The organism is Bradyrhizobium sp. 197, assembly GCF_023073375.1.
Taxonomy (GTDB): Bacteria; Pseudomonadota; Alphaproteobacteria; order Rhizobiales; family Xanthobacteraceae; genus Bradyrhizobium.
On sequence record NZ_JADPJJ010000092.1, the window covers coordinates 341,761 to 507,073 of the forward strand.

The following is a 165,313-nucleotide window of genomic DNA, read 5'->3' on the forward strand; positions in this document are numbered from 1 at the left end:
CTGTCGCCAGATTTCTGAGGATCAGGTCTCTCATGCGTGCGTCATTCGGCCTGTGCGTAGACCCAGACGCTCTTTCCGTTCACCTCTGCCTCTGAGCGCGTCAGACGGTCATTCCGCACGGCCTTGAGCAAGAGCTGCGGGATGCTCGTGCGTGCGATGATGACCCCCGCTTGACGGAACTTCTTTTGCACGTCTCCGAGGGTTCGCGGCTCGGCGAAGAAGCCCGCCTCGATCCACCCATCGAACCGCGCCTGTTGGCTTCCGCTCTTCCCGTTGGCTCTGGTGCCGCCATTTGCGCGCCGACGATCCTGATCTGCCCCGTCCGCTTCGGGCCCTGACGTTTTGGCAGCGCGCTTCTTCGCTCTCGGTGCCCGCGCAACGCCTTCGCCGTCCAATTCCGTCTTGACTGCATGAAGGCTTGCGGCACGCACAGAGTATCGGCCGCCCTTGACCACGATGAGGTTGCGGTCCCGCAAGTCTATAAGCATGGGCCGCACTGTCCCCCCCGGCATTCCGAGGTGGTCAGAGATTTGCGCGGGCGAAGCATCGGTGGGAACGCCCGAGGAGATAAAGGGCCATCCGTGTAGCGCCACCAAGTAGACCAGCACCTTCTTTCGCGCGGGCAACGCGGTCCCGTTAGGCGTGAAGGCGATTTCCTTCTCGTCCTCGTCGTACCTTACGTAATCCGCCACGATTGCTTCGATGTCGGCCTCTTTCAACGAAGCCTTGGAGGCAACCAAGTCCTTCAATGCCATCGAGAATGTCCTATAAACGAATAAACCAATACAAAAATACGGAGTTCCGTGCAGGTGTCAATGGACGGAACCCACCATCCCCACGTTGCAGAACGCTATGCACAGCCTCGTCAGGGTCTACCCTCATGAGACGCCTTCGTGAGACAAGAATTATGTCTCAATAGGATTGACTTAAGAATTTCGAGACACCATTGTCTCACGGTCTAAATCCTAACGAGACAGGACCGACAATGACCGTCATCGGCTACGCCCGCGTAAGCACCACCGATCAGAAACTTGATGTTCAAGAGAGCGCATTGCGGGCGGCGGGTTGCGACGTGATCCGCTCTGAGAAGCGCACAGGCACGACTACCACCGGCCGTGAGGAGTTGCGCACCGTGCTCGACTTCCTCCGCTCAGGTGACGTGCTGATGGTGACACGCATCGACCGTCTCGCGCGCAGCATTGGTGATCTGCAGGACATCGTGCGCGCCGTGAAGGCCCGTGGTGCATCTCTGCGTGCCACCGAGCAACCCATCGACACAAGTACGGCAGCGGGCAAGTGCTTCTTGGATATGCTCGGTGTGTTTGCCGAGTTCGAGACAAATCTCCGCAAGGAGCGGCAGTTAGAGGGCATTGCGGACGCAAAGGCACGCGGTGTGTACCAAGGACGCAAGCCGTCCATTGACGCTGCGAAGGTGCGGGAGATGAAAGCTCAAGGCATGGGAGCATCGGCTATCGCGAAGGTCCTCAATATCGGCCGCGCATCGGTCTACCGCGTTCTTGAGGAGTGATGGGGACGACCTGGCCCGCCCCCCTTAGCCTCCCTCGGCGTGACGTGTGGCATCCGACGGCGGTTTCCCGGCTGCTCGCCGATCGACGGCGCCAAGGGAACCTAAGGAAAGCCCATGGCACTCAAAACCTTGCACATCTCCAACGCATTCGGGTTTGGTCCCATCTGGCCGGGTGGACCCTATTTCCAGCGATTTCCTGTCAGCGGTTTCAAAACTTAGGCCTAAAGGCCTTCGGCCGCCGCCGAGCTTACGGCTGTACTGAGAAAAGTTTGGGACTCCGGTTTGCAAATCGGATTTGCGAGACATCCCCCGTTCAGCGACCCCACCGGCCTGTTTTGAGTTGAGAACTGGTATGTAACTAAAATGGCTGTATCCGGCACTGGCCACAGGCAGGCCCCTCAGGTCGCCGATGCGCCCTCGGCCGTCTTGGGACCAAATGAGCCTGGGTTCCCCGGTCTCTTTCGGGGCTAGGTTTCAGCTTAGTTCGGCCTATAACGCGCCTCAGTCCTGCCACCTTTGATACGGTGCGAAGGCTTAATATAGAGCGCCCAAATCTGGCCTAAGGTCATGATAGAATTAAGCTATCTCGCAGCCCCATATATGACTTGCGACCCCACAATGAGCCTAGCATTCCGGATGGCTTCGCGCTGACCACCCAAAGCTCCTAGGGAGTCCACGGAGAGGACTTCGAGCTGAGAGCTAGGGCAGTAGCCCTGACCGATGAAAGCGCACCAATGGACTCCGCTGAGTCACCGAAGGCCCATTGCGGCCCGCAGGCCGTTCACCACCAGCCCGTCCGACACAGCCTACATCCCACATGCCCGGCAAACATTTGTTCCATGTTATGGTATGGGTTACCTTGGGAGGGGAAGTGTACTGTGGTGGTGAATATCCCCGACCCCTCACTATGAGCTAAGCCATATATATAATATAAATCAGATAGTTAATTATACCCATGTCACTTCTAGGGTTGCGGTGGAAGAGTGACATCCAAACTGGGAGCGACCCCAATATGGGTCTGAAACTGGCGAGTTAGCGTCTCGACAGCCTTTACTTGGTGCGAAGTCGGAACAAGGAGGCTGTCATGAACTGGCAGACTTGGCACGCCATGCGTCATCAACTCCTTCATGCTGCCGATCACCACCTCGCTTTCGGCATACATCAGGTCACCCCAGTTTCGAGCACGGCCGCCGATGGGACTGGACCAGCGCTCTAGGAGAGGGTGGTGTTCAAGAACACGCCTCCGCACCTCGCGAAGATTGTAGCGCTTCGGGTTGAACTCTTCGGGTGCCATGCCCTTCTTCTTCAAAATCTTCTGGACAGTCGCCACGTGACTCGAACGCCAAGAGGTTAGGAAGTCACCCTTCCCGAAGTAGTGGTTGATGAAGAACTTGGTCACTATCCTGTCTAGCTTGGTGGGACCAAGAACGCTTGCATAAGCGTCTCCGCCTATGTCGAGTGGATGCTCAATCCATGCGTAGAAGATGGTGAGGTACGATGAAGAGATGTCCACCTCAGCAACCGGGGCACCGTCGATCAGCATTTGCACACGCTCGGTCTCTTCGATCTGCTGATAGCAGCCATGGTCCTGCGGGTAGGAATACAGACGGCCACCCTTGTCCCAGCGGTAAGCCTTAGGGTCCTCCGCTTGGTGGAACTTGCGAACCCATCCAAGGTGAACGATTTCCTGTGTCGGATGTATCAGCGTGTGTTCGCGCATGAATGCATTGAGTGCCGCGACGTCTGCACGGAGCCTATGGGTCTCAGGGGTCTCGGGCGTTGCGTGGTGAGGCTTGGTAAGTTGCACCAATTCGGAAGGCATCACGGGCACGAACTTGAAGTGCTCTCGGACGTTCTGCGGTGTCACGTCGTGTTCAGCACATATCGCCAGTAGACTAGGTGTCGCCCTATAGCGCGTGAGCATGCCTCGGGGCGGACCTGGGTTGCCCATCGATCGGCGTCCGTCATACCCCGGCTTGTGATCAAGCAACCCGGCCTCAAGCCATGATGTTTGAACACCATCGAACACGCGCCAAGTGACGAACTGGTCGGTGTAGTCGGTCTTCCGCTGCGAGCACCTTAGCCAACCTTCGCTGCGGTCGCGCCGCAGGGCGTCTAATAGGTCAGCAACGAATGCAGCACACGCGGTCGCGTGGTCAGCCAAGGACTTTTCGCGGGGAGCATACGCCTTACCATTGGTCGTCTTGAGTCTTGGGTAGCGCCGCGCAAGTTCATCCTTTAGCGCTCGGGCCTGCTCACTGTGCGGTGTTGCAGTCAATGTCGCCAAGGGTGCTTCGCGGAGTGCCAGACGCTCCGACCGTGGTGTCTTTGGGTTCCAAGAAGTGTGCTCAATGAAGTCGTCGTATTCCGTCATCGGACATTCTCTCTAAGCAGACGCCGCCACCCAAGGGCTTCCATTCGGAGCCTTAGGTTGCGGAAAATCCAGTTTCCACTGACAGGTCGTGGTCCTGTGATCAGGAGCGCATGATCGCGCTGACACGATGCCGTGGCCGGTAGTCCTTAGGTTGCTTTGGTGTCGCCGCGTGTACGCATAGGTACGTCCAGTGGCTTGACACGCGACAGGTCAAGACCGGGATAGGATATGCTGTTGACGGCGTCCGACAGGGCAGCAGCACCGAAGCGAGACAACATGGCGTTAGCGCCGTATCCCCAACTCACCGAGGATGCTTGCGCGTGACCAATAAGGGCCTCGCGCATCTCGTGATCTGCTCTGCCTCTGCGCAGCGCGTCCTTCACCGTATGTCTGAAGCTATGAAATACCTTGGCCTTGTCCGTGACACCTGCAGCGCGGAGATAGCGGCCAAACCATTGTGAAAACGCAGGCACACCGGCGCGACCCTTGTCGGGAGACACTGAGGGGAATATCCACGCATCCGCACCATCGGCCTTCCGTCGCTCCTCGACGTAGTTGAGGAAGCCTAAGCGGATCACTTCGAGATGCACAGGCACAACACGCTCGGAGGCATCGGTCTTGACCCGTTTGCCCCGTGCTCGCTCAGTCACAAAGTAAAGCAGAGGCACAGAAGTCTCGGCATCCGTCTGCACGTTAGCGGCGGTGAGGCCTCCTAGCTCGGCCTGCCGCGCCCCTGTGAAGAGAGCCAGCACCGGCATCCAATACCCGGCATTCCCATGGGCACCCAATGGGAACTGGTGTTCGGTAAACACCGCCGCATTGAACAGTAATTGCAGCTCTGCAACCTCAAACGAGGTGCGTTCTGATCGCTCCTCCGGCAGTCTTAGCTTGCTGAAGGGATCAATCCACTGCACGTCATCTGGCACGAGGCCGTTATCGCTGGCCCAGATGCAGATGGACTGCACACCGCCGAGTTGCTTGTTGATGGTAGCTGCCGTGATCCTTAGCTCCCCCGGGTGCTCCCGGCCCCATTCGGCTTGAGTTGGAAGCGGGGCACGCAGCAAGTCCCCTGTACGGTGGCGGGGCACGTCTTGAAGCGCCTTGCGGTAGTCCAATGCGTGCTTCTTCTTGATCGCGGCTACAGCCATGTTGCCGTGAAGCTGGATAAACATCTTAACGCTGCGGCTGAACTCATCCACCGTGCGCTTAGGTCGCGCCCGGTGTCGCTTCCAGCCATCCAGCGCATCTTGCAGCGTACCACCCTCGGTAATCGCCGCAGCACCGGGCAGTGCTATCGCTGGTGTTTCGACAGTGATACCTGCGTCGCGCTTCTCGATTGCCTCAAGGGCTCTCAGGTACGAATGCAGGCACGCGGTGCTGAGTTTGATGTAGGCGGCGCTGTGTTCGTCCAACTCAATGTTGAACGCCCACATGGCCTCCAGCACATGATCCTGCACGACCGAGAGGTCTCCCATTGCCGCCGCTTGTCGTATCTCACGCAGCGTGTCCACCAACTCAGCGCGGTTCTCTTCGAACACCGACCGAGGCACGCCGCGCTGCGGCCACTGCTCGTACGGGACCGCCCACGGGCCTAATGGCGTGCCTTTGAGACGCAGGTGTTCGGCTTCCAAGCGCTCCATTTCGTCACGCCCGCCGAAGCGAACACGCTCATCCCAAGCCAGCGCCTTAGCGTATACCCACTCGGCCATGCGCTTGATTTCGGTGTCGTTGAGGCTGGTACGCTTGACCATCGGGACCGTGGTGGCCGCAAGGCGCGCCTTGGCCTTCGCAATGATCTGGTCAAAGTCTGCCAGCACCGGCTTGGCGCGGATGTTGGCCTCGCGGATGTCCTTGGTGCCCAGCGACCGCCGCAGGTTCTTCTGCACAGTCTTGCCGTTGTTCAGCTCGCGGGCGACCGCCGCCTGAAGCCCCTTGGGCTTCTCTGGCACAGCTTTGCTGGCGTAGTGCGTCCCGTGTCTATCTTTGATAACGCCCATCAATATTCGCACGATTATTACCACCGCTTGTGATCACCACGCGGCAGCTAAGCGCTTGTATATGCGTTAGTTATTGATTTCCAATGGGAACTTGTGCGACTGGCGCGCCCGGAACGATTCGAACGTCCGACCCTCAGATTCGTAGTCTGATGCTCTATCCAGCTGAGCTACGGGCGCGTTTTTCGCGAACAGCAATGCGGGCAAGGCCTACATGCACCCTCCGGACAACGCCGAAGGGGTGCGAAAGAGCGCTCTGACTAACCGCTCTTGCCCGAATTGGCAAGGTCCGGATTGGGGAGATTTTGCAGGGCAACGACGGTTTCCGGTGGGCTTCCGGCCGACTACGCCCTTGCCCGCTCGTTGCGGATGGAGAGGAGTTCCACGGGGCGGTCGGGAATGACGATCCGGAAGGTGGCGCCGAGGGTGCCTTCGACCAGATGGATGTCGCCGCCATGGGCGCGGACGAGCTCGGCGGCGATGGCAAGGCCAAGGCCGCTGCCGCCCGGGCGGCCGGAGGTCTGGAATGCCTCGAACAGATGGTCCCGGGTCTTCTGGGGCACGCCGGGGCCGGTGTCGGAGACCTCCAGGATGGCGACGGCGCCTTCGCGTTTTCCCGTGATCCGGATCTGCTGCGCGCCGCCCTCGGCCGACGAATGGCTTTCCAGCGCCTGGGCGGCGTTGCGGACGAGGTTGAGCAGCACGCGGAACAGCTGGTCGGGATCGGCGTCGACCGCGAGCCCCCGCTCGATCGCGGCGACCCAGACGATCGCGGCATCGCTGGCAAGGCCTGCGGTCTCGCGCACCTCCAGCACCACCGGCTCGATCAGGATCATGCGCCGGTCGGGCGCGGCCTCCTGGGCGCGGCCGTAAGACAAGGTCGACTGGCAGAAGGCGATGGCGCGCTCGAGCGAGCGCACGAGCTTTGGCGCAAAGCGCTGCACCCGCGGATCCGGCACGCTGGCGAGCTGATCCGACAAAAGCTGGGCCGAGGCCAACAAATTGCGCAGGTCGTGGTTGATCTTGGAGACGGCGAGGCCGAGGGCGGCAAGCCGGCTCTTCTGATGCAGCATCGACATCAAATCGCGCTGCATGTCCGACAATTCGCGCTCGGCGACCCCGATTTCGTCGCTGCGCTGGCTCGGCACGATGATCCCCGCCGAGCTCTCGGGGTTTTCGTGGAAGCCGACCAGGCTCGCCGTCAACCGCCGCATCGGGCGCACGAACAGATAATGGAGCGCGAGATAGACGAGGCCCGCGGTCAGCGCCGCGATGATCAGCGCGACCACCACGACGTTGCGGGAGAAGCGGTACATCGACTGCCGCAGCGGCAGCTCGTCGGTCACGATCTCGACGAACTGGGCGTTGCCGACCCCGGGCCCGACGATCCGGATGGCCTGGTTGCCGGTCTCCAGCATCATCCGGAACGAGCCGGTGATCGCCTCCCACGCCGTCATGTCGCGCAGATCGATGTCGTGCTCGATGGCGGTCGGCAGATTGTCGCTGGCGAGCAGACGGCGCTGCTGGCCCATCTTGATGGCGACGGCGCGGGCATTGATGCTTTTCAGGATCTGGCGCGACAGCGAATCGGGAACCATGCCGAGCGGAGCTGCATCGAGTACCAGCGCCGCCGTGTTGGCCGCCGCCACGCGGTCGTTCAGCCGGTTGACCCAGAAGTTGGCGATGGCAGGCACGTAGAGCAGGACGGCCGCGATCATCACCAGGGGAACAGTGAGCAGCAACAGCTTGCCGGATAGCCCAAGCCCGCGCGTCCCGCGCGGCTGCGTCGCCGGCGGGTCCCGCTGATCCTGATCCTGGATCGGCTGGAGGTCTGTCGCTGCCACGTATTCGCCCCTGTTGGCCTGGCTGATGGAGGATGCGACCCGCCCGGGGGCCGGTCAAATTACAGATCGCTAATCTGCCGAGGTGGGATGTAAGCGCGGATATCGCTAATCGCTACCTCAAGGGTTAAAAACCCCGCACAAACAGCGATATTCACCGGATCAGAGCGCTTGTGCGGCGTTGACGAAAAGGAGGCGCTCGCATATAAGCCGGCCAAATTGTCCGCGATGACCCGGTGTAACGCCGGGAGCGGCTCTCTTGGGGCCGAAAGCGGGCCCGTTTTGGGCAGCATCTTCCGGACTTTATCATCAATTCTACAGGCAAATTGCCCGGTCAGCGGAGAAAAACCCGTGAAGCGGACTTATCAACCCAGCAAACTGGTGCGCAAGCGCCGTCACGGCTTCCGTGCCCGTCTCGCTACTGCCGGCGGCCGCAAGGTTCTCGCCGCACGCCGCGCTCGCGGCCGCAAGCGTCTGAGCGCCTGAGCCGGACCCCCTTTTTGGGATTTCATCATGGATCGGCTGAGGCAGCGAGCGGATTTCCTCGCCGTTGCCAATGGCGCGCGGGTGAATAGTCCCGCGTTCGTCCTGCAAAGCCGTGGCCGGGACGACAGCGGCCCGATCCGGATCGGCTTCACCGTTACCAAAAAGAACGGCAACGCCCCCGAGCGCAATCGCATCCGGCGCCGGCTTCGCGAGCTGGTGAAGCGGCTCGATCCGGTGTCGATACAGCCCCATCATGATTATGTGCTGGTCGGCCGAAGGGACGCGCTCTCGCGCGGCTTCGCCACCATGCTCGACGATCTGCGCATAGCGTTCGCGAAGCCCGCGCGGCATACGCACAAGGGACGCGGCCCAAAAACCGACGGCCAAAGAACCGACGGCTTAAAGCCCGGCCCCGCTCCTGCGACCAGCCGCAAACCGGATTGATGACGAGAATGATGACCGACAACCGCAATACCATCCTCGCCGTCATTCTGTCGGGCCTCGTGCTGATCGCCTGGCAATATTTCTACAACATGCCGGCGATGGAGAAGCAGCGCGCCCAGCAACAGACGCAGGCCGAGCTGCAGAAGACCACGCCGCAGCCGACGGCTTCCGGGACGCCGGGCGCCACGCCGCAGCCCGGCACCGCAGGCACGCCCTCCGCTCCCCAGACTGCCAATCAGCCGGGCCAGCCGATCGTCAGCCGCGAGGCGGCGATTGCCGCCTCCCCCCGCGTCAAGATCGATACACCCCGCTTGACCGGCAGCATTGCCTTGAAGGGCGCGCGCATCGACGATCTCGCGCTGGTGCAGTATCGCGAAACGGTCGACCCGAAGTCGCCGCCGATCATCCTCTATTCGCCGTCGGGCACTGCAGAGCCCTATTACGCAGAATTTGGCTGGGTGGCCGGGACAGGCGGCATAAAGGTGCCCGACCGGACCACCGATTGGCAGCAGGAGGGCACCAACAGCCTGACGCCGTCCACGCCGGTCATGCTGAAATACGATAATGGCGAAGGCCTCACCTTCCGCCGCACCGTCACGATCGACGACCACTACCTCTTCAGCATCAAGGACGAGGTGACCAATGTCGGCAACGCGCCGGTCAAGCTCTATCCCTTCGCGCTGATCTCGCGCCACGGCACGCCGCACGTCTCGGGCTACTACATCCTGCATGAAGGCCTGATCGGTTATTTGGGCGAGCAGGGCTTGCAGGAGAAGGCCTATAAGGCTGTCGGCGAAGCACCCGCGATCGGCAACGGCGGACACGGGTTCGAATTCAACAACGTCACCAATGCCTGGCTCGGTATTACCGACAAATATTGGGCGTCTGCGCTCCTTCCCGACACGTCGGCAACGCTCAAGGCCCGTTTTGTCGCCGAACCCGGCACCCAGATCCGATACCAGACCGACTATCTGCAAAGCGAGCAGACCGTCCCGATCGGCGGCACGACGACGACGAACGCGCGGCTGTTCGCCGGCGCCAAGGAAGCCGGCGTCGTCGGCGTGTTTCCGTTCGCCGGCCTCGGCGGCTACAACAAGGAGCTCGGCCTCAACCATTTCGATCTCTTGATCGACTGGGGCTGGTTCTACTTCATCACCAAGCCGATGTTCCTCGGCCTCGACTTCTTCTACCGCTTCTTCGGCAATTTCGGCATCTCGATCCTGCTCGTGACCGTGATCGTGAAGTTCTTGTTCTTCCCGCTGGCGAACAAGTCCTACGCCTCGATGGCGAAGATGAAGTCGGTCCAGCCGCAGCTTCAGGCGCTCAAGGAGCGCTACCCCGACGACAAGGTGAAGCAGCAGCAGGAGATGATGGAGATCTACCGCAAGGAGAAGATCAACCCGGTCGCCGGCTGTCTTCCCGTGGTGATCCAGATCCCGGTGTTCTTCTCGCTCTACAAGGTGCTGTTCGTCACCATCGAGATGCGGCACGCGCCGTTCTTCGGCTGGATCAAGGACCTGTCCGCGCCGGATCCGACCAATCTGTTCACGCTGTTCGGCCTGATCCCGTTCGATCCGACCACGCTGCCGCTGTTCGGCCACTACCTCGCGCTCGGCATCTGGCCGATCATCATGGGCATCACGATGTGGTTCCAGATGAAGCTGAACCCGACGCCGCCGGATCCGACCCAGCAGCTGATCTTCAACTGGATGCCGCTGATCTTCACCTTCATGCTGGCGGGCTTCCCGGCGGGTCTCGTGATCTACTGGGCCTGGAACAACACGCTCTCAGTGCTCCAGCAGAGCTTCATCATGCGCCGCAACGGCGTGAAGGTAGAGCTGTTCGACAATCTCAAGGCGACGTTCGCGAAGAAGGCGACGTAGCTCTCCGTCATTGCGAGGAGCGAAGCTCCGAAGCAATCCAGACCGTTTCCCCGGAGGCACCCTGGATTGCTTCGCTTCGCTCGCAATGACACGGTAACAACCGAAAGCTTTCGCATGAATGACGACAAAGATGCGAAGCTGATCGAGGTCGGGCGAAAGCTGTTTGCCCGCGACTGGCAGTTCATCTGGGCCTCGCCCTCGATTGAAACGCTGCCGCCGATGGCGGGGCTGGAGATCGCCTTTGCCGGACGCTCCAATGTCGGCAAGTCGAGCCTGATCAACGCGCTGACCGGCCGCAACGCGCTCGCGCGCACCTCGCATACGCCGGGCCGCACCCAGGAGCTGATCTTCTTCGAGGTCCCCGGCAAGACCGAGCTCCGCCTCGTCGACATGCCCGGCTATGGCTATGCCAAGGCGCCGAAGAGCCAGGTCGCGTCCTGGACCGAGCTGATCCACAAATTCCTGCTCGGCCGTGCCTCGCTCGCGCGCGTCTACGTGTTGATCGACGCGCGGCATGGCCTCAAGGAGGTCGACCACGAAGTCCTGAAGACGCTCGACCGCTCCGCGGTCAGTTACCAGATCGTGCTGACCAAGGCAGACCAGGTGAAGGCCGCCGAGCTCACTGAGCGGATTGCCGAGACCGGCGTTGCGCTCGCCAAACATCCCGCCGCGTTTCCGGATGTGCTGACGACCTCGTCCCGCTCCGGATCCGGCATGGCCGAGCTGCGCGCCGCGATGGCGAAGCTGCTGGAGGAGCGGACCAAGTGATGGCGCGCCTGTTGATCGGGCTTGCCGGTTTGATGGGCGCCGCCGGCGTCGCGCTGGCCGCCGCCGCCGCCCACGGTGGCGATGCGAGCCGGCTTGCTTCGGCGAGCGCCATGCTGCTGTTTCATGCAACTGCCGTACTTGCGGCCACAGCCCTGCTCGCGCACCGCCTTCTGCACGGCGGAATTGGCCTCATTGCTGCGTTCGGTTTCGTACTCGGCGCCGCGTTGTTCGCGGGCGACCTCACCTTGCGGCAATATGCCGGCCATTCGCTGTTTCCATATGCGGCGCCGACGGGTGGAACGGTGATGATTTTGAGCTGGCTGGTGGTGACGCTCGCGGCGGTGGTGGTGAAGCGCGGTCCGTAGCGGCTGCGTCGGGGCACGAAGACCACTTTGCGCCTCGCCCGCCAATCAGATAGAACGCGGCCCGAGTATCCCGCCAGCGAGATCCGCCTCATGACCGAAATCTCACCGCTCGACCAGGCCCGCATCCTGTCCGAAGCGCTGCCGCACATGCAGCAGTATGACGAGGAAACCATCGTCATCAAGTATGGCGGCCATGCCATGGGCGACGAGGAGGCCGCGAAGAATTTTGCCCGCGACATCGTGCTGCTCGAGCAGACCGCGATCAATCCGGTGGTGGTGCATGGCGGCGGCCCGCAGATCGCGACCATGCTCAAGCGGCTCGGCATCGCCTCGGAATTCGCCGCCGGCCTGCGCATCACTGATGCCGCGACGATCGAGATCGTCGAGATGGTGCTGGCCGGCTCCGTCAACAAGCAGATCGTCGGCTACATCAACGAAGCCGGCGGCAAGGCCGTGGGCCTGTCAGGCAAGGACGCCAACATGGTGAAGGCGTCGAAGACGACGCGCACCATCATCGATCCGGACTCGCACATCGAGAAGGCGGTCGATCTCGGCTTCGTCGGCGACCCCGAGAAAGTCGACCTCACGCTGCTCAACCAGCTGATCGGCTACGAGCTGATCCCGGTGCTGGCACCGCTCGCAACCTCGAAAGAGGGCCAGACGCTGAACGTCAACGCCGACACTTTTGCAGGCGCCGTGGCCGGCGCGCTGAAGGCAAAGCGGCTGCTGCTGCTCACCGACGTGCCCGGCGTGCTCGACAAGTCGAAGAAGCTGATCCCGCAGCTCTCGGTCAAGGACGCGCGAAAGCTGATCGCCGACGGCACCATTTCCGGCGGCATGATCCCAAAGGTCGAGACCTGCATCTACGCGCTCGAACAGGGTGTCGAGGGCGTCGTCATCATCGACGGCAAGATGCAGCACGCGGTGCTGCTCGAACTCTTCACCAACACGGGCACAGGAACTCTGATCCACAAGTGAGAGATGAGAAACCGAGAGACGCCGTCATGGCCGAGCTTGTCCCGGCCATCCACGATCTTTCGTCCCGCACCAAGGACATGGATGCCCGGGACAAGCCCAGCAACAACGGGCGGAGAGTTCAGCGACCGCGCCGCTCCACTCTCACGCGCTTCCTGATGACGCTCCCTGCCGCAGCCATCTCGTTTGTCTTCTCCTCCGCGCCGGCCTTCGCCGACCTCAAGATCTGCAACCGCATGTCCTACGTCGTCGAGGCCGCGATCGGCATCGACGACAAGGCGGCGACCGCCACGCGCGGCTGGTTCAGGATCGATCCCGCAACCTGTCGCGTGGTGGTGCAGGGCACGCTGTCCGCCGACCGCATCCTGCTCAACGCCCGCGCGCTCGGCGTCTACGGCGCATCCCCGATCCCCCAGAACGGCAGCGACACGCTGTGCGTCGCGCAGGACAATTTCGTCATCGCGGCCGCGCGGCAGTGCCGCAGCGGCCAGGCCCAGGCCGCCTTCACGCAGATCACGCCGACGCAAGGCGCGGACGGTAATCTCGTCGCCTATCTCGCGGAGGATTCCGAATATGACGACGAGCAGGCCCGCCTTGCCGCCATCCAGCGGCTTTTGGTGATTGCAGGCTACGATGCCGCGCCGATCGATGGCGTCGACGGGCCGAAGACGCAAGGCGCGCTGGCCGCTTTTCTGAAGAGTCGCGGATTGTCGTCGGACATCGTGTCGTCGCCGAACCTCTTCAAGACCATGGTCGATGCGGTGCAGACGCCGTCTCCGACCGGCCTCACCTGGTGCAACGACACCCCGCACAAGGTGATGGCGGCGGTCGCCACCGACGACGGCAAGTCGGTGACGAGCCGCGGCTGGTATCGCATCGATCCCAAGACCTGCCTGCACCCTGACGTGGCCGGCCAGCCCAGGCAGATCTTCAGCTTCGCCGAGGCCATCGACGCCGACAACCGCGTCGTCAAGCTGAAGGACAAGCCGCTGAACTGGGGCGGCGACAAGCAACTTTGCACGCGCGAAACCAAGTTCGAGACCCACGAGCAGACCGATTGCGGCGCACGCGGTTTCGCGGCGACGGGTTTCGGCGCGGTGGACATGTCAAGCGGCGGCAAGACGCTGCGGTTTGCGATGCCGTGATTGAGAAAGCTGTGATGACCCCACCCCGCGCCTTCGCCCATATCGACACCTGGGTGTTCGACCTCGACAACACGCTGTATCCGCACCACGTCAATCTGTGGCAGCAGGTCGATGCGCGGATCACCGAGTTCGTTTGCAACTGGCTGAACCTGACGCCGGTGGAAGCGCGCAAGATCCAGAAGGATTATTACCAGCGCTTCGGCACCACGATGCGCGGCATGATGACCCTGCACGGCGTACGCGCCGAAGACTATCTCGCCTACGTCCACAAGATCGACCACTCGCCGCTGGAGCCGAACCCGGCGCTGGGCGAAGCCATCGCAAAACTGTCGGGACGAAAGCTGATCCTGACCAACGGCTCGGTCGACCATGTCGATGCGGTGCTGGCGCGGCTGGGCTTTGCTGCACATTTCGATGGCGTGTTCGACATTATCGCGGCCGAATTCGAGCCGAAGCCGGCGCCGCAGACCTACCGGAAATTTCTCTTGGACCATTCGGTCGACCCGATGCGGTCGGCCATGTTCGAAGACCTCGCCCGCAACCTCACCGTCCCGCACGAGCTCGGCATGACGACGGTGCTGGTGGTGCCTGACGGCACCAGGGAGGTGGTGCGCGAGGACTGGGAGCTGGAAGGCCGGGACGCCGCCCATGTTGACCACGTCACGGATGATCTGGCGGGGTTTTTAGGCAGGTTGTCTCATCCCAGGTGAGCCGTCATACCCGGCGAAGGCGGGTATCCGGTCATCGCCGCCGTTTCGATTCATCACGACCGCCGCGGCGTACTGGATCACCCGCTCCAGCGCGCAAGGCCGGTGATGACAGCGAACCAAGCTTGACTCCGTCCCCCAAATCCCGAAAAAGCGCCCCAATCCATCAAAATTCCCATTCCCTAGAGGAAATGCCGATGTCCCTCCAAGCCCTCGAATCCACCATCAACGGCGCCTTCGAGGCGCGCGACGACGTCTCGACCTCGACCAGGGGCGAGGTCCGCGAGGCCGTGGATCAGGCGCTGGAGATTCTGGACAAGGGCGAGGCGCGCGTTGCCGAGCGCGGGGCCGACGGCAAGTGGAAGGTCAATCAATGGCTGAAGAAGGCCGTGCTGCTCTCGTTCCGCCTCAACGACATGGGTGCCATTCCCGGCGGCCCCGGCAAGGCGACCTGGTGGGACAAGGTGCCCTCGAAGTTCGACGGCTGGGGCGAGAACCGCTTTCGCGACGCCGGTTTCCGCGCCGTTCCCGGCTCGATCGTGCGCCGCTCGGCCTTCATCGCCCGCAACGTCGTGTTGATGCCGTCCTTCGTCAATCTCGGCGCCTATGTCGATGAGTCGACCATGATCGACACCTGGTCGACCGTCGGCTCCTGCGCGCAGATCGGCAAGCGCGTGCACATCTCCGGCGGCGTCGGCATCGGCGGTGTGCTCGAGCCGCTGCAGGCCGAACCCGTCATCATCGAGGACGATTGCTTCATCGGCGCACGCAGCGAAGTCGCCGAGGGCGTGATCGTGCGCAAGGGCGCGGTGCTGTCGATGGGTGTGTTCCTGGGCGCCTCGACCAAGATCGTCGACCGCGAGACCGGCGAGATCTTTATCGGCGAGGTGCCGGAATATTCGGTCGTCGTTCCCGGCGCGCTGCCCGGCAAGCCCATGAAGAACGGCCAGATCGGCCCGAGCACCGCCTGCGCCGTCATCGTCAAGCGCGTCGACGAGCGCACGCGCTCGAAGACCAGCATCAACGAGCTGCTGCGGGATTAAATCTCCCTCACCGTCACCGTGAGGCGGCCGCTCCTTCAGCGGCCCTCGAAGGGCGACGGCCCGGCTGCTGGCTGCATCGAACCCACCTTCCCTCCATCGGCACCAATATCCGGGCGACCTCTCCCGCCCGGAGCCTTTGGCACGGACTGGACCTGGTATCTCTTGCGCTTCGACGACCGCCTCTGCTCTTGCAAAGGACTGGGACCAGCAGGGCGAGATCGAATTTGTCCCGCGCAGCGCTAGCCCGCCCGGCGGCATGCATGTTAAGCGGGGCGCATGACCGATGCTCTCTCGATTGCCCGCGATCTCATCCGCTGCCCCTCGGTAACTCCGGCCGATGCCGGTGCGCTGGGCGTGCTCGAAAAAGCTCTCACCGCAGCCGGCTTCATGTGCCACCGCGTCACCTTCAGCGAGCCCGGCACGGCCGACGTCGACAATCTCTATGCGCGGATCGGCACTGACGCGCCGCACATCACCTTCGCGGGCCACACCGACGTGGTGCCGCCGGGCGACGAGAGCGCATGGAGCGTCGGCGCATTCTCCGGCGAGGTGAAGGACGGCTTTCTGCACGGCCGCGGCGCGGTCGACATGAAGGGCGGCATCGCCTGCTCGGTGGCAGCCGTGCTGGAGCATCTCGCCGCGAACGACGATAAGCCGCGCGCAGACGGAAAGGGCTCGATCTCGTTCCTGATCACCGGCGACGAGGAAGACGTCTCCATCAACGGCACCATCAAACTGTTGAAGTGGGCGGCCGAGCGCGGCGAGAAATTCGATCATTGCGTGCTTGGCGAGCCCTCCAATGTCGAGACGCTCGGCGACACCATCAAGGTCGGCCGCCGCGGCTCGCAATCCGGCACGCTTTACGTCGACGGCATGCAGGGCCATGTCGCCTATCCGCACCGAGCGGCGAATCCGGTGCCGGACATTTCGCGATTGATCGTCGCGATCTCCGACGAGCCGCTCGACCATGGCAGCGCGCAGTTCCAGGCCTCCAACCTCGAATTCACCTCGGTCGACGTCGGCAACACCGCCAACAACGTCATCCCCGGCCAGGCCCGCGCAAAATTCAACATCCGCTACAACGACAACCACAGCCAGGCGAGCCTGCGCGAGCTGGTCGAGACGCGGCTGACAAAGGCCTGCGGCAACCGCATTCGCGCCCGCATCGTCTGGGATCCCTCGAACTCGAACGTGTTCGTAACCAAGCCCGGCCCGTTCACCGAACTCGCGGTGTCCGCGATCGAGGACGTGACGGGCCGCAAGCCGGAGCTGTCGACCTCGGGCGGCACCTCGGATGCGCGCTTCATCTCCAGCTACTGCCCGGTGATCGAGTTCGGCCTGGTCGGCCAGACCATGCACCAGGTCGACGAACGCGTGCCGGTGGTTGATCTGGAGAAGCTCACGCAGGTGTATCGCGGGATTTTGGCAAGGTATTTTGGGTAGGCTCTGCTGCCAGCTACTCACTCCGCCGTCATGCCTGGGGAGACAGCAAACGCCCTCCTCTCAGTAATCCACCTTCATCAGATACAGCCCGTCCGGCGGGGCGACGATGCCGCAGGCGGCGCGGTTGCGCGCGGCGAGTGCTGCGGAGAGATCGTCCGCGGTCCAGCGTCCCTCGCCGACCCACATCAGCGACCCCACCATCGAGCGCACCTGGCTGTGCAGGAATGAGCGCGCCGAGGTGATCACCGTCAGTTCGCGGCCGTCGCGCTCTACGTCAAGCTGGTCGAGCGTCTTCTCCGGCGATTTGGCCTGGCACTCGGTGTCGCGAAACGTCGTGAAATCGTGCTTGCCGAGCAGGCGCTGCGCCGCCGCGTGCATCGCATCGGCATCGAGCCGGCGCGGCACGCGCCAGGCGTGGCCGACATCGAGCGCGAGATTGGCGCGGGTGTTGACGATGCGGTAGCGGTAGTGACGCTTCACGGCCGAGAAGCGCGCCTCGAAGGTATCAGGCACGATCTCCGCCTCGAGCACCGCGACCGGATGCGGGCGCAGATGCGCATTCAAGCCGTCGCGAAAACGGCCCTGCGGAAACTCCTTGTCGATATCGACATGCGCGACCTGGCCTCGCGCATGCACGCCGGCATCGGTGCGTCCGGCGCCGTGCACGCGCGCATCCGCGCCGGTCATCGCCTTGACAGCAGCCTCCAGCGCACCCTGCACCGACGGCAGCGTCTCCTGCACCTGCCAGCCGAAGAACGGCGCGCCGTCATATTCGATGGTGAGCTTGTAGCGTGGCATCTTGTCCAGTTTCGCTGTCATCGTCCGGCTCGACCGGACGATCCAGTACTCCGCAGCCTATCCGTTCGACCGAGAAGCCTCGGCGTACTGGATACCCCGCCTTCGCGGGGTATGACAGCGTCAGGTGAATTTGGCGCCGGTCTTCAGCGGCACGCCGCGCAGGAAGTCCGCGGCCTGCATGCGCGCCTTGCCTTCGCGCTGGAGCTCGATAAGGCCGATTGCGCCATCGCCGCAGGCAATGGTGAGGTGATCGTCGAGCACCTCGCCCGGCCTACCCGAACCCTTCGCCAATTCACAGCGCAGGATTTTCACGCGCGCGTTCTCGCTCACCCCGGTGAGCTCGGCCCAGGCGCCGGGGAACGGCGACAAGCCGTGGATGTGGCGCAGCACCTCGCGCGCCGGCCTGGTCCAGTCGATCCGCGCTTCGGCCTTGTCGATCTTGGCCGCATAGGTGACGCCGTCCTCGCTCTGCTGCTTGAGCTGAAGCCCGCCGCGGGCGAGCGCGGCCATGGCGCGCACCATCAGATCGGCGCCGAGCCGGGACAGGCGGTCGTGCAGATCGACCGCAGTCATGGTGTCAGTGATTGCAAGGCGCTCGGCCATGGCGACGTCGCCGGTGTCGAGGCCGACATCCATCTTCATGACCATCACGCCGCTCTCGGCATCGCCGGCCATGATCGCGCGGTTGATGGGAGCAGCACCGCGCCAGCGTGGCAACAGCGAAGCATGCAGATTGTAGCAGCCGAGCTTTGGCGCATCGAGGATCGCCTGCGGCAGGATCATGCCATAGGCGACGACGACGGCCGCATCGGCGTCGAAGGCACGAAATTCTGCCAGCGCCCCCTCGGTTTTCAACGTCTTCGGCGTCAGCACGGGAACGCCGAGTTTTCGTGCGGCCTCTTCCACCGGGGTCGGCTGCAATTGCAGGCCGCGCCGGCCGCCGGGCTTCGGCGCGCGCGTATACACGGCCGCGATCTCGTGGCCATGCGCAACGAGCTCGAGCAGCGTCGGCACGGAGAAATCGGGCGTGCCCATGAAGATCAGGCGGAGGGGCATGTGGCGGCGCTCGGTAAGGTTTGTTTCTCCGTCATGCCCGGGCTTGTCCCCGGGCATCCACGGTCTTGGCGACAAAGCAAGCAAGCGTGGATGGCCGGGTCAAGCCCGGCCATGACGACCGAGTGTTACTCACTCCGCGCGCTTGGCGGCTTTCTCGAACTTCTTCAGCACGCGGTCGCGCTTGAGTTTTGACAGATAATCGACGAACAGCACGCCGTTGAGATGGTCGATCTCGTGCTGGATGCAGGTGGCGTAGATGCCTGCGGCATCCTCCTCGTGCACCTTGCCGTCGAGATCGGTGAAGCGCACCCGCACTTTCGCGGGACGTTCGACCTCCTCGTAATATTCGGGGATCGACAGGCAGCCTTCCTCGTAGACCGACAGCTCCTCAGAGGAGGCGATGATTTCCGGATTGATGAAGACGCGCGGCTCGGGCTTGGTCTCGCCGTCCTGGTCGGGCTTGGCAAGGTCCATGGTAATCAGCCGCAACGGCTGCGCGATCTGGATCGCCGCAAGCCCGATGCCGGGCGCGTCGTACATGGTCTCGAACATGTCGTCGGCAAGCTTACGGATCTCCGGCGTGACCTTCTCGATCGGCTTGGAGACCAGACGCAGCTGCTTGTCGGGCAGGATGATGATTTCTCTGAGGGCCATGGCCGCGATTTAAGCCGCGCGCCCGATGCGGTCAATCCGGCCCGGAACCCCGTTAACCCTCCGCTAACCATAAAACTTCAGGTTTCCTTAACCATAAAAATTAACGGGGCATTTACCATAAATGTTCGCTATTCGTTCGTGCGGCGAAGCGAATCGGCTAGAAGCAGGGCTATGAACGAGATCATTTTCATGCTCGGCGACTGGCCGGTGCGCACCGTGGACGCGCTGATCGGCTTCGGCGCGCTCGTCCTCATCCTGATGGTGGCGATCGCCGTCGTGATCGCGCGCTCCGGACGGCGCGGCGCGGAACTTGCGATGGCCAACGCCATCCGCGCCGACGAGCTCGAGGAGCGCCTGAGCCAAGTGCTGCACGCCCAGAGCGAGGCTTCGGGCCGGGTCGACGCCATGACCCAGACGCTCGCCGGCCGCCAGGCCGACATGGCGCGCGCGGTCAATGAACGGCTGGATTCGGTGACCCACCGCGTCGGCCAATCGATGGAAAACACCACGCGCAACACCATGGATAGCCTGCGCGCCCTGCACGAGCGGCTCGGCATCATCGATAGCGCCCACAAGAACCTCACCGACCTCACCACGCAGGTGACGACCTTGCGCGACGTGCTCGCCAACAAGCAGTCGCGCGGCGCCTTTGGTCAGGCGCGGATGGAGGCGATCGTCCAGGACGGCCTGCCGAAGGGGGCCTACGAGTTCCAGTTCACGCTCTCGACCGGCAAGCGGCCCGACTGCGTCGTGTTCCTGCCCGACCAGCGTCCGCTCTGCATCGACGCGAAATTCCCGCTGGAAGCTATGACTGCGCTGCACGATGCCCGCACCGACGAGGAACGGCGCGGCGCCACGCAGCGGCTGCGCAGCGACGTGATGAAGCATGTCAGCGACATCGCCGAGAAATACCTCGTCGCCGGCGAGACCCAGGAAATGGCGTTGATGTTCGTGCCGTCGGAATCGGTCTACGCCGAGATCCATGACGGCTTCGATGACGTGATCCAGAAGGCCTATCGCGCCCGTGTCGTGCTGGTATCGCCCTCGCTGCTGATGCTGGCGATCCAGGTGATGCAGCAGATCATGAAGGACGCGCGCATGCGCGATGCCGCCGACCAGATCCGCACCGAAGTGATCAAGCTCGGCGACGACCTCGGCCGCCTCAGGGATCGCGTGGTGAAATTGCAGAAGCACTTTGCCGACGCGAACGAGGACGTGCGGCAGGTGCTGATCTCCGCCGACAAGATCGAGAAGCGCGCGGGGCGAATCGAGGAGCTCGATTTCAGCAAGACAGATACGCCCGAAGGCCCGCATCTGGTGGCGACCGGCGCGCCGGAGCTGTTCCCAAGGAAGCTCCAGGCGGGGGAGTGACCTGTTCGAGACTGCCGCCACAATCTCGGCTGTCGTCGTCCGGCTTGACCGGGCGACCCAGTATTCCAGAGACGCCAAATGGGAACGCGCAGCTACTACGTCTACATACTCGCTAGCAAGATCGGCGGCACCCTCTATATCGGCGTGACCAATGATCTCATCCGCCGGGTAGCGGAACACAAATCAAAGCTGATTGAGAGCTTCACAGAGCAGTACGACGTCGTCAGGCTCGTCTACTTCGAGCAGTTCGATGATCCCGAGAACGCGATCAGGCGCGAGAAGCGACTCAAGAAATGGAAGCGAGCATGGAAGATCGCGCTGATCGAGAAAGACAATCCGGACTGGAATGATCTTTATCCGGAGATAGCAGGTCCCCCATAACCCCTGCCTCTGGAATACTGGATCGCCCGGTCAAGCCGGGCGACGACACCTCGCTTGTGGCCGCCAGAATCTGCTAACACCCTCCCATGACCGCACCCGACGCGACCTCTTCCGCCACCGCCGATGCGCCCTCCTCCTGGCGTGACAGCCTTGCCGTTTACCTGCAACCGCGGGTGCTGATCGTGCTGTTCCTCGGCTTCTCGTCCGGGCTGCCGCTGGCGCTGTCGGGCTCGACCCTGCTGGTGTGGATGCGGGAATCTGGCGTCGATCTCAAAACCATCGGGCTGTTTGCGCTGGTCGGCACGCCCTACACGCTGAAATTCCTGTGGGCGCCGCTGGTGGACGCGCTGCACGTGCCGCTGTTCACGCGCGCGTTCGGGCGGCGGCGCGGCTGGCTGCTGTTCTCGCAATCGCTGCTGATCGTCGCGATCCTGCTGCTGGCGCTGACCGACCCCGCGCGCTCGCCGTTCTTCGTCGCGCTCGGCGCATTGCTGGTGGCGACGACCTCGTCGACGCAGGACATCGTGGTCGACGCCTTCCGCGTCGAGAGCCTGCCGGAGAGCGAGCAGGCCGCCGGCATGGCGTCCTATGTCGCGGCCTATCGCATCGGCATGCTGGTCTCGACCGCCGGTGCGCTGTTCATCGTTTCGGGTTTCGAGAGCACCGGCATCACCCGCACATCGGCCTGGATGTGGGGCTATGTGGTGATGGCGGGAATGGTGCTGATCGGGACGATCACCGCACTGGTCGCGACCGAGCCCGAGCAGTCGGTGCGGGCGGAAGCCGCGACGCAAACGGAGACCGCGTTCGCACGCGTGCTGCGCGCGGCGATCGGCGCCTTCTCGGAATTCCTGACGCGGAAGGACGCGCTCGCCGCGCTCGCCTTCGTCGTGCTGTTCAAGTTCACCGACGCCTTCTCCGGAACGATGACCGCGCCGTTCGTGATCGACCTCGGCTTCTCCCGCAACGACTATGCGGCGATCGTGAAGGGCGTCGGCCTCGCGGCGACGCTGATCGGCGGCTTTGCCGGCGGCTTCGTCGCGCGGCGCTATTCGCTTGCGGCCAGCCTTTGGATCGGCGGCGTGGTGCAGGCGCTCGCGAACCTCTCCTTCTCCTGGCTGGCCTTGGTCGGCACCAGCCAATGGGCGCTCGCCTTCGCCATCACAGCTGAGAATTTCACCAGCGCCATCGGCACGGTGATCTTCGTCGCCTATCTTTCGGCACTCTGCCAGAACCCGCTGCACACGGCGACGCAATATGCGCTGCTCACCGCGCTTGCCGCGGTGGGGCGGACCTATCTCTCATCAGGCGCCGGCTTCGTGGCGGATACGACCGGCTGGCCGCTGTTCTTCGTGATCTGCATGCTGGTGGCGATCCCGAGCCTGGTGCTGCTGGTCTGGCTGCAGAAGCGCGGGCACTTTGACGCGCTGGGACCGGTAAGGGTTTAATCTCGACCGCAATCGTCATTGCGAGCGAAGCGAAGCAATCCAGACTGCCGCCGCGGAAACAGTCTGGATTGCTTCGTCGCAAGAGCTCCTCGCAATGACAGCGGAGGCTCCTACTGCTTCTTGATCAGACTCCACTTCGTGATCACGGCTTCGCTCATCTGCCCGGGATCGCTGGCGCAGGCGATTTCGTCGACCTTGACCGAGATCTCCTTGCCGGCGAACGTCTTCAGCTGCGCGGCCTGCGCGTCGCCGCTGGGAACGAGCTGGAAGGTTTCGGGCCCGGTCTCGAGATTGCACAGCCCGCTCGGCGGCGGCAGCCGGCGCGGTTCGGTGGTGATCTGGTAGGTCGCAACCCGCTTGCCGACGTTCTTGACGTCGCGCACTTTCATCGTGTTCAGCTCGCCCGAGAGCACCTCGCCGGCATTGATCAGCTTGCCGGGCTTCGCCGGCGGCGGAGCCCCGTCATCCTGCTGCGCGGAGATGGCCGGTGTCCCCAGCGTCATCATCGTTGCGATCAAAGCCCATCGTGTGGCGAAAAGTTTCGTCATGTCGTTCGTTCCGTAAGTCTGGATGGCTAGAACAAGGTGCGCTGCCGCATCGCGGCCGATAGCGTACCTTCATCGAGATAATCAAGCTCGCCGCCGACCGGCACACCATGCGCGAGCCGGGTTACTTTTACGTTGGCGTCCTGAAGCAGGTCGGTGATGTAATGCGCCGTGGTCTGGCCGTCGACGGTGGCATTCAGCGCCAGAATGACTTCATGCACCTGCGTGTCATGCGCGCGCGCCACCAGCGCCTCGATGGTGAGGTCCTGCGGGCCGACACCGTCGAGCGGCGACAACGTCGCGCCCAGCACATGGTAGCGCCCTTGAGTGGCATTGGCCCGCTCCAGCGCCCAGAGATCGGCAACGTCGGCGACGACGACGATGATCGAGGGATCGCGCTTCGGATCGAGGCAGACCGTGCAGGGACTTTGCGTGTCGATGTTGCCGCAGGTCTTGCAGACCTGGACCTTGTCGAGCGCGACCTGCATGGCCGAGGACAGCGGCATCATCAGCGCTTCGCGCTTCTTGATCAGATGCAGCGCCGCACGCCGCGCCGAGCGTGGACCGAGGCCCGGCAGCCGCGCGAGAAGCTGGACCAGCCGCTCGATTTCAGGACCCGCAACAGCGCCCATACTATTGGCCGAGCATCCCCGGCGGCAGGCTGAGCCCGCCCGTGAGCGCCTGCATCTTCTCCTGCATGGCGGCCTCCGCCTTGCGGCGGGCGTCACCGAACGCGGTGACGAGCAGATCCTCGAGCACCTCGCGCTCTTCGACCTTCATCAGCGAGGGATCGATCCTGACGCCCTTGACGTCCATCTTCGCGGTCATGCGCACGGCGACGAGACCGCCGCCGGAAATGCCCTCGACCTCGACGTTGGCGAGTTGGTCCTGCATCTCCTGCATCTTGGATTGCAGCTGCTGCGCCTGCTTCATCATGCCGAAAATATCGACCATCGGTGCTGTCCTTGGAAAGCTAGGCTCTAGAGATCGTCGCCGTCGGAACCGTCGGGCGGATCGTCACTGCCATAGTCGGCATTAATATCGGATGCCGGCGCCTCGGGGGCAAGCCTGCGGACTTCGACGACCTTCGCACCCGGAAAACGCGACAGCACCTCCCGCACGCGCGGATCGGCCTCCGCGGTGCGCGCATGTTCCTGCTTGGCCGCCTGGTTCACCGAGCGCAACGTCGGCTGGCCTTGCTCGTTGGAGACGATCACGGTCCAGCGGCGCCCGGTCCACAGCTCGAATTTTCGCGCGAGGTCGGAAATCATGGTCTTGGAGGCGTTGGGCTCGAGCGCGACTTCCAGCCGGCCCTCCTCGAAACGGACGAGACGCATGTCGCCTTCGAGCGCGCCCTTGATCATGAGGTCGCGCCTCTGGCCGGCGAGCGCGACGAGCTGGGTGAAGCTCGTGACGCGTAGCGCGGGCGTCGCGCCTTGCGGGTCAGCGGCGGGCGCAGCCATCTGCGGACGGGCGCCACCGCCGCCGCCGCCAAACGAGGACGGAGACGAATTCGGCATGCGAACGGGCGCAGCGGACGCAACCGGCGCGGCCGGCGCGCTACGCGCGGCACCGCCACCGCTCACGACCGGCGAACCGCCTCCGCCCTGCTCCAGCATCTTGAGCGCCTCGTCCGGCGTCGGCAGGTCGGCGACATAGGCGATGCGCACCAGCACCATCTCGGCGGCTGCCGCGGGCCGCGTCGCGGCCTGCACCTCGGTGATGCCCTTGAGCAGCATCTGCCACATCCGCGACAGCACGCGCATCGAGATCTTCGAGGCGAAATCCCGCGCGCGCACGCGCTCGGTCTCGCCATAGGCGACGTTGTCGGCGGTCGCCGGCACGATCTTCACGCGGGTGACAAAATTGACGAACTCGGCGAGATCCGAGAGCACGACGATCGGATCGGCGCCGACGTCGTACTGGTCGCGGAACTCCCTGAAGGCGCTGGCGATGTCGCCACGCGCCAGAGAGTCAAAAAGGTCGATGACGCGGGTGCGGTCGGCGAGCCCCAGCATCTGCCTGATAGCATCGGCCTTCACGGTGCCTGCTGCATGCGCGATCGCCTGATCGAGCAGCGAGAGCGAATCGCGCACCGAGCCTTCCGCTGCGCGCGCGATGATTCCGAGCGCCTCCGGCTCGATCTCGACGTTTTCCTTGGCCGCGATGTTGGCGAGATGCTTCATCAGCACGTCGGCCTCGACCCGGCGCAGGTCGAAACGCTGGCAGCGCGACAGCACCGTGACCGGAACCTTGCGGATCTCCGTCGTGGCGAACACGAATTTGGCGTGCTCCGGCGGTTCCTCCAGCGTCTTCAGGAAGGCGTTGAACGCCGCCGTCGACAGCATGTGGACTTCGTCGATGATGTAGACCTTGTAGCGGGCGCTGGCCGGCGCGTAGCGCACGCTGTCATTGATCTGGCGGACGTCGTCGACGCCGGTATGCGAGGCCGCGTCCATCTCCAGCACGTCCATGTGCCGGCTTTCCATGATCGCCTGGCAATGCACGCCGAGCGTCGGCATGTGGACCGTCGGGCCCTTCACCGAGCTATCCGGCATCTCGTAGTTGAGCGCACGGGCAAGGATGCGCGCGGTGGTGGTCTTGCCGACGCCGCGGACGCCGGTGAGAATCCAGGCCTGCGGAATGCGGCCGGTCTCGAACGCATTGGAGACGGTGCGGACCACGGCCTCCTGGCCGATCAGATCGTCGAACGAGGAAGGGCGGTATTTCCGCGCGAGCACCCGGTAGGGCGTTCCCGGCTGGGCGCCGAGGGCAAAGCCGGCCTGGCTGGCGCTATCGGAATTGGGAGGGGCGCCGGCGTCGGTCATCGGTCGATCCGCAATGGAATGTCTTTCAGCCGGCGTTTGCGGAAAGGAGCGCGCTGGCGGTTTTGCGCCGGCGCAATTCGCTCGAAAAACAAGTAGGAGACTGACGAGCGACCCGATCCGGACCTCGTTAGGGCTGCTTCCTTCCGGACCTGACCCGGTTGGCGAGTGGCTCGTCCACCGCCAATCTCCCGGTCCCTATTTGGGGCCAAAAGGGCCGGAAAGCAAGCGGGTATGCGTCGGTCCCGCGCACCCGGCGGGGCGGCCCGTCGAACCATTTGGGCCGCTGACAACGGCTCAGGGTCCGCTGCCTGGAACCTCCGTGATTCGCGCAAATCGCTTACGGTACTCCGCGGGCGTCACACCGACGTGACGATGGAATGCGCGGCGCAGCGTATCGGCGTCGGCAAATCCACAATGCAGCGCCACCTGCTTCGGGGCTTCATTGCCAAACTCGAGCAGCCGCCGCGCCGCGTTGACGCGGGCCTCTTCGACCCAGGTCGCAGGCGTGACCCCCACCTCGGCGCGGAACAGCCGCGCAAAATGCCTCGGGCTGAGCTCCATGCGCGTCGCCAGGCTGGCGACGCTGTGATCCAGCCCGGGATTGGCGGCGACCCAGCGCTGCAGCTCCTGCAGCGCGGCGCGGCCGGCGGGGACAGCCTCGCCCTTGCGGGTGAACTGCATCTGCCCACCCGGGCGCTTGAAGAACATCACGAGCTGGCTTGCGACCTTCATGGCCGTATCGCGTCCGAGATCTTCCTCGACCAGTGCCAGCGCCAGATCGAGCCCCGCAGTCACGCCGGCGGCTGTGCGGAGCTTTCCGTCGATGACGTAGATGGCATCCTTGTCCACCGTGACCGATGGGAATCTGCTGGCCAGCATGTCTGCGACCGCCCAATGCGTCGTGACCCGCCTGCCATCCAGAAGACCGGCGGCGGCAAGAAAGAACGCCCCGCTGCACACCGAGCCGAATCTACGGGTCCTCGAAGCCCGTCGCCGAAGCCAGTCGACTACGCGTCCATCCGCAGGGACTTCGGCGGCGTTCGGGCATCCCGCCACCAGCAGGGTGTCGATGGGGTCCTGGAAGTCACGGTCGACGATCCGGTCAGGCATCAGCCGGATGCCTGAGGAGCTGCGGATCGGCCCCGGCTCCGCGCCGCCCACGAACAAGGCATAGGCCGGATAGCCGGCCTGCACGTTCGCTTCGGCAAACACGTCGAGTGGTCCGGCAACGTCGAGCAGCTGCACTCCCGGCAGCGCCACGATTACGATCGTTCTTGGCTTCGGTTTCGCGCCCATGGCCGCCTCGGTCCGGATTTGTCCGTTTTAGACGTATTACGTCGATTCCAGACAGACTAGCCGGGATTTACGATGCACGCGACCGAAATTTCAGGAGCTGACCATGTCAGACATCATCGAGGCCACCGTCATTCCCGACAGCAGGCTGGCGCGTGCCATCACCGAATACATCCGCGACACCGAAACCGACCTGCTCTTCAACCATTCCAGCCGCGTCTACCAATTCGGCGCGATAGCTGGCGTCCGCCGCGGACTGACATTCGACCGCGAACTGCTTTACGCCGGCGCCATGTTTCACGACATCGGCCTGATGCCGCACCATGGCAGCAAGCACGAGCGGTTCGAGGTCGACGGCGCGCACGCCGCGCGCGCGTTCCTGCGTAGCCACGGCATTTCGGAAGCCGATGCCTACACCGTCTGGACCGCGATCGCCCTGCACACGACGCCGGGCGTCCCTCAGCACATGCACCCTGTCGTCGCGCTGGTGACCGCAGGCGTCGAGATGGACGTTCTCGGACTGACCTACGGCGAATATTCCGACGAAGAGCGCACGGCGGTCGTGAAGGCGTTTCCGCGCACACCGCACTTCAAGGAAGACATCATCCAGGCCTTCTACGACGGCATCAAGCACCGGCCGGATACGACGTTCGGCAACGTCAAGGCCGATGTCATCGCCGACAAGGAGCCGCATTTCCATCGCGGCAATTTCTGCAGCGTCATCCGCAACTCCCATTGGCACGGCTGAACGCACTTCGTGCCCGTTGCAAATCCGCGCCTCAATCACCGATCAGGAAGTACGACATGAGCAATAAACGCCCCCACCTCACGCACGCGACGGGAGCTCCCGTCAGCGACAATCTCAACATCATGACCGCCGGCCGCCGTGGCCCCGCATTGTTGCAGGATGTCTGGCTGATCGAGAAGCTCGCCCATTTCGATCGCGAGGTGATTCCCGAGCGACGCATGCATGCCAAGGGATCCGGCGCCTTCGGGACCTTCACGGTCACCCATGACATCTCAGGCTATACCAAGGCGAGGATCTTCTCGGAGATCGGCAAGGTGACGCCGATGTTCGCGCGCTTCTCGACGGTCGCCGGCGAGCGCGGCGCGGCCGACGCCGAACGCGACATCCGCGGCTTTGCGCTCAAGTTCTACACCGAGGAAGGCAATTGGGACATGGTGGGCAACAACACGCCCGTGTTCTTCTTCCGCGATCCGCTGCGCTTTCCCGACCTCAATCATGCGATCAAGCGCGATCCCCGGACCGGAATGCGCAGCGCCGACAACAATTGGGACTTCTGGACGCTGTTACCGGAAGCCCTGCATCAGGTCACCATCGTGATGAGCGAGCGCGGCCTTCCCAGAAGCTTCCGGCATATGCATGGCTTCGGCAGCCACACCTACAGCTTCATCAATGCCGCCAATGAGCGGACCTGGGTGAAATTTCACTTCCGGACGCAGCAGGGCGTCGAAAACCTGACTGATGCCGAGGCTGAAGCACTCATCGGCAAGGACCGCGAGACTCACCAGCGCGACCTGTTCGAGAGCATCGAACGCGGCGATTTCCCGCGCTGGACGATGTTCGTGCAGATCATGACCGACGATCAGGCCAAGGCATTTGCCTTCAACCCGTTCGACCTGACCAAGGTCTGGCCCAAGGCGGACTTCCCACTGGTCGAGGTCGGCTATTTCGAACTGAACCGCAATCCGGAAAATGTCTTCGCCGAGGTCGAGCAGGCATCCTTCTCGCCGGCTCATGTCGTTCCGGGCATCGGCTTCTCGCCCGACAAGATGCTGCAGGCAAGGCTGTTCTCCTACGGCGACGCGGCGCGCTATCGTCTCGGCGTCAACCATCATCTGATCCCGGTCAACGCGCCGAAATGTCCGTATCACAGCTACCATCGCGACGGCGCAATGCGGACCGACGGCAATCTCGGGGGCACGCCGACCTACTTCCCGAACAGCCGCGGCGAATGGACGGACCAGTCCGATCTCAACGAGCCGCCGCTCGAGATCGACGGTGCAGCGGCACATTGGGATCACCGCATCGACGACGATCATTATCGGCAGCCCGGCGACCTCTTTCGCAAGATGAACGCTGAGCAGCGGCAGGCCTTGTTCGACAACACGGCGCGCGCTGTCGGAGCGGCGGCCATCCCGATCCAGGAACGGCACATCGCCAATTGCACCAAGGCCGATCCCGCCTACGGCGCGGGCGTCCGCGACGCGTTGACGCGTCTTGCGACTGTTCGCGCCAAGGCTGCAGAAAAGGCCGCAGAATAGGATCGGCCGATCCTGACCGACCTCTCGTCGTCTTCGGCGAACGGCACCGACAGGTGCCGTTCGCATTTTTAAAGCGAGCCACCGAAGCCTCTCAATTTTTTCGCGAAAATAGCTTGAACCGAGCCGCTCGCCGGGCCGTGCCAGGCATCGCCGCGCCACTCTCGCACCAGGCGCAGATGCGGACATTCGCCTCGGAATGCGTCACGCCGATAGGCTCCGTGCCTATCTTCGAGGCCCGCTCATCCCTGAGGCAATCGAGTCTTGACAGGGCCCGCCCGGCAGCGCCTTTCTATGAAATCCTGCCGGAACCAAAACAAAGGGTGCGCGAAAGTCCGATCCATATCATTTTTCAGCCGGCTGACGCCGATTGATGGGAATTTTCGCGCAAGATCAATCACACACCTTCATCCAACCAGAAAAGCGATTCCTCAAAATGGTTACACGTCGTGATGTCGCATCGATTGTCGGACTTGGCGCGATGGCTGCGGCCACGCTGGCCTCCCCGGCCGTGGCGCAGACCGCAGCGGATCCCAACGAATCGACCTTCGCCCGCATTCGCCGCACCAAGAAGATGCGGATCGGCGCGGTCGGCGGCGGCGCGCCCTATTACATGAAGGACCTCGCCAGCGGCCAGTGGAAGGGTTTTTACGTCGACATCGCTAAGGCGCTCGCCGACGACATGGAGGCCGAGCTCGACATCACCGAGACCACCTGGGGCAATTCGGTGCTCGATCTCCAATCCAACAAGATCGACATCTTCTTCGGCCTCAACCCGACCCCGAAACGCGCGCTGGTGGTCGACTTCTCGGTGCCGGTCTTCAACAACGCCTTCGGCATCCTCTGCAAGAAGGATTTCAAGCCGAAGAGCTGGGCCGAGCTGAACTCGCCCGACGTCAAGATCGCCGTCGACCAGGGCTCGTCGCACGACCAGGTCGTCAGCCGCCTGACGCCGAAGGCGCAGATCTCGCGCCTGAAGTCCGCCGACGACGCCACCGCCGCGCTCCAGACCGGCCGCGTCGACGCGCAGTGCCTGATCACCATGCTGTCGCTGACCGTCCTGAAGAAGAATCCCTCGCTCGGCCAGTTCGTGCTGCCGACGCCGATCTTCGCCACGACGTCCAATGCCGGCTTCCGCCGCGAGAGCGACAAGACCTGGCGCGACTACGTCAACACCTGGATCGACTTCAACAAAGGCCTCGGCTTCATCCGCAACGCGATCATCACCAACATGGAGCTGGTGGGCGTGACCGAAGCGGACATTCCGCCGGGCGTTTCGCTGTAAGGTGTGATGAGTTCGGGTCGAGCTCAGCCCGCAAGGCGCGGTGCGCTCCCTCTCCCGCTTGCGGGAGAGGGTCGGGGTGAGGGCGTCTCCACAACCAAGAACCCCCGTGAGGACAGAGCCCTCACCCGCATCGCATCTTCGATGCGATGCGACCTCTCCCGCAAGCGGGAGAGGTGAAGCAAGAAAGCACGCATGTATCAGTGGGACTTCAGCATCCTCTGGAGCTATCGCTGGCTCTTTCTCAACGGGCTCGGCGTCACCGTCGGCTTCACCGTGGTCATCGTCGTGCTCGGTCTCGTATTCGGTCTGTTCGGCGCCTTCGGCACCCTCTCGCGCTTCAAGGCGGTGCGTTTGCTCACGCTGACCTTCATCGAGGCGTTCCGCTGCACGCCGATCCTGGTGCAGCTGATCTGGTTCTATTACGCGCTGCCGATCCTGGCCGGAGTCGAGATGACGCCGATCACGGCTTCGGCGCTGGCGCTCTCGCTCTATGGCGGTTCGTTCTATTCGGAGATCATCCGCGGCGGCATCATCTCGATCGACCGTGGCCAGTCCGAAGCCGGCGCGGCACTCGGCATGACGCCGGGACAGAGCATGCGCCGCATCGTGCTGCCGCAGGCAATCAAGCGCATGATCCCGGCGCTGATGAACCAGTCGATCATCCAGTTCAAGAACACCTCGCTGGTCTCGGTGCTGGCGGTGCCCGACCTCGTCTATCAGAGCCAGGTCGCCGCCCATGACAGCTACCGTCCGCTGGAAACCTACACCGCCGTCGCGGTCGCCTATGCGGCAATCCTGATTCCCTTGACCATTATGGTCCGGCGCGGCGAGAAGCGACTGGCGGTCAGCGAATGAGCGACACGTCGAAAATCGAGATCCGCGGCCTGCGCAAGAGCTTTGGCTGCAACGAGGTTTTGAAGAGCATCAGCCTGGACGTCGCCAAGGGCGGCGTCGTGGCGCTGATCGGACCGTCCGGCTCCGGCAAGTCGACGCTGCTCCGCTGCATCAATCTCCTGGTGACGCCCGACGGCGGCAGCGTTCGCGTCGGCGACACGCGCTTTTCGTTCGGCGAGGGTACGAAGCTCCCCGACGTGACGACGCTGGCAAGATTCCGCGCCACCACCGGCATGGTGTTCCAGCACTTTAATCTGTTTCCGCACATGACGACGCTCCAGAACGTGATGGAGGGACCGATCACGGTGCGCCGCATGGCCAAGGCTGACGCCGAGAAGCTGGCGCGGGCCCAGCTTGCCAAGGTGGGGCTTGCGGAGAAGGCGGACCAATATCCGGCAACGCTGTCCGGCGGACAGAAGCAGCGCGTAGCGATCGCCCGCGCGCTCGCCATGGAGCCGGACGTGATGCTGTTCGATGAGGCGACCTCTGCGCTCGACCCCGAGTTGGTCGGCGAGGTGCTCGCCGTCATCCAGCGCCTTGCCTCCGAAGGCATGACCATGGTGATCGTGACCCACGAGATCGCCTTTGCCCGCGAAGTCGCCGACCGCCTGATCTTCATGCGCGACGGCGTCGTGGTCGAGGAAGGCCCGGCACGACAAGTGATCGACAATCCGCAGCAAGCGGCGACGCGCGCCTTCCTCAGCCATTTCCACCGCACCGGCGCGCTTCCGCCGGCCAATGCAGCAACGTGATGCCAGATATCGATCGCGCCTATCTCGTCACCGGTGCCGCCAGCGGCATCGGCCGCGCCACCGCAAAACTGCTCGCCGCCCCCGGCAACGCGCTGCTGCTGCACACGCGCTCCAATGCAGCCGGCCTCGACGCCACGGCGGCGGAAGCCGAAGCGCAAGGCGCGATCGTCGCAAAATGCCTCGGCGATCTCGCTGAAGAAACAGCCGCCACCGACGCCATCGCCGCCGCCCAAGTCGCCTTTGGGCGGCTCGATGGATTGATCCTGGTCGGCGGCCATGCCCGCCGCGGCAGCGCGATCGGCACGCCGGCGGATCAGTTCCACCAGGCGATGGACGAATCGGCGCTGGCGTTCACGCGCCTGGTCGACGCCGCGCTCCCGCTGTTGCGGGCGGGACACGATGCGCGGATCGTCGCGGTGTCGTCGTTCGTGGCGCATGCGATCCGGCCTGAATTCGCGCCGTTCGCCGCGACCGCCGCAAGCCGCGCCGCGCTCGAAGCCCTGGTGCGCCTCACTGCGGTCGAGCTCGCCCAGGACGGCATCACCGTCAACGCGGTCGCGCCGGGCCTCATCCTCAAGGACAGACCGAGCGAGAGCAGGCTTTCGCCCGAGCAGATCGCCGCAACCGAGGCGCTGATCCCGATGGGGCGTCGCGGACGACCGGAGGAAGTCGCCGAGATCATCGCCTTCCTGGCGTCACCAAAAGCATCCTACGTCACCGGCCAGGTCTGGCACGTCAATGGAGGCCTGACATGATCGAAGCGACCGTCGAACGCATCAGGCTGTTCCTGATCGAAAGCCCGATCAAGATGGCGCGCCTCCAGGGCGTCGGCAACGTCAAGGGCACGGTGAAGCGCGTGCTGCTCGAGCTCACCTCGAGCGACGGCGTGATCGGCTGGGGCGAGGCTGCCCCGTGGGAGGTGTTCACGGGAACGCCGGAAGCGGCGTTTTCTGCGCTCGACATCTATTTGCGGCCGATCGTGCTGGGCAAGCCGGTGCGTCGCATCCGCGCGCTGATGGCTGAGCTCGACCGTGCGCTGGTCGGACATGCCGAGGCCAAGGTCGCGATCGAGATGGCGTTGCTCGACATCGTCGGCAAGTCGTCGGGACTTTCGGTTGCCGATTTGCTCGGCGGCCGCGTGCGCGACACGGTCCCGCTGTCGTTCTCCATCGCCGACCCGGATTTCGCCGCCGATCTCGAACGCATGCGAACGATGGTTCCGGACGGCAACGTCATCTACAAGGTCAAGACCGGCGTGAAGCCGCATCGCGAGGACCTCGATCATCTCGAGGCGATCCGCAACGAGTTCGGCGACAAGGTCGATCTGCGCGTCGACTACAACCAGGCGCTGGCGCCGTTCGGCGCCGTCAAGATCCTGCGCGATGTCGAACAGTTCGCGCCGACCTTTATCGAGCAGCCGGTGCCACGCAAATATCTCGACGTGATGGCGCAGCTCACCGCGGCGCTGGAAACACCCGTGCTCGCCGACGAAAGCTGCTTCGATCGCCGCGACATGATGGAGGTGGTGCGCCGCGAGGCGGCAGACGCCGTCTCGATCAAGTTGATGAAGGCCGGCGGCCTGTTCGAGGCCCAGGCGATCATGGCGATCGCCGACATTGCCGGCCTGCCTGGTTATGGCGGCACGTTGTGGGAAGGCGGCATTGGGCTGGCCGCCGGCACGCAGCTGATCGCGGCGACACCCGGCATCTCGCTCGGCTGCGAATTCTACATGCCGCATCATGTGCTGACCGAGGACGTGCTCGAAGAGCGCGTCGCCAACCGCGGCGGCCACGTCGTGGTGCCCGATGGCCCCGGCCTCGGCATCCGCGTCAGCGAAGCCTCGATCCGCGCCAACGCGCGCGTGCTGGCGGAGGCGTAATTCCGTCATTCCCGGGCGCGCGTCTTGGCCGCTCTTGTCCAGGACGACGAGCGCGTATGCAGCGGCAGGGGAGCGCCATCCTTCCCCTCGCTGACTCCGTATCGTATGGTCCGGCCAAACGGGCCCGAACCCATCGGGCCATCCGGAAACGCATATGTCTGATCTCACCTGGTCGCTGCACTCCCGCCTGAAAGAGGACACCATCGACATCGGCGATTTGCCGCTGTCCAAGGTGCTGGTCATCAAGGACGCGCATTATCCCTGGCTGCTGCTGGTACCGCGGCGCACGGATGCGGTCGAGATCATCGATCTCGACGAGGTGCAGCAGGCGCAATTGATGACGGAGATCTCCCGCGTCTCGCGCGCGCTGAAGGAGATCACCAACTGCGACAAGCTCAACATCGCGGCGCTCGGCAACCTCGTTCCGCAGCTTCACGTCCACATCATCGCGCGCCGCACCGGCGACGCCGCTTGGCCGCGGCCGGTCTGGGGCGTGATGCAGCCCTTGGCGCACGATGCCACAGAGGTGCAGAATTTCATCAGCGCGCTTCGCCGCAAGATCTGGTTGGGTTGAAAGAACAAGAAATGTCAGCATTCGACTCGTTTCCGCTGGGACAACCGGCCTTCGTCACCAACATTCTCGACCGCGCCGCGCATCTGCGCCGCGACGACGAAAAGCTGTTCGCGATGGAGCAGAAGCCGTCGTCGCGCGCCTATATCGTCTACCGAGACTCGCTGCTGGTGAAGCGCGAGGGCGACAAAATGCGCGCCCTGTTGGGCATCGACGAGGCGCTGAAATGCGGCGCCAATCCCGGTACGATCTTCTTGGGTCTGCGCGACGGCGCCGCCATGTTCGGTATGGGCCTGTCGCAGGCCGCGTCCGAGAAGCTGGTCGGGCGCGAGGACTATGCCCTCACCGAGTTGCGCGGCATGGCGATGCAGGGCGCAGTTCGCCCGGAGGAGCTGTCGGCGATCGCAATGGCGAAATCGATGGTGAGCTGGCATCAGCGCCACGGCTATTGCGCCAATTGCGGCACGCGGACCGGGATGAAGGAAGGCGGCTGGAAGCGCGAATGTCCGAGTTGCAAGGCCGAGCATTTCCCGCGCACTGACCCTGTCGTGATCATGCACGTCGCCTCCGGCGAAAAATGCCTGCTCGGCCGCCAGAAGCAGTTTCCGCCGGGCATGTATTCGTGCCTCGCCGGCTTCGTCGAGGCCGCCGAAACCATTGAGGACGCGGTGCGCCGCGAGATCCTCGAAGAGTCCGGGATCCGCTGCACCGACGTGCAGTATTACATGACCCAGCCCTGGCCCTATCCGTCGTCGCTGATGATCGGCTGCAGCGCGCGGGCCGTGAGCGAGGACATCGTAGTCGATCATTCGGAGCTGGAGGATGCGCGCTGGTTCACGCGCGAGGAGGCCGCCCTGATGCTGACGCGGACGCATCCCGACGGGCTCGCCGGTCCGCATCCGTTCGCCATCGCCCATCATTTGCTCGGCCGCTGGGTGCACGGCAAGAGCTGAGACCGCCGATGGCTGCATCAGGGATCGCGCCGCGCATCCTCTGCATCGGCATTCCCGTGCGCGACCTGACCTTTCGTGTCGAGGCCGTGCCCGCGCGCGGCAGCAAGGCGAATGCCACCGATCTCGCGGAGATCTGCGGCGGCAACGCGCTCAATGCTGCGATCGCCATGGCGCGGCTTGGTGGCCGCGTCGCTTTCGCGGGCCCCATGGGCGATGCCCGGGAGATTTCGAGCGGCTTCATCCTCGAACGGATGGAAGCTGAAGGCATCGAGACCACACAAATCGTGCGCATGCCGGGGCTGATGACGCCCGTCTCGGCGATCATGATCGAGCCCTCGGGCGAACGAACGCTCACCATCTATCGCGATCCCGCGCTGTCGACCGTGAAGCTGCCGGACGCCGACGCACTACTCGCCGATTGCCGGGCGGTTCTCGTCGAAAGCCGCTGCGCCACATTCGCGACCTCGCTCTGCGCAGAGGCACGCCGGCGCGCCATTGCCGTCATCGTTGGCGTCGATCGCGCGATGTCGTTGCAGGACAGCCTGCTCACGGTCGCCTCGCACCTGCTGTTTGCCAGCGAACAGGTGCAGGAGACGGCCGGCATCGCCGATGACGGCGCGGCGTTGAAGCGCTTGGCCGCGCTCACGCCCGCCTTCCTCGCCGCCACCCGCGGCCCGCGCGGCACGATCTGGCTGAACGAAGCGGGGGAGCTGGAGGAGACGCCGGCGTTCGCGGTTCAGGCCGTCGATACGCTTGGCGCCGGCGACGTCTTCCATGGCGCCTTCACGCTACGTCTCGCCGAAGGCGGCGGCGTGCGGGAGGCGCTGCAATTCGCCGCGGCCGCCGCAGCGTTGAAATGCACCCGCCACGGCGGCGGCATGGCGTCTCCGCAACGTATTGAAGTTGAAAAGCTTTTAAGCATGTCGCAGACGGCGACGCTCGATCGAGCGCCGAGATTATAGACTTGCTATAGAAAGATTTTCTCTATATCAGGGAAAACGCCCCTTGAAATGGAACAAAGTTCTTCAAATGACCGATCTCGTTGTCCAGATCCCCGAGACCAGCCGCCGCCTCGACGCCATCGACCGCAAGATTCTGATGGTCCTTCAGGACGATGCCTCCCTCTCCGTCGCCGAGATCGGCGACCGCGTCGGCCTGTCCTCGACCCCCTGCTGGAAGCGTATCCAGCGCCTGGAGGCCGACGGCGTGATCATCAAGCGGGTGGCCTTGGTCGACCAGAACAAGATCGGGCTCGGCATCTCCGTGTTCGTGTCGGTGGAGAGCGCCGACCATTCCGACGCCTGGCTGAAGAAGTTCGCCGAAGCCGTCAGCGCCATGCCCGAGGTGATGGAGTTCTATCGCATGGCCGGCGACGTCGACTACATGCTGCGCGTCGTGGTCGCGGACATGCAGGCCTATGACGTGTTCTACAAGAAGCTGATCAGCGCCGTGCCGCTGAAGAACGTTACCTCGCGCTTCGCGATGGAGAAGATCAAGTCGGTGACCACGCTGCCGATTCCGGCTGTGGTGACGGCGTAGGGTCTCACCACGCAGACGCAGTCATCGCCCGGCTTGAGGCCGCGGCGTACTGGATGCCCCGGTCAAGCCGGGGCATGACAGCAAGTGACGCTAGCCTCGCGCCTCAGATCTTCTGATTGTACTCGCCGACTTCGGGATGCGTGCGCAGCACGCTGTTCACCATCTCGAACATGTCGTGCATGCGCTGCTCGGAGACCGGGCTCTCGACCACGACGACGAGCTCGGGCTTGTTGGAGGAGGCGCGCACCAGGCCCCAGCTTCCGTCCTCGACCGTGACGCGCACGCCGTTGACGGTGACGAGGTCGCGGATCGACTGGCCGCCGATCTTGGCACCCTTCGCCTGCAAGCCCTCGAAGTGCTTCACCACCTTGTCGATGACACCGTATTTGGTCTCGTCGGCGCAATGCGGCGACATGGTCGGCGACGACCAGGTTTTTGGCAGCGCGTTCTTCAAGTCCGCCATCGACTTGCCGGGGGCGCGGTCGAGCATATCGCAGATCGCGAGCGCCGACACCAGGCCATCGTCATAGCCGCGGCCATACGGCTTGTTGAAGAAGAAATGGCCGGACTTCTCGAAGCCGGCGAGCGCGCCCATCTCGTGGGTGTGGCGCTTCATGTAGGAATGGCCGGTCTTCCAATAGGTGGTTTTCGCGCCCTGCTTCTGCAACACCGGGTCGGTGATGAACAGGCCAGTCGACTTCACGTCGACGATGAACTGCGCGTCCTTGTGGATCGCCGACATGTCGCGCGCCAGCATCACGCCGACCTTGTCGGCAAAGATCTCCTCGCCGGTGTTGTCGACGACGCCGCAGCGATCGCCGTCACCGTCGAAGCCGAGGCCGACATCGGCCTTGTGCTGCAGCACCGCGTCGCGGATGGCGTGCAGCATCTCCATGTCTTCAGGGTTCGGATTGTATTTCGGGAAGGTGTGGTCGAGCTCGGTGTCGAGCGGAATCACCTCGCAGCCGATCGCTTCAAGCACCTGCGGCGCAAACGCGCCGGCGGTGCCGTTGCCGCAGGCCGCGACGACCTTGAGCTTGCGCTTGAGCTTCGGACGGCTGGTAAGATCGGCGATGTAGCGCGCCGGATAATTCTCGTGGAACTGGTAGGAGCCGCCGTCCCTGTTCTTGAACTCGGCGCCCAGCACGATCTCCTTCAGCCGCGTCATCTCGTCGGGACCGAAGGTCAGCGGGCGATTGGCGCCCATCTTCACGCCGGTCCAGCCATTGTCGTTGTGCGAGGCCGTGACCATGGCGCAGCAGGGCACGTCGAGATCGAACTGCGCAAAATAGGCCATCGGCGTCACCGCGAGCCCGATGTCGTGCACCTTGCAGCCTGCTGCCATCAGGCCGGAGATCAGCGCGTATTTGATCGAGGCCGAATAGCCGCGGAAATCATGACCGGTGACGATCTCTTGCTTGACCCCGAGCTCGGCGATCAGCGCACCCAGCCCCATGCCGAGCGCCTGGATTCCCATCAGGTTGATTTCCTTCTGGAACAACCAGCGCGCGTCGTATTCGCGAAAACCCGTGGCCTTCACCATCGGCTCGGATTCGAAGGCGTAAGTGTTGGGCAGCAAGACGGATTTCGGCTTGGGAAACATTGAGACGGTCTCGCGAAATGAGGCAGGATTTGGTGCAGCCTTAGCGAATGCCGGGCCGCAGCGGAAGGCGGGAATGAAGGCTTATGGCGGATAATTGCGGCGGTTTGGTAACGGGGTTTGTACCCGCGACGTGATATGCCTCTCTGACCAGAATGGGCTAACTCTGCCGGCGTGCAACCTCCTCTTCAACGACGGCCTTTAGAGGCGGAAGAGCCTGTTGAACCGTCACCCACCCAAAACGGGCGCAACGTCCTCATAGTTGTGGCGATTGACATTGCCCGCAGCCGCCATCTGCTTCCACGCGATCGCTGGGTGCCTCGTTTTCAAGTCATCAGGCAGGCGGCGAGATGCTTCTGAAATGATCTCGAGGCACCGCGTTACCGCATAGACGGTCCGTAGATCCGCCGCGAACGCATCGCGATCAAGGCCTCCGGCGAACTCGATCGCCAGATCGATGTGATGCAAGACGTCGCGGAGAGTCCCCTCGATGCGATCAGAAGGCATAGACAGCGTCAGCCGTCGCTGCGGGAGCGAGGTATGATTTCAGGCCGTCGCGGTTGACGACGTCAACGGGCTCGTCAAAAAGATTGGCAATATATTCCTTGAGCTCGACGTAATCGAAGATCGTGATCCGCGCATCGGGATCGATCTCGATTATGATATCGACATCACTGCCGGAATGGCTTTCGCCCCTCGCCACCGAGCCAAACAACGCGGCATGCAAAACGCCCCGCTCGCGCAGGGCAGGTTCGGACTGTCGCAAGATGGCAATCGCATCGGGACTGTTCATTGGCGGAATATAGCACTCCGCCCGCCCCAGCGGGAGGGCCTAACAAGGCCGCCGGGGAGACCCTTACTGCTCCAGCACCATCTGGCCGCTGGCGTATTCGAAACGCTTGAGGCGGGAGAGGAAGGAGAGGCCGAGCAGGTTCTCGGACAGCGCCTCGTCGGGCAGCACCATGGCGTCGACGTCGCGCACGATTAGGCCGCCGACATCGAGCATGGCGATACGGGTGCGCGCGGCCTTGATGGTGCCGTTGGCGGTGGAGACGGTCGCATTGTAATCGCCGCGCGAGGGACGCAGGCCAAAGCGGGCGGCCGAGGTCTCGTTCAGCGCAACCACGGAGGCCCCGGTGTCGACCATGAAGCCGATGCGCTGGCCTTCAATCCGGCCGTCGGTCTGGAAATGACCCCGTCCGTCGCGGGGGATGCTGAGGCTGCGGCCGCCGGCCGGCGCGGTGGACGCGAGTGCCACCGTCGTGCGTGGCACCGACGTCGCCGAGGCGGAGCTCATCCTGTCCGCCATCTGCGCCATGAAAGTGCCGAGGCCGATCATGATCGCCGCCAAGATCATTATGTTACGCATTACACCACTTCCGAGCCGGAAAGCTCGATTTGACCACGCGGCAAGCCAGCCCGCGAGCGACGCTGCGGCCAGAGCGGTGCTATTTTGACGAAAAGGATGAGCGGACGGTTAATGCGCCTTCGTAACTCTCAGGTGCCGCGCGGCTTGACTCGCCGGGTCGGCAGCGCATTCGCCGGATCTTCTGGCCAGGGATGGCGCGGATAGCGGCCGCGCAGGTCGGAGCGAACCGCGCTGTAACTGCCGCGCCAGAAACCGGGGAGATCGCGCGTCACCTGTACCGGGCGCTGCGCCGGCGACAGCAATTCCAGCACCAGCGGCACCTTGCCCGCGGCGACCGACGGATGGGTGTTGAGGCCGAACAATTCCTGGAGCCGCACCGCGATGGTCGGCCCCTGCTCGGCCTCGTAGTTGATCGCGAGCACGCTGCCGGTCGGCGCCTCGAAATGCGTCGGCGCCTCGCGGTCGAGCCGCGCGCGCATCTCCCACGGCAACAATGCCATCAACGCGTCGGAGAGATCGCCGGTGGAGATGTCCTTCAGCGCGATCTTGTCGTAGAGCGCCGGCACCAGCCAGTCGTCGCGCCGCGCGATCAAGCCGTCGTCCGACAGGTCGGGCCAGCTGCCGCCTTCGGCCTTGCGCAAAAACATCACGCGGTCGCGCCATTGCTTTGCTGCCTTCGACCAGGGCAGCCGGTCGAGGCCGACGGCAATGAGCCCGTCGGCGAAGATGCGCGCGGTTTCCTCCGAGGGCGACACGGCAAGCGTCGCCTCGGAGAGAGTGATCGCGTGCAGCGCGCGCTTGCGCCGCGCCCGCAGCGCCATCGCACCGCGGTCGAACGAGATCTCGTCGACGGATTCGATATGCTCGGCGAAATGCTGCTCGATCTCGTCCTGCGTGATTTGCGCGGCGAGCAGAATGCGGCCGCTCGCCGCCGTCCCCGTCATCTCGCCGATCGCGATATAAGGTGCGCGGGCAAGTGACGATGTCTGATCGACGGCGGCACCACGGCCGTTGGCAAGCACGAAACTGCCATTGCCGCGATTCCGCGCGACGCGATCCGGGAAGGCATAGGCGAGCATCAGGCCGGTCGAGAGGTCACCTTCTCCGGCCGCCGTCTTCTCTGACGCCGCCACCTGTGAAGCCCAGCGCCGGGCGAGGTCGCGCGCGCTCGTTGCGCGTGGCGAGCGCTCGCGGCGGAACTGGTCGCGACGGTGTTCGAGATCGACGCTGTCGCCGCCGAGCCCGCGCTCGGTGATGATGGCGGCGATCTCGGCGGCGGCTTCGCCCTCGCCGGCACGATGCGAATCCACGATCATGCGCGCCAGCCGCGGCGGCAGCGCCAGCGCACGCAGGCTCTTGCCTTCCGCGGTGATGCGGCCGTCGCCATCGAGCGCATTGAGCTCGGAGAGCAGGCTCTTGGCTTCTTTCCAGGCCGGCGGCGGCGGCGGGTCGAGAAACGACAGCGCGGCAGCGTCAGCGATGCCCCATTGCGCGAGATCGAGCACCAGCGAGGACAGATCGGCGCTGAGGATTTCCGGTTGGGTATAGGGCGCCAGAGACGCCGTCTGCGGCTCGTCCCAGAGCCGGTAGCAGACACCGGGCTCGGTGCGGCCGGCGCGACCGCGGCGCTGGTCCGCCGCCGCGCGCGAGACGCGCACGGTCTCGAGCCGCGTCAGCCCGATGTCGGGTTCGTAACGCGGCACGCGGGCAAGACCGGAATCGACGACGATGCGCACGCCTTCGATGGTGAGCGAGGTTTCCGCGATCGAGGTCGCCAGCACCACCTTGCGCGTGCCCTTCGGCGCCGGCGAGATGGCACGGTCCTGCACCGCGGCATCGAGCGCGCCGAACAGCGGCACGATTTCGATACTGGCATCCTGCACGCGTTCGCTGAGGAAATTCTGGGTGCGGCGGATTTCGGCGGCACCCGGCAGGAACGCCAGCACCGAGCCGCTATCGGCGCGTAGCGCGGATGCGATCGCATCCGCCATCTGCCGCTCCACCGGCGCATCCGCCTTGCGGCCGAGATAGCGTGTTTCGACGGGAAAGGCGCGGCCCTCGCTTTCGACGACGGGCGCTTGCCCAAGCAGCTTTGCCACGCGGGCGCCATCGAGCGTTGCCGACATCACGAGGATGCGCAAATCCTCGCGCAGGCCCTGTTGCGCGTCGCGCGCCAGCGCAAGCCCCATATCGGCATCGAGCGAGCGCTCGTGGAATTCGTCGAACAGGACGGCGGCGACGCCTGACAGCTCGGGATCGTCGAGTATCTGACGGCTGAAGATGCCTTCGGTCACCACCTCGATGCGGGTCGCACGCGAGATTTTTGAGCCGAAGCGAACGCGGTAGCCGACGGTCTCGCCGGCCCTCTCGCCAAGCGACTTGGCCATGCGGTCGGCGCTGGCGCGCGCAGCAATGCGCCGCGGCTCGAGCACGATGATCTTCTTGCCCTTGGCCCAGGGGGCATCGAGCAGCGCGAGCGGCACGCGCGTGGTCTTGCCGGCGCCCGGAGGGGCGACCAGCACGGCCGCATTGTGCGCCTCCAGCGTGCGCGAGAGGTGGTCGAGCACGGCATCGATCGGAAGGGGCGTGTCGAAAGTGCGGGGCAAGTATCTCCGTCCCGTCATCACCCGCGAAGGCGGGTGATCCAGTAAACTCAGATCCCCGTGATTAAGAAGATCAGGATTACTGGATACCCCGCCTTCGCGGGGTATGACAATCATATGTGGCGATCAGCCCTGCACCGGCGGGCGGCCGATGCTTTCGTAGGTGAAGCCGGCCGCAGCCATGTCCTCGGGGCGGTAGATGTTGCGGAGATCGACGACGACGGGCTGGGCCATGGTCGCCTTCAGCCGGGCGAGATCGAGGCCGCGGAACTGCACCCATTCGGTGACGACAACCAGCGCATCGGCACCTTCGGCGCAGGAATAGGCGTCCTCGCAATAGGTGATGTTGGGCAGTTCGCCCTTGGCCTGCTCCATGCCGACGGGATCGAACGCCTTCACCTTCGCGCCCATGTCGATCAGGCCCGTGACCAGCGGGATCGACGGGGCATCGCGCATGTCGTCGGTGTCAGGCTTGAAGGTGAGGCCGAGCACGGCAATGGTCTTGCCGCGCAGTGAGCCGCCGAGCGCCTGGCTGACCTTGCGGGCCATCGCGCGCTTGCGGTTCTCGTTGACCGCCAGCACGGATTCGACGATGCGCAAGGACACGTCGTAGTCCTGCGCGATCTTGATCAGCGCCTTGGTGTCCTTCGGAAAGCACGAGCCGCCGAAGCCGGGGCCGGCATGCAGGAATTTGGTGCCGATGCGGTTGTCCAGCCCGATGCCGCGCGCGACCTCCTGCACGTTGGCGCCGACCTTTTCGGAGAGGTCCGCGATCTCGTTGATGAAGGTGATCTTGGTCGCGAGGAAGGCGTTCGCGGCGTATTTGATCATCTCGGCGGTACGGCGCTCCGTAAACATCAGCGGAGCCTGGTTCAGCGACAGCGGACGGTAGATGTCGCCCATCACCTTGCGACCGCGCTCGTCGGAGGTGCCGACGACGACGCGATCGGGAAACTTGAAGTCGCGGATCGCGGCGCCCTCGCGCAGGAATTCGGGGTTGGAGGCGACGACGACGTCGGCCTTGGGGTTGGTCTCGTGGATGATGCGCTCGACCTCGTCGCCGGTGCCGACCGGAACGGTCGACTTCGTCACCACGACGGTGAAACCGGACAGCGACTGCGCGATCTCTTTCGCAGCGGCGTAGACATAGGACAGATCGGCGTGGCCATCACCGCGGCGCGACGGCGTGCCGACCGCGATGAACACGGCATCGGCATCGGCGACCGGCTTGGACAGGTCGGTGGTGAACTCCAGCCGCTTGGCCTTGACGTTGGTCGCAACGAGTTCGTCGAGCCCGGGTTCGTAGATCGGGATCTCGCCGCGATGAAGTGCAGCGATCTTCTTCTCGTCCTTGTCGACGCAGATGACGTCGTGACCGAAATCTGCAAAGCAGGCCCCGGACACCAGTCCCACATAGCCCGTTCCGATCATCGCGATTCGCATGAAAAAACCTGTTTTGGCTTGGTTAATGAAATCCCAATTCGGGGAAAGGTTTAGCATTTTCCCCATGGAAGGGAACCGTCAGCCCGCAAAAACCGGGCACTTGAATTGCAACGGTAAACAAATCGAAAGCCGCAAGGCGCCACACTGCTCCGCGTTCACACAGATCCGGGCGGAACACGCCTCGAAAAGGGACACCATGGCATCATCGGGCACAATCGCCACGAGCGGGGGGCTCAAGGCCCCCTCTGCTGCGCGTGTCGATTGGGTCGATTACGCCAAGGGCATCTGCATCGTCATGGTCGTGATGATGCATTCGGTGCTGGGGGTCGAGCTCGCCGCCGGCCAGACCGGTTTCATGCATGTCGCCGTGGCCTTCGCAAAGCCGTTCCGGATGCCGGATTTCTTCCTGATTTCGGGCCTGTTCCTGCCACTGGTGATCGACCGGGACTGGCGAACCTATCTCGACCGCAAGGTGGTGCATTTCGCCTATTTCTATGTCGTGTGGGTGACAATCCAGTTCGGCTTCAAGGCCCCCGCATTCGCCGCCGAAACCAGCTGGCGCGACGCCGGTCTGCTGTATCTGGAATCCTTCGTCGAGCCGTTCGGCACGCTCTGGTTCATCTATCTGCTGCCGATCTTTTTCGTCGTCACAAAACTGACACGGCGAATCCCACCGCCCGCGATCTGGCTTATCGCGGCCGCGCTGGAGACGGCGCGTGTTGCAACCGGCTGGACCGCGATCGACGAGTTCTGCGCGCGCTTCGTCTATTTCTACTCGGGCTACCTGTTCGCGCCCTACGTGTTCGCGCTGGCGGACCGCGCGCGCAATCATCCCGCATGGGCGCTGGCAGCGCTCGCGACATGGGCGCTGGTCAATGCCGGCCTGGTTACACTCGGCGCGAGTGAATGGAAGATCGTGTCGTTGGTGCTCGGCTTCGCCGGCGCCTGCGCCATCATCACCATGGGCACGCTGCTCGCACGCGGCCGCTGGTTGAATTTTTTCCGCTTCTGCGGCGAGCATTCGATCGTGATCTATCTCGCCTTCTTCCTGCCGATGGCGGCCACGCGAACCCTGCTGCTACGCACGGGTGTCATTCCCGACATCGGCACGGTGTCGCTGATCGTCACCATCGTCGGCGTGATCGGAGCACTCGCGATCTGGCAGGCGGCGTTGCGGCTCAACGCCAATTTCCTGTTCGAGCGGCCGGATGCATTCTGGATTGTACCGAAGAAGGCCGGGGCGCGGCTGCAGCCGGGCTCGCTGTCGTCGCCCGGCTCGACCGGGCGACCCAGTATTCCAGAGATCGCAGTGATCGACCGATAAGCCGCGGCGTACTGGATGCCCCCACGACAGCGGGGGATAGCTGCGTCACTGCCCTAAAAATCCCACCCGCAAGGCTGTCAAAGCCCGCAAAAATTCATACATTGCGGCATGCCCAAAATCTCCCCGAAAGCTGCCGAACCCACGTCCGCCAAGCCCGTCGCCGCCAAACCCGTCGCCGCCAAGCCGGCCGGCAAGGGCGACCACGTCTTCCTGGTCGACGGTTCCGGCTACATCTTCCGCGCCTACCATGCGCTGCCGCCGCTGAACCGCAAGTCCGACGGCCTGCAGGTCAATGCCGTGCTCGGCTTCTGCAACATGCTGTGGAAGCTGTTGCGCGACATGCCCCCCGACAACCGGCCGACGCATCTGGCAATCATCTTCGACAAGTCGGAAATGACCTTTCGCAACAAGATCTATCCTGAGTACAAGGCCCACCGGCCGCCTGCGCCTGACGATCTGATCCCGCAATTTTCGCTGATCCGCGAAGCGGTGCGCGCGTTCGACCTGCCTTGCCTGGAACAGGTCGGCTTCGAGGCCGACGATCTGATTGCGACCTATGTGCGGCAAGCCTGCGAGCGCGGCGCCAGCGCGACCATCGTGTCCTCCGACAAGGACCTGATGCAACTCGTCACCGATTGCGTCACCATGTACGACACCATGAAGGACCGCCGCATCGGCATCCCCGAGGTGATCGAGAAGTTTGGCGTGCCGCCGGAGAAGGTGGTGGAAGTGCAGGCACTGGCCGGCGATTCCACCGACAACGTTCCTGGCGTGCCCGGCATCGGCATCAAGACCGCGGCACAGCTGATCACCGAATATGGCGATCTCGACCAATTGCTGTTCCGCGCCACCGAGATCAAGCAGCCGAAGCGGCGCGAGGCGCTGATCGAGCATGCGGAAAAGGCGCGCATCTCGCGCCAGCTCGTGCTGCTCGACGACAAGGTCGCGCTGGAGGTGCCGCTGGACGATCTCGCCGTCCATGAGCCCGATGCGCGCAAGCTGGTCGCTTTCCTGAAGGCGATGGAGTTCACGACGCTGACGCGCCGCGTTGCCGACTATTCGCAGATTGATCCTGCCAACGTCGATGCCGATCCCGGCTATGCCAGCGGCGCCAGCGTCTTCTCGCCGCTGCCGCCTTCGGACGTCGTGCCGGCACCAGGAGCCGGCACGCCGGCGCAAGTTCAGGCGGGCCAGCGCAACGCATCGGCGAGCAAAGAGGACAAGGCCGCGAGCCCGAAAGGCGCGCCGATTTCTCTCGCAGCCGCGCGCGAAGATGTTTTGCGCAAGCTTCCGGTCGATCGCGGCAAGTACCAGGCCATCAAGACACTCGCGGAATTAAACGCGTTCATCGCGCGCATCCATGATGCCGGCCATGTCTCGGTCGAGATCCGGGGAAACTCGATCGACCCGATGCAGGCCGATCTCTGCGGCATCGCGCTGGCGCTGGCCCCGAACGAGGCCTGCTACGTGCCGCTGGCGCACAAGCAGTCCGGCGGCGGCGCCGGCCTGTTCGACGCGGGCCTCGCGCCCGATCAAGTCAAGCACGACGATGCTATCGAAGCGCTGCGGCCGGTGCTGGAATCATCAGGCATTCTCAAGATCGGCTTCGACGTCAAATTCACCGCCGTGATGCTGGCGCAACACGGCATCACCTTGCGCAACGCCGACGACGCGCAGCTGATCTCCTATGTGCTGGACGCCGGCCGCGGCTCGCATGGGCTGGAGTCGCTTTCCGAGCGTTGGTTTGGTCACGCCATGCTGAAGGAGAACGAGCTGCTCGGCAGCGGCAAGGGCAAGATCACGTTCGACCAGGTGCCGATCGACAAGGCCGCGCCGCTGTCGGCGGAAGGCGCCGACATCGCCTTGCGCGTCTGGCGCGTCCTGAAGCCGCGCCTTGTCGCCGAGCACATGACCACCGTCTACGAGACGCTGGAACGCCCGCTGGTCACAGTGCTCGCACGTATGGAGCGGCGCGGCATCTCGATCGACCGCCAGGTGCTGTCGCGTCTCTCCGGCGACTTCGCCCAAACCGCGGCCCGCGTCGAAGCCGAGATCCAAGGGATCGCGGGCGAGCCCGTCAATGTCGGTAGCCCGAAGCAGATCGGCGATATCCTGTTCGGCAAGATGGGACTGTCCGGCGGCACCAAGACAAAGACCGGCGCGTGGTCCACCACCGCTCAGGTGCTCGACGAGCTGGCCGAGCAGGGCCATGACCTCCCGAAGAAGATTCTGGAGTGGCGCCAGGTCTCGAAGCTGAAATCGACCTACACCGACGCGCTGCCGACCTACGTCCATCGACAGACCCACCGCGTGCACACGACCTACGCGCTGGCCGCGACCACGACGGGCCGGCTGTCGTCGAACGAGCCGAATTTGCAGAACATTCCGGTGCGCACCGAGGACGGACGCAAGATCCGGCGCGCCTTCATCGCGACATCGGGGCACAAGCTCGTCTCCGCCGACTATTCGCAGATCGAGCTACGGCTGCTCGCCGAGATCGCCGACATTCCCGTGCTGAAGCAGGCGTTTCGCGACGGTCTCGACATTCACGCCATGACGGCATCGGAGATGTTCGGCGTGCCGATCGAGGGCATGCCGAGCGAAATCCGGCGACGCGCCAAGGCGATCAATTTCGGCATCATCTACGGCATTTCGGCGTTCGGCCTCGCCAACCAGCTCGGCATCGCGCGCGAGGAGGCCTCCGCCTACATCAAGAAATACTTCGAGCGCTTCCCCGGCATCCGCGCCTATATGGACGAGACGCGGGATTTCTGCCGGAGCCACGGCTACGTCACCACGCTGTTTGGCCGGAAGATGTACTATCCCGACATCAAGGCTTCGAACGCCTCGGTGCGCGCCTTCAACGAGCGCGCGGCAATCAACGCGCGGCTCCAGGGCACCGCCGCCGACATCATCCGCCGCGCCATGACGCGGATGGAGGATGCGCTGGCCGAGAAGAAGCTGTCGGCGCAGATGCTGCTCCAGGTGCATGACGAATTGATCTTCGAAGTGCCCGACGCCGAGGTCGCAGCGACGCTGCCGGTCGTGCAGCACGTGATGCAGGACGCGCCGTTCCCGGCGGTGCTGCTCTCGGTGCCGCTGCATGTGGACGCGCGCGCGGCGAACAATTGGGACGAGGCGCACTGATTTTTCTTGCCTCGCCCCGCTTGCGGGGCGAGGCAGCGTAGCGCGTGCGGCCGCACCTGAATTGTCCTCCGTGCAATTGCGCGATGGCCTCGCGATCCCCCGCACATTAAAACCGTGCCGTCTCTCGCACCGGTTCAGCCATGCCCCACACGTCCGCCCTGCTTGGCTTCGCTCTGGTCTGCCTCGGCCTCGTGCTCACGCCCGGGCCGAACATGATCTACTTGATCTCGCGTTCGATCACGCAGGGACCGGCGGCGGGCATCGTCTCGCTCGGCGGCGTGGCGCTGGGCTTCGTGTTCTACATGCTGTGCGCGGCGTTCGGCATCACGGCGCTGCTGCTCGCCATTCCCTTTGCCTATGACGCGTTGCGCTTTGCCGGCGCCGGTTATCTGTTGTGGCTCGCCTGGCAGGCGGTGAAGCCCGGTGGGCGCTCGCCGTTCCAGATGAAGCAGCTTTCGATCGACAGCCCGCGCAAATTGTTCGCAATGGGGTTCGTCACTAACCTGCTCAACCCGAAGATCGCGATGCTGTATCTCGCGCTGCTGCCGCAGTTCATCGACCCTACCGCCAGCAGCGTGCTGACGCAGTCGGTGGTGCTCGGTGCGATCCAGATCGCGATCAGTGTCAGCGTGAATGCGATGATCGCGCTCGCGGCAGGATCGATCGCGCTGTTTCTGACGAGTCGGCCGAGCTGGATGCTGGTGCAGCGCTGGCTGATGGGCACGGTGCTGGCCGGGCTCGCGGTGCGGATGGCGGTGGAAGCGAAGAAGGTGTGACTGCTTTTTTCCTTCTCCCCTTACGGAAGAAGGTGGCGCGAAGCGCCGGATGAGGGGTTCTCTCCTCGAGCACAGATGCGGGTGAGTTCGGCGAGACAGGCCCCTCACCCGGCTCGCCGCTGCGCGGCGAGCCACCCTCCCCCGCAAGGGGCAAGCGGGGGAGGGAGAAGAAACCTCAATCCAGCTTCGCCTCCATGCCCCGCTTCACCGCCGGGCGGGCCATCAGGGCCTCGTACCAGCGCTTGACGTTGGGGAAATCGGCCAGCTCAACCTTGTGGCGAGGGTGGCGCCATGCCCAGCCCAGGATGGCAAAATCGGCAACCGAGATCTCGCCGGCGACGAAATCGCGGTCCGCTAGCCGGCGGTCGAGCACGCCGTAGAGTCGGCGCGTCTCGGCCATATAGCGCTTGAGGCCGTAGGCGCGGTCCTGCTCGTTCTCGAGCGCGATGAAATGGTGCACCTGGCCCGGCATCGGGCCGAAGCCGCCCATCTGCCACATCAGCCATTCATAGACCGGGATGCGGCCGGCCAGCGATTTCGGCAGGAATTTGCCGGTCTTTTCGCCGAGATAAAGCAGGATCGCGCCGGACTCGAAGAGGCTGACGGGCTTGCCGTCCGGCCCATCGGGGTCGAGGATCGCCGGAATCTTGTTGTTGGGTGAGAGCTTCAGGAAATCCGGCGCCATCTGCTCGCCCTTGCTGATGTTCACCGGCACCACCTTGTAGGGCAGCCCCATTTCCTCCAGCGCGACCGAGATCTTGCGGCCGTTCGGCGTGTTCCAGGTGTGCAGCTCGATGGTCATTTTTCGCGTTTCCTTGCCCCGTTACCTTGCGCAGTTTCCTTGGCCAGTTTCGTGGCCCAGTTTCCTGCCCAAGAGATATCTGGCATCCACCTACTCCAGAAGGTTGCACCCCCACAACCGGCGGGCGGGGATGGCCGATCCCTGTTGACGGGGGAAGCCCCCTCTGGAATGTCGCGTCCGTCGCGGATAAATTCCGCCACTTCCAAAAACGCTCCCGAGGGCCCGCCGTGTCTAAATCAGCCTCCCGCGCCCGACTGTTCGAGATCATCCGCCGGCGCTCCTTCGGCCGCGGCGAGGTGACGCTCGCGTCGGGCCGCAAGAGCGATTTCTACTTCAACCTCAAGCCGACCATGCTCGATCCGGAGGGCGCCACTCTGCTTGCCGAACTGACCTATGAAGCGCTGAAGGACGACCAGCTCGATTTCATCGGCGGGCTCGAGATGGGCGCGGTGCCGCTGGCCGGCGCGCTGGCGCAGATCTCCTGGATCAAGGGCCATCCGATCGCGGCCTTCTTCGTGCGCAAGAAGCCGAAGGAGCATGGCGCGAAGCTTGTCATCGAGGGACTGCCCAGGGGCGAGACGCTCGAGGGCAAGCGCGTCGTCATCGTCGAGGATGTCACCACCACCGGCGGCTCGGCGCTGAAAGCGGTGGAATCCGTGCGCGAGGCGGGCGCCGAAGTGGTGCTGGTGCTGACCATGGTGGACCGCGAGGAAGGCGCCGACGACACATTTGGCGCGGCCGGCCTGCCGTTCCGCTCGCTGTACAAGGCCTCGGAGTTTTTGAAGGCTTAAGGGCGCCCCGTCCCGGGCGCACCGCAGCATCCGGGGCACGAAGCCTCGCCCTCAACCGCTCATTTACCACCCCGCGTTATGGTGAATCATGTGCTGAGATCTGATGGTCCCGGCCGGTCGCGTAGCGTCGGGTGGAGTAAGCGTTTGCGTACAGTCATGTCCCATGCGCGCCGGCCGCGGCGCGTGATGCTTGTCGCCGCCACACTGGCAGCACCGCTGCTTGCGGCTCCGGCCCCGGTTTCGGCCGAAGGCCTGTTCGACTTCTTCTTCGGCGGAATGCAGCAGCAGCGGCCGCAGCGTGAGGTGCCGAAACAGGCGAGCTCCTACACCGACCCCTTCACCGGCCAGCAGAACGCCGCATCCCCGCAATACGTGCCGCCGACGCGATCGGCGGCGGCCGGCGGCTCGGGACCCGCATTCTGCGTGCGCAGCTGCGACGGCAAATATTTTCCGCTGATGCGCGGCCTCACCTCGCCGGCGCAGATGTGTCAGGCATTCTGTCCTGCCAGCACGACAAAAATCTATTTCGGCTCCTCGATCGACGGCGCCGCGTCGCAGACCGGCGAGCGCTACGCCGACAGCGAGAATGCGTTCGCCTATCGCAAGGCGCTGCGCGCCGACTGCACCTGCAACGGCCGCGAGCCGGTCGGCCTCGCTCCGGTCGATCTGGCACTGGACTCGTCGCTGAAACCCGGCGACGTGATCGCCACCACCGACGGCCTCGTCGCCTACACCGGCATCCGCGTCGGTAACGACCAGGCTGCCGACTTCACCCCGGTTGCCTCCTATCCCGGCCTCACGGCGCAGGTTCGCGCGCGCCTCGGCGAGATGAGGGTGGCGCCGGTGCGCGCAGAGACGGTCGCGGCGGATGCCCCCGCCGCGGAGATCGTGCGCGAGACGCTGCCTGACGTGACGGTGCCGAAGACGCAGAAGCCGGCGAAGCGGGCGGGGCTGGATTGAGATCCTCATGGTGAGGAGGCGCGTAGCGCCGTCTCGAACCATAGAGGCCCGACTCGGGCAGCTCGATCTTCATCCTTCGAGACGCGCGCAAGCGCGCTCCTCAGGATGAGGAGCGAGAGCACTACCTACCGATGATCACCCCGATCACGTTCGGCGCCGCCAGATATTTCTCCTCGATCGCTGCGCGCGCGGCGGCGCGGTTGTCCGCCGTGAGCAGGCCGCGCTTTTCGGCCAAGATCATCCAGCAAAAGCCCCACCAGTCGGTGAGCATGCCCTGATCGTCGACGAGGTCGTAGCCCTGCTCGGCCGCGAAGATGCGCGCATGCGCTTCGTCCAGCGTGTCGAGGAACAGATGGTCCTCGGCCGAGAACAAATCGTCGCTGACGTCGTCGATGGTGTAACGCCAGATCGACTGGCACACCGCATTGAACTCGCGGTCGAACTGGTCGTCATCGACGGCGTAACGCCGCGCCGCCTGATGCAGCCGCGATAGCGAGCGCGCGAAATCGGCGATCCTGGTGAGGGCAAATTGATCGAAGGCAATGGTGGACATGTAGTCCTCGCAAAGTCTGACGGACGCTAGATATGGTGTCGGCCGCACGCCGAATCACAACGATATATCAAAGACTTGCTAAAGTGTTCTTAATTTGTTCCAGCGCCTCCACAGGGTCCTCCCGGCGAAGGCCAGGACCCATAACCACCGCTGTCAGACGTCTTGGAAATGGGCGCCCAGCAATGAATGCACCCGCCGCGTACTACGTCTACATTCTAGCGAGCCGGCGATACGGCACTTTGTACATCGGCGTCTGCAATGACCTGAGCAATCGATTGTCCCTGCATCGTTCGGGACGCGGTTCGAAGTTCGTCACCAAGTATGGTGTGACGCGGCTAGTGTATGTTGAAACATACGTTTCACCATCCGAAGCGATCGCGCGTGAGAAGGCGTTAAAGGAGTGGCATCGTGACTGGAAGATTCGCCTGATCGAACAGGAAAATCCGGATTGGCGCGATCTATCGCATCTTCTCTGATCGCGGTCGTTATGGGTCCCGGCCTTCGCCTGGCCTTCGCCGGGACGACACCAATTTCGGCGCAGTACACTTCCCTCAATTCGCCGCCGACATCAGCCTGTCCCCACACGCGCTCGCATAAAACTTGCCTCCGCATTGGCGCTTGATGGCGGCGCAGCGCATGGCGGGGGATGCGTTTTGCGGGAGAGTGACGGCGCAACTCAGGCCGTCGGCGCTGCGGCCCGTCTCGCCGGCGGCGAAGGCTGCGCCGGAGGCGGTGATACAGACGACGAGGAAGGCGACCGCGGCGATTTCGATCAGCAGTCTCATCAGAGGCTTCATGGGACGTCTTCTCCACACTGATGGCTGAATCTGCCGCCATTCTAGCACCAAATCCACGTTTCCCCGTAGGCGTCCGGGTTCCCAAATCGGCCCGTTCCTTGCATAATTTTACGCCAGCGCAGTGCACGGCCGCGCCAGCGATGGTTCCGGTACGGTGCCAAGATGCGTAGGGTGAGTAGTAGTCTTTCGACCAGGAAGTGACGGCTTTGCAAGATTCATCGTTCCAGCCCAATTTTCCCGCACCCGCACCCGGCCAGCCCATCGACGAACTCGCACTGGCTGAGATCAAGGGCGCGATCCTGGCGAAGCTGCGCCTCGCCGTCGGCAAGGACGCGGGCATGGCGACCAGGCACGACTGGTACCAGGCCGCGGCGCTGGCGCTGCGCGACCGTATCGTGCATCGCTGGCTCAGCGCGGAGAAACGCAGCTACGATGCCGGGCGCAAGCGCGTCTATTATCTCTCGCTCGAATTTTTGATCGGCCGTCTCTTCACCGACGCGCTCAACAATATGGGGCTTCTCAAGATCTTCGAGGTCGCGCTCGGCGATCTCGGCGTATCGCTGCCGGAACTGCGCAAATGCGAGCCGGACGCCGCGCTCGGCAATGGCGGCCTTGGCCGCCTCGCCGCCTGCTTCATGGAAAGCATGGCGACGCTGTCGATCCCCGCGATCGGATACGGCATCCGTTATGATTACGGCCTGTTCCGCCAGATCATCAATCAGGGCTGGCAGCAGGAATATCCGGACGAATGGCTCGGCTTCGGCAACCCCTGGGAATTGCAGCGGCCGGAAGTGATCTATGACATCAATTTCGGCGGCGGCATCGAGCATGTCGACGACAAGGGCCGCGACCGCGCGATCTGGCATCCGTCCGAAACCGTGCAGGCGATCGCCTATGATACGCCGATCGTCGGCTGGCGCGGTCAGCACGTCAACGCGCTGCGACTGTGGTCGGCGCGCTCGCCCGATCCGTTGAAGCTCGACGCCTTCAACAAGGGCGACTATGTCAGCGCCACCGCCGAGCAATCGCGCGCGGAAGCGATCTGCAAATTCCTCTATCCGAACGACGAGAGTCCGGCGGGACGCGAGTTGCGGCTGCGCCAGGAATATTTCTTCGTCTCGGCTTCGCTGCAGGATCTGATCAAGCGGCATCTTGCGTCGGACGGCCAACTCCGCGGCCTGTCGAGCAAGGTCGCGGTGCAGCTCAACGACACCCATCCGAGCCTCGCCGTCACCGAGCTGATGCGCATCCTCGTCGACCTGCACAATTTCCGCTGGGACGAAGCCTGGAAGATCACGGTCGCTACGCTATCCTACACCAACCACACGCTGCTGCCCGAGGCGCTCGAGACCTGGCCGGTCGAGCTGTTCGAGCGGCTGCTGCCGCGGCATCTCGAGATCATCTACCGCATCAACGTGCAGCATCTCGCGCTCGCCGAAGCGCGCGCGCCCGGCGACATCGACTTCCGTGCCTCGGTCTCGCTGATTGACGAGAGGAGCGGGCGGCGCGTGCGCATGGGCCAGCTCGCCTTCGTCGGCTCGCACCGCATCAACGGCGTCTCGGCGATGCATTCGGACCTGATGCGCGAGACCGTGTTCCACGACCTCAACCATCTTTATCCCGGCCGCATCACCAACAAAACCAACGGCATCACCTTCCGCCGCTGGCTGATGCTGGCGAACCCGAAGCTGACAGATTTGTTGCGCGAGACCTGCGGCGACGCCGTGCTCGACGATCCGATGCAGCTCAGCCTGATCGAAGCCCGCGCCAGCGACGTCGAATTCCAGCGCAAATTCCGCGCGGTCAAGCTTCACAACAAGACCGCGCTCGCCCGCCTGATCGGCGAGCGGCTCGGCATCAAGGTCGATCCGACCGCGCTGTTCGACGTGCAGATCAAGCGCATCCACGAATACAAGCGCCAGCTTCTCAACGTCATCGAGACAGTCGCGCTGTACCAGGCGATCAAGGACGATCCCAGCGGCAATTGGGTGCCGCGGGTGAAGATCTTTGCGGGCAAGGCGGCCGCGAGCTACCGCTACGCCAAGCTGATCATCAAGCTGATCAACGACGTTGCGGAAGTCATCAATAACGATCCCGCGATCGACGGCAAGCTCAAGGTCGTCTTCCTGCCGGACTACAATGTCAGCCTCGCCGAGGTGATCATTCCGGCGGCCGACCTGTCCGAGCAGATCTCGACTGCCGGCATGGAAGCCTCCGGCACCGGCAACATGAAGCTGTCGCTGAACGGTGCTCTCACCATCGGCACGCTCGACGGCGCCAACATCGAGATCCGCGACCATGTCGGCGCGGAGAACATCGCGATCTTCGGCATGGAAGCCGGCGACGTGATGATGCGGCGCAAGCAGGGGCTGGACGCCTCCGACGTGATCCGCAATTCGCCAAAGCTCCAGCGCGCCATCAATGCGATCGGCGCCGGCGAGTTCTCGCCCGGCGATCCCGGCCGCTTCGAATCCATCGCGCACGCGCTACGCTACCTCGACCATTACATGGTCAGCGCCGATTTCGATTCTTATTACGAGGCGCAGCGCAGCGTCGATGCGCGCTGGCAAGTGGCGCCGGCCTGGACGCGCGCCTCCATCCTCAACGTCGCGCGCATGGCGTGGTTCTCCTCCGACCGTACCATCCGCGAATATGCCGAGGAAATCTGGAATGTACCGGTCAATCCGATCACGCCGCCATTCCAGGACGCGGAGGACCAGCGCGGCGCGGCCGGCTGATTTTCCGCAGCGTGAAATCGGCTACTCCAGAGGTAATTGCACAGGCCAGCGACGGACGTGATATGACGTCCGTCATTGAGCGCCGGACATGACAATGCACGCCAAGCTTCCGCACCCTTTCGACGACGCCACCCGCATCACCGCGGGCGATAGCAGCTGGCAAGGGCACACCAGTGACGATTACTGGGCCTTCGTCGGCCCGTTCGGCGGCGTCACCGCGGCGACCATTTTGCGCGCGCTGATCGACCATCCGGAACGCGCCGGTGATCCGCTGGCGCTTACCGTCAATTACTGCGCGCCGATCGCGAAGGGGCCGTTTGATCTCGACCTGCGGCTAGTGAAGGCCAACCGCTCCAGCCAGCACTGGAACGTCGAACTGTCGCAAGGCGGCGGCGAGGTCGCAACGCTCGCCACTGCCGTATTCGCCGAACGCCGGCCGTCCTGGGAGCACAGGGTGGCGCAATATCCTGACACTAAGCCGTTCGAAGAGACGCTGCCGTTCCCGAAGATCGCGGCGTCCTGGGCCAACCAGTATGAATTCCGGTTTGTCGAGGGCGAGATGAGGATCGGGCCGCCGCAGGCCGAGCTCGCCAGCACCTATTCAAAAATATGGATCGGCGACCGCACGCCACGCAAGCTCGACATGCCGTCGCTGATGTCGATGTCGGACGCCTTCTTCGGCCGCATCTTCCACGCGCGGCGCGAGCTGGTGCCGTTCGGCACGGTGTCGCTGACGACGTATTTTCACACTGACAGTGAAGAGCTCGCGGCCGAGGACATCACCCGTGTGCTCGCGACGGCCGACGCGAAGATCATGCACAAGAGCTACGCCGACCAGAACGCCGAGCTGTGGTCCCCGAACGGGCGACTGCTCGCGACGACAACGCAGATTGCGTATTTCAAGGCGTAGGCGCTTCCGCGGATTCGTCATTGCGAGCACAGCGAAGCAATCCAGACTATTTCCGCTGAGGGATTCTGGATTGCTTCGCTGCGCTCGCAATGACAAGTGGAGAGATATCGCACAAACAAAGGGCGGCGTTGCGGCCGCCCTTTTGTATTCAAGCAGAAGCAATCTACTCGGCCGCGAGCTTCACGTCCGGCGCAGCGGCGCGGACCTCGGCGTCGACCTGCGCTTCGAACTTGGCAAAGTTCTTCTGGAACATGCCGACCAGCGCACGGGCGGTCTTGTCGAACTCGTCCTTGTCCTTCCAGGTGTTGACCGGGTTGAGGATCTCGCTCGGCACACCCGGCAGCGCGGTCGGGACCGCGAAGCCGAAATATTTGTCGGTGCGGAATTCGACGTTGCGAAGCGAGCCGTCGAGCGCGGCGGTGAGCAGCGCGCGCGTCACCTTGATCGGCATACGCGAGCCGGTGCCGTACTTGCCGCCGGTCCAGCCGGTGTTGACCAGCCAGCAGTCGACATTGTGCTGGGCGATCAGGTCGCGCAGCATGTTGCCGTAGACGCTGGGGTCGAGCGGCAGGAAGGGCGAACCGAAGCAGGTCGAGAATTCCGGCTGGGGCTCGTTGCCGAGACCGCGCTCGGTGCCGGCGACCTTGGCGGTGTAGCCCGACAGGAAGTGATACATCGCCTGCGCCGGCGACAGCTTGGCAATCGGCGGCAGCACGCCGAAGGCATCGGCGGCGAGCATCACCACGTTCTTCGGCTGCGGCGCGCGGCCGGTGCGCGAGGCGTTCGGGATGAATTCGAGCGGATAGGCCGAACGCGTGTTCTCGGTCTTGGAGCCGTCGTCGAAATCGACCACGCGAGTGTCTTCGTCGAGCACGCAGTTCTCGAGCACCGCGCCGAAGCGCGTCGAGGCCGCGTAGATCTCGGGCTCGGCTTCCTGCGACAGCTTGATGCACTTGGCATAGCAGCCGCCTTCGAAATTGAAGACACCGTTCGGGCCCCAGCCGTGCTCGTCGTCGCCGATCAGCGTGCGGTTGGGATCGGCGGACAGCGTGGTCTTGCCGGTGCCGGACAGGCCGAAGAAGATCGCGGCATCGCCCTTGGCGCCGACGTTGGCCGAGCAATGCATCGGCATCACGCCACGCTCGGGCAGATAGTAGTTCAGCGTGGTGAAGACCGACTTCTTCATCTCGCCGGCATAATAAGACCCGCCGATCAGCACGATCTTGCGGGCGAAATCAATCGCGACGACGTTCTCCGACTTGCAGCCATGGCGCTTCGGATCGGCGCGGAAGCTCGGCATGTCGATGATAGTGAGCTCCGGCGTGAAGCTCGGCAGCTCGACCGCCTCGGGGCGGATCAGCAGCGTGCGGATGAACAGCGAATGCCAGGCGAGCTCGGTGAAGACGCGAGTCTTGATGCGGTAGGCCGGATCGGCGCCGCCGTAGAGGTCCTGCGCGAACAGCGACTTGCCTTCGGCGTGCTTGAGGAAGTCCTGGTAGAGCGTCTCGAACTGCTCTGCGGTGATCGACTGGTTGCCGGCCCACCACATCTTCTTGTCGGTGGTGGCGTCACGCACCGTGAACTTGTCCTTGGGGCTGCGGCCGGTGAACTCGCCGGTGTCGGCGCAGAGCGCGCCATCGGCCGACAGCACCGCCTCGCCCGCGGAGAGCGAGTATTGATAGAGTTGCGGCGCACCGAGGTTCCAGTGAACCTGCTTGAGATTCTTTAAACCGAATTTGTCGGCACCGAAGGCACCGTTGCGCACGCCCGTCTCTTGCACGAAAAATCCTCCTAGAACCCGCGACTCTCAGCGCGATCATGCTTTAGCGCCGTCGCGGTCACCGTGAATGATAGGCCATCCGGCCTCGGCTGCGCGACCTAATACTGATGAACGCTGGCGTTGCCAAGCTGATCCCGCAGGATTTGGTTTATTCAAGGACCGCACCAAACGCCGCGCATGTCAGCTCTGAGCAGGCGCATCAAAAAATCACGAATGATCGCGCAACCAAATGCACGTTTCGGCGTTTCCCAAGGTTATTGCGACGCACAAATGCCCAAGGACAGTTTCTCTGAGCAATTTCTAACGCCGTCCTATCGTGCCTCGCCTTCGCCGATGAGCGCGAACGGCCCCCACATCGCGGGATAGCCATTGCGCGGTGACGAGGTGTCATCAACATAGGTTAACATCGCGCGGCGCAAAGCTTCGGCACGACCGATTTTTGGATCGTTTTTGAGCAGCTCGAAAGTCGTCGTGGTCAGGCGGGTGGCAGCTTCCGAATCCACCGCCCAATGCGAGACCAGCAGGGCGCGGGCGCCGGCATAGAAGAACGAGCGTGCCAGTCCCGACAGCGCCTCGGCGCCGGGCTTGTCGCCTGCGATGGTGTTGCAGGGCCGACAGTACAACCCAATCCGCATTGAGCTTGAGCTGGGCGACTTCACTCGCGGTAAGCAGACCGTCATCGAGCTCAGTGGGCTGATCGGGAATGGAGAGCGCGAGCGAGGGCTCACCCAGGCCTTTGATATCACCGGCAACGAGACCGTGGGTGGCAAAGTAGATGATGCCGTATTGAGCAAGCGCTGCACGCTTGAGCGTCGTCTCGCTGGCGTCGCGGCCGAGATGGATATCGGCCTCGGCAGCCCCGACATCCTTGGCCACCGCGTTCAACTCGTTGGCGGTATCCGGCAGTTGCGGCAACGCCTGCGCAAGCCGCGCGCGATCGACGCCGGCACCGCGCCAGAAGTCGGTATAGGCGATGGTCGCGATGCTGCGCGTGGCGACCTTGCCGTTCGCGGCGCGCCGCTCGGCGGGCGCTTCAAGCGCAGGATTGAACACGGGATCGCCAAAGCCGGTCATCGGCTTCACGCCATGATCCCTCCGCGCGAAGGCGCGCAGCGATTTCAGGCTGACCACCGACGGCAGCACCGAGACGGCCTGACGCCGCAGCAGCCAGGCGGCGCCGCGATAGCCTTCGAGCACACCTAGGTTGTTCAACGCGGCGGAGAGTTCGCGACCGGTGTCGCTCTTCTCCAGGCTCGCGACCATGCCTTGCGCCAAAGGCAGTGCTTCCGAAGATTTGCCGGCGCTCATGAGTGCGTTGATCCGCGCGCTCTCCGCGGCGAGACCTTATCTGGGCAAGGCCTTTCTGAGCAAAGCTTGGCGTGACAAGCGATGCGGTAATCGAGAGCGCCAAACCCGCAACCAGCGCCAGTCGATTATATCGTGCCATGAACAGCTCGCCGCCGCCTTCTGACCGGTTACGGTACCGATTACGGACTTGGGTCGCGGCGATGGGCAGCAGCGTTCAAATTTTGGCGCTCTGGTCCGTCTTTGTGCGCGCTTCGCCAGCGAGGCGGACCAGCATCTTGCGCAGCGCCGTGCCATCAGCCACCCGCTCCGGGAAGTCCAGCCGCAGCACGGTCTGGCCGTCCTGCATATCGATGCCCTCAGGATCGCAACCGATGCAGCGCCAGTCGCCCTCGGCCGCGTCGAGCAGTTTTGTTGCATAGAGGCCCATGGCGTCGCGGTGGTCGGCATTCATGTGCGCGACCGCTCCCTCCTCCGCCGCCAGCAGATCCTCGGCCCCGGTGAGATCCGTGAGGAATTGCCCGGGCTTGAGATCGACGATGCGGCCGAAGCCGGCAACCAGATGGGTTCCCGTGGGCCGGATCCGGTAGAAGGAGAAATCCTTGAAGGAAACAAACGCTTCCGCAGAGGGATGGGCAGCGAGATACCGTCGCCGGAGCAGATCCTTGTCGGCATCGGCCTGCTCGGCGTGACCGGACAGCATGATCCGGGCGCCCTCCAGAGGATCGCCCGCCGCCCGCTCGTCCAGCATCAGGGAGACCCGGCTATCGGCCAGGATGTTCCTGGTGTGCACGGCCAATCCCGAGATCAGCAGGATGGGCGAGCCGTCCGGATGGCTGGCCAGATTGACCAGGGAACAATAGGGATCGCCGCTGCCGGCCATCAACGTTGCCAGGGCCCCCTGCCGCGACCGCCGCAGCAGCGATTTGGCGAGCTTTCCGGGGTCGAAATCGGAGGTCGGTTGCATCGGCTTTCTCGGCTCAGGTGGTTGCATGGAGGGCCATTTTTCGGGTAAACCGGGGCCTGGTTATGGGTCGAGATACGGCGAACCTGCCGTGTTTCGTGGAACTTGGTCACACTTCAGCCTAGCTTGCATTGCTCGGTAACAAGGTTCGACTGCCAAATCGGCACCCATCTATGCGGCGCACCACTGGATTGCTCGCCGTTTTAAGCCACGATTCAAACGGAAAGCAGAAAGCAGAGGCTCATGCCCACAATCGCTTTGGTCGACGACGACCGCAACATTCTCACATCCGTCTCGATCGCGTTGGAAGCCGAAGGCTACCGCATCATGACCTACACCGACGGCGCCTCCGCGCTTGACGGTTTCCGCACCACCCAACCCGATCTTGCCATCCTCGACATCAAGATGCCGCGCATGGACGGGATGGAGACGCTGCGCCGTCTCAGGCAGAAATCCGACCTGCCGGTGATCTTCCTGACTTCCAAGGACGAAGAGATCGACGAACTGTTCGGCCTCAAGATGGGCGCCGACGACTTCATCCGGAAGCCGTTCTCGCAGCGCCTGCTGGTCGAGCGCGTCAAGGCCGTGCTGCGCCGGTCGGCGCCGAAGGACCCGACCGTCACGCCGAAGGAGAACGACGCCAAGGCGCTCGACCGCGGCCTGCTGCGCATGGATCCGGAACGGCATACCTGCACCTGGAAGAACGAGCCGGTGACGCTGACCGTTACCGAATTTCTGATCCTGCAGGCGCTCGCGACCCGGCCCGGCGTGGTGAAGAGCCGCAACGCGCTGATGGACGCCGCCTATGACGATCAGGTCTATGTCGACGACCGCACCATCGACAGCCACATCAAGCGACTGCGCAAGAAGTTCAAGGTGGTCGACAACGAGTTCGAGATGATCGAGACGCTCTACGGCGTCGGCTACCGCTTCAAGGAAGCCTGAGGCGCACGCGCCTTCACCAAAGACTGAGAGCATCGCCGGTTCTGATTCCATCACGACCGGGATGGCTCTAGGATGCGAGGACCTTCGCACGAGTTGTCCTAACGCGGGCGTGAGCATTGCTTGACCGAACGCAGCCTGACGAGAACCAGAACGCCGAGGACGTCACCGCCCACGGCGATCCGGATCAATTGGCCGATGACAAGCCGGCCGTGCACGGCTGGCGGCCGCTGAACTGGCTGACGCGCGCCGGGCAGTTCTTCTTCGCGCTGTCCTTCTCGAGCCTGACTCGCCGCATCGTCTCGCTCAACCTCGCCGGCCTTGTGGCGCTGGTGGCGAGCATCCTTTATCTGTCGCAGTTCCGCGCCGGCCTGATCGACGCGCGCGCGCAGAGCCTGCTGGTGCAGGCGGAGATCATCGCCGGCGCGATCGCGGCCTCCGCGACGGTGCAGACCAACGCCATCACCATCGATCCCGACCGGCTGCTCGACCTCAAGCCGGGCGAGACCTATGGCGGGTCGGACGAGTATTCGCCGCTGGATTTTCCGATCAATCCGGAGCGCGTGGCGCCGGTGCTGCGCACGCTGATCTCGCCGACCAAGACGCGCGCCCGCATCTACGACCCGAACGGCAGCCTGCTGGTCGACAGCCGCAGCCTCGAGACCGTGGTGCGCTTCCCCCTGCCGTCGGTCTCCGCCGAGAACCCGGGCATCGTCGAACGCGGCATGGTCGCGGTCCGCACCTGGCTGAACCGCGGCGACCTGCCGCTCTATCGCGAACTCGGGCCCGAGAACGGCAACGGCTATGCGGAGGTGGGCGACGCGCTCCATGGCCAGAAGCGCTCGATGGTGCGGGTCAATTCGCGCGGCGAGGTGATCGTCTCGGTCGCGGTCCCCGTGCTGCGCTCGCGCGCCATCCACGGCGCGCTGATGCTGTCGACGCAGGGCGACGACATCGACCAGATGGTCACCGCCGAGCGCCTCGCTATCCTCAAAGTGGGCGGCGTCGCCGCCGCGGTCATGATCATGCTCTCGCTGCTGCTTGCGAGCACGATCGCGGGGCCCGTGCGCCGGCTTGCCGACAGCGCCGAACGCATCCGCCGCCGCATCAACACCCGCGTCGAGATTCCCGACTTCACCCGCCGCCGCGACGAGATCGGCCATCTCTCCGGTGCGCTGCGCGACATGACCAGCGCGCTCTACAGCCGCATCGAGGCGATCGAAATGTTCGCTGCCGACGTCGCGCACGAATTGAAGAACCCGCTGACCTCTTTGCGCTCCGCGGTCGAGACGCTGCCGCTGGCGCGCAACGATAACAGCCGCGCACGCCTGCTCGAAGTGATCGAGCATGACGTCAAGCGGCTCGACCGGTTGATCTCGGACATCTCCGACGCCAGCCGCCTCGATGCCGAACTGCAGCGCCAGGATGCGATCGCGGTCGACCTGCGCCGCCTGTTGACGACGCTCGTCTCCGTCGCCAATGAAACCAAGCTCGGCCATGACGTCGCGGTGGAAACGCGCTTCGAAGGCCGCAGCCCGACCGACAGTTTCGTCGTGACCGGCCACGATTCGCGGCTCGGACAGGTGGTCTCCAACCTGCTCGCCAACGCACAATCCTTCTCCGAGCCCGGCAACAAGGTGCGCCTCACCTGCCGCCGCGTGCGCGGAGAGATCGAGATCGTGGTCGACGACGACGGTCCCGGCATTCGCGACGACGCGCTGCAACGCATCTTCGAGCGCTTCTACACCGACCGACCACATCAGGGCTTTGGCCAGAACTCCGGCCTCGGCCTGTCGATCTCCAAGCAGATCATCGACGCCCATGGCGGACGCATCTGGGCGGAGAACCGCCCTGGCCCGGCGGACGAGGACGGAGCGCCTACCGCTGTCGGCGCGCGCTTCGTGGTGAGGCTGCCGGCGCTATGAGCGAGGACGGTCCCAGCATTCACGCCTCCGCCGTCAAGGTGGGAGATCTGGCGGTGCTGATCCGCGGGCCTTCCGGCTCCGGCAAGTCGCGCCTTGCCTTCGATTTGATCATGGCGGGGCGCAGCGGCGTGGTCGAAAGGGCCGTTCTGGTCGGTGATGACCGTGTCCATCTGGCGACAGTCGGCCGCGAAATTGAGGTCCGCCCGAGCAGGACACTGGCCGGCTTGATCGAAATCCGGGGGCTGGGAATCCGCCGCTGCGACTTCGTGGAGCATGCGACCGTCGGCCTTGTGGTCGATCTCGACGCAGCGGACGCGGAGCGGCTGCCAGCGGCCGAATCCCTGAAAACAAGCATTTTAGGTGCCGAAATACCGCGAATCCCAGTTGGCCGCGACTATTCGCCACTTCCTTTGGTTGTTGCCGCCTTGACCACTACCAAGAGTTCATCTTCCGTTAACCCTCCAGGCGATTGTTTGAAGGGAAATGGTAACCATATGAACCCCACACTCGCGACCGAATAGACCGGCGCAGCTCCCCTCATCCATCCGTCTAGATTCAGGGAGATACGCAACATCCCCTCTTGCGCGGGGGCTCTGGATGGTCAAAGTGGCGCGTTCGTGCGGTGCACCAAAAGCGCCCGCGAGGAGTTTTCCGATGATTGGTCTAGTACTTGTGACCCACGGGCGCCTTGCCGACGAATTCAAGGCAGCGCTTGAACATGTCATGGGCCCACAAAAGCAAATCGAAGCGATCACGATCGGCGCCGAAGATGATTCCGATCTCTGTCGAAGCGACATCATAGAAGCGGTTAACCGCGTCGATTCCGGCGACGGCGTCGCGATCCTCACCGACATGTTTGGCGGCACGCCGTCGAACCTCGCAATATCCTGCATGAGCCGGCCGAAGGTCGAAGTGCTCGCGGGCATCAACCTTCCCATGCTGGTGAAGCTCGCCAAGGTACGCGAGGAGCGTCCGCTGCCCGACGCGATCGCGATGGCGCAGGAAGCGGGCCGCAAATACGTCACCATTGCCAGCCGCGTGCTCGCCGGCAAATGAGCGACGAGGCGCCGCAAGCCGGGACGGGTGTGCCCGCGGGCGCGATCTCCAAAGACCTCCTGATCATCAACAAGCGCGGCCTGCACGCGCGGGCCTCCGCAAAATTCGTCCAGGCCGTCGAGCGCTTCAACGCGCAGGTCTGGGTGACGCGCGGCGGCGAGACCGTCGGCGGGACCTCGATCATGGGCCTGATGATGCTCGCCGCTGGTCCCGGCACGACCATTACTGTGGCGGCCGCCGGCGACGATGCCGAAGCCGCGCTCGCCGCAATCACCGAGCTCGTTGAAAGCAAATTCAACGAGGAAGGGATTTAGGCGGCTTCGCCTCGATCATTTCCCCGGCGGCGCGATGTAGATATTCCAGCTCATCGACGGACCGGCCTTGCCGTGAGTAAATCGGCGCGTCGTCATCACGATGCGCTCGGCGTTCGGCGCAACCTCGGACACCCATTTCTCGAACGCCGGCAAGCGACCGTCGGCTGGATCGAACACGCCGATGAAGCCGTATCGCTTGACGTCATCGGGCGAGATCAACCCGGACCCCCAGGCTTCGAGCGGCGTGAACGCGGCCGGATGATCGGGGCTGTAGAACACCATCGGCTGGATCGATTCCATGGTGCCGGCGACGACCGCCCAGCGCGAGGCGAAGCGCGCGTGCCAGGCCTGCGTCAGCTCGCGCGCGAGATCCGAGCGCGCGCCATAGGTCGCCGTGTTGCCGGCATTGGCCGCCATCTCGCGCGCGGCGATCCAGGGCGAGGCAGCGAGCGTCGCGACGCTGAGCACGAGCCAGATCGCGACAATGTTGAACAGCGCAGCACTCTGCACCCGCAACGCCGGGATCGCGACCAGCGCGAGCGGCACCAGGAAGAACAGCGAGATGCCCCAGTCGGTCTTCATGTAGATGCTGAAGGCCAGCGCGCCGAGCGCGGGGCCGAATGCGACGATGATCTGGATGATCCAGACGTTGCGCGCCTGCGAAAGGTTCACACCGGGATTCGCGCCGCGCGCCCAGGCCCGCGTGACGATGCGCAACGGCGCGCGCATGAGCAGCGAGACCCAATGCGGCACAAGGGCCATCGCCAGCGCGGCCAGCGCCACCGGCAAGGCCAGCAACGCGAGATTATGCAGGGCATAGCCGGCCACGAGCTGATGCACCTGGCCGCTGTCCTCGAGGCTGTAGGTGTCGCCGGCATAGGTCAGCGGCACGAAATGCGCATCCGCCAGCCAGACGATGTGCGGGATCATCGCCACCACCATCGTCACGATCGCAACCCATGGCGCCGGCGACGACAGGAACCTCATCCGCTCTGGATGGATCAACGCGGCAAGCCCGATGGCGCCGATCATGGTCAGCACCCAGTATTTGGTCATCAGCGCCAGCGCGCCGGCAAGTCCGAGCAAGACTCCGGATTGCCAGCTCCGCTTCTCGAACGCATTAAGATAAGCGAGCACGAGGAGCGGCAAAGTGACGAGCTGGAGCAGGTCGGGATTGTACTTGAAACCCTTGAAATTGAAGATCGGGTAGAGCGCGACCATCACCACGACCAGGAACGCGCGCCGCGCATCCACGACGCGCAACGCGATGAGCCAGCAGATCACCATGCCGACGCTGACGGTCGCCATCGCCAGCGCATAGGTCGCCCAGTCCGTCGGCGGGAATGCCATGAACCAGACGCCGGCGACCCAGCCCGACAGCGGCGGGTGCTTGCCATAGCCCCACAGGAATTTCTGCCCCCAGCCCCAGGCTTCTGCGACGTCCATGTGAACGTCCTGCGCGGCCTTCAGGTTGATCAGGATGAAGGTCCAGAGCACCGCATGCAGGATGGCGAGCTGGATCACCAGCCAGAGGCGCGCCTCCGGCCGGATCGCGCTGGCAACCAGCCAGGCCCGAAAACGGGCATAGCTCACCCGGGACTTCGCGCGCGCTCGGGCAGACGGGATCGAGGTCGTGGACATGGGCCGTTGCGTAGCGCGTTTTGGCACCTGGTGGAATCAGCTTGGCGTGAACAAAGGCCCTGAAATTACAGCAATATGGTTGCCGCACGGGGATGTGAGTGGTATCCCGCGCCCATGACGACCGTCCCCATTTCCAACATTCGCAATTTCTCCATCGTCGCCCATATCGACCATGGCAAATCGACGCTGGCCGACCGTCTGATCCAGATCACCGGCGGCCTCACCGACCGCGAAATGGCCGGGAAGGAACAGGTGCTCGATTCCATGGACATCGAGCGCGAGCGCGGCATCACTATCAAGGCGCAGACGGTTCGGCTGAAATACCACGCCAAGGACGGCAAGGATTACATCTTCAACCTGATGGACACGCCGGGCCATGTCGACTTCGCCTACGAAGTCTCGCGGTCGCTGGCGGCCTGCGAGGGTTCCCTGCTGGTGGTCGACGCCAGCCAGGGCGTGGAAGCGCAGACGCTTGCCAACGTCTACCACGCGCTCGACGCCGGTCATGAGATCGTGCCGGTCCTGAACAAGGTCGACCTTCCCGCCGCCGAACCCGAGAAGATCAGGCAGCAGATCGAAGACGTGATCGGCATCGACGCCTCGGACGCCGTGATGATCTCAGCCAAGACGGGCCTCGGCGTTCCCGACGTGCTCGAAGCGATCGTCACCCGCCTGCCACCGCCGAAGGGCGATCGCGACGCCACGCTGAAGGCGTTGCTGGTCGACAGCTGGTACGACGTCTATCTCGGCGTGGTCGTGCTGATCCGCGTCGTCGACGGCGTGATGAAGAAGGGCGGCCGCATCCGCATGATGGGCACGGGTGCTGCCTATGACGTCGAACGCGTCGGCTTCTTCACCCCGAAGATGACGCAGGTCGACGAGCTCGGCCCCGGCGAGATCGGCTTCATCACCGCGGCGATCAAGGAGGTTGCCGACACCCGCGTCGGCGACACCATCACCGACGACAGAAAGCCAATCACCGAAATGCTGCCGGGCTTCAAGCCTGCGATTCCGGTGGTGTTCTGCGGCCTTTTTCCGGTCGATGCCGACGACTTCGAAACGCTGCGCGCCGCGATGGGCAAGCTGCGGCTGAACGACGCCAGCTTCTCGTTCGAAATGGAAACCTCGGCCGCACTCGGCTTCGGCTTCCGCTGCGGCTTCCTCGGCCTGTTGCACCTCGAGATCATCCAGGAGCGGCTGTCGCGCGAGTTCGACCTCAATCTGATCGCAACCGCGCCGAGCGTCATCTACAAGATGAAGCTCAACGACGGCACCGAGATCGAGATTCACAATCCCATCGACATGCCTGATGTGGTCAAGATCGCGGAGATCCAGGAGCCCTGGATCGAGGCCACGATCCTCACCCCCGACGAATATCTCGGCAGCGTGCTGAAGCTGTGCCAGGACCGCCGCGGCTCGCAGAAGGAGCTGACCTACGTCGGCTCTCGCGCCATGGTGAAATACGATCTGCCGCTCAACGAAGTCGTGTTCGACTTCTACGACCGCCTGAAATCGGTCTCCAAGGGCTACGCCTCGTTCGACTATCATCTCACCGACTATAAGCCGGCCGATCTCGTCAAGATGCAGATCCTGGTCAACAACGAGCCGGTCGATGCGCTCTCGATGCTGGTCCACCGCACCCGCGCGGAGGGGCGCGGCCGCGCCATGGTCGAGAAGATGAAGGAGCTGATCCCGCCGCACATGTTCCAGATTCCGATCCAGGCGGCGATCGGCGGCAAGGTGATCGCGCGCGAAACCGTTCGCGCCCTGCGCAAGGACGTCACAGCAAAGTGCTATGGCGGCGACATCACCCGTAAGCGAAAACTTCTGGAGAAGCAGAAGGAAGGCAAGAAGAAGATGCGGCAGTTCGGCAAGGTCGACATCCCGCAGGAAGCCTTCATTGCCGCGCTGAAGGTGGATAGCTGAGGCGGGGGGTCGGGCAGGTCCGGTCCGGAACGTTTGGGCCGGAAAATAAAAGACGCGAAAACAACCCCATGCACAGTAGCCGACCCATTGTTGGCGCCGCGCTTTTTCGTTTTTTACGAAGCCGGTTTGACTTGTCGGGCAAAACAGGGGCATGATGGCATCATGGAAGCGGGTGCAGTCGGCAGACGGTGATGTCCTATCAAACGACCCCCGTCACGTTTGTGCTCATAGCCCGGATACCTCCAGCAGGCGTCGACGCGTTTCGAGCCTACGAGGATGCCGTCCTGCCGCTGTTGCCTGAGTTCAATGGATCTCTGGAGGGTCGTCTTCGCAATCCGGACGGCACCATCGAGATCCACATCGTCAGCTTCACGTCCGAAGCGGACTTTCAAAACTACCGGAATGATCCCCGGCGGGCAGCGCACGCCCGGCTGTTGGAAAAATCATCCGCGAAGCTGGAATTGCTCCCGATGGCGAACGTCTAGCGTCCGACAAGATCTGGCTTGCTGTTGCGTCGCGGCAATCGTACTGAGAGCGCTCGTCGGACCCGAGTTCATCGGGTGGCTCGGCCGGGCGCCCATCCCCCGGAAACCCTCAGCGTAGCGATATCGAAGCTTAACTTTAGGCCGACCGGGCGCCGCCCGTCGCCTCGCTGGTCTTATTGGTTTCAGCAAAATGACGTTCTACCAAACGTTCCGCCGCGAGTGGCTGACAAACGTTTCCACGGACCTGCTCTCCGGTGTTCTCGTCGCGCTGGCGCTAATTCCGGAGGCGATCGGTTTTTCGATTGTCGCGGGCGTCGACCCGAAGGTGGGCCTTTACGCCTCATTCTCGATCGCCTGCGTGACTGCCGTCGTCGGCGGCAGGCCGGCGATGATTTCCGCAGCGACGGCATCGACCGCGGTGCTGATGATCACCCTGGTCCGCGATCACGGCCTTCAGTACCTGTTCGCCGCGACGGTGCTGATGGGACTGATTCAGATCGCCGCAGGGGCCGCGCGGCTTGGTCTGCTCATGAAGTTCGTGTCCCGCTCGGTCATGACCGGATTTGTAAACGCCTTGGCCATTCTCATTTTCCTGGCTCAGTTGCCGCAATTGACGCACGTCGGCTGGGAAACCTACGCCATGGTCGGCGCGGGCTTGGCCATCATCTATCTGTTCCCTTACGTCACCAAACGAGTGCCGTCCGCCCTGGTCAGCATCATCGTGCTGACCGCGTTTACGCTGTGGTCCGGTATCAAGCTGCGTACCGTCGGCGACATGGGCGAATTGCCGTCCAGCCTCCCGTTCTTCGCGATCCCCCAAGTCCCCTTCAATCTGGAGACCCTGAGGATCATCCTGCCGTACTCGCTGGCGATGGCTGCGGTCGGGCTGCTGGAATCGCTTCTGACGGCTTCGATCGTCGACGACATGACCGATACCGGCAGCAATAAGAACCGGGAATGCGTAGGCCAGGGCGTCGCCAACTTCGTCACCGGCTTCCTCGGTGCAATGGGCGGATGCGCCATGATCGGGCAATCGGTCATCAACGTCACCGCCGGCGCGCGCACCCGTCTATCAACGTTCTTCGCCGGCGCCTTCTTGCTGTTCCTGATCGTTGTCCTTGGCGAGTGGGTGAAGCAGATACCGATGGCCGCGCTCGTAGCCGTGATGATCATGGTCTCGATCAGCACGTTCAACTGGTCGTCCCTCGTTAACCTGCGGTCCCATCCCCTAAGTTCGAGCGTCGTGATGTTGGCCACCGTCGTCGTCGTTGTGGCGACCGGCGATCTGTCGATGGGTGTGCTCACGGGCGTCGTGCTCAGCGGCGTGTTCTTCGCCGGCAAGGTGGCACGCCTGCTCGGGATCGAAACGGAGCTATCCGAAGACGGACGCGAGATCACTTACTTCGTGACGGGGCAGGTGTTTTTCGCCTCCTCCAACAGTCTCGTCGATGCCTTCGACTACCTCGATGTGCCGAGCCGGGTTCGAATCGACGTCAGCGACGCACATTTCTGGGACATCACTGCCATCGGAGCACTGGATGACATCGTACTCAAGCTTCGTCGCCACGGCGCCGAAGTCGAGGTCATCGGGCTCAACCAGGCCAGCGCCACGATGGTCGAACGCTTCGGTACGCACCATAAGCCAGGTGCGCGGCCGAAAGCAGTCCATTGATGGAAGCATGATGTTGCCCGGCTGGGTCAAGTCGGACTCATTGCATCAATCGGCAGCATCGCATCTCGTCAGGGTATCAACTCACTTGCGGTATTGCTCGTCGCCGACCTTCTCGAGCCAATCGACAGTCTTGCCGCCCACGGATTCCTGAATCGCGATGTGCGTCATCGCTGTCGTCGGCGACGCGCCATGCCAGTGCTTCAATCCCGGTGGAAACCACACGACGTCGCCGGGCCTGATCTCCTCGACCTGACCACCTTCACGCTGCAGCCAACCGAGCCCGGCGGTGACAATCAGCGTTTGCCCGCGCGGATGCGTGTGCCAGGCGGTACGAGCACCGGGTTCGAAAGTAACCTGGCCACCGCTGGCACGCGCAGGATCGGGTGCAGCGAACAACGGATCGATCCGGACGGTGCCGGTGAACCAGTCTTGCGGGCCCTTCTGGGAGGGTCGGGAGCCGTTTCTCTTGATATCGATATCATGGGCAACCTCAACGGGCGCGATACGCGGCGCCGTCTGGCGACGATGGCCGTTGTTCGTCGCGGGCCGCTCCGCAAAGGTTCACGGACCATGGCCTTCTTGCGCGGGCATGGGCGAGCGACCATTGTGCTTGTCCCCGCCATGGACCCGGCGCAACGACCGAGCCAGTGGAGCGATCCGTCGAATGCACGATCCGGCTGGCACGTGAAGATGACGCCGCTGCCATCAGCGCGGTCATTTTGCGCGCGCTGCGGGAAACCAATTCGAAGGACTATACGGACGAGATCATCGAAAGGGTCGGGCGCAGCTTCAGTCGAGAGGCCGTGCTCCAACTGATCGGGACGCGCACCGTCTTTGTCGCCGTCATTGGCAGCCGCGTCGTCGGAACAGCAAGCCTCGACGGTAGCGTCGTTCGTACGGTGTTCGTGGCTCCCGATGTTCAGGCCCGAGGTATCGGCAGGCTGTTGATGGCCGAAATCGAGCGCACGGCGTGCGCGCGAAACATTCCCTCCCTGACTGTTCCTGCTTCCGTCACCGCCGAAACTTTCTACGCACGACTCGGGTTCAATGCCGTACGCGATAGCTACTATGGTGACGAACGCACGATCATCATGGAGCGAGTGCTCGATGACCCGAGCTAAGTCCGGTCCACGCCATCAAGATCGGGACGCAAGACACTTCGCGCGATCGCGCGCCCCGAAAAGACAACCGCACCACCTTGATCGTCCCTGCCAAATAGACCACCATCGCGTCTTACCGCTCACGGCAGAATGGGCGAGGAAAACGCGCATGAACGCAACTCTCGGAGTTGGCCTCGTCGAACGTGCCCGCGCACTTGCGCCGCTCATTTCGGGCGAAGCTGAGGCGATCGAGCGGACGCGGCGGCTGACCGCTCCCGTCGTCTCGGCACTGATCGAGAACGGGCTCTACCGCGCACTGCTGCCGCAAAGCCTCGGCGGCGCTGAAGCTGCACCGGAAGCCTTCATGCAGATGCTGGAGGAGATCGCGAAGGCGGATGCCTCCACGGCCTGGTGTCTCGGCCAGTGCACGGTCTGCGCCATGATCGCAGCTTCGCTCGACCGCGATACCGCGCGGGAGATCTTCAACGCGGGCCCCGGCATCCTCGCCTGGGGCGCGATTGCACATGAGGCGCGGGCGGTCGAGGGCGGCTACCGCGTCACGGCGCGCTGGGACTTTGCCTCGGGCTCGCGGCAGGCGAGCTGGCTGGGGGCGCATGTCCGCATCGTCGGTGCTGACGGGACGCCGCGCAAGAATGCCGATGGCTCGCCGGAGGTGCGGACCATTTTGTTTCCGGTGGCGAGCGCGACGCTTCATGACGTTTGGCAGGCGATCGGGCTCGCCGGGACCGGCACCGACGCGTACGAGGTGAGCGACCTCTTCATCCCCGAGCGTTTCACGGCGTTTCGTGACGTGCCGTCCGCGCTGCGCGAGACCGGTCCGCTCTACAGGATCGGCACCGGCTCGACCTTCAGCCTCGGCTTTGCCGCGGTCTCGCTCGGCGTGGCGCGCGCCACGCTGGATGCGGCAATCGCGCTGGCACGTGGAAAGCATCAGTCGCTGGCCGCACACACCATGCGCGACAACCAGGCGGTCCAGGGCCTGATCGGCCGCACCGAGGGCGATTTGCGCGCCGCGCGCGCCTATCTCTATGCAACGGCAAATGCGATGTGGCGCGATCTCAGCGCGAGCGGCGAGTTCAGCACGGCACATCGCAGCGCCGTCAGGCTGGCTGCGACCTGGACCATCCATCAATCGGCGCGCGTGGTCGACACCGCCTATCACATGGCGGGTACGACCGCGGTATTCCGCAGCAATCCGTTCGAGCGGCGGTTTCGCGACATGCACGCCATCGCCCAGCAGATCCAGGCGCGCGACACGCATTACGAGGACGTCGGCAAGGCGATCCTTGCCGAAAACCGATAGTCTCAGGCGAATGAAGCTGCGGCGCTTTGTCTCGCGCTATGACGAATGACCAATGCTCCATGCGCTCACTGCATTGAGTCATGCAAAAGGGTGGCAACGAATCCGTTGAAACACGGAGGACGTGCCGGCCTTGTTGTTAAGCAATTTCTGGGACCTTCCGCAAAAGCAAGATTTGGAAATGCCTGGGAATTTTCGATGTTCAAACTCAAGTCGATTGCCGCCCGCCTGATTCTCGCCATCGCGCTCACCGTTGCGGTGGCCTGCGCCATTCTCTCCGGCTTCTCGATCACCCAGCAGCGGGCGCTGACGCGGCTCGCGCTCGATCAGCAGCTCAAGCTGCAATATGAAAGCGTGATCGCCGCGATCGACTATGAAGGACGTGCCGCGCTGGCAGTCTCCACCTTGATCGCGGCCCTGCCGCCGGTCGGCGATGCCATCGCCAAGGGCGACCGCGACAGTCTCCTCACGCTGCTCGGCGACGCCAACAAGGCGCTGAAGGGGCAGGGCATCCCGCTGATCACCTTCCAGCTTCCGCCGGCGATCTCCTTCGTCCGCGTCCACGCGCCCAAGACTTTCGGCGACGACGTTTCCGCCCGCCGCGCCACCGTGGTCGAGGCGCTCAAGACCGGCCGGCAGATCGTCGGCGTCGAGCCGGGCCGCGAAGCGCTCGGCATCTTCGGCATGACGCCGATCGTGCGCGACGGCAAGAACCTGGCCAATGTCGACGTCGGCGCCGCCTTCGGCAAGGAATTCGTCGACCGCGCCAAAAAGCGCTTCGGCATCGACCTTGCCGTCTACTCCGTCGACGGCAAGAATTTGAACAAGCTGTCGTCCACCTTCGGCGAGAACGCGGTCGCCAAGCCCGACGAATTGAAAGCCGCGATCGACGGCGCGCCGCTGCTGCGCGAAGCCGAGCTCGACGGTCATCCAGTCGCCGTTTACGCCGGGCCGATCAAGAACTACGCCGGCGCGCCGGTCGGCGTCCTTGAAATCATCAAGGACACGACGGAATACGAGGTCGCTTTCGCTGCCGCGGAACGCAATCTGATCCTCGGCACGGTCGCGATCCTCGCTGCCGCCATCGTGCTGGCGTTCCTGCTCGGCCGCGGCCTGTCGCGGCCGCTTGCCGCGATCACCGCGGTCATGAACCGGCTATCGAGCGGCGATACCAGCGTCACCATTCCCGGGAGCGAACGCCGGGACGAGCTTGGCACCATGGCCAAGGCGGTTGACGTGTTCCGCCGCAACATGCTTGAGGCAGAGGCAATGCGCGAGGCGCAGGAGGCCGACAAGGCCCGGGCAGAAATGGAGAAACAGGCGCTGCAGCGCCAGATGGCTGATCGGTTTGAGGCCGACGTCAAGGGCGTGGTGTCGGCCGTCGCAAAGGCGACCGAAGGCATGCAACACGTCGCCGGCGAGATCACCACGAGCGTCAACGGCACCTCGCAGCGTGCTTCCGCCGCGGCGACAGCCTCCGAGGAGGCCTCGACCAGCGTCAATGCGGTCGCTGCGGCGACCGAGGAGCTGGCCTCATCGGTGAACGAGATCGGTCGCCAGGTCACCCATTCCAGTCAGGTCGCGAGCGGCGCGGTGGTCAAGGCCACCGAAACGACGGCGATGGTCACGAGCCTCGCCGCCGCAGCCGAGCGCATCGGCGACGTGCTGCGGCTGATCAGCGAGATCGCAAGCCAGACCAATCTGCTGGCGCTCAACGCCACGATCGAGGCGGCGCGAGCGGGCGAAGCCGGCCGCGGCTTCGCGGTGGTCGCCGCCGAGGTAAAGGGGCTCGCCAGCCAGACCGCGAAGGCCACCGACGAGATCGCAAGCCAGGTGACCGCGATCCAGGCCGCCACCGGAAATTGCGTCACTGCGATTTCAGGGATCAGCGACACCATCCGCGAGATCAGCGGCATTACCACCGCCATCGCCGCTGCAGTCGAAGAGCAGGGCTCGGCGACGCGGGAGATCGCCCGCAGCGTGCAGCAGGCGTCCGCCGGCACCACCGACGTCTCGGCCAATGTCGCCGGCGCAAGCCAGTCCGCCGACCAGTCGCGCGCACTGGCCAGCAATGTCATGGTTGCTTCGGGTGAACTCGGCCAGCACGCCTCAGCGCTTCGGCAGAGCGTCGACACCTTCCTCGCGGGCCTGCGCGGCGCCGCCTAGCTCACAAAGTGTCGTTCTGCACGTTGCTCGCCACCGTCAAGACGCCGAACAGCAGGGCCATCGCCAGCATCCAGTCGAGCAGAATGGCTTTCAGCCGCCGCGAGAAGCGGGCATAGCGCGGTCCGGGCGTCAGGGTTGAGGCGTCAGAGGCCATGGCAATGTCGCATCCGCTCGTCCGATCCAGCCATAAGACGCCGGCGGACGGCTCAAGGTTCGAACGTATCAGTCTGCAGCATCACGCCACCAGCGCGGCGTCCAATCCGTCGATGCCGCGCTGCGCGGCCAGCAGGCTGACGATCTCGGCGTTCGGCCGGGCCTTGCTGAACAGAAAACCCTGACCCTCGTCGCAGCCTTCGGCCCGGAGGCAGCTCAGCTCGGCTTCGGTCTCGACACCCTCGGCGGTGATGATGACGCCGAGCCCCTTGCCGAGGCTGACGATGGAGCGGATGATCGCCTGGGCCTCGCGGTTGGCGCCGAGATCGCGCACGAAGGATTGGTCGATCTTGATCTTGTCGAAGGGAAAGCTGCGCAAATAGCTGAGGCTGGAATAGCCGGTGCCGAAATCGTCCATCGAGATGCGCACGCCGAGCGCGCGCAGCGCATGCAGCGTCGCCAGCACCTGGGCGCTCTTCTCCAAAAGCAGCGTCTCGGTGATCTCGAGCTCGAGCCGCCGCGGCGGCAGGCCGGACTGCTTCAGCGCGTCCGTCACCACCGAAAGCAGATTGCCGCTGCGGAACTGCAGCGGCGACAGATTGACGGCGACGCGGACGTCGTCGGGCCAAGTCGCGGCGTCCAGGCACGCCCGGCGCAGCATCAAGCCACCGAGCGGGTTGATCAGCCCGGTTTCTTCCGCCACCGGAATGAACTCGGCCGGCGAGATCATCCCGCGATCGGCATGCGGCCAGCGCACCAACGCCTCGAAGCCGGTGATGCGGCCGCTCTGGAGGTCGATCAGCGGCTGGTAGTACGGACGCAGCACGTCGCTCTGGATCGCGTCGCGCAGCTCGACCTCGATCTTGCGCCGGCCCTGCGCTTTGGCGTCGAGCGCGGCCTCGAAGAACGCAAACGTGCCGCGCGCATCCAGCTTGGCGCGCGACAGCGCCATGCCGGCGCTCTTGAGCAGCTTTTCGGAATCATCGCCGTCGCCTGGCGCCATCGCGATGCCGATGGAAGCGCCGATCACCACGGAATGGCCGTCGAGCAGATAGGGATCGGCGATGGCTTCAAGCAGGCGCTTCGCCAGCAACACCGCGTCCTCGGGCCGCGTCAGGCCGCTCTGCACGATCGCGAACTCGTCCGAGTTCAGCCGGGCCAGCGCGTCTTCCTCACGCAAGGTCGAGCGCAGCCGCTTGCCGACTCCGCGCAAGAGCTTGTCGCCGACCGCGTGTCCCAGCGCGTCGTTGACCGCCTTGAAATTGTCGAGCCCCAGCATCAGCAGCGCGACCTTGTCGGTGCTGCGGCGGGTGTGCAGCAGTATCTCATCGACCTGCTGGCGCAGCAAATTGCGGTTGGGCAGGCCGGTCAGGCCGTCATGCTGCGCCATGAAGGCGAGCCGCGCCTCGGCGCGTTTGCGCTCGGTGATGTCCATCAGCGCGAGCAGCACCGCGGGCCGCTCGGCATAGCTCAGTTCGCGGGAATAGATCGCAAGGTCGATCAGCGCGCCGTCGGCCTTGACGTGCTTCCAGGTGCGCCCGGGCTGCTCCTCACCGGTCGGGTCTGAGGTCCAGGGCGGCTCCCTCTCGAAAGCCTGCAGGGAGCGGATTGTCAGCCGCTCGAACTCGGCGCGGCTGTAGCCGTAATGGGCGACCGCCGCATCGTTGACGCTGAGGATACGCTCATCGTCCAGCGCGCAGACGATCATGGGGACGGGATTGCCGTCGAACAGCAGGCGGAACGAGGCCTCGCGCTGCTTCAACTCGGTGATATCGACGCGCAGGCCGACGACGCCGCCGTCGTCGGTCAGCCGCTCGTCGATCAGGATGACGCGACCGTCCGCCAGCTTCTGCTCGTGACGCGCGCCGGGCTGATAGAGTTTTTGCAGCCGCTCGGCGATCCAGTCTTCCTCGTGGCCGGCAGCCTCGGGATAGTCGCCGCGGGCGACACCAATGCGCAGCGTGTCTTCGAGACGCGCGCCTTCTTCGAACAGATCGGCGGTCTTGCTGTAGATCTCGGCGTATTGCTTATTCCAGAGGACGTAGCGGCCCTCGGCATCGAGAAATACGATGCCCTGCGGCAGGATCTCGATGGCCTGACGCAGACGCTCATGGGATTTGCGCGCTTCCGCGATCGCGGCTTCCGCCTCGGCGCGGCTGCGCAGAACCTCGTCGCGTTCGGACGGAGGACGAGGCGCGCGCGCAAAACGCGGCTTGCGCGGGTGCAGGCCGAGCCTGCCAAGCACGCTCCCCTTCCGCTTTTTTGGTTTTCGAGACCCCGAACTCAACTTCACTCGTCCCAGTCGCACTCAGCGACCGCAAGGTGTGGAGCAAGTGTCTGAAAAAAAGGTAATCTTGGGTAGTTCGACGGTTGGACGCACGGACTGGCAGCCACAAGAAGTCAGCCGTTATTGCCCGTTTACAAGGCGCGGCAGCGCCGACGGGCGCGCCAAGCGCATCGCATCGTCGCCATTGGAGAACGAGATGGCGCAAAAATTACGCGCTGCCTTGAATTATTTCCGGGATCGCGCGCGATTGCATGCAGAGCGGAGTGAGTATGCGTCCTCCGCACGAATTTTGGCCAATGCATGAGAGGGTTATCGCGCCGTTAAAAACGACCGGCTCCGCGCGGGGAACTGCGACTTTCGGACGATATTTTGGCCGAAGGACTGTTTCTTAACCCCGACGCGGTGTTGGGTTATAAGGTTGCCAGCATGAGTCCCCGCCGCCTCACCCCCCTCCTGCTCGTCATGACGCTCCTGGCCGCCGGCGACGCGCTGGCCCAGGACAAAGGCAGCGTGACCCCGAAACCGCTGCCGCCGCTCACCAATCCCAACGATCCCAGTATCGGCGCCAGGGAGCTGTTCGCGCGAAAGCTGCTGCCGTCGAGGGGACCGGCCCATGTCATCGGCTCCTACGTCAAGGGCTGCATCGGCGGCGCCGAGCAGATGCCGCTCAACGGCGACAATTGGCAGGTGATGCGACTGTCGCGTAACCGCAGCTACGGTCACCCCGCGATGATCGCGCTGATCAAGCGCCTCGCGGCCAGGGTGCACAAGGACGCGGGATGGCCGGGCATTTTGGTCGGCGACATCGGCCAGCCGCGCGGCGGGCCGGCGCTGTCAGGCCATGCCAGTCACCAGATCGGCCTCGACGCCGATATCTGGCTGACGCCGATGCCGGACCGTCGTTTGTCGCGCGAGGAGCGTGAGGAGATGTCGGCGGTGATGATGGTGCGGCAGGACCGGCTCGACATCGATCCAAAAGTGTTCACGCCAGGCCATGTGCTGGTGCTGCGAGACGCGGCGCGGGAGCCGGCGGTGCAGCGCATCTTCGTCAATGCCGCGATCAAGAAGGCGCTGTGCCGTGAGGCCAAGGGCGACCGTTCCTGGCTGTCGAAGATACGGCCGTGGTGGGGCCACGACTATCACTTCCATATCCGCATGCGCTGCCCGGCGGGCGCGGGCGAATGCGAAGGCCAGTCCTCGCAATCCGAGGACGAGGGCTGCAAGCCCTCCGATCTCGCTTACTGGTTCAGCGATGGCGTGCTGCACCCCAAGCCGCCGCCGGAGCCACCGAAGCCGAAACCGCCGATGACGCTGGCGCAGATGCCGGCGGCCTGCAAAGTGGTGCTGCATGCGAGGGACGCGAAGCCTTAGCCGGCTGTCCTCCTCGCCTTGCGGGATCGGAGCTGGATCGGACCAAACGTCGGCTTTGACCCGTTTCGCCAGCCTGTTATGGTCGCACCAGCGATCGCTTGCCGGACCGTAAGTCCGGCGGGCTTGCCGGAACAGCGCTTCCGCCGGTCGCAGCCTGACTCAACCAACGCCGTCTTGCGCGCGCCGCCTCGCGTGCCCTGAGCGTGCGCATGGAGCGCTTTCGATGTCCCGCCTTTCCGCGCTTTTTTCGGTTTTGCTCGTTCTGACCGCGAGCCTTTCGCCTGCCGCCGCCGAGCAGAAGACCATCACCGTGTTCGCCGCCGCCTCGATGAAGAACGCGCTCGACGAGGTCGATGCCGCCTACACCGCAAAAACCGGTGTCAAGTTCAGCGTCAGCTATGCCGCGAGCTCGGTGCTCGCCAAGCAGATCGAGCAGGGCGCGCCGGCCGATATGTTCGTCTCCGCCGATACCGATTGGATGGACTACGCGACAAGCAAGAAGGCCATCAACGAGCCGACCCGGGTCAATCTGCTCGGCAACAGCATCGTGCTGATCGCGCCGAAGGATTCCAAGATCGACAACGTCACCATCGCGCAAGGCTTCGACCTCGCAAAACTCGCCGGCGACGGCAGAATCGCGACCGGTGACGTCAAGTCGGTGCCGGTTGGAAAGTATGCCAAGGCGGCGCTGGAGAAGCTCGGGGCGTGGCAGGCCGCCGAGCCGAAATTCGCGATGGCCGAGAGCGTGCGCGCCGCGCTGACGCTGGTGGCCCGCGGCGAGGCTGATCTCGGCATCGTCTATTCCACCGATGCCAGGGTCGAGCCAGGCGTGAAGATCGTCGGCACCTTTCCGGCGGACTCGCACCCCGCGATCATCTATCCGGTTGCTGCGACCACGGTCGCGAAGGGCGAGACCAGTGACTACCTCGCCTTCCTGCGCTCGACCGCTGCCAAGACCATTTTGGAGAAATACGGCTTCAAGTACCTGGTCAGCCCCACGACTTAATATCTCCGACGTGATATCTGCGACTTGATGTCCGAAATTTCTCCCGCCGAATGGACGGCGATCCTGCTCTCGCTCAGGGTCGCGGTCGTCGCAACGCTGGTCGCAACGCCGTTCGGCATTGCGCTGGCGTGGCTGCTGGCGCGGCGTGATTTCTGGGGCAAGTCGGTGCTCGATGCGCTGGTGCATCTGCCGCTGGTGCTGCCGCCAGTTGTCACTGGCTATCTGCTCTTGCTGACTTTTGGACGCCGCGGCCTCGTTGGCGGCTTCCTCGCCGATACGCTCGGCATCGTCTTCGCCTTTCGCTGGACCGGCGCTGCGCTTGCCTGCGGCCTGATGTCGTTCCCACTGCTGGTGCGCCCGATACGGCTGTCGATCGAGGCGATCGACAGCCGGCTCGAGCAGGCCGCCGAAACGCTCGGCGCGGCACCGTGGAAAGTGTTCTTCACGGTAACGCTGCCGCTGGCGCTGCCTGGCGTCCTCGCCGGCATGGTGCTTGGCTTTGCCAAAGCGATCGGCGAGTTCGGTGCCACCATCACCTTCGTCTCCAACATTCCCGGCGAGACCCAGACGATTTCGTCCGCGATCTATTCGCTGATCCAGACGCCTGACGGCGACGCGGCCGCGGGACGGCTGGTGATCGTCTCGATCGTGCTCGCGCTCGGCGCGTTGATCGCCGCCGAGTGGTTCGCCCGCCGCGCCACGCAGCGCCTGCACGGGAATTGACCATGCTGCGCGTCGACATCGAAAAGCAGCTCGGCGAGTTCTCGCTGTCCGCGTCCTTCACCAGCGAGGGCCGCGTCATCGGACTGTTCGGCGCCTCCGGCGCGGGCAAGAGCTCGCTGGTCAACATGATCGCAGGGCTGTTGCGTCCGGATCGCGGCACCATCGTGATCGATGGCGAGACCGTCGACGACACCGCGGCCGGCATTCATGTGCCGACCTATCGCCGCCGCATCGGCTATGTGTTCCAGGACGCGCGGCTGTTTCCGCATCTCAATGTGGCGCAAAACCTCGATTACGGCCGGCGCATGAACGGCCTTGCGTCCGACCCGGCCCAGCACACGCGCGTTATCGATCTGCTCGACATCGGTGCGCTGCTTGATCGCCGCCCCGGAAAACTCTCCGGCGGCGAACGCCAGCGCGTCGCGCTCGGCCGCGCGCTGCTCTCGAAGCCGCGCCTGCTGCTGCTCGACGAGCCGCTCGGCGCGCTCGACGAGGGCCGCAAGCTCGAGATCCTGCCCTATCTGGTGCGGCTGCGCGACGAGGCCAATGTCCCCATGGTCTATGTCAGCCACGACGTCGCCGAGCTGCGCCAGCTCGCCACGCAGATCGTGATGCTGAAGCAGGGGCGGGTGACGTCGTTTGGTGGGGTGAAGGTGCTGACGTAGCGACGAGGCGGATCGCGTTTCGACGAACCGCCTCGCTCTAACTTACAGCCCGCCACTACCAGCCGCGATCGACGTTGCGCACGTCGCCCGTTCGGGCGTCCACATCGACTTCCATCCAGCGGCCGACACTGTCACGGCCTTCGATCTGCCATTCGTCGCCGGCGAACTCGGTGTGCGAAATGGTCATGACACCAATATCGCTCGCGACGTCGAGCGCGGCCTGCATCGAGATCTGATCGCCGGTGTCATAGGCCCTCGCTGGGGCCGCCGATCCGAGACCGATCGCGACGACGGCCGGCAAGATGAGATTTCGCATAGGTTGCTCCTGTCAGATACGTTTACGCGGCTAAGAACGAGTGGCGTCGCGGAGCGTTCCGGACACAGGGATCACGAAGGCGCAAATCTTTGGCGGTTGCGGCGATTTGGTGGCGGCTCCTCATTTTCGTCACACCGGGTTCGCGCTAGCGCGCGCTCCGGAGTGACAACGAGATGACTAGACCCCCGCCACCGAGGTCCACAGCTCCGCTAGCTTGCGGCGCAGCGCTTGCCTGCGCGTCAGCGGCGCGGGCGCTTCCTCGTCTTCCGGCAGGCGCAGGCCAACGACGTTGACTCGGCCGCCGGAGATGGAGCGCGCGACGAGCACGATCGGATCCAGCGCAAGCTCGGCGCCCTCTTTCGGCGCGCGGTCGAGATGGACGTCGAAATAATCGGCCAAAGTCAGCTTGCTCTCGTCTTCGCCGGCCTTCACGCCGTAGATCTCCGCGAGCTCGGCGAGCGTGTGCTCGCCGGAGACCATGAAGTCGCCGAGCAGATGCGGGTCCGGCGCCGAGCTCGGCTGCATGTCGACGAAGAAGCGGTCGAGCGATTCGGCCTTTTCTGGCGGCGCCAGCAGATAGATGTAGTCGCCCGGCGCGATCGGCTCGGCTTCAACCGGCGTCAAAATGTTCTCGTTGCGGATCACCAGCGTCGGCTTGGACCAGGACGGGATCAGGCCGCGGCGGAAATACAGGCTCTTGGGCCGCACCGGATAGCCGACGAGTTGCTGCTCGAGCTGGCCGGGCAGATCGAGCTCGACGCGGCGCGGGCCGCGCTCGGCGCGCGGCAGCGCGACATGAAGCTTGCGCGCGGCCGGCGCCAGCGTCCAGCCTTGCAGCAGCAGCGAGATGATGACGACAACAAAGGCGACGTCGAAATAGAGATAGGCTTTCGTCAGCCCGACCAGCATCGGGATCGAGGCCAGGAAGATCGCGACCGCACCGCGCAGGCCGGTCCAGGCGATGAAGATCTTCTCGCGCCAGTTGAAGCGGAACGGCGCCAGGCACACGAACACCGCGATCGGCCGAGCGACCAGCATCAGCACGAAGGCGATCCCGACCGCCGGCAGCACGCTGGCGCCAAGCCGGCTCGGCGAGACCAGCAGGCCGAGCAGCACGAACATCACGATCTGCGCCAGCCAGGTCGCAGCATCCAGGAACGCCACCACCGAATTATGCGCACGGGTCGGCCGGTTGCCGATGATGATGCCGGCGAGATAGACCGCGAGAAAACCCGAGGCATGCATGATCTGCGAGCCACCGAAGATGACGAGCGCCGCAGTCGTGACAAACGGCGCATGCAGGCCCTGCGGCAGCGCCACCTGGTTGAGCGCGACGACGACCAGACGTCCGCCGAGGAAGCCGACGACGGCGCCCAGCACCGCCTCCAGCAAGAACTCCATCATCACATGCCCGGCCGTGCCCGTTCCGAGGGAGATGTATTCGACCAGCATCAAGGTGAGGAAGATCGCGAAGGGATCGTTGGTGCCGGATTCCACTTCCAGCGTCGCGCCGACACGCGGGCGCAGGCGCAGGCCCTGGGTATGCACCAGCAGGAACACAGCGGCGGCATCAGTCGAGGCCACCACGGCGCCGACCAGCAGCGACTCCGTCCAGTTGAGATCGAGTGCGTATTTGGCGAACGGCGCCGTGATCAGCGCAGTCAGAAGCACGCCGACGGTGGCGAGCACCACGGATGGCGCGAGCACGGTGCGGATGCTGGCAAAGCGCGTCTTCAGGCCGCCGTCGAACAGGATCAGGGCAAGCGCCACCGAGCCGACCAGATAGGTGGTGCGGACGTCGTCGAACTGAAGCTGGCCGGGGCCGGAATCGCCCGCGAGCATGCCGATGGCAAGAAAGACGAGCAGCAAGGGCGCGCCGAAGCGCAGTGCAAGCAGGCTCGACAGGATGCCGGCCAACACCAGGACGGCGCCGAGCAATATGGCGAGACTGACAGAGTCGAGGGAGGCCATCCACCTTCCGGGTACGAATTCGCTGGAATGGCATCCTTATCGTCGGCGGACTCCCGCGCCAACCCATTTTCTCCCGCTCGCGGCAATCTGCCCGTATTTTGCGGCCTTAACGCACTTCACTTAGCGGTGTATCGGTGGCCCGGCCGCTCCCTTTGTGGGATTCTGCGGCGCCCTCGAATCAAATCCTCCCGCCCGCTTCCCGACGAGACCGATGGACATGGACCTCAAAGACTTCATGGAGTTCGTGCAGACCACCGCACGCAGCGTCGGGGCGGAGATCTCCTCACCCTGGTTCTACCTGCAATTCGGCCTGATCCTGGCTGCGGCCGGCATCGCCTATGCCGCGGAAGCCGGGGTTCGCCACCGCGTCGACATGACATCGCTGGCGATGCACTGGCCGCTGCCGCTCCGGCACTTCGCCCGCGTCATGGTGAGCAGCGCCTCGACGGCGGTGTTCACCCTGCTGGTGATCATCTCCCGCGTGGTGATGTATCACGCGACCTGGCCGAGCCGCAGCTATCTGCTGATGGTCGCCGCCAAGCTCGGGCTGGCCTGGCTCGCGATCCGGCTGCTGACCTCGATGCTGCGCAACGCCTTCATCGTCAAGCTGGTGTCGATCACGGCCTGGTTTGTCGCCGCGCTCTCCATCCTCGGCCAGCTCGATGCGACGGTGGATTTGCTGGATTCCTTCGCCATCGTGCTCGGCGGCCTGCGGCTGACGCCGCTGCTGGTGATCAAGGCCGGCGCGCTGCTGCTCATCGCGCTCTGGGCCACCAATATCGCCAGCAATTTCGCCGAGAGCCGGATCAATTCGACGACCGATTTGACCCCGTCGGTGCAGGTGCTGCTGATCAAGATCATCCGGATCGGACTTCTGGCCATCGCAATTGTCATTGCGCTCGGCGCGGTCGGCATCGACCTCTCCGCGCTCGCGGTGTTCTCCGGCGCGGTCGGCGTCGGCATCGGTATCGGCCTGCAGAAGATCGTCGCCAATTTCATCTCGGGCATCATCCTGCTCGCCGACAAATCGGTGAAGCCCGGCGACCTCGTCACCATCGGGGACAACACCGGGCGCATCAGCGCGATGAAGACGCGCTATATTTCCGTCGCCGCCGGCGACGGCCGCGAATTCCTGGTGCCGAACGAGGATCTGGTGACGCAGAAAGTGGTCAACTGGACCTATACCGACAAGAACACGCTGGTGAAGATCGCCTTCGGCACCAATTACGACGCCGATCCGCGGCTGGTCTGCAAGCTCGCCGCCGAGACCGCCGCCGCCCATCCCCGCGCGCAGAAGGGCAAGCCGCCGAACAGCATTTTGACCGAGTTCGCGGAAGCCGGAATGAAGTTCTCGCTGACCTTCTGGATCGCGGACCCCGACGGCATGGACGGCGTCAAGAGCGACGTGATGCTGGCGTTGTGGGACGCCTTCAAGCGCGAGGGCATCCGGGTTCCCTATCCCGTCCGCGAAATCCGCATCCGCGGCGGCGCGCTGCCGGTGGAAACCACCGTAGAAGTCCCGAATTAGGCCCGCTTACGGGCGCAAGGCAGGCACGCCTGACTTGCATGAAGGCCCGCAATCATTAAATTGGAGCGTGAAATCAAGCCTTTCCGCCGATATCGAGCCCACCCCAGAAGATAGCGCCCGCATGAGTTACGTCGAAGCTTCCGATACCTCCCTGCGCAAGACCGGACAGATCAAGCTGCACGGACCGAGCGCCTTTGCCGGCATGCGCAAGGCGGGAGCGCTGGTGGCGAAGTGCCTCGACGAGCTCACCGACATCGTCGGGCCCGGCGTGCCGACCGAGCGCATCGACCAGTTCGTCCGCGACTTCGCCTTCAGCAACAATGCCTATCCGGCGACGCTGATGTATCGCGGCTATCGCTACTCGACCTGCACCTCGCTCAACCACGTGGTCTGCCACGGCATGCCCGGCGACCGTCCGCTGAAAGAGGGCGACATCGTCAACATCGATGTCACCTTCATCGTCGACGGCTGGTATGGCGATTCCAGCCGCATGTATGCGGTCGGGCCGATCGCGCGCAAGGCCGAACGGCTGATCGAAGTGACGTATGAGGCCATGATGCGGGGCATCGCCGCGGTGAAGCCCGGCGCCACCACCGGCGACATCGGCCACGCCATCCAGAGCTTCGTCGAGCCGCAGGCCATGAGCGTGGTGCGCGATTTCTGCGGTCATGGCCTCGGGCGCATGTTCCACGACGAGCCGAACATCATCCATATCGGCCGGCCGGGCGAAGGCGTGCAGCTCAAGCCGGGCATGTTCTTCACCATCGAGCCGATGATCAATCTCGGCAAGCCGCATGTGAAGATCCTGTCCGACGGCTGGACCGCCGTCACCCGCGACCGCTCGCTATCGGCGCAGTTCGAGCATTCCGTCGGCGTCACCGCCACCGGCGTCGAGATCTTCACGCTATCGGAGCGGCACGGCGAGAAGCAGATCGGGTGATGGCGGCGCAAGCGCCGACGCGCGCCTATCGCGGCCGGCGGAACGACGACGGCCGCCGCTTGTAGGTCGCGGCAAAGGCATCGTTGAATCTGCGAACGCTGCCGAAACCTGCGGCGAAGGCGATCTCCGCCAATGTCATGCTGGTCTGGTCGATCAAGCGCTTGGCTTCCTGCACCCGCCGCGTCGCTGCGATCTCGCTCGGGCTCGCCCCGGCGTGGCGCATGAACAGGCGAAGCAGGTGGCGCGGCCCGACGCCAAGGGCTTCTGCGAGCTCCGTCATTGACGCCTCATCCAGAAAACCGTCATGGATCAGACGCATCCCGCGCGCCACGGTGCTCGCCGTTCCCATCCAGGCCGGCGACCCCGGCGCCGTTTCCGGCCGGCAGCGGAGGCACGGGCGAAAACCGGCCCGCTCGGCGGCGGCAGCTGTCGCATAGAAGGTGACGTTCTCGGAGCGAGCAGGACGAACCGGACAGACCGGCCGGCAATAGATGCGCGTCGAGCGGACACCGGAGAAGAACAGTCCGTCGAAAGCGCGCGCACGCGCCAGCCGAGCCCGATCGCAGGTTTCCCAGTCGAGATGCGGTGGCAGCGTTTGCCGATGCGCCGAGCCTGTCGCCATTGCGCGATAATAATGCCCGCGCTGCACGCCGAGTAGCTGAAATCGGACTCGATCGGGCGATGAGGTCCGAATTCAGCCAGCCTCTCCCGGCGCTCCGGATCATGGTGTCGATCGCTTCAGGAGCAAATTGCATGAGCACGCAGGGGCAACAAACGACGCCAAGGAAGACCACTCTCGCGCTCGAGATCGGGCTCCTGCTGCTGCTCTCGCTGATCTGGGGCAGTTCGTTCACGCTGATCAAGGTCGCGATCCCGACGATTCCGCCCTTCACGATGGTCGCCGCGCGGGCGACGATCGCGGCCATTATCCTGATCCTGATCGCTCTCGCGCAGGGACACGCCCTTCCCCACCGAGGATCGGTCTGGGCGGCCCTCTTCGTGCAAGGGCTGCTGCAGAGTGCGCTGCCCTTCACCCTGATCAGCTGGGGCGAGGCACATATCGCAAGCGGTCTCGCCGGCGTACTCAATGCAACCCCGCCGATGTTTGTGCTCGCGATCGCGATGACGACCGTGCGCGGGCGGCTGAGCATCAACGGCCAGAAGCTCATCGGCGTCGGTCTCGGTCTCGCGGGTGTCGCCGTGACCATAGGTGCCGATGCGTTTTCGGGGATCGGCACGGCCGCTCCGCTGGCCCAGGCAGCGGTACTATGCGCGAGCCTCTGCTATGCGCTCGCACCGATATGGGGGCAGCGCTTCTCGGGCCATCCCGCGATCGTCACGGCGGCCGGATCCATGAGTTGCGCCGCGCTTCTCATGCTCCCGATCGCCGCCGCTCTCGAACAGCCGTGGACACTGGCGCCGCCGCCGGCGCAGGCGATCGCGGCGGTGATCGCGCTCGCGGTGGTCTGCACGGCTTTCGCGATGGTGATCTATTTCCGGCTGATCCAAACGCTCGGTCCGCTCGGCACGACAAGCGGAAGCTATCTGCGCGCCGGTTTCGCGGTGGCGCTCGGCACCGCATGGCTCGGCGAGCAATTTACCTGGTCCAGTCTTGCCGGAATGCTGTTCATTCTCGCCGGTGTGGTGGCGGTCACGGTGCCCGCACCAGCGCACGGCGCCAGGAGACCGGCGGGCTGAGTCACCATCTTCAAAGCCAGATGCCAGGACCTGCGCGCCGTCCCGCAATTGACGGTTGCAAAAGCGCTGGTCCGCGGCAATGCTGGCGGCCGATGCCCGCCAAGTCAGACCACGACAAGAGCAAGCCGGAGGAAGCGCCGCACTATCTCGGCCATCGCGAGCGGCTGCGCGAGCGCTTCTACAGCGCCGGTGCGGATGCGCTCAGCGACTACGAGCTGCTCGAGATGGCGCTGTTTCCGGCGCTGCCGCGGCGCGACACCAAGCCGCTGGCGAAGACGCTCATCAAGACGTTCGGCTCGTTCGCCGAAGTCGTCCATGCCCCGGTGGCGCGCCTGCGCGAGGTTGACGGCGTCGGCGAGCCCGCGATCCACCAGCTCAAGCTGATTGCGGCGGCATCGCACCGCGTCGCCAAGGGCGAGGTCAACAGCCGCAACGCGCTGTCGTCCTGGAACGAGGTGATCGACTATTGCCGCACCAGCATGGCGTTTGCCGACAAGGAGCAATTCCGCCTGCTGTTCCTCGACAAGCGCAACCAGCTCATCGCCGACGAGGTGCAGCAGACCGGCACCGTCGACCACACCCCGGTCTATCCGCGCGAGGTGATCAAGCGCGCGCTGGAATTATCCGCGACCGCGCTGATCCTGGTCCACAACCACCCCTCAGGCGATCCCTCGCCCTCGCAGGCCGACATCCAGATGACGAAAGCGATCATCGACATCGCAAAGCCGCTCGGTATCTCCGTGCACGACCACATCATCGTCGGCCGAGGCGGCCATGCCAGCCTGCGTGGGCTGCGGTTGATCTAGGCTGTCGAATCACATGACAAGGACAGCATGAGCGACTGGCTGCACAATCTGCCACTGCCCTGGATGGCGCTGGTGGTCTTCGGTTTCACTTATCTGGTGGCGATGGCCATCTTCGCGGCCGTCGCGCTTGTCGCAACGGGGGAGCGCGCCAAATCGCTGAAGGCGATCTCACCGGGCATGCTGCCGGTGCTCGGCATCATCTTCGGCCTGTTCGTCGCCTTTACCGCGGCGCAGGTCTGGGGCGACAGCGACCGCGCCGGCGCCGCGGTGAGCCGTGAGGCCAGCGCGCTGCGAAGCGCTGTGCTGCTCGCCGCCGGCCTGCCGGCAGAGCAGGAGACAAGGCTGCGCGGCCTGGTGCGCGACTATGTCGAGCAGGCCGTCACGGTGGAATGGCCGATGATGGCGCATCAGGAGGTGTCGCTGAAGGTGACGCCGCCCGCGCTCGCCGAAGCCTTGCAGCTCGTCGTCGCGATGGCGCCGCAGGGCCGGAATCAGGAGACCGTGCAGCACGAGATCATCAACGCGCTCCAGCAGGCGCTGGATGCGCGGCGGCAGCGGATCATCGTCAGCCTCGCCGCGGTGAATTCGGTCAAATGGTGGTGCCTGTATCTCCAGGCGGCCTGCGCGCTGCTGGTGATCGGCCTCGTCCATTGCGACAACCGGCTGGGATCGGCGATCGCGATGGGCCTGTTCGCGACCGGCGTCGCGACCTCGGTTCTCTTGATCGCCGCGCACGACCGGCCGTTCGCCGGCCAGGTCTCGATCCGGCCGGAGCCGCTGCTCCAGATCATGCCGGAGTCAGCGGCGAAAAGTTGAGGCGCGACAGCTCGTCTCGATCTCAGTAGCAGTATCGGGGATCGACCGGGACGTAGGAGCCGTCCCGGCGCTGCATGTAGCAACCGCGCTGATAGGCGTAGTAGCCGGAGCGGCGGCGTTCGCCCTCGGAGGCGATCGCAGCACCCGTGCCGGCGCCGACGACAGCGCCGATGGCGGCTCCACGGCCCCCGCCGAGCGCGCCACCCACGATCGCTCCACCGACGCCGCCGAGGATGGCACCGCCAATTGCGTCCTGCGCCGCCGCCTCGTGGACCGGCATCGCCATCGCGACCGTCAGACATGCCGCGATCGCGAAACTTCCAATATGAAGACCTCGAAGCATGCTCGCCCTCCCCCTGTGGTCAGGCGAGTCATAGCGCCGGAAGCGGATTCGGGCCAGACAAATTGCCGACGCCGCGCCTCATCACGTCATGCGGTGGCGCCGGAGGCGTAGCGCGACGGCGGCTTTAATGATGCCGCTTGCGATGCACGGGCTTGCCGATTCATCTCAAGCATCGACCCAGCGCTGCACGGCCTCGGCGGTGTCGGCGGGCGTGGTGTTGAAACAGATCGCGGCGTCAGGCGCCAGGCGGTGGACGAGGTTGAGCACCTTCTCGAACAGCAGCAGACGCTCCTTCGGCTCGCGCAGGCCCGCGCCGATCACGATGCAGTCGAAGCTCTCGTCGCGCAACGCTGCCGTGACGGCGGCTTCCGCCGCGGCATCGAGATCGATCAGGCAGCTCGTGACCTCGTAACCGAGATCGCGCAGGCGCAGCAGCTGCGCATCGATGTAGTCGCGCACGAGTTCCGGTGTGAGCAGCGGGAATGCGCTGTAGTCCGCATTGCCGGGTTCGATGCCGATCGCGAGGACGCGCTTGGTCATGCAGGAATCCTTGCGGGACTGCCTCGCGTCGCTAACGGAGGAGGGTCCCTGCCGGTTCCCTCGGGGGCGACCGCCTCGATCCCGGTCCCGCCGCTCATTTTCCCGGCGAGGCTGTAACCCAGTTCACACGCGCCGCGCCGGCGGCCTGCCAGATTTGGGAGATCACGCTGCCGTCACGCCCTGATCACGGCACCTGGTTCACTTGGACTGACACGGAGTTGCGATAATTCATTCATTGCAGGAGCGGAAAATGGTCTCATTCGAGAGTTTGAAAAGCGAATACGAGCGGAATTGGGCCAATCTCGAGATCCGGCCTCCACGCCTCTCCGACGCGAACGGGGTCGCACGCAAGGCCATTAACGGCAAGGCGACCTATCAGCAGGTCGAGCGGTTGACCGGCGTCCCTTGGTATTTCGCTGCCCTCTGTCATTACCGCGAGTCCAATTTCGATTTCGACACCTATCTCGGCAACGGCGAAACGCTTCATCGCGCCACGACCGTCGTTCCGAAAGGGCGCGGTCCGTTTGCCACGTTCGTGGACGGCGCCGTGGATGCATTCAGAATCGAAAATTTCGTCGGCGCTCACGACTGGGGTATCGCGCGGATTCTGTTCCGGCTCGAGGCGTTCAACGGCTTCGGCTATCACGCCAAGGGCTGCAATTCGCCCTATCTTTATGGTGGTTCGACATTGTATGGCCCGCCCGAGGCAAGGGCCGGCAAGTTCGTCCGCGACCATGTGTTCGATTCGAACCACGTCGATTCCCAGCTCGGCACCGCCGTGATCCTGCATGCGATGATGTCGCTCGATTCCTCGATCACGCTCGACGGCAACCCGCAATTCGCAAGCCGCGTGGAACCGGAGGACGACTCGGCATCGACGATCGTTCTCATGCAGCAGGCGCTCAACAAGCTCGGCGCCAATCCGCCGCTCGACGAGGACGGCATCAGTGGACCGAAGACGAAGACCGCGGTCTCGCAGTTTCAGCAGCGGAACGGCCTGAGGGATACCGGACTTCTCGACGGCGCCACGGTCGCCGCTCTCACGCGCACGGCGCAGTCGGGCCCCACCGGACCGACCGGCGATGTGTCCCAGATCATGAAGCGGCTTGAGGACCTCGCACAATTGCTGCGGCCACCGGCCGGCGGTGTGACGCCGGGAACGACGACATCGGGCAACACGCTGCCCGCCACCAACGATCCGATCAGCCTGTTCGAACGGCTCCTTTCCCTCGTCAACAAGACAGCTCCCATGCCAGGACCAGTCACCCCGACCAGCCCCGCCCCCGTCAATCAGTTGAAGCAGGTGGTCGACCTGCTCAGTACCTTGCTCAACAAGGACGGCAAGCCTGTCCTCGGCCAGGTCAACGGCGCGCTCGGCGACACCATCGGCAAGATGCTCGACGGCAAGAAGACTGCGCTCGGCATCGGCGGCTCGCTGATCACGGCGCTGCTCTCTTCGGTGACGGCGAGCCCCAACGCGGGCGGTATTGCCGGACTGCTCGGGACGATCGTGTCCGCCGTGCCTGGCCTCGGCCAGTTCGCGATGCCGATCTCCCTGGCACTCACGGCCTGGGGCGTGCTCGGCAAGCTGGAGAAGTGGGCCCAAGGCACCGCGCCGCCGCCGAAGGCGACGACGTAACCTGCGGTGATCCTTCGAGACGGCTACCTATGGCGGGCCCTCAAGATGAGGTCGCATTTCGCGGCGCCTACTGACGCAGCATGATCAGGGGATCGGCGGTATCGGGAACGCGCCGCCATTGCGCGTTGTCGTCGGCCTCGAACTGCCAGGCGTCGCCGGCCTTCGACATCAAAATGATCTGACCGCGCTCGAGCCGCCATTGCGTGGGGTTGAACTGCGCGATGGCCGCGTCGCATTTCGGCTTGAGGAAGACCTGGAAATTGTCGGGCCCGGCTTCCGTGTTGGTCAGCGTCAGCGCGCAGACCGGCTGGCCGTTGCTCCGCACCATCGACCAGTCGCCGATCATCTGGTCCATCGACTTCGCCATCGAGCGGGCGGCGGCGAGGTCTTGCAGGATGTAAACGCCCTCGCCTTGCCGCAGGCCCTCGAAGATACCGGCCTCGACCTCGGTGAAGTCGATCACGGCTTCACCGCTCGCATCCTGCATACGGACGATGTCGAGGCCCCTGACGCTCCAGGCGACGATGCCCTTGGTGAAGGGCAGCGCGGCCTTGCAGGCCGGCTCCAGCTCGAGCTTGAAACCCTGCCCGGCTGCGTCGCCCTTCATCGTGACCACGCAGGTCTTGCTGCGCTCGGTGGTCGAGAGCTCCCACTGCCCGACCATTTCCTTCTTCAGGGTCGTCGTATCCTGCGCCTGCGCGAAGGTCGAGGCGGCGACAAGCGCCGCCACGACCCACGTATTGAGGCGGAGCGCGTTCATCAGCGCCCCTTGAACGGCGTTTCCGCAACCGGCGTCAACGGCGCCTTGCCGGCGAACCAGGATTTGAGGTTGTCGACCACGAGCTGGTCCATCGCGTTGCGCGTCACCACAGAGGCCGAGCCGATATGCGGCAACAGCACGACGTTCTGCATGGTCTTGAGCTCGTCCGGCACGGTGGGCTCGGCCGCGAACACGTCGAGACCGGCCGCCAGAATGGTGCCGGACTTGAGCGCCTGGACCAGCGCCGGTTCGTCGATCACGGAGCCGCGCGCGACGTTGACCAGCACACCGCGCGGTCCGAGCGCCTTCAATACCTCGGCGTTGATCATCTTGTTGGTGCTGGCGCCGCCGGGGACGATCACCATCAGCGTGTCCACCGCCTTCGCCATCTCGATCAGGTCAGGGTAGTGTTTGTAGGAGACCTCCTTGGACGGATTGCGGGTGTGATAGACCACCGGCACCAGCGAGGCATCGAGCCGGCGCGCGATCGCCTGTCCGATCCGGCCCATGCCGACGATGCCGACCTTGCGGTCGCGCAGCGAGCCGACGCTGAGCGGATAGTTCTGGGTCTGCCAGAGGCCGGAGCGCACATAACGGTCGGCCTTGATGAACTCACGCACGGTGGAGATCAGAAGGCCCATGGCGACGTCGGCGACCTCCTCGGTCAGCACGTCGGGCGTGTTGGTGACGATGATGTTGTGCTCGGCGGCGTATTTGGAGTCGATGTGGTCGTAGCCGACGCCGAAGCTCGCCACCATCTCGATCTTGGGCAATTGCGACAGCGAATCCTTGTCGGCGCGCACGGTGTGATAGGTCACCGCCACGCCGCGGATCTTTTCGCGGATCGCCGGCGTCAGCCGCTCGAGATCGCCCCGCGTCTCCGCCTTGTGCACGACGAAATGATCGGAAAACCCGTTCTCGAGGATCGGCCGGACCGGCCCATAAATCAGAAGGTCGATCTTTTCGGACGAAATCGAACCGGTGGTCATCAGTTGTCCTTTCCAAGCGCGCTCTCATGCCAGCGCCGTAAAACGAGGTGCGAAACTAGCGCCAGCACCCCATAGATGACAATCCCGGCCAGCGACAGCAACAGCAGCGCTGCGAACATGCGGGGTATGTTCAACCGGTAGCCGGATTCGGCGATCCTGTAGGCGAGCCCGGAGCCGGCGCCGGCCGTTCCCGCCGCGATCTCGGCCACGACCGCGCCGATCAGCGACAGGCCGCCGGCAATGCGCAGGCCGCCGAGAATATAGGGCAGCGCCGCCGGCAGCTTGAGAAAGCGCAGGGTCTGCTGTGGCGAGGCGCCATAGAGCTGGAACAGGCCTGCGAGGTTGCGATCGACCGAATTGAGCCCGAGCGTGGTGTTCGACAGCACCGGGAAAAAGGCGACGATGAAGGCGCAGACCACGACCGCGGTCTGCTGCTCCAGATAGATCAACAGCAGTGGCGCAATCGCGATGACAGGTGTGACCTGAAGCACCACGGCATAGGGAAATAACGAGGCTTCCACCCATTTCGACTGGTTGAACAGCAGCGCCATCGCGATGCCGCCGATGCTGGCCGCCACAAAACCTTCAAGCGTGGTCAGCAACGTCGCGGCCAGCGATTGTGACAGCACCGCCCAGTCCTTGATCAGCGTCAAAAAAATGACCGAGGGCGCCGGCAGCACGTAAGGCGGGATGTCCTTGATGCGGACCACGAGTTCCCAGGCGAGGAGTCCCGCCGCGAATACGATGACGGGCAGCACGAAACGCAACGCGCGTTTTGCGCCGGACGGATTTGCCGCGACGGTCGCTTGCGCATTCATAGCGTCGACTGCCCTGAATAGGATGGCGCCAGCGCGGCCGACACGGTCCGGCAATAATCGGAATAGGCAGCCGAGGTGCGAAACCCCTCGCCGCGCGGCTCGACCGTCTCGATGCGGATGTCGGCCTGGATGCGGCCCGGCCGCGCCGACATGACCACCACGCGCTGCGACAGATAGACGGATTCGAACACTGAATGGGTCACGAAGATGACGGTCTTGCCAAGCCTGCGCCACAGCGCAAGCAAATCGTTGTTGAGGCGGAATCGCGTGATTTCGTCGAGCGCCGCGAACGGTTCATCCATCAGGAGGATATCAGGGTCGGTAACGAGCGCACGCGCCAGCGACACCCGCATCTTCATGCCGCCGGAGAGTTCGCGCGGAAAGGCCTCGGCGAAATCAACAAGCCCGACGCTTGCCAGCGCCTCGTCGGCGCGCGCGCGCGCGTCCGCCTTCGGCACGCCTGCGAGCCTCAGCGGCAGCCGCACGTTCTCGCGCACGCTGGTCCAGGGCATCAGGGTCGGCTCCTGAAACACGAAGCCGATGCCGTGACCTGGCTGAAAATGACCTGGCTGAACATGGCCCGGCTGCGCCTTGCCCTCCTGACGCGCCAACCGCACGACCCCGGACGACGGCGCGCTGAGCTCCGCGATCAGCCGCAGCGCGGTGGATTTGCCGCAACCGGACGGTCCCAGCAGCGAGATGAACTCGCCCTTGCGCACCGCAAGGTCGAGCGGGCCGAGCGCCATCACGCCGTTGTCATAGGCCTTCGTCACGCCGCGCAGGCTGACGGCGAGGGCCGTCAGGCCGGTCTCGACCCCCGCCGTAGTTTTGACTGATGACATCGACCTTGCGCTACGGCTTGCTGGGGCGCAGCTCGACGCCGACGCCCTTGTTGACGAAGCGCAGCGTATAGGATTTGCGGAAGTCGAGGTCCGGCTTCACGACACCCGCCTTCACCATCTTGTTGAAGAAGGAGGTGTAGCGATCGTCGCTCATCGCGCCGATGCCGTTCTTCAGCGACTCGCCGGAATCGACGATGCCGTATTCCTTCATCTTGGCGACGGAATAGGCGAGCAGTTCGTCGGTCATCTCCGGATTGAGCTTCTTGATCATGGCGTTGCCCGCGGAATTGTCGCGGTAGATGTAATTGTACCAGCCGACCATGGAGGCGTCGACGAAGCGCTGCACCAGGTCGGGCTTCTTCTCGACCACGTCGCGGCGGGTCTCGATCAGGGTCGAATAGGTGTTGAAGCCGTAATCGGCGAGCAGCAGCACGTTGGGCTTGAAGCCGGCCGCCTTCTCGACCGCGAAGGGCTCGGAGGTGACGTAACCCTGCATCGCGCTCTTGGGATTGGCGATGAAGGGCTGCGGATTGAAATTATAGGGGCGAACGTTCTTCTCGCTGAAACCGTATTCGGACTTCAGCCACTGGAAATAGCTGGTCATGCCCTCCTTGGAGACGAACAGCGTCAGCGGCTTGAGGTCCTCGATCTTGGCGACCTTGGCGTCGGGCTGCGTCAGCATCACCTGCGGATCCTTCTGGAACACCGCGGCGATGGTGACGACCGGGACGTTGTTGGCGACCGCGTCGAACGACATCAGCGTGTTCGCGGCCATGAAGAAATCGATCTTGCCGGCGATCAGCAGCATCCGGTTGTTCTCGTTGGGCCCGCCGGGGACGATGGTGACGTCGAGGCCGTATTTCTCGTAGGTGCCGTCGGCGACGGCCTGGAAAAAGCCGCCATGCTCGGCCTCGGCAACCCAATTGGTGCCGAAGGTGACCTTGTCGAGCGTTTCGGCACGCACGGGCAGGGCCGCGAGAGATGCGGCCACCAAGGCCCCCGTTAACGCTCGCCAGAGATGGATGAGACGCATGATTGGACTCCGTCGATCGTTCCGGCCCATGATAACAAGGCAATCGGGGACGCAAGCCGGCCGAGTCCGCGTCCCCTCCATAACCCCAAACTACGTGACAAATTTGGGCAAAGAAACCTCCAAAGAAACCTTGATGACGCCCTCCCGCGACTGGACCGATATCCGCTGGTCCGAAGCTGGCCTCACGGACGTGTCGCGCTGGATCGCAGTGCTGCCGCTGGCGGCGACCGAGCAACACGGCCCGCACCTGCCGCTCACAACCGACGTGCTGATTGCGGACGCCTATCTCGCCCGCGTGCGCGAGCTGTTGCCCGCGAACGTTCCGGCGATTTTCCTGCCTGTTGAGCCGGTCGGGATTTCCACCGAGCATATCGACTATCCGGGCACGCAGACGCTGCCGACCGAAATCGCGCTGAAGAGATGGACAGGAATCGGCGAGGACGTCGCGCGGCGCGGATTGAAGAAGCTCGTCATCATCACCAGCCACGGCGGCAACAGCGCCGCGATGATGCTGATTGCTCAGGATCTTCGCGCGCATCACAAGCTGCTGGTGGTGACGACGTCGTGGTCGCGGCTGTCAGGCGCGGACAAGCTGTTCCCGGCCGACGAAGTGCGCCACGGCATTCATGGCGGCGCGGTGGAGACCTCGATCATGCTCGCGCGCTATCCCGATCAGGTGCGCGCCGATGCAATCGCGGATTTCCCCGCGAGCAGCATCGCGTTGGAGAAGCAATATCGCTGGCTGTCGACGCAGCGGCCCGCGCCCTTCGCCTGGCAGGCGCAGGATCTCCACCCGAGCGGCGCCATCGGTAATGCGACGCTGGCCGTGGCCGCGAAGGGCGAGCAGCTGATCGACCAGGGTGGCCGCGCCTTTTGCGAACTGCTTGCCGAGGTCGATAACTTCGACGTGAACAGGCTCGCCAAAGGCCCCCTCGGCTAGCTCGTATCTCATTGTAATCATTCAGGAAGGATTCGGACTGCGCGACTGGATTCGCGGCCTTCGAACCGGATTCGAGCAGCCTCCGTCCAACTGGGCACGCGGGCCACAACGGACCGCCTCAACCCGGATGGAGTTTCAAATGTCGATCAAGACCAAGATTTTCGCAGTTGCCCTCGCCGCGCTCACCCTGACCGGCAGCGTCGTGGCCACCACCTCGCAGGCGCAAGCCAAGCCGCTCGGCTGGGGCGTCGGTGTCGGCCTGGGCATCGCTACCGCCGCCGTCGTCGGCACCGCGATCGCCGCCAGCAACGATCCCTATTACTACGGCTATCACCGCTGCGGCTGGGTCGCCCAGTACAACGCCTTCGGCCAGTACATTGGCCGCGTTCGTAGCTGCTACTGATTTGAGTACCTGAGGCCGATCTCACGTGGATCCTGCGTCCGACACGGGCGCCTCATCCACCCCGTGTCGTGCCCCGACCCCGCCCGGATGTCCCCCGGGCGGGGTCATCCGTTTTCGGGCCTCGGGCATTTGTTGCAGTCCCGTCACACCGAGGTGCGAACTATCCTCCGCGGCAATCCGCATCAGTTGCTATTGCGAATTAATTGCAATAAGGTTCGCAACGAGCTCAGGGGCTTGGGAAGAAACTGCGCCGGATCGAGATCATCTCGCCCGATCGCGGGAGCACCCAAGACCTGATGACAGGGTCGCCGCGAATCGGCAGGGATATCGCGGCGGGTGGGACACATTCGCGTTTGGGGGCGTGCGTTTTGACGTTGAGGGGTCACCGACAGCTGTACTTGCGGACGGCCGCGGCGATTGCCTCGGGCGTATTGGCTTTTCCCGCCACCGGCAACGCGGCCGACCTGCCGCTGAAGGTGCCGGCGCTGAAGGCGGTCTACGACTGGACGGGCCTGTATATCGGTGCACACGCCGGCTATAGCCTGGGCTCGTCGCGCTTTGCGCTGAACGACGGCACAGGGATCAACGACAGCGGCGTCTTCAGCGGCATGATCGGCGGCGTGCAGGCCGGCTACAATTACCGGCTCAACTCCGGCTGGCTGGTGGGCGCCGAAGGCGATTTTTCGTTTCCCAATTACATCACGTCCAACTCGATCGTCTCCTTCCTGGCGACACCCGCCAACACCGTCACGCAGCATTGGGACTACACCGCGAGCCTGCGCGGCCGCCTCGGCTACACCAGTGGTCCGTGGCTGGTCTATGCCACCGGCGGCTTTGCATGGATGGGCGAGCGCTATTTCGACACGCCGGCCGCAGGTGACATCCCGAAAATCCTGAACACGCGGCCCGGCTGGATCGCCGGTGCCGGCATCGAATACGGCTTCGCGCCGCATTGGAGCGCGCGGGTCGAATATCTCTACAGCCGCTTCGACAGCGCCAATGTCGCCTTCTCCACGGGCGCCCAGTACACCTCCTCGTCGCTCGATTTCCAGTCGATCCGGCTCGGCCTCAATCGCAAGGTCGATTGGCCGGGCATGCCGAGCTACAACCCCAAGAGTTCGGCGATCAGTTCGCTGATCGACACTGAATCGGATCGCTGGGAGATTCACGGCCAGAGCACTTATCTGCCGCAAGGCTATCCGTCGTTCCCTGCTCTCTACACCGGGCCGAACTCGCTCTCGCCGTCGGCGCAGGCCAAGGCGACGTGGAGCAACAGCCTGTTCCTGAACGCGCGGCTGTGGGACGGTGGCGAGGTCTATTACAATCCCGAGCTGCTGCAGGGATTTGGATTGAACGACACCGTTGGCGCCGCGGGCTTCCCGAATGGCGAAGCGCAAAAGTCGAACTTTCCCTATCCGCATTACAACACCTCGCGCCTGTTCGTGCGGCAGACGTTTGGCTTTGGCGGCGAGCAGGAAGAGCTCGCGAGCGGCCAGCTGCAGCTTGGGCAGAAGGTCGACGTTTCCAGGCTCACGGTGCAGGCCGGCAAGTTCGCTGTGATCGACGTGTTCGACGGCAATGCCTACGCCAAGGACACCCGCAAGGACTTCATGAACTGGTCGCTGTGGGCGCCGGGCGCCTTCGACTATTCCGCCGACAAGGTCGGCCTCACCTACGGCGTCACCGCCGAGTTCAACCAGAAGCAATGGGCGCTGCGCGGCGGTTATTTCCTGATGGTGGCGGAGTCCAATTCAAATCATTTCGATACCAAGGTCGGGGAGCGCGGCCAGTACGTGGTCGAGATCGAGACGCGCTTCTCGCTGTTCGGCCAACCCGGCAAGCTCAGGACCATGGGCTGGCTCGACAGCGCCAATATGGGCAGCTTCCGCGAAACGCTGGACAACCCCGCGCTCAATCTCGACATCGCCCAGACCCGGCGCGGCCGCATCAAGGTCGGCTACGTCGTCAATCTCGAACAGGCGATCACGGACGATGTCGGGCTGTTCGGCCGCTGGAGCTGGAATGACGGCAAAAGCGAAACGCTCGCCTTCACCGATATCAACCGCAGCCTGTCCGGCGGTCTTTCGATCAAGGGCACGAAATGGGGCCGGCCCGATGACGTGATCGGCGTCGGCGGCGCCGTCAATGCCATCTCGCAGGATTATCGCGACTTCCTGGCCGCCGGCGGCCTCGGTGTTCTCATCGGCGACGGCGCGCTCAACTACCGCAAGGAACGAATCCTCGAAACCTACTACGCCTACGCGCTGAACAAGAATCTCACCTTCACCGCCGACTACCAGCTGATCGTCAATCCCGCCTACAACGCCGATCGCGGGCCGGTGTCGGTGTTCTCGGGCCGGCTGCACGGCGAGTTCTGAGCGCTGCCCGCGACGCGTTTCCTATGCAGCGCAGATTGCGTCGAGAAATTTTCCGACCTCGACCTTGAGGCGGCTGCTCTCGCCGGACAGCGACCTCGCTGACGCAAGCACGTTGGAGGAGGCCGATCCGGTCTGGCTCGCGCCGCGCTGCACGTCGACGATGCTGGCGGAGACCTGCTGGGTGCCGCGTGCCGCCTCGATGGTCGCGTTGAGTGCCAGTAGATTGGTCTGGCCCGCGATCTGGCTGATGAGCTCGACCACGTCGCCGATCCGGCCGGCAGCCTTGGCGAGCTCGCCGACATGGTCGTTGGTCGTAGTTGCGCGGGGTGCCAGCGTCGCTAGCGTTCAGTGACGCGAGAGGTTCCCTCGGCCCGGATGCGACAGAATCGTCGGCATTTCTTCCCCGAATACCTATATCAATGCTTGCGCCGCCGTCTGGCCACACTCCATTACCTCGGAACGTCAATGCTCTCCGTCGAACTCGCCATCGTCGTCGTCCTGATCGTCATCAACGGTTTGCTCTCCATGTCCGAGCTGGCGGTGGTCTCCTCGCGCCCGGCACGGCTGTCCATACTTGCCGCCAAGGGCGTACGCGGCGCCGAGCGGGCGCTGACGCTCGCGGCCGATCCCGGCAAATTCCTCTCGACGGTGCAGATCGGCATCACGCTGGTCGGCGTGCTCTCCGGCGCGTTCTCGGGCGCGACGCTCGGGCAGCGGCTGACGCAATGGCTGCTCGAACTCGGCTTGTCCGCAGGGATTGCCGACATCGTCGGCGTCGGCATCGTGGTCACGCTCATCACCTACGCCACCCTGATCGTCGGCGAGCTGGTGCCGAAGCAGGTGGCGCTGCGCGACCCCGAGAGCATCGCGGTCAAGGTCGCCCCCGCGATGCACGTTCTGGCGCGGGTCTCGCTGCCGCTGGTTTTCCTGCTCGATCTCTCCGGCAAGCTGATCCTCTCGCTACTCGGCCGCGGCGGCAAGGCCGAGGAGAAGGTCTCGGAGGACGAGATCCATCATCTGGTCAGCGAGGCCGAAAGCGCGGGCGTGCTGGAATCGGGCGAAAAGGAAATGATCGCAGGCGTGATGCGGCTTGGCGACCGGCCGGTCGGCGCAATCATGACGCCGCGCACAGAGGTCAACGAGATCGACCTGCGCGATGCACCGGAGAACATTCAAGCGACCATCGCGAAGAGTCCGCATTCGCGCTTCCCCGTGTCCGACGGTGACCGCGACAAGCCGATTGGCGTGCTCCAGGCCAAGGACCTGCTGGTCGCCTACATGAACGAGCGCACGCCGGATTTGCGCGCGCTGGTTCGCGAGGCGCCGGGCATTCCCGCGTCGGCGGATGCCCGCGACGTGCTCGCGATCCTGAAGGCTGCGCCGGTGCATGTTGGCCTCGTCTACGACGAATACGGCGCCTTCGAAGGCATCGTGACGACGGCTGACATTCTGGAATCGATCGTCGGCGCCTTCCATTCCGAGGAAGGCCCGCCGGAACCGGCCTACGTCAAGCGCGCGGACGATTCACTGCTGATCTCAGGCTGGATGCCGGTCGACGAGTTCGGCGAGCTGCTCGGCATCGAACTGCCGCCGCACCGCTACAACACGGTCGCCGGCTTCGTGCTGCAGCAGTTCAACCTGCTGCCTGATGTCGGCGACGCCTTCGATCTCGGCGGCTGGCACATCGAGGTGATCGATCTCGACGGGCGGAGGATCGACAAAATCCTGGCGAGCCGGATCGGCGAAGTCGAGACAGGATAAGATGCTGCCTGTCTCGCGAAACTCGATTACAAGAGAAGCGCTCGCGGAGAGAACCCCTCAGCCGAACCTCACGCCGATCCGCTTTTCCTTGCGCCAGACCACGGTGCAGGCGAGATGCGTACCGTCGACCTGGACCAACAGGGTGAAATGGTCGGGGATGCCGACGGGGCTGGAGACGTCGAGCGCGGCGCCGGTACCGGACAGGTTGCGGACGGTGCAGTCGATCGCGCCGCCGCCGAACTCGATCGTCCCGGCCTTCAGCACGCGATGCCTTGCCTTGCCTTGCCTTGCCTTGCCTTGCCTTGCCTTGTCGCGTCGTTCGTCCATGGAGCCAGTTTACACCCGAAGCTGACACGGACGTTAAGCTGCAACCTCGCTCCCGGGAAATTTACGCGCGGTCAGACGTGGGGCGGTATCATGCGGTGGACCGGCGCCTACTGCGCCGGCTGGAACGTCTCCGTCCGCGCCATCTGCCAGGCGTCGCGGAAGCGCGGGTCTTCGGTGCCTTCGAGCAACTCACCCGGACGCAGCGACGGGTAGAGCTGGGCGAAGGATTTCACCTGGGTCGTCGACGTCCGCTGGCTGAAGTGGATCGGGCGCAATTGCTGCGGATGTTCAAGGCCGGCCGCGGCAATCAGCTCGCTCAGCGAGTGCAGCGTCGCATGGTGGTAGTTGTGCACGCGGTCGATCTTGAGCGGCACGTAGAGCGCGCGGGCACGCGTCGGATCCTGCGTTGCGACACCGGTCGGGCAACGGTCGGTGTGGCAGCTCAGCGACTGGATGCAGCCGAGCGAGAACATGAATCCGCGCGCCGAATTGCACCAGTCGGCACCGATCGCCATGGCGCGCGCCATGTCGAACGCAGTGGCGATCTTGCCGGAGGCGCCGAGCTTGATGCGGTCGCGCGCATTGATGCCGATCAGCGCATTGTGGACGAAATTGATCCCTTCGCGCATCGGCATGCCCAGATGGTCCATGAACTCCAGCGGCGCCGCGCCGGTGCCGCCCTCGTTGCCGTCAACGACGATGAAATCAGGATAGATGCCGGTCTCGATCATGGCCTTGCAGATCGCCAGAAATTCCCAGGGATGGCCGATGCAGAGCTTGAATCCGGTCGGCTTACCGCCGGAGAGGCGGCGCATCTCGGCGATGAACTGCATCATGCCTATTGGCGTCGAGAAGGCGCGGTGCGAAGCCGGCGAGATGCAATCCTCGCCCATCGCGACGCCGCGGATCTTGGAAATCTCTTCCGAAACCTTCGCCGCCGGCAGCACGCCGCCATGGCCGGGCTTGGCGCCCTGGCTGATCTTGAGCTCGACCATCTTGATCTGGTCCTGGGTCGCGACGCGCGCGAACGCCTCGGGATCGAAGCTGCCGTCGAGATGGCGACAGCCGAAATAACCCGAGCCGATCTCCCAGATGATGTCGCCGCCCATCTCGCGATGATAGGGACTGACGCCGCCCTCGCCGGTGTCATGCGCGAAGGCGCCCTTCCTGGCGCCGGCATTCAGCGCGCGCACGGCGTTCGGGCTGAGCGCGCCAAAACTCATCGCCGAGATGTTGAACACCGAAGCGGAATAGGGCTTCGCGCAATCCGGCCCGCCGATGGTGACGCGGAATTTCTCATCGGCATGCGTCTTCGGCGAGACCGAGTGATGCATCCACTCGTAGCCCTCGCGGTAGACGTCCTCCTGGGTGCCGAACGGACGCTTGTCGAGCTGCATCTTGGCGCGCTGATAGACCACCGCACGGATGTCGCGCGAGAACGGCATGCCGTCCTTCTCGCTCTCGAAGAAATACTGCCGCATCTCCGGACGAATCTCTTCGAGCAGGAAGCGGATATGCGCCGAGATCGGGTAATTACGCAGAACCGCATGGCCCTTCTGCATCAGGTCGCGGACGCCAAGCGCCGTCAACGCGCCGAAGATCAGGATCGGGATCAGCAGGATGTCGAAGATCTTGCGGTCGGCGATGCCGATGCCGATCAGCAACGCGGTGACCACCGCGCAGATCGTCAGGATGATGAAGCGTGGGGAGAATGGCAGCAGCAGGGTTTCCATGATCCCCTCTTCCGCCAGCGCCAGACGTTTGGGCGATAAGTGCTTGGACGATTCCTGCGTTGTGTTGTCGTCGGCCACGATTCCCATCCTCTCGCCAGCATGAGGCGATACGATACGCCCGCGCCCGTCATACGGATATGACGCGGCCCTTGTTTCAGGCTAGCGAATTCGGGGGAGACAAATCAATCAGCCCGATGGGCGGACTTTTGCAGTGCAGCAGAAGTGCTGGGGAGGACGGACCATTAACCGGTCAAGGCGCTTTACCCATAGCCTTCGTCCTGACGAAAGCCAGGACGACACCGAAAGGGCCTACCGCTCGACGAACGCCTTTTCGATCACGAAATGGCCGGGCTTGTTGCCGGAGCCCTCGACGAAGTCGCGGCCCTCGAACATCACTTTCAGCTCTTCGAGCATCCCCGGGCTGCCGCACATCATCACGCGGTCGGTCGCGATGTCGAGCGGGCCCTGGCCGATGTCATTGAAGATCTGCTCGGAGCTGATGAGATCGGTGATGCGGCCGCGGTTCTTGAAGGGCTCGCGGGTCACGGTCGGGTAGTAAATGAGCTTGTCCGCGAGCAACTCCCCGAACAGTTCGTCCTCGCGAAGGCTGGCGACGAGCTTCTCGCCATAGGCGAGCTCGGAGACCTGACGGCAGCCATGCACCAGCACGATGCTGTCGAACTGGTCGTAGACCTCGGGGTCCTTGATCAGGCTGGCGAAGGGCGCCAGGCCCGTGCCGGTCGAGAGCAGCATCAGCCGCTTGCCGGGGATGAGGTTGTCGGTGATCAGCGTGCCGGTCGCCTTGCGACCGACCAGGATGGTGTCGCCTTCCCTGATCTTCTGGAGACGCGACGTCAGCGGGCCGTCCTGGACCTTGATCGAGAAGAACTCGAGCTCCTCCTCGTGATTGGCGCTCGCCATGCTGTAGGCGCGCAGCAGCGGGCGGCCCTCAATTTCGAGGCCGATCATCGCGAACTGGCCGTTCTGGAAGCGGAAGCCGGAATCGCGGGTGGCGCGAAAGCTGAACAGGGTGTCGGTCCAATGCTGGACGGAAAGAACTTTCTCTCGGTAAAACGCGCTCATGATTTTCGATATTCCGAATAATTGCGGTTTTAGGGCAAAAGCGTTGCCCGGCCCCTGAAAGCGGAGCGGACACCATTGCCATGGCGGAGGATTTGTCGTGTGTGATCTACGCCATTGAGACCAATAATCAACCTCGTTCCGGACGCAATTGATGCCGGTCAAACCGGCATTTGCAGCGGAAATGCTCGCATCATTAATGAATCTGCTGCCGGGCACGCGCGGAGGGCAATTTCTTTTCCTTCCAAGGCCTGATTGCAGCACTTAATTTCCGTCGCGCTCGCGATAATTTCATTAAGAATAGCTCTGACTTTCACCCTGGTTTGGCGCCGTTTCCCGCATTTTTGCGGTTTTTGGCGACAGGAACGACGGAAGTGGCGACCGACACATGGCGGCGAGCGGCGAGCGGATCTTCGTCCAGGCGATCAGGCGCTATTGCGCGAACCATGGCATCGCGCTCGATGTCCGCGCCGGTGGCTGGCTGCTCGCGATGCGCCGGGGCGCGCAGCACCACTTCGCCTTCGGCTACGACGTTGGCCTCAACAGCGCGATTGCGCATCGCATCGCCAACGACAAATCGGCGACCGCCGAGGCGCTGACGCTTGTGGGCGTGCCCTGCGTTCCGCATCACCTCTTCCTCAATCCGAAGCTGGGCATGAATGTTGTTGGCGCCGGCTGGCAGGAGGCAATGCTTGGGCTGCTTCGCGACAATTCGCAGGGCATCGTAGTGAAGCCGAACGAGGGGACGTCGGGACGATCGGTCTTCAGGGTAGCGACGGAGGCGGAGCTCGACCACGCGGTTGCCGAGATTTTTTCGATGAGCGCCGGGCTCGTGATCTCACCCTATGTCGCGATCGAGGAGGAGGTCCGTGTGGTGCTGCTGGATGATGTGCCCCGTGTGATCTACAGCAAGCAGCGTGGCTCGGATTGGCGGCACAATCTCGATGCCGGCGCAAAGCCCGTGCTGGTGCGGGATGGCGAGGTCCGCGCGGCCTGCGGAAAACTTGCCATCGACGCAGCCAACGCGATCGGCATCCGCTTCGCGTCGATCGACGTGGTCCGTGTCGATGGCGCGTGGATCGTGCTCGAGATCAATTCCGGCGTGATGATGGAGGCGCTGGCGAAGCTGCATCCGGAGTTGGTGCAGGCGACGTATGATGCGGCGCTGGATCGGGTGTTTTGCGACGAACGCTGAGCCTCGCTACGCGAAGCCACCCCCTCCCACAGGGGGAGAGGGCGCAGCGGCGCTCGTCGCACATGCGCTAATTATTCGCGCTCGCGGAATCGTCCATCGCCTTGAAGGCTTCCTCCAGTTGCAGCGAGATCGGCACGTTCAGCCGTTCGCCGGTCGGAAGCCTGGCGGTGAACCATTTGTTGTAGAGCGGGACGAGGTCGTGGTTGGACCCCAGTTTGCGGAAGGTGCGATCGACCACGGCCGTCAGTTGCGGTTCGCCCTTGCGGAACATGATGCCGTAGGGGTCGTAGGACAAATAATCGCCGGTGACGCGGAACTTGTCCTGCGCCTTGTGGCGCACGATCAGGCCGGACAGCAGGATATCGTCGGTCGCGAAGGCATCGGCCTTGCCGTCGACGAGCATCTGGTACGACTGTTCGTGATCGGCACCGACAACGATGGTCAGTCCCAACGCGGACTTCTTGTCGGCCGCCTGGATCGCCTGCTCGTTGGTGGTGCCCTTCGTCACCACGATGGTCTTGCCCTTCAGATCGGTCAACGACTGGACGCTTGATGCCTTCGGCACCATCAGCTTGGTACCGGCGACGAACATCAGCGGCGAGAAGGCGACGCGCTTGCCGCGCTCCGCATTGGCCGTGGTCGAGCCGCATTCCAGGTCGATCTTGTTCTGGAGCACGGCGTCGATGCGGTCGTCCGAGGTGACCTTCACGTAGCCGATCTTCAGATTGGGATCGTCGACCTCGACGCCGATCTCCTCGACGATAGCTTCGCAGAGTTCGAGGCTGTAGCCGATCGGCCGGTTGGCCTGGTCGAGGAAGGAGAACGGCGGCGAGCTTTCGCGATAGCCGAGCCGCACGGTGTGACTGCTCTTGATGGCTGACAGCGTCGGGCTAAGCCCTTCGCTGCCGCCGGTCTGGGCGGAGGCACCCGTTGCCAGCAGGCACGCTGTCAGCAACAGGCCGCCCGAAATCACCGTTGAAGGGCGCATGATGCACCTCCCGTCAATGGCCGGCCATAGCAGGCACTTCGCCGGGGATCATGTCCCCCGGCACGGCGTCGCCCGCTCCAAGCTCGTGCTCGGGGCCGAGCTCACCTTCCCACTTCGCCACGACCGAGGTCGCGAGCGTGTTGCCGATCACATTGGTGGCGCTGCGGCCCATGTCGAGGAAGGTGTCGATGCCCATGATCATCAGCAGACCCGCCTCGGGAATGCCGAACTGCGACAGCGTCGAGGCGATCACCACGAGAGAGGCGCGCGGCACACCGGCGACGCCCTTGGAGGTGATCATCAGCGTCGCCAGCATCGCAAGCTGCGTCGAGAGCGACATCTCGATATGATAGGTCTGCGCGATGAAGATACTGGCGAAGGTGCAGTACATCATCGTGCCGTCAAGATTGAAGGAATAGCCGAGCGGCAGCACGAAGCTCGATATTCGCGAGGAGGCGCCGAACTTGTTCAGCCCCTCCAGCGTCTTCGGGTACGCCGCTTCCGAGCTCGCGGTGGAGAACGCGATCATCAGCGGCTCGCGGATCAGCTTCAGCAGATGGCTGTAGCGCGGCCCGATCACGATGAAGCCGACCACCACGAGGATGCCCCACAGGATCATGAGCGAGAGATAGAAGCCGCCCATGAAGACGATGAGCTTCCAGAGCACCAGCAGGCCGTTCTTGGCCACGGTCGCGGTGATGGCGGCCCACACCGCGATCGGCGCGAACAGCATCACATAGCTCGTCACCTTGAGCATGATGTGGCCGATATCGTCGATCAGCGCCAGGATCGGCTTGGAGCGCTCGGGCATCGAGCCCATCGCCACCGAGAAGAACACGGCGAAGATCACGATCTGGAGAATCTCGTTCTGCGCCATCGCGTCCGCGATCGAGGTCGGGATCAGATGGGTCAGGAATTTCTCGATCGAGAACGCCGAGACCGGCAAACCCGTAGACTGTCCCTTGTCCGGCAGCGTGCCGGGGAAATTGGCGCCGGGCTGAAGCAGATTGACCATCACGAGGCCGAGCATCAGCGAGACGAAGGACGCGCTGACGAACCAGCCCATGGTCTTGGCGAAGATGCGGCCGAGCTTGGAGCCGGAGCCCATATGGGCGATGCCGCCGACCAGGGTCGCGAACACCAGCGGCGCGATGATCATCTTGATCAGGCGCAGGAAGATCACTGCGATCAGATTGATGGAGGAGGCCCAGTCCCCGCGCGTATCCGGCATGAAATTGTAGATCGCCGAGCCCATGACGATGCCCAGAGCCATCGCCGCCAGAATGTATTGCGTGAACCTGTTCGACATTGGTTACCCCCACGACACCGGCCGCTTCATGATGTCGCAGATATGACAACGAAGCAACACGCTTTGCGTGTGCTCGCAATGACGGGATCTTCCCGTTGCGGAACTGGCGCCCGCGATCTAGCCTTCATGCAGCGCACAACGAATGCGGCCTGCACGTTTTCTTTGCGGCGGCTGCATCAATAATCGCCAAACAAACGAAGAGGAAACACCATGAGCGGCAGCGTCAATCGCCAGATTCTTCTGGTGGAAAAGCCCAGCGGCAAGCTCGGTCCCGAACATTTCAAGATGGTCGAGGGTGCAATGCCGGAGCCGAAGGACGGCGAGGCTTTGCTGCGCGTGCGTTATATCTCGCTCGATGCCGCCAACCGCGCCTGGATGCATGGCGCGACCTATCGATCCGCCGTCGAGGCCAACAGCGTGATGGCCGGCGGCGGCATCGCCGAGGTCGTCAGCTCGAAGGCGCCCGGGCTCGCGCCGGGCGACATCGTGTTCGGCGACACCGGCTGGCAGGAGTTTGCCGCCGTGCCGGCGAAGCACCTCACCAAGATGCCGAAGCTCGAACCTATGACGCATTTGCTCAGCGTGTTCGGCATCGCCGGGCTCACCGCCTATTTCGGCCTGCTGGAGATCGGCAAGCCGAAGCAAGGCGAGACGGTCGTCGTGTCCGCGGCGGCAGGCTCGGTGGGCTCGATCGTCGGGCAGATCGCGAAGATCAGGGGATGCCGCGTGGTCGGCATCGCCGGCGGCGCCGACAAGTGCAACTGGCTGACCTCCGAACTCGGCTTCGATGCCGCCGTGGATTACAAGGACGGCGCGGTGTTCAAGGCGTTGCGCGCGGCGGCGCCCAAGGGGATCGACGTCTATTTCGACAATGTCGGCGGCGACATTCTCGAAGCCTGCCTGCCGCAGATGAACAATTACGGCCGCATCGCCTGTTGCGGCGCGATCTCGCAATATGACGGCGCGCCCTCGGCACACGGCCCGCGCGGTGTGCCCGGCTTGATCGTGGTGAAGCGGCTCGTCATGCAGGGCTTCATCGTGATGGACTACATGAAGGAGAGCCAGCGTGCGCTCGCCGAACTCCAGGCCTGGGTCGCATCCGGCAAGTTAAAGGTGCAGGAAGATATCATCGACGGATTGGAGAACACGCCGAAGGCGCTGATCGGATTGCTTGCGGGCGAGAACCGCGGCAAGCGCATGGTCAAGCTCTGACGACGTATTGTTTGAGCATGATCTCCGCGCAAACGCGTTCCGCGTTTGTCGCGAGGGAAAACCGCTGCACACTTTTCCGGATCATGCTTTAGTTACGTCGCAATTGCGCAGGTAATATCTACTTGCGGTAGTGGCCAAAGCGGCCAAAGATACTGTCGCGAGGCATCACTCGCGGCGATTGCGTTTGCATCACGTTTTAAAATCGTCGGCGTTACCGACAGGGCAGGAATTCAGCCAAATGTTCAACATTTTGAAACATGTCTCAACGCGTAGCGCGATGTTGGCGGCAGCGCTCTTCGCAACTGCAACAGGCGCATTCGCGCAGGCGCCGACCGACGCCCAGAAGAGCGCCATCCGGTCCGCGTGCCGCTCGGACTTCATGGCGCATTGCGCGAGCGTCACGCCCGGCGGCGTGGAGGCGTATCAATGCCTCCAGAAGAACATGTCCGGCCTGTCATCGGGATGCCAGACTGCGGTGCGCGCGGTCGAGCCCGCTGCGGCGCCCAAGACCGAAGCTGCGCCCAAGGCGGAAACTGCGCCTTCCGCGGCGAAGGCTGAATCCGCCCCCGTCGAAAAGCCTGCCGCCGCAGCCGCGCCGAAGGCTGCTGCGGCCAAGCCGCCGAGCAGCGCTCAGGTTGCGGCGGTCAAGAGCGCATGCCGCGCCGATTACCCCAAGGTGTGCGCCAGCGTGCCGCCGGGCGGCGCGCCCGCGCTCGAATGCCTGGAGAAGAACAAGGCAAAGGTTTCGCCGGCCTGCGAGAAGGCCGTGACCGCTGCGGCCGGTGGCGGCGCAGCGGCAACGGCGGCGCCTGTCGGCACAGCTCCTCCGGCGGCAGCAGCACCGGCAGCCGCGCCGGCCGTGATCGTGCTGCGCCCGCTGCGGCCGCGCGAAGAGCTGTTGATCGTTCGCTCCGCCTGCGGCGCCGACATCCGCACGCTCTGCGCCGGCGTCGCGCCCGGCGGCGGTCGCATCGTACAGTGCATCGCCAGCAACGCCGCGTCGCTGTCGCCCGGATGCAAGGATGTGCTGGCGCCGTTCGCTGCACGCTAGAAGCGTGCCATCAACATCTGACGGCGTGCACCGTTCTCGCACGCCTGCAACGACAATCGCGACCATTGCCGATATCCGATTTCAATGACGACAACACCGGGAGGAAGACATGCGTTCATCCCTACTCACCGCCTCGGCACTCCTCGCCTTCGCCGCGACCATGACCTTTGAAGCCACCGATGCCAATGCAGTGGTGTGCGCTCGCGGCGTCTATCGCGCTGGCTGCGCCGGTCCGAATGCGGCCGTCGTGGTCCGCAAGCCGGTTCCGGTGGTCCGCTGCACCAGGGTGCTGGTCAACGGGGTCTACGTAAAGCGCTGCGTCTGACGGTGCGGATGGCCAAGCCGGCGCGGTTTGGCTATGCTTCGCAACGTACTGCTTCGGACGCGCGCCAAGCGCGTGTCCGGGCATAGGCTTCGGCACGCCAGGCATTTTGCCGATAATTCCGCTGGCGCAGGACGTCGGAGGACATTAGTGTTCCCCTAGATAGTAAGCATACTGTCAATCAGGGAGGCAGACGTTGCGGATCGCCGTGATTGGCGGGGGGCCCGGTGGGCTCTACTTCGCCTATCTCTGGAAGAAGCGTCACCCCGAGGATCAGGTCGACCTGTTCGAACAGAACCCGGCCGACGCGACCTGGGGCTTTGGCGTCGTGTTCTCCGACCAGGCGCTGGAATTTTTGCGTGCCGACGACCCCGAGACGGTCGACGCGATCGCGCCGCACATGGAGAGCTGGGAGAACATCACGCTCAATTTGCATGGCGACAGCGTCGCCATCGACGGTGTCGGCTTCTCCTCGATCGGTCGGCTCGAACTCCTGCAGTTCCTCCAGCAGCGCGCGATCGATGCCGGGGTCACGCCGCGCTTCGACACACCAATTCATGCGATCGACCAGCTCAACGGCCACGATCTGATCGTCGCCGCCGACGGGCTGAACTCGCTGGTTCGGCGTGCCTTCGAAGGCGATTTCGGCACCTCGCTGTCCTACTCCTCCAACAAGTTCGTCTGGTACGGCACCTCGAAGCGCTTCGACACGCTGTCGCAGACTTTCGTCAAGACCGACCGCGGCGCCTTCAACGCCCACCACTACCGCTACTCGCCGACCATGAGCACCTTCCTGGTCGAATGCGACCACGCGACCTGGCAGGCCTACGGCTTCGCCTACAGGGACGTCGAGCAGTCCAAGGGCGTGTGCGAGGAGGTGTTTGCAGACACGCTGGGCGGCCGCTCGCTGGTCTCCAACAAATCGGTCTGGCGCAATTTCCCCTGGGTCTGGAACGAGCACTGGTCGTTCAAGAACATGGTGCTGCTCGGCGACGCCCTGCACTCGGCGCATTTCTCGATCGGTTCGGGCACGCGGCTCGCGATCGAGGACGCCATTGCGCTGGTCAAGGCGCTGGAATCGGACGCCCATCTTTCAACCGCTTTGCATCGCTACCAGGCCGCGCGCAAACCGGTGGTGCAGAAGCTCGTCAACGCCGCGCGGACGAGCTCGTTCTGGTATGAGCACTTTGCCCAGCACATGCAGCAGGGCTTGATGGACTTTGCCTACAGCTACATCACCCGTTCGGGCCGCATCGACGACTCTCGCCTGCGCGCGATGTCGCCGGGCTTCATGGCGCGCTACGAAGCCGCCAGGAACGGCGGGGATGAGGCATGAGTAATGAGATTCGCGACCAGGTGCCCGCGGACGGCGCGGGCGCCCGCGAGATCGGCTTCGCCATTCCGCAGGTCTACAATGCCAGCCGCGTGCTGTTCGACAATCTCGCGAGAGGATGCGGCGACAAGGTCGCACTCATCGGTCCCGCGGGTACGCGCACTTATACCGAACTCTGCACGGAGGCTTGCCGCTGGGGCAACGGCTTTGCCTCGCTGGGCCTCAAGCGCGGCGATCGCGTGCTGCTGTTCCTCGATGACACTCCGGCCTATCCCGCCGCGTTCTTCGGAGCAGTGCGCGCCGGCTTCGTGCCGCTGCTGATCAACACGCTGACGCCGCCGGATCTGCTGCAATTCTATCTCGCCGATTCCGGCGCGGCTGTCGCGGTGGCGGATGCCGAGTTCGGTGCACGTTTCAACGCCGAGGCCTGCAAGGACACGGCCCTGCACACCCTGGTCGTCGTCAATGGCGCGGTGGGCGATCACGCCGCGCCGAACGCCGTTTCTGCCGCCGGCTGGCTCGCGCAATTTCCGGCCGAACTCGCGGAAGCCGACACGCATCGCAACGAGATGGCGTTGTGGATGTACTCATCCGGATCCACCGGCCGGCCCAAGGGCATCGTGCATCTCCAGCACGACATGGCCTATAGCGAGGCCGCCTTCGCGCAGAACGTCTTGAAGCTGATGCCGGATGACATCTGCTTCTCGGTGCCAAAAATCTTCTTCGCCTATGGCTTTGGCAACTCGATCACCTTCCCGTTCACGGCAGGCGCGACGACGCTGCTGCTACCGGGCCAGCCCAAGCCTGCGGCGATCTTTTCGGCGATCGAGCAGTACAGGCCGACGGTCTTCTTCGGCCTGCCGACGCTCTATACCTCACTGACCAAGGCCGACGGTGCCGGCAAGACCGACTTCTCGTCGCTGCGCATGGCGCTCTCGGCCGCCGAGGTGCTCTCGGCCGAAGTTTTCAACGGCTGGAAGACGCTCACCGGTCTCGATATCCTCGAAGGCCTCGGCTCGACCGAGGTGCTGCACATCTATCTCTCCAACCGCCCCGAGCGGAAGAAGCTCGGCGCCGCCGGCCTGCGCGTGCCCGGCTACGAGGTCGCGCTACGCGACAAGGACGGCCGCGATGTCGCCGACGACGAGGAAGGCATCTTGTGGGTGCGCGGCGATTCCAACACGCCGCTGTACTGGAACCGGCCGGACAAATCCGCCGAAACCATTCGCGAGGGCGGCTGGATCGACACCGGCGACCGCTTCGTCCGCGATGCCGATGGCTTCCACTTCTTCCGCGGCCGCGCCGATGATCTCATCAAGATCTCCGGCCAGTGGGTCTATCCGCTCGAGGTCGAGCTGTGCCTCGCCGATCACCCCGATATCCGGGAGTGCGCTGTGTTCGCCGCCGAGCTGCCGGACCGGCGCATGATGCTGAAGGCGGTCGTGGTGATGAACAGCCGCGCCGCCGATCAGCGCGAGACGACACGGCGGCTCCAGGATTATGTGAAGAGTAAGCTGCTGCCTTACAAATATCCGCGCGAGGTGATTTTCATCGACGAGCTGCCAAAGACCGGGACGGGGAAGATCGACCGGCAGGCGTTGTTGCGGATGTGAGGGGACGGCGCGACCACATACTCAGTGTCGTCCCCGCCGAGCCCCCCTTACCCCGTCTTCCCCAAATGCTCCCGCGCATCCTCCGCCCGTAGCGGCACCCGCGACGCGTCGTTGTTGAGCTCAACGAGCTGCACCAGGAGCCCCATCAGCGCCTTGCGGTCGGCCGGCTTGAGCGGCTCCAGCATCCGCGCTTGGGCGCGCTCCACGGCGGGGAAGATCTCGCGCAGGATCGCCGCGCCTGATTTGGTCAAATAGAGCAGCTTGATCCGTTTGTCTTCCAGCGCCGGCCTGCGCTCGACAAAATCCTTGGCCTGAAGCCGCTCGATCACGCTGCCGAGCGTCGAGCGGTCGAAGGCGATCACCGCAGACAGCCGCGTCGCGTCGATGCCGGGATGGGTGTGGATCGCGATCAGCGCCGCATATTGCACCGGCGTGAGGTCGAACGCCTTGCACTCCTCCATGAAGATCGAGACCGCGATCTGCTGCATGCGCCGGAACAGATAGCCCGGCGCGGCATAGACAGCGTCTATCGTGATCGGAGGCGGCTTACTCGGCATCGGGCTGCTTCTCCGGCGCGGCGTTCGCGAACGCCGGCAGCGCTTTTGCGGCGGCTTCCGCCTCGAGCAAACGCGGATAGGCGGTGACATCGACACCGAAGCGGCGGGCGTTGGCGAGCTGCGGCACGAGGCAGAGATCGGCGAGCGTCGGCACATCGCCGAAGCAGAACGGCCCCGGCTCGGCCCTGATCAGCGTTTCGCAGGCCGAGAGCCCCTCACGGTTGACCCACGCCGCCCAGTCCTGAACCTTCTCCTCCGGCAGCCCAAGCTCGCGCAGCCGCGCCAGCACCTTCAAATTCTGCACGGGATGAGTATCGCAAGCGATCGCCAGCGCGAATGCCCTCACCTTGGCGCGCTGTAAAATATCCTTCGGCAGCAGCGGCGAATGAGGATGGGTTTCGTCGAGCCATTCGATAATGGCGACCGATTGGGTCAGCACTGCACCCGCGTCATTCTCCAACGCGGGCACCAGGCCCTGCGGATTGATCGCGAGATAGGCCGGCGCACATTGCTCGCCTTTGCGAAGGTGATGCGGCAGGTGCTCGGCACCGAGGCCCTTGAGGTTCAGCGCGATCCGCACCCGGTAGGCGGCGCTGGAGCGAAAATATCCGTGCAGCTTCATCGAGACCTCCCTGTCGTTCCTTTTCGTCAAGTTGACGCTACCTAGATCGTAAGTATACTGTCAATCAACAAAACGAACGGGAGCCGCACCATGGAAGCCGCGACCAAGACGCCGGAACGCGAGGCGTTCTACAAAAAGATCGACGGCGAGAATCTCACCGCGTTGTGGACGGTGATAAGCGATTTGATCACGCCGGAGCCGAAGAGCCCCTGCCGGCCGCATCTGTGGAAGTTCGACATCATCCGCGACTACATGACCGAAGCCGGCAAGCTGATCACCGCAAAAGAAGCCGAGCGGCGTGTGCTGGTGCTGGAGAACCCCGGCCTGCGCGGGCAGTCGAAAATCACGACGTCGCTCTATGCCGGCGTGCAGATGGTGGTGCCCGGCGACGTCGCGCCCGCGCACCGGCACAGCCAGTCGGCGCTACGCTTCGTGCTCGAAGGCAAGGGCGCCCACACTGCGGTCGACGGCGAGCGCACTGCGATGGAGCCCGGCGATTTCATCATCACGCCGTCGATGACCTGGCACGATCATTCCAACGAGACGGACGAGCCGATGTTCTGGCTCGACGGCCTCGATATTCCCCTGGTGCAGTTCTTCGATTGCTCTTTCGCGGAAGGCTCCAAGGAGGATCAGCAGAAGATCACGCGGCCCGCCGGCGACAGCTTTGCGCGCTACGGCCACAATCTGCTGCCGGTCGACGTGAAAAGGAGCTCAAAGACCTCGCCGATCTTCAGCTACCCCTACGCCTACACGCGGGAGGCACTGGAAAAGGCTCGCACGAGCCAGGAGTGGGACGCATGTCACGGGCTGAAGCTGAAGTTCAGCAACCCCGAAACCGGCGATTTCGCGATGCCGACCATCGGCACGTTCATCCAGCTGCTGCCGAAGGGTTTCAAGTCCGCGCGCTATCGCGCGACCGACGCGACGGTGTTCTGTCCGATCGAAGGCCATGGCCGCACGCGCATCGGCGATGCGACCTTCGAATGGGGCCCGCGCGATTTGTTCGTGGTGCCGAGCTGGCAGTGGGTCACGCACGAGGCTGACATGGATGCGGTGCTGTTCAGCTTCTCGGATCGACCCGTGCAGCAGAAGCTGGACTTGTTTCGCGAGGATCGCGGGAACGCGTGAGGTCCTCGTAGGGCTGCGGCCATTGCAGCTACCGCCAGTGCAGCAGCCGCGTCTCCAGCCAGTTGATCACCCTGCCCACCACCAACCCAAACACCGACAGGATCACCACACCCGCCAAGAGCTGATCCGTCTGCATCAGGTTGCCGGCCTGCAACACGAACGCGCCAATGCCGTACTGTGCGCCGATCATCTCGGCGCTGACGACGAGCAGCAGCGCCACCGACGACGTGATGCGGAAGCCGGCGAGGATCGCGGGCAGTGCGCCGGGCCACACCACCTTGCGCACGATGGTCGCGAACGGCACGTTGAAGCTCTGCGCCATGCGGATGAGGTTGCGCGGCACTGCATCGACGCCGCTATAGACCGAGATTGCAGTCGAGAAGAACACACCGAGCGCAATGGTCGCGATCTTCGGCTCTTCGCCGATGCCGAGCCAGAGAATCAACAGCGGCAACAGCGCGATCTTCGGGATCGGGAACAGCGCCGAGATGAAAGTAATGCCGACGCTGCGCGCCAGCCGCGACAGACCGATGGCAAAGCCGACGGCGACACCGGCCGCCGTGCCGAGCAGCCAGCCGACACCGATGCGCAGGAGCGAGGCGGACAGATGCTGCCACAGCGCGCCCGAGATCGCGAGCTGGTAGATCGCCCGCGCGATCGCCGACGGCGCCGGCAGGAACAGCGGATTGACGAGACCGGTGCTGCCGGCAGCCTGCCAGATCGCAATGACCAGCGCGAGCGCGATCCAGCCGCCGAAACGGCTGCTCGCCGGCACGAAGCCGGCGCCGCGAAAGCGGACGCGCCGGACCACTTCATCCTTCGCAGATGTTCCCGCCGGAGCGCGATCAAGCATGCTGGACCTCGCGCTCGGCATCGATCGCCTCGTTGCGGATCAGCGACCAGATCTGGTTCTGAAGCGCGAGCAGCTTTTCACGGGCTGCAATTTCACCGCGTTCGGCGCGCGTCATCGGCACGCTCACGACCTCGCGAATGCGGCCGGGACGCCGCGACAGCACCACGATGCGGTCGGCAAGCCGCGCCGCCTCTTCGAGATTATGGGTGACATAGACCGCGCCCATGCCGCCATCGGCGAGCAGCCGGACGAAATCCTCCATCAGCAGTTCGCGGGTCTGCGAATCCAGCGCCGACAACGGCTCGTCCATCAGGAGAATGGCAGGCCTGACCGCAAGCGCACGCGAGATGCCGACGCGCTGGCGCATGCCGCCTGAAAGCTGTTTTGGATAGGCCTTGCGAAAATCGGTCAGGCCGGTGCGGCGCAAGGCATCGTCGACCAGCGCGCGGCGCTGTGCGGCCGAGAGCTGGGTGTGCAGCAGCGGAAATTCGACGTTCTCCTCGACCGTTGCCCAGGGCAGCAGCGCGAAGTCCTGGAACACAAAAGTGAGCGGATTGAGACTGTCCGCCGGCGGCGCGCCGCGCAGCTCGGGCGCGCCGGAGGTCGGCAGCAACAGCCCACCGAGGATCGACAGCAGCGTGCTCTTGCCGCAGCCCGAGGGCCCCACGATCGCCACCACCTCTCCGGCGCTGACGGTGAACGAGACGTCGTCGAGCACGGCGAGATCGGCGAAGCGATGGGTGATGTGGTTGGCGATCAGGTCCATGGGAAACTCCCCGTCCTCCTTCCGTCACCCTGAGGTGCCGGAGCGAAGCGTAGGCCTCGAAGGGCGACGGCCCGGCTGCATCCGGGCCGTGCATCCTTCGAGGCTCGCTTCGCGAGCACCTCAGGATGACGGATTTGGAACAGCGCGCGCATCAATCAATCCGCCTTCACAAAGTCCTTGGCGATGATCGCATTCGCATCAAAGCCCTTGTCGGCAAAGCCCTGCTCCTGGAGCCATTTGATCTGGTTGTCGACGTTCTTGACGTCGAGCTTGCCGTCGGGATCGATATAGGCGCAATTGCCGACCACCTGCTCCACCGGCAAATTGGTGTACTTTGCGATGATCTCCAGCAGCGGCTTTGTCTGCTCGTTGATCGGCGCGACGCCGTCCTTCATCGCGGCAAGAATGACGTCGTGATATTCGCGATCGGCCTTTGCTAAAGCGCCGAGCAGCTTCGTCACCAGCACCTTGTTGGTCAGCGTCTTCGGCGAAGCGAACACCGCGCCCAATTGCCAGGGTGTCTCGTCGCCGACCCAGCCGAGAAACTTCGCGCCGCCTTCGTCCATCAGCTTTCGCGCCGTCGAGATCGGCAGCAGTGCTGCATCCACAGTCTCGCCCTTCAGCGCGGCCGCCGCATTCGAGAGCGATTGCAGCGGCACGATCTTCACCTCGGCGAGCTTGAAACCATATTTGTCAGCGAGCAGGCCGAGCGAGTAGTGAAATGAAGAGCCGACCTGCGTCATCGCCACGCGCTTGCCCGCGAGATCCTTCGGCGTCTTCAGCCCGGCGGCATAGGCGTTGTTGCTGGCGAAATAGCCGATCAGGGGATAGCCGGCCTTCTCGCGGCTCATGCCGCCGATCACCTTCACCACGCCCTTGCCGGCGAGATTGTAGAGACCAGCCGTGAAGGCGGTGACGCCGAAATCGATGTCGCCGGAGGTGGTGGCCACCGCGATCGGCTGCGCCGCATCGAAGAATTTCAGCTCGACGTCGAGGCCGGCCTCGCGGAAATAGCCCTTGTCCTGCGCGATGAAGACGGGCGCGGAGGACGACAGGCGGAGCACGCCGATCCTGGCCTTAAGCGCGTCCTCGGCCCGGGCCGTGCCCATCGCTGTGATCGCCACCAGGCTAGCTAGCGCGAGCCGCACAATCCCGATCATCCCGTTTCCTCCAGTGGTTCTTTTGGTCGTACTCTTGGTCGTTTTTGCAGCCCGTCAGAGCCCTTCGGGCACGGGCTGGTCCCGGCCGATGAAGGCGCCCTGTTGTTTCAACGTTTCCTGCAGCTTTTCAACCGGGATGTCACGCGGGATCCGGTTTCCGGACAGCGCCAGCGCCGCGGCGGAACCGGCCGCCTCCCCCATCACGAAACAGGCACCGGAGACCCGGGCCGCGGACTGGCCCTCATGGGTCATCGAGGCGCAGCGGCCGGCGACCAGCAGATTGTCGACACCTTCGGGCACCAGCATACGGTAAGGCAACTCGTTATAGCCGCGCGATTCCGGGATTGGCGGGAAGGTGAAGACGACGTCGCCGGGAACATGGGCCTCGATCGGCCAGCCGTTGACGCCGATGGAATCGTCAAACGAGGCGCAGCCGAGCACGTCCTCGCCGCTGAGCTGGTAGCCGCCGGTGATGCGGCGGGTCTCGCGGATGCCGAGCTGCGGCGGCAAATCGACGATATAGGATTTTTCAAAGCCCGGCACGGTGCGCAGGAATTCGAAGGCGGCGAGCGCCTGCTTGCGGCCTTCGATCTCGCCGCGGGTAAGGTCATCAGGCTCGATGCCGTTGATGGCGTGGCCGTCCTCCCGCGCCACTTGCGTAAAGTTCACCCGCCATTCGATGCCGGACTTCTGCGGGCGCACGATCGCGCTTTTGCGCGGGAATGTGTGCGTGCCGGCGGCGGTGGCCTTCTCCATCAATTGCGGGATGGTCCGCCATGCCTCGCCCGCCTTCTCTGGATCGATGCCGTTGAGACGGAGCATCATCGAGGGGTACATCGGATGGCCGTGTTCGTCGCCGAATTCGAACGGCACGCCGGCCCAGACCGCGAGATCGCCGTCCCCCGAGCAATCAATGAAAATCTCTGATCGCACCGCCTGCCGGCCCGCCTTGGTCTCGACCATCAGTGCGTCGATGCGGCTGTTATCGCCCATCACCACGCCGGCACCAAGCGCGTGGAAGAGGATGTGCACCTTGTGGCTGGCGAGCAGTTGGTCGGCCGCGATCTTGTAGGCGGCGGTGTCGTAAGCCTGGGCGAAGACCTTGCCGAGAATCAGATGCGGTGCGTTGAGGCCTTTCAAATGATCGATCCGCGCCAGCAGCTCGGACGCCATGCCCTGTACCAGCCTGTGGGCCTGGCCGTAGACATTGCCGTGCAAACCACAAAAATTGGTGACGCCTGCGGCGGTGCCCATGCCGCCAAGGAAGCCGTAACGCTCGATCAAGAGCGTCTTCCGCCCCGCGCGCGCCGCCGATGCCGCCGCCACGATGCCGGCCGGACCGCCGCCGAGCACGACCACTTCATATTCGCCGTAGAGCGGCACCTGGCGTGCCGGTTCTTCGATCGTCATGACCTGCATGGCGCGTCCTGCTCCCAAAATCTCTTGCTTGGGCCGGACTATGAATTAACGCGGGCCGGGCTACAATCTGCCAAAATAAGCGATCACCGTTCTCGAATCGCGAAAGGCCGGAGATGGACATCCTGGTAAACCTTCAGGCGTTCCTCGCCACCGCGGACGCGGCCGGATTTTCCGCCGCGGCAAGAAAGCTCAATGTCGCGACTTCGGTGGTCGCGAAGCGGGTCACCCAATTGGAGACGCGGATCGGCACGCCGCTGTTTCATCGCTCGACGCGTCAATTGCGCCTGACCGCGGCTGGCCAAGAATATGTCCACCGGGCGCGCAGCGTGGTCGCCGATGTCGGCGATCTCCTGTCGCGCATGGGCGAGAAGGGCCATGATCTTATCGATCATTTGCGTATCAAGGCACCGACATCGCTGACCATCGCCCGGCTTGCCGATGTGTTCAGCGCGTTCCAGACCCAAAACCCGAAGCTGAAACTCGAAATCGTCCTGATCGACCGTCCCGTCGATCCGGTGACTGAAGGCTTCGACATCGCCATCGGCGCCTTCCCGCACTCCTTCGGCGGCGTAGTGGACGAGCCCTTGTGTGCACTGAAGCGGCTGCTCTGTGCTTCACCTGCCTATCTGAAGAAACACGGAACGCCAAAGCATCCGCGCGATCTCGTCGAGCATCGCTGCCTCAGCTTTCTGCCGACGGGGCCGGAGTGGATTTTTGACGGCCCGCGCGGCCGCATCAGCATCCAGGTCAGCCCGCTGCTCTCCTCCAACGAGGGCCATGTGCTGGCGCGCAGCGCGATCGCGGGCAACGGCATCGCGTTGATGTCGCATTATCTCGTCGCGGACGCGTTACGCGACGGCACGCTCAAACCGGTGCTGCGCGACTTTCCGATCCCGGAATTGTGGGTGAAGGCCGCAATCCCCGAGCGGCGGCGCAATGCGGCCGCGGTGCAGGCGCTGCTCACACTGCTAAAAACGTCCCTCGCGACGTCGTTATGAGAAGTTGCGCCAAGTGCGCGAGGCCGTAGCGCGTATGAGCGATATGCGGGTCCCTTTTGGCATTGCCGGATGTCGCTTCACTCATCAGGGCTACATTCCACATCCACAGCAACTGCCGTGGCTGCTGAGCTCACCTCGTTCCGCCGCCCCAATTCCCCGCCCGCTTCTCCACGAACGACGCCAGCCCCTCCGCGGCTTCCGCGCTCTGTCGCTTCAGCGAATGCAGATGCACGAGCCGCGTGTAGGCCGCGTCGTCCACCGCCATGCCACCAAACGAGCTCTCCAGCGCCAGCCGCTTGGTCTCGGCCATCGCTTCAGGTCCATTGGCAAGCAACTGCTCGACCACCTTGGCGCCGGCGGCGTCGAGATCGGCGAGCGGCACGACCTCGTGGACGAGGCCGATGCGGCGGGCATCCTCAGCGCCGAAACGTTCGCCTGTCAGCGCGTAGCGGCGGACTTGCCGTACACCAATGGCATCGCAGAGCTGTGGGATGATGATGGCCGCGGTCAGGCCCCAGCGCACCTCGGTGATCGAGAACAAGGCGTTGTCCGCCGCGATCACGACGTCGCAAGCTGCGATCACGCCAGTACCGCCGCCAAAGCAGCCGCCCTGCACCAGCGCGACCGTCGGAATCGGCAGCGTGTTGAGCCGCTGCACGGCCTCGAAGGTCGCACGCGACGCCGCCTCGTTAGCCTCGGTCGATTGCGGCCGCACGCCGTTGATCCATTTGAGATCGGCGCCGGCCTGGAAATGCTTGCCATTGCCCCGGAGCACGACGGCGCGAAGGTTGGGCTTGCTGCCGAGATCGTCCATGGCCGCAAGCACACCTGCGATCAATGCGCCGTCATAGGCATTGTTCACCTCGGGCCGGTTCAACGTGACGGTCGCAACCCCACGCGTATCCAGGGTCCACAGGACGGGGCTGTCAGTCATCGGCGTTCCTCCGGTCGTTTGTTTGCCCTGCACTATGACCGACGCTGCTCGTTCCGATCCATATCTTTCCGGCGTAGGGCAGCCGCGTCCATCGCATGGCGGCTTGTGTCATGCTGCCGCCGGGCGGCATTCAAGGGACCAGGGACGGGACATCACACCATGCGCATCTGCATTTTCGGCGCGGGCGCCGTCGGCAGCCATATCGCGGTCAGGCTGGCGCGCGCCGGCCATGAGGTCTCGTGCGTGATGCGCGGCGCCCATCTGGAGGCGGTCCGCGCCAATGGCCTCAAGCTGCGCGTCGGCGATTCCGAGGTCTCCGCCAAGGTGAACGCCTCCGGCGATCCGGCCCAGCTCGGCCCCCAGGACGTCGTGATCTCGACGCTCAAGGCAACCGCGCTCCAGGGGCTGGTCGCCAGCATCAAGCCGCTGCTCCAGGACGACACCGCGATCGTTTTTGCGCAGAACGGCATTCCCTGGTGGTACGGGATCGGCCTGCCGCCGCGGCATCCGACACCGCCCGACATTTCCTTCCTCGACCCCGGCGGGCGCTTGCGCGCATGCATTCCGAAAGAGCGGATCGTCGGCGGCGTCGTCTTCTCCTCCAACGAGGTGACCGCGCCCGGCGTGGTGCACAACCTCACCCCGGACCGCAACCGCCTGCTGATCGGCGAATGCGACGACCGCAATTGCGAGCGCATCACGACGCTCCGCGGCGTCTTCAGCGACGCACGGCTGGAATCGCCGGCGGTCGCCGATATTCGCGAAGCGATCTGGTCAAAGCTGCTGACCAATATGTCGCTGTCGGTACTGTGCCTGCTCACAGGTCAGACCGCGCGCGGCGTGCGCGACGATCCTGCGTTCGCCGACGTCATTCCGCGGATGCTGAACGAGGCCAACGATATCGCGCAACACTTCATTCCCGAGGTCAAGCGCGTGAGCCGCAGCGGCCCCGCACCCAATCACAAGCCGTCGCTGCTGCAGGATTACGAGCTCGGCCGCGCCATGGAGATCGACGTCCTGGTGAAAGCGCCCGCCGCTTTCGCACGCACCGCCGGCCTGTCGACGCCGACGCTTGACCTGATCGCTGCGCTCGCGATCCAGAAGGCGCGCGACAAGGGGCTTTATTCGGCGTGAGCTTCAGGCGAGCTCGTCGATCCAGCCCGCGAGCGTAGCAAGCACCTCTGTCAGTGCCTCATCGTTGCTGCGGCCGGACTTTTTCAACACCGCGAAGGAGTGATCGCCGCCTTCGACCTCATGCAGCGTCGCCTTTGGGCTGAGCGCCTTGATGACGGGCTTGAGATGGCCGGGATCGGCAAGCTTGTCGCGCGTGCCTTGCAGGAACAGCATGGGAATTGCGATGCCGGCGAGGTGCTCGGCACGCTCGGTCGATGGTTTGCCGTCGGCGTGCAGGGGGAAGCCGAGGAAGGCGAGCCCTTTGACATCAGGCAATAGAGCCTTCGATTGCGCCTGCGACGTCATGCGCCCGCCGAACGATTTTCCACCCGCGACGAGCGTCACGCCGGGGCACAGCCCCGCCGCCTGCTCGACCGCCGCGCGGACGGTGGCGTGCGCGACCGCCGGCTGGTCGGGACGCCCCTGTTTCTTCTCCATGTAAGGAAAATTGAAGCGAAACGTCGCGATGCCGCGCTCGGCAAGGCCGGCGGCGACTTTCCCCATGAAGGAATGCCGCATATCCGCGCCCGCACCATGGGCCAGCACGTAACAGGCGCGCGCATTGTCCGGCTGCGTCAGGATCGCCGAGACCGTGCCGATGCGCTCGATGTCGAGCTTGAGCTCTTGAGTTTTGACAGCCACAATCAGACATCCCGACAGACGCTAATCCGGCCGCCTTGGTAGCGTCACCGGCGCAGCCTGAAAACACAATAATTGCCACGGCCGCCCGGCCTACCAAGCCGGAAAGCCGCATTGACCGAGGTGACCATGTCCTACCGCTCCTCCTGGATGACCGAAGAGCTCGAAATCTTCCGCGACCAGTTCCGGAAATATCTTGCCAAGGACCTGGCCCCGCATGCCGAAAAATGGCGCGAGCAGAAGATGGTCGACCGCTTTGCCTGGCGCGGGCTCGGCGAGATGGGCGCGCTGCTGGCAAGCGTGCCGGAAGAATATGGCGGCCTTGGTGCCACCTTCGCCTATGATGCCGCCGTGCTCGACGACCTCGAAAGCACGGTGCCGGAGCTGACGACCGGCGTCTCCGTGCATAGCGCCATCGTCGCGCACTACATCCTCAATTACGGATCCGAGGAGCAGAAGAAGCGCTGGCTGCCGAAGATGGCTTCCGGCGAGATGATCGGCGCCATCGCCATGACCGAGCCCGGCACCGGCTCGGATCTCCAGGCCGTGAAGACCACGGCCAGGAAGCAGGGCAATTCCTACGTCATCAACGGCCAGAAGACTTTTATTACCAACGGCCAGGCCGCCGATCTCGTCGTCGTGGTCGCGCGCACCGGCGATGTCGGCGCCAAGGGCATCTCGCTGATCGTGGTCGAGACCGCGGGCGCGGATGGTTACAAGCGCGGGCGCAACCTCGACAAGATCGGCCTGCATGCCTCCGACACGTCCGAGCTGTTCTTCGACAACGTCATCGTGCCGCCGGAAAACCTGCTCGGCGGCGAGGAAGGCCAGGGCTTTGTCCAGTTGATGCAGCAATTGCCGCAGGAACGCCTCGCACTCGCGGTCGGCGCAGTCGCCGCGATGGAGCGTGCGATAAAACTCACCGTCGATTACACCAAGGAGCGGAAAGCGTTCGGCAAGCCGCTGATGGAGTTCCAGAACACCGCCTTCACGCTCGCCGAGCGCAAGACCGAAGCAATGATCGCGCGCGTCTTCGTCGACTGGTGCATCGAGCGCCTGGTCGCAAAGGATCTCGACACCGTCACGGCGTCGATGGCGAAATACTGGTGCTCGGACAAGCAGGTCCAGACCGCCGACGAATGCCTGCAGCTGTTCGGCGGCTACGGCTACATGCAGGAATACCCGATCTCGCGCATCTTCATCGATTCCCGCATCCAGAAGATCTATGGCGGCACCAACGAGATCATGAAGCTGTTGATCGCCAGGTCGCTGTGATCAGGTCGCTGTAATCAGGTCGCTGTGAGCGGCTACTTGATCCACTCGTCGGCCACGACAGCTTGCCCTCGAAGATGACCTGCCCGGACATGACGTATCCTGCTCGATCGCAACGAGTTCAAATTTACGAGACAACCCGTCATTGCAAGATGCGGCACCAGACCATACGCTGCGTGCGACGGGGCAATCACCATCTGGTTTCGTTTGCGTCACGTCAGGAGACAAGCGAATGGTTCACCTCTCGCGCCGCAAACTCCTCCAGCTTGCTGCTGTTTCGCCGTCTGCCCTTTCCGCCGCCTGGACGTCACCGGCATCAGCCGCTGCCGGCCCCAAGACCCTCATTGCTGTGATGCAATCGGACCTTCGCGTCACCGATCCCGGATTTACGACAGCCATCATCACCCGCGACCATGGCTATATGGTCTACGACACCCTGCTCGGCATCGATGTCACCTTCAAGGTGCGGCCGCAGATGGCCGACTGGACGGTGTCCGCGGACAAGCTGACATACACCTTTACCTTGCGCGAGGGCCTGAAATGGCATGACGGAGCGCCTGTGACGGCGGAGGATTGCGTCGCCTCGCTGAAGCGCTGGGGCACGAGCGTCGACGGCATGGCGCGCAAGCTGATGGACTTCACGGCAGGCATCGAAGCCGCAGACGCCAAAACGATCGTCTTCAAGCTGAAGGAGCCCTATGGCCTCGTGCTCGAGACGATCGCCAAGCCATCGGCGATCTGCGCCTTCATGATGCCCAAGCGGCTTGCCGAAACCCCGATCAGCAAGCAAATTCCGGAGCAGATCGGCTCCGGTCCGTTCAGGTTCGTGGCTGCCGAATTCCAGCCCGGCGTGAAAGCTGTTTACGAAAAGAACACCGACTATGTGCCGCGCAAGGAACCCGCCGAATGGACATCGGGCGGCAAGGTGGTCAAGGTCGACCGTGTCGAGTGGCTGACGACGCCGGACTCGCAGACCGCGCTCAACGCGCTGCAATCCGGTGACGTCGATTTCCTTGAAACGCCGCCATTCGATATGCTGCCCGCGCTGGAGTCGAATCCGGACATCAACGTGGCAATCCTGAACAAGTTCGGCTTCCAATCGTTCGGCCGGATGAACTTCCTGCATCCGCCGTTCAATAATGTGAAGATCCGCCGCGCCGCGATGCTCGCGATCAACCAGAAGGACGTGCTCGACGCACAGATCGGCAATCCCAAATACTACAAACTCTGCGGCGCATTCTTTATCTGCGATACGCCGCTGGGCAGCGACGAAGGCGGCGAGACCCTGGTCAAGGGCAACGGCATGGCGGACGCCAGGAAGGCCTTGGCCGAATCCGGTTATGACGGCACGCCGGTGGTGATCCTGGCCCCAACCGACCAGATCCTGCTGAAAGCGCAGCCGGTCATGGTCGCACAGCTCCTGCGCGAGGCGGGCTTCAAAGTCGACGTTCAGGCGATGGACTGGCAGACCGTGGTCACCCGCCGCGCCAACCAGAAATCCCCGAAGGAAGGCGGCTGGAACATGTTCTTCACCTACCAGGGCGCCGCCGACTCGATGAACCCGCTCGTCAACATCGCGATCGTCGGCAAGGGCACGGAGGGCGGCTGGTTCGGCTGGTCCGAGGATCCCAAGCTCGAGCAGCTGCGCGACGCTTTTGCCCGCGCCACCTCACCGGAAGAGCAGAAGAAGATCGCGCTCGACGTGCAGAAGGAAGCTTATGATCAGGTGATCTACGTCCCGCTCGGCCAGTTCCAGGCGCCGAGCGCATGGCGCAAATCACTGACCGGCGTGATCGACGGCCCGGCAACGCCGATGTTCTGGAATGTCGACAAGAACGAGTAGGCTGACGGCCTCACGAAGCTCTAGTTCGGATGCCACCAGCGGCCGCCGATGACAACGCCTTCGGACACGATCTTGCGATCGCCGATCAGGTGCTCGCCGACGACGTCCTCATAGTCGAACTGGCCTTCTTTGACCGAGATCAGCGTGGCGTCGCCGACACTGCCGGGCTTAAGGCTGCCGAGCTCGGGGCGCCGCAGCGCCATCGCAGCATTGACCGTGGAGGTTGCGATGACATCGGACAGTGGCATGCCCATGCACAAAAATTTCGACAGGGTCGTCACCTGGTCGAAGGCCGGCCCGTCGATGCAGAGCTGATGGATGTCGGAGGAGATGGTGTCCGGATAGAAGCCGTTGGCGAGCATGGCGCGCGCGGTCTTGAACGCGAACGAACCCTTGCCGTGGCCGATGTCGAACAGCACGCCGCGCTCGCGTGCGTCGAGCACCGCCCGCTTCACCGTGCCCTGCGCGGTCGCGGGCGTGTTGGGGAAGGGCCGGAACGCATGGGTGAGCACGTCGCCGGGGCGCAGGCGCGCCAGTACCTCCTCGTAGCTCGGCGGCGGATGGTCGATATGCGCCATCAGGGGCATGCCGACCTCGTTCGCGACCTCGAGCGCGATATCGAGCGGCACGACGCCCGACGCGCCCGAGGAGTGCAGGCCCACGCGCACCTTGATGCCGACGATGAGATCGCGGTTGGCATCGGCCACCTTGGCCGCCTCGATCGGATTCATCAGCCGCAGTTCTTCGCTCTCGCCGACCATGATCCGGTGCGAGAAGCCGAAGATGCCGGCATGCGAGACGTGCAGATAAGCGAGAATGCGAACCTGGCTCGGCTCGATCACGTGCTTGCGGAAGCCCGCGAAATTGCCGGGCCCCGCGCTGCCGGTATCGACCGCGGTGGTGACGCCGGACAGGCGGCAAAATTCCTCGGCGTCGATGCCAAGCGAGGTGCCGCCCCAATAGACATGGGTGTGGAGATCGATCAGCCCCGGCGTCACGATGTAGTGAGACACGTCGCGCACATCCGTGCCCGGATCCGCCTTGAGGGCGCTGCCGACCGCGGCCACCTTGCCGCCCGCAAAGGCCACGTCCATCACGGCGTCGAGCTTTTGCGAGGGGTCAACGACGCGTCCGCCGCGCAGGATCAAATCGAAAGGCATCATTGTCTCCGGATATGGCAGCGAGGCGGGGCCGGCAATCAGCCCGGGCAAGGAAGGAAGCTTCGCGCTTCTAGCAATTTTTGCGCCGACGAGCGTGGCAAACGCAGCGATTGCTCATTGAGAAACTGGCGATCCCGGGAAGACTCGAACTTCCGACCTACGGTTTAGGAAACCGTCGCTCTATCCGGCTGAGCTACGGGACCGCGGAACCCGCGGGACGGGTTCGGCCCCCTCATAGCAGAGCAGGATGCGGTTCGCCAGCCGCAAGGCGGGCCAGATCAGCGTCAACCTGAACGGGACGGCTGTACAATCGCCTCCAGATCCCACTCGGCGGAGTAGCCCACATGATCGAAAGCATCAGCGCCATCACGCTCGGCACGCATGACATGGGGTGCGCCGTGCAGTTCTATCGTTCGCTGGGGTTCGAACTGCTATATGGCGGCGAGGCCGCTGCATTCACAAGCTTTCGCGCCGGCACCAGCTATCTCAACTTGACTGCGCAGCCGGAAGACAAGCACTGGTCCTGGTGGGGCCGCGTCATCTTCTACGTCGCCGATGTCGACGGGGCCTACGCGCGCGCACGCGCCGCCGGGTGGCAGCCGTCGACCGCGCCGCGCGATGCAGAATGGGGTGAGCGCTACTTCCATCTCACCGACCCCGACGGCCATGAGCTCAGTTTCGCGCGACCGTTGTCCGGACCGCATAAGTCACATCCGCTGACGTTCCCAACGCGCGAGTAGCGCCGTCTCAGCCACCGTGGCAAACTCGGCGCGGTTTCCTCAAGCGAGAATTGTATCTGGGTTCTAACCAGGGAGGACGACCATGGTAACCTATGTCGTGCTGGGGAACTTCACTGATCAGGGAGTCCGCAACGTCAAGGACTCGCCGAAGCGGGTCGACGCTTTCAAGGAAATGGCCAAAACGTTCGGCGTGACCGTGAAAGAGATCGTCTGGACGCAGGGACGATATGACGTTGTGACCGTTCTCGAGGCTCCAGATGAGGCTGCCGCAATGTCGCTCAGCCTTAGTCTCAGCGCGCTTGGCAATGTCCGCACCGAAACGCTGCGCGCGTTTTCGGCAGCAGATATGACAAAGATCGTTGGCAAGATGCTCTGACGTTCAAGCCCGCGCCAGCGCACCGGACCTGGGATGGCAATCCCGGGAAGGGGCCTCTTACGCTTTGATATTGTTGTCCCGCACCACCTTGCCCCAATAGGCGACCTGCTTGTCGAAGAAGGTCTTGAACGCAGGACCGTCCTCGAGCAGCAGCGTCATCTGCTGCGTCTCCTTGAGCTGCGCCGCGGTCGCGGGCTCGCTCAGGATCTCCCTGGACGCCGTCGCGAGGGCTGCGACGATGTCAGGCGGCGTACCCGTGGGCGCGAAGATGCCCCACCATGCCAGCGTTTCGAAATCCGGAAAGCCCGCCTCGATCGCGGTCGGCGTATCCGGCAGGCCCGGCAGCCGCTCGCGGCCGAGTTGCAGGATCGGACGCAGCATGTTGGTGCCGAGCTGGGCTGCGACCAGCGCCGCCGATCCCGCGATCAGATCGACATGGCCGCCGAGCACGTCGTTCATCGCGGGGCCACCGCCGCGATAGGGCACGTGCATGATCTCGACGCCGGCCTTGTTGCCGAGCACGGTCATGGCGAGATGGCCGAGCGTGCCGATGCCGACGGAGGCATATTTGACCGCGCCGGGCGTCGCCTTGCAGGCCGCCACCACGTCGGCAAAGCTCTTGTAGGGACGGCCCGCACCGGCCGCGATCACGTAGGGCGCGGTGCCGACCAGCAACACCGGCATCAGCTCGCGCTCGACATCGACGGGCGGCTTGTCGAGGATCGACGGGATCACCGCGTGAGAATCGAAGGTGACCAGGAACGTGGAGCCGTCAGGCGGGCTCTTGGCGACCTGCGCAGCGCCGAGCGCGCCAGCGGCGCCCGACTTGTTCTCGACAATGATGATGCGATTGAGCTTGGTTTGCAGATGGCTCTGGAGCAGCCGCGCCATCGCATCGGTCGATCCGCCCGGCGGAAACGGCACCACCAGCGTGATTTTTGAGGCCTGTGCGCTTGCCGGTGCCATCGCGAGGATGGCGGGCGCAGCCAGCAGCGCCCGTCGTGTGATCGTCATGTTGTCCTCCCTGTTTTGCCTTCGCGCTTTGCTTTTTTTGCTTGCGAGCGCTTTAAGTCGTCCCGAAACCGGACCCCGCTTTTCTGTATTCCGGCCGCGGTGGACTAAAGATGTCCAGCACGCGGGCGCCGTCGGGGCCGGCGCGCATGGTATGCGGCACATTGCCGGGCGTGCGCCAGAAATCGCCCTTCTTCACGGAAATCTCTTCGTCGCCCTGGACGCGGATCGCGGAGCCGTCGAGCAGCACGCCCCATTGCTCCTCGGGATGATGGTGCAGCGTGCCCTGCGCATGCGGCGCCAGCGTCACCACCGACAGCATCGCCTGCTCGCCGGAGAAGATGCGCGTGGTCACCCCTGCCGCGAGCTCGCGAAGCAGCCCGTCGCCGGTATCGTCGAGATTGTGGAATTCCTCTTTCTGGCTCACGCCATCCTCCCCTTCTTTTTTCTCTGATCAGGATTTTCCATACGAGCCCTGATAGCGGCCCTCGCGGATCGCCTTCAGCGTCTCCTCCTCGCGCGCGACCTGGGCCCGCACGGCTTCCAGCAGAGCCGCGGCACCGGCGGCGGGAAACGCCACCACGCCGTCCTCGTCGCCGACCACGATGTCGCCGGGCGAGATCACGCTGCCGCCGATGGTAACAGGCAAATTGATCTCGCCGGGGCCGTTCTTGTAGGGCCCGCGGTGGATCACCGCGCGGGCGTAGCAGGGAAAGTCGTCGGCCGCGAACGCCGCAACGTCGCGGATCGCGCCGTCGATCACATAACCTTCGGCTTTGCGCCACTGCGCGATATTCTTCATGATCTCGCCGACCAGCGCCCGCGTCTCGTCGCCGCCGCCATCGACCACGATGACGTCGCCCGGGCCGACCAGTTCGAGCGCGCGGTGGATGGCGAGATTGTCGCCGGGCCGGGTGCGGACCGTGAAGGCCGTGCCCACCAGCTTGCCGCCGCGATGATAGGGCTTTAGCCCGACGGCACCCGGCAGCCGGGCGAGATTGTCCGAAATGACCGAGGTCGGCGCACCGCGAAAACCCTCGATGATCTCGGCCGGCGGCTTCGGCACAGAGTTCGCAGCGATGGTGACGGTCATGATCGTCAGTCCTTCCCGTGAATTGTCTTACTCGGCGCGCGCCCGCGCCTGCGCCGCCCAAATCCGGAAGGCGCGCCCCTCCTTCATCCACGCCGCGCGCTCATCGCGCAACAGCGTGCGGCGAACTTTACCGGAATCATCGCGCGGCGGGGCGCTGACGATCTCAAAGCTCTCGGGATGCTTGTAGCGGCTCAGCCGGTCTTTCAGAAAATCCGCCATGCCGTCGGCGATGGCCTGACCGTCCGCGGCGCCCTCCGGCTCGATGATGGCGTGTACGCGCTGGCCCAGTTCGGGATCGGGCAATCCCACCACCACGCAGGAGCGCACGCCGGGGCACTCAGAGACCGCGGCCTCGATCTCGGCCGGATAGATGTTGGCACCGCCGCGCAACACCATGTCGGCAAGGCGGTCACCGAGATAGAGGTAGCCTTCCGCGTCCAGCCGGCCGATGTCGCCGAGCGATTCCCAGCCGTCCGCGCGGCGTTTCGGCTCGGCGCCGAGATAGTGATAGGTCGCGTCCTTGCCGTCATTGTTGAGGAAATAAATCTCGCCGCTCTCGCCGGGCGCGACGTCGTTGCCGTCCTCGCCGACGATGCGTAGGCGCGCCATCTCACCGATCTTGCCGACCGAGCCCTTATGCGTCAGCCATTCCGTGCCGGAGATGATGCATGAGCCTTGCCGCTCGGTGCCGCCATAGAGCTCCCAGATCCGCTCAGGCCCGAGCCAGGCAATCCAGTTTTCCTTCAGCCAGGGCGGCATCGGAGCGGCCATGTGGAAGACGGTCTGCAGGCTCGACACATCGTAGGCGTTGCGCACGTGCTCCGGCAGCGCCCAGATCCGGTGCATCATGGTCGGCACGAAATTGACCCATTGCACGCGCTCGCGCGCGATTTGTCGCAGCGCCTCCTCGGCGTCGAACTTGACGAGGCCGGTGAGCTGGCCGCCGGTGAACAGCGCGTAGTGCGACACGATGAACGGCGCGTTGTGGTAGAGCGGGCCGGGATTGAGCAGCGAAACCCCGAAGGGGATATTGAGCGGCGGCGCGGCGACCGTGTCGGTCACCGCCGGCTGGTGATCGAGGATCACCTTCGGCCGGCCGGTCGAGCCACCGCTGGTCATGGCTTTCCAATAGCGCGCCACCGGTGCGGTGAGCGGCTCGTCGGAAAACCCTTCCGGCACGAAATCCGCAGGCAGACGGTTCGGCGCATTCCAGTCGGCTTCGCCGCCGACCACCAGCGCCGGCTTCAGGATGTCGAGCACCGCGGCGGCTTCGCCGCGCGGCAGCCGCCATGACAGCGAGGTCGGCGTCGCGCCGCATTTCCACACTGCAAAAGAAGTCTCGAAGAATGCATTGCCGTTGGGCAATCCGATCGCGACGAAATCACCGGGCTTGACGCCCTTGGCCGCAAACGCCCGTGCGCGCCGGTTGGCGCCGCGCTCGAGCGCGTCCCATGTCAGCGTGTCCTGCCCGTGACGGACGGCGATCGTGCCTTGCGGTTTGCGCTCGGCGTACCAGCGCGGCACATCGGACAGGGGCAGCAGCATCAGGCGTTTCCACTTCGTCTTCTTGGCGTCGCCGAAGAGGCGACCGCAGGATGAAGTGACGCTGTGACTCCTGCGCCACGTCAAGCAAAAAATGTCAGCATCGCAGCCATGAATTTCCCGGGTTCCATGGGTGACAAGCCGGCCATAAAGGGGCAAAAATCCGACCCGACTCAGTTCGGGTTGAGTTTTGCAAGGAATGCTCTCGTAGAATGTCGGACGTAGTTGCATCGCGTCGTGCGGCGCTTGTCTTGGCGGCAGCAGGATTTTTCCTGCTGGCGCCGTCGCATGCCCAGGCACAATGGTGGAAACGCGCGCCTGTTGACTTCGAGGCATGCGCCGACGCCGCCGAGAAAGCCGCGACCAAGACCGAGAAAACCTCCGCGCTCGCCGACTGCAACGCGAAATTCGCCGGCCGGCGCAAGGCCGGCGGCGGCTACTCCTATTACGACTTCCTCCAGGACCGCAGCTTTGACATCGCCGGCCCCAATCCGACGCCGGAGGAGCAGAAGAAGATCGACGAATCCTACACCGCCTATCTCGCCACTCAGCGCCGCAGCAATGAAGCCGCCCAGGCCGTCGCGCGCCAGCAGCGCGAGCAGCAGGAACAACAGGCGCAACAGCTCCAACGGGTCGCGCTACAAACCGAGGTCGAGCGTGTGCCTGTGCCGGTCGAGCGGCCGAAAGTGCAGCAGGCCGCCATCGGCGACGCACGGCCGCGGCCGAAGGGCGCGCCCTGCACCAAGGGCTCGTTCTCCTGCGAATGGCCGCGGCTGTCGGATGGATTGAATGATCTGAAGAAGCTGTTCAGCCCGACGCCGAGCAAGCCCGCGAAGAAGGGCTGAGCTAGCCACAGCCGTCATTGGATGGAGATCCGTCTCCCAGCCTCAGTTCGTCCGCTTCGTCTTGCCGCGCTTCGGCTTGACCACCGGTGCGGTTGCTGCGGGTGAACTACCCAACTGTGAACGGCTCTCCTTCAGGCGCGCGTCATAGCCGGGCGAATTCGTGACGGTCGGTGGCCTTGCCTGGGCAAACGTGGAAGCTGCGCAGAGGGCGGCCAGTGCGACCCCGATCGTCAAATAGCGTTTCATCGCAATTCTCCCGTCGGCCGGCGTGAGCTCATGCAACGCCGTGGATCTGCTGCGGCGTCAAGCGCGGCGGGCCCTTGCCCGCGGCCTCAGCCTCGTTGATCAGCGCAACAATGCGGCGCGACAGCGGCACGTCGATGCTGTTCTGTTCGGCGAGCGCGATGATCGCGCCCTGGAGATAGTCGATCTCGGTCTTGCGGCCCTGCTTCAGATCCTGCCACATCGAGGAACGCGCCTCGGGATCGATCTTCATCGTCCTTCCCAGGATCAGGTTGAAGATCGGATCAGGCAGTCTCAGCAAGGTCGGCGTCCAGGACGACGGGATCGGCGTCGCCGAGACCGGAGTGATGCCGGCGGCTTTCATCGCCGTCAGCCCCTCCGCCATCTGATCGGCGAACAACCTTCGCCAGTCGCGGTTCGCCAGTTGCGCGGCGAGCGGCATATCGGACAAGGCGCTGAGCGCATTGTTCAAATTGATGATCAGCTTGCCCCATTGCACGCCTGTGATGTCGCGGCTCACGTGCATGACGAGCCCCGGCGCCGACAGCGCTGCGGCCGTGTTCGCCTCGTCTTCGCCAACATGAATGTCGCCGGAGGTCGAGCGGTGGAAGCGGCCCTCGCCCATGCCGATCACGTTGAAAGGCACCATCCCGGCGATCACGCGGCGGCCGCCGAGGCGATCGCGCAGCACCGCGACATTGCCGACGCCGTTTTGCAGCGAGACGATGACGGCATCCTGCGGCGCATGCTGCGCGATCTGCTCCGCGATACCGGCCGTGTCGGCGCTCTTCACCGTGACCAGCACGATACCGGCGCGGTGGAAGATCGCGGGATCTTCCGACAGCACAAGTTGGCCGGGGTCGAGCTTCTTCTCGGAGCCGTCGAAATCGGTCAGCCGCAGGCCGAACCGCTCGATCTCGGCCTTCACCCGCGGCCGCACCAGCAGCGCGACGCGGCGGCCGCCAGCCGTCAGCATGCCGCCGACGAAACATCCGATGGCGCCCGCGCCGGCCACCACGATCGGTCGATCCGTCATCACCTCGCCTTGCTCCCCGAATGGCCGGCCTTCGATAGCAGAGGCGAGGCCGGCTGCCCATCGCGCCGCATCCGCCTTGTAACCGTCATGAGAGCCTCATATGTTTTTGCCCGGGGGCCTATCAGCGGCGAGAGCTCGCCGACGAGAATGCCAAAGGAGAGCATCATGGGTCTACTCGACGTCCTCAACGGCATGCAGAACGGCCCGCGCGGCCCCAGCACGCCAAGCTCTGAGAAGTCCTCGGGCGGCATGTCGCCGATGACCATGGCGCTCCTTGGCCTGCTCGCCTGGAAGGCGTTCAAGCACGTGACCGCGGGCCAGCCCGGCGCGGCACCGCAGCAGTCCCCGACGCCGACGCACCTGCCCCCGCCGGTGAATGCGGGTGCCGGCCGCGGTCTCGGAGGCGTGCCTGGCGAAGGCGGCGGCCTCAGTGACCTGCTCAAGGGCGGCCTTGGCGGCCTGCTCGCGGGTGGCGCGGCCGGCAGCGTGCTCAGCGGCGGTCTCGGCGATCTCCTCAACCAGCTTCAGCAGGGCGGCCACGGCGAGGCCGCCAATACCTGGGTCGGCAAGGGCGAGAACAAGGCGATCGCGCCCGGCGATCTCGCCAACGCGCTCGGCGCCGACCAGATCGAGAGCCTGTCCGCCCAGAGCGGCCTGTCGCGCGACGAGCTGCTCTCCGGCCTCAGCCAGTATCTGCCGAAGGTGATCGACCATCTGACGCCGGACGGACGGCTGCCGACCGAGAACGAGATCTCGGGCAGAATCTGATTTGAGTCAAAACGAGGGGAGCACGGACATGAGCATGGGTGGCTTGTTGTGGATCATCGTCGTCGGCTTCATCGCCGGCCTCATCGCGCGCTGGCTGGCGCCGGGACCGAACAACCCGAGCGGCTTCATCCTCACCACCATCCTCGGCATCGTCGGCGCATTTCTCGCGACCTTCGTCGGCCAGGCGATCGGACACTACAGTCCCGACCAGGGCGCCGGATTCATCATGGCCACCATCGGCGCGGTGGTGGTGCTGTTCATCTGGCACCGACTGGTCGCGAGTGGCGTGATCAAGGGGTAGCCCGCCGTCGCTTTGCAGCGTGGCCTGCCAAGAAATTCGGTGTCGTCCCGGCGAAGGCCGGGACCCATAGCCACCGAATTTGGTTTGGCGAAGATCGGTAGTTGCCGATTTCGAACGACAACCACGGCCTGTGGTTATGGGTCCCGCCTGCGCCGGGACGACGGTTGTGTTTGCCGCGCTAGCGGAGCGAGCTCACGTAATCAAATGCATCCCCGCATCCATGCGCACGACCTCGCCGGTCATGTTGCTGGAGGCCGGCATCGCCAGGAAGCAGACGAGCTGGGCGATGTCTTCCGCTGATGACGCGACCTTCAGCGGCACCTTCGCCACGACGCTGTCGCGCACCTGCTTGGCCCCCGCCTCGCCGCGGCCCTTGGTGAACCAGGGGGTGTCGATATAACCGGGACACACCGTGTTGACGCGGATCAGCGGCGCCAGCGCGCGCGACAGCGACAACGTCATGGTGTTGAGCGCGCCCTTGCTCGCGGCATAGGCGATCGACGAGCCGACGCCGCTGATGCCGGCGACCGAGGACACGTTGACCACGGCGGACGGCCGCTCCGAGGCTTTCGCGCCGGCCTCGAGCAGGCTGCGTGCCGCACGTACCATCTGGAACGGGCCGATGGTGTTGACGCCGTAGAGGCGCTGGAAATCTTCCGCCGACAATCCATCGAGATCGGCATGGGCGACATGCTTGGTGGTGCCGGCGTTGTTGACGAGCACGTCGAGCCGGCCCCAGCCGCTGGCTGCCGCGACGATCTTGCGGCAATCGTCATCTTTCGAAACGTCGCCCTGCACGACCAGAACTTCCGGCGAGCCCGCCTTGCGGCAAAGCTCCGCGGTCGCCTCCGCTTCCTTCTGGCTCGAGGAATAGTTGATGATGAGCCGCGCCCCGCTCCGTGCGAGAATTTCCGCGGTCGCGGCGCCCAGGCCGGAGGCGGACCCCGTCACGATTGCGCACAAACTGTCCTTTGCCATCCTGATTTCCTTCCAATGTCTTTGATGCAAGCCTGAGGTAGCTGCTTGTTTAGCGAGTTTGCCGCGCCCTGCAAATCAGCAAACTCCGCTAAGCGGAATTAGCTTATCGCCCATGCCCGCGCCGCAGGTTGACCTGCGATCAACGCTTGTCAGGGCCATGGCTTTTTCCGATCATCCGGCGCAAGAAGAACCTGCGCGCCCTGCCCTTTCGGGCCGGATGCGCCAATGGCAAAACACGGGGAACGCTGTGGCGGAGAGTGACAATATCGTCGTCGAGACCGCGGAGAAGATCTTCGCCGATCTCGCCGATCCGCAGACCGTCAACAACGACAAGAAGGATTCGTGGCAGGCACCGCTGTGGCACGCGCTGAGCGAGGCCGGCCTGCCGCTGTCCTGGGTGCCCGACGATCTCGGCGGCTCCGGCGCGAGCCTTGCCGACGGCTTTGCGCTGCTGAACGCCGCCGGCCGTTTCGCAGTCGCGGTTCCCCTGGCCGAGACCATGCTGGCCGGCTGGCTGCTGGCGCAGGCGAAGATTCCATCCCCAGAGGGAGAGATGACGCTGCTGCCGGCCTCGCCGAAGGACCGGATCACACGCGATGCCGACGGCGCGCTCTCCGGCCGCGCCCGCGGCGTTCCCTTTGCGAAAGCGGCAAAGCACTTCGCAGTGCTGGCACACGGCAAGGACGGCGCTGCGATCGCGCTGGTCGATGCGAGCAAGGGGCGGATCGAGACCGGGCTCAATGTCGGCTATGACCACAGCGACACCGTCACGCTCGACAAGGTGCAGCCCGTCACCATCAAGCCCGCCCCGAACGGCTTTGACCAGACCACCTTGATGCTGATGGGCGGCGTCGCGCGCAGCCTTCAGATAGCGGGCGCGCTGGAAGCGATGCTCGACATCTCCGTGCGCTATTCCAACGAGCGCGTCGCCTTCGAGAAGAAGATCTCCAAATTCCAGGCGGTGCAGCACAACCTCGCCCGCCTCGCCGGCGAGTCGGCTGCTGCGCTTGCGGCTGCGACCTCCGCGGCCGACGCCATCGCCAATGCAAAGTCGTTCGACGACGCGGTCTACCTCGAAGCCGCCTCGGCAAAAATCCGTTGCGCCGAAGCCGCGGAAAAGGGCGGCGCCATCGCGCACCAGGTCCATGGTGCGATCGGCTTCACCCTGGAGCACATCCTGCATCGCTACTCGCTGCGGGCGCTGGCCTGGCGCGACGATTTCGGTTCGGAGAGCCATTGGGCCGTCGAGCTCGGCAAGCTGGTCGCAAACCGCGGTGCCGATGAATTGTGGCCGCTCGTGGCTTCGCGCTGATCAGGGACGAGACAACAATGACCGCTGCCCTCCGCTTCGATCCGATCCGCCTGCCTGAAAAATGCGAGCAATTGCGCAAGGAAGTGCGCGCCTTCCTCGCGGAGGAAATCGCCGCCGGCACCTTCGATCCGCACAAGCCGAACCGCGAAGACACCGACGCGCCGGAATTTTCCCGCCGGGTCGGCGCCAAGGGCTGGCTGGGCATGACGTGGCCGAAGAAATATGGCGGCCAGGAGCGCTCGTTCCTCGAACGTTACGTGGTGACCGAGGAAATGCGCGTGGCCAATGCGCCGACACGGCGCTTCTTCGTCGCCGATCGCCAGAGCGGGCCGGTGCTGCTGAAATACGCCCCGGAAAATATCAAGATGGACATCCTGCCGCGCATTTGCCGCGGCGAGATCTGCTTTGCGATCGGCATGAGCGAGCCGAACTCCGGCTCGGACCTGTTCGCCGCGAAGACGCGCGCGACCAAGACCGACGGCGGCTATCTCATCAACGGCACCAAGATCTGGACCTCTTCGGCGCACATCGCCGACTACATGATCGCGATCTTCCGGACGTCGCAGCCGACCAAGGAAAACCGCCGTCACGGCCTGACGCAGTTTCTGGTCAAGATGAAGCAGCCGGGCATCCAGGTGAACCCGATCGGCCAGATCACCGGCCAGTACGAGTTCAACGAGGTCGTCTTCACCGATTTCTTCGTGCCTGAGGATCATGTGCTCGGCGAAGTCGACGGCGCCTGGAAGCAGGCCACATCCGAGTTAGCCTATGAACGCTCGGGCCCCGAGCGTTTTCTGGAGACCTATTACGTGCTGACCGAGCTGGTTCGCGCGGTCGGCCCCAATCCGGACACGCGCAGTGCCGAAGGCATCGGCCGGCTGGTGGCGCAGCTCCACACCATGCGGCGGATGTCGGTCTCGGTTGCCGGCATGTTGCAGGCCGGCAAGGAGCCGGTGGTGGAAGCGTCCATCGTCAAGGACATCGGCACGGTGTGGGAGCAGCAGCTGCCGCACCGCGTGCGCGATCTCGCCGCCTTCGTCGAGGAGACCGCGACCAACCGCGAGACGCTGGAGCGGCAGCTCGACTTCGCCATCAAGACCGCACCGAAACTCACCATCCAGGGCGGCACCACCGAGGTGCTGCGCGGCATCATCGCCCGCGGACTTGGGCTGCGCTAGTCGCGCGGACCTGGTTTGCGCTAACTCTTCGAGGACATCATGAGCACATATAAAGATATCGGCGTCGAGAAGGTCGGGCATGTCGGCACCATCGAGATCCGCAGACCCCCGCTCAACTTCTTCGACATCTCGCTGATCAACCAGATCGCGGATGCGCTCGACGAATTCGATCGCGACATCGAGATCCGCAGCTCGGTGCTGTCCGCGCAAGGCAAGGCGTTCTGCGCCGGCGCCAATTTCAAGGACCCGGCGCGACAGGCGCAGGAGGCGCGCGAAGCCGAGAAAACCGCCAAGGGCGATCCGGCCGACAGCCTCGGCGCGATCAACCATCTCTACATCCAGGCGGTGCGCATCTTCCGCGCCAAGAAACCGATCGTCGCAGCCGTGCAGGGCGCCGCCATCGGCGGCGGGCTCGGGCTCGCGGTGTCCGCGGACTTCCGCGTCACCTGCCCCGAAGCACGCTTCTCCGCGAACTTTACAAAACTCGGCTTCCATCCCGGCTTCGGCCTGACCGTGACGCTGCCCGAGCTGATCGGCAAGAACAACGCCGAGCTGATGTTCTACACCAGCCGCCGCGTCACCGGCCAGGAAGCGGTCAAATGGGGCCTCGCCAACGAGCTGGTGCCGCAGGACCAGGTCAAGGCGGCCGCACTGAAGCTCGCCGGCGAGATCGCCGAATGCTCCCCGCTCGGTCTCGTCTCCACCCGCGCGACGATGCGCGCCGACTTGGCCGACCGCGTCATGGCCGCGACCAATCACGAGCTCGAGGAGCAGACCCGGCTGCGCGCGACGGAGGATTTCAAGGAAGGCGTGAAGGCCACGGAAGAACGGCGCGTGGCGAATTTCAAGGGGCGGTGATTGCGTTCTTCCTTCTCCCCTTGTGGGAGAGGGATTAACCCCGCCCCACCACCAGCGCATCGACGATCGTGACGCCCTGCCCCTCCGGGTGCACGAGCACCGGGTTGAGCTCGATCTCCGCGATTTCCTCTGCATGCCGTGACGCAAGCACGGAGATGTCGGCAATCAGTTGCGACGCCGCCGCGACATCCGCCTTCGCCGCTCCGCGAAAACCATTCAACAACGGCGCGGCCTTCAGGCTCGCCAGCATCGCGCCGGCTTCTTTCGCGCTCACGGGCGCCGGGCGGTAGACGACGTCGCGGAACAGCTCCGTGGTGATACCGCCGAGGCCGACCATCACCATCGGCCCGAAGGTCTTGTCCGTCATCGTGCCGATGATGATCTCGACGCCTTTCTTCGCCATCGGCGCGACCAGCACGCCTTGAATTACGGCATCCGGCCGGTGCTTGCGCGCATTGTTGAGCAGCGCTTCGAACCCAAGAAACACCTCGCCCTTGGTGGTGATGTTGACGCGCACGCCGCCGACCTCGCTCTTGTGCGCAATGTCCGGCGACTGGATTTTCATCACCAGCGGGAAACCGACGCCCGCGATGGCCGCGTCCAACTCGCCCTTCTCTTTCACCAGCACTTCGGCCGGCAGCACAACGCCGGCGGCGCGAAGCAATTCCTTGCTATCGGCCTCGGACAGAACCGGTGAAGTCAGATGCGCCGAGAGATCGCGCGCGGGCAGCTCCGCCCCATCCGCTGGCCTCTGCAGTTTGAAATTGGCGTAGTCGACCAGCTGCCGCATCGCCACACCGACATGAGTCAGACCGGACAGCACAACGACGCCGGATTTGGCAAGCTCGTGCCGGGCGAAGTCCGACGGCACCGTATAGGAGTAAAACACCACGGATTTGTGCTGCGCGGCCAGTACCGGCTTCAGCTCCGCTTCCCTGAAGGGCTTGCGCACCTCGCTCGACAGCGACAGCAAGACCAGAATTGCATCGACCTCGTCGGAAGCAGTCAGCAGATCAACGCTCTTTTGCAAGCCGCCCGACGTCACGCCTTGCGCTGTGACGTCGATCGGATTGCGCGCGGTGCCGTAGGACGGCATCAGCGTCTTGATCTCCGCCTGGATTTTTCCGGAGAGCTCCGGCACTTGCAAGCCTTGCCGCGCCACGGCATCGGCGCCCCAGATGCCGGCACCGCCGGAGACGGTGACCACGGCGACGCGATCGCCTTTCGGCAACGGATTGCTCGCAAGCACCGCTGCGATCGTCAGCGCCTCGTCGAGATCGTTGGAGACGATGAAGCCATATTTGGCAAACACGGCGTCGTAGGCCGCCGACCACCCGGCCATGCTCGCGGTGTGCGAGGCGGCCGCGCGCATCCCGGCGCCAGAGCGGCCGACTTTTGTCACGATGACGGGCTTCTTCAGCTCGGCTGCCCGGCGCGCTGCCGCGAGAAACTTGTCGACGTCGCGAATGCCTTCGATGAACAGCAGGATCACGTCGGTCGCGGCGTCCTGCACCATGTAATCCAAAAATTCACCGGCCCCCAGATCGGATTCGTTGCCCGCACTGACGACATAGCTCACGGCAATGCCGATCGCCTTGGCGCGGTGATAATAGGCAAAGCCGATGCCGCCGCTCTGCGCGACAATGCCGATCCGCTTCGTCGTCGCGACCAGCGGCGCCACACCCGGCTTGACGTCCACGGCGGGACTGAACGTTGCCGCCACACGCTGCATCTGGCTGAAAAAGCCCTCGGCGTTCGGACCGGAAATCCGCATGCCGGTGCGCCCGGCCAGCGCCGCGATCGCGTCCTGCATCGCCGCGCTGTCGCCCCCCTCCTCGGCAAATCCGGAGGAGATGATCACGGCGTTCCTGACCCCGGCGGCGGCGCATTGTTCGAGCGCGGCAAGCACGGCGCGTGCGGGAATGATGATGATTGCGAGATCGATCGGCGCGCCGATCTCCGTGATCGATTTGTAGCAAATGAGCCCGTCGATCTCGGCGTAGTTCGGGTTCACCGGGTAGATTTTTCCGGGATACTCGTTCTTGCGCAACATCGACAACAGCCGGCCCGGAATCTTCTCGTGATCGCGCGAGGCGCCGATCAACGCGATGCTTGCCGGTGCGAAGAAGCTGTCGAGCGGATGCTGCATGTGACGTTCCTTACTCGCCGGTAGCCGTCGCCCTTCGAGGGTCGCCGAAGCGGCGAGCACCTCGGGGTGACGGATAACGATCGGAGGATCAACTGACGCGGAACGTCACCCCGCCGAGCAAAAACTCATCGCCTGCAACCGCAAGCCCCTTTGCCTTGGCCGCATGCAGCACCTGTGCTTTGTCCGCAACCCGAAACTCCAGCGCACTCATGATCTCGCTGGCGCCTTTGACGAAGCGGAAGGTCGCATTGGGCAGCTTCAATTCGGCATCGCCACTCGGCGCAACGCCGATGATCTTGCCCCAATGCTCGGCCAGCCCTGTCGGATCCGGGCTCTGCATCTCCACGCTCGTCAACCCCTGCGTCACGTCCTTGCGGATGAATTTTTGCCAATCCGGCCCCGCCGGCGGATACGGCCCCAGAATGTCGTCGCTGCCCTCGGTGTGGTTGAACTCGATGAAGGCGGCGCGGCAGTCGCGGGGATGGAGCTGCACGCCGTGATAGGGCGCGTGGTCGATGACATTGGCCGTGCGCACGCCAAGCGCGTTGGCGTTACGGCCGCGCTCATCGGGATCGTTGCAGCAGAAGATCGCCATGTAGCCGCCGCGCCCGCCGCTCTTTTCGATGAAGCGACCGGCGGTGGTGCCGTCCTTGAACGGTGCGACGACCTCCAGCAGAATCGTGTCGACCGGAAGCAGCGTGTTCTCCAGGCCGTATTTTGCGACATTGCCGTCGCGATAGCAGACGGCGAGGCCCATGATTTCCGCGATGTCGGAGATGACAGGCGCGAGCTGCGGCGCGACCAGGCAAATCTGCCGCAGCCGCATATAGGGCGCCATCGTCATGCGCCCTTGAAGGTCGGCTTGCGCTTCTCGACGAACGCCTTTGCAGCCTCCTTGTGGTCCTCGGTGTCGCTGCAGCGGGTGTGATGGATCGCCTCGCCGTCGAAGCAATCTTCGAGCGCGAGATGCTCGGCATTGTTGATGTTGCGCTTGATGAAGCCCAGCGCAATGGAAGGGCCCTGCGCCAGCGACAGCGCCAGCTCGTGCGCGGCCATGTCGATCTCGGCGTCGGGGACGACCTTCGTCACCATGCCGATCGCATGAGCCTCCTTCGCGGTCAGGACCGGCGACAGCAAATAGAGCTCGCGCGCCCGCGCACTGCCGAGCAGCTGGGTGAGGAAATAGGTACCGCCGTAATCGCCGGAGAAGCCGACTTTTGCAAAGGCGGTGGTGATCTTGCAGGATTCGGAGACGATGCGGAGGTCACACGACAGCGCCATCGACAGACCCGCGCCGGCCGCGGCGCCATCGAGCTGCGCCACCACGGGTTTCGGCATCTGGTGCAGGATGCGCGACACCTCCATGCCGCGGCGCAGGTTCGCCATCTTCACTTCGAACGGCAGCGGCGCGCGTCCCTCCGCCATCGACTTGACGTCGCCGCCGACGCAGAAGCTGCCGCCCGCGCCTTTGAACAGCACCGCACGCACCTCCGGATCGTCGGCCGCGCGCCGCGCCGCCACGACCAGCCCGGCGACCATGTCCGGGTTGAGCGCGTTCTTCCGCTCGGGCCGGTTCATGGTGATGGTGAGCAGCCCGCCTTCGAGCTTCTGCAGGACCATGTCGTTGCTCATGGAACGTCTCCCTTGTTGTTGTTTGATAGAGCTTTGGCCACACCCGTCATTGCGAGGAGCGAAGCGACGAAGCAATCCAGACCGTCTCTGCGGAAACATCTCTGGATTGCTTCGCCTCGCTCGCAATGACGAGACTTATTTCTTCACCAGCGGGCAGCGCGACTGCTCCAGCGACTGGAACGCCTCGCTGCCGGGCACGGTGGCGAGCAGCTTGTAGTCGTCCCAGCGGCCCTTGGACTCCGACGGCTTCTTGACCTCGAACAGGTACATGTCGTGGATCATGCGGCCATCCTCGCGGATCTTGCCATTTTTGGCGAAGAAGTCGTTGATCGGTGTCTCCTTCATCACCTTGATCACCGTCGCAGCGTCGGTCGTGCCGGCCGCCTTCACCGCTTTCAGATAGTGCGTCACGGAAGAGTAGACGCCGGCTTGCGCCGAGGTCGGCGGCCGCTTCATGCGCTCCTGGAAACGCTTCGAAAACGCACGGGTGTCGTCGTTGAGATCCCAGTAGAAGGCTTCCGCAAGCAACAGGCCCTGCGCGGTCTCGAGCCCGATCGAGTCGATATCGGTCACGAAAGCGAGCAGCGGCGAGACTTTCTGACCGCCCTTGGTGATGCCGAACTCGGCCGCCTGCTTGATGGCGTTGACGGTGTCGCCGCCGGCGTTGGCAAGGCCAATCACCTTGGCCTTGGAGGCCTGGGCCTGAAGCAGGAACGACGAAAAATCCGACGTGTTGAGCGGATGGCGCACGCTGCCAAGCACCTTGCCGCCGGTCTTGGTCACGACGGCGCTGGTGTCCTTCTCCAGATCCTGGCCGAAGGCGTAGTCGGCGGTCAGGAAGAACCAGGTGTCGAGGCCCGACCTCACGGCCGCGAGGCCGGTCACGTTGGCCTGGCCGTAGGTGTCGAACACGTAGTGAATGGTATAGGGACCGCAGGCCTCGTTGCTGAGGCGGATCGAGCCCGGGCCGTTGAACATGATGATCTTGTTGCGCGCTTTCGCGATCTCGCCGGCGGCAAGCGCGGTCGCGGAGGCCGCGACGTCGTAGATCATCTCGACGCCCTGGTTGTCGAGCATATCGCGGGCGATGTTGGCGGAGAGATCGGCCTTGTTCTGATGGTCGGCGGCCAGCACCTGGATCTTGCGGCCGAGCACCTCACCGCCAAAATCCTCCACGGCCATCTTGGCGGCGGTCTCGCTGCCGGGGCCGGTGATGTCGGCATACAGGCTCGACATGTCGAGGATGCCGCCGATCTTCAGCGGCGGCTTGTCCTGGCCCTGCACGGCGCTCGCACTCAGCGCCAACGCGGCGGCAAAAATGCCCGACAAAACATGCTTCATCGAAAAAGACCTCCCTTATCGCGCCGTACTCTGATGGCGGCTTGGTTATTGCTCTCGGTTATTGCTCTTGGCTAAAGCTGTTGCCGCAATCATGCCGCATGCACGAGAGCGCAGCAAGCGAAGGTGCGCTACGGGGGGGCACGATTGGCGCGTACGTTTTCCGCAAAACGGAATGGCCGTGTGCGGCACGCCGTCCTTGTTTCGCTGCGCCCGCAATGACGGAGTGTAACGAAGCCTCTTCGCGATACGCCGCGCTTGAGTTAAGACTGGCGCGCAACGCAACCTCTCCGGGTCACGTGACGCAACGGCTTCACCTCATCGTCGCAATCCTTCTCGTCGCGGGTCACAGCGCATTCGCGAGCCCGTGCCGGTTCAAGTCCCAAGGCGAAGGCCGCGTCGTCGCAATCGATGCGCGCAGCGTCCGTCTCGACGACGGCCGCGACATCCGCCTGAACGGCATTGAGCCGACCGCAACGACGAAGCAGGCGCTGACCGCGCTGCTCGTCGGCCGCGACGTGATTCTGCGCAGCGCTGACGACACGCCCGACCGCTATGGCCGGCAAGGCGCGCTGGTCTTTGTCGGCGAGAGCGACATCTCCGTGCAGGCGGTGCTGCTCGCCCAGGGCGACGCCATCGTCTCCGCCGAGATCACCGACAAGGATTGCGCGACCGCCCTGATGGAATCGGAGGCCGAGGCGCGGCGCCAAAAAAAGGGCAACTGGGCTGACCCGTCGGCCATAAAAAACGCGGAAAGTCCGGACGATATTTTGGCGGAGATCGGGCGTTTTGTGGTGGTCGAGGGCAAAGTCCTGTCGGTCCGGCAAGCTGGGGCAATGACCTACCTCAACTTCGGACGGAACTGGACACGCGGCTTTGCCGTGACTATTTCAAAGCGCATAGTACCGGCATTCGAAAGCGCCGGGATCGCTCTTAAGTCTCTGGAGAATAGACGTATTCGCGTCCGGGGCTGGGTCGAGGGGAATACGGGGCCGCGTATCGATGTACGCCTCGCGGGACAGGTCGAGTTGCTCGGCGCAAGCGAGCCGACAGGGGTAAGGCCCTAAAAGGGCCAGGCACGGGTTAAGCAACGTGAATGGGGTGCTAGAACGGCACGGACGAGGCGAACGCCGCCGCCTGCGGGCAGCGCCGGCCGTGCTATGCCTTGTTCTGGGTTCAGCCCTTGCCGGCTGCGGTGACATGAACCGGTTCCAGACCGCGGCGGCACCGCCGATCGTGGCGATGCCCAAGCCGAAGCCGGCCGTCGCGCAGACCCCCGCCACCGAGAAGGAGCACGAGCGCATCCTGGCGAGCTATGGCGGCACTTACGACGATCCCAGGCTCGAATCGCTCGTGACCAAAACGGTCGACCGGCTGGTCGCGGCGTCCGACCGCCCCGACCAGGGCTATCGGGTCACGATCCTCAATTCCGGTGCGGTGAACGCTTTCGCGCTGCCGAACGGCCAGCTCTATGTCACCCGCGGCCTGCTTGCGCTCGCCAGCGACACCTCGGAATTGTCCTCCGTGCTGAGCCACGAGATGGCGCATGTGCTGTCCAAGCACGCCGCGATGCGCGAGGACCAGGCGCGCCAGGCCGCGATCGTCACCCGCGTCGTCACCGACATGAGCAACGATCCCGATCTCACCGCGCTCGCGCTCGCCAAGACCAAGCTGACCATGGCGAGCTTTTCGCGTAATCAGGAGTTCGAGGCCGACGGCATCGGCGTCGGCATCTCCGCCAAGGCCCATTTCGACCCTTATGGTGCCGCACGTTTTCTCTCGGCGATGGAGCGCAATGCGGAGTTGAAAGTCGGAAAGACCTCGCTCGATCCGCGCGCGCAGGATTTCACCTCATCGCATCCGGCAACGCCGGAGCGCGTGCAGAACGCGCAGACTATCGCGCGGCAGTACTCAGCGCCAGAAGGCGCCGAGCGCGACCGCGAAACCTATCTCGCCGCGATCGATAACCTCGTCTACGGCGAAGACCCCAGCGAAGGTTTTGTCCGCGGCCGGCGCTTCCTGCATCCCAAGCTCGGCTTCACCTTCCAGGCGCCGGACAATTTTACGCTCGACAACACCGCACAGGCCGTGATCGGCGTGCGCGACGGCGGCTCGCAGGCGATGCGTTTCGACGTCGTGCGGGTGCCGGCCGAGCAGTCGCTCGGCGATTACCTGAATTCCGGCTGGATGGAAGGCGTCGAGAAGGCGTCCACCGAGGACATCACCATCAACGGTTTCCCGGCTGCGTCCGCCACCGCCAAGGGCGACCAGTGGCAGTTCAAGGTCTATGCGCTGCGCTTCGGCAGCGACGTCTACCGCTTCATCTTTGCGGCACGGCAGAAGTCGACCGAGAGCGAGCGCAATGCGCGCGAGACCGTCAGTTCATTCCGCCGCCTGACGCTCGACGAGATCCAGGCCGCGCGCCCCCTGCGCATCAAGGTCATCACCGTGCAGCCCGGCGACACCGTGGAATCGCTCTCCCACCGCATGGCCGGCATCGATCACCCGGCCGAACGTTTCCGCGTGCTCAACGGCCTCGATCGCAACGCTCAGGTGAAGGTGCGGGATCGCGTGAAGGTCGTGGCGGATTGAGGCTGTAGTAGGATGGGCAAAGCGAGGCGTGCCCACCATTCTCGACGCGATGTTTGCTTGCGGATGGTGGACACGGCGCTACGCGCCTTTGCCCGCCCTACAAGCCGCTTCAGCCCTAGCCGCCCGCGTCCATGTCTCCGGCCTCGCGCTGGCCGCTGAGCCAGAGCGCGAGCAGGGTCCAGAACGCGCCTGACAGCAGATACGCTCCCGAGGCGATGACGCCGAGATTGGTCGCAAGCAACAGAGCGACCAGCGGCGCGAAACCGGCGCCGAACAGCCAGGCCATGTCCGAGGTCAGCGCCGAGGCCGTGTAGCGATACGCCTGCTTGAAGTTCGAGGCGATCGCGCCCGACGACTGGCCGAACGACAGGCCGAGCAGGATGAAGCCGATCACCATGTAGATGGTCTCGCCGAACGCGCCGGCATCGAGCAGCTGCGGAGCAAAGCCGCTGTAGATCGCGATCGCGATCGCCGATCCCATCAGCAGCGACTTGCGGCCGACGCGGTCGGCGATGACGCCGGAGAGCACGATCGCGCCGACGCCGAACACGGCGGCGACGATCTCGATGATCAGGAAGCGCACCGGGCTTTCGCGGGTGAACAGGAACACCCAGGACAGCGGAAACACCGTAACCATGTGGAACAGCGCAAAGCTCGCCAGCGGCGCGAATGCGCCGAGCATGATGTTCTGGCCTTCGCGCGCCACAGTCTCGGAGATGCGCGAGGGCTGCAATTCGCGGGTCTCGAACAGCGAGGCATATTCTTCCGTCGTCACCATGCGCAGGCGCGCGAACAGCGCCACGACGTTGATGGCGAAGGCGACGAAGAACGGGTAGCGCCAGCCCCAATCGAAGAAATCGTCGGCCGAGAGATTCCCCGCGAAATAGGCGAACAGCGCGCTCGCCACGATAAGCCCGAGCGGCGCGCCAAGCTGCGGCACCATCGCGTACCAGCCGCGCTTTGACGGCGGCGCATTCAGCGCAAGCAGCGAGGCCATCCCGTCCCAGGCGCCGCCCCAGGCCAGACCCTGCGCGATGCGCGCCAGCGCCAGCAGCCAGATCGCCGCAACGCCGATCTCGTGATAGCCGGGCAGGAACGCGATCGCGACGGTGGCGGTGCCGAGCAGGAACAGCGCCGAGATCAGCTTGGCCGTCTTGCCGTATTCGCGGTCGACCGTCATGAAAATGACGGTGCCGATCGGCCGGGCCACGAAGGCCAGCGCGAAGATCATGAAGGAATAGAGGGTGCCGGTCAGTTCGCTCGTGAACGGGAACACCAGGCGCGGAAAGACGATCACCGAGGCGATCGCGAAGACGAAGAAGTCGAAGAATTCCGAGGTGCGGCCGATGATGACGCCGATGGCAATCTCGCCGGGACGGGCCTGGTCGTGGCCGTGCTCGCCCGAGTGGAGGTCTGCCATTGCGGGGGTCTGTGCCGTCGCCATTGGTGCGCCCTTAACGTCCTGAAAACCAAAGCCGACCGCCCGGCGGGGCGCCAGGCGATCCGGTTCTGTTTGGCGCAACATTTCGCACTGCAACATTGGACAAATTGTCCAATGTCCGGATTGCTGCGTCGCAGCTACCCCTTGGTCTCACGAAAGAAACTCATGCTCATAAGGTCGGCCCGTGTCCCGTCTCAAGATCCTGGCGCTGCTACCCCTGGCGGTTGCACTCAGCGGCTGCAACTACGTCGTGCTGGCACCAGCCGGCGATATCGCAGCGCAACAGCGCGACCTCGTCATCATGTCCACCGTCCTGATGCTCCTGATCGTCGTTCCCGTGATGGCGCTGACGGTGCTGTTCGCCTGGCGCTACCGCCAGTCCAACACCGACGCCCGCTACGAGCCCGAATGGGACCACTCGACCAGCCTTGAGCTGGTGATCTGGTCGGCACCGCTTTTGATCATCGTTTGCCTGGGCGCGCTGACCTGGATGGGCACGCATCTGCTCGACCCCTATCGCAACATCGGCCGCATCTCCGCGGAGCGCTCCGTGGACCAAAGCAAGGTCCCTCTCGTGGTCGACGTCGTCGCGCTCGACTGGAAGTGGCTCTTCATCTATCCGGACTACGGCATCGCCACCGTCAATGAGCTCGCGGCGCCGGTCGATCGTCCGATCAATTTCCATATCACCGCGTCTTCGGTGATGAACTCTTTCTACATCCCCGCGCTCGCCGGACAGATCTATGCGATGCCGGGCATGGAGACGTCGCTCCACGCCGTGATCAACCACGCCGGTACGTATAAGGGTTTCTCAGCGAACTATAGCGGCGCCGGTTTCTCCGGCATGCACTTCAACTTCCACGGGCTCGACGACAAGGGCTTCGACGCCTGGATCGCCAGCGCCAAATCCGGCGGCGGCTCGCTCGGCCGCGCCGAATATCTCCAGCTCGAGAAGCCCAGCCAGAACGAGCCGGTGCGGCGCTACGGCACCGTCGATTCCGATCTCTACCGCCTGATCCTCAACATGTGCGTCGAGACCGGCAAGATGTGCCAGAGCGAGATGATGGCGATCGACGCCAAGGGCGGCCTCGGCCATGAGGGTCTGAACAACACGCTGCCGCTGGCCTACGACAAATACGCGCGCCGCGGCACGGCGCTTGGGCCGGAGCCCAGCTTCGTCGCCGGCACCTGCACGCCCGATGCGCCGCAGGGCAAGAGCACCGCCTCGATCACGGCGCCTCTCGATACCGCGCCGCTGCTCGGCGCCGGCCTGAAGCGGCCGACTTTCACGCCGCTGAAGTCCTCGTCCTTCTTCCTCGGACAACGTCCGAAGTCAGATTCGTAAAGAGATCCCGCATGTCTCCTGATCTTCTCAAGCTCATCTTTGGCCGGCTCACCTTCGAATCTCTGCCGCTGCACGAGCCGATCGTCGTCGGCACCTTTGCGGTGGTGGCGACCGGCGGCCTCATCATGTTCGCCGGCCTCACTTATTTCCGCCTCTGGGGCTATCTCTGGAGCGAGTGGTTCACCAGCGTCGACCACAAGCGCATCGGCATCATGTACATGATCCTCGGCATCGTGATGCTGCTGCGCGGCTTCGCCGATGCGCTGATGATGCGGTTGCAGCAGGCGCTCGCCTTTGGCGGCTCGGAGGGCTATCTCAACTCCCATCACTACGACCAGGTCTTCACCGCCCACGGCGTGATCATGATCTTCTTCGTGGCGATGCCGCTGGTCACCGGCCTGATGAACTTCGTCGTGCCGCTCCAGATCGGCGCGCGCGACGTGTCGTTTCCGTTCCTGAACAATTTCAGCTTCTGGATGACGGTCGGCGGCGCGGTGCTGGTGATGGCCTCGCTGTTCATCGGCGAATTCGCCCGCACCGGCTGGCTCGCTTATCCGCCGCTGTCGAACATCGGCTACAGCCCTGACGTCGGCGTCGACTATTACATATGGGGGTTGCAGGTTGCAGGCGTCGGAACGACGCTGTCCGGCATCAACCTGATCTGCACCATCGTCAAGCTGCGCTGCCCCGGCATGACCATGATGCGGATGCCGGTGTTCACCTGGACCGCGCTCTGCACCAACGTCCTGATCGTCGCTTCCTTCCCGGTTCTGACCGTCGTGCTCGCGCTGCTTTCGCTCGACCGCTACGTCGGCACCAACTTCTTCACGAACGATTTCGGCGGCAGCCCGATGATGTACGTGAACCTGATCTGGATCTGGGGTCATCCCGAGGTCTACATCCTGGTTCTCCCCGCCTTCGGCATCTTCTCCGAGGTGACCTCGACCTTCTCCGGCAAGCGGCTGTTCGGCTACACCTCAATGGTCTACGCCACTGTCGTCATCACCATCCTGTCGTACCTGGTCTGGCTGCACCACTTCTTCACGATGGGGTCGGGAGCGAGCGTCAACTCATTCTTCGGCATCACCACGATGATCATCTCGATCCCGACGGGCGCGAAGATGTTCAACTGGCTGTTCACGATGTATCGCGGCCGCATCCGGTTCGAGCTGCCGATGATGTGGACGATCGCGTTCATGCTGACCTTCGTGCTCGGCGGCATGACCGGCGTGCTGCTGGCGGTGCCGCCGGCCGACTTCGTCCTGCACAACAGCCTGTTCCTGATCGCGCATTTCCACAACGTGATCATCGGCGGCGTCGTGTTCGGCGCGTTCGCCGGCATCGGCTACTGGTTCCCGAAGGCGTTCGGCTTCAAGCTGGATCCGTTCTGGGGCAAGCTGTCGTTCTGGTTCTGGGTCACCGGCTTCTATCTCGCCTTCATGCCGCTCTATGTGCTCGGCCTGATGGGCGTGACCCGGCGCTTGCGCGTGTTCGACGATCCCAGCTTGCAGATCTGGTTCATCATCGCCGGCATTGGCGCCTTCCTGGTCTTCCTCGGCATCCTCTCGATGCTGATGCAGTTCGCCGTCAGCTTCCTCAGGCGCGAGCAGCTCAAGGACGTCACCGGCGATCCCTGGGATGCGCGCACGCTGGAATGGGCGACCTCGTCGCCGCCGCCGGCCTATAACTTCGCCTTCACCCCCGTCGTCCACGACAATGACGCGTGGTGGGATATGAAGCGCCGCGGCTACCAGCGTCCGCTCACCGGGTTCAAGCCGATCCACATGCCCAGCAGCACCGGCACCGGCATCATCCTCGCCGGTCTTGCCACCGCGATGGGTTTCGGCCTGATCTGGTACATCTGGTGGCTTGCCGCCGCGAGCTTCGCTGCGATGCTCGTCGTCGGGATCGGCCACACCTTCAACTATCACCGCGACTTCGACATTCCGGCTGACGATGTCATCCGGGCCGAGGACGCGCGCACCAAACTGCTCGCCGGAGCCAAGTAATGACTGTCACTGTCAATCCCGCGCAAACCGGCGAACCGGTCTTCTACCTCGCCGACGAACACCCGCATCCAGAAGGCTACAGCACCTCGCTGGGCTTCTGGATCTATCTGATGAGCGACTGCCTCATCTTCGCGATCCTGTTCGCCACCTTCGGCGTGCTCGGCGGCAATTACGCCGCCGGTCCCGCGCCGAAGGACCTGTTCGAGCTGCCTTTGGTCGCGGTCAACACCTCGATGCTGCTGCTGTCGTCGATCACGTATGGCTTTGCCATGCTGACCATGCAGCAGAACAAGATCGGCCAGACCCAGATGTGGCTGGCCATCACCGGCCTGTTCGGCGCCGCCTTCATCGGCATCGAGCTCTCCGAGTTCGCCCACATGATCCATGAAGGCGCGACGCCGCAGCGCAGCGCCTTCCTGTCCGCCTTCTTCACCCTGGTCGGTACCCACGGCCTGCACGTCACCTGCGGCCTGATCTGGTTGGTGACCCTGATGGTGCAGGTCTGGAAGTTCGGCCTGATCGAGGCCAACCGCCGCCGCCTGATGTGCCTGTCGATGTTCTGGCACTTCCTCGACGTGGTCTGGATCGGCGTCTTCACCTTCGTCTATCTCCTGGGAGTTCTGCGATGAACACCGATACTCACGCTGCCCACGCGGACGATCATCACCAGGGCGACAGCCACGCCCACGGCTCGTTCTCGACCTACATGCTCGGCTTCGTGCTCTCGGTCGTGCTCACCGCGATCCCGTTCTGGCTGGTGATGAGCGGCGCGCTTCCGAGCAAGCAGATCACCGCGCTGGTCATCATGGCCTTCGCGGTCGTGCAGATCGTCGTGCACATGATCTACTTCCTGCACATGAGCCCCAAATCCGAGAACGGCTGGAGCATGATGGCGCTGATCTTCACCATCGTCATGGTGGCGATCGCGCTGTCGGGTTCGCTGTGGGTGATGAACCACCTCAACAGCAACATGATGCCGATCCACCAGATGACTGGAATGAAATGAACGAGACTGGGACTGTGATAAGCAAAGCAGACGGGGCTCGCGGAAAAGCTGCGTGTCCGTCCTTGTGGCTCACGGTCCTCTCGCTCACGGCCTTTGCACTTCTGATCGCGCTCGGCGTCTGGCAGATCGAGCGCCGCGCCTGGAAGCTGGCGCTGATCGATCGCGTCGAGCAGCGCGTTCATGCCCCGGCCCGGCCGATCCCCTCGACCGCGTCATGGCACGCGGTGTCCACCGCAGATGACGAATACAGGCATGTCAGCGTCACCGGCCGCTTGCTGCATGACCGCGAGACGCTGGTTCAGGCCGTCACCGAGGAAGGTCCGGGCTTTTGGGTGCTGACGCCGCTTCAGCGCAGCGACGGCACGATGGTCCTGGTCAACCGCGGCTTCGTGCCGTCCGAGCGGCGCGACGCATCGACACGCCGGGACGGCAATCCGGACGGCCGGCTCGAAATCACCGGCCTCTTGCGCATGACGGAGCCGAACGGCGGATTCCTCAGGAACAACGTGCCTCAACACAATCGCTGGTATTCGCGAGATATCGCCGCGATTGCGGCGGCACGCGGCCTCGACCACGTCGCGCCGTTCTTCATCGATGCCGACGCCGGATCACAATCCGACGTCGGCCCAATCGGCGGATTGACCGTGATCAGCTTTCCCAATAACCACCTGATCTACGCGCTGACGTGGTTTGCCCTGGCTTTCATGCTGGCCGGTAAACTTATCGTCACATTCGGCGGCGGGCTGTTCCGCCGCAAGAAGCCGTGGAGCGGCTTCGTCCACGAAGCGGCCGGCGGCTCCGATGCTGTCGCCCGCAGGACGCGATCAGATGCTGGAACGATCGTCGAGCCAACCTGACGACGGAAGAACGCATAGCGCCGTCACGCTGCAATCGCAGGCGGACGCGCGCAGCGAGCTGATCGGGGCTGCGCCGACCGACGACGAGACCAACCGCAAGAACATGGCGCTGCTGATCCAGCTGCGCTGGACTGCAGTGGTCGGCCAGATCGTGACCATCGGCGGCGCGCATGTCTGGCTCGGCATTCCCCTGCCCCTCACCCGCATGGGCGCGGTGATCGGCGCGCTGGTGTTTCTCAACGTCTCCAGCCTCGTCTGGGTGCGCCATCGCGCCGCGATCACCAACAACGAGTTGCTGGTCGCCTTGATGCTGGACGTCGCCGCGCTGACCGCGCAGCTTTATCTCAGCGGCGGCGCCACCAATCCCTTCACCTCGCTGTTCCTGCTCCAGGTGACGCTGGGCGCGGTGCTGCTCGATGGCCGCTCGACATGGTCGCTGGTCGCGTTGACCTGCGCGAGCTTCGTCTGGCTGACGGTCGCGTACCGGCCGCTCGACTTGCCACCGAACCCGCTGAGCGAGACCTACACGCTCACCGTCGCCGGCATGCTGCTGGGCTTCGTGCTCAACGCCGTGCTGCTCGTGGTGTTCGTCACCCGCATCAACAGGAATTTGCGCCAGCGCGACGCACATCTGGCGGCGCTGCGCCAGCATGCCGCCGAGCAGGATCACATCGTGCGCATGGGCCTGCTCGCCTCCGGCGCGGCGCACGAGCTCGGCACGCCGCTCGCCTCGCTCTCGGTCATCCTCAGCGACTGGCGGCGCATGCCCGACCTCGCCGCCGATCAGGAGCTGGCCGAAGATCTCGCGGAAATGGAGACTTCGCTGCAACGTTGCAAGACCATCGTGACCGGCATCCTGGTGTCGGCCGGCGAGGCCCGCGGCGAAGGCTCGTCTCCGACGACGGTGACGGCCTTCGTCACGGCGCTGGTGGAAGAGTGGCGCGACGCGCGCTCGGCGCACACGCTGTATTTCGTCAACACCTTCGGCGAGGACGTCGCGATCGTGTCCGACATCGCGCTGAAGCAAGTCATCTTCAATGTGCTCGACAACGCCTACGAGGTCTCGCGCGACTGGGTCGAGCTCGTGGCCGAGCGCGAGGGCGATAATCTCGTACTGTCTATCAGCGACCGCGGCGCGGGCTTTGCGCCGGAGATGCTGGCACAGCTCGGAAAACCCTATCAGTCGAGCAAGGGCCGCGCCGGCGGCGGGCTCGGCCTGTTCCTGGTGGTGAACGTCGTGCGCAAGCTCGGCGGCAGCGTGACCGCCGAGAACCACAGGAAGCGCGGCGCCACCGTCCGCCTCACGCTGCCGCTCGCAACGCTCGCGATCGGAGGCAGCTTTGACGCCTGACCGCTCGCTCATCGTCGTCGAAGACGATGCCGGGTTCGCGCGCACGCTGAAGCGTTCGTTCGAGCGCCGCGGCTACGAGGTCGTGCTCGCCGCCTCGATCGAGGACGTGCGGAAAGCTCTGGAGCAACGATCGTTCGGCTATGCCGTCGTCGACCTCAAGCTCGGCGGTGCCTCGGGCCTCGCCTGCGTCGAGCTTTTGCATACGCACGACCCGGAGATGCTGATCGTGGTGCTGACAGGCTTCGCCAGCATCTCCACCGCCGTCGAGGCCATCAAGCTCGGCGCATGCCACTATCTGGCAAAGCCGTCGAACACCGACGACATCGAAGCCGCCTTCAGCAAGGCCGAAGGCAATGCCGAGGTCGCACTCGACGCGCGGCCGACATCGATCAAGACACTCGAATGGGAGCGCATCCACCAGACCCTGATCGAGACCGACTTTAATATTTCGGAAGCGGCGAGAAGGCTGGGGATGCACCGGCGCACGCTGGCACGAAAGCTAGAGAAGCGGCCGGTGAAGTGAGCCAGCGCCCCGACCAGTGCGAACCTAGGGTGGGTTAGCGTCGCGTAACCCACCTCTTTGTTTTTCGCGTGGAAAGAGAAGCGGTCGGTTACGCCTAGCGGACTGCGCAACGCGCAGCCGCGGGGATAACCCACCCTACGAAACCACGAACTCCGAACAAAAAGCCCGGCCAAACGGCCGGGCTTTTGAACTGTTGCGATGAACGCGAGACGCTACGCCGCCTCGTCGGCGACCGTGGTGCCGCCGCCGCCCTCGGTCTCGTCGCTTTCGCCCTCGGCGTCCGTATCGGCCTCGCCTTCGGCGGCTTCCGACTTGGCGCCGGTGCGGCGCGGGCTCTTGGCGAGCTGGGCCTCGATCTCCTTGACCGCTTCGGTCTCGGTCGAGTGCTGCACCACCGCGATCTCGCGGGACAGACGGTCGAGCGCTGCTTCATAGAGCTGGCGTTCGCTGTAGGACTGCTCGGGCTGCGACTCGGAACGGTAGAGGTCGCGCACGACTTCCGCGATCGCGACGATGTCGCCCGAATTGATCTTGGCTTCGTATTCCTGGGCGCGGCGCGACCACATGGTGCGCTTGACGCGGGCACGGCCCTTGAGTGTCTCGAGCGCACGCTTCACCAGCGCAGGATCGGACAGCTTGCGCATGCCGACATTGGCGACCTTGGCGGTCGGCACGCGCAGCGTCATCTTGTCCTTGATGAAGTTGATGACGAACAGCTCGAGCTTCGCGCCGGCGATCTCCTGCTCCTCGATGGCCAGGATCTGGCCGACGCCGTGAGCGGGATAGACGACGAATTCGTTGGCCTTGAAACCCTGACGCTGGGTCACGACCTTCTTTTCCTCGACCTTCGGCGCAACAGCCGCGGGCTTCACGACCGGCTTGGCGGCAGCGACAGGGGCGGCCTTGGCAGGAGCAGCAGCAACCTTCGCCGAGGCCGGCTTGGCAGCGGGAGCCTTGGCAACAGCAGGTTTGGTAGCAGGCTTGGCAACAGGGGGCTTGGCAGCAACAGGCTTGGCCACGGTCGCTTTCGCGGCCGGCTTGGCGGTCTTGTTAGGCATTGCGCTTCTTTTGTTCTTCGAGGACTTTGCAGCCGGCGCCTTCGTCGCGGTCCGACCCTTGGATGCGCTACGGCTGGCCGCGGCGACTTTCTTGGCCACCTTATGGGAAGCCTTCGCAGAAGTACTCTTTTTACGCGTTTTCTGTGACACAGCCTGTGCGCGGAAACTGCCACGCCCCTGTTCGACATCTGGTTTCACGGGAACCCAACGGGGCCGACGGGGCTGACGAAGGGTTCGGTTTAATGTGCCCAATATAGCACATTTCCCGCAAAAATCAATGATTTAGGGGTCTTGAGGGCTGGTTTTCGGCGGTAGCGCCGCTATTAGGGTTAAGTTTGGGCCCGAATTAGTCGCCGGAGCCTGGGTTCGGAGAAAAATACTTGTCGAACTTGCCCTCCACGCCGTCGAATTCCTTGGCGTCGGCAGGTGATTCTTTCTTCTGGGTGATGTTCGGCCAGCTCTTGGCGTAGTCGGCGTTGACTGTGAGCCACTTTTCCAGGCCCGGTTCCGTGTCCGGCTTGATGGCGTCGGCGGGGCATTCCGGCTCGCACACGCCGCAGTCGATGCACTCGTCAGGATGGATGACGAGCATGTTCTCGCCCTCGTAGAAACAGTCGACCGGGCAGACCTCGACGCAGTCGGTGTACTTGCACTTGATGCAGTCTTCAGTGACGACGTAAGTCATCCAACGCTCCGAAAAGCTCTTTTAAAACTCGCGGCTTGCGTAGCGCGGATGGCCCGGCGCTGCAAGGTCGGCAACGGCCGATCATGACGGCTTTATGTGTCCGATCGACCAAGAAATGAATTCAAAGCGCAATTAATTGCGCTGAGAATTTGGATTGCCGTCACTGAACTCTTCGTAGAGCACACGGGCCGATGCGGCATCGCCGCGGCGCTCGTTGAAGGCTGCGACTTTCAAGACGCGCACGGTGCGATCGAGCGCGACGGTGAGCACGTCGCCGATCTTGACCGCATGCCCCGGCGATTTTTCGCGCACGCCGTTGACGCGGACATGGCCGGACTCGACGAGTTCAGCAGCCGAGGTCCGCGCCTTCACCACCCGCGCATGCCACAGCCATTTGTCGATGCGCTGCCGCTCGGTCGTGACTCTATTCCTTCTGACGCGTTTTCTTCACGCGAACCGCTCCGCACTTCGCTTGAAAACGCAGTGCTACTCCTTACGCCCGGACAGCTGCTCTTTCAGCGCGGCGAGCTTTGCGAACGGCGAGTTCGGATCGGCAGGACGATCGCGCTCGCGCGGGGTGGCGCTCGAGGCGTAGGGACGCAGCGACGGGCCGCCCTGGCGGTCGCGGCCCTTGTCGCGGTCGCGGCCGCGGTTGTCACGGCCCTTGTCGCGATCGCCGCCGAACTTGCCCTTGTTGCGATCGCGATCCTTGTTGTCGCGGTCCTTGCCTTGATCTCGACCTTGGAAGCTGCGGTTCTTGTCGCCGCGCCCCTGTCCCTCCGGACGCGGCGCAGCTTCGCCACCGCCTTCGCGCGGCTTGCGGAAGTCTCTGCCGCCATCGCGACCAGAATCTCGGCGATGACCGCCGCCATGGCGATGACGTTCGCCGCGCTTCTCGCCGTCGGCGGCCTGCGCCGCTTCGCCTTCGGCAGGCGCGGCACCTGCTTCAGCACCGGCCTGCGGACGCGGCTGATTGTGGTGGCGCTGGTTACGATGGCGCTCGTGGCGCGGCTTACGATCGTCGTGACGGCCGCCGGGACGCCAGACTTCGATGAGCTCGGGCTCGCTGGGCGTGGCTGCGGCCTCCACAGGCGCAGCGGCATCGGCCGACGCAGCGGCTTCGGTTGCAGCAGTTTCGGCGGGAGCAGCTTCAGCAGCCTCAATGGGTGCAGCAACGTCTTCCACAGGCGGCGCGATGCCGGGAGCGTCTTCCGGCGTGACGGGGGTTTCAGGGGAAGCTTCGAGAGCCGGTTCTTCGTGCGCGGGCTCGTCGTGCTGCTCCATGCCGGGCGCGTCTTCGACGGTCACAGGCTCGGCGGCGGCTTCGATCACGGCATCCGCAGACACGGCAGCGTCCTCGACCGGCGTTTCCGTCTCGGGCGTCTCGGCCGGAGCTTCGGTGCTTGCTTCAGCAGCCGGGGTCTCCACGACAACCGGCTTTGCCGGCAGCGGCGGGCGCTTATCCATGCGGTAGCCGAGCGCGCGCAGCACGGACGCAAAGTCCTCGCCGGCCGAGCCGGTGAGCGAGGTCATCGCCTGCGTCACGACAAAACTGCGGCCGTCGAACGCGCCGGCGGGCTTCTCGCCCGACGCGTTCTCGCGCCAGGCCAGCGCCGGGCGGATCAGATCGGCAAGGCGCTCCAGGATATCGACGCGCACGGCGCGCTCGCCGGCCTGCTTGTAGCCGAGCACGCGATAGGCATCGCGCGGCAGCTGCTTGTCGACCGGGAACGAGGTGCGGCCCGAGCTCGCCAGATGCTGCGCGCCCGACAGCGCGGAGGGATCGACATTGTCCTGCTTCAGCGCCCAGAGCAGGGCGGCCAGCGCACGCCCGGCCGGCTTCAGCAGGCCGGGGAAATAGATGTGATAGGCGCCGAAGCGGACGCCATATTTGCGCAGCACGGCGCGCGAGGGCTGGTCGAGGTCCTTCAGCTCGTTGGCGATCTTCTGGCGCTCCAGCACGCCGAGCGCCTCGACGAGCTGGTAGGCGATGCCGCGGGCGATGCCGGTGACGTCCTCGGCCTTCGACAGCTCGAACATCGGCCCGAGCAGCTTTTCGATGTGCGTCTTGAGCCAGAGGTCGAGCCGGGCCTGCACCTTGTCGCGGGGGCCGCCGGTCAGGCGTTCGTCGGAGATGATGCGGATGCGCGGATGCAGCGCGTCCTCTGCGGCAGACAGCCGCGCCACGGCGTCGCCGGTCCAGCGGATCATGCCTTCCGAGGTCAGCACGAACTGCTCGTCGGGCGCGTTGCCCAGCTTTTCGGCGCGCGCGTTGATCTCGCCGGCGAGCACGGCCTGCGCTGCAGCCTGCAACGCTTTCGCATCGGAGCCGGCTTCCGCCGCATCCGGTGCAAAGGTGAAGCCATCGAGGCGGCCGATGACATGGCCTTCGACGATGACTTCGCCGGTCTTGCCGATTTCAGTATTCAAGCTCGTGTTCTCCCGCAGGCGGCGCATCAATACACTGGTCCGGCGATCAACGAAACGCTCAGTCAAGCGTTCATGGAGCGCATCCGATAATTTATTTTCGACCTCGCGGGCGATTCCCTGCCAGCGTTCGGGGTCTTTCAGCCAGTCCGGGCGGTTGGCGACGAAGGTCCAGGTGCGAATCTGCGCGATCCGGGCCGAGAGCGTGTCGATATCGCCGTCGACGCGGTCGGCCTGGTCGATCTGGGTCCTGAACCAGGAATCGGGGATGCATCCCTTCTGCATCAGGAAGCCGTACAGCGTGGTGACCAGCTCGGCATGGGCGGCCGGCGACAATTTTCGGTAGTCCGGGATCTGGCAGGCCTCCCACAGCCGTTCCACGGCCTCCTTGCCATGCGCGACATCGCGCACCTCGGCGTCGCGGGCGGCATGGTCGAGCACGCGCATGTCCTCGGCGATCGGCGCGCGCGTCAGCGCCTCATGGCCCGGGCCCAGGTTCAGGGACACCTGGAGCGCGCCGAGCGAGGCAAAATCCAGCTTCGAATTGCGCCATTGCAAAACCTTGACCGGGTCGAAGGTGTGGTTCTGGAGCGCGTTCACCAGCTCGGGCTCGAACGGCCCGCAGCGGCCGGTGGTGCCGAAAGTGCCGTTGCGGGTGGCGCGGCCGGCACGGCCGGCGATCTGGGCGAATTCGGACGGCGTCAGGCGGCGGAACTGGTAGCCGTCGAACTTGCGGTCGGAGGCGAAGGCGACGTGGTCGACGTCGAGATTGAGGCCCATGCCGACGGCGTCGGTGGCGACGAGATAATCGACCTCGCCGTTCTGGAACATCGCCACCTGCGCGTTGCGGGTGCGCGGCGACAGCGATCCCAGCACCACGGCGGCGCCGCCATGCTGACGGCGGATCAGCTCGGCGATGGCGTAGACCTCGTCGGCCGAGAAGGCGACGATGGCGGTGCGGCGCGGCTGGCGCGTGATCTTGCGGTCGCCGGCGAATTCCAGCTGCGACAGGCGCGGCCGCGTGATCATGGAGACGCCCGGCAGCAGCCGCTCGATGATCGGGCGCATCGTCGCGGCGCCCAGCAGCAGCGTCTCGTCGCGGCCGCGGCGGTTGAGGATGCGGTCGGTGAAGACGTGGCCGCGCTCGAGATCAGAGGCGATCTGCACCTCGTCGACAGCGAGGAACGAGACGTCGAGATCCCGCGGCATCGCCTCGACGGTGGAGACCCAGTAGCGCGGCGATTTCGGCTTGATCTTCTCCTCGCCGGTCACAAGCGCGACGGCATCGGGGCCGACCCGCGCGGCGATCTTGTTGTAGACCTCGCGCGCGAGCAGGCGCAGCGGCAGCCCGATCATGCCCGAGGGATGCGCGAGCATCCGCTCGATGGCGAGATGGGTCTTGCCGGTGTTGGTCGGCCCGAGCACCGCAGTGACGCCGGCGCCGGGAAGCCGCTCGGAAGCGAAGGGGGAGGAGGAAAAGGGCATCTCAGAGATTAGGTAATGGCGATTGGGGCGAATGTCAGTGCTGTTTTGGGGCGGGCCGGAGGCTGGGCCTTGCTCCTCATCCTGAGGAGCGCGTCAGCGCGTCTCGAAGGATGAAGGCCCCGGATGGTGCCGGGCCCCTCGCCCTTCGAGACGGCCGCTTACGCGGCCTCCTCAGGGTGAGGGGATCAAGCAGCGGAGAATATGGTGACGCTCCCCAAATCCCGCGCAACTGTCTCACTTTGCGACGCTTTTCCCTGTGTCTTTAAGCTTCGGAACGAGTTGAGAACGAATCGCGGCCGAATCGCAGACCCCCCGTGAGTCCTGTTCCGTTCACGCAACATGTCGCGGGAGACTTATTGACTGCGCACTAGATGGAGTTTCGGGCTGCCGCACAAGCGACGTTTCGGTGGCGCGTTCCTTAAAATTGGGGATGACGCGGAGTCGAATCAGAATCGACGAGGAGTCAAATGGATTCCCTGCTTAAGCCCCCCTTCCAAAACAAAACCGCGAAAACAACCCCATGCACAGTAGGCAAATCATTGAAATAACTTGTGTTTGTTTTCGTCAAAAAGGGCGGGGCGCCAAGCCTATTGCGTCTTCGCGACCCGCGGCGGCTGGGCTGATGTGATGAAGCTGGTGGCTTCCAGCATCGCCGGCCCGAGCGGCGTCGGCACTTTCAGCCAGAACGGGACCAGGACGCGCGTGCCCGCCACCGGCGCGAAGGCGATCTCGATGTTGCGCTGGGCGGCGAGGTATTTGATCACGGGGCGGTCGGGGATGTAGCCGGCCACGGGCACGAAGAACAGCGAGCAGACCACGACCAGGCCGTGATAGCCCTTCTCCGCCTTCACGGTCTCCATGCGCTTGAAATCGAGCTTGAGCTCGTAGCGCATGCGGCCGTCGAACACGGCGGCGCTGCCGTGGCAGGCGTCCGGCGACAGCACGTCGCCGGTGCCGGGCACGCGCACCAGCGAGGCCGTCATCGGGTCCCAGACGCCACGGCGATGCGCATCGGTGACGACGATGCGGTCTGCATCGACCGGGGGCTCCGGTACGATGGCAAAATCCTTCACATTGCCCTTGTCGAGCGTGATGCGGATTTCCTCGGTCTTTTTCGAGGTGGTGGTGGAGGCCTGGTAGCCGGTCGCGACCAGCGCGCCGTTGACCACCCGCCCCTGGCTGGCGCCGGTGCCGGACCCGCCCGCGAACGACTTCAGCAGCCCTGTGGTGCCGCCCGAGGCGGCTGCGGCGAACACGTCGTCTCCGATATCGATGTTCCAGGCGCCTCGGCCGACGGGAATGCCGGCCAGCGAGGCCTCATATTGCGCCTCGAGCTTGCCTTGCGCCGCCGCGGGCTCCGCCGCCCACGCCAGAACCAGCCCGCACAGGGCCGCCATGGCCAGCCGGCCGGCGGAGCGCGGATCGTTTGCGCGCCGCTCCGTTGAGCGCAGGCCGGGCGCATGATGAGGCGTTGTGAGCACGAAACAATCCAATCGGAGCGCGAACGGTTGTTACTTAAGCCAAATACCACGGCAAGCAATGTGTCCGGGCATGTCCGCTTCCGAACTCCACTGAACTCTTCGGGTGCGAATACGCCCTTTATGTGATGGTAAGGGGTTTGAAACACTGCCGTTTTGGTGATCGGGGGATCGCTCCGGGCTCCAGTACCTCTCCCGCTTGCGGGAGAGGTCGCGCGAAGCGCGGGTGAGGGTTTTCTCCTCTCGGAGACACTGCCTGTGATAACGAGTGCCCCTCCGCGGAGGCACCCCCACCCCGGCGGCT

General features: G+C 64.2%; 155 protein-coding genes, 2 tRNA genes, 1 other RNA gene, 3 pseudogenes and 1 other annotated feature (1 of these 162 cut by a window edge). Of the genes and pseudogenes, 87 read left to right on the top strand and 74 right to left on the bottom strand.

All coding sequences use genetic code 11. The features are described from left to right. Together IVB27_RS22115 and IVB27_RS22120 are read right to left on the bottom strand one after the other, a co-directional pair. A protein-coding gene (locus IVB27_RS22115) for a hypothetical protein (protein WP_247445329.1) crosses the window boundary here: on the bottom strand, positions 1-34 show its 5' portion. 758 nt of this gene lie to the left of the window's left edge; the window shows 34 of its 792 coding nt (coding positions 1-34); its start codon is at positions 32-34; the stop codon falls past the left edge of the window. 7 nt (positions 35-41) lie between these two features. Further along, the gene (locus tag IVB27_RS22120; protein WP_247445330.1) at positions 42-755 is read right to left on the bottom strand and encodes a hypothetical protein; all 714 of its coding nucleotides are present in this window, start codon (positions 753-755) and stop codon (positions 42-44) included. 230 nt (positions 756-985) lie between these two features. On the opposite strand from IVB27_RS22120, the gene IVB27_RS22125 reads away from it, so the two are divergent. Continuing rightward, positions 986-1,528, top strand: a complete 543-nt coding sequence (locus IVB27_RS22125) for a recombinase family protein (RefSeq protein ID WP_247445331.1) — start codon at positions 986-988, stop codon at positions 1,526-1,528. A gap of 964 nt (positions 1,529-2,492) precedes the next feature. On the opposite strand, the gene IVB27_RS22130 is transcribed toward IVB27_RS22125, so the two are convergent. The 4 genes from IVB27_RS22130 to IVB27_RS22145 all read right to left on the bottom strand — a co-directional run bounded on the left by IVB27_RS22130 (position 2,493) and on the right by IVB27_RS22145 (position 7,740). Next, positions 2,493-3,902: a hypothetical protein gene (locus IVB27_RS22130; RefSeq protein ID WP_247445332.1), complete on the bottom strand. Its 1,410-nt coding sequence runs from the start codon at positions 3,900-3,902 to the stop codon at positions 2,493-2,495. A 146-nt stretch (positions 3,903-4,048) separates the two neighbouring features. Further along, positions 4,049-5,899, bottom strand: coding sequence for a site-specific integrase (locus IVB27_RS22135; protein WP_247445333.1), 1,851 nt, complete (start codon positions 5,897-5,899; stop codon positions 4,049-4,051). 100 nt (positions 5,900-5,999) lie between these two features. After that, positions 6,000-6,076, bottom strand: a tRNA-Arg gene (locus tag IVB27_RS22140). A 164-nt stretch (positions 6,077-6,240) separates the two neighbouring features. Next, positions 6,241-7,740, bottom strand: coding sequence for an ATP-binding protein (locus IVB27_RS22145; RefSeq protein ID WP_247445334.1), 1,500 nt, complete (start codon positions 7,738-7,740; stop codon positions 6,241-6,243). A 348-nt stretch (positions 7,741-8,088) separates the two neighbouring features. Here IVB27_RS22145 and rpmH point away from each other — a divergent pair, with 348 nt between their 5' ends. The 10 genes from rpmH (at position 8,089) to dapE (ending at position 16,996) form a co-directional block, all read left to right on the top strand. Continuing rightward, a complete protein-coding gene (gene rpmH / locus IVB27_RS22150) occupies positions 8,089-8,223 on the top strand; it encodes a 50S ribosomal protein L34 (protein WP_008542748.1) in 135 nt (44 codons plus the stop codon). A 27-nt stretch (positions 8,224-8,250) separates the two neighbouring features. Beyond that, positions 8,251-8,667, top strand: a complete 417-nt coding sequence (rnpA, locus tag IVB27_RS22155; protein WP_247445335.1) for a ribonuclease P protein component — start codon at positions 8,251-8,253, stop codon at positions 8,665-8,667. An 11-nt stretch (positions 8,668-8,678) separates the two neighbouring features. Continuing rightward, complete coding sequence (yidC, locus tag IVB27_RS22160; protein ID WP_247445469.1) at positions 8,679-10,550, top strand: membrane protein insertase YidC; 1,872 nt, start codon at positions 8,679-8,681, stop codon at positions 10,548-10,550. Positions 10,551-10,664: 114 nt separating this feature from the next. Continuing rightward, a complete protein-coding gene (yihA, locus tag IVB27_RS22165; protein WP_247351423.1) occupies positions 10,665-11,318 on the top strand; it encodes a ribosome biogenesis GTP-binding protein YihA/YsxC in 654 nt (217 codons plus the stop codon). After that, a complete protein-coding gene (locus IVB27_RS22170; protein ID WP_247445336.1) occupies positions 11,318-11,683 on the top strand; it encodes a DUF423 domain-containing protein in 366 nt (121 codons plus the stop codon). Before yihA ends, IVB27_RS22170 begins: the two co-directional genes overlap by 1 nt. 90 nt (positions 11,684-11,773) lie before the next feature. Beyond that, the gene (argB, locus tag IVB27_RS22175; RefSeq protein ID WP_247445337.1) at positions 11,774-12,661 is read left to right on the top strand and encodes an acetylglutamate kinase; all 888 of its coding nucleotides are present in this window, start codon (positions 11,774-11,776) and stop codon (positions 12,659-12,661) included. A 155-nt stretch (positions 12,662-12,816) separates the two neighbouring features. Further along, on the top strand, positions 12,817-13,803 hold the full coding sequence (locus IVB27_RS22180) for a DUF1036 domain-containing protein (RefSeq protein WP_247445470.1): 987 nt from the start codon (positions 12,817-12,819) through the stop codon (positions 13,801-13,803). A gap of 14 nt (positions 13,804-13,817) precedes the next feature. Beyond that, positions 13,818-14,513, top strand: coding sequence for a pyrimidine 5'-nucleotidase (locus IVB27_RS22185; protein WP_247445338.1), 696 nt, complete (start codon positions 13,818-13,820; stop codon positions 14,511-14,513). Positions 14,514-14,707: 194 nt separating this feature from the next. Next, positions 14,708-15,553 carry a 2,3,4,5-tetrahydropyridine-2,6-dicarboxylate N-succinyltransferase gene (dapD, locus tag IVB27_RS22190; RefSeq protein WP_247445339.1) on the top strand — a complete coding sequence of 282 codons (846 nt, stop codon included), beginning with the start codon at positions 14,708-14,710 and terminating at the stop codon, positions 15,551-15,553. 276 nt (positions 15,554-15,829) lie between these two features. Beyond that, positions 15,830-16,996, top strand: coding sequence for a succinyl-diaminopimelate desuccinylase (gene dapE, locus IVB27_RS22195; RefSeq protein ID WP_247445340.1), 1,167 nt, complete (start codon positions 15,830-15,832; stop codon positions 16,994-16,996). A gap of 60 nt (positions 16,997-17,056) precedes the next feature. On the opposite strand, the gene truA is transcribed toward dapE, so the two are convergent. From truA to def, 3 genes are all read right to left on the bottom strand, one after another. Continuing rightward, positions 17,057-17,794, bottom strand: a complete 738-nt coding sequence (truA, locus tag IVB27_RS22200) for a tRNA pseudouridine(38-40) synthase TruA (protein ID WP_247445471.1) — start codon at positions 17,792-17,794, stop codon at positions 17,057-17,059. A gap of 120 nt (positions 17,795-17,914) precedes the next feature. Next, entirely contained in the window at positions 17,915-18,850 is a 936-nt protein-coding gene (gene fmt, locus IVB27_RS22205; RefSeq protein WP_247445341.1) for a methionyl-tRNA formyltransferase, read from the bottom strand. 129 nt (positions 18,851-18,979) lie between these two features. Next, a complete protein-coding gene (gene def / locus IVB27_RS22210) occupies positions 18,980-19,504 on the bottom strand; it encodes a peptide deformylase (protein ID WP_247445342.1) in 525 nt (174 codons plus the stop codon). A gap of 171 nt (positions 19,505-19,675) precedes the next feature. On the opposite strand from def, the gene IVB27_RS22215 reads away from it, so the two are divergent. The 3 genes from IVB27_RS22215 (at position 19,676) to IVB27_RS22225 (ending at position 22,704) form a co-directional block, all read left to right on the top strand. Continuing rightward, a complete protein-coding gene (locus IVB27_RS22215) occupies positions 19,676-20,875 on the top strand; it encodes a DNA recombination protein RmuC (RefSeq protein ID WP_247445343.1) in 1,200 nt (399 codons plus the stop codon). Between the two features lie 78 nt (positions 20,876-20,953). Next, entirely contained in the window at positions 20,954-21,256 is a 303-nt protein-coding gene (locus IVB27_RS22220; protein WP_247351443.1) for a GIY-YIG nuclease family protein, read from the top strand. Positions 21,257-21,342: 86 nt separating this feature from the next. Next, positions 21,343-22,704 carry an AmpG family muropeptide MFS transporter gene (locus IVB27_RS22225; RefSeq protein ID WP_247445344.1) on the top strand — a complete coding sequence of 454 codons (1,362 nt, stop codon included), beginning with the start codon at positions 21,343-21,345 and terminating at the stop codon, positions 22,702-22,704. 110 nt (positions 22,705-22,814) lie between these two features. Here the strand turns inward: IVB27_RS22225 and IVB27_RS22230 are convergent, their stop codons facing one another. From IVB27_RS22230 to IVB27_RS22255, 6 genes are all read right to left on the bottom strand, one after another. Then, the gene (locus IVB27_RS22230) at positions 22,815-23,252 is read right to left on the bottom strand and encodes a hypothetical protein (protein ID WP_247445345.1); all 438 of its coding nucleotides are present in this window, start codon (positions 23,250-23,252) and stop codon (positions 22,815-22,817) included. A gap of 26 nt (positions 23,253-23,278) precedes the next feature. After that, on the bottom strand, positions 23,279-23,881 hold the full coding sequence (recR, locus tag IVB27_RS22235; protein WP_247445346.1) for a recombination mediator RecR: 603 nt from the start codon (positions 23,879-23,881) through the stop codon (positions 23,279-23,281). A gap of 1 nt (position 23,882) precedes the next feature. Continuing rightward, entirely contained in the window at positions 23,883-24,203 is a 321-nt protein-coding gene (locus tag IVB27_RS22240) for a YbaB/EbfC family nucleoid-associated protein (protein ID WP_247445347.1), read from the bottom strand. Positions 24,204-24,229: 26 nt separating this feature from the next. Further along, positions 24,230-26,077 (bottom strand): DNA polymerase III subunit gamma/tau, encoded by a 1,848-nt coding sequence (locus IVB27_RS22245; RefSeq protein ID WP_247445348.1) that lies wholly within the window; start codon positions 26,075-26,077, stop codon positions 24,230-24,232. Positions 26,078-26,169: 92 nt separating this feature from the next. Beyond that, positions 26,170-26,266: signal recognition particle sRNA small type (gene ffs / locus IVB27_RS22250), an RNA gene on the bottom strand. A 105-nt stretch (positions 26,267-26,371) separates the two neighbouring features. Continuing rightward, positions 26,372-27,373 (bottom strand): GlxA family transcriptional regulator, encoded by a 1,002-nt coding sequence (locus IVB27_RS22255; RefSeq protein WP_247445349.1) that lies wholly within the window; start codon positions 27,371-27,373, stop codon positions 26,372-26,374. A 103-nt stretch (positions 27,374-27,476) separates the two neighbouring features. On the opposite strand from IVB27_RS22255, the gene IVB27_RS22260 reads away from it, so the two are divergent. The 11 genes from IVB27_RS22260 (at position 27,477) to IVB27_RS22310 (ending at position 37,526) form a co-directional block, all read left to right on the top strand. Then, positions 27,477-28,118 carry an HD domain-containing protein gene (locus IVB27_RS22260; protein WP_247351451.1) on the top strand — a complete coding sequence of 214 codons (642 nt, stop codon included), beginning with the start codon at positions 27,477-27,479 and terminating at the stop codon, positions 28,116-28,118. Between the two features lie 56 nt (positions 28,119-28,174). Then, entirely contained in the window at positions 28,175-29,656 is a 1,482-nt protein-coding gene (locus tag IVB27_RS22265; protein WP_247445350.1) for a catalase, read from the top strand. Positions 29,657-30,089: 433 nt separating this feature from the next. After that, complete coding sequence (locus tag IVB27_RS22270) at positions 30,090-30,938, top strand: transporter substrate-binding domain-containing protein (protein ID WP_247351457.1); 849 nt, start codon at positions 30,090-30,092, stop codon at positions 30,936-30,938. Between the two features lie 192 nt (positions 30,939-31,130). Further along, positions 31,131-31,793: an amino acid ABC transporter permease gene (locus IVB27_RS22275; RefSeq protein WP_247445351.1), complete on the top strand. Its 663-nt coding sequence runs from the start codon at positions 31,131-31,133 to the stop codon at positions 31,791-31,793. Continuing rightward, the gene (locus IVB27_RS22280) at positions 31,790-32,584 is read left to right on the top strand and encodes an amino acid ABC transporter ATP-binding protein (protein ID WP_247445352.1); all 795 of its coding nucleotides are present in this window, start codon (positions 31,790-31,792) and stop codon (positions 32,582-32,584) included. Before IVB27_RS22275 ends, IVB27_RS22280 begins: the two co-directional genes overlap by 4 nt. Next, positions 32,584-33,339 (top strand): SDR family NAD(P)-dependent oxidoreductase, encoded by a 756-nt coding sequence (locus IVB27_RS22285; protein ID WP_247445353.1) that lies wholly within the window; start codon positions 32,584-32,586, stop codon positions 33,337-33,339. Before IVB27_RS22280 ends, IVB27_RS22285 begins: the two co-directional genes overlap by 1 nt. Next, entirely contained in the window at positions 33,336-34,463 is a 1,128-nt protein-coding gene (locus IVB27_RS22290; RefSeq protein ID WP_247445354.1) for a muconate cycloisomerase family protein, read from the top strand. Before IVB27_RS22285 ends, IVB27_RS22290 begins: the two co-directional genes overlap by 4 nt. Positions 34,464-34,617: 154 nt before the next feature. Then, on the top strand, positions 34,618-35,037 hold the full coding sequence (locus IVB27_RS22295) for an HIT domain-containing protein (protein ID WP_247445355.1): 420 nt from the start codon (positions 34,618-34,620) through the stop codon (positions 35,035-35,037). A gap of 11 nt (positions 35,038-35,048) precedes the next feature. Beyond that, positions 35,049-35,987, top strand: a complete 939-nt coding sequence (gene nudC / locus IVB27_RS22300; protein ID WP_247445356.1) for an NAD(+) diphosphatase — start codon at positions 35,049-35,051, stop codon at positions 35,985-35,987. Positions 35,988-35,995: 8 nt separating this feature from the next. Next, entirely contained in the window at positions 35,996-36,949 is a 954-nt protein-coding gene (locus IVB27_RS22305) for a sugar kinase (RefSeq protein ID WP_247445357.1), read from the top strand. A 67-nt stretch (positions 36,950-37,016) separates the two neighbouring features. Continuing rightward, on the top strand, positions 37,017-37,526 hold the full coding sequence (locus tag IVB27_RS22310) for an Lrp/AsnC family transcriptional regulator (protein WP_247445358.1): 510 nt from the start codon (positions 37,017-37,019) through the stop codon (positions 37,524-37,526). A gap of 103 nt (positions 37,527-37,629) precedes the next feature. Here the strand turns inward: IVB27_RS22310 and IVB27_RS22315 are convergent, their stop codons facing one another. The 6 genes from IVB27_RS22315 to IVB27_RS22340 all read right to left on the bottom strand — a co-directional run bounded on the left by IVB27_RS22315 (position 37,630) and on the right by IVB27_RS22340 (position 44,541). Next, complete coding sequence (locus tag IVB27_RS22315) at positions 37,630-39,129, bottom strand: phosphomannomutase/phosphoglucomutase (RefSeq protein WP_247445359.1); 1,500 nt, start codon at positions 39,127-39,129, stop codon at positions 37,630-37,632. Between the two features lie 225 nt (positions 39,130-39,354). Beyond that, entirely contained in the window at positions 39,355-39,633 is a 279-nt protein-coding gene (locus IVB27_RS22320) for a HepT-like ribonuclease domain-containing protein (protein WP_247445360.1), read from the bottom strand. After that, the gene (locus IVB27_RS22325) at positions 39,623-39,919 is read right to left on the bottom strand and encodes a nucleotidyltransferase family protein (RefSeq protein WP_247445361.1); all 297 of its coding nucleotides are present in this window, start codon (positions 39,917-39,919) and stop codon (positions 39,623-39,625) included. The genes IVB27_RS22320 and IVB27_RS22325 overlap by 11 nt, the downstream gene beginning before the upstream one ends. 63 nt (positions 39,920-39,982) lie before the next feature. Then, complete coding sequence (locus IVB27_RS22330; RefSeq protein ID WP_247445362.1) at positions 39,983-40,495, bottom strand: TIGR02281 family clan AA aspartic protease; 513 nt, start codon at positions 40,493-40,495, stop codon at positions 39,983-39,985. A gap of 128 nt (positions 40,496-40,623) precedes the next feature. After that, positions 40,624-43,101, bottom strand: coding sequence for an ATP-dependent helicase HrpB (hrpB, locus tag IVB27_RS22335; protein ID WP_247445363.1), 2,478 nt, complete (start codon positions 43,099-43,101; stop codon positions 40,624-40,626). 123 nt (positions 43,102-43,224) lie between these two features. After that, entirely contained in the window at positions 43,225-44,541 is a 1,317-nt protein-coding gene (locus IVB27_RS22340) for a UDP-glucose dehydrogenase family protein (RefSeq protein ID WP_247445364.1), read from the bottom strand. Positions 44,542-44,737: 196 nt separating this feature from the next. Between IVB27_RS22340 and IVB27_RS22345 the strand changes: the two are divergent. The 3 genes and pseudogenes from IVB27_RS22345 to IVB27_RS22355 form a co-directional block, all read left to right on the top strand. Next, positions 44,738-45,793 (top strand): annotated as a pseudogene (locus IVB27_RS22345) (acyltransferase family protein); the annotation flags it as partial. A 180-nt stretch (positions 45,794-45,973) separates the two neighbouring features. Then, positions 45,974-49,012 (top strand): DNA polymerase I, encoded by a 3,039-nt coding sequence (polA, locus tag IVB27_RS22350; protein WP_247445366.1) that lies wholly within the window; start codon positions 45,974-45,976, stop codon positions 49,010-49,012. A 140-nt stretch (positions 49,013-49,152) separates the two neighbouring features. Beyond that, positions 49,153-49,788, top strand: a complete 636-nt coding sequence (locus IVB27_RS22355; RefSeq protein ID WP_247445367.1) for a LysE family translocator — start codon at positions 49,153-49,155, stop codon at positions 49,786-49,788. Positions 49,789-49,963: 175 nt separating this feature from the next. On the opposite strand, the gene IVB27_RS22360 is transcribed toward IVB27_RS22355, so the two are convergent. Continuing rightward, positions 49,964-50,590: a glutathione S-transferase family protein gene (locus IVB27_RS22360; RefSeq protein ID WP_247445368.1), complete on the bottom strand. Its 627-nt coding sequence runs from the start codon at positions 50,588-50,590 to the stop codon at positions 49,964-49,966. A 227-nt stretch (positions 50,591-50,817) separates the two neighbouring features. Here IVB27_RS22360 and pyrE point away from each other — a divergent pair, with 227 nt between their 5' ends. After that, a complete protein-coding gene (pyrE, locus tag IVB27_RS22365; protein ID WP_247348712.1) occupies positions 50,818-51,381 on the top strand; it encodes an orotate phosphoribosyltransferase in 564 nt (187 codons plus the stop codon). A 186-nt stretch (positions 51,382-51,567) separates the two neighbouring features. Further along, positions 51,568-52,341: a DUF2865 domain-containing protein gene (locus IVB27_RS22370; protein ID WP_247445472.1), complete on the top strand. Its 774-nt coding sequence runs from the start codon at positions 51,568-51,570 to the stop codon at positions 52,339-52,341. Positions 52,342-52,462: 121 nt separating this feature from the next. On the opposite strand, the gene IVB27_RS22375 is transcribed toward IVB27_RS22370, so the two are convergent. Then, on the bottom strand, positions 52,463-52,894 hold the full coding sequence (locus tag IVB27_RS22375) for a hypothetical protein (protein WP_247445369.1): 432 nt from the start codon (positions 52,892-52,894) through the stop codon (positions 52,463-52,465). 182 nt (positions 52,895-53,076) lie between these two features. On the opposite strand from IVB27_RS22375, the gene IVB27_RS22380 reads away from it, so the two are divergent. Next, positions 53,077-53,370, top strand: coding sequence for a GIY-YIG nuclease family protein (locus tag IVB27_RS22380; RefSeq protein ID WP_247445370.1), 294 nt, complete (start codon positions 53,077-53,079; stop codon positions 53,368-53,370). Between the two features lie 75 nt (positions 53,371-53,445). Here the strand turns inward: IVB27_RS22380 and IVB27_RS22385 are convergent, their stop codons facing one another. Continuing rightward, positions 53,446-53,679 (bottom strand): hypothetical protein, encoded by a 234-nt coding sequence (locus tag IVB27_RS22385; RefSeq protein ID WP_247445371.1) that lies wholly within the window; start codon positions 53,677-53,679, stop codon positions 53,446-53,448. Between the two features lie 218 nt (positions 53,680-53,897). Between IVB27_RS22385 and IVB27_RS22390 the strand changes: the two genes are divergently transcribed. Then, positions 53,898-56,429 (top strand): glycogen/starch/alpha-glucan phosphorylase, encoded by a 2,532-nt coding sequence (locus IVB27_RS22390; protein ID WP_247445372.1) that lies wholly within the window; start codon positions 53,898-53,900, stop codon positions 56,427-56,429. Between the two features lie 94 nt (positions 56,430-56,523). Then, positions 56,524-57,339, top strand: coding sequence for an acyl-CoA thioesterase (locus IVB27_RS22395; RefSeq protein WP_247445373.1), 816 nt, complete (start codon positions 56,524-56,526; stop codon positions 57,337-57,339). A 163-nt stretch (positions 57,340-57,502) separates the two neighbouring features. Here IVB27_RS22395 and IVB27_RS22400 read toward each other — a convergent pair whose 3' ends face one another. From IVB27_RS22400 to IVB27_RS22410, 3 genes and pseudogenes are all read right to left on the bottom strand, one after another. After that, a complete protein-coding gene (locus IVB27_RS22400) occupies positions 57,503-59,119 on the bottom strand; it encodes a phosphoenolpyruvate carboxykinase (RefSeq protein WP_247445374.1) in 1,617 nt (538 codons plus the stop codon). Between the two features lie 311 nt (positions 59,120-59,430). Beyond that, positions 59,431-60,313, bottom strand: a pseudogene (locus IVB27_RS22405) (CHAT domain-containing protein); the annotation flags it as partial. Between the two features lie 328 nt (positions 60,314-60,641). Then, positions 60,642-61,391, bottom strand: coding sequence for a HugZ family pyridoxamine 5'-phosphate oxidase (locus IVB27_RS22410; RefSeq protein WP_247445375.1), 750 nt, complete (start codon positions 61,389-61,391; stop codon positions 60,642-60,644). Positions 61,392-61,631: 240 nt separating this feature from the next. Between IVB27_RS22410 and IVB27_RS22415 the strand changes: the two genes are divergently transcribed. The 5 genes from IVB27_RS22415 to IVB27_RS22435 all read left to right on the top strand — a co-directional run bounded on the left by IVB27_RS22415 (position 61,632) and on the right by IVB27_RS22435 (position 65,625). After that, a complete protein-coding gene (locus IVB27_RS22415; protein ID WP_007597749.1) occupies positions 61,632-62,333 on the top strand; it encodes a response regulator transcription factor in 702 nt (233 codons plus the stop codon). Positions 62,334-62,449: 116 nt separating this feature from the next. Further along, positions 62,450-64,255 carry a sensor histidine kinase gene (locus IVB27_RS22420; protein WP_247445376.1) on the top strand — a complete coding sequence of 602 codons (1,806 nt, stop codon included), beginning with the start codon at positions 62,450-62,452 and terminating at the stop codon, positions 64,253-64,255. Next, positions 64,252-64,776, top strand: coding sequence for an HPr kinase/phosphorylase (locus tag IVB27_RS22425; RefSeq protein WP_247445377.1), 525 nt, complete (start codon positions 64,252-64,254; stop codon positions 64,774-64,776). The genes IVB27_RS22420 and IVB27_RS22425 overlap by 4 nt, the downstream gene beginning before the upstream one ends. A gap of 133 nt (positions 64,777-64,909) precedes the next feature. After that, positions 64,910-65,311: a PTS sugar transporter subunit IIA gene (locus tag IVB27_RS22430; RefSeq protein WP_007597752.1), complete on the top strand. Its 402-nt coding sequence runs from the start codon at positions 64,910-64,912 to the stop codon at positions 65,309-65,311. Beyond that, positions 65,308-65,625 carry an HPr family phosphocarrier protein gene (locus IVB27_RS22435; RefSeq protein WP_247445378.1) on the top strand — a complete coding sequence of 106 codons (318 nt, stop codon included), beginning with the start codon at positions 65,308-65,310 and terminating at the stop codon, positions 65,623-65,625. Before IVB27_RS22430 ends, IVB27_RS22435 begins: the two co-directional genes overlap by 4 nt. A gap of 15 nt (positions 65,626-65,640) precedes the next feature. Here IVB27_RS22435 and IVB27_RS22440 read toward each other — a convergent pair whose 3' ends face one another. Further along, positions 65,641-67,266: a glycosyltransferase family 39 protein gene (locus IVB27_RS22440; RefSeq protein ID WP_247445379.1), complete on the bottom strand. Its 1,626-nt coding sequence runs from the start codon at positions 67,264-67,266 to the stop codon at positions 65,641-65,643. A gap of 114 nt (positions 67,267-67,380) precedes the next feature. On the opposite strand from IVB27_RS22440, the gene lepA reads away from it, so the two are divergent. From lepA to IVB27_RS22455, 3 genes are all read left to right on the top strand, one after another. After that, positions 67,381-69,192: a translation elongation factor 4 gene (lepA, locus tag IVB27_RS22445; protein ID WP_247348692.1), complete on the top strand. Its 1,812-nt coding sequence runs from the start codon at positions 67,381-67,383 to the stop codon at positions 69,190-69,192. A 191-nt stretch (positions 69,193-69,383) separates the two neighbouring features. Further along, the gene (locus IVB27_RS22450) at positions 69,384-69,677 is read left to right on the top strand and encodes an ABM domain-containing protein (RefSeq protein ID WP_247445380.1); all 294 of its coding nucleotides are present in this window, start codon (positions 69,384-69,386) and stop codon (positions 69,675-69,677) included. 55 nt (positions 69,678-69,732) lie between these two features. After that, positions 69,733-69,786: a sequence feature (sul1 is cis-regulatory element that is thought to sense ions involved in sulfur or methionine metabolism; They are found in Alphaproteobacteria), on the top strand. A gap of 81 nt (positions 69,787-69,867) precedes the next feature. Further along, positions 69,868-71,349: a SulP family inorganic anion transporter gene (locus tag IVB27_RS22455; RefSeq protein WP_247445381.1), complete on the top strand. Its 1,482-nt coding sequence runs from the start codon at positions 69,868-69,870 to the stop codon at positions 71,347-71,349. 81 nt (positions 71,350-71,430) lie between these two features. On the opposite strand, the gene IVB27_RS22460 is transcribed toward IVB27_RS22455, so the two are convergent. Then, on the bottom strand, positions 71,431-71,826 hold the full coding sequence (locus IVB27_RS22460; RefSeq protein ID WP_247445473.1) for a (R)-mandelonitrile lyase: 396 nt from the start codon (positions 71,824-71,826) through the stop codon (positions 71,431-71,433). 170 nt (positions 71,827-71,996) lie between these two features. Here IVB27_RS22460 and IVB27_RS22465 point away from each other — a divergent pair, with 170 nt between their 5' ends. The 3 genes from IVB27_RS22465 to IVB27_RS22475 all read left to right on the top strand — a co-directional run bounded on the left by IVB27_RS22465 (position 71,997) and on the right by IVB27_RS22475 (position 75,936). Next, positions 71,997-72,470 (top strand): GNAT family N-acetyltransferase, encoded by a 474-nt coding sequence (locus IVB27_RS22465; RefSeq protein WP_247445382.1) that lies wholly within the window; start codon positions 71,997-71,999, stop codon positions 72,468-72,470. Positions 72,471-72,618: 148 nt separating this feature from the next. Beyond that, positions 72,619-73,773, top strand: a complete 1,155-nt coding sequence (locus tag IVB27_RS22470) for an acyl-CoA dehydrogenase family protein (RefSeq protein WP_247445383.1) — start codon at positions 72,619-72,621, stop codon at positions 73,771-73,773. Between the two features lie 195 nt (positions 73,774-73,968). After that, a complete protein-coding gene (locus IVB27_RS22475; RefSeq protein WP_247445384.1) occupies positions 73,969-75,936 on the top strand; it encodes a methyl-accepting chemotaxis protein in 1,968 nt (655 codons plus the stop codon). A 1-nt stretch (position 75,937) separates the two neighbouring features. Here the strand turns inward: IVB27_RS22475 and IVB27_RS22480 are convergent, their stop codons facing one another. Further along, the gene (locus tag IVB27_RS22480; RefSeq protein ID WP_247445385.1) at positions 75,938-76,090 is read right to left on the bottom strand and encodes a hypothetical protein; all 153 of its coding nucleotides are present in this window, start codon (positions 76,088-76,090) and stop codon (positions 75,938-75,940) included. Positions 76,091-76,171: 81 nt separating this feature from the next. Beyond that, positions 76,172-78,334: a putative bifunctional diguanylate cyclase/phosphodiesterase gene (locus tag IVB27_RS22485; RefSeq protein ID WP_247445386.1), complete on the bottom strand. Its 2,163-nt coding sequence runs from the start codon at positions 78,332-78,334 to the stop codon at positions 76,172-76,174. 88 nt (positions 78,335-78,422) lie between these two features. Between IVB27_RS22485 and IVB27_RS22490 the strand changes: the two genes are divergently transcribed. The 5 genes from IVB27_RS22490 to modC all read left to right on the top strand — a co-directional run bounded on the left by IVB27_RS22490 (position 78,423) and on the right by modC (position 82,141). Beyond that, positions 78,423-78,680, top strand: a complete 258-nt coding sequence (locus IVB27_RS22490) for a hypothetical protein (protein WP_247348676.1) — start codon at positions 78,423-78,425, stop codon at positions 78,678-78,680. A 122-nt stretch (positions 78,681-78,802) separates the two neighbouring features. After that, the gene (gene mepA / locus IVB27_RS22495) at positions 78,803-79,747 is read left to right on the top strand and encodes a penicillin-insensitive murein endopeptidase (protein WP_247348674.1); all 945 of its coding nucleotides are present in this window, start codon (positions 78,803-78,805) and stop codon (positions 79,745-79,747) included. A gap of 223 nt (positions 79,748-79,970) precedes the next feature. Then, positions 79,971-80,753, top strand: a complete 783-nt coding sequence (modA, locus tag IVB27_RS22500) for a molybdate ABC transporter substrate-binding protein (protein WP_247445387.1) — start codon at positions 79,971-79,973, stop codon at positions 80,751-80,753. Positions 80,754-80,780: 27 nt separating this feature from the next. After that, entirely contained in the window at positions 80,781-81,476 is a 696-nt protein-coding gene (gene modB, locus IVB27_RS22505; protein WP_247445388.1) for a molybdate ABC transporter permease subunit, read from the top strand. 2 nt (positions 81,477-81,478) lie between these two features. Beyond that, complete coding sequence (gene modC, locus IVB27_RS22510) at positions 81,479-82,141, top strand: molybdenum ABC transporter ATP-binding protein (protein WP_247445389.1); 663 nt, start codon at positions 81,479-81,481, stop codon at positions 82,139-82,141. Positions 82,142-82,196: 55 nt separating this feature from the next. Here modC and IVB27_RS22515 read toward each other — a convergent pair whose 3' ends face one another. Both IVB27_RS22515 and IVB27_RS22520 read right to left on the bottom strand, forming a co-directional pair. Next, entirely contained in the window at positions 82,197-82,457 is a 261-nt protein-coding gene (locus IVB27_RS22515) for a PepSY domain-containing protein (RefSeq protein WP_247445390.1), read from the bottom strand. 177 nt (positions 82,458-82,634) lie between these two features. After that, positions 82,635-84,428 (bottom strand): potassium/proton antiporter, encoded by a 1,794-nt coding sequence (locus tag IVB27_RS22520; RefSeq protein ID WP_247348664.1) that lies wholly within the window; start codon positions 84,426-84,428, stop codon positions 82,635-82,637. Between the two features lie 211 nt (positions 84,429-84,639). Here IVB27_RS22520 and IVB27_RS22525 point away from each other — a divergent pair, with 211 nt between their 5' ends. Together IVB27_RS22525 and map are read left to right on the top strand one after the other, a co-directional pair. After that, positions 84,640-85,956, top strand: a complete 1,317-nt coding sequence (locus tag IVB27_RS22525) for a mechanosensitive ion channel family protein (RefSeq protein WP_247445391.1) — start codon at positions 84,640-84,642, stop codon at positions 85,954-85,956. Positions 85,957-86,077: 121 nt separating this feature from the next. After that, a complete protein-coding gene (map, locus tag IVB27_RS22530) occupies positions 86,078-86,896 on the top strand; it encodes a type I methionyl aminopeptidase (RefSeq protein WP_007597786.1) in 819 nt (272 codons plus the stop codon). A gap of 25 nt (positions 86,897-86,921) precedes the next feature. On the opposite strand, the gene IVB27_RS22535 is transcribed toward map, so the two are convergent. Next, positions 86,922-87,518 carry a bifunctional transcriptional activator/DNA repair enzyme AdaA gene (locus IVB27_RS22535; RefSeq protein WP_247445392.1) on the bottom strand — a complete coding sequence of 199 codons (597 nt, stop codon included), beginning with the start codon at positions 87,516-87,518 and terminating at the stop codon, positions 86,922-86,924. Between the two features lie 131 nt (positions 87,519-87,649). Between IVB27_RS22535 and IVB27_RS22540 the strand changes: the two genes are divergently transcribed. From IVB27_RS22540 to IVB27_RS22550, 3 genes are all read left to right on the top strand, one after another. Further along, on the top strand, positions 87,650-88,594 hold the full coding sequence (locus IVB27_RS22540) for a DMT family transporter (protein WP_247445393.1): 945 nt from the start codon (positions 87,650-87,652) through the stop codon (positions 88,592-88,594). 92 nt (positions 88,595-88,686) lie between these two features. Beyond that, a complete protein-coding gene (radC, locus tag IVB27_RS22545) occupies positions 88,687-89,400 on the top strand; it encodes a RadC family protein (RefSeq protein ID WP_247445394.1) in 714 nt (237 codons plus the stop codon). A gap of 27 nt (positions 89,401-89,427) precedes the next feature. Next, positions 89,428-90,216, top strand: coding sequence for a bestrophin-like domain (locus tag IVB27_RS22550; protein WP_247445395.1), 789 nt, complete (start codon positions 89,428-89,430; stop codon positions 90,214-90,216). Between the two features lie 22 nt (positions 90,217-90,238). Here IVB27_RS22550 and IVB27_RS22555 read toward each other — a convergent pair whose 3' ends face one another. Both IVB27_RS22555 and IVB27_RS22560 read right to left on the bottom strand, forming a co-directional pair. Further along, positions 90,239-90,559, bottom strand: coding sequence for a YMGG-like glycine zipper-containing protein (locus tag IVB27_RS22555; protein WP_247445396.1), 321 nt, complete (start codon positions 90,557-90,559; stop codon positions 90,239-90,241). A 165-nt stretch (positions 90,560-90,724) separates the two neighbouring features. After that, on the bottom strand, positions 90,725-91,099 hold the full coding sequence (locus IVB27_RS22560; protein ID WP_247445397.1) for a hypothetical protein: 375 nt from the start codon (positions 91,097-91,099) through the stop codon (positions 90,725-90,727). Positions 91,100-91,349: 250 nt separating this feature from the next. Between IVB27_RS22560 and IVB27_RS22565 the strand changes: the two genes are divergently transcribed. Next, positions 91,350-92,738, top strand: coding sequence for a peptidoglycan-binding protein (locus tag IVB27_RS22565; RefSeq protein WP_247445398.1), 1,389 nt, complete (start codon positions 91,350-91,352; stop codon positions 92,736-92,738). Between the two features lie 67 nt (positions 92,739-92,805). On the opposite strand, the gene IVB27_RS22570 is transcribed toward IVB27_RS22565, so the two are convergent. The 5 genes from IVB27_RS22570 to IVB27_RS22590 are packed head-to-tail and all read right to left on the bottom strand — an operon-like array spanning position 92,806 to position 97,180. After that, on the bottom strand, positions 92,806-93,498 hold the full coding sequence (locus tag IVB27_RS22570) for an AprI/Inh family metalloprotease inhibitor (protein WP_247445399.1): 693 nt from the start codon (positions 93,496-93,498) through the stop codon (positions 92,806-92,808). Continuing rightward, positions 93,498-94,487 carry a 2-hydroxyacid dehydrogenase gene (locus IVB27_RS22575; RefSeq protein WP_247445400.1) on the bottom strand — a complete coding sequence of 330 codons (990 nt, stop codon included), beginning with the start codon at positions 94,485-94,487 and terminating at the stop codon, positions 93,498-93,500. The genes IVB27_RS22570 and IVB27_RS22575 overlap by 1 nt, the downstream gene beginning before the upstream one ends. Further along, positions 94,487-95,305: an ABC transporter permease gene (locus IVB27_RS22580; RefSeq protein WP_247445401.1), complete on the bottom strand. Its 819-nt coding sequence runs from the start codon at positions 95,303-95,305 to the stop codon at positions 94,487-94,489. The genes IVB27_RS22575 and IVB27_RS22580 overlap by 1 nt, the downstream gene beginning before the upstream one ends. Then, positions 95,302-96,147, bottom strand: coding sequence for an ABC transporter ATP-binding protein (locus tag IVB27_RS22585; protein ID WP_247445402.1), 846 nt, complete (start codon positions 96,145-96,147; stop codon positions 95,302-95,304). Before IVB27_RS22585 ends, IVB27_RS22580 begins: the two co-directional genes overlap by 4 nt. Positions 96,148-96,157: 10 nt before the next feature. Continuing rightward, on the bottom strand, positions 96,158-97,180 hold the full coding sequence (locus IVB27_RS22590; RefSeq protein ID WP_247348640.1) for an ABC transporter substrate-binding protein: 1,023 nt from the start codon (positions 97,178-97,180) through the stop codon (positions 96,158-96,160). Between the two features lie 133 nt (positions 97,181-97,313). Here IVB27_RS22590 and IVB27_RS22595 point away from each other — a divergent pair, with 133 nt between their 5' ends. From IVB27_RS22595 to IVB27_RS22605, 3 genes are all read left to right on the top strand, one after another. After that, positions 97,314-98,120 (top strand): creatininase family protein, encoded by an 807-nt coding sequence (locus IVB27_RS22595; protein WP_247445403.1) that lies wholly within the window; start codon positions 97,314-97,316, stop codon positions 98,118-98,120. Positions 98,121-98,259: 139 nt separating this feature from the next. Then, entirely contained in the window at positions 98,260-98,523 is a 264-nt protein-coding gene (locus IVB27_RS22600) for a hypothetical protein (protein ID WP_247445404.1), read from the top strand. A 398-nt stretch (positions 98,524-98,921) separates the two neighbouring features. Next, positions 98,922-100,901, top strand: coding sequence for a carbohydrate porin (locus IVB27_RS22605; protein ID WP_247445405.1), 1,980 nt, complete (start codon positions 98,922-98,924; stop codon positions 100,899-100,901). A gap of 21 nt (positions 100,902-100,922) precedes the next feature. Here IVB27_RS22605 and IVB27_RS22610 read toward each other — a convergent pair. Continuing rightward, positions 100,923-101,225 (bottom strand): annotated as a pseudogene (locus IVB27_RS22610) (methyl-accepting chemotaxis protein); the annotation flags it as partial. A 141-nt stretch (positions 101,226-101,366) separates the two neighbouring features. On the opposite strand from IVB27_RS22610, the gene IVB27_RS22615 reads away from it, so the two are divergent. Beyond that, positions 101,367-102,662: a hemolysin family protein gene (locus IVB27_RS22615; protein WP_247348633.1), complete on the top strand. Its 1,296-nt coding sequence runs from the start codon at positions 101,367-101,369 to the stop codon at positions 102,660-102,662. A 57-nt stretch (positions 102,663-102,719) separates the two neighbouring features. Here IVB27_RS22615 and IVB27_RS22620 read toward each other — a convergent pair whose 3' ends face one another. The 3 genes from IVB27_RS22620 to IVB27_RS22630 all read right to left on the bottom strand — a co-directional run bounded on the left by IVB27_RS22620 (position 102,720) and on the right by IVB27_RS22630 (position 105,805). Beyond that, entirely contained in the window at positions 102,720-102,989 is a 270-nt protein-coding gene (locus IVB27_RS22620; protein ID WP_247445406.1) for a PilZ domain-containing protein, read from the bottom strand. A gap of 107 nt (positions 102,990-103,096) precedes the next feature. Further along, positions 103,097-104,809: an FMN-binding glutamate synthase family protein gene (locus IVB27_RS22625; RefSeq protein ID WP_247445407.1), complete on the bottom strand. Its 1,713-nt coding sequence runs from the start codon at positions 104,807-104,809 to the stop codon at positions 103,097-103,099. Between the two features lie 222 nt (positions 104,810-105,031). Continuing rightward, the gene (locus IVB27_RS22630) at positions 105,032-105,805 is read right to left on the bottom strand and encodes a ferredoxin--NADP reductase (protein ID WP_247445408.1); all 774 of its coding nucleotides are present in this window, start codon (positions 105,803-105,805) and stop codon (positions 105,032-105,034) included. A gap of 385 nt (positions 105,806-106,190) precedes the next feature. Between IVB27_RS22630 and IVB27_RS22635 the strand changes: the two genes are divergently transcribed. Beyond that, a complete protein-coding gene (locus tag IVB27_RS22635; protein ID WP_247445409.1) occupies positions 106,191-106,997 on the top strand; it encodes an ATP-grasp domain-containing protein in 807 nt (268 codons plus the stop codon). 67 nt (positions 106,998-107,064) lie between these two features. On the opposite strand, the gene IVB27_RS22640 is transcribed toward IVB27_RS22635, so the two are convergent. Continuing rightward, positions 107,065-107,985 (bottom strand): amino acid ABC transporter substrate-binding protein, encoded by a 921-nt coding sequence (locus IVB27_RS22640; protein WP_247445410.1) that lies wholly within the window; start codon positions 107,983-107,985, stop codon positions 107,065-107,067. Positions 107,986-107,998: 13 nt separating this feature from the next. Then, complete coding sequence (locus IVB27_RS22645) at positions 107,999-109,294, bottom strand: dicarboxylate/amino acid:cation symporter (RefSeq protein WP_247348621.1); 1,296 nt, start codon at positions 109,292-109,294, stop codon at positions 107,999-108,001. Positions 109,295-109,504: 210 nt separating this feature from the next. Between IVB27_RS22645 and IVB27_RS22650 the strand changes: the two genes are divergently transcribed. From IVB27_RS22650 to IVB27_RS22670, 5 genes are all read left to right on the top strand, one after another. Further along, entirely contained in the window at positions 109,505-110,506 is a 1,002-nt protein-coding gene (locus IVB27_RS22650) for an NADP-dependent oxidoreductase (RefSeq protein WP_247445411.1), read from the top strand. Between the two features lie 238 nt (positions 110,507-110,744). Next, complete coding sequence (locus tag IVB27_RS22655) at positions 110,745-111,557, top strand: cysteine rich repeat-containing protein (protein ID WP_247445412.1); 813 nt, start codon at positions 110,745-110,747, stop codon at positions 111,555-111,557. Positions 111,558-111,666: 109 nt separating this feature from the next. Then, a complete protein-coding gene (locus tag IVB27_RS22660; protein ID WP_247445413.1) occupies positions 111,667-111,882 on the top strand; it encodes a hypothetical protein in 216 nt (71 codons plus the stop codon). A 193-nt stretch (positions 111,883-112,075) separates the two neighbouring features. Beyond that, positions 112,076-113,215 (top strand): FAD-dependent monooxygenase, encoded by a 1,140-nt coding sequence (locus IVB27_RS22665; RefSeq protein ID WP_247348608.1) that lies wholly within the window; start codon positions 112,076-112,078, stop codon positions 113,213-113,215. Beyond that, a complete protein-coding gene (locus IVB27_RS22670) occupies positions 113,212-114,825 on the top strand; it encodes a benzoate-CoA ligase family protein (RefSeq protein WP_247445414.1) in 1,614 nt (537 codons plus the stop codon). The genes IVB27_RS22665 and IVB27_RS22670 overlap by 4 nt, the downstream gene beginning before the upstream one ends. A gap of 47 nt (positions 114,826-114,872) precedes the next feature. On the opposite strand, the gene IVB27_RS22675 is transcribed toward IVB27_RS22670, so the two are convergent. Both IVB27_RS22675 and maiA read right to left on the bottom strand, forming a co-directional pair. Continuing rightward, positions 114,873-115,382, bottom strand: a complete 510-nt coding sequence (locus tag IVB27_RS22675) for a MarR family winged helix-turn-helix transcriptional regulator (RefSeq protein WP_247445415.1) — start codon at positions 115,380-115,382, stop codon at positions 114,873-114,875. Continuing rightward, a complete protein-coding gene (gene maiA, locus IVB27_RS22680; RefSeq protein WP_247445416.1) occupies positions 115,372-116,004 on the bottom strand; it encodes a maleylacetoacetate isomerase in 633 nt (210 codons plus the stop codon). The genes IVB27_RS22675 and maiA overlap by 11 nt, the downstream gene beginning before the upstream one ends. Before the next feature lie 90 nt (positions 116,005-116,094). Here maiA and gtdA point away from each other — a divergent pair, with 90 nt between their 5' ends. Continuing rightward, entirely contained in the window at positions 116,095-117,135 is a 1,041-nt protein-coding gene (gtdA, locus tag IVB27_RS22685; protein ID WP_247445417.1) for a gentisate 1,2-dioxygenase, read from the top strand. Between the two features lie 28 nt (positions 117,136-117,163). Here the strand turns inward: gtdA and IVB27_RS22690 are convergent, their stop codons facing one another. The 4 genes from IVB27_RS22690 to IVB27_RS22705 form a co-directional block, all read right to left on the bottom strand. Next, positions 117,164-117,988: an ABC transporter permease gene (locus IVB27_RS22690; RefSeq protein ID WP_247445418.1), complete on the bottom strand. Its 825-nt coding sequence runs from the start codon at positions 117,986-117,988 to the stop codon at positions 117,164-117,166. Then, entirely contained in the window at positions 117,981-118,754 is a 774-nt protein-coding gene (locus tag IVB27_RS22695; RefSeq protein ID WP_247445419.1) for an ABC transporter ATP-binding protein, read from the bottom strand. The genes IVB27_RS22690 and IVB27_RS22695 overlap by 8 nt, the downstream gene beginning before the upstream one ends. Before the next feature lie 155 nt (positions 118,755-118,909). Then, entirely contained in the window at positions 118,910-119,914 is a 1,005-nt protein-coding gene (locus tag IVB27_RS22700) for an ABC transporter substrate-binding protein (RefSeq protein WP_247445420.1), read from the bottom strand. A gap of 54 nt (positions 119,915-119,968) precedes the next feature. Continuing rightward, positions 119,969-121,333: an FAD-dependent oxidoreductase gene (locus IVB27_RS22705; RefSeq protein ID WP_247445421.1), complete on the bottom strand. Its 1,365-nt coding sequence runs from the start codon at positions 121,331-121,333 to the stop codon at positions 119,969-119,971. A 113-nt stretch (positions 121,334-121,446) separates the two neighbouring features. Here IVB27_RS22705 and IVB27_RS22710 point away from each other — a divergent pair, with 113 nt between their 5' ends. Next, the gene (locus tag IVB27_RS22710) at positions 121,447-122,331 is read left to right on the top strand and encodes a LysR family transcriptional regulator (protein WP_247348595.1); all 885 of its coding nucleotides are present in this window, start codon (positions 121,447-121,449) and stop codon (positions 122,329-122,331) included. A 130-nt stretch (positions 122,332-122,461) separates the two neighbouring features. On the opposite strand, the gene IVB27_RS22715 is transcribed toward IVB27_RS22710, so the two are convergent. Beyond that, positions 122,462-123,265, bottom strand: coding sequence for an enoyl-CoA hydratase-related protein (locus tag IVB27_RS22715; protein ID WP_247445422.1), 804 nt, complete (start codon positions 123,263-123,265; stop codon positions 122,462-122,464). Positions 123,266-123,424: 159 nt separating this feature from the next. On the opposite strand from IVB27_RS22715, the gene IVB27_RS22720 reads away from it, so the two are divergent. After that, positions 123,425-124,399 (top strand): ketopantoate reductase family protein, encoded by a 975-nt coding sequence (locus IVB27_RS22720; RefSeq protein WP_247445424.1) that lies wholly within the window; start codon positions 123,425-123,427, stop codon positions 124,397-124,399. A gap of 3 nt (positions 124,400-124,402) precedes the next feature. On the opposite strand, the gene IVB27_RS22725 is transcribed toward IVB27_RS22720, so the two are convergent. Continuing rightward, complete coding sequence (locus IVB27_RS22725) at positions 124,403-125,080, bottom strand: alpha/beta hydrolase family protein (protein ID WP_247445425.1); 678 nt, start codon at positions 125,078-125,080, stop codon at positions 124,403-124,405. Between the two features lie 126 nt (positions 125,081-125,206). On the opposite strand from IVB27_RS22725, the gene IVB27_RS22730 reads away from it, so the two are divergent. Both IVB27_RS22730 and IVB27_RS22735 read left to right on the top strand, forming a co-directional pair. Further along, on the top strand, positions 125,207-126,352 hold the full coding sequence (locus IVB27_RS22730) for an acyl-CoA dehydrogenase family protein (RefSeq protein ID WP_247445474.1): 1,146 nt from the start codon (positions 125,207-125,209) through the stop codon (positions 126,350-126,352). A 229-nt stretch (positions 126,353-126,581) separates the two neighbouring features. Next, complete coding sequence (locus tag IVB27_RS22735; protein ID WP_247445427.1) at positions 126,582-128,192, top strand: ABC transporter substrate-binding protein; 1,611 nt, start codon at positions 126,582-126,584, stop codon at positions 128,190-128,192. A gap of 20 nt (positions 128,193-128,212) precedes the next feature. On the opposite strand, the gene IVB27_RS22740 is transcribed toward IVB27_RS22735, so the two are convergent. Both IVB27_RS22740 and IVB27_RS22745 read right to left on the bottom strand, forming a co-directional pair. Continuing rightward, positions 128,213-129,352: an amidohydrolase/deacetylase family metallohydrolase gene (locus tag IVB27_RS22740; protein ID WP_247445429.1), complete on the bottom strand. Its 1,140-nt coding sequence runs from the start codon at positions 129,350-129,352 to the stop codon at positions 128,213-128,215. 126 nt (positions 129,353-129,478) lie between these two features. Next, positions 129,479-129,555 (bottom strand) — tRNA-Arg (locus tag IVB27_RS22745). A gap of 141 nt (positions 129,556-129,696) precedes the next feature. Between IVB27_RS22745 and IVB27_RS22750 the strand changes: the two genes are divergently transcribed. Further along, entirely contained in the window at positions 129,697-130,092 is a 396-nt protein-coding gene (locus tag IVB27_RS22750; RefSeq protein ID WP_247445430.1) for a VOC family protein, read from the top strand. A gap of 82 nt (positions 130,093-130,174) precedes the next feature. Beyond that, positions 130,175-130,468, top strand: a complete 294-nt coding sequence (locus tag IVB27_RS22755; RefSeq protein WP_247348584.1) for a GYD domain-containing protein — start codon at positions 130,175-130,177, stop codon at positions 130,466-130,468. Positions 130,469-130,525: 57 nt separating this feature from the next. On the opposite strand, the gene IVB27_RS22760 is transcribed toward IVB27_RS22755, so the two are convergent. Genes IVB27_RS22760 through IVB27_RS22775 form a run of 4 tightly spaced genes read right to left on the bottom strand, consistent with a single transcriptional unit; the run spans position 130,526 to position 134,117 of the window. Beyond that, positions 130,526-131,482 (bottom strand): tripartite tricarboxylate transporter substrate-binding protein, encoded by a 957-nt coding sequence (locus tag IVB27_RS22760; RefSeq protein ID WP_247445432.1) that lies wholly within the window; start codon positions 131,480-131,482, stop codon positions 130,526-130,528. A gap of 52 nt (positions 131,483-131,534) precedes the next feature. Further along, a complete protein-coding gene (locus IVB27_RS22765) occupies positions 131,535-131,906 on the bottom strand; it encodes a cupin domain-containing protein (protein ID WP_247445433.1) in 372 nt (123 codons plus the stop codon). A gap of 27 nt (positions 131,907-131,933) precedes the next feature. Beyond that, positions 131,934-132,572, bottom strand: coding sequence for an RraA family protein (locus IVB27_RS22770; RefSeq protein ID WP_247445434.1), 639 nt, complete (start codon positions 132,570-132,572; stop codon positions 131,934-131,936). Positions 132,573-132,599: 27 nt separating this feature from the next. Further along, a complete protein-coding gene (locus IVB27_RS22775; protein ID WP_247445435.1) occupies positions 132,600-134,117 on the bottom strand; it encodes an AMP-binding protein in 1,518 nt (505 codons plus the stop codon). 209 nt (positions 134,118-134,326) lie between these two features. Between IVB27_RS22775 and IVB27_RS22780 the strand changes: the two genes are divergently transcribed. Next, positions 134,327-134,959 carry a hypothetical protein gene (locus IVB27_RS22780; RefSeq protein WP_247445436.1) on the top strand — a complete coding sequence of 211 codons (633 nt, stop codon included), beginning with the start codon at positions 134,327-134,329 and terminating at the stop codon, positions 134,957-134,959. Between the two features lie 42 nt (positions 134,960-135,001). Here IVB27_RS22780 and IVB27_RS22785 read toward each other — a convergent pair whose 3' ends face one another. Beyond that, complete coding sequence (locus IVB27_RS22785; RefSeq protein ID WP_247445437.1) at positions 135,002-135,205, bottom strand: hypothetical protein; 204 nt, start codon at positions 135,203-135,205, stop codon at positions 135,002-135,004. Between the two features lie 28 nt (positions 135,206-135,233). Continuing rightward, a complete protein-coding gene (locus tag IVB27_RS22790; protein ID WP_247445438.1) occupies positions 135,234-136,241 on the bottom strand; it encodes a 2-dehydropantoate 2-reductase in 1,008 nt (335 codons plus the stop codon). 162 nt (positions 136,242-136,403) lie between these two features. Here IVB27_RS22790 and IVB27_RS22795 point away from each other — a divergent pair, with 162 nt between their 5' ends. Then, a complete protein-coding gene (locus tag IVB27_RS22795; protein ID WP_247445439.1) occupies positions 136,404-137,006 on the top strand; it encodes a YidB family protein in 603 nt (200 codons plus the stop codon). A 28-nt stretch (positions 137,007-137,034) separates the two neighbouring features. After that, complete coding sequence (locus IVB27_RS22800) at positions 137,035-137,307, top strand: GlsB/YeaQ/YmgE family stress response membrane protein (RefSeq protein WP_247348566.1); 273 nt, start codon at positions 137,035-137,037, stop codon at positions 137,305-137,307. Positions 137,308-137,499: 192 nt separating this feature from the next. Here the strand turns inward: IVB27_RS22800 and IVB27_RS22805 are convergent, their stop codons facing one another. After that, positions 137,500-138,285, bottom strand: a complete 786-nt coding sequence (locus IVB27_RS22805) for an SDR family NAD(P)-dependent oxidoreductase (RefSeq protein ID WP_247445440.1) — start codon at positions 138,283-138,285, stop codon at positions 137,500-137,502. 247 nt (positions 138,286-138,532) lie between these two features. Here IVB27_RS22805 and IVB27_RS22810 point away from each other — a divergent pair, with 247 nt between their 5' ends. From IVB27_RS22810 to IVB27_RS22820, 3 genes are read left to right on the top strand one after another with little or no spacing between them, the layout of a single operon-like run. Next, a complete protein-coding gene (locus IVB27_RS22810) occupies positions 138,533-139,597 on the top strand; it encodes an acyl-CoA dehydrogenase family protein (RefSeq protein ID WP_247445442.1) in 1,065 nt (354 codons plus the stop codon). A 17-nt stretch (positions 139,598-139,614) separates the two neighbouring features. After that, the gene (locus IVB27_RS22815) at positions 139,615-140,775 is read left to right on the top strand and encodes an acyl-CoA dehydrogenase family protein (protein WP_247445443.1); all 1,161 of its coding nucleotides are present in this window, start codon (positions 139,615-139,617) and stop codon (positions 140,773-140,775) included. 39 nt (positions 140,776-140,814) lie between these two features. Next, positions 140,815-141,633, top strand: coding sequence for an enoyl-CoA hydratase/isomerase family protein (locus IVB27_RS22820; protein ID WP_247348555.1), 819 nt, complete (start codon positions 140,815-140,817; stop codon positions 141,631-141,633). Between the two features lie 34 nt (positions 141,634-141,667). Here IVB27_RS22820 and IVB27_RS22825 read toward each other — a convergent pair whose 3' ends face one another. The 4 genes from IVB27_RS22825 to IVB27_RS22840 form a co-directional block, all read right to left on the bottom strand. Continuing rightward, a complete protein-coding gene (locus IVB27_RS22825; RefSeq protein ID WP_247445444.1) occupies positions 141,668-143,782 on the bottom strand; it encodes an acetate--CoA ligase family protein in 2,115 nt (704 codons plus the stop codon). 88 nt (positions 143,783-143,870) lie between these two features. Then, positions 143,871-144,620: a VOC family protein gene (locus IVB27_RS22830; protein WP_247445475.1), complete on the bottom strand. Its 750-nt coding sequence runs from the start codon at positions 144,618-144,620 to the stop codon at positions 143,871-143,873. Positions 144,621-144,622: 2 nt separating this feature from the next. After that, on the bottom strand, positions 144,623-145,414 hold the full coding sequence (locus IVB27_RS22835) for an enoyl-CoA hydratase (RefSeq protein ID WP_247445445.1): 792 nt from the start codon (positions 145,412-145,414) through the stop codon (positions 144,623-144,625). A 135-nt stretch (positions 145,415-145,549) separates the two neighbouring features. Then, a complete protein-coding gene (locus IVB27_RS22840) occupies positions 145,550-146,755 on the bottom strand; it encodes an ABC transporter substrate-binding protein (RefSeq protein WP_247445446.1) in 1,206 nt (401 codons plus the stop codon). Between the two features lie 215 nt (positions 146,756-146,970). Here IVB27_RS22840 and IVB27_RS22845 point away from each other — a divergent pair, with 215 nt between their 5' ends. After that, positions 146,971-147,819, top strand: coding sequence for a thermonuclease family protein (locus tag IVB27_RS22845; protein ID WP_247445476.1), 849 nt, complete (start codon positions 146,971-146,973; stop codon positions 147,817-147,819). Positions 147,820-147,952: 133 nt separating this feature from the next. Further along, a complete protein-coding gene (locus IVB27_RS22850) occupies positions 147,953-149,344 on the top strand; it encodes a M48 family metalloprotease (RefSeq protein ID WP_247445447.1) in 1,392 nt (463 codons plus the stop codon). 115 nt (positions 149,345-149,459) lie between these two features. On the opposite strand, the gene IVB27_RS22855 is transcribed toward IVB27_RS22850, so the two are convergent. Next, complete coding sequence (locus IVB27_RS22855; RefSeq protein WP_247348539.1) at positions 149,460-150,788, bottom strand: MFS transporter; 1,329 nt, start codon at positions 150,786-150,788, stop codon at positions 149,460-149,462. A 181-nt stretch (positions 150,789-150,969) separates the two neighbouring features. Here IVB27_RS22855 and cyoA point away from each other — a divergent pair, with 181 nt between their 5' ends. From cyoA to IVB27_RS22890, 7 genes are read left to right on the top strand one after another with little or no spacing between them, the layout of a single operon-like run. Continuing rightward, positions 150,970-152,130 (top strand): ubiquinol oxidase subunit II, encoded by a 1,161-nt coding sequence (gene cyoA / locus IVB27_RS22860; protein ID WP_247445448.1) that lies wholly within the window; start codon positions 150,970-150,972, stop codon positions 152,128-152,130. 11 nt (positions 152,131-152,141) lie between these two features. Further along, positions 152,142-154,139, top strand: a complete 1,998-nt coding sequence (gene cyoB, locus IVB27_RS22865; protein WP_247445449.1) for a cytochrome o ubiquinol oxidase subunit I — start codon at positions 152,142-152,144, stop codon at positions 154,137-154,139. Beyond that, positions 154,139-154,768, top strand: a complete 630-nt coding sequence (cyoC, locus tag IVB27_RS22870; protein WP_247348530.1) for a cytochrome o ubiquinol oxidase subunit III — start codon at positions 154,139-154,141, stop codon at positions 154,766-154,768. The genes cyoB and cyoC overlap by 1 nt, the downstream gene beginning before the upstream one ends. Further along, a complete protein-coding gene (cyoD, locus tag IVB27_RS22875) occupies positions 154,765-155,145 on the top strand; it encodes a cytochrome o ubiquinol oxidase subunit IV (protein WP_247445450.1) in 381 nt (126 codons plus the stop codon). Before cyoC ends, cyoD begins: the two co-directional genes overlap by 4 nt. Beyond that, positions 155,142-156,002, top strand: coding sequence for an SURF1 family protein (locus tag IVB27_RS22880; protein ID WP_247445451.1), 861 nt, complete (start codon positions 155,142-155,144; stop codon positions 156,000-156,002). The genes cyoD and IVB27_RS22880 overlap by 4 nt, the downstream gene beginning before the upstream one ends. Continuing rightward, positions 155,974-157,353 (top strand): ATP-binding protein, encoded by a 1,380-nt coding sequence (locus IVB27_RS22885; protein WP_247445452.1) that lies wholly within the window; start codon positions 155,974-155,976, stop codon positions 157,351-157,353. Before IVB27_RS22880 ends, IVB27_RS22885 begins: the two co-directional genes overlap by 29 nt. Continuing rightward, positions 157,343-157,876, top strand: a complete 534-nt coding sequence (locus IVB27_RS22890; protein WP_247348518.1) for a response regulator transcription factor — start codon at positions 157,343-157,345, stop codon at positions 157,874-157,876. Before IVB27_RS22885 ends, IVB27_RS22890 begins: the two co-directional genes overlap by 11 nt. Before the next feature lie 212 nt (positions 157,877-158,088). Here IVB27_RS22890 and IVB27_RS22895 read toward each other — a convergent pair whose 3' ends face one another. The 5 genes from IVB27_RS22895 to IVB27_RS22915 all read right to left on the bottom strand — a co-directional run bounded on the left by IVB27_RS22895 (position 158,089) and on the right by IVB27_RS22915 (position 164,928). Next, positions 158,089-158,934: a CarD family transcriptional regulator gene (locus tag IVB27_RS22895; RefSeq protein WP_247445453.1), complete on the bottom strand. Its 846-nt coding sequence runs from the start codon at positions 158,932-158,934 to the stop codon at positions 158,089-158,091. Positions 158,935-159,280: 346 nt separating this feature from the next. Continuing rightward, entirely contained in the window at positions 159,281-159,619 is a 339-nt protein-coding gene (gene fdxA / locus IVB27_RS22900) for a ferredoxin FdxA (RefSeq protein ID WP_247348513.1), read from the bottom strand. 132 nt (positions 159,620-159,751) lie between these two features. Next, entirely contained in the window at positions 159,752-160,021 is a 270-nt protein-coding gene (locus IVB27_RS22905) for an RNA-binding S4 domain-containing protein (RefSeq protein WP_345946907.1), read from the bottom strand. An 84-nt stretch (positions 160,022-160,105) separates the two neighbouring features. Continuing rightward, the gene (locus tag IVB27_RS22910) at positions 160,106-163,531 is read right to left on the bottom strand and encodes a helicase-related protein (RefSeq protein ID WP_247445455.1); all 3,426 of its coding nucleotides are present in this window, start codon (positions 163,529-163,531) and stop codon (positions 160,106-160,108) included. Between the two features lie 587 nt (positions 163,532-164,118). Next, positions 164,119-164,928 (bottom strand): DUF3108 domain-containing protein, encoded by an 810-nt coding sequence (locus IVB27_RS22915; protein ID WP_247445477.1) that lies wholly within the window; start codon positions 164,926-164,928, stop codon positions 164,119-164,121. Between the last annotated feature and the right edge of the window lie 385 nt (positions 164,929-165,313).

Coding starts and splice junctions, on each gene's coding strand:
- nudC (WP_247445356.1), top strand. CDS start 35,049: ATGTCAGCATTCGACTCGTTTCCGCTGGGACAACCGGCCTTCGTCACC.
- IVB27_RS22310 (WP_247445358.1), top strand. CDS start 37,017: ATGACCGATCTCGTTGTCCAGATCCCCGAGACCAGCCGCCGCCTCGAC.
- IVB27_RS22835 (WP_247445445.1), bottom strand. CDS start 145,414: ATGAGCAACGACATGGTCCTGCAGAAGCTCGAAGGCGGGCTGCTCACC.
- IVB27_RS22180 (WP_247445470.1), top strand. CDS start 12,817: ATGACGCTCCCTGCCGCAGCCATCTCGTTTGTCTTCTCCTCCGCGCCG.
- IVB27_RS22290 (WP_247445354.1), top strand. CDS start 33,336: ATGATCGAAGCGACCGTCGAACGCATCAGGCTGTTCCTGATCGAAAGC.
- IVB27_RS22910 (WP_247445455.1), bottom strand. CDS start 163,531: ATGCCCTTTTCCTCCTCCCCCTTCGCTTCCGAGCGGCTTCCCGGCGCC.
- IVB27_RS22800 (WP_247348566.1), top strand. CDS start 137,035: ATGAGCATGGGTGGCTTGTTGTGGATCATCGTCGTCGGCTTCATCGCC.
- IVB27_RS22815 (WP_247445443.1), top strand. CDS start 139,615: ATGACCGCTGCCCTCCGCTTCGATCCGATCCGCCTGCCTGAAAAATGC.
- cyoC (WP_247348530.1), top strand. CDS start 154,139: ATGACTGTCACTGTCAATCCCGCGCAAACCGGCGAACCGGTCTTCTAC.
- IVB27_RS22580 (WP_247445401.1), bottom strand. CDS start 95,305: ATGAATGCGCAAGCGACCGTCGCGGCAAATCCGTCCGGCGCAAAACGC.
- modA (WP_247445387.1), top strand. CDS start 79,971: ATGTCCCGCCTTTCCGCGCTTTTTTCGGTTTTGCTCGTTCTGACCGCG.
- IVB27_RS22825 (WP_247445444.1), bottom strand. CDS start 143,782: ATGCAGCATCCGCTCGACAGCTTCTTCGCACCGGCAAGCATCGCGTTG.
- IVB27_RS22700 (WP_247445420.1), bottom strand. CDS start 119,914: ATGATCGGGATTGTGCGGCTCGCGCTAGCTAGCCTGGTGGCGATCACA.
- IVB27_RS22885 (WP_247445452.1), top strand. CDS start 155,974: ATGCTGGAACGATCGTCGAGCCAACCTGACGACGGAAGAACGCATAGC.
- map (WP_007597786.1), top strand. CDS start 86,078: ATGAGTTACGTCGAAGCTTCCGATACCTCCCTGCGCAAGACCGGACAG.
- IVB27_RS22705 (WP_247445421.1), bottom strand. CDS start 121,333: ATGCAGGTCATGACGATCGAAGAACCGGCACGCCAGGTGCCGCTCTAC.
- IVB27_RS22550 (WP_247445395.1), top strand. CDS start 89,428: ATGAGCGACTGGCTGCACAATCTGCCACTGCCCTGGATGGCGCTGGTG.
- IVB27_RS22820 (WP_247348555.1), top strand. CDS start 140,815: ATGAGCACATATAAAGATATCGGCGTCGAGAAGGTCGGGCATGTCGGC.
- IVB27_RS22755 (WP_247348584.1), top strand. CDS start 130,175: ATGGTAACCTATGTCGTGCTGGGGAACTTCACTGATCAGGGAGTCCGC.
- IVB27_RS22325 (WP_247445361.1), bottom strand. CDS start 39,919: ATGAACAGTCCCGATGCGATTGCCATCTTGCGACAGTCCGAACCTGCC.
- rnpA (WP_247445335.1), top strand. CDS start 8,251: ATGGATCGGCTGAGGCAGCGAGCGGATTTCCTCGCCGTTGCCAATGGC.
- mepA (WP_247348674.1), top strand. CDS start 78,803: ATGAGTCCCCGCCGCCTCACCCCCCTCCTGCTCGTCATGACGCTCCTG.
- IVB27_RS22740 (WP_247445429.1), bottom strand. CDS start 129,352: ATGCCTTTCGATTTGATCCTGCGCGGCGGACGCGTCGTTGACCCCTCG.
- maiA (WP_247445416.1), bottom strand. CDS start 116,004: ATGAAGCTGCACGGATATTTTCGCTCCAGCGCCGCCTACCGGGTGCGG.
- IVB27_RS22695 (WP_247445419.1), bottom strand. CDS start 118,754: ATGGACCTGATCGCCAACCACATCACCCATCGCTTCGCCGATCTCGCC.
- IVB27_RS22520 (WP_247348664.1), bottom strand. CDS start 84,428: ATGGCCTCCCTCGACTCTGTCAGTCTCGCCATATTGCTCGGCGCCGTC.
- IVB27_RS22630 (WP_247445408.1), bottom strand. CDS start 105,805: ATGAGCGCGTTTTACCGAGAGAAAGTTCTTTCCGTCCAGCATTGGACC.
- IVB27_RS22385 (WP_247445371.1), bottom strand. CDS start 53,679: ATGAGACTGCTGATCGAAATCGCCGCGGTCGCCTTCCTCGTCGTCTGT.
- polA (WP_247445366.1), top strand. CDS start 45,974: ATGCCCAAAATCTCCCCGAAAGCTGCCGAACCCACGTCCGCCAAGCCC.
- IVB27_RS22715 (WP_247445422.1), bottom strand. CDS start 123,265: ATGACTGACAGCCCCGTCCTGTGGACCCTGGATACGCGTGGGGTTGCG.
- IVB27_RS22710 (WP_247348595.1), top strand. CDS start 121,447: ATGGACATCCTGGTAAACCTTCAGGCGTTCCTCGCCACCGCGGACGCG.
- IVB27_RS22690 (WP_247445418.1), bottom strand. CDS start 117,988: ATGCTTGATCGCGCTCCGGCGGGAACATCTGCGAAGGATGAAGTGGTC.
- IVB27_RS22840 (WP_247445446.1), bottom strand. CDS start 146,755: ATGAAGCATGTTTTGTCGGGCATTTTTGCCGCCGCGTTGGCGCTGAGT.
- IVB27_RS22805 (WP_247445440.1), bottom strand. CDS start 138,285: ATGGCAAAGGACAGTTTGTGCGCAATCGTGACGGGGTCCGCCTCCGGC.
- IVB27_RS22795 (WP_247445439.1), top strand. CDS start 136,404: ATGGGTCTACTCGACGTCCTCAACGGCATGCAGAACGGCCCGCGCGGC.
- IVB27_RS22915 (WP_247445477.1), bottom strand. CDS start 164,928: ATGGCGGCCCTGTGCGGGCTGGTTCTGGCGTGGGCGGCGGAGCCCGCG.
- IVB27_RS22585 (WP_247445402.1), bottom strand. CDS start 96,147: ATGTCATCAGTCAAAACTACGGCGGGGGTCGAGACCGGCCTGACGGCC.
- IVB27_RS22880 (WP_247445451.1), top strand. CDS start 155,142: ATGAACGAGACTGGGACTGTGATAAGCAAAGCAGACGGGGCTCGCGGA.
- truA (WP_247445471.1), bottom strand. CDS start 17,794: ATGCCACGCTACAAGCTCACCATCGAATATGACGGCGCGCCGTTCTTC.
- yihA (WP_247351423.1), top strand. CDS start 10,665: ATGAATGACGACAAAGATGCGAAGCTGATCGAGGTCGGGCGAAAGCTG.
- fmt (WP_247445341.1), bottom strand. CDS start 18,850: ATGCCCCTCCGCCTGATCTTCATGGGCACGCCCGATTTCTCCGTGCCG.
- IVB27_RS22395 (WP_247445373.1), top strand. CDS start 56,524: ATGCACGCCAAGCTTCCGCACCCTTTCGACGACGCCACCCGCATCACC.
- IVB27_RS22360 (WP_247445368.1), bottom strand. CDS start 50,590: ATGACCATCGAGCTGCACACCTGGAACACGCCGAACGGCCGCAAGATC.
- cyoB (WP_247445449.1), top strand. CDS start 152,142: ATGTCTCCTGATCTTCTCAAGCTCATCTTTGGCCGGCTCACCTTCGAA.
- IVB27_RS22650 (WP_247445411.1), top strand. CDS start 109,505: ATGAGCGGCAGCGTCAATCGCCAGATTCTTCTGGTGGAAAAGCCCAGC.
- IVB27_RS22655 (WP_247445412.1), top strand. CDS start 110,745: ATGTTCAACATTTTGAAACATGTCTCAACGCGTAGCGCGATGTTGGCG.
- IVB27_RS22565 (WP_247445398.1), top strand. CDS start 91,350: ATGGTCTCATTCGAGAGTTTGAAAAGCGAATACGAGCGGAATTGGGCC.
- IVB27_RS22480 (WP_247445385.1), bottom strand. CDS start 76,090: ATGGCCTCTGACGCCTCAACCCTGACGCCCGGACCGCGCTATGCCCGC.
- IVB27_RS22370 (WP_247445472.1), top strand. CDS start 51,568: ATGCTTGTCGCCGCCACACTGGCAGCACCGCTGCTTGCGGCTCCGGCC.
- IVB27_RS22415 (WP_007597749.1), top strand. CDS start 61,632: ATGCCCACAATCGCTTTGGTCGACGACGACCGCAACATTCTCACATCC.
- IVB27_RS22260 (WP_247351451.1), top strand. CDS start 27,477: ATGTCAGACATCATCGAGGCCACCGTCATTCCCGACAGCAGGCTGGCG.
- IVB27_RS22620 (WP_247445406.1), bottom strand. CDS start 102,989: ATGGACGAACGACGCGACAAGGCAAGGCAAGGCAAGGCAAGGCAAGGC.
- modC (WP_247445389.1), top strand. CDS start 81,479: ATGCTGCGCGTCGACATCGAAAAGCAGCTCGGCGAGTTCTCGCTGTCC.
- IVB27_RS22170 (WP_247445336.1), top strand. CDS start 11,318: ATGGCGCGCCTGTTGATCGGGCTTGCCGGTTTGATGGGCGCCGCCGGC.
- IVB27_RS22120 (WP_247445330.1), bottom strand. CDS start 755: ATGGCATTGAAGGACTTGGTTGCCTCCAAGGCTTCGTTGAAAGAGGCC.
- dapD (WP_247445339.1), top strand. CDS start 14,708: ATGTCCCTCCAAGCCCTCGAATCCACCATCAACGGCGCCTTCGAGGCG.
- gtdA (WP_247445417.1), top strand. CDS start 116,095: ATGGAAGCCGCGACCAAGACGCCGGAACGCGAGGCGTTCTACAAAAAG.
- IVB27_RS22275 (WP_247445351.1), top strand. CDS start 31,131: ATGTATCAGTGGGACTTCAGCATCCTCTGGAGCTATCGCTGGCTCTTT.
- IVB27_RS22625 (WP_247445407.1), bottom strand. CDS start 104,809: ATGGGAATCGTGGCCGACGACAACACAACGCAGGAATCGTCCAAGCAC.
- IVB27_RS22380 (WP_247445370.1), top strand. CDS start 53,077: ATGAATGCACCCGCCGCGTACTACGTCTACATTCTAGCGAGCCGGCGA.
- IVB27_RS22780 (WP_247445436.1), top strand. CDS start 134,327: ATGTCGGACGTAGTTGCATCGCGTCGTGCGGCGCTTGTCTTGGCGGCA.
- recR (WP_247445346.1), bottom strand. CDS start 23,881: ATGGGCGCTGTTGCGGGTCCTGAAATCGAGCGGCTGGTCCAGCTTCTC.
- IVB27_RS22515 (WP_247445390.1), bottom strand. CDS start 82,457: ATGCGAAATCTCATCTTGCCGGCCGTCGTCGCGATCGGTCTCGGATCG.
- IVB27_RS22560 (WP_247445397.1), bottom strand. CDS start 91,099: ATGACCAAGCGCGTCCTCGCGATCGGCATCGAACCCGGCAATGCGGAC.
- IVB27_RS22760 (WP_247445432.1), bottom strand. CDS start 131,482: ATGACGATCACACGACGGGCGCTGCTGGCTGCGCCCGCCATCCTCGCG.
- IVB27_RS22670 (WP_247445414.1), top strand. CDS start 113,212: ATGAGTAATGAGATTCGCGACCAGGTGCCCGCGGACGGCGCGGGCGCC.
- radC (WP_247445394.1), top strand. CDS start 88,687: ATGCCCGCCAAGTCAGACCACGACAAGAGCAAGCCGGAGGAAGCGCCG.
- IVB27_RS22575 (WP_247445400.1), bottom strand. CDS start 94,487: ATGACCACCGGTTCGATTTCGTCCGAAAAGATCGACCTTCTGATTTAT.
- IVB27_RS22355 (WP_247445367.1), top strand. CDS start 49,153: ATGCCCCACACGTCCGCCCTGCTTGGCTTCGCTCTGGTCTGCCTCGGC.
- IVB27_RS22440 (WP_247445379.1), bottom strand. CDS start 67,266: ATGTCCACGACCTCGATCCCGTCTGCCCGAGCGCGCGCGAAGTCCCGG.
- IVB27_RS22735 (WP_247445427.1), top strand. CDS start 126,582: ATGGTTCACCTCTCGCGCCGCAAACTCCTCCAGCTTGCTGCTGTTTCG.
- IVB27_RS22570 (WP_247445399.1), bottom strand. CDS start 93,498: ATGAACGCGCTCCGCCTCAATACGTGGGTCGTGGCGGCGCTTGTCGCC.
- fdxA (WP_247348513.1), bottom strand. CDS start 159,619: ATGACTTACGTCGTCACTGAAGACTGCATCAAGTGCAAGTACACCGAC.
- IVB27_RS22320 (WP_247445360.1), bottom strand. CDS start 39,633: ATGCCTTCTGATCGCATCGAGGGGACTCTCCGCGACGTCTTGCATCAC.
- IVB27_RS22225 (WP_247445344.1), top strand. CDS start 21,343: ATGACCGCACCCGACGCGACCTCTTCCGCCACCGCCGATGCGCCCTCC.
- IVB27_RS22450 (WP_247445380.1), top strand. CDS start 69,384: ATGTCCTATCAAACGACCCCCGTCACGTTTGTGCTCATAGCCCGGATA.
- IVB27_RS22375 (WP_247445369.1), bottom strand. CDS start 52,894: ATGTCCACCATTGCCTTCGATCAATTTGCCCTCACCAGGATCGCCGAT.
- IVB27_RS22265 (WP_247445350.1), top strand. CDS start 28,175: ATGAGCAATAAACGCCCCCACCTCACGCACGCGACGGGAGCTCCCGTC.
- IVB27_RS22730 (WP_247445474.1), top strand. CDS start 125,207: ATGTCCTACCGCTCCTCCTGGATGACCGAAGAGCTCGAAATCTTCCGC.
- IVB27_RS22230 (WP_247445345.1), bottom strand. CDS start 23,252: ATGACGAAACTTTTCGCCACACGATGGGCTTTGATCGCAACGATGATG.
- IVB27_RS22245 (WP_247445348.1), bottom strand. CDS start 26,077: ATGACCGACGCCGGCGCCCCTCCCAATTCCGATAGCGCCAGCCAGGCC.
- IVB27_RS22435 (WP_247445378.1), top strand. CDS start 65,308: ATGAGCGACGAGGCGCCGCAAGCCGGGACGGGTGTGCCCGCGGGCGCG.
- IVB27_RS22830 (WP_247445475.1), bottom strand. CDS start 144,620: ATGGCGCCCTATATGCGGCTGCGGCAGATTTGCCTGGTCGCGCCGCAG.
- IVB27_RS22135 (WP_247445333.1), bottom strand. CDS start 5,899: ATGGGCGTTATCAAAGATAGACACGGGACGCACTACGCCAGCAAAGCT.
- cyoD (WP_247445450.1), top strand. CDS start 154,765: ATGAACACCGATACTCACGCTGCCCACGCGGACGATCATCACCAGGGC.
- IVB27_RS22255 (WP_247445349.1), bottom strand. CDS start 27,373: ATGGGCGCGAAACCGAAGCCAAGAACGATCGTAATCGTGGCGCTGCCG.
- IVB27_RS22285 (WP_247445353.1), top strand. CDS start 32,584: ATGCCAGATATCGATCGCGCCTATCTCGTCACCGGTGCCGCCAGCGGC.
- IVB27_RS22770 (WP_247445434.1), bottom strand. CDS start 132,572: ATGACCGTCACCATCGCTGCGAACTCTGTGCCGAAGCCGCCGGCCGAG.
- IVB27_RS22895 (WP_247445453.1), bottom strand. CDS start 158,934: ATGCCTAACAAGACCGCCAAGCCGGCCGCGAAAGCGACCGTGGCCAAG.
- IVB27_RS22595 (WP_247445403.1), top strand. CDS start 97,314: ATGACGCCCTCCCGCGACTGGACCGATATCCGCTGGTCCGAAGCTGGC.
- IVB27_RS22635 (WP_247445409.1), top strand. CDS start 106,191: ATGGCGGCGAGCGGCGAGCGGATCTTCGTCCAGGCGATCAGGCGCTAT.
- IVB27_RS22430 (WP_007597752.1), top strand. CDS start 64,910: ATGATTGGTCTAGTACTTGTGACCCACGGGCGCCTTGCCGACGAATTC.
- IVB27_RS22750 (WP_247445430.1), top strand. CDS start 129,697: ATGATCGAAAGCATCAGCGCCATCACGCTCGGCACGCATGACATGGGG.
- def (WP_247445342.1), bottom strand. CDS start 19,504: ATGGCCCTCAGAGAAATCATCATCCTGCCCGACAAGCAGCTGCGTCTG.
- IVB27_RS22615 (WP_247348633.1), top strand. CDS start 101,367: ATGCTCTCCGTCGAACTCGCCATCGTCGTCGTCCTGATCGTCATCAAC.
- IVB27_RS22525 (WP_247445391.1), top strand. CDS start 84,640: ATGGACATGGACCTCAAAGACTTCATGGAGTTCGTGCAGACCACCGCA.
- IVB27_RS22425 (WP_247445377.1), top strand. CDS start 64,252: ATGAGCGAGGACGGTCCCAGCATTCACGCCTCCGCCGTCAAGGTGGGA.
- IVB27_RS22540 (WP_247445393.1), top strand. CDS start 87,650: ATGAGCACGCAGGGGCAACAAACGACGCCAAGGAAGACCACTCTCGCG.
- IVB27_RS22340 (WP_247445364.1), bottom strand. CDS start 44,541: ATGCGAATCGCGATGATCGGAACGGGCTATGTGGGACTGGTGTCCGGG.
- IVB27_RS22270 (WP_247351457.1), top strand. CDS start 30,090: ATGGTTACACGTCGTGATGTCGCATCGATTGTCGGACTTGGCGCGATG.
- IVB27_RS22640 (WP_247445410.1), bottom strand. CDS start 107,985: ATGCGCCCTTCAACGGTGATTTCGGGCGGCCTGTTGCTGACAGCGTGC.
- IVB27_RS22315 (WP_247445359.1), bottom strand. CDS start 39,129: ATGTTTCCCAAGCCGAAATCCGTCTTGCTGCCCAACACTTACGCCTTC.
- IVB27_RS22855 (WP_247348539.1), bottom strand. CDS start 150,788: ATGGCGACGGCACAGACCCCCGCAATGGCAGACCTCCACTCGGGCGAG.
- argB (WP_247445337.1), top strand. CDS start 11,774: ATGACCGAAATCTCACCGCTCGACCAGGCCCGCATCCTGTCCGAAGCG.
- IVB27_RS22240 (WP_247445347.1), bottom strand. CDS start 24,203: ATGGTCGATATTTTCGGCATGATGAAGCAGGCGCAGCAGCTGCAATCC.
- IVB27_RS22850 (WP_247445447.1), top strand. CDS start 147,953: ATGAACCGGTTCCAGACCGCGGCGGCACCGCCGATCGTGGCGATGCCC.
- IVB27_RS22555 (WP_247445396.1), bottom strand. CDS start 90,559: ATGCTTCGAGGTCTTCATATTGGAAGTTTCGCGATCGCGGCATGTCTG.
- IVB27_RS22215 (WP_247445343.1), top strand. CDS start 19,676: ATGAACGAGATCATTTTCATGCTCGGCGACTGGCCGGTGCGCACCGTG.
- yidC (WP_247445469.1), top strand. CDS start 8,679: ATGACCGACAACCGCAATACCATCCTCGCCGTCATTCTGTCGGGCCTC.
- IVB27_RS22185 (WP_247445338.1), top strand. CDS start 13,818: ATGACCCCACCCCGCGCCTTCGCCCATATCGACACCTGGGTGTTCGAC.
- IVB27_RS22785 (WP_247445437.1), bottom strand. CDS start 135,205: ATGAAACGCTATTTGACGATCGGGGTCGCACTGGCCGCCCTCTGCGCA.
- IVB27_RS22535 (WP_247445392.1), bottom strand. CDS start 87,518: ATGGCGACAGGCTCGGCGCATCGGCAAACGCTGCCACCGCATCTCGAC.
- IVB27_RS22590 (WP_247348640.1), bottom strand. CDS start 97,180: ATGCGTCTCATCCATCTCTGGCGAGCGTTAACGGGGGCCTTGGTGGCC.
- lepA (WP_247348692.1), top strand. CDS start 67,381: ATGACGACCGTCCCCATTTCCAACATTCGCAATTTCTCCATCGTCGCC.
- IVB27_RS22410 (WP_247445375.1), bottom strand. CDS start 61,391: ATGCAACCGACCTCCGATTTCGACCCCGGAAAGCTCGCCAAATCGCTG.
- IVB27_RS22330 (WP_247445362.1), bottom strand. CDS start 40,495: ATGCGTAACATAATGATCTTGGCGGCGATCATGATCGGCCTCGGCACT.
- dapE (WP_247445340.1), top strand. CDS start 15,830: ATGACCGATGCTCTCTCGATTGCCCGCGATCTCATCCGCTGCCCCTCG.
- modB (WP_247445388.1), top strand. CDS start 80,781: ATGTCCGAAATTTCTCCCGCCGAATGGACGGCGATCCTGCTCTCGCTC.
- IVB27_RS22475 (WP_247445384.1), top strand. CDS start 73,969: ATGTTCAAACTCAAGTCGATTGCCGCCCGCCTGATTCTCGCCATCGCG.
- IVB27_RS22130 (WP_247445332.1), bottom strand. CDS start 3,902: ATGACGGAATACGACGACTTCATTGAGCACACTTCTTGGAACCCAAAG.
- IVB27_RS22280 (WP_247445352.1), top strand. CDS start 31,790: ATGAGCGACACGTCGAAAATCGAGATCCGCGGCCTGCGCAAGAGCTTT.
- IVB27_RS22125 (WP_247445331.1), top strand. CDS start 986: ATGACCGTCATCGGCTACGCCCGCGTAAGCACCACCGATCAGAAACTT.
- IVB27_RS22675 (WP_247445415.1), bottom strand. CDS start 115,382: ATGCCGAGTAAGCCGCCTCCGATCACGATAGACGCTGTCTATGCCGCG.
- IVB27_RS22295 (WP_247445355.1), top strand. CDS start 34,618: ATGTCTGATCTCACCTGGTCGCTGCACTCCCGCCTGAAAGAGGACACC.
- IVB27_RS22645 (WP_247348621.1), bottom strand. CDS start 109,294: ATGTCGAACAGGTTCACGCAATACATTCTGGCGGCGATGGCTCTGGGC.
- IVB27_RS22470 (WP_247445383.1), top strand. CDS start 72,619: ATGAACGCAACTCTCGGAGTTGGCCTCGTCGAACGTGCCCGCGCACTT.
- IVB27_RS22660 (WP_247445413.1), top strand. CDS start 111,667: ATGCGTTCATCCCTACTCACCGCCTCGGCACTCCTCGCCTTCGCCGCG.
- IVB27_RS22455 (WP_247445381.1), top strand. CDS start 69,868: ATGACGTTCTACCAAACGTTCCGCCGCGAGTGGCTGACAAACGTTTCC.
- IVB27_RS22600 (WP_247445404.1), top strand. CDS start 98,260: ATGTCGATCAAGACCAAGATTTTCGCAGTTGCCCTCGCCGCGCTCACC.
- IVB27_RS22305 (WP_247445357.1), top strand. CDS start 35,996: ATGGCTGCATCAGGGATCGCGCCGCGCATCCTCTGCATCGGCATTCCC.
- IVB27_RS22220 (WP_247351443.1), top strand. CDS start 20,954: ATGGGAACGCGCAGCTACTACGTCTACATACTCGCTAGCAAGATCGGC.
- IVB27_RS22720 (WP_247445424.1), top strand. CDS start 123,425: ATGCGCATCTGCATTTTCGGCGCGGGCGCCGTCGGCAGCCATATCGCG.
- IVB27_RS22845 (WP_247445476.1), top strand. CDS start 146,971: ATGACGGAGTGTAACGAAGCCTCTTCGCGATACGCCGCGCTTGAGTTA.
- IVB27_RS22775 (WP_247445435.1), bottom strand. CDS start 134,117: ATGCTGCTGCCCCTGTCCGATGTGCCGCGCTGGTACGCCGAGCGCAAA.